The organism is Streptomyces sp. NPDC002851 (assembly GCF_053591935.1).
On record NZ_JBSFUT010000005.1, the window covers coordinates 1 to 225683 of the forward strand.

Consider the following 225683-nt stretch of genomic DNA (forward strand, 5'->3'; position numbering starts at 1 on the left):
GTTCCGATACATCCGCAGATCCGTGGCGATCATGTAGAACTTGTCGCCCTGCGGCGAACGGATCACGAACGGATCACGCAGCCCCTTCTCCCCGACGTCCGAGGTCAGCACGGGCTTGCCCCCGTTCAACTCCCGCCAGTGCAAAGGATCGTTACCACGGCTGAGCGCATACCGGATCTGCTCGCCGTCCGCGGTCCCCTCGCCCGTGAAGTACGCGAACAGGTAACCCGCGTACGGCTCCTGCCGCTCCGCCGCGGTCGCGGTCGCGACGGTGCCGGGTGGTGCGGTGAGGAGGGTGGCGCAGAGCGCGGCCAGGGCGGCCAGGTAAGTGAGGAGGGTGCGGCTGGGGCTTCCAAGGCGTCGGCGCATGGCACGTCCTGTCGGATTGCGATAAACCTTGATGAACTCTGCGGAACTCTGCTGGATTCTGTTCGACCAACTGCCGAAGAAATAGGAGCAGTTGACCACAGCCGCGTCAATCCGCTTGCACGGATCTCGTTGAGTTCTGTCGGAATCGTTGACGCGTGCGCTGTTGCGCTTTACGGTCCGCCTGTTCGAGGTGACAAGCGTTGTTCGGCGTGTCGAACGGAAGGGGCTGACGGCTAGTCACGCTGTCAGGCCGTCACGTCGTCATGTCGTCACGCCCTCAGGCCCTCACGTCCTCATGTCCTCACGGCAGCGTGACCTCTCGCGCTCGGCCGATACCGAACCGGCGCGCAAGCCGCGTCATCGCCTGCGACATTTTCGACGGCATCGAGTCCGGCGATCACGCCGCGGAACAGCTTGTCGTGGTTGTCCCGCAGCTCCGCGGCCCCGGCCGCCCAACTGCCGTCGTACGACACATAGTCGGCGTCCTGGGTGAACAGTCGCCCGAACCCGGCGGAGTCGGCTTCCGTCCATGTCCTGCAGTACTCCGCGAAGAGCTCACGAATCCGGGCTTCCTGGGTCTCTTGGGCTTGCTGGGCTTCCCGGGTGTTCATCGTGTTCATGTGGTTCACGCGGCGATCAGCGCCCGGATGAGCCTCAGCGCGGTCGAGGAGAAGACGCTCGACCTGCTCCAGCGGTCGGGGCCGCTGAGCGCGGGCGAGCTGGGGGAACTCAACGGTCTGGTGCCCGCTTCCGTGACCGGTCTGATCGACCGGCTCGAGCGGAAGGGGTTCGCCCGCAGGGTGAAGGATCCGCAGGATCGAAGGCGGGTCAATGTCGAGGTCGACGCGGGTGTGGAGGAGCGATTCGCGCCGCTCTTCGCCCCGTTCGCGGCCCAGTTGGCCGAGCTGTACGCGGAGTACTCGGACGCGGAGCTCGCCGTGATCCTCGACTTCCTCCAGCGCTCCGCGGAGATCCAGCGGGAGGCCACCCGTACCCTCACGGAACAGGAGTGAGGGCACGGGTTTCGGCCCACGCCACCGCCGAGGTCAGTCCGCCTGGCGGCGGGCCTGCCGCACCTCGCGGTCGACGGCCCAGGCGTCGGCGACCGGCCCGAGGTGGCCGAGCTTGTCGGGGTTCAGCACCGAGCGGATGGTCTGGATCTGTCCGTCGAGCACCTCGAGAGTCATGGTGTTGAGGACCTTGCCGTCGCGGTCGTGGAAGATCGCGCCGGGCTGGCCGTTCACCTCGTGCGGCTCGAACGTCACGTCGACGCTGGCCATCTGAGGGAGGACCGTGCCAAGGAGCCGGGCCACCTTCTCGGCGCCGACGATCGCCCGGGCCAGCTGCGGGGCCTTGCCGCCGCCGTCCCCGACCATCTGGACGTCGGAGGCGAGGAGATCCTGGAGCCCGCCCACGTCGCCGTCCTTCAACGCCTCGAAGAACCGCGTCGCCAGCTCCTGCCGCTCCTGACGGTCCGCCTCGAACCGCGGCCGCCCGTCCTCCATATGCCGCCGGGCCCGCACCAGGAGCTGACGGCACGCCGCCTCCGAACGCCCCACCGCCTGGGCGATCTCGGCGAACCCGAAGGCGAACACCTCCCGCAGCACGAACACCGACCGCTCCAGCGGACTGAGCCGCTCCAGCAACAGCAGCGCCGCCATCGACACCGAGTCGGCCAACTCCGCCGAGCGTGCGGGATCCTGATACGGGTCACTCAGGAGCGGCTCGGGGAACCACGGCCCCACGTACTCCTCCCGCCGCACCCGCGCCGAGCGCAGCACGTCGATCGAGATCCGCGTCACCGTGGTGGACAGAAAGGCCTTGGCCGACGTCGGCGGGGTCGTCAAGCCGTCGAAGCGCAACCAGGCCTCCTGCACCGCGTCCTCGGCCTCACTCACACTGCCCAGAATCCGGTAGGCGATCGAGAACAGCAGCGGCCGCAGCTCCTCGAACTCCGCGGCCTTGCCGACCTTGTCGACCCTGCCAACCTTGTCGGCCCTGCCGTCCTTGTCGACCTTGTTCACGCCGATTCCCCCTTGAAGCTGTTGCCGATGCCGTTCACTGGAGCTGCCCGGTCAGTGGGCCTGCCCGACCTTGTAGTCACCGGCCGGCTGCTGCGCGATGATGTTCAGGCGGTTGGCCGTGTTCATGAAAGAGACCAGGACCACCAGGGCGGTGAGCTGCTCCTCGTCGTAGTGCTTGGCGGCACGCTGCCAGACCTCGTCGCTGACCCCACCGCCCGCGTCCGCGATCCGGGTACCCTGCTCCGCCAGCTCAAGCGCCGCACGCTCGGCCTCGGTGAAGACCGTGGCCTCCCGCCACGCCGCCACCAGGTGCAGCCGTACCGAGGTCTCACCGGCCGCGGCGGCCTCCTTGGTGTGCATGTCGATGCAGGCGGCGCAGCCGTTGATCTGGCTCACGCGCAGCGCCACCAGCTCCTGCGTCGCCGCAGGCAGCGGCGCGTCCTTGAGCGCCTTGCCCGCCGACATGAAGTGCTTGAGGACCTTGCCGCCGGTCGGGCTGGCGAAGTAGTTCAGTCGCGCGTCCATGGTGTGCTCCTCCGTGGTGGTCAGTGGCTACACCCCTTAAGACGAGGCAGCCCGAGACCCTGTGACACGGCCGCATGTGCCCACGGCTCCCGCCCTCGGCCATCGCCTGATCCCTCGGCCATCGCCTACTCCTTCGTGATCGCCTGACCCTTCCCGCCGCGCAGCAGCTTCAGGGTGCCCGCCATCTCGTCCTGGGCGGCGCGCGCCGCTTCTTCGGCGTCGCCGCGCTCGACCGCGTGGACGAGGGCGGCGTGCAGGTCGTCGCCGGGATTCGCGTCCTCGGCGCGCAGCGAGAACAGGTCCACCAGGTCGATCAGGCCCTGCCGGAGCGCGGGCACGAACTCGCCGAACAGGTCGGTGAGTACGGGGTTGTGGGCGGCGGCGACGATCGCGGAGTGCAGGGCGATATCGGCGTCCACGAACGCGGCGTCGTCCGCCGAGGCGGCGGCCCGGCGGGCGTCGAGCGCGGCGGTGAGGGCGGTGAGGTCCTCATCGGTGCGGCGGTCGGCGGCGAGGCGTGCCGCCTGCACCTCGATGAGGAGGCGGACCTCGTAGACGTCCGTGATGGCGGCCTTGCGCAGCCGAGCGGGCCAGTCCTCGGCCGGTTCGGTGGCGGTGACGAAGACCCCGGCGCCGTGGCGGGCCTGTACAAGTCCCGCTCCGGCGAGGGCCCGCAGCGCCTCGCGCACCGTCGAGCGGCCCACGCCGAGGTCCTTCGCGAGCGTGGTCTCGCCGGGGAGCCGGGTGCCGACGGGCCACTGCCCGGAGGCGATCTGCTCGCGAAGCCGTTCCGCGGCTTGTTCGACCAGAGGGCTGGGGCGGAGGGGGCCGAGTGACATCCGGGGCCTTTCAGGGAGCGTGCGGGTAGCGGTGCCTGTGCCCGTGCCTGTGCCTGTGCCTGAAGCGTTCAGGCGGCAGTGCTCGTACGGGGAGCGGTGGTGTGCTCGTACGGGCGCGGTGCTCGTAGAGCGTACGTGCTCGTGGTGCCAAGTTGTCTGAGGAGTACTTGTCTGAGGAGCTGAGCTCTGGCTAAGGTGTCGATCATGTTGCTGCACGCAGTGCTTCTCCTCGGCTGCCGCGGCGGGGCCTGACACGACCGGCACCCCGCCGCGGGTGCCGTGCTGCCGGTCACCGACCACCGCCGAGCGAAGGAATCGCGTGACTCTCCCGTACGACTGGAACCCGCAGCGCCCCAGCGGCATGCCGTACCACCGCTACCTCCCCGCCCACGACCGCGTCACCGTCCCCGAGCTGACCGACCGCGCCTGGCCGAGCGCCCGGATCGAGCGCGCACCCCTGTGGGTGCCGGTCGATCTGCGGGACGGGAACCAGGCGCTCGCCGAGCCGATGGACACCGCGCGCAAGCGGCGGCTCTTCGACCTCCAAGTGGCCATGGGCTTCAAGGAGATCGAGGTCGCCTACCCGTCCGCGAGCCGTACCGACTTCGACTTCGTACGCCACCTCGCCACGAGCGACGCCGTACCCGACGACGTGACCGCGGTGGTGTTCACCCCCGCCCGCCGCGAGTTGATCGACCGCACCTTCGCGGCGGTCGAGGGCCTGCCGCGCGTCCTGGTGCACCTCTACACCGCCACCGCCCCCACGTGGCGGGACCTGGTCCTGCGCCGCAGCCGCGCCGAGGTCCACGCGATGATCCGCGATGCGGCGGAGTACGTCGCGAAACTGGCCGACGACCGCCCGGGCTTCCGGTTCGAGTTCTCACCCGAGGTCTTCAACCTCACCGAACCCGACTACGTACTGGACATCCTGAACAGCGTCACCGAGCTGTGGGACGCCTCGCCCGACCGCCCGGTCACCCTCAACCTGCCCGCCACGGTCGAGGTCGCGACGCCCAACGTCTACGCCGACCAGATCGAGTACATGCACCGCCACCTGGACCGGCGCGACGCGGTGATCCTCTCCGTACACCCGCACAACGACCGCGGCACCGGTGTCGCCTGCGCCGAACTGGCGCTCCTCGCGGGCGCCCAGCGCGTCGAGGGCTGCCTCTTCGGCAACGGCGAGCGCACCGGCAACGTCGACCTGGTGACCCTGTGCCTGAACCTCTACACCCAGGGCGTCGACCCGATGATCGACTTCTCCCGTCTCGACGAGATCAGGCAGACCGTCGAGCACTGCAACCGGCTGCCGGTCCACCCCCGCCACCCCTACGGCGGCGACCTGGTCCACACCGCCTTCTCCGGCACGCACCAGGACGCGATCGGCAAGGGCTTCGCCCACCATGCCGCGCGGGCGGCCGAATTGGGCGTCCCGGAGGGCGAGGCGCCCTGGGAGGTCCCGTACCTGCCGATCGACCCGGCCGACGTGGGGCGCGATTACGAGGCCGTCATCCGCGTGAACAGCCAGTCCGGCAAGGGCGGCATCGCCCACGTCCTGCGCGAGAGCTACGGCCTCGACCTGCCGCAGGCGCTGCGCGCCGCCTTCTCCCGCACCGTGCAGCGGGCGACCGACGACAGCGGACAGGAGTCCACCGCCAAGGACCTGTGGGAGCTGTTCCGCGCGACCTATCTCGTCCCGGGCACCGACGGCGAGGTGGCCCTGACGTCCTGGACCACCGACCGCACGCCCACCGGAGAGCACCGCTTCGTGTGCACCCTGCGCATCGGCGACCGCGAGGCCGACTACGAAGGCACGGGCAACGGACCCGTCTCCGCCTTCGTCCACGCCCTCCTCGCCGCGGGCATCACCGTCGACATCCTCGACTTCACCGAGCACGCGACCACGCCGGGACCCGGCAGCCCCGCGGTGGCCTACGCCCGCTGCCGCGTCGGCGACACCGTCCGCTGGGGCGCGGGCCACGACACCTCGACCCTGACGGCATCCCTGATGGCGGTCCTGTCCGCGGTCAACCGGGCGCGGTGACGGGCGCGGTGATGGGCGACTGAAACGCCCGGGCCGGACTCCGGGGTCCGGCCCGGCGGGGGAGCCCATCAAGAACCGGAGTTCGTGAGCCCCGCCTCCGCGCACGCCACCGCGTACTTCGCCGTGCAGATGTCCGACGTCTTGAAGATGCCGTCCTTGATGACGGTGCGCTTGATGTTCTTGCGGGTCAGCGGCGTGACCGTCACCGTATGCGCCCGGATCTTCTTGTTCGTCGGGCTGTCCACCCGGTCCACCGTCATCGCGTCGAACTCGATCATGCGCCCCTGGGCGATCCGGACCGCCATCTCGGCGGCCCGCGCGGCCTCCTCGGGGTACGGCTTGTAGACGCTCATGTACTGATCGCCCGTCAAGATCCGGCGTACGGCGGAGAGTTCGGCATCCTGGCCGGTGACGGGAGGGAGCGGGGAGACCCCGGCGGCCTTCAGGGCCTGGATGGCGCCACCGGCCATGCCGTCGTTGGCGGAGTAGACCGCGGCGATGTTCTCGGCGCCGAGCTCGGAGATGGCCTCTTCCATGTGGGCCCGGGCGTTCTGCGGCTTCCAGCCCTCGGTGTCGTACGACTTGGCGATGGTCACCATGGTGGCGAGGCGACTGCGGGCGCCCTTCTCGAAGTCGGCGCTGTTCGGGTCGGTCGCCGAGCCGTTGATCATGACGATTTTGCTGCGCTTGGTGGCCCGGTCGCCGAGGGCTTCGATGAGCACCCGGCCCTGGGTCTCGCCGACGAGCTCGTTGTCGAAGCCGACGTACGCGTCGATCGGGCCCTCGGCGAGCCGGTCGTACGCGAGCACATGGATGCCCGCGTCCTTGGCGGCCCGCACGGCGTCGGCGATGGCGTGCGCGTCGACCGCGTCGACGATGATCGTGTCCACTTTGTCGGAGATCATCGATCGCAGCTGCCGATCCTGAAGCTCCGCGTCCTGACCGGCGTTCTCGTACACCAACTCACCCTTGCCGTGGGTCAGTTCCCGCACCGTCTTCTTGATGATGGGCAGATCGAACTTCTCGTAGCGGGCCGTCTCCCGCTCGGGCAGGAGCAGGCCGATCGTGACAGCGTTTCCCTTGCGTACGGGAGGACCGTCGGCACCGTCCGCACCGGGCAGCAGGTCACCGCAGCCCGAGAGTGAGACGAGCAGAACAGATGCGACGCAGGCCGTGGCGGCACACCGCACACGCGGGTTCATGCGGTACCTCCCTGATGTGACCGCGAGACCGCGGCCGAAGTGGATCGCAGCCAACCGGGACCCCAGGGCCCTGTCAAGGGGCGTAGCGAGGGCCGTGTTCTTTCCCGCCCAGGCCCGCTCTGCCAAGCTGTGCCAGCAGTCGCTCACCGGCCGGTCGTCACAGCAGCTTCCGGGAGTCCGTGTCCGTGCTGAAGGTCCCTCGTTCCCTGGTCACGCGCCGATTATCGAACGCGGAGCCGGTTTCACCTGCGGAGAGGCCCGAGGACCGGTACGCGTACGACGCGTTCATCTCGTACAGCCGGGCCGCGGACGGCGAGCTGGCCCGCGTCCTCCAGCACGGACTGCACACCTTCGCCAAGCCGTGGTACCGGCTCCGCGCCCTGCGGGTGTTCCGGGACGAGGGGAGCCTGGCCGCGAGCTCGCAGCTCTGGGGTTCCCTGCGGGAGGCGATGGATGCCTCGCGCCACTTCGTCCTGCTGGCCTGCGAGCAGTCGGCCCGGGCGCCCTGGGTCGAGCAGGAGGTCGAGTACTGGTGCACCCACCGGGGCGTCGACCACCTCGTCATCGTGCTCACCGACCCGCCCGCCGACGGCAGCGGCCACACGCCCGGCATGGCCTGGGACGCGGCCCGCGGCGACTTCGACTGGCAGCGCACCAACGCACTGCCGAGGTGCCTGTCGGGCCGCTTCCGGGAGGAACCCAACGCGGTGGTCCTGGGCCGGGCCCGCGCCAAGCCGGAACTGTCGCTGCGCGACCCGGAGTTCCGCACGGCGGTGGCCGCCCTGGCGGCCCCGCTGCACGGAGCGCCGAAGGACCGGCTGATCGGCGAGGACGTCCGCCAGTACCGCCGGACGCGGCGCCATGTGCTGCTGACCATCGCCGTCCTGGCCGCACTCGTCGTCCTGGCGCGGTCTCCGCCGTGACCGCCGTACAGCAGCGGGACACCGCCCGGGACCAGACGGCCCTCGCCGAGGTCCGCCAGTACGCGGCCCAGTCCCGCAACGCCTCCGACCCCTACACGGCGCTCGCCTTCGCCATCGCGGCCGAACAGCGTGCCGCACCGTATCTGCCCGAGGCGCGCGGCGCGTTCGCGGAGGCGGTCCGCGGCCTCGACGCGTGGGAGGCGCGGCTGGTCGGCGAGGCGCCCGCGAAGGCCGAATTCGGCACCGTCGTGCGCTGGTCCGGAGACGGTGGACGGATATGGGTGGCCGACATGTACGGGGGAGCGGCCCGCTGGAACGTAAGGGAGGGCAAGGCGGCCGTCCCGTATCTGAAACCGTCCGCGCTCAGGATCGACGGCAGACTGCCGATGTCCGTCCGGTGGAGCGGCGACGACCGGTCGCTGCTGCTCACGCATGGAGGAAAGGACACGGGACAGGACAAGCTCGCGCCCGCCTACGCCGTCCGCGACGGGCGCTCCGGCAAGGTCACCGTGGGACCGACAGCGCTGCCCGACGACTACGGCGACGTCTCCGCCATGGAGTTCTCGCCTCGGGGCGATGTGCTCGCCGTCGCCTCGGAACGGGACGGCATTCGCCTGCGGAACGTCCGGACCGGTCGGCTGCTGCGGAAGGATCCGCTGCCCGGGTCGCGGCCCGGGAAGGACCAGTTCGACCAGCTCGCCTGGTCTCCCGACGGTCGGCGCCTGCTCCTGGTCGAGTGGAAGTCCCTCAAGGTCTGGGACGTGCGCAACGGCGAGCTCCTATGGGCGGAGCGGACGGAGCGCGAGGTCGCGGCGCCGTCCTGGTCCCCGGACGGCCGCCGTCTCGCCACCGGCACCGGGGACGGGCGGATCGTCGTGCGGGACGGGAGTACCGGGAAGGTCACGGCGTCGTCGTCCACCCGGCTCCACTCCGCCTATGACGATTCCGACTGGCGCGACGACGGAGTCCGGGAGGTCAGCTGGTCGCCCGACGGCGCCAGGCTGGCCGTGGCCGGGGTCGGCGGCAACGTTCGCCTCTGGGGTCCGGACACCGGCGAACCGGTCGGACCGCCGCTCGGCCGGGACACCAACCGGCGGCTGACCAGCGGGCTCGCCTGGTCGCCCGATGGCCGTTTCCTGGCGGGCACGTTCGTCAGTGACGCCGCGGAGCTCGGCACCGGCCCGGGCAGGTCCGTGGTGCGGCTGTGGGAGATCGCGCCCCGCCGCCCCGTGACGCCCGCCTGCCCGGGCCCACCGATGCCCTCGTCTCCGTGGCCTGGTCACCGGACGGCCGGCACATCGCCGCCGGCAGCAGTGACGACACCGTGTGGATCTGGGACTCCCGTACGAGGAAACCCGCCCTCGGCAGCCCGGAGCGGACGCGGGCGCCCCAGGACCGGGTCAAGGCCGTCGCGTGGGACCCGAAGGGCACCGACTCCTGACCGCGGGCGGCAACGGCCTGCTGCCGCGGTCGGAACTCGGCGGCGACACCTCCGGCAAGCACTGGTGGGGCAGCGGAGGCGCCGAGACCCGCGGCCTGGTCCCCGGACGGCACCCGAGTCGTGTCCGGGACGTACGACGGCACGGTCCGGATCTGGGACGCCACCACCGGGAAGCGGACCCGCCGACAGCCCGCGGCCACCACCGGGAGCAGCGGGACACCGCCGAACGACCGCGCGGGCGAGGACCGGCAGAGCGTGCGCGCCGGGCCTGGTCCCACGGCAGCCGACGCGTGGCCGCCGTACTGCCGGACGGCTCGCTGCACTTGTGGGACGCGGCGAGCGGCAAGCCCTGGGGCGCCACCCCGAAGCCGTCCCGGCACCTGGCGCGCAGCATGGCCTGGTCGCCGGACGGCAAGCGGATCGCCGTCGGCGGCGTGGACGGCACCATCCGCCTGTGGGACGGCGCGACCGGCACACCTCTGCCGACCGTCCTCGAGTCCGGTGACACCTCTGTCGAGGCGCTTGCCTGGTCCCCCGACTCCACCCGCCTCGCCGCGGGCGACGGTGCGGGCACGATCCGCTTCTGGGAACCGGCCCGTGACGTACCGCCGCAGCTGCGGGAGGAGGCGCACGACGCGGCCGTCACCTCGCTGAGCTGGTCCCCGGACGGCACCCGCCTGGTCAGCGGCGGCGAGGACGGGGCGGTACGGGTGTGGCAGGGCAGCGCCGAACGGGACCTGTGCCGCCTGCTCGAGCAGACCCTGCACCGCACCCGGAGCACCCCCGAACTCACCGGCGCCACCGGCGTCGCCACCCGGATCTGCGCCGACCCCGCGGGCATCCGCGACCATCCCGTTCTGCCGCTCAAGGCGTATTCGACCGAGGTGAGCCGACCATGACGCGCCACGCCCCACGTGCCCGCCGCCCCCTGGGCCGGTTACTCCCGTTGTTCCTGTCCGTGGTGCTGTCGCTGCTCGCGAGCCCGCTCCTCGCCGGATGCGGCGGATCCGAGGAGAGCGACGACCCGAAGGGCGGTATCTCCGCCGCCCCGAGTCCTGCCGCGGACGCGCCCGACGAGGAGACTTCACCGGATGAGCGCGCCCCGCCCGAACCCGCCGGGACACCGCTCGCGGACACGGACTGGGAGTCCGTGATCGACACCATCGACTGCACCGACGCGGGCAATGAAGGCGTCGCGATCATGGACACCGAGTTCGCCGATCTCCGCGGGACGGGCGTGCCGGACGCCTTCGTGTCGTTCGAATGCGTTCACCAGTCGTCCTCTTGGCCGCAGCAGGTGGAGGTGTACGACGGCTCGTCGTCCCCGGAAGCACCCCGGCGTATCGGGGTGCTGCTCAGCGCCGAGGAGAAGGCCCACGGCCCCGGACCGCGGGTCGGTGGCATCTCCTTCTCCGGCGACTCCGTGACGCTGAAGCTCGCCGCCTACACCGCCGACGACCCCTTCTGCTGCCCCTCGTTGCGGCTCGAGCGCACCTTCGCCTGGAACGGCGAACGCTTCGTGCGCGCGGCAGGGTCATAGGCCGCACCCGGGACACGGGACAGGAGTACCTCGTGGGGGGGCAACAGGCTTCAGCGGCACAGGTCTTGATAAGCCAGGCCCGCCGCGTGCTCCCGCCACTGTTCGCGACTCAGACCGCCGCCGCCCACCTGGCAGGCCAGCCGCTTCGGGTCACGGGCGGCGGCGGGCAGCGTGCCCAGGTCCCACAGGCGGAGTTGACGTCGGCCGCCGCCCTCAAGAGCGCCGGAATGTCCTCGTATGCGGTCATGGTCCCCCGTCCGATCGTCCCCACGCGCTCGGCCACCGGGCCACATGATCGCAGACGGCGATGCGGCTGTCCCGCCAAGTCCCTTGCGGCCAGGGTGACTTCGGTCATGGGGTCGACCGCTCAGTGCGGGGCGCGGGCGCCACAAAGGCGGGGTGATGCCTTGCTGGACCCTCCGGACCCTCCGGACGCTACAGGCCCCCTCCGGATCCTTCAGGGAGTGATGCAACCGCGGCTGACGGGGTGTCGAAACCACAGGAATTGGTGCCTCGACTCTTCACATAGTGAAAGCAAGATTCAGAGGATTGACGGCGTCAGTTCAAGTCCTTACGGTCGCTTTCTGTCTCACGCAGCACGCACCGCACCTCACGCACCGCCCATCACACACCGCACACCACGCACCCCTCACCACTCGCCACTCAGCACGGAGTAACGATGAAGTACTCCTCTCGCCTGCTGGCCTGCGCGCTCGCCGCGCTGCTGGCCGGGGCGGTTCCCCCGGTGGCCTCTGCCCACCGGGCCTCCGCGGCACCGGCGTTGCCGCCCTCCGACGCCGGAGCGGAGGCCACCTGCCCCGCCCGGGGTCACGCACCGGCCGCCGCGGACTGGGCCTTGACCTCCACCCGTATCGACCCGGACGAGCTGCACCACGCCTTCGTCGGCAACGGATACCTGGGGCAGCGCGTGCCGCCCCGCGGCACCGGTTACGCGGACGCGGAGGCCAAGACCGGCTGGCCGCTGTTCACTCCGCGCTACGACGGTTCCCTCGTCTCCGGCCTGTACGCCGACCACGCCGACAAACCCGCCACGGCCAAGGGACTCCAGGCCGTGGCGGCGCTGCCCAACTGGACCGGCCTGACCGTCGGTACCGGTGCGGAAACGTTCGGCCCGGGCACGCCCGATGCGCGGATCTCGGACTACCGGCAGACGCTGTTCCTTCAGTGCGGCCTGGTCCGTACCTCGCTCACCTGGACGGCCGCCGACGGCCGGTCCACCGACCTCGTCTACGACGTGCTCGCCGACCGCAACGACCCGCACGTGGGCGCCGTCCGGCTGCGCATGACGCCGCACTGGGACGGCGACGCCACCGTCACCGACGTCCTCGACGGCCGCGGCGCCCGGCGGATCACCCAGACCGGCGGCGGCCCGCGGACGGGGGACCGTACCGACCCCACCGACCGCACCGTCGAAGTATCGTTCCGCACCGACGGCACGAAGGTCGACGGCACCGTCGCCTCCACGCTGCGCACGGGTCATGGCGTACGACCTCGGCCCGCGTCCACGCCTCGCGCGGCCAAGGACCTGACCGTACGTCAGTCCGTCGGCTTCCCCGTCCGCTCGGGACGCTCGTACGACCTGACGAAGTACGTCGGCGTCGACACCGCCCTCACCTCGCCGCGCCCCGCCACCTCGGCGGTACGGGCCTCACAGCGTGCCGCCGACCGCGGCTGGGCGGACACCTTCACCGCGCACCGGGACGCCTGGCGCCAACTGTGGCGCGGTGACGTCGAGATCCCCGGACGCCGCGACCTGCAGACCTGGGCGCGCTCGGCCCGCTACGGCCTCCTGTCCAGCCTCCGCGCCGGATCGTCCAACAGCATCGCCCCCACCGGACTGACCAGCGACAACTACGCGGGACTTGTCTTCTGGGACGCCGAGACCTGGATGTTCCCCGCGCTCCTGGCCCACGACCCCGACCTCGCCCGGTCCGTCGTCGACTACCGGTACCGCACCCGCGGCGCGGCCCGCGCCAACGCCCGCAGCCTCGGCCACTCCGGACTGTTCTACGGCTGGAACAGCGGCGCCGAGGGCGACCTGTGGACGGAGTGCCACAGTTGGGACCCGCCGCACTGCCGCACCCAGAACCACCTTCAGGGCGATATCGCCCTGGCCGTATGGCAGTACTACCAGGCCACCGGCGACACCGCCTGGCTGCGCGAGCGCGGCTGGCCGGTGCTCAAGGGCATCGCCGAGTTCTGGGCCGACCGCGCCACCCGCAACGACGACGGCAGCTACTCCATCAAGAACGTCGCCGGGCCGGACGAGTACAGCAATGGCGTCGACGACGGCGCGTTCACCAACGCCGGGGCCGCGACCGCGCTGCGCCACGCCACCCGCGCGGCCGACCTGCTCGGCGAACCGGCACCCGCCCGCTGGCACATCGTCGCCGACCGGCTCCGTATCCCGTACGACAACGACAAGCAGGTCTTTCTTCAGTACGACGGGTACCAGGGCTCGTTGATCAAGCAGGCGGACACGGTGCTGCTCCAGTACCCGCTCGAGTGGCCCATGTCCGCGGAGACGGCCCGGAAGACCCTCGACTACTACGCGGCCCGCACCGACCCCGACGGCCCCGCCATGACCGACTCGGTGCACGCCATCGGGGCCGCCGCGAACGGCGAGCCCGGCTGCTCGACGTACACGTATCTGCTGCGCTCCATCAAGCCGTTCGTGCGCGGCCCGTTCGCCCAGTTCTCCGAGTCGCGCGGGGACAAGCCGGGGGCGGAGGACCCGCTCGCCGGTTCGCCCGCGCAGGACTTCCTCACCGGCAAGGGCGGCTTCCTTCAGGTGTTCACGCACGGTCTGACCGGTCTGCGCTGGCGCGAGGACCACGTACGCGTCGACCCCATGCTGCCGCCGCAGCTGAAGGACGGCGTCACGGTCCGGGACATGCGCTGGCAGGGCCGTACGTTCGACATCGCCATCGGGCCGGACGCCACCACCGTGCGCCTCGTCGACGGCGAGCCGTTCGAGGTGGCGGGGCCGCAGGGACGGCAGATCGTGAGCAAGGGCGCCCCCGCGCTCCTGAAGACCCGCCGCCCGGACCGCGAACCGACCGCCAACCTGGCCCGCTGCCGCACCGTCCAAGGCAGTACGCCGGAGCCGGGCCGGTATGCCGAGGCCGCGGTCGACGGCAGCGAGGCGACGGCCTGGGTGCCCGCCGCGCGGCAGGGCAGCCTCCGCGTCGACCTGGGCCACGCGACCCCGGTCCGGCGCATCGTCTCCACCTGGGCCGAACCGCGCCCGGACACGTACCGCCTGGAGACCTCCGTCGACGGCCGGAACTGGCAGCCGGTCGAGGCCTATGAGAACTCGGGCGCGCTGGCGGAGAAGACCCTGGCCCGCTACGTCCGCGTGACCGTGCGCGGCGCAGAGGGATCGGAAAAGCGCCCGGGAATCAGTGAGTTGCGGGTGGAGTGAGGTACGGGGGAGTGGGCCCGGAGCGAAGATCACTAGCGCACGGGCCCAACTCCCTTTACTGTTGGGTAACGTCACCGACGGGCGCTGCGGGAGCGCCCGTCAGGGCCAGTGAAGGGCCGTGAGGGAGCCATGACCAGCGACGCAGGGCGCGGCGGTACGACCGCCGAGCGGATCACCGACCGGATCGACAGCACCCGGCCGCACACCGCCCGCATCTGGAACTACTGGCTGGGCGGCAAGGACAACTACGAGGTCGACCGCGAAGTCGGCGACCAGATCCGCAGCCTGCACCCCGGAATCGGTGACTACGCCCGCGCGGACCGGCTCTTCCTCGGCCGCTCCGTCCACCACCTCGCCGCTGACCAGGGCATCCGGCAGTTCCTCGACATCGGCACCGGGCTGCCCACCGCCGACAACACCCACGAGGTCGCCCAGCGCGTCGCGCCGGACTCCCGGATCGTCTACGTCGACAACGACCCCCTCGTCCTCACCCACGCCCGCGCCCTGCTCACCAGCGCCCCCGAGGGACGGACGGACTACCTCGACGCCGATCTGCGTGACGTCGACGGCATCCTCGAGCATGCCGCCGGGACCCTGGACTTCAGCAAGCCCGTCGCCCTGATCCTGCTCGGCGTGGTGATCTTCATCGAGGACGACGAGGAGTCGTACGCCGTCGTACGCCGCCTCATGGACGCCCTGCCGTCGGGCAGCCACCTGGTGCTCTCGCACACCGTCACGCACCCGGACATGCCGGATGTGGACCGGGCCGTCGCATTCTGGAACGAGCACGGCACCCCGAAGCTGACCCAGCGCACCCCGCAGCAGATCGCCCGCTACTTCGACGGTCTCGAACTCCTTCCGCCCGGAGTCGTCTCCTGCTCGCGCTGGCGCCCGGAGCCGACGAACGCCGAACTCCCTGACGAGGTGGCCATGTTCGGCGCGGTCGCCCGCAAGCCCTGAAATCCGTGCGGCCAACTCCCCGCCGCGCCGGGCGAATTCACTGGCCGGAGACCCGGGACCAGAAATCGTCGACGATGTTTTCCAGGTAGCGCTGCGCCGTTTCGCCCGATGCGGCGGCGTTGCCGACCCGGCCGAGGGTGGCCGTCAGATGGGACTGGTATTCCTGGTGCATGGCCTTCAGGGGGTCCTGTAGGTCGCGCTTCTCCATCGAGAGCAATTTGGCGATGGGGCGGATGTGCGCCTGCCAGCGGGTGCTGACGGCCTCCGTGAGGAGCCGGGCGAGTTCTTGCTCAAGGCCGGTGACGGCCACGAAATCCCGTGGTGCCAGTTCCAGTACGGAACCGAGCGCGGCCGACTGTCTTCGGTCCCCGGTCCACTGACCCGTCTCTTCCATGTACTGGTAGGCGCGTACGTCGAGACCGGTGGCCCGGGCCACGTCCTCGACGGCGAGGCCGCGCGCGAGGCGGTGGTCCCGCAGGGTCTGCGGAGTGCCGATGAGCTCATTGGGCGCGCACCACAATGCACCGGCCAACGCCGCGAGCTCATTCGACGCGGGAGCCGCCTTGCCCTGCTCCCATGCCGTGATGTGGTCCGGCGAAATGTACGCCAAACCGTACGAGGCACGCATGCCGTACGCGACGTGGTCAGGGGTCATACCGAGTTTCTCGCGGAAAATTCGGGCAGCCCGGGCATTGAACGGTGGTGGTGGGTGCACGGGGCCAGAGACTATGGAGTTACGGCCGTTAACTCCATGTCACCTGTCGCCTTTGTTCGGTTTTCGCGCACACGTCACGGTCAAGTTCGTAGGAACCAACAAGAGATCGACTGCCCTTAATGAACCGTCAATGAGGGCGAAGTTGAGAACGCGGCGGGCCCGCGTATGATCCGCTCGCAAGGCGCCGCATGTGTGTTCCCCCAACTGCTGCCCGGACACTCCTTGGTGGCCCCCGCAAATAACTCCCCGCAATACGTCCCCCTTTGTCGGTCCAGGAGAAGCACTCATGACGACCAGCGCGACGGGCCCGTCCGGGCCGCTCGGCAAGCCGAGCCCCGCCGGCGCGCCCCCGGCGTATCCCGGTGGCCCCATCGACCGGTTCTTCCGAATAAGCGAACGCGGTTCGACGTACAGCCGGGAGATACGCGGCGGATTCGCCACGTTCTTCACGATGGCGTACATCCTGGTGCTCAACCCGATCATCCTCGGCAGCACCGAGGACAAGTTCGGCAACCAGCTCGATGCGGCCCAACTCGTCACCGCCACGACTCTCGTGGCCGCCGTGATGACCGTGATCATGGGTGTCGGCGGCAATCTGCCGCTCGCGCTCGCCGCGGGCCTGGGGCTCAACGCCGTCGTGGCGTTCCAGATCGCACCGCTGATGAGCTGGGACGACGCGATGGGCCTCATCGTGCTCGAGGGCCTGCTCATCTGCGTCCTGGTGATGACCGGCTTGCGTGAGGCCGTCATGCACGCCATCCCACAGCCGCTCAAGCAGGCCATCAGCGTCGGCATCGGCCTGTTCATCGCGTTCATCGGCTTCGTCGACGCCGGGTTCGTCACCCGCGTCCCGGACGCCGCGAACACCACCGTGCCCGTCCAGCTCGGCACCGGCAGCCTGACCGGCTGGCCCATGCTCGTGTTCTGCCTCGGCGTGCTGATGACGGTCGTGCTGCTCGCCCGCAAGGTGAAGGGCGCCATCCTCATCAGCATCGTGGTGATGACGGTCCTCGCCGTGATCGTCAACGCGCTCGCCGATGTCAAGACGTGGGGTCTGACCGCGCCGTCGGTCCCGGACAAGCCCATCGCCGCGCCCGACTTCGGACTCCTCGGCAACTTCGACCTGTTCGGCGCGTTCGGCCAGGTCAGCGTCCTGACCGTGGTCCTGCTCGTCTTCACCCTCATCCTGTCGGACTTCTTCGACACGATGGGCACCATCGTCGGCGTCACCGCCGAGGCCGGTCTCCTCGACGAGCGCGGCCAGGTCCCCGGCCTGGGCCGCGTGCTGCTCATCGACGGTGCCGCGGCCGTCGTGGGTGGCGCGTCCTCGTCGTCCTCCGCCACCACGTACATCGAATCGGCGGCCGGTGTCGGAGAAGGCGCCCGTACCGGCTTCGCGAACCTGATCACCGGCGGCCTGTTCGGCCTCGCCCTGTTCCTGACCCCGGTCCTGACCATCGTGCCGCTCCAGGCCGCGTCGCCCGCGCTCGTCGCGGTCGGCTTCCTGATGATGACCCAGGTCAAGCACATCGACTGGGACCGCTACGAACTGGCCGTCCCGGCGTTCCTCACCATCGCGGTCATGCCGTTCACGTACTCCATCACCAACGGCATCGGCGCCGGCTTCGTCGCGTACGTCGTCATCAAGGCCTGCCTGGGCAAGGCCCGCGAGGTGCACTGGCTCCTGTGGGGCACGGCGGCCCTGTTCCTCATCTACTTCGCCATCGACCCGATCGAGCAGCTGCTCGGGGTGAAGTGACCCGAGGGTTCTCGTAGCTCTCGTAGCTCTCGTAGCTCTCGTAGCTCTTGTGGCCGGGCGGCCTCGGCGGTTCTGACGTACGCCGAGGCCGTCCGGCATACACGTGAACGCACCAATAGGTGGTCCGGCGGACCTGGACGCGCCAGTCTCCGCCTGCCGGATGGAGCTGGAAGTGCTCCAAGTCGTAGTGCTCGCCGTCGTCGTGCCAGTGCCAGAGCTGAAAGGTGATGTTCCGTTCCCCGTCGTCGTCGGCGCTGTCGACGCTATCGGCGACCCGGTGGACTTGGGGCGGCGTCGAAGCCGGGCGCTCGCGCAGCAGCTCGTCGTACGGGCGGGTGCTGACGAGGAGCAGGCCGTCGGGACGCAGCACGCGGCGCATCTCGGCCAGGGCGGCGCGCACATCCCGCTCGGTCAGCAGGTGAGGCAGCGAGTTGTCGGCGCAGACGACGGCATCGAACCGGCCGTCCGGAAACGGAAGGCGCCGCATGTCGGCGGCGGCCGTGCGCACGATCAGGCCCCGGCGGGCCGCCTCACGGGCAGCGCGGGCGGCGGCGCGAGGGCTCAGATCGGTCCCCGTGACGCGGTGCCCGCGCAGCGCCAGGCCGATGGCCTGCGTGCCGATACCGCAGGAACAGTCGAGTACTTCCGGGCGATCCTGACCGATCAGGGCATCCAGGGCGGCCCCCTGCCGACGGATGCTCGCGTTCCAGTCCGCGTAGATCAGGTGGTAGTCGTCGGCCAGTTCGTCGTAGAAGTGCGCCACTGAGGTCTCGGACATGGCCGGAGATTACCGTGCGGCCCGTACGGTCAACTCCTCGGTCGCCTGGGCTTCTTCAGGTCCGGCCGCCGTTGATGTGGATGTTCTGGGTGCCGTTCTGGACCGCGTTGATGACGCTGTTGCCCGAGGCCTTGTTCGTCATCTTGGTGCGGCCGGGGTCCGGGCGGTAGGCGGCGCTGTCCCGGGTGCCTTCGGTGGGTTCAGCGGATCGAGTAGGGGCTGGGGCGGGCGCGGGGTCCCGCTGGCCGGGGACGTGGAGCCACGCGGACGCGGTGTATTCCTTCTCCGTGACGGTGGTGCCGCGGAACGTCGCCGGGTCGATCCCTGGATACCCGTGGCAGATGGTGTCGTCGTAGAAGTGCTGCGAGACGAGGAGGGCCAGGGCCGCATCGGGGGCCTGGGCGAGCGCGGTCCGGGCCGGTGCGGCGTTCAGGAGTCTGGCGAGCACTTCGAGCGGGCGGCCGACGACCTGGCCGTCCGGGTGGACATGAACATCGCCCGCGTGCAGGGCGATCCGGACGCGTATCCGGGTCAGCGGTCCGGCCAGCCTGTTGTGGGCGTGGAGGCGGACCCCGAGTTCATGGATCAGCGGGTGGATCAGCTTCGTCTTCCGCAGCCCTGCCGGAGCCGTCACCTGCATACCGTCGCCGAGGTCGGCGCACAGGCACTGCGCCCAGTCGATCCCGCTCCGCTCGAACGACTCGCGGAGCGCGGACGACAGGACGTCGCGGATCTGGAGGAGCGCCGCGTCCCCGCGTCCCGCCGAGCGTTCGATGTCCATGGCGAACAGGGCCCGGTATTCCGGCTCTTCCCGCATCCGTACCTCCTGGCGTCGCGTGCTCTCACTCTGCTCCGATTGAACGACTCGGATCCCGTCGTAATACTGGATCAACTCAGGGTCGCAGCAGCGGACTTCGGTGACCACAGCGCCGAAGTGGGCCCGGGGGCAGGCTGCTTCGGCGGGAGGCGGGGAACGCATGAGCGGTACGACGTCGGGCCGGGGTGCGGACGATCGGCCTGCCAGCGAGGAGTCGGCCTGGCCACCGTCGAGCCTGCTCGGCTCGCTCGCCCGGCCGGCCCGGGACCGACTCCTCGTACTCGGTACGCGGGTGGAGTACGAGGCGGGCCGCATCCTCATGCGCGAAGGCGACGCGACCGCCTTCGTCCTGATCCTCGTCGACGGAGTGGTCAAGGCGACCGGGCGCACCCACGACGGCCGGGACGCCCTGCTCGCCGTCCGCATGGGCGGGGAACTGGTCGGCGAACTCGCCGCCGTGGACGGAAAGCCCCGCTCGGCGACGGTCACGACCTGCGGAACCGTGACCGCCAGGGTCGTCGGCCGCGAGGACTTCCTCCGCTGCCTGCACCGGGACCCCGCGATCGCACACGCGGTCAACGCGTCCGTCGTCGCCAAACTCCGGGCCGCCAACACCCACCGCATCGACTTCACGGGCTGCGACGTTCCCACCCGCCTTGCCCGCGTACTGCACCAGGTGGCGCTGACCCACGGCGAGCGCGCGGGCGGGGCCGTCGCGATCCGCTGGCCGATCACCCAGCCCGAGCTCGCGACCCTGTCCGGCTCGGCCGAACCCACCGTGCAGAAGGCGCTGCGCAGGCTCCGCGAAGCGGGCGTCATCTCCACGGGCTACCGCGCCATCAAGGTCGAGGACCTCGCCCGGCTGCACGCCATCGCCTACGACCAGGCGTGACGGCGGCGCGTCCATGAAGGGGCGCGAGCGGTGGAACAACTGCGCAGAAACAGTCGTACGACGGTATCGCCTGCCGAAGTGCTCGCTAGCGTGACGCTCACAGCACCTAGGTGACGGCGGTGAGGGTCTAGAGTCACCGAACTCACCGCCAGCACAACGGACTTCGACATCCGGGCCGCCGACACGGTGGTCCGCCAACGGGGCGGTCGCCTTCCGCGCGACCGGGAATGAGACGTGGTGATGGAAGAGACGGACGCAACTCTGCGGGAACCGGCCGGACCTGCCGAGGACGCGCAAGACGGACACGACGGGCGCGACGAACGAGACGAACGAGACGAACGCGACGGGAGAGCGGGCGACGAATACGGTGCGGTCATCGGCGGAGACGCCTCGGGGCCGGTGGTCGTGGGCCACCACAACGTGGTGATCGACGGCAACGGCTCGACCGTGAACCTGATCGCACCCCAGGAACGCCCCAGGCCGGAGCGCCGGGAACAGACCCTGCTCCTGCCCCGTAGGCAGCGTGAACTCGTGGGCCGGGAAAGCGAGTTGGAAGTCCTGGAGGCGGCTGTCCGGGAGGGCGGCCTGGTGCAGCTCTGGGGACCGCCGGGAGTCGGCAAGAGCACCCTGCTGCGGCACGCGGCGCGCTGCCTGGAGCCCGGACGGGACGGAGCGCTCTTCCTGAGCGCCGCCCACCGGGAGGTCGAGGACCTCGCGCAGGAGATCTTCGAGGCCTGTTACGAGGCCCCGGGATACGCGCCGACGAGGACGGAGCTGCGGCGGCTGATGGCGGGGGTGGAGGTGACGGTCTACGTGGACGACGCGGACCTGAACTCCGAGCAGCTGCGCCACCTCGCGGACGCGGCCCCGGCCGCGACGTTCGTCTTCGCCAGCCACGAGCGGTCCCTGCTCGGCGAGAGCGTGCAGGTGGAGCTCCAGGGGCTGCGCCGTGAGGCGGGTCTGGAGCTGCTTGCCAGGGAGTTGCGCGGACCGCTGCCGGAGAGCGAACGCGTCGCGGCCGACGAGCTGTGCATGCTGTCGCTCGGGCGCCCCCTGCTGCTGTTGCGGGCGGCGGGCCTTGCCCGGCTCGATGCGTCGAGCGAGGTGATGCTGCCCCGCCCCGCCGAGATCAAGGGCCTGCTCCCGCTGTTGTTCCAGCGCCTCGACGCGGCGGCGATGCGTGCGCTGAGCCTCCTCGCGACGTTGCGGGACGCGGAGTTGGCCCCCGACCACATCGGCGCGCTGTGCGAAGCGGACGACCCGGACGCGCTCTGCGCGGAGCTGGCCGGACTGGGTCTGGCCCTCGCCACGGAGCGGGGCTACCGGTGCGCGCCGGACGCGGTGCCGGAAGTGCGGCGCCGGTCGCCCGAGCCTTTCCCCGCCGACCGGCTGTGCGACCACTTCGCACGCTGGGCGACCTCGCCGACCGCCACACCGGCCCAAGTTGCCGACCACGGGCGGGCGTTGGAGTTGTCGGCCGAGCTGGCCGAACAGCAAGGACGGCCGGACCTCGCGGTGCGGCTCGCACGGGCGGTGTCACCCCTGTTGGCGCGGTCCCTGCGGTTCGGGGTGTGGGGCCGACTGCTCGACCAGGGCCAGGAAGCCGCCCAACAGGCGGGCGACGGCACGGCCAGGGCGTACTTCACCCACGAGAAGGCCATCCGCTGCCTGCTGATCGGGCAGCGGGTGATGGCCGCGGTGCTGCTGGCCGAGGCGGTGGTCCTCTGGCGGGAACTCGGCGACAGCCAGGGCGCCGAAGCAGCGCTGAACGCCCAGCAGTACGCACCGCCCGAGGCATCGGCACAACCGGCTCCGGACACCGGCTCGGGCATGGGCGCGGACTCGGGTTCTCCGGACTCGGGTGCGGACTCGGGCTTTGCGGACTCGGGTGCGGACACGGGCTTTGCGGACTCGAGCTCGGGTTCTCCGGATTCACTGGACGTGGGTCCCGGCCAGAGCCCCGACGCCGGTACGACGGTGACCGCACCCGACACCGGTACGACGGTGACCGCACCCGACGCCGGAACGACGGCGTCACCCACGCCCGACGCCGGAACGACGGTTCCTACGCCCGACGCCGCTGCGACGGCGCCCACTCCGGATGTCGGGACGTCCCACGGGCTCGGGCCCGACCTGACGGCGGATCCGACGGGTCTTGCCAGCTCCTCGGTCCCGCCCACGCCCGACAGCGCGGCGTACCTGATGGACCCGATCACGCCGACCGCCGCCCACTCCGCCGGGTCCGCGTCCGCAGGGGCGACCGGCGTGGGCGGGGCGACCGCGGGAGGTGCTACCGCGGGTGGAACCGCTGCGGGAGGTGCTGCCGCGGGAGGTGCTGCCGCCGCAGGCGGCCTCGGCGCCGTGGGCGGAGTCCTGGGCGCCTTGCTCGCGGCGGCCGTCGCGGTCGCGGTCGGCATCGGCATCCAGCAGAACCAGGACTCGGAGAGCACCAGCGCGCCCACACAGACGGACGAGCTCGCGGGAGTGTGGCGGGACGGCGGGGGCAACACCTTCGAGATCACCGAGTCGGGGTCCGGCTCGTACACCTTCGCGGTGCAAGCGGTCTGCGGCGGCGCCGACACCGTGGAGGTCACCGGCAGCAACGGCAGTTACAGCGGCACGGCGCCGGTGGGGGAGGAGGCTTCCTGCACGGTCCTCGGGCAGGCGGACATGACGATCACCGTCGCGTCCGACGGGAGCACCGCCAGCGTCGAGACGACCGCACAGACGAACGGTGACTGGGAGTGCTACAGCTGCGGGACCCAGACCTGGACCCGTATCGAGTAGAAGGGAAAACCCTCCATGACGAAATCGTCGGGCGACCGGTTCACGATCCGTATCGGCGGTGACGCGAACGGCCCGGTCGTCGCCGGACACGAGAACCAAGTCGAGGTGCACAAGCCCCAGTCCGAGCCCCAGTCCGAGCCCCGGCCACCGGCCGACGAGGACTCCGGCTCGATCCAGGAGAACGTCGCGAAGGACAACGCCGCCCTCTACACCGTCCAGAACGGCGAACTGCACGTCCACCACGACGGCGGCTCGCACGAGACACCGCGGGAAGAGTGACGGCCCGTCCGCGGAACCGAACGCCCTACAGGCACCGACAGCGCTCTCGATCTGGTGTGCGGCGCTGCGGCCGGGTCGGGGTCGCTCGATCCGGTGAGGGGCTGGATATCCCGTGACGGGTGTGGACAGTGTGTCGGCATGCAGTCAGATGTACCGCTCTCCATGGCGAGCGCGGCGGCCGCCGCGCTCGACAACCACGATGACAGCGGCCTCAACGCCCGTATGGGATCGCGACTCTGGGTGGAGTTCACCCACGAGGATCCCGGCACCGTGCTGCGGGCCATGGCCGACTATCTCGACAACTGCGCCGACACCCCTGCCGTGATCGACCTCGACCTGAGCGAGCCCACCCAAGCGAAGTCCGACGACAGCACCCAGTACGACAAGCTGGTGTGGACCGGAACCCTGTACGTGGACGTCACCGAGGACTGACACTTTCAATACAGCCCGTCCGCAGCCACCGGCACCCCCGTCACCAGCGACTCGTTCCCGGCGATGCCCACCGCCAGGGCCAGCGCCCCGTCCCGAGCCGTGGCCCCCTTGCCCGCGGCCGGGGTGGCGCCGTCATCCGTGCCGTCACCGAGCGGCCCGAACAGCTCCTTCAGCATCCGCAGATCCCCGCCGCCGTGCGCACCGGCCGCCGTCTCGAACGGCACCTCCTCGGGCTCCCGCCACAGCGGGCGCAGCAGGATGCGGGTGCGCCCGGGGTGGGCCATCGCCACGCCGCCGTGTGCGGATCCGGAGGCGGAGGCCGCGCGCGGTGGCTGCCAGGTGTTCTCCTCCACCTCCAACTCCAGGCGGCCGCCGGTGCCGTTGAACATCACGCGGTAGCCCTCCCAGGGGGAGTAGGCGGTCAGGTGGTACGTCATGGTGGCGCCGCTGTCGTAGCGGACCAGGACCGACAGGTCGTCCTCGATGTCGATGCCGTCGCCGAAGACGTTCCGGTCGCGCAGGTACGGGGTACCCGGCTCGGCCTCCGCGTCCAGGTAGAGGGCGGTCAGCGCCGGGTTGTCCGCGAGGTGCAGGGCGAACGGGTCGTCGGCGGCGGCCGGGGAGCCGTGGGCACGGTCGTAGTCGCGGCGCAGTCCGGTGCGTTCGCCGTTGTCGCGGCCGTAGAAGACGAGGCCGCCCTCCGCGTACACCCGCGAAGGGGCCGCGCCCAGCCACCAGTTGACCAGGTCGAAGTGGTGGCCCGACTTGTGCACGAGCAGTCCGCCGCTGTGCCGCTTCTCGCGGTGCCAGCGGCGGAAGTAGTCGGCGCCGTGGCGTACGTCGAGCAGCCACTCGAAGTGCACCGAGCGCATGCCGATGTTGGAGCCGAGAATGCGGGCCACCCGCGGGTCGTTGATGAGGAAGTTCATGAACCGCGCCGCCTCGCTCGGATACGGCGACCGGGCCGCGGCGCCCACCAGGATCCCGGACTTGGGGTAGACGCCGGTGGTGTCCGAGTCCGTGGGGACCGCGGCGAGCTTCAGGGGCTTGCCGCGCAGCGAGCTACGGGAGCCGACCTGGTTGTCCCACTCCAACATGGCCGCGGCGCTGCCGACGCCGATCGTTTTGCTGGGCTCGGCCTCCAGGATCTCCGCGGGCGTGGTGGTCCCGCCGGTCCTGCGCCACCGCTGGTAGAAGGCGAGGAAGTCGTGGAACTCGTCCGGTGTGACGGTGAGTTGCCCCTCCGGGCTCCACATCTGCCGGCCGCGCTGGTGCAGCCAGATGTGGAGACCCATGTAGTTCTGGCCCGGGTCGTCGATCCCGGCCGACCTTCCCTTGGTGAACTCCCGTATCTTCACGGTCTGTTCGATGTACGTGTCCCAGCTCATCGTCGCATCGGGCGGCCGCGCGCCCGCCTGCTCGTACACCTCGGCGTCGTACATGATCGAGAGGCAGTTCTGGGAGAGCGGCAGCGCGAAGCGGCGGTCCTCGACGATGCCCGTGGTGCGCAGCGTCGGAATGATCGTGTCCGCCTCGATCTCCTTGCCGGGTCCGGTGTGGTCGGAGAGGTCGGCGAGCACACCGTGGTCGGCGAGGGTGCGCAGAAACGCGAAGTCGACGTGCATCACATCGGGCGGGCTGCCGCCCGCGGCGGCCGTGGTGAGCTTCTGCCAGTACGAATCGAAGGCCACGAACACCGGGTTGACCTCGATGTTCTTGTGCTCGCGCTGGAACAGGGCGATGCACTTGCCGAGCAGCTCGGCGCGGGTCTTGTCGCCCCAGAAGAAGTAGCGCAGCGTGACGCGGCCGCCGGACGGTCCGGCACCGGCGGCGCTGCTACAGCCGGTGGCCAACGCCGAGGCGAGCAGCGCCGCGAGGGCCGCGCGGCGGGACGGCCGGGCGGACCGGGCGGAGCCTGGTGGCAGGGGCGAGAAGGCTGGTGTGCGCCGTGAGAGGGCGTCATTGCCCATGCGGGCCTCCACGGTCGAAGGGACGGGCGACGTGGTGATCACGGACGTTGGCATGCGCTTGCTGTGGCGTCAATGGGTCGCGCACAGCTTCGTTGTGTGGGTGGATTCTGCCGGTCGTGCCGTCAACTGCCCTGGCAGGACCCATATCTGCGGTGATGGCGCGAGCGCTCGCAATCGGGGGTCCGTGTTGTTGACCACCTCGGCGTGGCCGTTTTACGTTGAGCGAGGAGAAAGCGCTTGCTGCAGCTCAGTCCAGTCGTCCGCCCACGCCCGCTGGAGTGTTGATCGCGCCGATGCGCAGCCCTGAAACTCGCAGCCCCGCACCACGCGAGCACGAGACCCCCGCCCGTACGTTCCACGACCGACCGGTGCGCGTCGCCCTGATCGGCGCCGGCGGCATCGCCCACGGCGCCCATCTGACCGCCTTTCAACAGCTCGCCGCCGAGGGCGAGATCGAGCTCGTCGCCGCGGCCGACGTCGACGAGGACGCCGTACGACGCCTCTGCGCGGACGGCCGGATCCCGCACCCGTACACCGATCCGCACCACATGCTCGACGAGCGGCGCCCCGACCTCGTCAGCGTCTGCACCCCGCCCGCGCTGCACACCGAACAGACCGTGGCAGCGCTGCGCTCCGGCGCGTGGGTCTACTGCGAGAAGCCGCCCTGCCCGTCGCTCGCCGACTTCGACACCATCGAGGCGGCCGAGGGCACCGGCGGCGGACCGTACGCGGCGATCGTCTTCCAGCACCGCTTCGGCTCGGGCGCGCGGCACGTACGCGGCTTGCTCGACGCGGGCGAGGTGGGGCGGCCGCTGGTCGCGCACTGCCAGACCACCTGGTACCGGGACCGCGACTACTACGCCGTGCCGTGGCGCGGCCGCTGGGACACCGAGGGCGGCGGACCCGCGATGGGGCACGGCATCCATCAGATGGACCTGCTCCTCGACCTCCTCGGGCCGTGGTCCGAAGTGCACGCCATGGCCGGGCGGTTGGTGCACGACGTGCAGACCGAGGACGTCTCCACCGCCCTGGTCCGCTTCCATAGCGGCGCCATGGCCACGGTCGTGAACAGCGTGCTCAGCCCGTACGAGGTCAGCCGCATCCGTGTCGACTGCGAGCGCGCGACCCTGGAGCTCAGCCACCTCTACGGCTACCGCAACGCCGACTGGCGCATCACACCCGCCCCCGACGTCCCCGAACAACGGGTCGCGGCCTGGGACGACTTCGGGCCGGACGTGCCCAGCTCACACCTGGCCCAGCTGAGGGAACTGATCACCGCGATGCGCGCGGGCGAGCGGCCCCGGGCCAGCGGCGCCGACGGCCGCAAGACCCTGGAGCTGATCGCCGCCCTGTACAAGTCGGCGTTCACCGGCGCCACGGTCCGGCAGGGCGACATCGGCCCCGGCGACCCGTACTACTCCGCCCTGCACGGCGGCGCACCCGGCTGGGCACCCCGGCCCACGTCCTCGCCGACTCATCAGGCCCAGGCCCCTGCCGCCGAACCGCCCACCCCGTCCGTCCAGGAGGCCACGGCATGAGCCGCCCGCTGCACATCGTCCACGCCCACGGCGACCGGGTCACCGTCTCCGAACCGGCCACCGGGACCGAGCTGTTCGCGTACGTCTACCGGCCGGAGGCGGCCTACGAGGCCCCGAAACCGTATCTGCACCCGCTGCGCACCCTCGCGGGCCACGTCGTCACGGACTACCGGCCCAACGACCACCGCTGGCACAAGGGCCTGCAGATGACCGCGTCCCACCTCTCCGGCCAGAACCTGTGGGGCGGGGTGAGCTACGTCCGCGGGCAGGGCTACCAGCGCCTGCCCGAGCGGGTCGGCTCCATGGCGCACGTCTCCTTCGACGAACTGAGCTCGACCGACGAGCGTACGGTGATCGCCGAACGTCTCACCTGGCATCCGTACGACGGCGAGCTGTGGGCGGACGAGGAGCGCCGCATTGAGGCGCACGATGTCGAGCCGGACTCCGGTTCCTGGGCGCTCACCTGGACGAGTGCCGTCACCAACCGCCGTGCCGAACCCCTGGTGTTCGGCAGCCCGAGCACCAACGGCCGCGAACTCGCGGGCTACACGGGCCTGTTCTGGCGCGGCCCACGCGCCTTCCGGGACGGCCGTATCCTCGCCGCGGACCTTGAGGGCCCTGGCGTGATGGGTGAGCAGGCGCCCTGGCTTGCGTACGGCGGGGAGCACGACGGTGCCGACGGGCACGCCACGCTCGTCTTCGCGCACGCGCCCGAGAACGACCACCTGGGGGAGCGGGGCGCCCACCCGGCGCACTGGTTCGTGCGCAACGACCCGTTCGCCGCGGTCGCCCCGTCCTTCGCCTTCCACGAGGAGCTGACGCTCGAACCCGGCGACACCCTGACGCGGCGCTACCGAGTCGTCGTCGCCGATGGGGCCTGGGAGCGCGCGGAGATCACCAAGTACCTGAAGGAGCACCCATGGTGACCGGCCGCTCGGAGGGGGGGAGCCTGGGGAGCTGTTCACCGGGCTGCCCGGGGGCGTGGCCGTCTCGCACCTCACGGTGTACGACTGGCCCGCCCCGGACGGCCGCCGCGGTGGCACCCCGCACATCCATCTGACGTGCGGGGAGGCGTACGTCGTCACGGGCGGCAGCGGCGCGGTGCAGACCCTGACGGCGTCCGGCTTCGAGGAGACACCGCTCGCCCCGGGGGACGTCACGTGGTTCACGCCGGGAACGATCCACCGCCTCATCAATGACGGGAACCTGCGCATCGTCGTCCTGATGCAGAACAGCGGCCTCCCGGAGGCGGGCGACGCGGTCCTGACCCTGCCCCCGGAGTATCTGACCGACCCGGACACCTATGCCGCGGCGACCGCGATCCCGGTCGACGCCCCGGAGGCCGAGCAGGAACAAGCCGCCCGCACGCGACGCATGCTGGCCCTGGAAGGCTTCCAGGAGCTACGCGAAGCCAAGGACCCGGCGCCGCTCGCCGCCTTCCACGAGGCCGCCGCGTCCCTGGTACGGCACCGGCTCGGCGACTGGCGGGAACGCTGGTCGCGCGGCGCGGCCGCGGCGTCGGCGGCCACGGGACGGCAGCTCGACGCGCTCGCGGCGGGCGACACGGGATACCTCGCGGATGCCCTCGTACGGTCCGAACGGCCGGTGCAGCACGGCAAGTTCGGCATGTGCGGCCGTCTGGACGTATACCGGGATCCCGGCCGCCGCGCTGTGTAGCCCGAGGCCCCTGCTGGGCCGCCGCGGCATCAAGCCGCACGCCCTAACCGGCCTGGCCGGAGCGGGGTGAGCGTGCGGCGGCTCGGCCGAAGTCGGTGGTCAACCAGTGCTCGATGGACGTATCCGGGAATGCGCGGGGCTGGTAGGTACCCGCCACCGGGGCGATGTCGGTGATCCGGTCGAGACGGAAGGTGCGCCAGTCGTCCCGGTCGACATCGAACGCCACGAGGTACCAGCGACCGGCGCGCAGGAAGTGGCGGTACGGCTCGACCAGGCGGGTGGACGGTCGGCCGTGCTGGTCGACGTAGCGGAACCGGAGCCTGCTGTCCTCGGCCACCGCGTCGGCGATCACGCCGACGGTCGCCGCCGAGATCACGGCGCCGGGCTCCTGGAGCACCTCGGTCGCGAGGTCGGTGGCGGCGGCGCGGCGGCGCAGCGGGCGGGGCAGGACCTGGTCGAGCTTGAGCAGGGCGCTCGAGACGACCGGGTCCTCAGGGAGCCAGGCGCGGATCAGGCGCAGCCCGGCCACCAGTGCGGTGATCTCGTCGGCGGTGAACAGCAGCGGCGGGATCTTGACTCCGGGGCTCAGCCGGTAGGCGCTGCCCGGTCCCGGGCGGGCCTCGACGGTGTACCCGAGGTGGCGCAGCCGCTGGATGTCGCGGCGTACGGTGCGGACGCTGGTGCCGAGCCGTTCGGCCAGGTCGGCGGCGGTCCGTTCGCCTCCCGACTGGAGCAGAGCGAGCAGGGTCAAGGTCCTGATCGTCGGATCGAGTTCCATTCCCTCAGCGTTCCAGGAGAGGCGGCCAGGTTCAGGCCGCCTCTGCTCCTAGCCTGCGATCGAGTCACCGAATGCAGCGGTCTCGTCGGAGGAGAGGAACCCATGCGTATCGCTGTCACTACCCCGACCGGAAACGTCGGCCGCCACGTCGTCGCCACGCTGGTCCGCGCCGGAATCCGCCCGCGGGTCCTGCTGCGCGACCCCGCCCGACTGGCTCCCGACGTACGAGATGACGTGGATGCCGTGCCGGTCGACCAATACGACGCCGACGCGGTGGTGGCCGCCACCGAAGACATCGACGCACTGTTCTGGGTGGACCCGCCCAGCGCGGGCGAGGATCCCCTCGCCGACTACGCCCGCGCCACAAGGAGCGTGGTCCGCGCCGTCACGGACAACCGGATCGGCCGGGTCGTCTTCCAAAGCAGCGTCGGCGCGGAAAAGCGCCGGGGTGCGGGCGAGATCGACGGCCTGGCACAGACGGAAACCGCCTTGGACGGCCTGGGCGTTGACGTCACCCATCTCCGCTGCGGCTACTTCTTCACCAATCTCGAACTTCAACTCGACGCCCTCCGCGCGGGAACCCTCCAGGTGATCCTCCCGCTCGACCAACCCATGGCCTGGGTGGCGCCGCGCGACATCGCCGAGGTCGCGGTGGTCCGGTTGCTGTCTCCTGCCTGGTCCGGGCGCTGCGTCCAAGCAGTCCACGGACCCACCGACCTCACCTGGCGAGAGGTCGCCGACATCCTCACCGCGGCCACCGGCCGGAAGATCAGCGTCGAACAGATCACGGACGACGCCATGCGCACCCAGCTCCACCGGGCCGGGATGACCGACGGGTTGGTGGCGGCCGTGCTCGGCATGTCGACCGGCCTGCGCGAAGACTTCGTCCCCGAACAGCCCCGCACCGTCCGCACCACCACCCCGACCACGCTCGCCGCCTGGGCGTACGACCGTCTGCGGCACCGGATTGTTCACGGCTGCGGACCGGGTGACTGAACAATCCGTGCCCCGTTGAACTGGTCTCACGGTGCCGGTGTCCGGCCCGCGAAGACTTCAGTCACGCACGGAGAGAGGTCGTTGGCATGGTCAAGAGGGGGAGCGTCGCCGTGGTGGCCGCTGGGCTTGTACTGGCCGTCAGCGGCTGCGGGGGCGGGGCGGACGGGAAGGCCGGTGCTTCGGGTGAGGACACGGGGTCGGCCGGGCCGACATCGACACGGCCGCCGTCCAAGGAACTGGTGCGGTGGGTCGGCGCCCTGTGCGAGTCGACGTCCACGCTGAAGAAACTCCGTACGGACAGCGCGGCGGATCTGAAGGAGATCCGGAACCCGGACGAGATCGGCCCGTCCGCCGAACACCTCGCCGTCAGCTACCTCGCTCGTACGCCGCACGCGGTGGGGGACGTGGAGAGCGAACTGAAGGACCTCGACCCGTCGGGCGTGCCCGCGGCCGACCGGCTGCTCGACGCCTGGCGGAAGAAGCTGAAGGGCGTCGTGCCCGCACTCGACAAGGTGTCCCCGAGTGCGGCCTTCGACGATGCCGAGGGCAGTGCCGCGGACGTCGACAAGCTCGTGCAGTCCCTCACCCCGCCCAAGCCGGACCTGCCCGCCCTGACGAAGAAGGACCCGCGGCTCGCGGCCGCGTACCAGCGGGCCGAGCAGTGCGCCCCGGGGTGGCAGCCCGACGAGCCCGCCGAGGAGACCGGCTCGCCCGCGCCCGACCCCACCGGCCCGCTGCCGAAGGCGGCGGACGGCAAGAACACCGACGCGTGCTCGGACGGCAAGTGCGAGATCCGGGTGACCTCGCCGGTGCGCATCACGGCGAACGGGCTGACCGTGAACGTCTCCGTGACGAATGAAACGGTCACCTTCATGACGGCGGGCACCGTGATGCAGCTCGGCGGCCAGGGCGGTGAGGCCAAGTTCGGCGACGATCTGAAGGCGACCGTCGTCGCGCTGAACAAGGACGGTGCCGTACTGAAGTTCAGCATCCCCTGAGCGCTGAGCGCCCCGAGGGCCTGTGCCGGAAGTCTCTGCCGTCTCCAGCGGCCCCTGACTCCCCTACCTCCCCTCGCACGCCTCCCGATACCCGAGTTGCGGCAGGTGCTCCTCCCATTCGGCGCGGGTGAGGACGCCACGGGTGTGGTCGCAGACGTGGTCCGCCGCGCGGTCCGCATCCAGCGTCCACACCCGGGCCGTCAGGTCGTAGCTCGCCGAGGCGAGGACGTCGCCCTGCGGACCGAACGCCACGGAGGTGACGGTCTCAAGGTGGCCGGTGAGCTCCTGACCGGCGGGCTCGGCACGGGCCGGGTCCGCCACGTCCCACAGCCGCACCGTATGGTCACCGCTGCCGGTCGCCAGGGTCGAGCCGTCCGGGGCGAAGGCCACGGACCTGACCGGCCCGCGGTGCCCGGTCAGCTCCTCTCCCAACGGCCTTGCGCGGTCCGCCCGTTGTACGTCCCACAGCCGCACCGTACGGTCGTCGCTGCCGGTCGCCAGGGTCGTCCCGTCCGGGGCGAAGGCCACCGCGTTGACCTGCTCGTCGTGCCCGGCCAGGGCCTCACCGGCCGGTCGTGCCCGCGCGGGGTCGCGGACGTGCCACAGCCGCGCCGTATCGTCCTCGCTGCCGGAGGCCAGGGTGCGGCCGTCCCGTGCGAAGGCCACGGAGGTGACGGCGTCCTCGTGCCCGCGCAGCGGTGCGCCGAGCGGCCGTACGCGGCCCGCCCGGCGTACGTCCCACAGCCGCACCGTGTCGTCCCGCCCGCCGGTGGCCAGCGTCCGCCCGTCCGGGGCGAACGCGACGGCGAGGGCGCCGCCGTCGTGCGCGTCCAGCGGTGCGCCGAGCGGGGTGGGACGTTCGGGTGTGGCGACGTCCCACAGGCGTACGGTGCCGTCCTTCGAGCCACTGGCCACCGTACGGCCGTCCGGGGCGAACGCGACGGCGAGGACCTCGTCCTCGTGGCCGGTGAGCGTGCGCGGTATCCGGCGCGGGCGGTCCGGTCGGCGTACGTCCCACAGGCGGATCAGCGCGTCGTCGGTGCTGGCGGCGGCGAGCAGCCGGCCGTCGGGGCTGTAGGCGACGGCGGTCAGCGGGTTGGTGAAGTCGGTGAGGACGGTGGGCGGCCGGTGCCAGAGGAGCACGCTGCCGTCGGCTCCGGTGCTGGCGAGGGTACGGCCGTCGCGGCTGAAGGCCACCTCCCACACGGCTTCCGTGTGGCCGGTCAGCGGCTCCCCGAGTTGCTGCGGGTAGGCGGGGTTGGCCACGTTCCACAGAATCGGGGCATCGTCCTCACCCGCGGTCGCCAGGGTCTCGCCGTCGGGGCTGAAGGCCACCGACAGGACGGGCGCGGTGTGCTCGGTGAGCGGTTCACCCAGCGGCTCGAGGCGGTCCGGGTCGGAGGCGTCCCACAGCCGTACGGTTTCGTCGTAGCCGCCCGTGGCCAGCGTCCGGCCGTCCGGCGAGAAGGCCAACGTCCAGACGGGGTCGGTGTGTTCGCGCCGCGGCTTGCCGAGGGGCGCCATCCCGTCCTCCTCGCTGTACCGCCACATCCGTACCGTCCCGTCGTACCCGCCCGTGGCCAGCGTCCGGCCGTCCGGGGCGAACGCGACGGCGCGGACGCTGCCCGCCTCGGACCCGTCGGCCTCGGCGGGCTCGCCGAGCGGCGCGGGGCGGGCCGGGGCGCTCAGGTCCCACAGCCGTACCGTCCCGTCGTCCCCGGAGGTGGCCAGCGTCCGGCCGTCGGGGGCGAACGCGACGGCGGAGACGTTCTCCTCGTCGTGGCTCACCAGCGGTTCGCCGACGGCGCGGGGCCGCTCCCGGTCGCGTACGTCCCACAGTTGGATGCCGCCGCCCTTGCCGGTGGCCACCAGCAGGTCCACGGCCGTGCGACTGCGGGCCGAGGAGAAGGCGACCGCGCCGACCGGCCCCGTACGCAGCCGCAGCGGTTCACCCAGCGCCCTTCCAGCGGAGTCCCACAGCCGGACCGTGCCGTCATGGCCGCCGCTGGCGAGGGTACGGCCGTCGGGCGCGTACGCCACGGAGCTGCCTACGCCGCGGTGCCCGGGCAGCCGGGTGGCAAGGGCCCGGCCCGCGTCCGAGGCCAGCCGGGTCCGCAGGTCCGGCGTGGAGCGCATACGGTGCGCGGCGACGTCGAGCCGCGCGGCAAGCCCGGCGCGGGTCTCGCGGACCCGGTCGGCCTCGGCGGTGAGGCGGCCGAAGACGGCGTCGTCCCGCTCGGCCTGCGCGGTGGCGCGGGCCTGGAGGGCGACGACGGCGGTGCCGGTGGCGAGCAGCACGAGCGCGGCGAGTACGGCCACGACCGTACGTCTCAGTCGCGCGGCGCGGCGTCGGCGCCGGATCGAGGAGGTGAGGAACTGCCGCTCCAGCGGGGTGAGTTCGTCGCTACGGTGGTCCTGGTCCTGGTCCTGGTCCTCCCGGTCCCCCCGGTCCCCCCGGTTCTCCCGCTCCTCCCGGTCCTTCGACGCCGTGCCGTCCGGCCGGGCGTGGGCGTCCTGCGGAAAGGCGTCGCGGGCGGCGTGCAGACGCGAGCCCGCGTAGAGCGCCGCGCTCTCCCGGCCCAGCGCCTGCCACGTGCGGGCCGCCTCGGAGAGCGAGCGGTGGACGCGCAGCCGGTCGCGTTCCGCGTCGATCCAGGCGCGCAGGCGGGGCCAGGCGGTGATGAGGGCCTCGTGGGCGAGGTCGACGGTGCCGTCGTCGAAGGTGATGAGGCGGGCGCGGACCAGGCGTTCCAGGACGACTCGGGTGTCTGCGGGGTTGCCGAAGCCGAGCTCCGCGTGGTCGGTGGGCCGACGCGTGTCGGGTGTGCCGTCGCCCGGGGCGACGAGGCGGAGCAGGATACGGCGGGCCAACTCGGCCTGAGGTGCGGTGAGTTCGCCGTACGCCTGCTCGGCCGTGCGGACGACGGCGCCGTGCAGCCCACCGGCCGCCTCGTACGCGGCCTCGGTCAGGGCGCGGCCGCTGCGGTGCCGCCAGGTCTCAAGGAGGGCGTGCGACATCAGCGGCAGTCCGCCCGGGGCGCCCTCGACCTCGTCCAGGAGCCGGTCGGTCAGGGCGCGTTCGACGATCAGGCCGTCCGCGGCGGCCGGTCGGACGATGGCCTCCCGCAGCTCCGTACGGCTCATCGGCCCGGCGAGCAGCGTGGCGTCCTGCAACACGGCGGTGAGACCCGGGTGTTCGGCACAGCGGCCGAGGAAGTCGGCCCGCACCGCGATGACGACGCGCAGTCGGCTGTCGGCGTCGGTGGCGGCCACGAGGCGGTCGATGAAGGTGTCCCGGTCGGCCGGGTCGGCGCCGAGGGTGTACAGCTCCTCGAACTGGTCGACGATCAGCCAGGTGTCGGCGTCGGTATCGGGTACGGGCACGAGCCGGTCGGCGTGCGTGCGCAGCGGGTCCGCGCCGGGCGTGAGGATCCGTATGGCCGCGGCGGGTGAATCGTTCTCACGGTCGCCGTCGCCGTCGCCCGGGGCGCGCAGCCGCGGGATCAGACCGGCGCGCAGCAACGAGGACTTGCCGCTGCCCGAGGGCCCGAACACGGCGGTGAACCGGTGCTTGCGGTTCAGCTCGGTCAGCCGCTCCACGAGCTGGTCGCGGCCGAAGAACAGCTCCGCGTCGCCCGGTTCGAACCGGGTCAGGCCGCGGTACGGCGACCTGCCACGGCCGGTCTCGTCCTCGGCGGTCTCGGCGGCCAGCTCGGCCGCCGCCTCGCGCCAGCGCCGCTCCCACTCGATGACGTCGCCGCCGCACGCCTTCACGTAGGCGAGCGTCACCGCCCGGGTCGGCAGCTGCTTCCCGGCCGCCGCCTGCGACAGGGTGGTCACCCCGTACCGCGCCCGCTGAGCCATCGCCCGGTAGGTGGGCTTCCCCGCGGACTCGCGCAGCGCGCGCAGCTCGGCGGCGAACCGCGGCACCGGTCCGGCCTCCGGATCCAGCTCGCCCTCGCTGCGCCCCGGCCCTGGTCTGTCCGACACGTGCCCGCCCTCACCTCGTCCACCCTGGAACGTCCGCCCTCGACCGAACCTTCCGACGTATCGGCAGGCAGAGTACGGCCGTTCACCCGATCCTCACGCTTCCTCCCGGCCACGGCGTCCGGTTCGCGCCCCAGGGCCGGCCGGGCCGGGTTGTTCGGCGCCGGGGGAGGGCCTGCTGAACAACCGCGTACGGCGGTCGAATGACCGTATCCGCAGACGCGCGACAGCTGAAGGAGAGTCATGGACGGACGACTTCGCGCCCCGGGCCTCGCCGTGGGGTTGGGCGCGGCGGCACTCGCCATAGCGCTCACGGCGACCGTGGTGAACGCCGCCCCCGCCCCTTCGACGACCGCCGCCGAACGGTACGGCTGGGGCGCCCCGCTGCCCGAGTGGTCGGACGAGTTCGACTACGGCTCCGCGGCCGAGCCCGCCGTACCGGACCGCGACAAGTGGCGCCTGGCGGGCGGCGGCCCCGGCAAATGCTGGCCCGGCCACAGCGACAACGGCCGCCGCTGTGACGTCAACACCCGCGTCGTCGACGGCGTACTGCGCATGACGGGCGAGGCGAACGGCGACACCGGCTGGCTCGCCTCGCCGTACGGGCAGCGGTACGGCCGGTGGGAGGCCCGCGTACGCTCCCGGGCCACGGCCCCCGACAACGGGCGGCCGTACCACCCGCTGCTGATCCTGTGGCCGGACTCGGGCGAGCACCCGCAGGACGGCGAGTACGACTACCTGGAGAACGGCGCCCCGGGCGAGCCGTGCGCCGAGGCGTTCCTGCACTACCCGCACCCGGAAAACGTGCCCGTACAGCAGGAGTTCGCGCAGAAGTGCGGCGTGGACCTGTCGCGGTGGCACAACGTCGCCATCGAGTGGACCCCGGACCAGCTGCGCGGCTTCCTCGACGGCGAGGAGTGGTTCCGATTCTCCGGCGGCGCGAACGCGGACCGCGACTGCATTCAGTGCGCCCCCTCCATGCACCAGACCATCCAGCTCGACAACTTCCACGGGGACGACCTGCAGAGCGCCGTCTACGAAGTCGACTGGGCCCGGGTCTACGACCTGCCGGACAACGAAAACGTGAGGTGAAACGCCATGCAGAGCTCTCCCGACCCACACACCCCGCACACCCCGCACGACCCACGTACCGCGCACGACCCACGCACCCCGCATGAGCCTCTCGGCCCGCCCGAGCCGAGGCGCATGCCCGGAACTCTCATCTTCGTTCTCGTCATCGTCGCCATGCACGCGCTGGGCTCGACGTTCGGCGGCTGGGCGATCCTCGAGGAGAACCAGAGCAAGCAGGACCATGGGCAGGACCTGCTGATGCCGTGGAGCATGGCCTGGTTCGTGGCCCTGTTCTGCTGGGGCCTTGCCGCGCTCCAGATCGTCTGCGTGGCCCTGGCGCACAAGCGCCGCACCTGGGTCCGTGTGGTGCTCATCGTGTGCCTGAGCATCGTGTTGCTGTCGACGGGCCTCAGCTTCCTCGGCTCGCTGGCCGCCGGTGCACCCAGCCTCGCCGTGCTCGTGGTCGTCGCCATCGACGTGGCGGCCCTGTGGATGGTCTGCGGCGATCCCGCGCACCACTACTTCTCCGTACGCGGCCCGGCGCCCACTTCACCGCAGAGGTGACCACCCATGGACCACCAGATGGACCACCCGAGGCACGCACACGACCCGATGGCAGTGGCACTCGGCAACGCCTCGCTGCTCGGCATCGGTTATCTGCTCCTCGGCCACTGGCGCCTGGCCGCGATCGCCGCGCTCGGCACCGGCATGCTCCTCAACCTCACCGCCTCGACCGCCGAGACCTGGTGCGAGCTCCTGCTGCTCCTGTGGTGGGCGGCGGGGACGGCCCACGGCTGGTTCCTGGCACACCGGCGCGCGGAGCATGTCGTACGACGCGGGCAGCGCGCGGGCGCTCTTGCCGTCACGGTCGCGGTGCTGCTGCCCGCCGTACTGCTGCGCGTCGACGCGTACGGCATCAACAACCGTGTGAACGAGGCCCGCGAGCACGGCGATTGCGAGACGGCCGTGGCCGCGCAGGGCGAGGTGTGGTTCGGCCACCGTGTCGCGGGCGCACCGGTGGCCGCACCCGGCGACGCGGTGGTGGCGGCCTGCCACCGCCTGGAGCGGGCCGCGACCACCTTGGCCGACGCCGGACGCAGCGGGAAAGCCGAAGACCTGGAACGAGGCTTCCGCATCCTCGCCGACGTCCTGAACAAGCCCGGCAACGAGCAGACCGTCAAGGCGACCCTGGACACCTTCCTCGACGCCCTGCCCACCCCGGACTCCTGCGACACCGCCGACATCACCGACTGGCTCCGCGACCGCGAACCCACCCGCGACGTGCTCGACCGGTCCGCCGACACCGCGACGCGTACGCAACCCGCCGCGTTGGTCGGATGCGGCGACGACCTGATGGACGAGAACAACTGGCAACAGGCGCGGGCGCGTTACCAACACCTCCTCGACACGTACCCCGACGACATACGCACCGACGAGGCACGCAGCGGTGCGAAGAAGGCCACCCTCGCCATCGAACTCGACAACGTACGCCGCCTGGTCAAGGCCACGTACAGCGCGAAGTCCGGCTACTGCGACGCGCCCGCCAAGTACAGCGCCGCCCCGCCGTACCGCAAGGGATACAACCGCGCGCTGTTCCTCGGCGACACCGAGGCCACCGAGTACACCGACAAGCTCCCCGGCGACTGGCGCACCGGCGACCCGGCCAAGGCCGCGCTCGTGGTCTGCGCGGACACGGCGAAGAACGGAGCCGCCGTCGAGACCTGCTACTACGAGAACAAGCAGTCCAAGTACCTCCCCCACGAGGTGACCTTCCGCAAGGTCAAGATCCCGCTGAAGGTCTACGAGCTGCGCACCGGCAAGCGCGTCGACCCGCGCGAGGTGCAGATCAGCGGCGGAAGCTGCCCGAGCGTCCTGCACTACGAGTACTACGGCACGTACGACTACGGGCCCGGCGGCGACGAGTTCGTCTCCACCGCCAAGTCCGATGTACGGGACGCCTTCCGGCCGGTCGTCAAGAAGTGACGGCAGTCGGTGTCGAGCAGCCCGGCCACCAGTGCGTCCGACGCGGCCGGAAGCAGTTTCCGGGGCTCGGCCGTGTGCTCCAGGCCGATGACGAGCGCGATGCCGATATCGGCGGCTTGCGCGGGCTCGACGCCTGCCGCCGTACGGCTCTCGCTGGAACCGCTCTGGCTGAGCAGACCGGCGAACAGCTCGACGAGGAGCCCGCGCAGCGCATCGGTGAAGGCCGTACATATCCCGCCGAACAACCGGGCCTTGTCGTCGAGGAGTTCGGCGGTGTGCGGGGAGTCGCCGGACAGTTCGAGGACCAGGTCGAGCTTGGCGGCCAGGACGCCCCGGATCCGCTCGGCGTGCGGGGCGTCCTCGTCGGCCGCCGCCTGACGGGCCCGCGCGAGCGCCTGGTCGTGCAGGCGCGCGGCGAGGCGACGGAAGGCGTCGTCCTTGCTGCGGACGTACTGGTAGACCGCGGACCGGGACACGCTCATGGCGGAGGCGATGTCGTCCATCGTGGTGCGCCGCACGCCGTACCTGGTCAGGCAGGCGTACGTCGCGTCGAGGACCTCGTCGAGCCGGTCGGTGCCCATGTCGCTCAGGCCAGCTTCTTGAGCAGCTCGGCGGCGAGCGGCGCGGAGGAGGCCGGGTTCTGGCCGGTGACGAGGTTGCGGTCGATGACCACGTGCGGCGCCCACGCCTCGCCGACCCGCACATTCACGCCTGCCTCGGTGAGGCGGTCCTGGAGCAGCCACTTCGCCTTGTCGGCGAGTCCGGCCTGGGTCTCCTCGGCGTTGGTGAACGCGGCCACGTCGTAGCCCCGGAACGTGTTGGTGCCGTCGGCCCGGGTGGCGGCAAGCAGCGCGGCCGGGGCGTGGCAGACCACACCGAGCGGCTTGCCGCTCTCCAGGGCCAGGGTCAGCAGCTTCCCGGAGTCGGCGTTGACGGCGAGGTCCTCCATCGGACCGTGCCCGCCGGGGTAGAAGACGGCGGCGTAGTCGTCGAGGCGTACGTCCTCAAGCCTGATGGGGGACCGCAGTTCGGCGAACGAGGACAGGGCAGCGGCGATCTTGTCGGCGCCCTCCTGGCCACCGTTGACCTCGGGCGCGAGACTGCCCTGGTCGACGGTGGGGACCACCCCGCCCGGGGTGGCGACGACGACCTCGTAGCCCGCGGCCTTGAACTTCTCGTACGGGGCGACGGCCTCCTCGGCCCAGAAGCCGCTCGGGTGCTTGGTGCCGTCGGCCAGCGTCCAGTGGTCGGCGCCGGTGACGACAAAGAGGATCTTCGACATGAGGTGCTCATCTCCGAGAGGGACGGATCCGCGCGGCGGACCCGGAGGAACGGATGGGGTGCCCGGACGGACACGGTGGGGTCCGGGGTTCTTGGGCTCGGACCGACACGGTCGACGCCGTTGACGTTCTGCGTCCGAAGTGTCAGTTCGGCGATGTCGTCGACCGTAGGCCGGGCGCCGAGCGCTGACCAATGGGAGACCCCATGCCTGCCATAGGAACCTTCATGGCTCCCGCGGGAATAGAACGATCACGCGCGAACGCCCCGAGCTACGCGAACGCCCCGAGCCATAGGAGGACGCGAACGCCCCGAGCTATAGGAGTCCCTTAGCGCAGGAGCTTACGTATACGCGCATAGGAGTCCTTTAGGCTCTGTTCCGTGAGCCATAGCAATCCCGCTGGTCAGGCGGACGGCGGTGCGGCGGCTCCGCAGGCGCAGACGCCGCCCGACCTCAACCTGCTGCGCACCTTCCTCGCCGTCCACCGCTTCGGTTCCTTCACCGCGGCCGCCCACGCCCTCGGCCTCTCCCAGCCCACCGTCACCACCCAGATCCGCAGCCTGGAGCGCCAGACCCGACGCGAGCTCTTCGAGCGGCTGCCCCGTGGCGTCGCCCCGACCGCGGTCGCCGACGAGCTGGCCGCACGTATCGCCGCACCCCTGGACGCGCTGACGGCTGCCGCGGGATCCGGCCTGGCCGAGGGGGCGCGCCCCGAACCCGTCCACCTGGCCGGACCCGCGGAGATGCTGTCGACCTTCGCGCTCCCGGTGCTCGGCCCGCTCGTGGCCCAGGGCGTACGCCTGCGCGTGACGATGGGCCTGACCGACCCGCTCCTCGACGAGCTGCGCGCCGGGCGCTACGACCTGGTCATCTCCACGTCACGCCCCCGAGGGCGCTCCCTGGCCTGGGTGCCGTTCGCGGACGAGGAGTTCGTCCTGGTCGCCGCCCCCGTATGGGCGGACCGGATCAAGGAACGGCTGGCCGCCGAGGGGCCCGGTGTGCTGCACACGGTGCCGCTCATCTCGTACGCGGAGGACCTGCCGATCGTCCGCCGCTACTGGCGCCATGTCTTCGGCAAGCGCCTGAGCAGCCACGCGGCCGTCACCGTGCCCGACCTGCGCGCCGTCCTGTCCACGGTCGCGGGCGGCGGCGGCTTCAGCGTGCTGCCGCGTTATCTGTGCGCCGACGAACTGGCCTCCGGCGCCCTGGTCCTGCTCAACGACCCCGAGGACCCACCGATCAACACGGGCTACCTCGCGCAACGCCCCGGCGTCTCCACCAACCCGGACGTCGACCGCGTACGCGACCACCTGGTCGAGGCCGCCCGGGCCTGGTGACGCCCCGGAATGAGAAGGTGGACCAGGCCCACCGAGGCCCCCTCGTGCGGCGAGGCGTGGACGGCGCGGACGGTCCAGCGGCCGGGCGGTATCGGGACGGGAGCCTGCTCCGGCAGTGCTCCGTCATGGGGGTACTCGACAGCCAGCTCGACCCCGGCGGTGACAGAGTCCATGAGCACCGCCGGACCATCCGTCTCCCAGACACCGCACTCCCCCCACTCCGTAGTGGGGTCGGCGAGGACAGCCTTGGCGCCGTCCACCTCGCAGGCGCGGTCGTAGTCGTCCGGGACATCCCCGTCCCCGATGACCATCCCCGACTCGGCGCAACCACGCCACGTTCCTGCGGACCACGGCCGGTGGGTTCCCTAGGACCTGTTCCGCGGATCCTGGCTGATGACCGTCGTCAGCAGGTGGCCCACCAGGGGGTCTTGGTCGTTCTTGCGCCAGGCGACGGCGACGCGCGTGCGGGCGACGCCGGGCTTGATCCTGCGGAAGGCGACGCCGTGGAGACGGAGGCGGCGGATGCTTGCCGGGGCCAGGGAGACGCCCAGGCCGGTTTCCACCAGGGCGCATACGGTGTGCCACTCCACCGCATGCTGGGCGATCCGGGGCGTGAAACCGGCCGCGGTGCACAGCCCGGTGATCTGGTCGTACAGCTGCGGGCCGACCGCGCGGGGCAGCAGCACGAAGGGGGAGTCAGCCAACTGCGCGAGCCGCACGGTGCGTTGGGCGGCGAGCGGATGAGTGGACGGCAGCACGGCCACGAAGGGCTCGCTGAGTACCGTCCTGAAGCCGAGCTCTGTCTCGTCGGCGGGAGGTTCGCGCAGCAGGCCGATGTCGATGGTCTTGTCGTGCAGGGCGGCGAGCTGGGGCGCGGTGGTCATCTCGTGGATGTCCAGGTGTACGCCGGGGAATTGGTGCCGGAAGGTACGCAACAGGCCGGGCAGGACGGTCAGGGCGAGGGAGGCCGCGAAGCCGATCCTCAGACGTCCGGCCCGCCCGCTGCCGACGGCCCGGGCCGCGGCCACGCCGTCCGCGAGGCCGGTGAGGGCCCGCCGCGCGGCGGGCAGCAGTTCGCGACCGGCCGGGGTGAGCGTGACGCGCCCTGGGGCGCGGGTGAAAAGCGCGTGGCCGACCTTGTCTTCCAGGCGGCGGATCTGCTGGCTCAGCGGCGGTTGGGCGATGCCGAGGCGCGCGGCCGCATGACCGAAGTGCAGTTCCTCGGCGAGCACGACGAACGCGTGCAGCTGTAGCAGGGGGAGTTCAGGGCGCTCCATACGCCTAGAGATATCAGTTCATGCCGCACGCAGTATTAGACGTATCTGTGCTGGCCACTTAGCGTTCCGCGCATGACAGAGCGACGTGCGATCCTCAGCGGCTCGACCTTCGAGGAGCAGATCGGCTACGCCCGTGCCGTGGTCGACGGCGACTGGGTACATGTGTCCGGAACGACCGGCTTCGACTACACCACCATGACGATCTCCGACGACGTGGTGGAGCAGGCCGAGCAGTGCCTGCGCAACATCGAGGCCGCCCTGACCGAGGCGAAGTGCACCTTCGCCGACGTCGTCCGGGTGCGCTATCTGCTCCCCGACCGTGCGGACTTCGAGCCCTGCTGGCCGGTCCTGCGCCGCCGCTTCGGCGACGTCCGCCCGGCCGCCACGATGCTCGTATGCGGGCTCGCCGACCCCCGCATGAAGATCGAGATCGAGGTGTACGCCCGGCAGGCCACCGCGTAACACCCCGCTTTCACAGCGGCCCTGGCCCCGCAGCTCCTCAAGACGCTCGAGGTCGTCGCGCACGGACTCCCGCTCCTCCGCGGTGAGTTGGACCGCGGCGGCCTCGGCGAGCGCGGACGGCGCGTCTTCTCCGTCCCCGAGGCGCCCGGCGACCTCCGCACGCAGCACGAGGAGGCGAAGCAGTTGCACCGGCGTGGGCCGCTCGTCCTGAATGTGTAGAAGTCGAGAACGGGCTGGATGGTCCGGCACGGCAGGATCGGAATCGTCTTCTCGGCCATTCCGACCACCCTAGTCAAGATTGATTAGTTCGCGCGGGTGCGTTGTCTGAATCCGGTCGGGTTCGGCGCTGGAGTCCGACCCCAGAGGGGCAATCCGGATAAACGGCATAAATGGGGCCTATTAGACTTCTTGGTGTGATGACACGGTCGCTCCTGGTCGGCCGGGCAGTCGAGTACGCGGGGCTGCTCGACGTGCTCGCGCGATGCCGATCGGGCGAGGGGGGCTTGGTCCTGGTGAGCGGGTACGCGGGTGTCGGTAAGAGCCGACTCGTCGCGGAGGTTCTCGACGGCTGGGACGGGCGGGTACTGCGGACATCCGCCAGCCCGGGGGTGGACGGGTACGCACCCGTGGAGGACATACTTCGCGCCGTATCCGATGAGGTCGGCCCCGTGCCGTCGTACCGCGAAGCCGATCAGCCGGTCCTGCTCGACACCATCCAGCGCGCCCTCCGAAGCATCGGCCATCAGCGGCCCACGGTGGTCGTCCTCGAAGACTTGCACTGGGCCGGTGCCGCGGCCCTCGATCTGTTGCCCGCACTCGCGGTGTCGATGGCGCGTGAGCCGGTGCTGCTGCTCGGCACGTACCGCAGTGACGGGCTCTCGCGTGCGCACCCCATCCGCAGCATGCGCACCGCGCTGCGCCGCAGCGGCTGCTTCGCCGAGTTCGCGCTCCGCCCGCTGACCGCCGAACAGACCGGCGAACTGCTCGCCGGACTCCTTGGCGCGTCTCCCGCGCCGGGGCTCGTCTCGGCGGTGCACGACAGGGCCGAGGGGATCCCGTTCTACGTAGAAGAGCTCACCGCCGCCCTCCTCGAAACCGGCGGCCTGCGTGAAGCCGACGGCAGCCTCGGCCTCGCCCGGGACGCGGAACTGCCCGTGCCCGAGAGCGTGTTGGACGCGGTCCTCGTGCGCACCGCGGGGCTGCGACAGCGGCACCAGACTGCGGTGGAACTCGCCGCCGTACTCGGCGTACGGGTCGATCTCCCCGCGCTCGCCGGTCTCGTGGAGCCGCAGAACATCGACCAGCTCCTCGACAGCGGACTGCTCACAGAGCGGCAACAGGACCCCGACTCGGCGGAGTTCCGCCATGCGCTTGTACGGGACGCGCTGTACCGCAGCATTCCCTGGGCGCGGCGTCGGCGGCACCACCGCCTGATCGCCGAGCACCTCACCGCTCGCGGTGCGGCACCCGAGACCGTCGCCGAGCACTGGCTCGCCGCGCACGAACACGAGCGTGCCAGGCCGCTGTTGCTTGCCGCAGCCGAGCGGTACTGCGCGGTGTACTCCTACCGGGACGCTGCCGCGCTGGCGCGGCGCGCTCTCGCCGTCTGGCCGGAGGAAGCGGACCCGGAAGGCCGGATCGCCACGCTGGAGCGCCTGGCGGACTGTGCCGAGCTGTGCGGGGAGCTCGAATCGGCCGCGGCGGTGTGGACCGATGTCGCACGGCGCCGGCACGCGCGGGGCGACACCGCGCTCGCCGGGTCGGCGCATCGGAGACTGGCCAATGCCGCTGGGCTCCTTGGCGATTGGCCCCGCGCGGTCACCGCGCGGGAGAGCGCGGCCGACTCGTACGCGGCGGCGGGCATGCGCGATGAAGCGGCGGCGGAACGTCTGACCCTGGCCGATCAACTGAAGTCCGCGGCACAGCTGTCGAAGGGCCTGGATCAGGCCATGGCCGCGGCCGAGGACGCCGAGGCGACCGGCCGTACGGATCTGAAGGCTCGCGCGCTCGCGATGCAGGGCTCACTCCGCTCCGCCCTCGGGGACGGCCCGAGAGGAGTCGAACTCGCTCGGTCCGGGCTCGAGCTTGCCCTCGCCGAGCAGCTGCCCGAAGCGACCGGCGAGGCGTACTACGAGCTGGGAGAGGCCCTCGGGTACGCGGCCGATTACCCGGCAGCCACTGACGCCATCGATACGGCGATCGACCTGTGCCGCGCCCACGGTGCCACCGAGCTGGGGCGGGTCTGCTTCACCTGCCTGTCGCCCGTGGTGCGGCTCATGGGCGACTGGGACCGCTCCCTTGCCATCTGCGGCGACGTACTCGGCGACGACCACACGCCGCAGATACTGCGCATGGTGGCAGAAGAGGAATCAGGGCTGATCACCGTGCTCCGCGGGGATCCACGGCACGCGAGGGGACCACTGCGGCGCTCCGCCGCCTTCGGCCGCAGCAACGAGGTCTTCGGCATGGAGGTCGGCGCGACCTGGGGTCTGGCCATGGTCGCCGGAACCGACGACGAAGGCGCCGCCCTCCACACCGTCTCGGCCATGCTGGAACGCTGCCTCTTGAAGGAGGAATGGCACTACGCGCTCCCGGCGCTCCGCTGGGCCGCCACATTCCTGGCGGAGCGGGGCGACCACGACGGCCTTGCCCAATGCCACCGGGTGCTCGCCACCGCCGCGACGCAGAACAGTTCGCCCAAGGTCCTGGCGGCGTTTGCCCACGCGAGCGGCGAACTGGCGCTGGCCGACGGCGACACGGCGCACGCCTCGGCACACTTCGGCCGGGCGGTCGACCTGCTGCGCGGCGTCACGGCACCGTACGAGAGGGCACTCACCCAGCTGCGCCGGGGCGCCGCGCTGGCAGGCGAAGGCGAGCGGGAAGCCGCCGTCTCCACGGTGACGAGCGCCTACCGGACCGCGCGCCAACTGGGAGCCAAGCCGCTGGCCCACAGCTGCGCGACCAGGCTGGCCGAGATGGGAGAGCAGGTCGACCGGCGCCTCGGACGCCTCGCCGCGCGCACCCTCGAGCCCGCCGGTCTGACCCGCCGGGAGAAGGAAGTGCTGCACCTGCTCGCCGGTGGCCGCACCAACCGCGAGATCGCCCGGGAACTCTTCGTCAGCACCCGCACGGTCGACATGCACGTGCGCAACGTACTGGACAAGCTCGACTGCTCGACACGGATGGCGGCCGCACGGCGCGCAGCGGAACTCGGCCTCACCGGACCGATCGCGATTCGCCCGGGGTCACCGCCGGAAGTACGGCACTAGCAGGCCAGGAACACGGCAGGACCACGCATGTTGTCTCCTCCGCCGCTCCCTAGCGTGGGTGCCGAGACCAAGGACAGGCACCGAGACTGGGAGGCGAGGAGCCATGGAGAAGCTGGCCATCGTGGTGCGGGACGACGCCTACGACAAGATGCTGACGCCGCTGACGTTCGCCGCGCTGTACGCGGAGAAGGGCGTGCAGGTCGACATGCTGTTCGTGCTCTGGGCGGTACGCGCACTCACCAAGGAGGGCGCCGGTGAGGTGCGGATCGAAGGCCGCCACAGCGATGCGGACGCGGACGCGCTACGGCAGAAGATGATCGAGACCGGGGAGCCGACAGAGATCCTGGACTACCTCGCCTCCCTCAAGGGCAGCGGCAAGGTGAACCTCTATGCCTGTCGCATTGCCGCAGAGACTTTCGGGGTCGACGAGTCGAACCTGATACCGGAGGCGGCGGGCATCGTCGACGCCACATGGTTCCTGGAGGAAAAGGCGATCGCTGCGGACCACTGCCAGTACTTCTGAACCCGGATGACAAGGCGCGGATGCCACCCTGCCCATGAGGGCAGGGTGGCATCCGCTGTCCAGGGCTCCGTATCGGACCGCAAGCCGTAGCTTCAGCGACGGGGCGTTAGGGAAGGAGGAACCCCGTACCGAGTTCGTCGTGCGGGTCGAGGACGAGGGTGCTCTGGGCGGTTCGGAAGGCCATGCCTTCCACCTCGGGGATGACCGCGGGCCGGCCATGGAGAGTGACGGTGCCCGCGATCCTGCCGGTGAACGTGGTGTCGACGATGCTGTGGTTGGTGAGCTCGCCGCCAGGGACGAGGTCCCCGCGGGCCGCGAGGGCGGCGATCCGGGCCGAAGTGCCGCTGCCGCAAGGGGACCTGTCCACCTGGCCGTCGGCGAAGACGGTGACGTTGCGCTCCTCCACGCTGCCCGAGTCCGCCGCGATCCGGTCGTAGAAGATCACTCCGTACAGGCCGTTGATCCTCGCGTCGTCCGGATCGGACAGGGTGCGTGCCCCGGTGAGCTCCGTCTTGATCTCGGCGGCAAGGCCGATCAGCGTGCGCAGGTCCGACGGTGTGACCTCGAGGCCGAGGGTGCGCACGTCCACCATCGCGTAGAACGCACCGCCGTACGCGAGGTCCGCACGCACGGAGCCCGCCGAGGTGGTCACCTCGACATCCTGCTCGTGCGCGTACGACGGGATGTTGGTGAAGCTGACCGTCGGGTGGTCGCCCTCGTCGCGGACCCGGCACGTCACGCGCCCTGACGGTACGTCAAGGACGATGGTGTCGCCGCCGCGCGGAGCGACGTAACCCGTCTCGTAGGCCCACATGGCGGCGGCGATGCTGCCGTGACCGCAGGCGGTGCTGAAGCCCTCACGGTGGAAGAAGATCAAGCCGAGATCGGCGCCTTCGTCATCGGGCTCCGTGAGGTAGCAGCCGTACATGTCGGCGTGGCCACGGGGTTCGTGGGTGAGGAGCACGCGCACGTCATCGAGGCGGGCCATCGCGTCGTCCCGCTTGTCCAGGATCGTCTTTCCCCGCGGCGCCGCGACACCGCCGATGACGATACGGAAGGGTTCGCCGGCCGTGTGGTAGTCCACGACGCTGACCATGTTGGGCAGGTTGACCATGGTGCTCTCTCTTCTCCTCGTGCCTCGCCGACGGCGCTCTCGGAACCCTCCGACCAGCACGTAAGGTGTAATATATTACTCTGCCCTTGGTCAAGGGTCTGCCACCCCGGCTGTGGGCGAGGCCGCTTGCTCCCGGGAAGCGGACGTGGACGGCCGGGGCGAACGGGATGCACGCAGGCGCATACTGGACCCAATGACTAAGCCCTTTGCACCGAAGCGTCATCTGCCCAGCAGCCCCTTCAAGGCCCCGGTCCCGCCGGCTCCCAAGCACTTCGCCGTGGGCGACCAGGTCACACACGACATGTACGGCCTCGGCCGGGTGATCGGCATCGAGGAAGGAATCGCGGCGCTCGTGGACTTCGGTTCGGCGCAAATGCGGATCTTGAGCCCATACGCCAAGATGACCAAGCTCTAGGACCGGTTGTGCCCACCCACGGCACCCCAGGCCCCTTCGGGGACCCGTAACCCAACTTCCCTATCATCCGCCCCCGCCCAGCAGAGCAGACGAGGGCCCCGGCCGATCAGGCCGGGGCCCTCGTCGTGTTCCGTCTCGACTGCCGCGCCTGTCGCGGGCTCCCGGGCAAAGAGCCTGGGGAAGCAACAGAAGCACTACGTCACCATCCGCTCCAGCACGGGGCAGTGCCGCGCGGGATCGGGGGGGCAGGGGGCTCGGCGGCGGGTGCACGCTCCACGCGTTGCTGCCCGGTGAACCGCGGCGCAGCCTGAGGAGAGACGCCCAACTTATGAGGTGGGCCCATGAGGAACCTTTTCCACCTGGGAGTCTCGTCGCTCCTGATAGCGGGAGTGGTGGGCCTGAGCGGTTGTGGGGACACCGACTCGGAGCCCGAGCAGACCACGACCACCGTGACCAGCACCGTCACCGCCGAGCCGACCGCGCCCACGCCCAAGCCGGAGACTCCAGGGCCCGCATCCCCTCGGCCGACACCTCCACCGACGGCCGCGGATCCGACGTCCGTCGTGCGCGCGTATTTTGCTGCCATCAACGCCCGGGACTACGAACGGGCTTGGGACCTCGGCGGCAAGAACTTCTCCGACTCGTACGAGGCCTTCGTGGACGGGTTCGCCACCACTGCCCGGGACACGGTGCACATCCTGCGCGCGGAGGGCAGCACGGTCCGGGTCAGGTTGGAGGCCATGCAGACCGACGGCACGCTGCGGGTCTTCGAGGGCACCTACACGGTTCGGAACGGCACGATCGTCAGCGCTGACGTGCGCGAGGTACCTGAGTCCGAGCCGCGGCCGCAGCCCAGCGAGGTCTCCCCCTACTACGAGAACTGCGACGCTGCAGAAGCCGCAGGTGTCACGCCCCTCTATAAGGGCGACCCAGGCTATGGACCACATCTCGACCGCGACGGGGACGGCGTGGCCTGCGAGCCGTATCCGCCGTGAGCCTTCGTCTAGCTTTCTCTAGATTTCTCTAGCGGTAGAGGTCGGTCGCGAGGGCGATGGCGGTGTGGGTGGCCGGGTGGGCGTCGTGGGGGCGCCAGATGAGGTGGACGGGGACGGGGGCGGCGTCGCGTAGGGGGCGGTAGGTGATGCCGTCGCGGCGGTATTGGGCGGCGGTCGACTGGGGGGTGAGGCCGACGCAGCGGCCGGTGGCGATGGCGGCGAGCCAGTCGTCGATGTCGAGGGTGTACTCGACGGCGGGCCGGTTGTGTTCGGGCCACAGGTCCAGGGTGGTGGTCCCGGTGCGGCGGTCGATCGCCAGGGTGCGGCCCAGGACTTCGTCCAGGCGGATGCCGCGGCGGCGGGCCCAGGGGTCGTCGGATGCCATGGCGACGTAGCGGGCCTCGTGGCCGATCAGTGCGTGCGACCAGGAGGTGAGATCGCGCGGGGCGCGGACGACGGCGAGGTCGCATCGGCCTTCGGCGAGGCCGCCGGTGGGGCTGTTGTGGCGGATCAGACGGAGCTCGGTCTCGGGGTGCTGTTCGTGCCAGCGGCGCTGGAACTCGGTGGTGTGGCGGCCGAACGCGGACCAGGCGTGGCCGATGTGCAGACGGGTGTGGCCGATGGTGGCTTCGCGGACGAGCTCGTCGGCACCCGCGAGCAGGACCCGCGCTCGGGCCAGGACCTGCACGCCCACGGTGGTGGGGGCGACGAAGCGGCTGGTGCGGTGCAGCAGGCGCACTCCGAGCACGCATTCCAGAGCGGTGAGGGTCCGCGAGACGGCGGCCTGGGAGATGCCGAGTTCATGGGCAGCGTCGGTGAAGCTGCCGGTGTCGATGATGGCGACCAGGCACCGCAGGTGTTTGAGCTCCAGCGGCCCGGCCGTTTTCCCTTTGCCATCCATACGTTCAGCGTATAGGTAGGGCTGCAATTGCATTTTGCGTATGCCGACCCGAGCCCCATCGTGGCGGCATGAAGACCGCGTCCTCGCCCGCGCCCGTCACTCCCGCGCCCGTCACACCCGCGCCCGTCACACCCGCTCCCGCCGCACCGCAGGTCGCGGACGTGCGCGGTCCTCGCCAGGGCACCGGGCGCTGGGGTGGGATGGCGCTGATGCTGGGCAGCGGACTGTCCAACCAGAGCGGAGCGGCCGTCGCGGCGCTTGCCTTCCCCGTGATCGGGCCGGTCGGTGTGGTGGCGGTGCGCCAGTGGGTGGCCGCCGTCGTGCTCGGGGCGGCCGGGCGACCGCGGTTGCGCGGGTTCACCGCGGCGCAGTGGCGTCCGGTACTCGGTCTGGCGCTGGTGTTCGCCGGGATGAACATGTCCCTGTACGCGGCGATCGAGCGGATCGGGCTCGGCCTCGCCGTCACGCTGGAATTCCTCGGCCCGCTGACCGTGGCCCTGGCCGGTTCGCGCCGCCGGATCCACCTCATAGCCGCCGTGGCCGCGGCGGGAGCGGTGGCGGTACTCGCGCGCCCCACACCCTCCACGGACTACCTGGGCATCGGCCTGGCCCTGCTGGCGGCGGTCTGCTGGGGCTGCTACATCCTGTGCAACCGCACCGTCGGCGCCCGACTGCCCGGCCTGGAAGGCTCGGCCGCCGCGGCGTTGGTCTCCGGCGCGCTGTACCTGCCGGTGGGCGCCTGGGCGCTCTGGCAGCACCGGCCCACACTGGCGGCGCTGGGCTGCGCGCTGGCGGCCGGGGTGCTCTCCTCGGCCGTGCCGTTCGTGTCCGACCTGCTGGCGCTGCGCCGGGTGCCGCCGCACTTCTTCGGCGTCTTCATGAGCGTCAACCCCGCCTTCGCCGCGCTGATCGGCCTCGCCGTCCTGGGCCAGCACCTCGACGCCGCCGCCTGGCTGGCCATCGCCGTGATCGTCAGCGCCAACACCCTCGTCGTCTCCACCACGGCCCGTGGCGTCCCCGCCGACCGGAGCGCCACGTGACCATCCGGGGTGTCTGCGCGCACCTCACGTCCCGCTAGACGTGCTCCACCGACAACGGCGCGAACGAGATCCGCGTCCGGGCACCGTCCGCCCACCGCACCTCCAGAAGTCCGGTGCCGGACGCCGTCACATCGGTCACCGCCGTGGCGAGCGGCGCCGGGTCGGGCTCGGCGGTGAGCGTGGCTAGGGCGGCGGCCAGGTGGGTGTCCCGTGAATCTGTGATCAGGCGTGGGATGCGGGCCCAGTGGGTGTACGCGGTGCCGTGCGGGGCGCGTATCTCTGCGGCGGGGGGAGAAGGGGAGGCAGACTCCAGGTGGGCGTCGGCACCGTTCCAGCCGTACAGGCCGAGGAGTTGGGAGACGAGGGGTTCCTCGGGGCCCACCGCCCAGCCCGTCTGCACGAGCCGCGCCCCCGGCGGGGCGCCCTGCACCCGGTGCACGCGCAGCTCATGGCGGCCGCGTGCCACCGTCACGCTGTCCACGCGCAGACCGGGGACCAGAGGCGGCCCCTGAGGGAAGACCGGCTGGTGCCAGGAGGCCGCCCAGGCCGTGCCCGTGGTGGCGTCGTGGGCGGCGCCGAGGGGGTGGATGCGGCGGCGTACGCTGCGGATGCCGTCGAGGTCGATGGCCAGGTGGTTGTCGGCGGGGTTGTCGCGTGCCGTCGGGCCGGTTCGGGTCGAGTACGCGAAGCGGGCGTAGTACGGGTCCTCGTCGGCCGCCGACTCGCCCTCGTGCGGGCGGACATGGTCGCTGCCGTGGTTGTGCAGGCGTACGATCCCGTCCGCCCGCGTGGACTGGACGAGCAGGCCCGGCGTGGGCAGCGCGAGCGACCGGTCCCGGACCTCGCTGGGCGCCGGCTCCTCCGGTGCCGTCCACAGCGGATGCTCCGCATCGGCGAGCAGGCACACGAACGCCTTCGACGCCCAGTACGGCGAGGCCGGACCCGAGTAGTGCTGCAGTGTCGGTTCGTGGGGCCCGTGCCAGCCGAGGGAGAGCAGCCCGTCCGCGCCGACGGCGCCCCGGTCGAGGAAGTAGCGCAGGGAACCGCTCAACAGGCGCCGGGACACCCCCGGTTCGAGCGGTGTGTGCCCGGTCAGGGCGCCGAGGGCCACCGCCGCACCGGCCGCGAAGCGATACGTCAGGGAGCGGCCGAAGTGGACCGGTGCGCCGTCGCCGCCGAAGAGCAGTGCGTAGCCGTCCAGGTGCCCGCGCAGCCGCGGCCCGTAACGCCCCGATGCCTGAGGGTCGTTGGCCAGGTGCGCGTCCAGGACCGGGTACAGGTGCAGGGCCCAGCCGTTGTAGTGGTCGAAGGCGCGGCCGTCGCCGTCCGCGTACCAGCCCGCGCCGCGGTACCAGGTCTCGAGCAGGTCGAGGGCGCGCTCGCGGGCGCGGGCCGTCTCCGCGTCGCCGCGGCCGACGGACTCCAGGAAGCCCGCGACGGTGTAGGGGAACAGGTACCAGTTGTTCGGCGCGGGCGTGTGCCGCAGCGCCCCGCGCAGCCAGTCCTCGGCACGGTCCTGCACGCCGGGGTCGAGCGCGTCCCACAGCCAGGGCCGGGTCAGGCGCAGGGACAACGCCACCGAGGCCGACTCGACCATGGGCTGGCCCTGCACGTGGTGGTCGAGGATCAGCGGCCAGGACTCGGCATCGTCCCGGCCGGGCGTACGGGTGCCCGCGGCCAGGCCCTCGGCGTACCGGCCGAGCCAGCCGTGCGGGTCCTTGCCGTGCCCGCCCGCGACCCGGAACGCGGCCGCGAGAAACGTACGCGCGTAGCCTTCGAGGCCGTCCGAGCGCATCCCGGAGCCCGACGCGCGCCCCGGCAGATCGAGCAGCGCCCCACCCGCGGTCGCCCACCGCCAGGCGGCGCGCACCAGCCCATCGGCGGCCGCCTCCCAGTGGGCGCGGGTGAAGCCGGTGTACGGGCTCAACTCCCGGTCTTCGGGCGGCAGGTGGAGCGGATCCGGGACGGGGGTGTTCGCGCGTGGACCCGCGGCGGGGGTGTTCGTCCGTAGACGCGAGGCGGGAGTGTTCGTGCGTGGATCCGAGTCGGGCGTGGTCATGCGTGGATCCGAGTCAGGGGTGCTCATGCGCAGATCCGGGTCGGGGGTGCTCACACGCATTTCCGGGTCGGGGGTGCTCATGCGAGGATGGCCAGCCTTTCGCGTCGTACGGGATGGGCGAAGCCGTCGCCCGTGGACCACCGGGCGATCTCGGCGGCCGCGAGGTCGGTGAGTCTGCGCCACTCGTTGCCCTGGGACCCGGCCAAGTGCGGGGTGATCAGGGCGTGATCGCAGGGCCAGAGGGGATGGTCGGGCGGCAGTACCTCGGGGTCGGTGACGTCGAGGACCGCGCGGATGCGGCCCGCCCGCAGTACGTCGGTGAGTGCGTCCTGGTCGACCACGGCGCCGCGGGCGGTGTTGATGAGTACGGCTCCGGGGCGCATCGACGTGAGCAGGGTGCGGTCGACGAGGCCGCGGGTGGCGGGGAGCAGTGGGGTGTGGACGCTGACCGTGTCGCTCTGCGCGAACAGTCCGTCCAGGCCCACGAGTTGGGCGCCGAGCGTGGTGGCGTCGGCCTCGGTGACGTAGGGGTCGTACAGCAGGATCCGCAGGTCGTAGGGGCGGAGGAGGTCGATGACGCGCCGTCCGATGAGCGAGGCGGACAGGATGCCGACGGTGCGGCGGTAGTTGCCGATCCCGTCGGGGGTGGCGAGCCAGTCGTCGCCGCGGCGGGCGCGGCGGTAGGCGGCGGCCCGCTCCAGGACGTGCTTGCCGCTGAGCAGGATCATCGCGACGGTGTACTCCGCCACGGGCAAGGCGTTCGCGGCGGCGGCCGAGGCCACCTCGATGCCGCGCTCCCAGCAGGCCTCGGTGATATGGCCGCGCACCGATCCGGCGGTGTGCACCACGGCGCGCAGCCGGGGCGCCGCCGCGAGCACGTCGGCATCGAGGGGCGGGCAGCCCCAGCCGGTGACGAGTACCTCGGCGTCCGCGAGGATGGAGCGCGCCCGGGCCGTGGTGAGGTCGTCGAGAACCGGCGGGTCCGTGGCGGGCAGCTCGCAGACCTCGGCGAAGGCGGTCAGGGCGGCGGGCGTGAGCAGCGCCCGGGCGGCCTGCCGGGACATGGCGAAGGCTGCTCGCGGCCGGGCGGCATCGGCGGGCGTCACCTTCGCCTCCAGCGCGCTCACTTGACCGCCCCCGCCGTGAGCCCCGACCGCCAGAACCGCTGGAGCAGCACGAACGCCACGATCAGCGGCAGCACCGCGAGCAGCGCTCCCATGATCACCACCGGGTAGTACTCGGGTGCGGTCGTCGCCGCGCTGTTCCACTGGTACAGGCCCAGGCTCACCGGATACAGCTCCTGGTCGGAGAGCATCACCATGGGCAGGAAGAAGTTGTTCCAGATCGCCGTGAGCTGGAACAGGAAGACCGTGACGAGGCCGGGCCCGAGCATCCGCAGCGCGACCTTCAGATAGGTGGCCAGCTCCCCGGCGCCGTCGACGCGGGCCGCCTCCAGGACCTCGTTGGGTACGTAGCCCTGGCTGAAGATCCGCCCGAGGTAGACGCCGAAGGGGTTGAACAGGACGGGCACGAACACCGCCCACACGGTGTTCACCACGCCCGTCCGAGAGGCGATCAGGTACAGCGGCAGCGCGAGCACGGTCTGCGGCACCATCACCGCGGCCAGGACCAGGCCGAACAGCTTCTCCTTGTGCCGGAAGCGGTACTTGTCGAAGGCATAGCCGCAGGCCACGCTCACCAGCGCACCCACGGCCGCGCCCACGACGGCGTACAGCAGGCTGTTGACGTACCACTGGCCGTACAGGCCGCCGTCCATGGCGAACAGGTCCTTGAGGTTCTGCCCGAACGACGTGGCGCCGGAGAACAGATCGCTCCGGGTCAGCGCGTCCCGGTCCTTCGTCGCCGCGAGCACGAGCCACAGCACGGGAAGGAGTGTGTACAGGACCGACAGGCCGACGACGGCGCGGACGGCAGAGCGGCCGAGCAGCAGCTGCGTCCGCTGTCCCGGAGGGGACGGGCGGGGCAGGCGGGGCGCGGCGGTGCCACTCATCGGGCGGACTCCTCGGGGGCGTTGGCGCGGCCGGTCCAGCGGGTGACCGCGTACGACAGCGCGATGGTCACCACCAGGAGGATCACGGAGGCGGCCGCCGCGAGGCCGTAGTTGTTGCGCGTGAAAGCGGCGTCGAAGATGTACATGTTCGGTGTGAAACGGGAGCTGACCATCGGGGTCGCCTGGCTGAGCAACTGCGGTTCGGTGAACAGCTGCAACGCGCCGATCAGGGTGAACATCGCCACCATCACGATCGCCGCCCGCACCAGCGGCGCCTTCACCCGCAGCGCCGTACGCACCGGCCCGGCGCCGTCCACGACCGCCGCCTCGATGACCTCGCGCGGCACGGCCTGGAGCGCGGCGTAGAAAATCACCATGTTGTAGCCGAGGTTGCTCCACAGGGCGATGTTCACCATCGACGGCAGTACGGTGTGCACGCCGAGGAAGTCGACGGTGATGTCGGCCTTGCCGAGCAGCTCGATCACCGGGCTGATGCCGGGTGTGTACAGGTACAGCCAGATGATCGCGGCGATGATGCCCGGCACCGCGTGCGGCAGGAACAGCGCCAGCTGCGCCCAGGACTTGAGGCGCACCACGCCCGCGTCGAGCAGCAGCGCCAGGGCGAGGGCACCGGCCACCATCAGGGGAAGGTAGATCAGGCAGTAGAGCAGGACGACGCCGATCCCGGCGGGGAAGGTCGGGTCGCCGAGAACGGCGGCGTAGCTGCGCAGGCCGACGAAGACGGTGCGCTCCGGGCCGAAGCCGAGCCCCGGCTGGTCGTCGCTGAAGAAGCTCAGCCACACGGCGCTGCCGACGGGAACGATGAAGACCGTGACGAGGAGCAGGAAGAACGGGGTCATCAGGACGCCGCAGGCACCGAGTTCGCGGCGACGCGCGGAGCTGCGGGCGGTGGGGCGCCGGGCGCCCGTGCCGGTGTCTTGGCCGCGGACGGCGGGGGGCGCTTCGGCTGTGGTGGTCATGGGTGTCACCTGCCTCTCGAAGGGTGGTCGCGGTCAGGTGCTGCGTCGGGTGACGGTCAGGCCGAGCGCCTTCAGGTCGGGCATGGTGCCGTCCTGGGCCGCGCGCACGGAGTCGAGCACCGTGCCCTGGCCGCCGCCCGCCCGCGCGAAGCCGTCGTCCATCAGGGCGTGGGTCGCGGACATCCGCGGCCCCCAGGTCCAGTGGCGGCCGATGGCGCGGGCCTGCTCGTCGAAGAGGCGGTAGATGTCCTGGTCGCCGTAGTAGCTCCGGTCGAAGGCCTTGGAGCCGACGGCGATCAGCTCGCGGACGACCGGGAACTGGCTGCTTGTACCGCTGGCCAGGCGGGCGCGCAGCGCGTCCGGGTGCGACACCTGCCACTCGATGAACTCCATGGCGGCTTCCGGGTACTCGCTGTCCCTGGTGACGGCGAAGGTGGAGCCGCCGTGGGTGCCGACGACCGGCCGCTGCGGATCCCACTGCGGCATGGGCGCGATCCGCCACCGGCCCTTCTGGCCGGGCTGGGCGTTCATGTGCGCCCCGGCGTCCCAGGCGCCGCTGAGCCGGGCGAGCACCTCGCCCGTACCGACGCGGGCGGTTGCCTCCTGGCCGCTCGCCGCGAACGCGAACAGCACGTCCTCGTCGAGCAGTCGCTGCCAGTACGCCGCCACCTTCCGCGTCTGCGCATCGGCGAGCGAGACGTTCCACGCCCCGTCGCGGGTCTCGAACCAGCGGGCACCGGCCTGCCAGGCCCAGGCGGAGAACTGCGTGCCGCCGTCGGTGGGGAAGTACGCCAGCCGCCGGCCCGGCGCCTTACGGCGCACCGCCCTGGCCGTCCGCGCGAACTCGTCCCACGTGGCGGGCACTTCGAGTCCGTAGCGGCGGAAGAGGTCGGCGCGGTAGTGCAGCACCATCGGCTCGATATCGAGGGGCACGGTGTACGTCCGGCCCTCGAAGGTGGTCAGACCGAGGGCCTCGGGCAGCAGTTTCGCCCGCAGCCGGTCGCTCACCAGGCCGGTGATGTCGCGGGCGATGCCGTCGATGGCGAACTCCGGCACCTGCGGGTACTCGATGGTGGCGACGTCCGGCGCGTTGCCCGCGCGGGCGGCGTTGCTGAGCTTCGCGTACCCGCCCTGGAGCCCGGAGGGGACCTGCTCGAAGTCGACCTGGATGCGGTCATGGGTCCGGTTGAACGCGTCCACGACCTCCTGACTGCCGCGCAGCGCGGACCAGAAGGTGATGCGCGTGGCGCCGCCGCGTGTGTGGCGCGAGGGTGCCGCGCCGCTGCCGCTGCAGGCACCGACGGCACCCGCCAACGGCAGCGCGGCGAACGCGGCGAGCACGGTACGGCGGCTGCGCCGGTGTCGATCGGGCATGGGTGCCTCCCGGGGCTCTGGCCGAGACACGGGAATCCTGATCGCCTGACCGATCCGGGTCAATACATCGCTCAGAAGAAACTGAAACGTTCAAACGCTCATGTGGTACGGGGAGTTGGGAAGCCTGAGGTCGCGCGTGAACGGCCGAGCGGGACTTCCGACAGGCTCTAGGTTAGAAGGGCTGGACCCGGGCGCGCAGGAGGCAGAATTCGTTGCCTTCCGGGTCGGCCAGGACGTGCCAGCTCTCGGTGCCGGTCTGGCCGACGTCGGCGGGCCTGGCGCCGAGCGCGAGCAGCCGCTCCAGCTCGGCGTCCTGGTCGCGGTCGGTGGCGTTGACGTCGATGTGCAGGGGGAGCTTTCCGGCCCGTGGGTCGCTGGTGGGACTGAGGACGAGGATGGGCAGCGGGCTGCGGAGGCCGGTGCCGGGCGGCCCGATCGCGATGCTTCCGTCGTCCTCGCGTTCGAGTTCGACGTAGCCGAGGACGTCGCTCCAGAATGCGGCGAGCCGTTCGGGATCGGCGCAGTCGATGACCAGCTCACTGATGCGGCATGCCATATCCGTCAGTGTACGGAGACAGCCCGGGAGTTGATCGTCGATCGCGGTACTGGAGGGCGACGGAAGCATCGCGATCGCGTGGTGCTCAGGCCAGGCGCGTCGCCGAGCCGCGCACCTTCAGGGAGGGCAGCAGCTCGATCCTGCGCACCGCCCCCTTGCCCGGCCCGGCCGCCCGCCCTTCGGTCGCCGCCGGATCCGGATCCGGAGCCGCGCCGCCGCCCGCCCGGCCGAGACGGTGCAGGAGCAGCTCGGCGGCGGTGCGCCCGATCTCCGCGCGCGGCGGGGCCACGGCCGTCAACGGCGGGCTGCCGAGGGCGGCGAGGACGTCGTCGTACGCCACCACGGAACAGTCCTCCGGCACCCGCATGCCGTCCGCCATCAACCCCTGCACGAGCATCAGCGCGTCCACGTCGGCGTGCAGTACCGCCGCGGTGGCGGCGCGCTCCCGCAGCAGCGCCGCCAGATCGAGCGGCCCGACCCGCGCGCCGCCACTCGCCGGGCCGCCCGCCGAACCGTCCCCCGCCGCATGCGAGGTGAGCGCCACGGTCCAGTCCTCGACCTCCGGCCGGGCCGCCGCGATGTCGGCGAAGGCGGTGCGAATGGCGCGCCCGGTGGGGCTGTCGTCCCGGGCGGCCAGGACGATCCGCCGGTGCCCGAGCGCGACCAGGTGCTCCACGGCGAGATGCGTGCCGTACCAGTGGTCCGTGCACACCGAGTCCACGGCGTGCAGCGCGCTCCCTGCCCGGGGCCGCCGCTCCATCAGGACGGTCGGCACGTCGAGGCGGGCCAGCCAGTCGTAGTCGGCCTCCTGTTCCGCCGCGCCGCGCCACCGGGGAGCGAGGATCAGACCGCGTGCCCCGTTTGCCAACGCCGCCTCCACCAGCGGGCGTTCGGCGCCGGGCACCTGCGGAGCGATGTGCAGCGCGATCCGCAGCCCGGACCGCTCGAGGGCGCTGCGCGCGCCATGCAGGGCGTCGTACAGGTACGTGTGCCGTTCCGGTACGACCAGGGCGACCGTCTCCCCGTCCGGAGCCGATGAGCCGGACACCGCCTCGCCGTTCACCGCCCGGGCGGGGAGCACGGGTCGCACCACGCCATGGCCGCGCCGCACCTTGCCGTCCTGCTCGAGCTGCTCGACGTCCCGGCGCAGCGTGACCGCCGAGACCTCCAACTCGGCGCAGAGATGGGCCAGTCGCACCTCGCCCCGCGACCGCACCGCCGCCACGATCCGCTGCCGCCTGAGCTCCGCCGGCTCCCGCACGCTGCCGCCCCCCTAGGTCCTGTCGTCAAAGTCCCGCCTGCCCGGCGGGGTCTGGCACGCACGCTCGCCGCGTTGCCGAACCGCCCACGTGACTCCGCCACGAGGGCGCTCCGGCGCTTTGCGATCGCACGCACCAGACCCCGCCGGGGCGCCCTTCGGGCGACGACGGGAGTCTGACGACAGGACCTGGCCCTGTTCGTTTGACCGCTTCGGTGAACGATTGCGGCGCAGCATAACCCCGCGCCCGCCGCACGCGAAGGCCTGGGCCGACCGGACGAGCTCGGCGCCGCGGCGACAAACGGGTTCTCGCCGCGCCCCCCCGCGACCGGGAACGCCTCGTCCAGTAGGCAGCTCACCGCCGCGGCCTGTGTGAGGGATCCCTCACCGCGCCCCTCACGCAAGGGGGTCGCTCAGCCCCCTCACCAGGGCCGATCGTGGACGGCATGAACGATCACCGCATGGCACCCGTCGACTCTGCCGAGGTCGGTGAGGTGCGCCGTTTCTGGGGTCGACTCGGCCTTCCCGGGCTGGTCGACGTCCACACCCACTTCATGCCCGAGCGTGTCCTGCACAAGGTCTGGGACTACTTCGACGCCAACGGGGCCCTGATCGGTGGGATGGAGTGGCCGATCACGTACCGGCAGGAGGAGGCCGAGAGAACGGCTCTGCTGCGGGAGTTCGGCGTCCGGGCCTTCACCGCGATGCTCTACCCGCACAAGCCCGGCATGGCCACGTGGCTGAACGGATGGGCGGCCGAGTTCGCCCGCCGTACCCCTGATTGCCTGCACACCGCCACCCTCTACCCCGAGCCGGACGTCGAGACATACGTCCGTGCGGCCGTCGAAGCAGGGGCGCGCGTGTTCAAGGCTCATGTGCAGGTAGGGGCGTACGATCCGGCCGACGAACGGCTACAGGAGGCTTGGGGGGTGCTGGCCGAGGCCCGGATCCCCGTGGTGATGCACTGCGGCTCCGGGCCCGCGCCCGGCAAGTACACCGGGCCTGAGCCCGTCGCGCGGGTCCTTGCGCGGCACCCGAAGCTGCGGCTGATCGTCGCGCACATGGGCATGCCGGAGTACGAGGAGTTCCTCGACCTCGCCGAGCGGTACGACCAGGTGCGGCTGGACACGACGATGACGTTCACCGACTTCTCCGAGGGATTCATGCCGTTCCCGCGCCGGGCCCTGCCCCGGTTCGCCGCACTCGGCGACCGCATCCTGCTCGGCACCGACTTCCCCAACATCCCCTACCCCTACGTGCACCAGCTCCACGCCCTGGAACGGCTGGGTCTCGGAGAGGAGTGGCTGCGGGCCGTGTGCCACGACAACGCGACCGACCTGTTCGGCCTGTAACGGCCTTCCCCTTTACCGAGCCTTTTGCCGAGCCCTGTTCTCCTGTTCCCCTGGCGGGATGGGCCGCACCGGCGTGTGGGTGGCCGGGAACGCCACCGACCTGACCCAGAGGGCGCTACCAGGAGTGACCGAAGTCGATCTCCCGTGCCCACTCGGGGTGGTCTATGAAGGGATTGCGGTTGCCCTGGATCTCGGCGATGGCGAAGTTACGGTGGCGTTCGTACGCGCCGACGGGCTCCGCTTCGTGCCAGGTCAGCAGCATGTCCAGGCGCTCGGGCTGCAGTTCGCGCGCCTCGTCTCCCACCTGGCCGGGGTAACGCAGCAGGAAGTACAACGTCGCCCGGGCCACGGCGCCCCTGCCCGCGGACGGCTCGAAGCCCTGGGCCTCCCGGCGCCCGCAGTCGGTGCGTACGACCTCTTCGACGTCGGTGAAGTCGAAGTACGGGATGTTGCCGCGGAAGCTGTTGCAGGGGGACTCGCAGGCGAAGAGATGGTGCAGGTCGCCGCGCATGGGCTCGCGTTTGCCGAACCAGGACTGCGGCACCACGTGCTCGCAGTTGAACGCGAGGGACGCCTCCAGGGCATCGAGCTCCGACTCGAGCGCCTCCGGGCCGAGACCGCACTCGCGCAGGGACAGCTCCTGGAAGCGCTTGATGCGTGCGGCCTCCATGGCGGCGTCGGCGCGGATGAACTCCTCCGGGGCGAAGGCCCGACCGGAGTAGATGCTGCGCAACTGCTTGTCGGGGTGCAGGTCCACCCATGGATAAAGCAGCCGCATCGGCTTGTAGGCGGGCTGACGCTCATGCGTGCGCTCGAGCAGGTCGGTCAGGTCCTGGCCCAGCTCAACACCGCCGAGCTCCGCGTAGTACGCCTCCCGCGCGGCCCGGTCGGCTTCGGCCTCGTAGTACGGGCGGGCCCGGCCCGTTTCCAGGCCCGCGAGCGCGGCCCGCAGATCCGCCTCGGCGGGCGGGACGTGTCCGTTGACCGTGGGTACGGCCGTCGGTTGCGTACGGACATCAGGGCCGCCGTCGACCGCCGCGGTGACGGACGGGGCCGGGGCCTGCCCCCGGGCTGTGACACCGACGGTGATGTACAGCGGCACCGTCAGCCGCAACGTACCGACGTCGGATCCGGAGACGGAGACCGAGCCGGAGCCGGAGCCGGAGCCGGAGCCGGAGTCGGAGTCGGCCGTGGGTGCCACCTCGGGACCGCCGTCGGCCAAGCGCTGTGGGGCACCGGGGGACGTGCGCGGCGGCGCCGACGCCTCGAAGAGCTGCGCCCGCAGCTGAGCGGCGGCGCCGGACAAGGGGGCCCGTCGTACGGCCTGGAGCACCCGGCTGATCCGTACGCCCTCATTGGCCTTCCAGGCCAGCTGGTCCTCGCCCATGGCCGGATGCCACACCGTCCCGTCCACCGACCGATAGCGGCCGTCCGCGTCCGTGAGCGGGACCCCGGCGTGGTGCAGGGCGACGACGTCCCACTGGTCGTTGAAGACCGGTGAGCCGGAGGAACCCGGTGTGGTGTCGGTGGCGTAGTGCACGAAGTCGTCGAGCAGGTCCACCACTTGGTTCTCGCGCAGCGCCAGCTGTTTGGGCTCACCGTTGGGGTGCTGGATGATGTTGACCATCTCGCCGAGGATCACCTGGCCCTGGGCCTCGGTCAGCCGCAGCCAGGCGAATGCGTCGAGGCCCGCGCCGCTCCGGCTCCGCTCGGCCACCGCGACCACGGTGAAGTCCAGGTCCCGATCGGTGACGAAGAACCGGCCCGGTTCCAGGCCGAAGACCACCGGCTCCAGCGGCTGACCGTCGAGCCCCGCCTGGTAGTTGAACTCGATCACACCACGGCCTGCCTCCTGGCGGTCGGCAAGGACGTGGTTGTTGGTCAGGAGCAGGGCCGGGGATATCAGGAAGCCCGTGCCGTAGTGCGCCGCAGGCCCGCGGACGACCACCCGCCCCACGGACCGTGACGCCAGATGGCCCGCCTCCAGGAAGCCGACGTCGATCAGGTCGTTGCGCCCCATGAGCCGTTCCAGGCCGAGCAGGGACGCGCTGAAGTGATCCGGCGACAGCCCGGGCAGGCTGCGCCCCGTGCTCGCCCCGCCGGGGGTCTGCTCGAGCGCGGTGGCCTGCGACCAGTCCACGCCGAGCCGGGCCAGACGCTTGGTGACGCGGTCGGGCGTATCGGCGTGCAGCACGCCTTGTTCCTCGAGTACGTGGCGGGTCTGCTCCCGGGCCGCGGCACGCTCGTAGTACCGCGCCTCGGCACGCTCGACCTGCTGAAGAAGGCCCGTCTCGGGCGCGTACGGAGTGGTGGGCACTGTGGATCGCCTCCTGCTCGCGCTCGACGGCGCGGCTCGCTTCGCCCCCGCTCACCAGCATGGGCACGGAGGACGCCGTCGCGCCCCTCGGGCCGTCACCCGGATGACCCAGCGGGGTGATGCGCGGTGGTGGTGCGGCAGTCCCCATGGTGCGACGGCGGGAGCGGCGCAGTGACCGGCTCGCGGCGTCCCCGATGGCACCCGCCCGCCTTGCGTACCGGCCTGCCTGGACGAGTACTGGGAAGCGGGGCGATGACCACGACAAGAGCCATCTAGGTGAGGCGTCATGCTCGCTACGGAAGCGGCGCGTGCGGAGCAGCATCGGCAGGCCGCCGACGCGGCACAGCGCTACCGGGAAACGACCGTGGAACGGGAGCAGGTCGAGGAAAAACTGGCGGAAGGAGTGCGGTACCCGGATGCCCCGGGCGCGCTCGCCATCCGAGCCGAACGGATCCTCGACCGAGGAGGCTTGTCGCCCGCTGCCGTGGTGTCGAGCATCCACGCCGATGCCATGGGCCTGCCCGAGGCCAACGAGCGCATCATCAACCTGTCCAACGAGCTCCAGGCCTGGAGTTTCCTGCCGCGGGGTGTCCGCGCCGGAACCACCGTCGCCCGGATCACGCTCCGCCGCGACGGTCGTGAACTCCCGCACGGCACCGGTTTCATGGTCTCGCCACGCCTGCTGATGACCAATCACCATGTGCTGTCCGACGGCGAGTTCGCCCGCCACTGCTTCCTGGAGTTCAACGCCCAGGTCTCCGTCGACAACACCCCGGACACCGCGGTCCGGATGGAACTCGACCCGGGCGCCTTCTTCACCGCGGACGAACGCCTGGACTTCGCCCTGGTGGCGGTCGCACCCGCCGCGGACGGCCGCCTCGCGGGAGAGATCTTCGGCCTGAACCGGCTCAGCGTCCAGCTCGGCACACTCGTGATCGGTGAACGCGTCAACATCATCGGGCACCCGAACGGCCGCCTCAAGGAGATCGCCCTGCGCGACAACGCCTTGCTGCTCCGCCTTGACGACTTCCTGCACTACACGACCGACACGGAGCCCGGGAATTCGGGTTCTCCGGTCTTCAACGACCAGTGGGAAGTGGTGGCCCTGCACCACAGCGGTGTGCCGAACAGGGACGACCAGGGGCGGGTGCTGCGCAAGGACGGACAGGTGTGGCGGCGTGGCGACGGCGACGACGCGATCGCCTGGATCGCGAACGAGGGCGTCCGTATCAGCTCGATCCTGAAACACCTGGCGGACCTGCGACTCGAACCCCCACGACATGCTCTGCTCACCGAGTTGGGCCCGGACTCCGGCCTGACCCAGGCGGCGCCCACCGAGGCCGCGGCGCCGCCACCCCCGACGTCGGGGGTCCCGGAGACCGCGGCACCGAAGACGGTGGCGCCCGGAACGGCTCCGCCCGAGGCCACCGGGCGCCGCGGACGGAGCATCGGCTCCCCGGGCGGCGCGGAGCGGCACCTGGTCTTCCTGCACGGCAGGCGACAGCACAAGAAGGACCCGGAGGTGCTGCGTCGCGGCTGGACGGGAGGCCTCAACCATGGGCTCACCCGTGCCGGGATGGTCACCCTCAGTCCTACGGATGTGTGGTTCCCGTACTACGGCGAACGCCTCGCCGCCCTCATGGGGTGGAAGGAGAGCGTCGGCGGCGGAGTCGACCTAGGGGACCTGACCGCCGCGGCGGCCGCCGAGGCGTTCGCCGCCGAGTCACCCACGGGCTCCTACGAGCAGTTGCTCCACGAGGCGGCGCGCCGAGCGGGCATGCCTCCGTACGAGCCCGCGGTCACCGAGAGAATCGACGAGCGCCTTGTGGGCGCGCTGCAACGGCCGCTGCGCTGGCTGGCGGCCAGGAGCGATGTCGACGAGTGGACCATCGCCGCCGTCTTCCGGGACGTGGACCGCTACCTCGGCGACCGCGACGTCCGCGAGGCGGTTCTGGAGTGCGTCCTCGAGACGATGCCGAGCACCGGGGAACTGGTCCTCGTCACCCACAGCTTGGGCACCGTCGTCGGCATGGACCTCATCACGCGGCTCCCGGACGGGCTCGACCCGACGCTGCTCGTCACCGCGGGCAGCCCCCTCGGTATGGACGCCGTCAGCACCCGGCTCCTCACCGCCGGGCCGCAGCGCCCCGAGCGCGTACGCCACTGGGTCAACGCCTGGTGTCCCACCGACGCGGTCGCGATCGGATGCCCGCTCGCGGAGTCCGGCTGGGGCAAGCTCACCGAGCTGGCCGTCACCAACGGCTGTGATCGTGCCCACGACATCGAGGAGTACCTCGCGCACGCGGACGTGGCGGCGGAGATCGGCGGTGCGCTCAGCGGCGGCGCCCGGTTCGAAGCCGCCGCCGAGCGCCCGGGAGGAGACCATCGTGCCTGGTAGGCCGAGGTTCCGGAGGGCCACCCTGTGCGCGGCCGTGGTGCTTGCGGCGTTGAGTACGGCGGTCGGCTGCGGGGGAGATGACGGGGCGTCGCCCGACGCCACAAGGCTCGACGACATCGACGCGGTCGGCACCGCCACCCTCTTCCCGGGCACCGGCGAGGAAGAGGCCGAGGACATCAACTTCCCGAGTGCCGCCGTCGGCGAGCCCGCCGCGGTGGACGTCGAGGTCCGCAACACCACGGACCGGCCGATGAAGGTGAACGACGTGGCGGCGAACGGGGTCGAGGTGTCCGACGACAAGTGCTCGGGCGAGACGGTGCCGTCGGGGGAGAGCTGCACGTTCCGGATGATCAAGCAGCCAGGCGACGAGACGGACGACACGGACGGTACAGGGGACCAGGACATGGACGTGACGGTCGCCACCGACCAGGGATCGGTCACCTCGGAGTTGAACATCGAATCGGTGGAGAACGGCGACGAAGAGATCACGCCGGACGAGCCCCTGCCGCCTACGGATGGGCCGCCGCCCGACGTACCGACCGAACCCACGGATGAACCGGCCGAACCCACGGACGTGCCGACCGAACCCACGGACGCGCCGACGGGGCGCACCGAGCCGCCTGAGGACGTGCCGACGGGGCCTACCGACGGGCCGGAGGACGGCCTGCCGGACTCTCCCGGTACGACGTAGCCGCCCCGCGGCCGCTGATCGCGGATCAGCCCCGTGCCTTGCCGAGCACCTCCACGCGGACGTTGTCGTCGTCGCGCAGGATGTAGGTGATGTCACCGTCGGGCGGCCGCCTCTGCGGCACCAGGAAGTACCGGGTGTCCGACTTCGCGAGGATGCGGAAGCCCCTGCAGCTGTACTGGTACGGCCGGAACTTCGGCCCGTGGTCCTGGCAGCTGACCAGCCGGGGGCCCGCGGTGGACGGGTGGAGCGGTGTGCGCGAGTGGACGAGTACGGGGGTGCTTCCCCGGTAACCGCGCTCGGCGTCGTCCTGGGCGCGGGACATGCCCGCCCCGTACGCGTAGCGCGACATGTCGAAGAAAAGGATCATCGCGACCGCGGCGAGCAGCAGCCCCTCCGCGATGCTCCAGAAGCGGTCCCTGCGGCGCCCGGGACCGCGCCGCAGATACAACGCGAACAACAGCAGCAGCGCCCCGACGGCCACCAAGAGCGGCGGCACCAATTCGCGCAGCCAGCTGTTGGGAAGGCCCCGCAGCACTCCGTGCTGCCACCACGTCGGCTCCATCAGGACGGGAAAGCTGATCAGCAGCAGCACGGCACCCAGCCCGGCGACCGCCTGGGCCCCGATCCGCCGCTGCTTGAAGGTCGCCTGATGCGACAGCCATCGCTCCACCCAGCGGAACAGGACGATCCCGATGAGCCCCAGGATGAGCGCGATCCACAAGGGAAGGAACAGGGCGGTGGGACTGTCGAGCAGGTAATCCTGCGGGGTGAGTTGGAGATCACGCGTCGAGATGCCGAAGTAGGAGTAGTAGGCGCTGCGGTACCTGTTCCCGAGGTAGTACAGCAGCCCGACGATGACCGACCCCGGGGTCACCACATAGGCGGCCTTCTCAAGGAACGACTTCTCCTCCGTGTCCTGAGCCGCCACTCGTCCTCCCACTCCGCAGCCCGTCGGGAAAGCTAGCGCCAGCTAACGCCAGCCTTCGCGGCAGGCGGTCACGACACGCTGAGGACTCCTCCTGGTCAGCGGCGCTCATTGGACGTTCTGCCGAGGGGACGCAGCGTCCATGGTGGGGAAAGCACATTGCGTACAAGGGGTGTGGGCGGATTGGCTTGCCAAGATCAGGACGGCGGGGGGAAGCGAATGACATCCATGCTCGACGGCTGCACGCCCTGGCCCGAAGAGTTCGTCGACCGCTACTGGGCGGCCGGGCACTGGCGTGGCCAGACGCTGGACAACCTGCTGCGCGGCTCGGCCCTCCAGTACGGCCCGCGGACCGCGCTCGTGCACGGCGACACCCGCCTCACGTACGCGAACCTGAACCGGCGCGTGGACCGCATGGCTGCCGGATTCCGGCTGCGCGGCCTGAGGCCCGGGCAACGGGTCGTGGTCCAGCTGCCGAACGTTCCCGAGTTCGTCATCGCCGTGTTCGCGCTGATGCGCGTCGGCGCGGTCCCCGTGTTCTGCCCGGTCCCGCACCGCGCGTCCGAGGTGTCCCACCTCGTGCAGGTCACCGAGGCCGTCGGCTACGTGGGGCCCTCGACGTACCAGGGCTTCGACCACACGGCGATGGCCGCGGACATCGCCGCCCAAGGGCCCTTCCTGCGGCGGGTGTTCACCCATGAGGCGCCGGGCACCTCCTCCCCGTACGGCGGCCTCATGACCGACACGTCGGGCTGCCACTACTTCCCGCTGAGCTCCATCGACGCCCCGCCCGAGCCGGCGCTGACGCAGAGCTCCGACCAGGTGGCGTTCCTCCTGCCCTCCGGCGCGACCACCGCGGAGACCGAGCTCATTCCGCGTACCCACAACGACTACGCCTACCAGGCGCAGGCCGCCGCCGAGCTGGTGTCGCTCACCGAGAACGACGTGTATCTCGCCGCGCTGCCCGCCGAGTTCAACTTCACCTTCGGCTGCCCCGGCATCGTCGGCACCCTCTCCGTCGGCGGCACTGTCGTCCTGGTCGAGAACCCGGAACCCGCCGCGTGCTTGTCGGTCATGGGACAGGAGAGGGTCACGCTCACGTCGCTGGAGTCCGCCGTCGCCCAGCGCTGGCTCGACGTACTGCCCACGCTCCAGGCCGACTTGAGCAGTCTGCGGCTCGTGCAGATCGGAGGTGGCGCGCCCTTGCACCGGGCGACCGCCGAACGGATAGGCCCCGAACTGGGCTGCCGCCTCCAGCAGGTCTTCGGCATGCCCGAGGGGCTGCTCACCCTCACCCGGCCCGCCGACCCGGACGAGACCGTGCTCACCACGCAGGGCCGCCCCCTCTCACCCGACGACGAGCTCCGCATCGTCGACGCCGACGGCAAGGACGTGCCCGAGGGCGAACCCGGTGAACTCCTCGCCCGCGGCCCGTACACCCTGCGTGGCTACTACCGCGCCCCCGACCACAACGCACACGCCTTCACCACCGACGGCTACCTCCGCACCGGCACCCTCGCGCGACGCACCCCGGACGGCAACCTGGTCGTCACCGGCCGCCTCAAGGACACCCCGCGGCGTTCGTAACTTCACGGTTTCCCCGTCAGCCCTTGGCGGGGCAGAGCCGTCGCGTCTGCTTCTCATGACGGAGCTTGGCGTCCACGCAGCCGCCGGGCAGCGAACCGTATGCCGTGGAACCGAAGTTCGCGGTGATGGTGAGCTTGCCGTAGCCGAAGACGCTCCGCTGTACCTGGTGGTCGTCGGTGAGGCGGCGGAAGTCGGTCATCCGCTCGGTGCCCGCGGCCTTGTGCAGTGGCGCGAAGTAGCGCTGAAGCGTGGCCATCTCCTGGCCCGTGGAGGCGAGGTTGCCCTCGCTGATCGCGAAGTTGAGCGGGGTGTTGTAGAGCACGGACATCAGGGCGCGGTCCGTCTTCAGGTCCGGGAGCTTGTCGTAGGGCATCTCCCAGCGGTCGGTGCTGATCACCGAATCGTGCAATGCCGTCTCGTACATGGGGATGCGGTAGCGCGGGTCGTACATCGACGTCGCCAGCGAGGCAGGCAGCTTTCCCTTCTTGAAGAACTGGCCGGGGGCGTCGGCCGGGTACCAGCCGCCCCATTTATCCTTCTCCGCTTGGAACTTCCACAGTCCGTCGTTGACCGGGGTCTGCGCTCCGTGGGTGAAGGTCAGCGCGGGGGCGGACCAGGAGACCGCCGTCTCCGAGCCGAGTACCAGCTTGTGCCGCTCGGACAGAGCGCGCATCCGCTCCATGCGGTTCGCCCGGTCCTGCTTCTTCGTCATGGGGTGTGCCTTGGTGAAGTCGCTGAACAGCTCGCCTGCGGCATCCACGTCCAGGAACACGCTGTTGGCGCCGGTGGCGACCATCTTCCTGGTGTGGTCGGCCAGATAGTGCTTGCTGGGTTCGGATCGGGCGAACGCTTGTGAGCTGAGGTAGCAGCCGCGGTCGGCGAAGCCGGTCTTGACCTTGCCCTTCCAGTCGCGGATGCAGGAGTCGGGGTAGATCGTGCCCGGCCACTTGGCGATCGGGGTGTCCGCGGACTTCGGGTCCTGCCCGTTGGCGTACGAGTCGTACGGGCCGACCAGATAGCCCAGCTTCTTGGCCGTGGAGACGGCCTGCTCGGTCATGGGCTTGCCGTCGGCGTCGTAGCCCAGCCACAGCCGGGTGCTGCCCTGCTCATGCAGCTTCTTCACCGCCTCTTCGCCGCGTGCCCGGCCCCACAGGTAGGCGTGCTCGGCGCCGAGCAGCTTCTTCGCCTCGGGGTTGTCGGTGAACTTCTGCTTGAGGGTGCGTAGTTGGCCGCGTTCGTCGAGGTACTTGTGGTAGTCGGCGGCCGCGGCGACGGGCGAGGGTCCGGTGAGCGAGAAGGCGACCGTGTAGTCGCGGGTCCGCTCGCGCCGTGAGAATTCGTGTGTTGCTGTGGTGCTCAGCTTGCCGCCGTGGGAGGTGAAGCCCAGTGTGGTGCCGATGCTCTCCGGTACGAGGTAGCTGACCCCGTGGCCGCTGCCGGTCGTGTAGCCCCACAGCGGGAGCGTGAGGGACCCGCCCGCCAGATCTGCCTCCGTGCCCGCCAGACCGGCGTTCTTCGCATTCCAGAACGTGTCCGAGACCGGCACGGAAAGCCCCTCGCCGCGCGGGATCTGGAAGGCGGCGTGCCGGTCGGCGCCCGCGCTTTTGCCGGTGACCGGCCAGGCGAGGGTGGTGTCGGTGTCAGCGTGTACCGTCACGCGCAGGCGCCCGTGGTCGCGGGCCGCGCTGACCTTGAGGTGCTTCGACGGGTACGACCAGGTCGCGGTGTGCCCGTCCACGGAGACGCGGCCGGCCCTGCCGAGCTTCCCGATGGAGTCCGAGACCGGCACCGCGGTGCCGTCACTGGCGCGGCCGGTGACGCGGAGCGAGGCGGTGTCCACGGTGGCTGTGCCGCCGGAGACGGTGAAGGTGACCTTGCCGCCGTGCACCACCGGGGGCGTGGCGGCGGCGTCCTTCTCGGCCAGCGCCGCGTATCCGACCGCACCCGCTGCGGAGGTGACGGCGGCGACGCCTGCCGCGACGATCCAAGTACGGTACCGGCGGCGGCGCTTGAGACCTGAAGGGTCCACGTGCCTGCGACTGCTTGAACGGTTCATGCCCGCAGCATCAAGAACTGTTCTAAGAGGTATCTAAGACCGGCGGCAGTCAGTACCAGCCCGGTGGGCCGTAGGCCGTGAACCGTGGCCCCCGTGGCCCCCGTGGCCCCCGTGGCCCCCGTGGCCCCCGTGAGGCCAGCGCTCAGCGGGCGAACCAGCGTTGTGGCTCCGGCGCGGTGTTCTCGTAGATGTGCTTGGCCTGACGGTATTCGGCAAGGCCGTCCAGGCCGAGCTCGCGGCCGATGCCGGAGCGCTTGAACCCGCCCCACTCGGCCTGCGGCAGGTACGGACCGAAGTCGTTGATCCAGACCGTGCCGTGCCGCAGCCGCCGCGCGACCCTTTCGGCCCGTGCGGCGTCGGTGGTCCATACGGCCCCGGCGAGCCCGTACTCGGTGTCGTTGCCGAGCTCGATGGCGGTCGCCTCGTCGCTGAAGCGCTCCACGGTCAGGATGGGCCCGAATGTCTCCTCCTGGACGAGGCGCATGTCCCGGGTGCAGTCGTCGAACACCGTGGGCCGGTAGAAAAAGCCGTCGCGCAGCGCGGGGTCGTCCGGACGGCTGCCACCCGCGACAAGGCGTGCGCCCTCCTTGAGGCCCAGCTCCACATATGCCTCGACCTTGGCCCGGTGTGCGGCCGAGACCAGCGGGCCGCTCTCGGTGTGCTCGTCCAGGCCGTTGCCGAGCCGGATCCGCTCCGCGCGCTCCACCAGGTGGGCGACGAACTCCTCGTGCAGCGAGTCCTCCACGATCAGCCGGGTACCGGCCGAGCAGACCTGCCCGGCGTGGAAGAACACCGCCATCAGGGCGTAGTCGATCGCCGCGTCGAAGTCGGCGTCGGCGAAGACGATGTTGGGGTTCTTGCCGCCGAGTTCGAGGGCGATGTCCTTGACGGTGTCCGCCGCCGAGCGCATGATCCGGCGGCCGGTCTCCAGGCCGCCGGTGAAGGACACCAGGTCCACCCCGGGGTGCTCCACCAGCGGCGCCCCGGTGGCCGCGCCCTCGCCGAGGACCAGGTTGACGACGCCGGGCGGCGCGCCCGCCTCCGCGAGGAGTTCGACCATCTTGATGGTGGTCAGCGGCGTGACCTCGCTGGGCTTGATGACCAGGGTGTTGCCCGCCGCCAGCGCCGGGGCGACCTTCCACGAGGCCTGCAGCAGCGGGTAGTTCCACGGGGTGATCAGCGCGCAGACGCCGACCGGTTCATGGACGACGCGGCTGCGGACGCGCGGATCGCCCGCGTCCACCACCCGTCCGGCGTCCGCCTCGGCAAGTCCGGCGTAGTACGCGAAGACGTTGGTGACGTCGTCGACGTCGATGCCGCTCTCCACCAGGGTCTTGCCGGTGTCCAGGGTCTCGAGGCGGGCGATCTCCGCCCGGTCCCGCTGCAGGTACTCGGCCATCCGGCGTAGCAGCTCCGACCGCTGACGGGGCGTCCAGGACGGCCAGTCGCCGCCGTCGAACGCGGCCCGCGCCGCGGCCACGGCGGCCTCGGCGTCCGGCGGGCCACCCTCGTCCACGGTGCGGATCACGGACTGGTCGTAGGGGTTGATGACCTCGCGCGTGGCGCCCGCGACCGCGGCCACCCACTCTCCGTCGATATACAGACTGGACGTGGGAAATCCTCTCCCGATTACGCCGAATTACGGCCCACCGTTGTGCGCTGGGAATTGATTACGGCTTACGTTAGGCGCGCAACGCCGAGAGCTGCAACGAGAGCCCAAGGAGCGCCATGGCCCGGGTTGAGTATGACTACATCATTGTCGGTGGCGGCTCTGCGGGGTGTGCCCTGGCGAATCGGCTGAGTGCGGACCCGGGCAACAGGGTGCTCGTACTCGAGGCGGGGCGGCCGGACTACAAGTGGGATGTCCTCACCCATATGCCCGCCGCCCTGACCATGATCATCGGGAATCCGCTCTACGACTGGTGTTACGAGTCCGAACCCGAGCCGTACATGAACGGACGCCGAGTCAGCCACGGCCGGGGCAAGTTGCTCGGTGGATCGAGTTCCATCAACGGGATGATTTTCCAGCGCGGCAACCCCATGGATCTGGAGCGCTGGGCCGCCGACCCCGGAATGGAGAGCTGGGACTACGCGCACTGCCTGCCGTATTTCAAGCGTATGGAGCACTGCGCGGCCGGGGCGGACGAGTGGCGCGGCCAGGGCGGGCCCCTGTGGCTGGAGCGCGGAGCGGCGGACAACCCGCTGTTCTCCGCGTTCCTGGAGGCGGCGCAGCAGGCCGGCCACTCGCTGACCTCGGACGTCAACGGCTACAAGCAGGAAGGCTTCGCCCGCTTCGACCGCAACATCAAGAACGGTCGCCGGTGGTCCGCCGCCCAGGCATATCTGCACCCCGTCATGAAGCGTCCCAATCTCACCGTGCAGTGCTTCTCGCAGGTGGACCGGGTGCTGTTCCAGGAAAAGCGGGCGGTCGGCGTCGCATACCGCCGTTACGGAAAGCAACGCCAGCAGGTGTACGGCGGTGAGGTGATCCTCTGCGGCGGCGCGATCAATACTCCGCAGCTGCTTCAGCTCTCCGGTATCGGAAACCCCGACGAGCTGTCCCGGGTGGGCGTGAAGCCGCGGCACGAATTGCCCGGGGTCGGGGAGAACCTCCAGGACCACCTGGAGGTTTATGTGCAGCACGCCGCCAAGCAGCCGGTTTCCTTCAATCCGCTCATCAAATGGCGTAACCGCCCCGCCGTCGGAATCCGCTGGATGACTTCGCATACCGGCCCGGCAGCCACCAACCACTTCGAGGCCGGTGGCTTTGTACGCGGCAATGACGAGGTGGACTACCCCAACCTGATGTTCCACTTCCTGCCCATCGCGGTGCGCTATGACGGCACCCCGGTGGACGCCGAGCACGGATATCAGGTCCATATCGGCCCGATGTACTCCGATGTGCGCGGCTCGGTGAAGATCAAGTCGGGGCATCCCGATGAGCACCCGGCGCTGCGGTTCAACTACCTCTCCACGCCCAACGACCGCAAGGAGTGGGTGGAGGCCGTCCAGGTCGCCCGGGACATCCTCAAGCAGCCCGCCTTCGCCGACTACGACGCGGGCGAGATCTCACCCGGCCCCGAGGTCAGCGACGACGAGGCCGTCCTCGAGTGGGTCGCCCGCGACGCGGAGACCGCCTACCACCCGTCCTGCAGCGCCCGGATGGGCATCGACGAGATGTCCGTGGTGGACCCGACCTCCATGCGGGTCCACGGGCTCGAAGGACTGCGGGTGGTCGACGCCTCGGCCATGCCGTACCTCACGAACGGCAACATCTACGCACCCGTGATGATGCTCGCCGAGAAGGCTTCCGACCTGATCCTCGGCAACACTCCGCTGCCGCCGTCCACCGCCGGGTTCTACCAGTACCGCGCTCAGGAGAGCTGAGGCCCGTGACCGAACCCACTAGCGGCGCCACGGCGGTCACCCCACCGCCCCACCGGGTGAAAACCGTCGTCTTCGGCGGGTCCGCCACACTGATCCTCGCGGTGTCGATCTGGGCGATCATCACCCCGAAGGGTGCCGAGGACACGATCGGCACCGTGGTCGGCTGGATCTCCGACGGATTGGGCTGGTACTACTTCGCCGCCGCCACCTTCTATCTGATCTTCGTGGTGTACGTCGCCGCGTCCCGGTACGGGCGCATCAAGCTCGGCCCGCAGCACTCCCGGCCGGACTTCGGCCTGTTCGCCTGGGCGGCCATGCTGTTCGCTGCGGGCATCGGCATCGACCTGCTGTTCTTCTCCGTCTCCGGGCCGGTCAGCCACTACCTGGCGCCGCCCGAGGGGGACGCGCAGACCGTCGAGGCGGCCCGGCAGGCGGTGGTGTGGACGCTGTTCCACTACGGCATCACGGGCTGGGCGATGTACGCGCTCATGGGGATGGCGCTCGGCTACTTCTCCTTCCGCTACAAGCTGCCGCTGGCCATCCGGTCCGCGCTGTACCCGATCATCGGCCGCCGCATCCACGGCCGGATCGGCGACACCGTCGACCTCGCGGCCGTCCTCGGCACGGTCTTCGGCATCTCGGTGTCCCTGGGCATCGGCGTGGTCCAACTGAACTACGGGCTCAACTTCCTCTTCGATGTGCCCGAGCGACTCGCCGTGCAGATCGCGCTGATCGTGCTCGCCGTACTCCTGACCGCGGTCTCCGCCGTGGCAGGCGTGGACCGGGGCATCCGGCGGCTGTCCGAGCTCAACGTGGTGCTCGCCATCACGCTGATGCTCTACGTGCTGATCGCCGAGAGCCCGACCCGGCTGCTCAACGCCCTGGTCATGAACGTCGGCGACTATGTCAGCCGCTTCCCCTCGATGACGCTGAACACCTTCGCCTTCGACCGGCCCACCGAGTGGCTCAACGCGTGGACGCTGTTCTTCTGGGCGTGGTGGGTGGCCTGGGCGCCGTTCGTGGGGCTGTTCCTCGCCCGGATCTCGCGAGGCCGCACCATCCGGCAGTTCGTCGCCGCCACGCTGGTGATCCCGTTCTTCTTCACGCTGACCTTGCTCTCCATCTTCGGCAACAGCGCGCTGTTCATCGTGCGTGCCGGGAACACCGCGTTCGGCGAGAACGCCATGAACTTCCCCGAACAGGGCTTCTACGGGCTCCTCGACCAGTACCCGGGGGTGCTGTTCAGCGCCGGCATCGCGACCCTCGTCGGGCTGCTGCTCTATGTCACCTCCGCCGACTCCGGATCGCTGGTGCTCGCCAATCTCAGCAGCCACCTCAAGAGCCCGACCACCGACGCCCCCGCATGGCTGCGCATCTTCTGGGCGAGCACCTTCGGGCTGCTCACCCTCGCCATGCTGATCGTCGGCGGGGTCGAGGCGCTGACCAACGCCACCATCATCATGGGCCTGCCGTTCTCCGTGGTGATGTTCCTGATCATCGCGGGCCTCTACAAGGCGCTGCGCGTCGAAGGGATGCGGGAGGACGCGCTGACCACGTCGCTGCCCTCGTCCCTCTCCGGCCGGACGTCGAGCGCGGGCCCGGCGGCGGAGCGGAACTGGCGGCAGCGGCTGACCCGGGCGATGACCTTCCCCACCAAGCGGGCGGCCCGGCGCTTCGTCGACGAGATCTGCCACCCGGCGTTCGAGGAGGTCGCCGAGGAGCTGCGGAGGCAGGGCGCGGAGGCCACGGTCATCGAGCTGCCGGCGGAGGAGTCCGACATCCCGCCCCTGGAGCTGCGCGCGCCGATGGGCCGCACGGAGGAGTTCGTCTACCGGGTGTGGCCGATCGAGACTCCCACGCCGGTCTTCGCGACCCGGGTGGTCGGCGAAGCCGACACCTATGTGCGCTTCGAGGTGCATCTCGCCGACGGCAGCCAGGGATACGACGTGATGGGCTACAGCAAGCAGCAGCTCATCGGCGACATCCTCGACCAGTACGAGCGCCACCTGGAGTTCCTGCGACTGCACCGCGAGGCCACCGCCCACGCCACGCTGCCCGACCACCGCCCGGACACGGCGGACGTACAGCTTCCCGACGACAGGACCTAGGGCCCGTCTCCCCGATCTTCGCGGGTCCGCCACGACCTCTGCACGCCTATAGCCGTATTACTGACGGGTCAGTACGGTGCTGCCAACCCCCCTTGTTCACAGGAGAGTTGGGAGAGCTGCATGAGGCCAGCCTTACGCAGACGACCAGTTGCCGCAGTTGCCGTGCTCGCGGTGGGCGTGCTCGGACTCCCCGGGTCCGCCACCGCGCAGAACGCGACCGCGCCGGTCGGCGCACCGGACGCCACCCCCTCGGCCGCGAAGCATGGAAAGGACAAGCACCACGGTCAGGCCGGGAAGAAGCCAGGGAAGAAGCCAGGGCAGAAGCCGGGGAAGAAGCCAGGAAAGAAGACCGCCCCTGGCGAGATCCTCGGTTCGGAACCGTCCTCGTTCCAGTACACGCCGGGCCAGCCCACCCCCACCAAGGCTTGGAAGATCACCTACCGGTCGACCTCCGCCGACGGAAGCCCCAACGCTGTCTCCGGCACCGTGATCGTCCCCGACGACGGCAGGACCACCCCACGCCCGCTGATCACGTACGCCGTCGGCACGGTCGGACTCGGCGACAAGTGCGCGCCGTCCGCCGGATTCCCCGGCGGCACGACGGCCGAGGCGCCGCTCGTCAACGCCGCGCTGGTACGGGGCTACGCCGTCGTCGTCACCGACTACGAAGGTCTCGGCACCCCTGGCGACCACACCTACATGGTGGAAAGGACGCAGGGCAGCGCCGTGCTCGACGCGGCGCGTGCGGCCCAGCGGCACCCGGAGGCGGCGAAGTACGGCGTCACCGCGGAGGCGCCCGTCGGGATCATGGGCTACTCGCAGGGCGGCGGTGCCAGCGCGAAGGCCGCCGAAATGGCCGCGAGTTACGCCCCCGAGCTGAAGGTCAAGGGCACGGCGAGCGGCGGCGTTCCCGCCGATCTCGCCAAGGTCGCCGAGTCCCTCGAGGGCGGGGACAGCGCCGGTTATCTGCTGATGTCCGCCGTCGGACAGAACGCCGCCGACCCGGCGCTCGATCTCGACAAGTACCTCAACGACGAGGGCCGCAAGCTCACCGAAGTGGTACGGAACGAGTGCGTCGGGACGGTCCTTGAGGCCGGGCGCGGCAAGACGATCGAGGACGTCACGACGTCCAACCCGCTGGACCAGCCGGACTGGCAGCAGGCCATCGCCGAGCAATTGATCGGCACCGAGCGGCCGTCGGCGCCGATGTTCCTGTACCACGGGGACGCGGACGAGACGATCCCCTACGCGGTCGGGCAGAAGCTGCGGGCCGACTGGTGCGCGAAGGGGCACGCCGTGGAGTGGATGTCCTTCGCCGGGCAGTCCCATGTGGGGACGGCAATTCAGGGCAACGGCCCGGCACTTGAGTGGCTCGGCAAGCGCTTCGCCGACGAGCCCACGTCGGGCAACTGCGGCACCTGAGCCGACGTACGTCAGGACAGGTACGGGCAGCCTGTCCGGCCGGACCGGCGCGGGCGGGGCACCTCGCCCGCGCCGGAAGCGGATCCGCACACGGGGGCGTGCGGATCCGGTGCGCCGATGACCAGTCGACTCACCTTTTTCAGCGCCGTCGGCCCAGTGATCGTCACACCGCCGCAGCCCGCGGAAAGCCCCCTCGGCCGGTGGGCCGAGGGGGCAGACGCGTCCGAACGGCCTCAGCCGTTCCGGCAGATCAGGCAGATCAGGCAGATCCGGCAGATCAGAAGGAGGCGACGTTGAGGTGCGTGTGGCCGTTGTTCAGGTTGACCGCACCGGCCGAGACGACGCCGTGGCCGGCAAGCTCGACGCCGCCGACGCCCTGCAGGTGGCCCGCGTGGCTCGCCAGGGACAGGCCGCTGTGCGCCCCACCGGCCACGCCGTCCAGGGCGTCGTCGGCTATCTCACGGGTCTCGATCTGGGCGTTGTAGCTCATGAGTAACGCTCTCTTCGCTAGTGATCACTTGTCTGAGTCGACCAGGACCAACAAGCCGCGGATCCGGCACGCTGATCATTGGCCGACACACCCCTGACAGCGCAAACGGTCCCGCCAGCGTCACCCCCGCACAGGGAGCGCGACCGATGAGGCATCAACAGGTGCCGGTATCTGGCGGATTGCGGCGTTGCCGTAGCCCATGGTCGGCGGTGGCCCGTCCACATCCAGAAATCAGATCGCCTACCGCGGAAACCTCTGTTGGACAGGGTTTCCGGCGCGCTCAAGGATGTTTCGTGCGGTAGCGCAGTCAGCGTGACACCACGATCGACTCCCGCGCGAGTGGAGGTTCAAGTGCCCAGTGAAGAAACGGAAGTTGTCGTCGTCGGGGCGGGCCAGGCAGGCGTGGCGATGAGCGAACACCTGGGCGCGCACGGCGTACCGCACGTCGTCCTGGAGCGGCACCGTATCGCCGAGCGGTGGCGCTCGGAGCGGTGGGACTCCCTGGTCGCGAACGGGCCCGCGTGGCACGACCGGTTCCCGGGGCTCGAGTTCTCCGGTGTCGACCCCGATGCCTTCGCTTCGAAGGAGCAGATCGCGGACTACTTCGTCACGTACGCCGAGAAGATCGGTGCCCCGATCCGGTGCGGCGTCGAGGTGACCTCGGTACGCAAGCGCGACGGTCGGCCGGGCTTCCGGGTCGAGACGTCGGAAGGCGCCATCGACGCACGCTTCGTCGTGGCCGCGACCGGACCGTTCCAGCGGCCCGTGATACCGCCCATCGTCCCGGACGGCGCCGTCCCCCTGCAGCTCCACTCCAGTCAGTACCGGAACCCGGAGCAACTGCCCGAAGGCGCGGTCCTCGTGGTCGGAGCCGGGTCCTCGGGCGTCCAGATCGCCGACGAGCTGCGCCGCTCCGGTCGCTGGGTCTTCCTCTCCGTCGGCCCGCACGACCGTCCGCCCCGCGCGTACCGCGGACGTGACTTCTGCTGGTGGCTCGGTGTGCTCGGGCTCTGGGACGCCGAGACGCCGCCCCAAGGCGCCGAACACGTCACCATCGCGGTCAGCGGCGCCCGCGGCGGCCACACCGTGGACTTCCGTGCCCTGGCCGCCGACGGCATCGAGCTCGTCGGCCTGACCGCGTCCCACGCCGACGGCGTACTGCGCTTCGCGCCGGATCTCGCCCGGAACATCGCGGACGGCGACGCCAAGTACCTGGCGCTCCTGAGGGCGGCCGACGCGTACGTCGAGCGCAATGGCCTGGCCCTTCCCGAGGAGCCCGAGGCCCACGTACTCGGCCCTGACCCGGTGTGCGTGGCCGATCCCCGCCTCGAACTCGACCTCGCGGAGACCGGCGTCACCTCGATCGTCTGGGCAACGGGCTTCGCCACCGATTACGGCTGGCTCGAGGTCGACGCGTTCGACGACAACGGACGGCCGAAGCAGCGTCGAGGCGTGTCGTGCGAGCCCGGCATCTACTTCGTGGGCCTGCCCTGGCTGTCCCGCCGCGGGTCGAGCTTCATCTGGGGTGCCTGGCACGACGCCAGGTACATCGCCGACCACATCACGACCCGGCGGAGCTATCTCGAGTACGGCACCACCGACCGGCCCGTCGCCGAGCCGGTGACAAGGAATGACGACAAGGAATGACGACAGGTGAAGACGACAGGTGAAGACGACAAGGAAGACGACAAGGAAAACGGCATGGGAGACGGCATGGGAGAGCTGAGGAGCGGAAAGTGACCTCCACGAGCGCAGGCCGCGAGGCGAAGGCCCCGATCGTCGTCGGCGGGCACACCCGGATCCGCCCGTTCAACACGCGCGACACCTATCCCGAGCAGAACCTCGACAACGACCTCTGCCAGGCCGTCGTCGCCGGTGACACGGTGTACGTCCGGGGCCAGATCGGCCAGGACCTCGACACCAGCGAGTCGGTGGGCATCGGCGACGCCGAGGCGCAGGCCGAGCGGGCCATGGCGAACATCAGGATGCTGCTCGAAGAGGCGGGCAGCCGGATGGAGCACCTGGTCAAGCTGACGATCTATCTGGTCGACCCGCGCTACCGCGAGGCGGTGTACCGCACCGTGGGCCGTTGGACCAAGGGCGTCCACCCGATCTCGACCGGCCTGGTGGTGTCGGCCCTTGCCCGCCCGGAGTGGCTGTGCGAGATCGACGCCATCGCCGTGCTCCCGGGGGAGGAGCGAGCATGACGTTCTCCCTGGTCGTACGCGACGGCGAGCGGTTCGGCATCGCGGTCAGCTCGTCGAGCCCGGCGGTCGCCGCCCGGGTCGTTCATCTGCGGCCCGGGGTGGGCGCCGCCGCATCGCAGAACGTCACCGACCCCACGCTCGGCACCAGCCTTCTTGACGGTCTCGCGGAGCACGGAGACGCGGAACGCGCCCTGGCCGACGTCACCGGTGCGGAGCGGAACGCGAAGACCATCGCCTACCGTCAACTGACCGTCCTTGGCCGCTCCGGTCCGGGGTTCGCCCACAGCGGCTCGCACACCCTGGGCAGGCACGCCTCGGCGACCGCGGACGGCGCGGTGGCGGCCGGCAACCTGCTGTCCGGCGAGCACATCCCCCGCGTACTCCTCGACGCCTGGTTCACCGCGACCGGCGAGCTCGAAGAGCGGCTGCTCACCGCCCTGAAGGCCGCCGTCGTGGCCGGTGGCGAGGAAGGACCGGTGTACTCGGCGGGCCTGGCGGTCGTCGCGGACGTCGGCTGGCGGGTGACGGACCTGCGGGTGGACTTGGCCGAGGACCCCGTGGACCGGCTCGGTGAACTCCTCGCCGTATGGCTGCCGGAGCGGGACACCTATGTGCGGCGCGGACTCGACCCCGCCTCTGCCCCCTCCTACGGCGTCCCGGGCGACCTGTGACGGGCGCGCTGAAGAAGGCCGCCCGGCAGGCCGTCGACCGCCAGGCCGAGGAACTGATCGCGCTCTCCGAGCAGTTGCACGCCGACCCGGAGACCGCATGGCAGGAACACCGGGCCGCCGCGGCCGTACCCGAACTGCTCGACCGCGCCGGATTCGACGTCACCTCGTCCTACGTGGGCCTGGACACCGCGTTCCTCGCCCGGTTCGGCAGCGGGCCCGTACGGATCGCGCTGTGTGCCGAGTACGACGCGCTGCCCGGCCTTGGCCACGCGTGCGGGCACAACCTCATCGCGGCCAGTTCGGTCGGCGCCGCGCTCGGCCTGGCCGCCGTTGCCGACGACGCCGGACTCACCGTGGAGGTCTATGGCACTCCGGCCGAGGAGGGTGGCGGCGGCAAGATCGAGATGCTCGACCGCGGCGCGTTCACCGGGGCCGACCTCGCGATGATGGTGCACCCGGCGCCGGTGGACGTCGCCGAGGCCCGCCCGTTCGCCGTCAGCCACTCCAGGATCTCGTACACCGGGAAGTCCGCGCACGCCGCCGCCTACCCGGAGGCCGGGATCAACGCGGCCGACGCTTTCACCGTGGCCCAGGTCGCCCTCGGTCTTCTGCGTCAGCAACTGCCGCCCTCGACCCGGGTGCACGGCGTGGTGACGCACGCCGGGGACGCTCCGAACGCCATCCCGGAGCGTTCGACCGGACGCTGGTACGTCAGGGCCGAGACGCTCGCCGAACTGGCCGAGCTGGAGCCACGCGTCATGCGGGCCTTCGAGGCGGGCGCCCTCGCGACCGGCTGTGACCTCGAGGTCGAGCCGGAGAGCAAGCCGTACGCGGAGTTCCGCACGGACGAGACCGCTCTTAGGCATTACCGTGCCAACGCCCTTGCCCTGGGGCGGGAGTTCGCCCCGCCCGGCCGGGCCGCACGCATGAACCGCGCCTCCACCGACATGGGCAACGTCTCGCAGGTCGTCCCGGCCATCCACCCCTACATCGGCATCGGCTCCCTGCCCGCCACCAACCACCAGCACGAGTTCGCCGCCTACTGCGTCGGCGGGACAGCTGAGCGCGCCCTGCTCGACGGGGCGATCGCACTGGCCTGGACCGGCGTGGACCGAAGCGGCAGATAGGTGCCGCATAGGGTCGGGCACGGATACGGATACGGACACGGTTCACCGGGCGCAAGGGGCTCGCATGACGTCACCGCTGGGTTTCACCCTCGCTCAGCTCCGCTACTTCCTGGTCGCCGCCGAGTGCGGATCGATGACGGAGGCGTCGCAGGAGCTGCACATCGCGCAGTCCGCCGTGTCCGCGGCCATCCACAACCTCGAGCGGGAGCTGCGGGTGCAGCTGTTCATCCGCCGACGGGGCCGCGGCCTGACCCTGACCCCCGCCGGTGAGCGGCTCCAACAGCAGGGGCGGGATCTGCTGGCCCGCGCCCGCGAGGTCGAACGCGAGGCCCGGGGAGACGGCGGGACCATCTCCGGGCCGGTGGCCGTTGGCTGTTTCGTGACCCTGGCCCCGTTCTACCTGCCGTCCCTGTTCAGCGAGTGCACCAGACGCTATCCGGGCATCGAGATCGACGTGGTGGAGGCGGAGACGGACCAGCTCGTCCACGCCCTGGCGGCGGGACGCATCGACTTCGCCCTCACTTACGACCTCGGCCTGCGGGCGGAGCCGGAACTGCACAGCGAGACGATCGCCCGCGCCCCGGCCCATGTCATCGTCGCGGCCGACCACCCGCTGGCCGCCCAGGAGAGGGTGCGGCTGACCGAACTGGCCACGGAACCGCTCGTCCTCCTCGACCTTCCGCACAGCCGCGACTACTTCCGCTCCCTGGTGGCCGCCACCGGCACCGCCCCCGATGTCCGCTACCGCACCCAGAGCTACGAGACCGTACGCTCCCTGGTCGCCCGAGGACTCGGATACTCCGTCCTCAACCAGCGGCCCGCGACCGGCCAGACGTACGGCGGCGGAGAGATCGCGGCACTTGAGCTCCTCGACGCGGGACCGCCGCTCGAGGTCAGGATCGCCTCCGTGGCGGGGATGGCGCAGACCGCCCGCGCTCGAGCGCTGATGGACCTGCTGCGGGAGATCGCCGCCCGGCCCACCGAGGTCTGAGGAGCGGTCGCCTCGAGCATTGCGGACCTCCGGGGACCCCCGTCGAGGACTGCGGACCTCGGGGCACCCCCGTCGAGCACTGCGCACCTCCGGGCACCCCTGTCGAGCCCTACAGCTCGGCGCAGCCCGTCACCGCCCGAGCGTGCGCAAGGATCAACTCCCGGGCCCGGTCCGGCTGCAGAGCCGCATTGTGGCTGACGATGTGCAGGCCGTAGCCGTCCTCCAACGCCACCAGGCCGTGTGCCAGATCGTGCGCGGACGCGGCGAGGGAGAACGCCCCGGTCGCGGCGCCGACCTCCAGGGCGGTGGTGTAGAGCGCCACCTCGCGGGCGAAGAGCGAGGTCATCAGTTCGGCATGGCCAGGACTGCGCCCGGCACGCCGGTGCAGCTGGTACAGCAGCCCGTGGACCGGGTCCTCCGCGCTGTCGGGCAGACCACTGTCGAGGAGCGCACGCAGTCGCGCCGCGGGATCCCCCGATGCCACTGCGTCGTACGCACGCTGCCGGGAGCTCAGGAAGCTCTCCACCGCTCCCCGGTGCACCTCGAGCACGAGGTCGTCGAGCTCCGGGTAGTAGTAGAGGACCGAGCCCTGGGAGACGCCGGCCACATCCGCGATGTCCCTGATGCGCAGGCCCTCGAGGCCGCGCTGCGCGATGGCCTGCCCCGCGGCGGAGACGAGAGCCTGCCTGCGCGCCGTCTGATTGCGTGGTCTGCCGACTTTGCCCATGGCGGTTAATTCTCTGTTACCCGGACCATCTTTCGCAACAAGTTCCGGTCGAGAGCATTGACGGCTCGTGCCCTCATTGTTTGAATCTCATCTCAAAGAATTCGACTGGACCGCTCTCGTCGAGCTGCCTCGCCGCAGCCCTGCCCGGCCGCTCCGGGCAGCACCTTCGCCCGGCCCTCCGACGCCACGAGCATCCGGACGAGCGCCGACTCTCCCGGCCCCTTCAACGCAATCGAAGGCCACAGCATGACGACGCACTCGCACTCGCACTGGCGGCAGCGTGCCGCCGAACTCGCGCCACGTACCCGCCTCTTCATCGGCGGAACGTGGACCGACCCCGCTGACGACTCTGCCGACCGGTGGCTCCCCACCGTGAACCCCGCCACCGGCAAGACCACCGCCCATGTGGCGGTCGGCTCGGCCGCCGATGTCGACCGGGCCGTGTCCGCGGCCCGCACCTCCTTCGAGGACGGCCGCTGGTCGCGCACCGCCCCCGCCGAACGCAAGCGCGTCCTGGCCGAGCTGGCCCGCCTCATCGAGGTCCACGGAGAGGAACTCGCTCTCTGTGACACCCTCGACATGGGAAAGCCCATCGCCGAGTCGTACGGCACCGACTTGCCCGGCGCCGCCGGTGTCTTCTCCTGGTACGCCGAGGCCGCCGACAAGCTCTACGACGAGGTCGCACCGGCTCCGCCCGGCAACCTCGCCCTGGTGCGCCGCGCCCCGCTGGGCGTCGTCGGCGCGGTGGTGCCCTGGAACTTCCCGCTGGACATCGCGAGTTGGAAACTGGCGCCTGCCCTGGCAGCCGGGAACAGCGTCGTCCTGAAGCCGGCCGAGCAGTCACCGCTCTCGGCGCTGCGCCTGGCCGAACTCGCCGCGGAAGCGGGGCTTCCTGACGGTGTCCTGAACGTCGTCCCCGGCCCCGGCGAGGTGACCGGCCGGGCACTCGGACTCCACCCGGACGTCGACACCCTGGTGTTCACCGGCTCCACCGCTGTGGCCAGACGATTCCTCGCCTACGCGGCCGAGTCGAACATGAAGCAGGTGTGGCCCGAGGCCGGCGGCAAGAGCCCGAACCTGGTCTTTGCCGACGCCGACCTGGAGGCCGCCGCGGAACGTGCCGCCTGGGGCTTCGCGTACAACGCCGGGCAGGTGTGTTCCGCCAACACCCGCCTGCTCGTCGAGGCGTCCGTCGCCGAGGAGTTCACGGACCGGGTCGCCGAGCACGCCCGCACCTGGCTGCCGGGCGACCCGCTCGACCCCACCACGCGTCTCGGCCCGCTGATCGACGAGGCCCAGGTGGCACGCGTCCTGGACGCGGTGCGCTCCTCGGGCGCCACGCTCGCCTGCGGCGGCACCCGTCCCGACCGCGACGGCTCCTACCTCGACCCGACCGTCGTCACCGGCCTGACCCCCGACGCCCGACTCGTACGCGAAGAACTCTTCGGCCCCGTCCTGACCGTGCTGCCCTTCCGCGACGAGGCGGAGGCGGTCCGCCTCGCGAACGACTCCGCCTACGGCCTGGCCGCGTCCGTGTGGACGCGGGACCTGGGCCGCGCCCACCGCGTCGCCGACGCCCTGCACGCGGGCACCGTCTCCGTCAACACCGTCGACGCGCTCAGCCCCTGCACGCCCTTCGGCGGCTTCAAGCAGTCCGGCCACGGCCGCGACCTCTCCCTGCACTCCTTCGACAAGTACACCGGCCTGAAGACCACGTGGATCGCCTACGGCTGACCGGGCCCGCCACCGAACCCACCCACGCCTTCGAGCAAGAGAGGCACCACCCATGACCCTCGACGCCGCGGACCTCGCCCGCCTCGACCGAGCGCACCTCATCCACCCCTACCTGCCGGGCAGCACCACCGAGCGCATCGTGATGACCGAAGGATCGGGCTGCCGCCTGACCGACTCCGAGGGCCGCGGCTACCTCGACGCCACCGGCGGCCTCTGGCTCGCCCAGGTCGGCCACGGCCGCACCGATCTGGCCGACATCGCCCACGAGCAGATGACGAAGCTCGAATACTTCACCAGCTTCTGGGAGTTCTCCAACGACCGCGCGATCGAACTGGCCTCCCGCCTCGCCGCCCTGGCCCCCGACCCGCTGAACCACGTGTACTTCACCTCCGGCGGCTCGGAGGGCAACGAGGCGGCGATCAAGATGGCCCGCTACTACCACCACCGCCGCGGCGACCGCAGCCGCACATGGATCCTGGCGCGCAGCAAGGCGTACCACGGCATCGGTTACGGCGGCGGCTCGGCCACCGGATTCCCCCTGTATCACGAGGGCTTCGCCCCGATGATGCCGCACGTCTCGCACCTCACCCCGCCGTGGCCGTACCGCACCGAGCTGTACGACGGCCAGGACCCCACCGACTTCCTCATTCGGGAGCTGGAGGAGCGGATCGCGGAGATCGGTCCGGAGAACATCGCGGCGATGATCGGCGAACCCATCATGGGCGTCGGCGGGATGCTCGTACCGCCCGCCGACTACTGGCCCCGGGTCCGCGAAGTCCTCGACCGGCACGGCATCCTGCTCATCTTCGACGAGGTCGTCACGGCGTACGGACGTGTGGGGGAGTGGTTCGCCGCCCAGCACTTCGGCATCACCCCCGACATCATTGTCACCGCCAAGGGCATCACCTCCGGGTACGTCCCGCTCGGCGCCCTGCTCGTCGGTGACCACGTCGCCGAGGTCCTGCTGCGCGACCATGGCTTCCCCATGGGCTACACGTACAACGGCCATCCCGTCGCCACCGCCGTCGCCCTCGCCAACCTCGACATCATCGAGAACGAGGGCCTGCTCGCCCGCGCCACCCGCCTCGGCGCCTTTCTCCACGCCGAACTCGCCGCCCAGCTGGGCGACTTGCCGATCACCGGACAGATCCGCTCCGTCGCCATGATGCTCGCCGTGGAACTCGTCGCCGACCGCACCACCCGCACCCCTCTTCCCCTGAACCCCGAACTGATGCCGCACGACGTCATCCGCCGCGAGACCGGCGTCATCGTCCGCGACTCCGCACACAGCCTCGTACTGTCCCCGCCACTGATCATGACCGAGACCGAGGCCAAGGAAGCGGCCTCCGCCCTGCGCAGCGTCCTGGAACGCACCGAACCCACCGGCGAGATCCGCCCCGCCTGACACCCCGGGAGGCCCGGTTACCCCCACGGGCCTCCCGCCCCCGCCCCGACACGGAACCCCCACGCCGTCGCCGCGCCCGTACGTACGCACCGCTCGCAGTCCCCGCCTCCTGCCCTAGGAACTGCCCGTGTCCTCCAAACTCACCACCCTCGCCCCGCACCCACCCCACACCGGCACCACCGTCCTGCGCCGCAGCCTCAAGCGCTTCGACATCACCGCCATGGCCGTCGCCGCGGTGATCTCCTTCGACACCGTCGGACAGATCGCCACCGGCGGCGGCGAGGCCGCCACCTGGACGGCCGCCATCGCCCTGTTCTTCCTCGTCCCCTACGCCCTGCTGTTCGCCGAGACGGGCGCCGCGTTCCCCCAGGAAGGCGGCCCGTACGTCTGGGTGAAACTCGCCCTCGGCCGCTCGGCCGCCGCACTCACGACGCTCTTCTACTGGGTCACCAACCCGATCTGGCTGGGCGGCTCCCTGGTGTTCCTCGCCGCCGAGACCTGGGACGGCTTCGTCTTCCACCTCGGCTCGGGCACCGTCGCCGACTACACGTTCAAGCTGGTGTTCATCTGGATCGCCATCCTCACCGCGGTCGTCTCCCTCAGCCGCGGCAAGTGGATCACCACGGCCGGCGCGGTCGTGAAGGTCCTCTGCCTCGCCCTGTTCACCGTCACCGCCGTGCTGTACGGGGCACAACACGGCTTCCAGGGCCTCGCCGACGCCCGCTTCACCCCGACGACCGCCGGATTCCTCGCCCTCGTGCCGATCCTGTTGTTCGCCTACGTCGGCTTCGAAGCCCCGAACGCCGCCGGCGAGGAGATGCACGACCCGCAACGCGACGTGCCCGCCGCTCTGGGCCGCTCCGCGACCGTCGCCGCATGCTGCTATCTGCTGCCGGTCCTCGCACTCCTGGCCGTCGTACCCGCCCAACAGGTCACCGGCGTAGGCGGCTTCATGGAGGGCGCCCGCCTCGTCTTCGGGGTCTACGGCGACGCGGCCGGACCGCTGCTCACCCTCACCGCCACCATGTTCGTCTTCGCGCTCCTCACCCAGGGCAGCGCCTGGATGATCGTCAGCGACCGCATGCAGGCCATGGCCGCCGCCGACGGTGGCTTCTTCACCCGCGCCCTCGGCGCCTTCCACCCCAGACTCGGCACACCGGTACGCACCAACCTCCTCTCCGGAGCCGTGGCCACGGTGTTCATGCTCGCCGCCATGCACCTCGTGGACGGCGACACGGGAGCCGTCTTCACCGTCGTCCTCACCGTGGCGGTCACTACCTTGCTGCTGTCCTACCTGGTGATCGTCCCCGCACTGGTCGTCCTGCGCCTGCGCCGCCCGGACGTCACCCGCCCCTACCAAGTCCCCTTCGGCAACCGAGGCTTCCTCACCTGCGCGGCCCTGGTCTATGCCTGGATCCTCATCGGCTCCTGGTCGGCACTCTTCCCCGGCGTCCTGGAAGGCCTCTTCGGCATCGACTACGTCTTCCACGACATCTGGGGCGTCTCCCGCCTCTCCTTCGAGGCCTTCACCCTCGGCACCGTCGCGGTGCTGCTGCTCGTCGGGGCCGCCGGTCTGTCCCTTGCGCGCCGCGCGGGCCCGGCACCGGTCGGCGCTGGCGCGGACTCCTAGTCGTGCCGGTCGCTGCGCTTCCAGGAGCGAGGCAGCGCTAGCCTTGCCGATCTCAAATCAGTTGCGGGCATGCCGTGACCGACCGAACCATGGGCGGCATGAGCAGCGGCTACGTGGTCAGGGACGTGCGGGTGGAGTCGGCCTGCCGACCTGCGATCCGGGCAAGCTGCGACCGAATCGTCACACGGGAGACGCCGACGCATGAATACGCCACCATCGCCACCTGGAGCGGAGGGAACTGACGGGTCATCCGTCCGGATCGGCGCTCTCGTTCCGCTGACTCGGCCCGGCTGGGTCGAGGCGGGCCAACACTTGCTCGCTGGACTCGAGTTGGCCGTTCGCGAAGTCAATGAGGGCGGCGGGATCGTCGGGAGACCACTCGAGCTGGTGGTGCGAGACACCGCGGCTGATCCGCGGAGGGCCGCGGCGGCCGTAGATGAGTTGGCCGCCCTGGGTGTGGCCGCCTTGGCGGGGGAGTATCACAGCGTTGTCGCTCGCGCCGCCGCCGCCAGGGCCGACGCCCTCGGTGTGCCGTTCCTCTGCTCGTCGGCGGTTCTCGACGCGCTCACCGAACAGCCGACGGACTGGGTCGCGCGCCTCGCCCCGGCGCAGTCCCGCGGCTGGCAGATCTACGCGGACTTCCTCCTCGGCGCGGGCCACAGTCGCATCGCCGTAGCAGCCGAGCCGAGTGTCTACTGGGCATCCGGTGCTCGCGTGCTGTGCGACTACCTCGCTCCACGCGGCGGCACCGTCACCGAACTCGACATGCGCGCGCTCAGCCCCACGGCGGTGTGCGACGAACTCGTCAAGAACCGCGCGACCGCCCTCCTTCTCCTGGTCGGCCACCCGGACCCAGCGGTGCCGATCGTCAAGGCGGTCCGCCGCGACCAGCGCCTCGCCGAGATCATGGTGGGCGCTCCGGCCGGACAACCGGAGTTCGCCGAATGGGCGACGTTGCTCGCCGACGACGGCGCCGCGATCCCGTTCTTGCGCTACCTGCCCGAGCGCCTCACCCCACTCGGTGCACGAGTCGAGACGGCCCTGAGCAAACAGCTCGCCGAAGCGCCCTCCTTCGTCGCCTTCGAGGGCTACGACACGGTCGCCGTCCTCACGGAGGTACTGCGCTCGCACGGCACGGACCGGACGCGCACCGCCGAATCCTGGCCGCGCGTCGCAGTCGAAGGCACCCGCGGGCAGATCCAGTTCTCCCGCACGCCCGGCATCAGCGTTTGGCAGTGGGCTTGGGCGCCGATCCAAGTCGTTGAACGAGATCCGGCGGACCCCGATCGCTTCCGGATCCTTCACAGCGGCTGAGGGGGCAGGGAGGCCCAAGAGGCGGCGACACAGCCCACGGGGATATTACCTAAAGTAATAGACTCGCTGCGTATAGTGACGGACGCCGACGCCTGATCACCACCCGATCCACGGGCATCCGACCGCCGCGCAGGCATCGCTACTCAGACGTACGCCGCAGGGATCAAGCGGCGCCCCACCCCCCTCTGCTGCGCCGGCCCCGGCCGTCTGCAGGAAGGAGCACCGAAGGTGAAGCTTCAGCGGAAGAGCGGACCGTGCACCCTGGCGGTCGGCGCGACGGTTGTCTCCGGCGCCCTGCTCCTGACTGCCTGCGGTGGGAACGGCAACTCGCGTCCCTCCGGCACCACGCCCACGGCTACCTCGCCCGTCACCAAAGGTGCCGACGGTATTAAGTGCGGCAAGGCGGCCACTGTGTCGGCTTCCGGCTCGTCCGCGCAGGAGTTCGCGATGAAGTTCTGGATCAAGAACTACAAGCGGGCCTGCCCGGATACCCGGATCAGCTACGAAGCCAATGGCTCCGGTGCCGGTCAGACCGACTTCCTGAAGGGCAGAACCGCCTTCGCGGGTTCCGACTCCGCGCTGAGCGCCGACCAGATCACCGAGTCCAAGAGTGTCTGCTCCAACGGCGGTCGGGCCGTCCACCTGCCGGTGCTCGGCGGCCCGATCGCCATCGCCTACAACCTGCCAGGGGTCAGCAAGTTGGTCCTGGACGCCCCCACACTCGCCAAGATCTTCGACTCGCGGATCACGAAGTGGAACGACCCGGCGATCGCGAAGCTCAACCCCGAAGCCAAGCTGCCGTCGACGCCGATCCAGGCGTCACACCGCTCCGATTCCTCCGGCACGACGGACAACTTCACCTCCTACCTGAGCGCCGCCGCACCGAGCGCCTGGCCGCACGGGCACAACAAGGAGTGGAAGGCCGAGGGTGGCAAGTCCGCCGATGGTTCCTCGGGCCTGGTCGAGCAGGTGAAGAAGACCGAGGGGGCGATCGGCTACGTCGAGCTGTCGCATGCGATCGCCGGCAACATTCCCACGGTCGCGATCGCCACCGGCGGCCCCGCTCCGGTCAACGCCAGTGTCCTCACGGCCTCCAAGGCGATCGCCGAATCGAAAATCGCCGACTCCGGTGACGACCTCGTACTCGAGCTCGACTACACCACCAAGGCCTCGAACGCCTACCCGATCAACTTGGTCACGTACGAGATCGTCTGCGATAAGGGCAACAAGCCGGAGACATGGTCCGCCACCAAGGCGTTCCTGACGTATGTCGCCAGCGCGAAGGGCCAGGAGGACCTGAGCTTCCAGGGCTACGCGACGCTCCCCGCCACCATCGTGAACAAGGTCCGCAGCAAGATCGACAGCCTGTCCTGACCGACGTGGCCGCGGCAGTCGACCAGGGAGGCAGCCATGACCCCACTGCGCCACCTGATCGTCCTGCGGCACGCCAAGTCCGCCTGGCCGGACGGCGTCGCCGACCACGACCGGCCCCTCGCCCCGCGCGGCCGCCGGGACGCACCAGCCGCCGGACAGTGGCTCGCCCGAGCTGACTACCGCCCCGACCAGGCCCTGTGCTCCACCGCCCTGCGGGCCCGCCAGACCTGGGAGTTGGCCTCCGCGCAGTGGGACACCGTCCCGCCCGTGCGGTACGACCAGCGGCTGTACGCGGCAGACGTCCCCGCCCTGCTCCGGGTCGTACGCGAAACACCGGACGAGACCGGGACGCTGCTGTTGATCGGCCACAACCCCGGCCTGGAAGACCTCATCCTCACCCTGGCCCGCGACGATCACGACGATGCGCTCACCCGCGTGCGTACGAAGTTCCCCACGTCCGCGATCGCCGTCCTGACCTGGCGCGGCACCTGGCCCGCCCTCGCGCCCGACGCCGCCCTGCTCACCGCGGTCGCCGTCCCGCGCGGGAAGAAGACTTGAGGGTGCGGCCGACCGCGACGCCGAAGCACGCAGGGCGTGTGCGTCGGCGTCGTGTTCGGCGAGCCCTTCGCGGGGCACGAGCAGGTTGAGGCGCCGACCACCGCCACTGACGCGCCTCCTCCCCGTGTTCGGGTGCGGGCTGCACGTGTCCGAGCCCTTCCGCCGGGCCGGAACACAGCCGACCCTCCCAGGCGTTGTAACGGGCGAGGGCAAGCAAGGGGGATGCTCATGTCGTACGACCCATTCGGCGCCGCCTATCCCACGCCGCGGCCGACGCCCCCGGAGCGTCGGGGCCGCGTCAAGACCGCTGCCATCGTCATGCTCGCCTGGCTGGCGCTGCTGTGGCTCCTTGAGGTGATCGACGCGGCGAGCGGCCATGCCCTCGACACCTTCGGTGTCTCCCCGCGTGAGGTGGGCGAGCTCCGCGATGTCATCCCCTCGGCCTTCCTGCACTTCGGCTTCGACCACCTGCTGGCGAACAGCGTGCCGCTGCTCATCCTCGGCTTCCTCGCCGCGCTCTCCGGGGTACGCTGCTTCGCCGCGGTCATAGCGGTGATCATCCTCGCCAGTGGCCTGGGCGTCTGGCTCACGGCCCCGGCGTACTCCGTGACGGCCGGGGCGTCCGGCGTGGTCTTCGGACTCTTCGGCTATCTGCTGGTTCGCGGCTTCGTGAACCACCGTCCCGCGGACGTCCTGATAGGCGTGCTCGTCCTCGCGCTGTACGGCTCGATCCTCCTGGGCGCGCTGCCGACGGCGGCGGCGGTCAGTTGGCAGGGGCACCTGTTCGGGCTGCTCGGCGGGGTGGCGGCGGCGTTCCTGTTCCAGCACGGGCGCCGGGAGATACGCCCACCCGGCGTTTGACCCGACAAGCCCGCCAAGGGGGCCGTGACCACCGACCGAACACCGAGCCTCCCCGCCGCCGCACGTCCGGTGTCGGCTACGGCTTGATGTCGTAGAGGACGTTGAAAGGGTCATCCGCCGTGGAGCGGACTACGTCGCTGAAGCCAGCCTCGGCGCTCAAGCTACGTACGACCGACTCGGGCATACCGCACGTTCCGAGGGCGGCTCCGCCGTTCGCGAGCGACGTGGTCATGCAATAGAACATGCTGAACCCGTAGAACATCGCCGCAACGGGACCCACGTTGTCCTCGGGCCGGTCCTCGCAATTGATCTCAAGCATCAGGTAGTCGCCGTCATCCTTGACCGCGGCCCTGATGGCGGCAAGAAGCCGCTTCGGTTCCGCCGAGTCATGGATGACGTCAAAGGTGGTGATGAGGTCGTAGCGCTCCGGAAGCCCCTCGGCGGCATCGACCGTCTCGAAGGTCACGCGGTCGGCGACACCGGCCTTCTCCGCGTTCGCCCGGGCACGTTCCACCTGGCCCGGGAAGTTGTCGAAACCCGTGAAACGGGAGCGGGGAAACGCCTTGGCCAGCACGATCAGGGCGCGGCCCGCGCCGCATCCCACGTCCGCGACGTCGATACCCCGTTCCAGCTTCTCGATGACGTGCGGAAAGGTACTCAGCCAGTCGTCGACCATGACGCTCTCGAACCAACTGCCGGTGAAACGGCTCATGCCGTCCCACAGCGAGTCCGGGTAGTCGCTCTGTCGTACGCCTCCGCCACGCCGGAACGCCTCACTCAATCGGTCGTAGGGCGCCAAGGCTGCGGGCATCATCTGGTAGAGGCCGCCGAGGAACATGGGCCCTGATTCATCGGCCAGGGCGGGGGCGTGCTCGGCGGGAAGGGCGAAGCGCCCGGGCTCCGGTTCCTTCAGATAGCCCGCGGCGGTGAGCCCTCGCAGCCATTCGCGTACGTAACGCTCATTCAGGTCCAGGCGGTCCGCAAGCTCCTGGCTGCCGACGGGGCCATGGGCCGCGAGGTCCTTGAACAAGCCCAGCCGGTCGCCCAGGTGACACAGACCGACCGTCATCGTCCCACTGAAATCCCCGAGCGCCTTCTCCATGAAGGCCTCGACCTTCGCTTCATCCAACTCGCGCTGCGCCACCACGCTGTCCCTCCTGGTCGACCACGATCTCCGAGTGCTCACTGCCCGGAAAGCACAGCACCGGGCCGCTCCCTTGCGTCGCCGCCACGACGGGCAGCGACGCTCGGGCCGGATCGCCTCACCCAATCCGAGCATCGGACGCGCAGAGGGAGCAGAGGGCGTCAGCAGGGGCCCTGCGGGCGATGAGCCGCCCGCAGGGCCCCTGTCGTGCGTGCGGGATCTGTCAGCAGCGCCGCTCCGAGTACGCCTGGGACGGCTGCGGGGCGCCCGCGGGGCGCAGCGTGCCGACGCCCGAGGTGCAGTGGGTGACCGTGTCGGCCGGGGCCGACCAGAACTCCTGCTGCGTGGTGGCCTTCCAGCCGTTCTTTCCGTGGACCGTGTCGTCGTCGTAGCTGTAGACGCCACCGGTCACGTCATACGGGGCGGCATTGGCGCGGAAGCTCTGCCACACCCACACGTAGCCGTAGTTCTCCTGGCACTCCTTGGAGTAGAACTGCTTCACGGACGCGATGGTCGCACCACCGCGCTTGATGTACCCCGTCGTGCCGATCGGCACCGCGTCATCACAGACGCCGGCCACCTGTGCGGCCTTGCTGGCCGGATTGCCGTCGGGGGACGGGGCGGTGCTGGTCCGCACGTCCTTCACCTGCGGGGTTGCCCCGCCGCCGTCGCCGGCTGCGTGGGCCGCTCCGGCTCCGGCCGACAGCAGGGCCAGGGCGCAGACCGCGGCGGTGAGCGAGGTTCTGGTGAACCGGGCTGAACGCATTGCGAGTTCCCTCTCTGAGCTGACAAAGCATGAGATTCGGGATATGCGCGCGCATACGTTGGTCGCCCGGTAAGACCCATGGGTCCGCTGATGGGTTGTACGGCCTCCTCGGCGAGAGCCTGGGCTTCGCGGTTCGATGCCGAGCGGATAGATCGAGGGGTGTTCACGGAACGGCAGTGGACCGCCGTACGGACGCCACCGGGCCCCGCGAAGGAGCGCCCCTCCCGTCCCGCCCCTAGCGTGGGAGGCGACGGCGCCGCGGCACCCCGCGCGCGCCGCGACCGCACGGCACTGCGCTCCCGCCCGCAGCTCGCGAGGGTCGAGGAAGAGGCCCGGATCGAGCTGGGGCGCGAGGAGGAGGAACCTCATGCCCATCGCCACCGTCAACCCCGCCACGGGCGAGACGATCAAGACCTTTGACGCGTTGACGCCCGAGGAGGTGGAGCGGCGGCTCGCGGCCGCCGACGCGGCGTACCGGGCGTACCGCCTCGCCACCTTCGCCGAACGCGCCGGTCTCCTCGAGCGCGCCGCCGACCTGCTCGAGCAGGACGCCGAGACCGCCGCGCGCACCATGACCCTCGAAATGGGCAAGACGCTGAAGGCGGCCCGCGCGGAGGTCGCCAAGTGCGTGAAGGCGCTGCGCTGGTACGCCGCGAACGCCGAGGCGCTCCTCACGGACGAGGAGCCCGCGCGGGCGGACGTCGAGGACTCCGGCGCGTCCCGGGTGCGCGTGCACTACCGGCCGATCGGCCCGGTACTCGCGGTGATGCCGTGGAACTTCCCGCTCTGGCAGGTCGTACGCTTCGCCGCCCCCGCCCTGATGGCGGGCAACGTGGGCCTGCTCAAGCACGCCTCGAACGTGCCGCAGACCGCCCTCTACCTGGAAGATCTCTTCCGCCGCGCGGGCTTCCCGGACGGCTGCTTCCAGACGCTCCTCATCGGCTCGGGCGCCGTCGAAGGTGTCCTGCGCGACGAGCGGGTGGCGGCCGCGACCCTGACCGGCAGTGAGCCCGCCGGGCGCTCCGTGGCCTCGGTCTCCGGTGACGAGGTGATGAAGACCGTCCTGGAACTGGGCGGCAGTGACCCCTACATCGTGCTGCCCAGCGCCGACATCGACCGCGCGGCCGAGACCGCCGTCACCGCGCGCGTACAGAACAACGGCCAGTCCTGTATCGCCGCCAAACGCTTCATCGTGCATGCCGATGTGTACGACGCCTTCCGTGACCGATTCGTCGCAGGCATGCGGGAGTTGACCGTCGGCGACCCCACGGACGACGACACCGACGTCGGGCCGCTCTCCTCCGAACAGGGCCGCAAGGACCTGGAGGCACTCGTCGATGACGCGGTGGACAAGGGCGCGGCGGTGCTGTGCGGCGGACGACGTCCCGAGAATCTGGGCCATGGCTGGTACTACGCCCCCACGGTCCTGGCCGACATCACCGACGAGATGCGCATCCACCGTGAGGAGGCATTCGGCCCGGTGGCCGCGCTGTACCGGGTGGGGAGCGTCGCCGAGGCGGTGGAGCTCGCCAACGACTCGCCGTTCGGGCTCAGTTCCAACGTCTGGACGCGCGACGAGGAGGAAATGGACCGCTGCGTACGCGACGTCCAGGCAGGCGCCGTCTACTTCAACGGCATGACCGCCTCCCACCCCGGCCTCCCCTTCGGCGGAGTCAAACGCTCCGGCTACGGACGGGAGTTGGCGGGCCACGGCATCCGCGAGTTCTGCAACGCCACGACGGTCTGGTACGGCCCACTCGACACCTGAGGCGGCAGCTCGCGCTGGGCGGGTTCGGGCCCGGGGACGGCTAAGCCGAGGATGCTCCGCCCTCCGTCTCTCCGTCCTCAGTGTCTCCGCCCTCTGTCTCTGTGCGCTCTGTCTCTGTGCCCTCCGCCCCCTTCAGCCGACGCCGCCGCGCGCTCGATCTTCAGCCCAGGGCCGCTGCCGCGACCCGGAGGTCGGACACCAGGCCCGCGTATACCTCCTCGCGGTTCTCGTCGGCGCGCAGCACGGCCGAGGGGTGGATCGTGGCCACGACCCCGTCGGCCTCAAGGCCGCCCGGGGGGTCGAGCACGGTGCCGCGCTCCTGCGTCACGCGGAAGCCGGAGCCGTACAGCGCCTTGCCCGCGGTGGCGCCGAGCGTGATGACCAACTCGGGTTTCACGAGGTGGAGTTCGGCCGCGAGCCACGGTCGGCACGCCGTCAGCTCGCGCAGCGTGGGCGGCTTGTGGATGCGCCGCTTGCCGCGCTCCTCCTTCATGACGAACTTGAAGTGCTTCACCGCGTTCGTCACGTACGTCTCGTCCGGGTCGATGCTCGCCTCCGTGCAGGCACGCAGGAGCAGCTGTCCGGCGGGTCCGACGAACGGTTTGCCCTGGCGGTCCTCCTGGTCGCCGGGCTGCTCGCCGAGCAGGACGACGCGGGCGGACGGCCGCCCCTGGCCGAACACCGTTTGCGTGGCATCGCGGAACAGGGGGCATCCCTCACACTTCGCGGCGGCCGCGCGCAGCTCGTCGAGGTCGGCGTCGTCGGCGTTCTCGGGAACGAAGGGAGTGGCGTCATAGGCGTCGGGTCCGGGCACGGCGTCCTCCTTCAGGCCGGGACCGACGGGCGGGCCCGTCCTCCTCGAGGGGCGTGGACCGGGTATCCGGAATGCTCCGCGGTAAACGGATAAACGGACCCCTGATCCGGCCCCGCGAACGGCCTTCGAGCAGCTTTCCAGCTGTTTCAAGTCGGGCGGCTCGGGCACCCGGCGGCATGAAGGGTGAACAGCGCATCGTCGTCACGGGAGCCACGGGGAATGTCGGCACCGCCGTCGTCCGTGCCTTGGCGGCGGACGAGCAGGTGTCCACGATCGTGGGGCTGGCCCGCCGGACGCCCGAGTGGGAGGTCCCCAAGACGCAGTGGGAGAGCGTCGACCTCAGCAGATCCCCGGGCGAGCGCCTCACGGAGCTCTTCCGCGGAGCTGACGTCGTCGTTCATCTCGCCTGGCTGCTTCAGCCCGCGCGCGATCCGAACGTCACGTGGCAGACCAATGTCCTGGGAACGATCGCCGTGCTTGAGGCCGTGGCCGCCGCCGATGTGCCCGCGGTCGTCGCCGCCTCGTCCCTGGCCGCCTACGCCCCCGGGCCCAAGCGCCCGCCCGTCGGGGAGGAGTGGTCCACGCACGGCCGACCCGATGTGGCCTATTCCCGTGAAAAGGCCTATGTGGAACGGGTCCTTGATGCCTTCGAGGCCAAGCACCCGGAGCGGCGCGTCGTGCGCATGCGGCCCGGCTTCACCTTCCAGCGCGCGTCGGCCATGGAGCAAATCCGCCTCTTCGCCGGACCGTTCCTGCCTCACCGTCTGGTGCGGCCCGGGCTGATCCCCGTCGTCCCGGATATCGAGGGCCTGGCCTTCCAGGTGCTGCACGCGGACGACGCCGCCGTGGCCTACCGCCTCGCCGCACTGGGCGACGCCCGGGGCGCCTTCAACCTGGCCGCCGAACCCGTGATCGACGCGGGGGTGCTTGCCCGACTGCTCGACGCCCGCGTGGTGCGGCTGCCCCGGCAGGCCGTCCACGCCGCCGCACGCGCCGCGTGGACGGCCCACCTCGCCCCCGTACCGCCGCAGTTGCTCGACGCCCTGCTCGACCTGCCCCTCCTGGACGCCGCCCGCGCCCGGGACCAGCTGGGCTGGACCCCGCAGCACACGGCCGAGGACACGCTCGCCGAATTCCTCACGGCCCTGCGCACCGGCGAGGGCATGCGGACGCCACCGCTCAGGCCCCGTGCGCTCCTCGGATGAGCAGGGGAAATCGGATGAGCAGGGGAAACGGCGTATGAGGCGGCCCTCCGCGCGATATCCGACGGCGCCACTGACGGGAATCTGTACAAGGACGTGGCCGCAGACTTCTGCGATACGGCCAGATGGGCCGCCCGTCAGCCGGGCGGCCCGATTCGCATCCCTCACGCGACTTCTGCGCGGGAGCGGCTCAGTCACCGACTTCCCGCTGCAGCTCTTCCTTGGTCATCTTCGAGCGGCCCTCGATGTTCTGCCGCTTGGCCTCCTCGTAGAGCTGGTCCTTGGTGCGACCGCCCGGCCCCTGACCTGAGCGCTTGCCGCCCCTGCGGCCGGACGAGATGTCCTCCTGTGACAGTTTGCTCGAGCGTTCGGCTTCGCCGCTGCGGGCGCGTTCCTTGTTGACGGTGGCGGCGGCGATCCGTTCGGCATCCCGCTCGCTGCGTCCGGCGTCCAGTTGGCTCTGCTTGATCTTCTCGTACTGCCGCTCACGCTTGCGGCTCGCTCCGGCGGGCATGACATCGCCCCTTTCGCTGTGTGCCTGGCGCAGTCGAGTACCCGCTCCCGCGGTGCCCAAGCACGGGCCGTGCGACGGGCGTACGTCCTGACCGCGGTCAGCCGTCCCGGTTGCGGTCAGCCGTCCCGATGACGCATGACGTCGGCGGGGTCCCGCCCCGTGCGTACCACGGCTTCGGCGATGTGCCGGAGCTTGACGTTCCTGTGTTGTGAGGCCCGTACGAGCATGTCGAAGGCTTGCCTGGAAGTGATCCCGTGACGCTCCATGAGGATGCCGCAGGCTTCGCCGATGCTCTGTCGTGAGGCGACGGCCGCCTCCAGCGTCTCCTGTACGCGGGCGCCGGCGAGTGCCACGGAGGCGTGCGCGGCGAAGATCTCGGCCAGTTCTTCGGCGGTGGCGTCGAAGGCCCCTGGCAGTGTCCCGTAGAGGTTGAGCGAACAGGACAGTCCCGCTACGGAGGGCAGCCGGTGGACGAGCATGGAGCCCACGCCGAGTACGTGGGCCCGGGCGGCGAAGCGTGGCCAGCGTGGCTCGGTGGCCATGTCCGGGATGCGCACGACGGGGTGTTCCGCCGCGACGTCCAGGCTGGGGCCTTCGCCGAGCTCCAGCTGGGCGAGGTCGCAGCTGTGGACCCATTCCGCGGTGAACGCCGGGCTCTCGGACGTCCCCTTGGCCCGGTGCAGCATCGCGCCCGCCCCTTCGCATCCGTCCACGGCCCAGTGGACCGCTTCGACGACCTCGGTGAGGGTCTGCTCCCAGCTGCCCTTTTCGTGCAGTTGCTGTGCCAGGTCGGCGAACATCCGTGCCAGCCCGATCGCTGATTCGTCCACGGCGCCGCTCCACGCCTTAGCCAGGTGCTTTGTGCCAGCTAAACACGGGAGTGCGCCGGGGGCGCGTGGGGAAGCCGGCCGCGGTCCGGCCACCCCAGCTGGCCCAGGGGCTGTCGTGCCTAACCGCCGGGTTGGCCTCGATTACCCGGCCTTACGCGTCGTATGCCTCTATGGGCACGTCTAGTCGTATGCCTCTATCGACCCGTATATGGGCACGACTATGGGCGCGTCGTACGCGGCGTCTTCAGGCGTCGGCGAGGAGTCCCTCGCGCAGTTGGGCGCAGGTAGATCGCAGCAGGCGGGAGACCTGCATCTGGGAGACGCCTACCCGATCGGCGATCTGTGACTGTGTGAGCTCGCGGAAGAACCGCAGGTAGAGGATGCGCTGTTGGCGCTCCGACAGGTCGGCCAGGAGGGGCTTGAGCGATTCGCGGTCGACCACGAGGTCGAGCGCGTGGTCGGCGTCGCCCAGGACGTCGGCAAGGCTGGAGTCGTCGACGCCGGGGATGGGGGCGTCAAGGGAGGCGGCTCGGTAGGCGTCGTGTGCCGCTATCCCGGCGGCCGCCTCGCTCTCGGTCAGGCCCGTGCGCTCGGCGATCTCACGCGGGGTGGGGGAGGAGCCGGGGTGGGCCTGGTCCAGCTCGACGGTGGCCAGGTAAGTCTTGCTGTGCAGTTCCTGGAAGCGGCGCGGCACGTGCAGGCTCCACGCGTGGTCGCGGAAGTGGCGTTTGAGCTCCCCGACGATCGTGGGGATCGCGAAGGAGGCGAAGGCGTGCCCGCGCTCCGGTTCGTAGTGGTCGACCGCCTTGACCAGGCCGAGCGCGGCGACCTGGAGGAGGTCCTCACCGCTCTCCCCGCGGTGGCGGAAGCGATGGGTCACGCGTTCTGCCACCGGCATCCACGCCCGGATGATCTCCTCCCGTACTGCCGCACGCTCGGGACCCTCCGGCAGGTACGCCAGCCTGCGGAAGGCGGATGCGGTGTCGGGGGTGTCGTCGTGACGCCGGTGGGCGGGCTTCCTGCGGGAGCCGCTACAGAGAGGCTCCTTGGAACTACAGAGAGGATCCTTGGCGCTACGGAGAGGCGCCTTCGATGAAGGACGGTCGGTACGCATGACGGCTCCCGCACATTTCGGACGGGCTGATAGCTGTCCGCCGCGGGAGCCGGCCAGCAGGCGCCGCCGCCGGGAACGGTCCGCGGCATGCCTCTGGGCCGAAGCATCACTTTCACGGTACGCGCTGGCCGGTGCCCGTACACGTGCGGCACCCGTGCGCCCCGGAGGCGAGGTTTCCCCGTCCCCACCCCGGTTACCCGGCAGCAGGACATCCGCGCGCGGGAGGACGCCATGACCACCTACGGATACTTCCTGGCCTGCGAGGAACACGGCCCGGCCGACCTCCTTGAGCAGGCCCGGATGGCGGAGCAGGCGGGGTTCGAGGCGCTGTGGATCTCCGACCACTACCACCCCTGGAACGATGCCCAGGGGCACAGCCCCTTCGTGTGGTCGCTGATCGGCGGTCTGTCCCAGGCGGTGCGACTGCACGTGGAAACGGCGGTCACCTGCCCCATCATGCGTACCCACCCGGCCGTCATCGCCCACGCGGCGGCCACCTCCGGGGTGCTGCTCGAGGGGCGTTTCCGTCTCGGCGTCGGCACCGGCGAGGCCCTGAACGAGCACATCCTCGGCGACCGTTGGCCGCCCGCGAAGACACGCATGGACATGCTGGAAGAAGCGGTCGAGGTCATGCGCGAACTCTTCACCGGAGCGGAGGTCGACCACCACGGCACGTACTACACCGTGGAAAACGCCCGACTGTACGACGTGCCCGAGCGGCCGGTCCCGATCGATGTCTCCGGGTTCGGGCCGATCGCCACGCGGCTGGCCGGCCGGATCGGCGACGGATACATCACGATGGCCCCCGACAAGGAGCTGGTCGATCGCTACCGGGACAGCGGGGGCGGGCCCAAGCCGGTGCAGGGCGGCGTGAAGGTCTGCTTCGGTCCCGACCGGAACGAGGCGGTGCGCACCGCGCACCAGCTGTGGCCCAACGCGCGACTCCCCGGTCAGCTGGGCCAGGAACTCCCCACCCCACGCCACTTCGAGCAGGCGTGTGAACTCGTGACGGAGGACATGGTGGCCGAGGCGTTCCCGTGCGGCGACGATGTGGACGAGCACGTGGCCGGGCTCAAGGCATACGCCGAGGCCGGGTTCGACACCGTGTATGTCACCCAGATCGGGCCGGACCAGCGCGGCTTCTTCGACTTCTACCGCACCAAGGTGCTGCCGCAGCTCGGTGCCTGACGACGTGATACGCGCACGGTGGAGGTGACGAGGATGGCACGCCCGATATGGAGCGGGGCGCTGACGTTCGGCCTTGTCTCGTTGCCGGTGCAGCTGTTCAGCGCGACGGAGAGCCATACGATCCGGTTCCGGCAGCTGGAGCGGGGGACCTCGGACCGGATCCGCAACAAGCGCGTGAACGAGCGCACCGGCAAGGAGGTCGCGGCCGAGGACATCGTCAAGGGCCTTGAGACGGACGGCGAGTACATCGTCGTCGAGCCGGAGGAGCTGGACGAGATCGCGCCCGGCCGCTCGAAGGCACTGGAGATCAGCGGATTCGTCGATCTGGACGAGGTCGACCCGATCTACTTCGACCGGACCTACTGGCTGGCGCCCAAGGACGAAGAGCACGCGAAGGTGTACGCGTTGCTGCACGAGGCGCTGTCACGCACCAACCGCGCCGGGATCGCCACGTTCGTGATGCGCAACCGCGAGTACCTCCTCGCGGTGAAGGCCGAGGCGGACGTCCTGGCCGTGCACACCCTGCACTGGGCGGACGAAGTCCGGGACCCGAAGGAGGAGATCTCCACGACACCGGGGAAGCGCAAGCTGCCCGAGAAGGAGCTCAAGACGGCGGTGGAGCTGGTCGAGACCCTCAGTATGGAGTGGCACCCGGAGGAATACCGGGACACCTACCGCGAGCGCGTTCTGGAGCTCGTCGAAGCGAAGGCCAAGGGGGAGACGTACGAGAAGGCCGAGCCGCCTCCGCAGGCCACCAACGTGGTTGACCTGATGGACGTACTACAGAAGAGCGTCGACCGGGCGGGGGGCAAGCGGAGCAAGGGCGGCGGTCTGGAACGGCTCAACAAGAAGCAGCTCTACGAACGTGCCGCCGATGCCGACATCCCCGGGCGCTCCTCGATGAACCGGGACGAGCTCATCGACGCCCTCGGGAAGGCTTCGTGAGACGGCCCAGCGGCAACGAGTTCGTGAGACGGTCCAGCGGCAACGAGAAGGACCGGACCTCGAACGAGAGGGACCGGACCTCGCTGCCGCGCCGTGCCGGAGCGCTCCGCCCACCCGTGTTCAGCGCTGGCACGCCGTTCAGCGCTGGCACGCCGGGCACCACACCGTCGTGCGGCCGGCGATGCGGTCGCGGCGCAACCGGCCGTCGCAGCGCGGGCAGTGCGGGTCCGCGTCGTCGCGGTGCCCGGTCAGCCAGCTGGGCCTCGGCGGGACCTGGCCGACGCGTACCGAGGAGCGCAGGACGCTGCGCAGCCGTGCGTGCAGGCGCCGCACTTCCTCGCCGGTGAGCCCGGAAGCGGCACGGGAGGGGCGGAGCCGGGCTCGCCACAGGATCTCGTCGGCGGTCAGGTTGCCGAGCCCGGCGAGCAGCGACTGGTTCATCAGCGCCGACTTCAGCCCGCCTCGCCGGGCCGAGAGCAGCTCCCTGAAGTCCGCGAGGCCGAGGTCCATCGCGTCCGGGCCCTGGTCGCTCAGTACGCGGTCGGGATCGTCGAGCCACAGGCCGCGCAGTTTGCGCTGATCGCGGTAGCGGAGCTCGTGGCCGTCGACGGTGAGGACGACCCGGTCGTGCCGGTGGCGCGGCTCGTCGGCGCCGCAGCAGAGCAGCAGCCCGGTCATGCCGAAGTGAAGGAGCACGGTGGGGCCGTCGGTGCGGACGAGCAGCCACTTGCCGTGCCGCTCCGGCTCGGCGAGGCGGCGGCCGGTCAGCTCACGGGCCAGCCTCCGGGCACTCGCTCCGTGCAACACGTCGGCGTCCATGACCTCGACCCGCTCGATCCGGCGGCCGCGCGCACAGGAGGCCAGGACCTCTCGAAACCCCTCGACGTCGGGCAGCTCAGGCATGGGCCCGGGTACCCCTGGCACGGTCGGACGAATCGCGCCCACGCGCAGTGCGGGGTGTGGCGTCCGACAGATCCTGAAACCCTCGTCGGTCACGGCCCCTTCGAACTCGGCCGCTTCATCGCTCAGCGCCCTGGCCACGGCCGCGAGTTCGCCGCGTACAAACCGCGTACAACACGAACACCGCGACACAATGAGGACCCCCGCGGACAACTGAAGAGCCGGTGTCACATCCCGCCCGCGCGCTTCACCTCTTTGATCCGGGAGTCGATCGCCGTGCTGAGCCTGTAGGCCGCGCCGAGTTTGCGGAATGACGTGCTGAACGCGTCGGCTGCCGGCTTGAAGCGGTCGGCGCTCAGATGGTCGAGCGCCTTCCGGCAGTCCAGGGTGGCTTCCGCCGCGTTCAGCATGAACCGCTGCCAAAGCGTCTGGGCCCGGGGGTCGGGGACGCGGAAGTACGCGTGGGCGTCGATAGCTGTTGCGCCGATGCGCTCGCAATGAGGCCGGACGCGTGACAGGTAGGTAAGTCGCTTCCGGGCCCGGCCCTCCCCCACGACCACGTCGATCCCGCGTACTTCCCGGCGGAGCCGGTCCAGGAGTTCCTTCCCGCCGAGGTCACTCCAGGCATCTACCTGCACCGCCTTGGACCGCGGAGCGACCGGGGTCGCATTGGTCTCGGGCGATATCTGGAGGATCTGATCCTGCAGGGCGCGGGCGTCAGGAGTCCGCAGGGCTTGGTTCTGCCGGTCTGCCGCCTCGGCCACGGAGACGGTCAGCACCACGACGCACAGTGCCCACAGGAAGACATGGTGGACGGTCGGCCGGTCTCTTCTCTGCGGGGCCGCTCTTCTCGGTGGGTCCGCTCTTCTCTGCGGGTCCGCTCTTCCCAGCAGGTCCGCCTCGGACGGCCGTCGCCGCTGGAACATCCGCGCCCTTCGGACGGCCGACACGACCGCGGCCACCACGATGGCGGCGATGGTGGCGGTCAGCAGAGCGAAGTTCAGCACCGTGCGGAGGTCCCGCCAGTCGAGTATCCGGGCGGGCCGCAAGGCGCAGGAGGAGTTGAAGAGGCTCAGCGGATCGATACAGCCGTCGAAGGACAGCAGCAGGAGCGGGCCGGTCAGGCCCACCAGCGCCGCGGTCTGCGCTGCGATGAGGGTCACGAGCAGTCGGTAGCGGGTCGCGCGCACGGCGGCGACTACAGCGGCCGTCACCGCCATTGCGGTCAGGGCGAGATACGTCCAGGCGAGGAAGAGCAGCCCCTGGAGGCTGGCGCCCTGCGCGGGTGCTCCCGACACACCGGTGTCCGGATGCGCCAATACGGCCACGACGACGGCCCAGCACCCCACCCCGCACAGCAGGCCCGTCAGCAGCACCGGCCGCAGCCGCGGCAGCCTCTCCGCGGTCGGCTCCACCGCGCCCTCGATGTCGAGCGCGGCGCCACGTGTCCAGGGTCGTGCGGCCGGGACCGAACGGGCCGTCCAGGCCGCCAACGGCACGATCCACAGGGCCGCTACCGCAGCGGCGACGAGCGGCACCCAGTTCAGGATCGCCCCCACCGGGAAGACGACGGCGACCCCCGACAGCATGGTTTCGTGGTCTCCGGCCGGGCCGGGGTACACCTGCTCCAGCCACTGGCGCAACCCCGTCGGCTCGAACCACCACCCGGTCCCGATCACCAACCCCGAACCGTGCCACCACGTGAACCACTGCGCCAGCGCCAGGCCCCCCGCCGCTGGACCTGCCGCCATCACCGGGCGGATCGTGCGTCCCCGCCATGTCCTGACCCACAGTTGAGCGCACTGTACGGTCCACCAGGTGAAGGCGGGGCCGCCGAGGAGGAAGTGCAGGAGCAGCACGTTCTGGCTGGGGAAGAACTGCTCGATGGTGCCCTGGCCGGTGCTGAGCGAGCCGGCGGCCATTCCCGCCCCCAGCCAAAGCCCCGCCCGCAGGCCCGAGGCAGGTCGACGCCCGGTCAGTACGGCGTGGATCACCGCCCGCCACAGGGCGACGCCGACCACTCCGGCGATCATTCCCGCAGCCGTCAACGCCGCCAGCTGCGTGGTCAGCACGCCGCTCGTCCCCAGTGCGTAAGGCCTCAGGAGCGACACCAGTTGGGAGCTGATCAGCATGGCGGCGGCCCCGGTCAGGAACATCGACAGTGCCGGTGCGCCGTATACCGGCCTTGAGTCGGTCAGGGCGTCCCGTCGCAGATCCCACCGTGGGTGGGTGCGCCACAAGGCGGCGAACAAGGCGAGTGCGCGCCGCAGTGGGCCGTCGGCCAGGGGGGATCCCGTGAGGTGCCAGCCGCGGGAGTCAGCGCCCCAGCGCACCGCGGCACGATCGGCGTGGATCTCGCGGCTGCGCAGTACGTCCGACCGCGCGAGGTACACCAACGCCGTGAGGAGAGCCATCTGGAGGAGGCTCCGGGACGGGACGGCCAACGAGGTGCTTCCCCAGCGCACCCCGTTGATCAGGAACATGGCCAGACCTACGAGGTACGGCGGCGCGGCCAGGACAAGGAAGACACGCCAGAGCGCGACCGTGGTGTAGGTGAGGGTGACGTCTCCGTTGCGGATGTGGGCGAACTCGTGCAGCAGTACGGCCCGAAAGCCCTCGGGGTCGCGGAGCCTGCGGACGAGCAGGCCACCGTGCAGGCTCACAATCGGCCTGCGATTACGGCCGAACACCAGCGCACCGGCAGACGCCACCGCCGGATCGATCACGACGCGCGGCATGCGCGCCAGCCCGGCCACGGCCGCCACGTCCTCCAGTACGCGCCGGATCTCCCCGTCGTGATCGACCGTCGCCAGCGGGACAGCCCTGCTTCGCCGCGTCTTCCACACGGGCAGCCAGAAGAACAGTGCGGCGGCCGCAACGGAAAGCAGGATCAGCCACGACAGCGGCACCCACCACGGCGGCGGCTGAGCCCAACGGCGCTCGCAGTTCAGGTACGCCACCCACTGGGTGGAGCGACCGACGAGGACTCCCAGGTCGGTGATGTGCTCGGGGTCCACTCCTGCGGCCATGCCGCAGCGGTACGAATCGGCCTCCGACACCCACCAGTAGGCGATGTACAGCAGCATCAGACCACTGGTCACCAGGATCAGGACCACCAGCAGGGCGAACCGTACGGTCGTCCCGGCGCTGATCGGCCGTTCGCCCACGGGAGTCCGAGTCATCATCGCCCGCTACTCCTGCGGGGCATCGCCGCCCTCGGTCGGAGCGGTGAGGGGTCTGCGCGTGTTCGTCTGCTCGTCCGTCTGCCCTTGCGACGCCTGTTCCTCGGGTGCGGTCAGTGCCAGCTTCGCCACCACCGCGTCCGCGAGCGTCTCCGCGCGCTCTTCCTCAAGCCCTCGTCGCGCGGCCATTTCCAGGACCCGACGGTGCACCTCGGCGAGTTGCTCGGGGGTGAGCGCGGGAACGGTCACCTCGGCGCTCCGTCTCCGGAACAGCCTGCGCAGCAGTGACCTCACGCCGATGGTCGCACTGTCCGCGGCGGCGCTCCCGATCTGCCGGGCCGCCTGGTCCACCACCAGCCACACCACCGGTGCGGCCATCACCGCGATCTCGCCGAGCCCGAAGCCGAGCGGCTCCCGGCGGCCGCCCCCACGTTCCAACAGCCGTACGACGGCCGCGTCATCGAGCTGGGCCAGCCCCGCGACCACGGCCAGCTCCTCCGGCGCGACCTCCGCCACCACCTCGTGCACCACATCGCGCACCCGTACCGTGCCGCCCATGGCAACTCCCCCGTGTCCCCTGTGGTCCGTAGCTCTACCACCGGCCCGCACGCTGTCTTCTCACCTTGGCGGGGCGTGCTGCAATGCTGATGAAATTCCGATGATGCGGGGGAGCGGAGGCGAAGGCACCCGGCACACGCGGGGACCTGGCCACCGCTACGGAGCGCAACGTGCCCGGACCGTGCTACGGCGCCGACACCGTCGCTACGGCGCCGACACCGTCACCGGCTGAGGGCGACCGCGAACAGGGCGAAGGCGAGCACGATCACGCCCACCCGGACGTAGTGGTAGCGGTCCCAGCGACCCGCCTGCTGCTTCCAGTCGGCGGGCCTGCCCTCCGCGGTCCAGGTCTTGGCCCGGTTGTTGATCGGCACCAGCAGCAGCACCGACATCCCCACGCTCACCGCAAGCAGCGCGGTGGCCGCCGTGACCAGCGAGGCGCCCGCGCTTCCCCAGGCCACGGCGGCCCAGACCGCGCCGAGCACCATCGAGCCGAGGTACCAGACCGGCATGACCCGGCCGAGCACCCGGCCCCCGTCGCTGCGGGCGGCGATGCGGCTGTCGTCGGGGAGCCGGTCCAGGATCGGGTTGACGAACACCGCCACCGCGAACTCCACGCCCACCATCATTCCGGCCACGACGACCGTGACGACTGCCAATGCGTTCTGCATGACCCCTCCCCAGGGCTTCATCTAGCGGCGCTAGATTCCGACGCAATGCTAGGCGTGTCATTGCTCACTTGTCTAGCGCTGCTAGAATCTGGGCATGTCTGTACAGGAACGCAAGGAACGAGAGCGGGCCCACCGCCATCAGCTGATCGTCTCCACGGCCCGGGAGCTCGCCGAGGCCCAGGGCTGGGACGCGGTCACCACGCGCAAGCTCGCCGAGCGGATCGAGTACAGCCAGCCCGTCCTCTACAGCCACTTCCGGGGCAAGCGCGAGATCCTCGGGGCGGTCGCACTGGAGGGCGTCACCGAGCTGACCGCTGCCCTGCGCGCGGCGGTGGCCGAGCAGCCCGCCGGACGACCGGCTGTGGCCGCGCTGGCCCGCGCCTACACCGACTTCGCCACCGACAGCCCGGCTCTGTACGACGCGATGTTCAGCCTCGACAACGGCCTCCCCTTCGCCGCCGAGGCCACCCCCGCGCCCCTGCGCGAGGCCTTCCAGGCTTTGCTGGACCCGCTGGTGGCGCACGCGGGCCCGGATGAGGAGCCCGGCCTCTTCGTCGAGACCTTCTGGGCCGCGCTGCACGGCCTGATCACCCTCACCCGCGCCGGCCGGCTTCCCGCCGACCGGATCCCCAACCGTATCACACTCCTGGTCAACCGCTTCGTTGGCACCGAGGAGTAGCCCCCCGCGGGCATTCGGATCCACTCGTCCAGGGCTCGCGCCGTTCCAGGGCGAGCCCTGGACGATCCGCTACTGCGTCGCGGGGATGTGCTGGGTGACGCAGTGGACACCGCCACCGCCCCAGCCGAGCGTGCGGGCCGGGATGCCCACGATCTCGCGGCCGGGGAACAGTGTGCGGAACAGGGCCAGTGCGGCCTCGTCGTCCGTGTGGTTCGCGATGGGGACGACGACGCTGCCGCTGGTCTCGTAGTAGTTGGTGTAGCTGAACGTCCGCACGTTCAGTCCGTTGAGCGTGTAGTGGGGCTGCTGGTGGATCTCCACCAGTTGGAAGGGACGGCCCTGGGCGTCCGTGGAGCCCTGGAGAACGGACTTGTTGGCGGCCATGCGGGCGTGGTTGGGGTTGCCGGTGTCGGGCTGGGTGTGGATGAGGAGTCTGGCGGGACCGAGGTAAGCGGCGCAGAGATCGACGTGCCCGTTGGTGATGTCGTCGTAAGCGAGGCCGTATGGCAGCCAGATGACCTTGCTCGCCCCGTACGACTCCTTGAGGGTGGTCTCGATCTGTTGCTTGGTCATGTCGGGGTTGCGGTTGGGGTTGAGCAGGCACTCCTCGGTGGTGATGAGCGTGCCCTGGCCGTCGGTGATGACGGCCCCGCCCTCGAGGATCATGCCGACCGGCTCGCGCTGCACGCCGAGGTGGTCGCACACGCCGACCGGCAGCAAGTCGTCCTTGTCGTACGGGTACTTGTTGCCCCAGCCGTTGAACCCGAAGTCGAGCCCGGTCTTCTGCGTCTTCGTCGCGTTCACGGCGAAGACCGGCCCGGTGTCCCGGGTCCAGCAGTCGTTGATCGGGTACTCGATGACGGTGACCGTGCTGCCGCACTGCGCGCGGGCCGCGGCGGCGTGGCCCGGTTCCGCGACCATGAGGACCGGTTCGAACCGGGCGACGGCCTTGGCAATGGCGGCGATCTCGGCCTGGACATTGGGCAGCAGCCCGCCCCAGCCGACCGTCCGGTCCCAGGGCCAGGCCATGACACAGCCCGAGTGTGCCTCCCACTCGGCCGGTGCGTGGAAGCCCGCTTCGGTCTCCGCCGTGGCGAGCCGTGCGGTAGCGGGGGCGGCGACGGCGCGGCCGCCGATCATCGAAGCGGCGGCGGCCGCGACAGTCGCCGCGGCGACGCCGAACCCTCGCCTGGACATGCTGGACCTGCGTGGTGCGTTCATGGCGTAACTCCTCGGAGAGAAACGGCAGTCCGGTGTTTCCAGGTGTGGGGGGTCTCGAAGGCGGCCCGGCCGAGCCCGTCCGGGCATGCTCGGAGGACTCGGCGGGCCACCCTCGACAATCAGAGGCTCTTGACCGTCAGAGGCCCTCGACCATCAGGAGGGCTCGGCCGCGAGCTCGGAGGCCCGCTCCGCGCCCGCCTCGGCGGGCTTGTCAGGCTTGTCGTCGCGGATCTTGTCCTGCGGCCGCTTGACGAGCAGATAGGCGAGGCCGACGGCGAGAATCACCACGGTGCCCAGGACGCCCGACCACACCTGGTACCAGGGGGCACCCGGCGGGGCGAGGATCTCCCGCGGCCAGCAGACGTTGACCACCTCGAAGGCGGTCCACAGGACGGCGAGCACATTGAGGAAGGTGCCCCTCTTCCCCTGCTGGATGTGACCGGAGGGGATCCAGCTGCCGCGCAGCCGGGCGATCAGCGCGGCCAGGGAGACCAGGAAGAACGGCAGGAAGGTGGCCGCGGTGCCGAAGGCGATCAGGCTGCCGATGGCGGTGGCGTTCAGGCCGAGCAGCAGGGCGGTTCCGCTGACCAGGGTGGAGGCGATCAGTCCGCCGATGGGGGCCTTGCGCTTGTTGACCTTCCGGACCTGGTTCGAGAAGGGGAAGACTCCGTCCCGGGCGAGGGAGTACAGGCCGCGGGCCGCACCGCCCTGGGACGCCATGGCACAGGCCAGGAAGCCGACCAGGACGACGGCGACGAACGGCTTGTCGGACCAGGAGCCGAAGGAGTGCACCACCGCGGTGGTGACCGGGTCGATGTCCTCACCGAGGACGGCGGACTCCGGGTCGGGGTGGGCGAGGGCGACGGCCATCGCGTTGAGAATGACCACCACGCCGACGCTGAGCAGTGCCCACCACATGGCGCGCGGCACCTGTCGGCCCGCGCTCTTGGTCTCCTCGGAGGCGGAGACGCAGGCGTCGAAGCCGATGAAAGCCCAGCCGGCGACGGCGACCGCGGCAAGGAAGGCCATGGCGGTCGAGCCGCCGGACAGTGCCTCGGCCCCCATGGTGTCGGTGAACAGGACGAAGTCGTGCTCCCGGAAGAACAGCAGCAGGGCGAAGCCGACAAGCACCGATGCGATCGCCTCAGCGGCGATGCCCAGGGAGACGAACAGCCTGAGGATCTTGATGCCGTACGCGTTGACCAGCATGCACAGCAGCAGGATGCCGACCGACACCGCCACCATGGCGCCCGGCGTGGGCGTGCTGCCGAACAGGGCGAAGACCCAGGGCGAGGCCAGATAGGCCACGGTGGTGTTGCCGAACATCACGGCGAACTGCCACACCCAGCCGCCCATCCAGCCGAAGGACGGGCCAAGCAGGCGGCGGCCCCACTGGTAGGGCCCACCGGCGAGCGGCCACTGCGAGGCCAGCTCGGAGTAGACGTTCACGACCAGGCACTGGCCGAGCAGGACGACGGGCAGCGCCCAGATCCAGGCGGGTCCGGCGACGATCGTGCCGACCATGGCCACCGCGTACAGCGCCACGACGGGGGAGACCACGGCGAAGCCCATGGAGATGTTGCCCAGGACGCCGAGGCTCCGGCGGAGCTCCTGTTTGTAGCCCAGGTCGCGCAGGCGGGCGGAATCGCTGTCCTGGGGGGCCTCGGCACCCTGCGGGGCCTCGACGGCGGAGCTGTGGGAAGAGGGTTGGTTCATGGTCCACCTCGGGGGAGGGGAGCGTCGCCGAGGCTGTCGGCGTGCTCCGCTGCCTAAATCTAACGTTGTTAGGTATCGGACTGCCGGGACCTTAGCCCGCCTCCGCGTCCTTGTGAACCCATGTCGACGGGTAACCTGGCGGCCGGAAAAGGGGGAGCACGTTTCATGGGCCGACCGAGCCAGGCACTGCTGAGCCGCGAGATCATTGCCCGCGCCGCCCTGGAACTCCTTCAGGAGCAGGGCCCCGAGGCCCTGAAAATGCGGACGCTCGCGCAACGCCTCGGAGTACGCGGGGCATCGCTCTACCATCACGTCGCGTCCAAGGAAGACCTGCTCGACGCGGCACTGGAACTGATCAACGAAGAGATCGACCTCAGCCCGCTCGGGGACCCGCGATGGCGGGACGGAATCGCCGCGTACGCCCGCGGCTACCGCCAGGTGTATCTACGCCACTGGTACATGATCGCCCTGGTCGCGCGGCGACGGGTCGAGGCCGACAAGGCCTTGCGCGGCTACGACACGCTGCTTGCCACCCTGACCCGGGCCGGCTGTACCCCGGCGAAGGCGGCCGAGGTGGCGGCCGTGATCGACTACCTGGTCCTCGGCGCCGCCCTGGAGACGTTCACCGCGGGCTTCGCCCGGCCGCCGGGTGACTACCGGCCGTCGTACCCCTCGCTCGCCGACTCCCTCGAGGACGCTTCGCGCGTGGGCGCCGGGCTGGCCGCGCTCGACGACCGCAGCTTCGAAGCGGGACTCGCCCTGCTGCTCGACGGCTTGGCGGCGCAGCTGCGGAGCTGACCGCCGTCCGCCGTCCGCCGTCCGCCGTCCGCCGTCGCGGCGGGATGGATGCGCTATTCGCCCCGTATGCGCAGCACGATCTTGTTCACCACCCACAGCGCGATGCCGATCGCGAGCAGCACGCCCGCGCGGATGTAGACGTCCGCCGGGCGGTCCGCGAGCGGGCTCGCCAGGATCGCGGCCGTGATCGCGCCGAGCACCGGCAGGACCGTCGGCGCGCGGAAGTGCGCGTGCGGCACGCGGTCCTTGCGGAGCACAAGGACCGCCACGTTCACCACCGTGAAGACGCAAAGGAGCAGGAACGCCGTCGTGTCGCCGAGCCCCTCGATCTCGCCGGTCGACACCAGGCCCACCGCGATCGCCGTGACGAAGACGATGCCGACGAGCGGCGTACGGCGGCGCGGCAGGATGCGGGCCATGCCGCGCGGCAGAATGCGCTCGTTCGCCATCCCGTAGCAGAGCCGGGAGGCCATCATGATGTTGATCAGCGCCGTGTTCGTGACCGCGAACAGCGCGATCAGCGCGAAGAGTTTCGGCGGGAAGTCGAGTCCGCCCGCCTTGACCACCTCGAGCAGCGGCCCGGACGACCCCTCGAGGACCCGGTAGTCGACCAGGAGCGAGGAGATCAGGGCGACCAGGATGTAGATCGTGCCGGTGATGGCGACGCCGAGGAAGATCGCCCGGGGGTAGGTGCGCGCCGGGTTCTTCGTCTCCTCGGCCATGTTGACGGAGTCCTCGAAGCCGACGAACGCGAAGAACCCCAGTGCCGTCGCCCCGAGCACGCCGGTGAGCAGCGCGTACGCCGAACCCTCGACCTGGATCTCGCCGAGCCGCGACGGCTCCCCGTCCCCCGTGATCACCGCCCACGCGCCGATCGCGAGGATGACCAGCAGGCCGCTCAGCTCGACCGTCGTCAGGACCACGTTCGTCTTCACCGACTCCGAGACGCCGCGCAGCGCGAGCGAAGCCAGCGCGAGGATGAAGAGAATCGAGATCAGCGTCGGCGAGACGTCCACGAACTCCTGGAGGTAGTCGCCGCTGAACGCCCGCGCCGCCGCGCTCGCCGACGACAGGCCCGAGCTCATGACCATGAAGGCGACGATGAAGGTGAGGAAGGGGACCTTGAACGCCTTCTGGGCGTAGAGCGCCGCGCCCGCGGCCCTCGGATACTTGCCGACCAGCTCGACGTACGACGCCGCCGTGAGCAGCGCGACCACGAAGCCGATCGCGAACGGGAGCCACAGCGCGCCGCCGATCTTCCCGGCGACGCTGCCGCTGATGGCGTAGATGCCGGTGCCGAGAATGTCGCCGATGACGAAGAGGATCATCAGCTTCAGACCGATGGCGCGCTTCAGCGGCGTGCCGACCTCGGACGGGGGCGCCTCGGGGGCAGGCGGCGGGGGTGGGCCGGAGGAATTACCGGGCGTCTGCATAAGAGACCTGTTTCCGCGTCAGGCCCCGCCTCACCCACGTTCACTCCCGTCGGGTACGCACGCGAAGCGTGTCCCGGTCAGGAGCCTGTGCATCTCAGCGGAAGGGGCGGGGAATCTGTACGCGATGTTCTGGCTTTGCAAGATGGCGCTACCGCACATGCCCAGGGGCGGATCCGTCATCAACACCACGTCCGTGCAGGGGTACAAGCCAAGCCCACACCTGCTGGACTACGCGATGACCTAGGGCGCCATCGTCACCTTCACGCAGGGACTCGCCCAGATGCTTGCGACGGACCGTATCCGCGTGAACGCCGTCGCGCCCGGCCCGGTATGGACCCCGCTGATCCCCGCGACGCTGCCGGACACCGTGGAGTTCGGTAAGCAGGCACCGCTGGGCCGCCCAGGGCAGCCCGCTGAGATGGCGCCCGCGTACGTCTTCCTCGCCTCCGAGCATGCCTCATTCATCACCGGCGGAGATCGTCAACGCCACCGGCGGCACCCCGCCCGACGAATACGGTCCGGAACGCGCTTCGTCGGAGAAAGCAAGAAATGCATGACGGGACCAATGGGCAAAGCCGCCGCGTTTCCTTTCAAGCTCAACACCGGCGGGCGCTACCAAGAGAGTGGTTTGCATGTTCGATCCCTCGTGCGCGACTCTTTCGTTGATTCCGCATTCCCAGACGGCGATGCGTGACCGATGATGCGAGATCGCCCAGCTTAGCCATCCACCTGATTGGCGCAGCGCCCCTGAGTCGTGGGCACCTTGAGCCGACTGCCCTCCCTGGGGTCCTAGCCCTCTCGGCATGTGGAGATGGCGAGCCCTCTCTCGTCCACAACCGGAGCGCGTGGGCCGGTACGCCCTTGCGGGCCACCGGGTAGCGTCGTTGATGCAACGCGATGCGAAGGGCAGGGCACGATCGTGCTCGTGATTCCAGCTGCTCCTGACTTGCCCGCCGGATGCGCACACGATGCTAGGGGCCACCGCACCCCGTGTTGTCATGGAAGTTCGTCTCCGGGAAAGTAAAATGGTCGGCGCTCAAACGTCCGTATCTCTCCGAATGGGCCGTCGAAACCGTCGCCAACCAGCCCGTCCCGTCGGGAAATGGGTCACGTGATCAGCGGGCAAATCCGCAAGCAGTTGTTGCCTCCCATGGCGGGCGGGGTTCACAGTGAGAAGGGAATGCAAATGCGAGGAATGTAAACACTAGATCGGAGCGAGTTGTGATCTTTCTCGGAGTCATTTTGCTCGTCGTAGGGTTCGTGACCGGTATATCCATCCTGTGGACGATCGGCGTCATTCTCGCGGTAGTCGGGGCCGTACTGTGGGTCCTTGGCTCTGTGGGGCACCCGTTCGCGGGTCGAAGGCATTACTGGTAGTAGCGAAGAGCGCCGGTCTGTCATCAGCAGTCCTGTGATCGGCTCTGCAGAGAGGGTCGGCAGAAAGCGACGATACCCTGGAAGGCCGCGGAAACCAGCGTCGGCCATTCTTCATTTCGTGGATTATCAAACGGAGGGCCGATGTCGACTGAGACACTCATAGCGATCATCGTGCCTGTCTCGTTCGTGTTGTTGATATGCGCACTGGGGGCGTGGCTGGTCGTGCGCCGACGCCATCTCAAGGAGCGTTTCGGCCCGGAGTACGGCGGGCCATGGCGGACAAGGAGAGTCGTCTGGCGGCCGATCGAGAGCTGCGTGAGCGTGAACAACGCCACGACGCACTGGAGATCAAACCACTGTCGGTGCCGGAGCGCGCCAAGCACTCCGAAGGCTGGACCCGGGCGCAAGAGCAGTTCGTTGACCAGCCCAACGACGCGATCCACGAAGCTGACCGGCTCGTGACTGCCCCGATGGGTTCCTCTCATCTACGCGGTGCAGGGCCTGCCGCTCCATCAGCTGCCGCAGCAGCTCGACGACTCGGCATCCCAGCCCTCCTCGGGCCGCCGGACGGCGGAAACCGACTCGGGGGCCTTCCCGGGAAGCTCCGCCAGCTGGGCTGCGGCATTCTGTATCGCCTCAGCCGTCGACACCCCACCGGCCATGTCCCTCCTTACAGCTGGCCTGCCCTGGTCGGAGATCAGACCGGCCAATGGGCAGAAAATCCATTTGGTTTCTGATGTCCCATCAACACCGTCCCGGCCCCCATTTGGGGTGTCGAACGCGTACGTTGCGGTCCCAGGTGAGTCGGCGATGACTGAGCCAGTGATCGCTCGACACCCTGCGCACCATTGGTGATCGGCTCGGCTTGGACGCCTCCGAGGGCGCGACACCACCGCTCGCCCGGCGAGCGAAGTGCTTCCCCTTTTGCAGCGAGTATCCACGCCAGCCCGCCCACGCAACGGCGACTCGACGGCTTGTGCTTGGCAGGCTACTCGAGTCGGCCGACAACGGCCCCGCAAAGGAACTCAGCGGCGTACCGGAGGCCGGTCCCAGTGCCGGTGGGCGGCGATCGCGGCGGTCAGCTCTGAAAGGAATTCCTCCCCCGCGGCCCCGGTGGACGTGTCGCTGATGACGCCGCGGTCGGTCACCGCGCCATCGCCGTCCCCGGCGAGTCGCAGGCCCTCCGGCTCCAGCTTGGCCACGAGGCCGACACCGCTGCCGAGGGCTCCGACCGGCTTGCCGTGCCGGTATGCGTCTCGTACGAACCGCAGGGCCGTCGCGTCCGCAACGAGTTCCTGCACACTGGCAGGCCCACCGGGCACGACCACCGCGTCGTAGAGCACGGACGCGACGGTGGGCAGCGCCCGGTCGACCTTGTGCCGGCCATCGGCGCCGTCGCGTACCGTCCCGTCGTGCGGGGCGAGTTCTTCCACGATCGCGCCGCCGTCCTCCAAAACCTCCCGCACGGCGTCTACTTGAGCCGCGTCCACGCCGTCCGTGACCAGGACTGCGACCTGTCGGGTGCGGATGCTGCCGTCGCCCCGGTTGTTCTCACTTGCCATGCTCAGCGCGGGGGACGGATCGGGCTGCGGGGTGTCCTCCTTCTCGGGCGGCTCGACCCCGATGCCTTCCGCGACCGTGGTCGCGAGTCCGTGGTGGACGTGCGCCAGTTGTTCCACGGTCCGCTCGCGTACCGCCATCGACCCGACCTTGCCGAGCTCGAAGCGGAAGGCGTCGATGATGTGCTGCTTCTCCCAGTCGGACATGCTCAGGAAGAACATCGCCGCCTGGGTGTAGTGGTCCTGGAAACTGTCGCTGCGCTTGCGGATCTTGTGCCCGTCCACCCGCTCCTGGAGGTGGCTGAACGCGTGGGCGTCCGCGGCTCCGGCGAGGACCGGGCAGCCGCCGCTCAGCGAGTTGGGGCTATAACTGGTGCCGCTGTGGATCTGGCCCTGGTGGAAGCCGTCCCGCTGGTTCGTGCGCACGTCCACCACGGGCCGGTTGACCGGGATCTGGGCGAAGTTGGGGCCGCCGAGGCGGATCAGCTGGGTGTCCAGGTAGGAGAAGTTGCGCGCTTGGAGGAGCGGGTCGTTGGTGAAGTCGATCCCGGGTACGACGTTGGCTGTGTGGAAGGCGACCTGCTCGGTCTCGGCGAAGAAGTTCTCCGGGTTACGGTCGAGCACCATGCGGCCGATGGGCCGGAGCGGCACCTGCTCCTCCGGGATGATCTTCGTTGCGTCGAGCAGGTCGAAGTTGAAGGAGTGCTCGTCCTCCTCGGGCACCAGCTGCACGCACAGCTCGTACTCGGGGTAGTTGCCCGCCGCGATGTTGTCCCACAGGTCACGCCGGTTGAAGTCCGGGTCGCGTCCCTGCGTCTCCTGCGCCTCGTCCCACACCAGCGAGTGCACACCGAGCTTGGGCTTCCAGTGGAACTTGACGAACGTACCCTTGCCCTCGGCATTGACGAACCGGAAGGTATGGACGCCGAAGCCCTGCATCGTCCGATAGCTGCGCGGGATCGCGCGATCGGACATCAGCCACATCATCATGTGCAGGGTCTCGGGCTGGAGCGAGACAAAGTCCCAAAGGGTGTCGTGCGCGGACGCGCCGGTGGGGATCTCGTTGTGCGGCTCCGGCTTTACGGCGTGCACGAAGTCGGGGAACTTGATGCCGTCCTGGATGAAGAAGACCGGCATGTTGTTCCCCACCAGGTCGTAATTGCCCTCCGAGGTGTAGAACTTGGTCGCGAAGCCGCGGACGTCCCGCACGGTGTCCGCGGAGCCACGAGGTCCCTGGACGGTGGAGAACCGTACAAACACCGGAGTCCGTACGGCCGGGTCCTGAAGGAAGGCGGCCTTGGTGAACTCGGCGCACGAGTGGTACGGCTCGAAATAGCCGTACGCCCCCGCGCCGCGGGCATGGACCACGCGCTCCGGGATCCGCTCGTGGTCGAAGCGGGTGAGCTTCTCGCGGAAGTGGAAGTCCTCCATCAGCGTGGGACCGCGCTCACCCGCCTGAAGGGAATCGTCGGTGTGATCGACCACGACTCCCTGATCGGTCGTGAGCGGCCCGTCAGCGGGGTCGGCCGCCCGGTGCACGTCGCGCTGGCGCTGCTTGGCGTCTGCGGTTCGGGGGTCTTCGTGGGGGCTCATAACGGTCTCCTTGGCAGCTTTGGTGCGCAGCTTTGGGCGCTGTCACTGCTTGTCGTGCGTCAGTGCCCTTGCGGCAGCCGCACCTCCACCAGGCCGTCGTTGAGGCGGACATCGAAGGAGGGCTGCGGAGCGGTGGCGGGCCCACCGATGCAGGCCCCGTCCGCGAGCCGGAAGGTGCTGCCGTGCCAGGGGCACGTCACGCAGCCGTCGCTGATATCGCCCTCTGACAGCGGCCCGGAAAGGTGGGCGCATCGGTCCGCGAGCGCGTGCACCTCACCGGCGTCATCGGTATCCCGGATGAGCAGTACAGGCACCTCGCCGACCATGCGCCGTACGGCTTGGCCCCGCGGGAACTCCTGCGGGTCACCGACCGGATGCCAGCCCGCGTCGATCAGGTGCGACACGGCCTCGCTGTGGTTGACACCGGCCGCCTGCCGGTACGCCATGTGACCACCGAGGAAGCCGCCTGCCGTGGCCGCGGCGAGCCCGGCGAAGCCGAGCAACCGCCCGCTCCCGCCCCTGCTGCGGATGACGAGAGAGGCGGCGTAGAGCGCCACTGCCGTGGTGTTCGACGCCGCGTGCACCACGCCGACCCGCTCCTGCTCGGGAAACTGGTCCGCAAAATCGACAGCCCCGGACAGGGCCGCCGGGGCCGCGGAAGCCAGTCCTACGGCGACCAACATCCGGGCGGCGCGCTCGTTGCCGCGCGTCAGGTCGAGCAGGGCGGCGGACGTCCAGGTGCCGATGGGAACCTGCACCAGGACCGGATGCAGCGGGTGGCCCTGCCACCGGCCGCGCAGCATGTCCCGTACGGGCCCGAGGGGGAGCGCGTGGACGAATGACCGGTACGGCGCGGCTACGCGGTCCAGCGCCGTGGCGCGCTCCAGTGCTTCGATCTTCGACAGGGGATTGCGCATGAACGCCGGGTTGCCCGATCACCAAGGAATAAACCCGACATCCGCGCCGCCCGTCGCGGAGCGGTGGGTCTGACCGACGATCGCGCGACGGGCACGTGGTCGAGCTTGGCGCCACCTTGTATTGGGCATCCGGCAGGCGAGGCACAGGGGGAAGGCGATCTCCTGAGACTGCCGGGGTCTACGCACCGCAGGGCGATTCCCATGACCCTCTGATCAAAGCTGCAGGTCCCTCCGGGAGCTCGGGCCTTGGATGCGTTCACCGGGCGGCACCGGCCTGCTGGCCTTGACTGTGGCCCGACTGTGGGCCGCGCACGTGTACGCGATGGACATCTCCCCCGTTGGCTGCTCTAACGGCACAGTGCAACGCCTGGCTGAACGGGCTTCCGGTGACGGTACGGCATGCTGCTGATGGTCCACTCCACGCTGTGCCGACCGGCGGTGACGTTGCGCAAACTGCGCGAGGCCGGTCTCAAGGCCTCCGTAGCCGCCCGGCTTCAGCAGCCGATTGCTGCACGATGCGCCAGCTGGCGTATTCGGCGCCCAGGTCTCGGGAGTGCGGGGAGTCTACGGACAGCGCCAGGAGGCTCGGCAACAGGGGGCAGGTGATTGGTGACCGCCACCGCCGTGTCCATGTCGGGACGCCACCGTGAATAGGGCACCAGCCTTGGCAGTCCGCGGCGACCCCGGCGTACAGCCCAAGGATCTGGCGGAACCGGGCCCCGGGCGTGACAGGTACGGCTTCGCCTGACAGCGGCATTCATCGAGTCGGTTGCACACGCCAGAGGCCGCCGCCTGCGGCGCCAGACGGCCAAGGTCGGACTCCACCAGGGGGAACTCTTCCTCCACGCCCATGGTCAGCATCCGAAGCCCCAGGTGCGAGGTCATGGCGCTCTTTCGCGTCAGTACAGGGCGGACTTGTCAGGTACGTCGCGACACGCCACCGAAGAGCCGGGCCACGGCTCGGAACGGCAAGCTGACGACCGAAGCAAGGGTATTCCCGATGGCGCGGAGTACATCGGCGATTGCGTGGAACATTCCGCTCTCCCGGCGCTGGTTAGCAAAGCGAAGATCGATTAGCAGCAACTGGATACACGGGGTTCCCGGAATCCACCGTCCTATGCTCGCCCCCTGCCCGGAAGGGGCCTCTTCTGAGGGTTCACCCACTGCCGTCGCCGCCAGCCGAACGCCCCGTCGCGGGTGATCAACCACGGGTCGTCCGCAGTCAACCGCTCATCGGTCGAGCACGCGGCCGTTCCTCCAGCGGCCGGTACACGGTCAGTGCCTCCTGGAGCTTGTCGACCTGGAACGCGGTGGGCGCTTCGACGACTTCCCCGTCGTATGCCATCCGTGCACCTTCCGGCAGTCCGGAAATGAGCAGCTGCCGCGAGTGCGCCGCAGCGTACAGGCGGGTCCTGGCCATTCCCCCGGCCAGTGCCGTGGCGAGCAGGCGGGTACGCGCGAAGCGGCCGCCGTGGGCGATGCGTACGTCGAGGAGGCCATCGGTGAGATCGTGGCGGCGTACCGGGGCGATGCCTAGGCTGCGGTAGGCGCCGTTGCCCGCGAAAAGCAGCCACATCGAGCGACGGCGGCCGTTGACGACGGCCTTCAAGGGATGTGCGGTGCGCAGGATCTTCGCGACGCCGAGGAGGGTGGCGGCCGGGCCGCCGATCTTCGGCGACCAGTGTTCCCTGAGGCGTACGAGATCAGGGTACGAGCCGAGGCTGAAGGTATTCAGGAAGTAGGCCGGCTCTACCGATCTGGCGGCCAATGGGGTGATCCGGCCGACGTCGACGCGGACCGCGCTGCCGTTCGCGACCGCGGCGCAGGCGGCGGACACCGTCTCGGTGCCGAGGTCGGCGGCGAAGTGGTTGAAGGTGCCGCTGGGCAGGACCACGAGCGGCACCTGGAACTGCAGGGCGGGAGCCACGGCCGCGTTGATGGTGCCGTCGCCGCCGCACACACCGAGGGCACCGCCCTGGCGCGCTGCTTTGCGTGCGGCATCGGAGATCACCTTGGGCAGCGGTCCGGCTTCTTCCTCGTGGACGATGATCTCAGCGCGGGGCAACTCGGACTTCAACTTCCTTACAGGGTCCATGAGTTGTGGCTGGGCCCCGGAGGACGGGTTGACCACCACATACAGGCCGTCACCGTCGGGCAGAGCAGGCGCGTCCGTGCGAGGTCGGGCCGGCGGCGGCAGCTGCGCGCGCGAGGGCACCAAGCTGCGCACGGCGAAAGCGGCGGCCACACCGAGAGCCGAACCGACCAGGACATCGCTGGGGTAGTGCACGCCGGTGTAGATACGGGAGAAGGCCACCGACGCGGCCACGGGCGCCAGGGCCGCGCCCCAGCCACGGGACTCGAGGGCCACGCCGACGGTGAACGCCACCGCGGACGCGGCATGCCCAGACGGGAAGGAGCTGGTGACGGGCTGGCGGGGCAGATGGCGTATCACCGGCACCGCGTCGAGCACGGGCCGCGTCCGGCGCACGGCACCCTTGCCCAAAGTGTTGACGGTGGCCGAGACCAGCGCGAGCGACGCGACTCCGCGCACGGCTGCCCGCTGCCCCCGGGTACCGCCCAGGGCCCACATCCCTACGGCGACACCACCCCACAGCAGCCCGTGGTTGGCGCTCCGGCTCAGACGCGGAAGCACCGGCTCGGCCATCGGCCAGGAACGCTCGGCCACCCGGCGGAAGACGGCGTGGTCCAGGGTCCTGAGCAGCATGCGGACGGGGTGCCTCGTCGGTTGTCCATCCATGTCCCCCTTATATCGCCTTGCCGCAGCACCGCGACTGCCTGGCCAGGACTTGCGCTGGCACAGCGCGCCGCGGGAAGCGCATACTGAGAAACACCCCCAGGGGCTGGAGGACTCAATAATCGTGCTCGGACTCATTCTGCTCGCCATCGGCGCTGTCGCTGGAGCATCTCCGTCCTTTGGACCATCGGCCTCGCACTCGCCGTCATCGGTGCGGCCCTCTGGCTGCTTGGGTCCGTCGGCCACGAGGTCGGGGGCCGACGGCATTACTGGTAGGACGCCACTCGCCAGGTGAACCACCCGCGAGCACCGTCGACCGTCCTGGTGGTCGAGAAGCTCGTCCCCTCGGCCCCTGGTGACGATACGGCGGATTACGGTCTCTCCCGGGGGCGTGCGCGAGACCGACAGCGCGGGGCGGAGCTGCTAGCCGCCGGTGGTGGGCGAGATGTGGAAGGTTGCCATGGCTGACGGTTCCCCGTCCGGTGAGTTGGGCGACCATGCTCGAGGCCGTGATGAGACCAGCGAGGAGCGTGCGGACCGGCGTTGGGGCGAGCTGCTGCAGGAACTGCGGGTGGCGCAGACCGGGGTACAGATTCTCTTCGGTGTTCTGCTCACGGTGGTCTTCCAGCCCCGGTTCGGCGACCTGTCAGCAACTGACCGCAACATCTATGTCGCCACCGTGGTCCTTGGCGCAGCGACGACGGGGGCGCTCATCGGGCCGGTTTCGTTCCACCGGCTGGTGACCGGCCGCCGTCTGAAGCCGCAGACGGTTACCTGGGCATCCCGGATGACGCTGCTCGCGCTGATCCTCCTGCTCTGCACTATGGCCTCGGCGCTGCTGCTGGTCCTGCGGGTGGCCCTGAACGACTCCCTCGCGGTGTGGCTGGTAGCTGTCATGGTGGTGTGGTTCGTTGTGTGCTGGTTCGTGCTGCCGGCCTGGCAACGCCGCGCGGGCGACACCGAGCGGTGACGCCGCTGCATCGCTCCACTCACACTCGGTTGAACCGCCCCTGGGCATGCGTCCTGCCACTTATAGCTTCCGTAAGTACAGCCCGCACGCGAGAGGATGGCGTCATGAGCGACTGGGGGTAGCACTGATCGCGGCAGGATCAGCAATTGCTGGCAGCGTCGTAACCGGCTGGCTCACGCGCAGTGCCGGACTTCGTCAAGCGGCTGCAGCGCAACTGGCCGGCGACCGCGTTCGTACCGGCTGACCTGCTGGCTGCCTCCGGACAGCACTTGGGCGACCTGTCGCCGTACACCCGAGGTTTCGAAGGCCATAGCGAGCCGCGGATCCCCCTCGCTGAGCTGACGGAACTGTTCAAGGGCCCCGCACTCCTCGGCGAACCCACTCGGGATGCTGACCTCCTGCGCATGATTCACAAGGTGGTCCCGGGAACGCCGGTGGCGGTCGGGGCCCTGGCTCGGCCGGGCCGTCAGCTCCGCCACGGGCCCGGCCGCATCGATCCGATGACGACGCAGGGGCCCGTGGCGTCCATCAGGGTCAGCAGAGCCGGGCAGCCGCCACTCCATCGGCGTGATCCAGCAGGTACTCCTGGAGTTCGTCGAGCCACACCACAGTGCGAGGTTCGACGCCAGCCTCGATGCAGCGGACGAGAGCGTCAGCATCCTCTGGGCGGATCACACTCCAGTCCGCAAGGCCCCCTACCGCTTCCCACATGGAACGCGTCTTCCCCGTCGACGACGAGCCCGTGACGACGACACAGAGGTTCGAGTCGGCCCCGGAGAGGAGGGTGCGTAACTTACGGTCATGAGCTCGCTCCACATAGGCGGGCAGCAGCGGCAGCTCCTCACCGGCAGGGATCGAGTGTGGCCTCTTGACATCGCGTGGAGTCCACAGCGGCCCGGTGCCCATCAGTGGTGACGGTGATGGCAGGGTGAATGCCCAGGCGCAGCGGGCTCCATTCGGCCAGCGCCGACGCTCTTCCGGGCTGGCGGCGCGGGAGGGTGAGTGGACCCTGTCGTGGAGCCTCTCCAGATCTCCGTGCTGTGTACGCCACCACCGGAGATCCGTCGGTGTTGATAGCTCGCGTCCGGCCTCTTGGGCGTGCTCGGTGCACGCTTGGACCCAGTGGTGCACCTGATAGTGATGCGGCGGCTTCGCGTGGCCCCCGTGCTCCAGCTTCCAGATCGTCGACTTGGCAACGCCGACCAAGTCGGCCAGCTCCTGCACGGTGAGACCGGCCTGCTCGCGCAGCTGTCCAAGCAGCTCCCCGAACTCCTCGACCGCCTTGCTCCAGCGCTCACGTGACGTGTCCACCGGGTCATCCTGCCAGGTGCCCTCTGGCCTCTGTTCGGCGAACGATTGCCAACTCTGCGGTACGTAGCGGGGGTTAGGCACTCGCGTCCTGTTCGTGGTCCGTTCGCGAACACCGGGACTTGGCACGCGCCTGGGGCATCGCCATGGCACCCATCCGGATGACGAAGGAAGAGGACATGACGCGTACAGGCAAGGCAAACACCCAGCCGGACAAGAGCGGCTGTGCTCTCGCCCGGCGCCACTTGGGGCAGCCCTCGGATAGGGCCTCTGCGGGGACCGGCCTGCCAGCGCCGAACGGCGAGTCGATCAGCAGCACGCTCCAGAGCCCCGGCGTACAGCACACCACTGGCGCTGCCGCGGTTGCTACTCGGAAGGCAGATCAGGCATGACCGCGACCGCACTTCTTCTCATCCTGCTGTTCACCGTCACCACGCTGCTCGTTGGTGGCGGCATCCTGGCCCTCCTGCTGCACCGCCCGGCCTGGTCCGCTCCGCTCGCCGGCGCCCTCGCGGCGATGATGCTCATGGTTACGACCGCGGGCGTGCTGATCGCTGCCACCGGAGCTAGACCGGCTCGGCACCACGCGAGGGGTCACCTTACGTCCAAGGCGGACCGCACGACGCTGCCCCGGCTGCCGTGGCCACTAGGGCAGCAGTCACCTCAGCGACGGTTACAGCGTCTTGGGCGCGGGCGCGTCGTCCAGGCGTCGCCACAGCCGGTCCATCTCGCGCAGCAGAGCCTCCACGTCGGTGGACTGGGCCGAGGTCTCGACGACTGGATCAGTGGGGGTGATGCCGTCCGCCCGGATGTGTCCGGCATGCAACAGCACCACGTCGTCGTAGTGCGAGTTTGTCACCCCCAGCCAGCGCCGCTCGGCTTTGACCATGAGGCGGGCCTGATCACCTCCCACCGGACCGGGCAGTCCCACGCGCGGGCCTCGGCGATGCGCTCCGCCACATCATCCGCCCGCATCGAGCCGCTATGCAGACCAGAAAGTCTGTGGCAGAGCCGAAAGACCCAGACGTGTAGGTCAGAAGCTGTTCTCTCAGCACTCGATGACGTTGACCGCGAGTCCACCGCGTGCTGCTTCCTGGTACCTGACGTTCATGGCATCGGGCGCACCGCAGATTTGTACCTAACGGCGGTTCCTGGAGAAAAGCAGGGGGTGTCAGTAGGGGCCGTCGATGTCGCCGGTGTCGCCGGTTTCCGGTGCGTCGCTCTCGGCCTTGTCGCCGGAGGCGTTCAGGGCGTACCACTTGGCTCCGAAGCCATCCACGTCGTGGCCTGTGGTGTCGCCGGGCTTCTTGTCCTTCTGGAAGTAGTACAGCGGATGCCCGTTGTACGTGACCTGGGTGCTGCCGTCCTTCCGCTCCGTCGTACCCAGCAGCTCGGCGTCAGCATTCTCCCCGGCCTTCGGCTCGCCCGACGTCGTCAGGGGCGGCCAGGCTTCCGCGCACGCGTCGTTGCAGGTGGACTTCTCGTCCTTGTCCGCCTCGAAGAGGTAGAGCGTGCGCCCCTCGCCGTCGGTCAGGATCGGCCCCAGATCGCCCGCCTCGCGCAACATGACGGTCGCCGCCTCGCCGACCGTCGCGGTGGGCGATTCGGTGGGCGATTCGGCAGGCGTGGGGGACCCGGCGGGACTGGGCGACTCCTCGCCGCCGCCGTCACCGTTGCCGCAGCCGCCGATTGCGCCGAGCAGCGCGGCAGTTGCCACCGCCACGGCCACCCTCGTCCGCCTCGTCGTCTTCATCCGGGTCTTCATCCGCTGCTCCTCGGCCGATTCCGCTGTCATGGCTCCACTACGGACGCAGCCGCGACGGCACGGCAAGACGGGCGGGCCCGTTCGACGTACGGGTCAGGCCGTACGTGTTCGCCGAAGGGGTGGGTGCGGGCACCGCCAGGGTAGGGGTCGGTGCTGTCGGGGGCCTCGTCGTCGAGTAGGAGAGCGTCGGGTGCTCGGCAGGATCACAGCAACCCGCGTCCCACCAGGTTGGTCATCAGGGCGCGCAGGCCGAACTCCCAGGGCGCCGCGTGCTCGCTGGTGGTGACGGTGTTGATCAGGGCGCCGAGGCGTGGGCTGGTGATGTGAACGACGTCGTCGGCGTCGTGGGTGAAGCCTGCGCCGGGTGCGTGGCGGTCCTCGGTGGGGGCGAAGAGCGTACCGGTGAACAGGGCGAATCCATCCGGGTGTTGGTGGTGCGGGCCGTGTACGGCGGCGACCAGGTCGAGGACGTCCCGGCTGATCTCGCGCATCGAGCTGGTGCCGCGCAGAACGTAGCCGTCCGCGCCGTCGATCCGCAGCTCGATGTCCAGGGTGCGCACGTCGTCGAGGCCGAAGTCGGCGTCGAGCAGGCGCAGGAACGGGCCGATCGCGCATGAGGCGTTGTTGTCCTTCGCACGAGGGAGCAGCAGCGCGCTGCGGCCCTCGATGTCGCGCAGGGGACGTCGTTGCCGAGGGTGGCGGCGCGCACCCGGCCGCCGCTGTCGGCGACGAGCACCGCCTCGGGCTCGGGGTTGTTCCATCCGGAGGCGGCGAGTACGCCGATGTCGGCGCCGGTGCCGACCGCGGAGAGCACCGGCTGCCTTGGTGAAGATCTCCGGGTCCGGGCCGATGCCGACCTCCAGGTACTGCGACCACAGCCCTTCGGCGATCAGGGCTTCCTTGACCTGGGCGGCCTCGGGGGAGCCGGGGCGCACGTCGTCCTGGAGCACTGCTTCGCCATGAGCACCCGGGCCGCCGGAGCGGTGGAAGGCGCACTGTCCGCACACCGGGCTGTGGTGGAGGCGGTCGAGAGCGGCAACCCGGCCGCAGCGTCGAAGGCCGCTCTGCGGATCATCGACGCCACCGAGCGGGAGATCGCCGGGTCGCTCAAGGAGGCGCGGGGGTGAGGTGGTGGGGCTGGGGCCTCAGCGGCGGGATTCCAGGCGTAGTTCGACCTCTTTCTCCTGGTCCCCGGCGGCCATGCCCAGGACGTGGACGGTGAACGCCGGCGCCAGGGCCTGGCACAGCCGATCGACCGCCCAGTAGCCGCCCTGGAGGCTGACGGTGACGGGGGCGGCCAGCCGCTGGGGTTCGGCCGCGGCTTTGAGCTCACTCACGTCGAACGTCGTGGTCCACACGGTCGCTCCGGGGCCCGCCAGCTCCTCGGGCACATCGTCGGCAGCCCGGTCGGAGGCGAACGAGGTACGCAGCGCGCTGAAGACAGCGTGCGCGTCCTGCGTCGCACAGCCCTCCAGCTCCACCACCACCTCGGCCGATACATGCTCTGCGGGTGATGCCTGTTCCGCGCTGTTCACTGGGGAGCCTTCCTCTGCGCGCCGTCCTCCGGATGCCGAACGCTTCCAGGCTCGCCCGGCGGCCCGGCCCGTGCGACCCGAGGCTCGAAGGAGTGGTTCAAACGGGCGCACGGGTGCGGGGCCCGTCAGTCTCCGTCCGCGTTGGACAGAGCTTCAGCGATCATGCGGGTGGCGAAGGTGGGGTCGTCGGTGAGGCGGTTGATGTGCTCCGCGAGCAGGAAGGTGGTGGCCTCCAGGGACGTCAGCTCGTCCTCGGTCCAGAAGCCGTACTGCTTGCGCCACAGGCTCGGGCTCAGGCCGGTGCCCGCGGCGACAAGTAGACCGGCCATGGTGGGGATGGTCTCGGGGCGGACACTCTTGGGCATCATGCGCATCGTGCCCACGAGGTTGGGCACCACGTAGGCGATGACGTCCTTGTCGTGGTCCGCGTAGGCCGCGTGCAGCCACTTCATGAACATGAAGACGAGCGTGCACGCCCCGTCCAGCAGGTCATTGGCTTCCTCGGGGCCCAGGGACGCGGCGAACTGGTCGATCAGCGCCTGCTGTTCGGGGTCGGTCTCGGTTCTGCCGTCGTAGATCTCCTTGAGCCGAGAGTCGATCATCATGAGCGCTGCACCCACATCGCCGGCGGGAGCGTGCTGGGGGTCGCAGGGTGATGACACAGGCTTCCTCCTCATGTGACCGCGGTGGGCGGCGCGGCCTGTCCGCACGGTAGACCGCCGAAGGGACGTGGGTCCGGCGAATCCGGGTGAAAGGCAGCAGCGAGAACAGGGACGCCGCCATGGCTCATGCCGCTGGATAGCCGTGCAGGCCGACCTCGGTCGGCCGTCCCGCTGAGATGATCGTGTAGACCTCACGGACCGGGTAGGTGTGGACGGCCCCGGCCTGATGGGCCAGTTCGTCGGCGACCGCGCCCTCCAGGAGATCGCCGACCACGCTCTCGTTGCGCACCGCCAGCTCGATCCAGCCGAGATAGGTCTCGTCGGTCGGCCATTGGTGCGGCACACCAGGCAAGCTCATGACGGACCGGTCGTACGGAGGGAGCGGCTCGACGCGCAGGCGCATGACGCCCGGATGCTCGCTCCACGGGCGTGCGACATGCTCCGTCAGGTGGTGATGGAACGCCTCGGCCGACGCGGCTCCCACTCGTGGAACGAAGCAGAGCGCGAAAGTTGGCACCGGGGGAGGGCCCTGCATGGCCGGATCGTTGATGCGGTCCACGAGCGTGCGGCCACTGTGGGGAAGCGACAGTAGGGCGCCGATGCGGCCGATGAAATTGCGCGCGTCGTTGGGAATCGTCTCCCGCGCCAACGGATTGCTGCCGAACGCAACCAGGTCGGCCTCGGACAGGAAGAGCCCGTGCGGCATGCCCTGGGGCTGCGCGGCATCCGGCGCATCGAAGGAAATGCCCTCGACCGAAGGCCAGAGATCGGGACGGTTCGCGGCGAGCCGCAGCTGCCGGTACTGCCACAGGCCCGGAGCGCGGGCGAACATGACCCCGTGCACGTCGCGCCAGTAGTCCTCGCACACCTCCTGCGGGACATCGGCGCGCCACCAGCAGAAAGCGGTCAAGGCGAGTTCGGCAGCGTTCTCGAGCCCGGCCGTGTCCACCCCATCAAGCGCTTGCCCGTTCTCCATCGCAGTCTCCGCCCTTCCTCGTTCGGCCCCCTCGTCCGGCCCCTTTCTCGATGCTGCACCGCCGAGCCGACGGGACGGATCGTGATCCGTAAGACGCGCCCCAGGTCCGCTCGCTGATCACGTCGTACGCTGCCCCCACGGACTCGTCGCCGGGCGGGAGTACTCATGACCACCGTTGATCCACTGACGCAGGGGCGCGAGGCGTACGAGCGGCTGTCCTGGCGGGACGCGTACGAGCAGCTGTCCGCCGCCGATCGGCAGGCGCCGCTGGAGGCCGCCGATCTCGACCGGATGGCGCGCGCTGCGCACCTGATCGGAGCCGTCGACGCGGCGAACGGGGCCTGGGAGCGGGCGCATCACGTGTTCCTGGACCGGGGTGACACGGCACCGGCTGTGCGGTGTGCGTTCTGGCTCGGGCTCACGCTCCTGCTCCGCGGCGAACACGCCCAGGGCGGCGGCTGGTTGGCCCGGGCGCGGCGCATCCTCGACGACGCGGGCCTCGACTGCGCGGAGCAGGGGTACCTGCGTATGCCCGTGGCGCTGCGGGCCCTGAACAGCGGCGATCCCGAGACGGCGAGGCGCACGTCCGTGGAGATCACCGAGATCGCCGACCGGTTCAACGACGCCGACCTGCGGGCGTTCGGGCGCCTCGGGCAGGGCCAGTCGCTGGTCGCGCAGGGCCGGGCCACGCAGGGCGTGGCGCTGCTCGACGAGGCGATGGTGGCGGTGACCACGGGAGATGTGTCGCCGCTCACCGCCGGAATCGTCTACTGTGCGGTGATCCTCGCCTGCCGCGGGATCTTCGACCTGCGGCGGGTGCAGGAGTGGACCGCGGCGCTGAGCCGTTGGTGCGCCACGCAGCAGGGCCTCATGCCGTACCGGGGCCAGTGCCTGGTGCACCGCTCGGAGATCATGCAGCTGCGCGGCGAGTGGGCCGACGCCATGGACGAGGCGCGGCTGGCGTGCGAGCACCTGTCGGAGTCGCCGGGCGACCCGGTGCTCGGCATGGCGCTGTACCAGCGCGGCGAACTGCTGCGGCTGCGCGGCGAGTTCTCCCGGGCCGAGAGCTGCTACCGCGAGGCCGCCGATTGGGGGCACTTGGCGCAGCCGGGCCTGGCGCTGCTCCGCCTCGCGCAGGGCCGCCTTGACGACGCGGCCGCCGCGATCCGCCGGACGCTCGCGGAGACCGAAGGGACCGAAGACCGGCCCAGGGTCCTCTCCGGCTACGTGGAGATCGAGTTGGTCGCCGGGGCCGTCGAGGACGCACAGCTGGCGGTGGACGAGCTGGAGAAGATCGCCGCAGGTTTCGACTCGCCGTACCTGCGGGCGGTGGTCGCGCACGCACGCGGATCCCTGCTCCTCGCCGCCGGGGAACCGGAGGCCGCATGCGCCGCCCTGCGCCGGGCGTGGGTCGCCTGGCACGAGCTCGGCGCCCCGTACGAGGCGGCGCGGGTGCGGCTGCAGATGGCGCGGGCGTGCAGCCGGATCGGCGATCACGACACGGCCGAGATGGAGCTGGAGGCGGCCCGCAGGGTGTTCGAGCAGCTGGGCGCGGTGCCCGCGCTTGAGCAGGTGCGGGAGTTCATGCGCCGGTCCGGCCGGGGCGCGCAGCCCGGCCCCGGGGGCCTGACGCCGCGCGAGGTCGAGGTGCTCCGCCTGGTCGCGACCGGTGCGTCGAACCGGGAGATCGCGGACCGGCTTGTGATCAGCGACAAGACGGTTGCCCGCCATATGAGCAACATGTTCACCAAGCTGGGCATCTCCTCGCGGGCAGCCGCCACCGCGTACGCGTACGAGCACGACCTCGTATAAGTCCTGTCGCTTGGCCGCTTGGCCGCTTGGCCGCTTGGCCGCTTGGCCGTCTGCGGGGAAGAGCCTCTGCAGAGAAATAACCATGCGGCGTGCGCCGGACAGTTGGTTGATGTGACCGATGCGGGCGCCGCCTGCGGGCGCGAACTCTGGACTCGTAAGAACCGAGGAAATGCGAGGAAGGGGTCGTGATGAGCACTCAGGAAAGGGCGACAAGCCCGGAGCGGCCCGCCGGTCAGCAGGCCCGCGACCAGCTCCTCTCCGCGATGCCGCTGACCGAGCGGCAGCTTCGCCTTGCGACGGTGTCCACCGCCGTCCTGGAAGGCGGTGACGGCCCGCCCCTCGTGCTGCTGCACGGCCAGGGGGAGTTCGCCGCCATCTGGATCGAGGTGGTCCCCGAACTGGTCAGGACCCACCGGGTGATCGTTCCCGACCTGCCCGGCCACGGCGCCTCCGCGGTCACGGAGGGTCGGCTCGACACCGACACGGTCCTGACCTGGCTCGACGAGCTGATCGACCAGACCTGTGAGGGGAAGCCGCCCGTACTGGTCGGCCACCTCCTCGGCGGATCGATCGCCGCGCGGTACGCCGCTCGGCACAGCGGCCGCCTCGCCCACCTGATCCTGGTCGACACGCTGGGTCTGGGCATGTTCCGGCCCGCGCCGAGCTTCGCGATGCCGATGGTGAGCTTCGTCGCCCATCCGACGGCGAAGAGCCGGGACCGTCTGTTCAACCGGTGCTTCTACGACATGGAGCGGGTGAGCGAGCAGACGGGGGAGCGGTGGGAGCCGCTGCTCGACTACGCCCTGGACCGGTTCCGCACACCGAGCGTGCAGACGGCGCTCCGCCAGCTCATCCCGAAGGTCGCCATGTCGTCGATCTCCTCCGACGATCTCGACCGTATCGACGTCCCGACAGCCCTGATCCACGGTCGGCACGGCCTCCAGGTGCGACTGCGCACCGCGGAGGCGGCGAGCGCCCGGTACGGCTGGCCGCTGCATGTGATCGAGGAGTGCGGGGACGACCCTGCCACAGAGCAGCCGCAGGCGTTCCTGGAGGCACTGCGTACCGCGATCGGGGAATCCGGCCGGGACGCGGGAACCGGAGAATCCGGAGAGGAGGAGCCGCGATGACTACCCGCATGTTCGAGGTCGCCGGGCTCTCCGGCGCCCGCGTCGGCCTGACCTCCGCCCGGATCGAGGAGTTCGGCGCCCGGCTCCAGGGCCCGCTGCTCGCGGTCGGGGACGACGGCTGGGACGAGGCCGTGCGGCTCTGGAACGCCATGGTCACCACGGAGCCGACGCTGGTCGTCCAGCCGGTCTCGGCCCAGGACGTGGCCACGGCCGTCCGGTTCGCCGCGCACCACGGGCTGCTCCTGAGCATCAAGGGCGGGGGTCACAACATCGCCGGTACGGCACTCGCCGACGGCGGTCTGACGCTCGACATGTCCCGCATGCGCGAGGTGTCCGTGGACCCGGCCGCCCGCCTCGCGCGTGCCGGGCCGGGGTGTCTGCTGCAGGACGTCGACCGGGCGACCCAGGAGTACGGCCTCGCGGCGGTGCTCGGGTTCGTGTCCGAGACGGGCGTCGCCGGGCTGACCCTCGGCGGCGGATTCGGCTATCTGACGCGCCGGTTCGGCTGGGCGGCGGACAACTTGGAGGAGGTGGAGATCGTCACGGCGGACGGGGAGATCCGGTCCGTGGGCCGGGAGAAGCACCCGGATCTGTTCTGGGCGGTGCGTGGGGGTGGCGGCAACTTCGGTGTCGCCACTCGCTTCACCTTCCGGCTGCACGAGGTCGGCCCCGTCATCACCGGTGGCCTGGCCGCCTGGAGCGCCGATCGGGCGGACGAGGTGCTCGCGACGTACCGGGAGCTCACGGCGACCGCGCCCCGCGAGCTGACGGCGGTGGCGATCATCCGGCTCGCGCCGCCGGCGCCGTTCGTCCCGGAGGAGTGGCGGCTGAGGCCCGTCGTCGCGCTGCTCGTGTGTCACAGCGGCGCGAACGCCGAGGCCGATCTCGCCCCACTGCGGGCTCTCGGGGAGCCGATCTTCAACCTGATCGGTCCGAAGCCGTACGTGGCTCAGCAGTCGCTGCTCGACGACTCGGAGCCCAAGGGGCTGAACCAGTACTGGAAGGCCGAGTTCCTGCCCGGTCTGCCGGGCGCTTACCTCCCCACGTTCCGGGACGCCGCGCTCGACGTCGCCTCGCCCCTGTCGTTCTCGGTCATCTTCCATCTCGCCGGTGCGCTCAACGAGTTGGACGGTGACGCGGGCGCGGTCGGCAACCGCGAGGCCCGGTTCATCAGCGGGTTCTCCGGATCGTGGCCGCCGCAGGCCGACGGCGACGGGATCGTGGCCGCGGTTCGCAAGGGATGGGAAGAGATCCGTCCGTTCTCGACCGGCGGGAACTACGTCAACTTCCAGCTGGCCGAGGACGATTCCACCCGGACCGCCGACGCGTACCGCGGCACCTATGACCGACTCCGGCAGATCAAGGCACGCTACGACCCGGACAACCTGTTCCGCGTGAACCGCAACATCAGCCCGAGCCGCTGAGCCCTGCTCGACGGCTCCGGGAGGCGGCCCGCGGGAGAAGGTGCCCACGGGGAACTCCCGGCGGCCGACGGCCCGTTCGGTCACCGGCTCGGCCCGCCGGAAACGGTCGACGATGGCCCGGCGGCGTACCTTTGCGACCTCCGGCACGCCAGGCGGCGTCGGAGAACACGGCGACGTTGACGGCCGCTCGCGTTCTCCCTCGCCTGGCGGGGCCGCAGGTCCTCACATCGGCGGCGTCCGCTCGACACGGCTGAAGGCGAACAACATCCCCTTCAGTACCTTGCCGGGCTTCTCCCGCACCCTGGTCCGCGTGCACAACCGCCACGAGCGCCGCCGCCGGTAAACTCCAGGCAACTCACCCTGCAGACCGGCATCCATAACAGGCGGTAACGATGGCCCCGACCCCGTTCCCGCCGTATCCGGTCCGTGGTGTGCACGTGCTGCACCAGAAGCAGAACTGTGCGCCGCACTTCGCGGAAATCACCCTGGACTTCGAGCCCGCGGCCGAGGGCTTCGTCTTCGAGGTGGCTGAGGGCCTCGTCGTGGACTACGAGCCCGCCGAGCAGGTGCCGCGGTTCTTCGAGGCGTCCGCAGCGGGGGTGCGGGAGCAGCTGGCATTGCCCGAGCACGGTCTCGTGGTCGCGGCACGTGTCATCCTGCGGCAGGCCCGCGCCCATGTATTCGGTTCCCACGAGCTGGCGTTCAGGATCGCCGGTTACCTCGCTGCCGCGAGGGCGGTGGAACATGTCAGCGGCCAGGGGGCGCCCGTGCACGGGAGGGCGGGGACTTGAACCGCCGCTCTGCCGAACGGAGCTGACCCCAGCAGGAGTTCACTCCGATTCGGTGGGCACTACACGGTCCCGAAATGCCCGCGAGCACAGTCAGGCGACCCTCGCGGCGTAACGGCAACGTGTCCGAGATCACGGGGAAACGTCATGTCCCGGCCTGGCCCGGCTCGTTGGACGGCATGCCCCCCCCGATCCCCATCGGTTGTGTCCCTGTGTGAATGGAGCCGCCCGTGCGAATGACCGACGTCCAGCGCTGCGAGGTACGGCCCGGGAGGCTCGTCGAGTTCACGCTCAGCCCGGCGACGGTGGCGGCGGCGAGGGACCTGCCGGAGGACTCCCGGCCTCCGGCGTACAACCAGGAGTCGCACATCCGGACGGTCAGTTCCGCGCAGGAGGACGGCCTGTCCGTGCCAACCTGGCTCGGCACGGCGTTCGACATCCCGGGCCCCGTCGATCTCGACGTGCTGCAAGAGGCGCTGAGCGGCTGGACACTCCGGCACGAGACGCTGCGCAGTGGCTTTCACTGGGCCGACGACGAGATGCGCCGATTCACGCTTGATGCCGAAGCCGTGTCGCTGCATCGCAAGGAGATCGGCGACTTCCCCGACCCGGCGGAGCTGGCCGGGCACCTCCAGGACCGCTTCGACGTCGAGACGAACGCACTCGGCTGGCCGAACTTGATCTACGCAGCAGTCATCCGCGACGACTGCACCAGCGTGTACATGGCTTTCGACCACGTCAACGTCGACGGCCACTCCATCCAGCGCATTCCCGGCGAGATCCACGAGCTCTACGCGGCGGGCAGCGAGGGCCGCCCCGTCGAGGAGACTCCGGTGGGCAGTTACATCGACTTCTGCGAGATCGAGCGGGCGGACGCGGACCGGATCGACGACACCCACACGATCGTCGCCCGCTGGCGGGAATATGTCCGCCGGGGCGATGGGGAGTTGCCCAACTTTCCCATCGATCTCGGCCTCAAGCCCGGCGGCCCGCCGCCCGCCCAGAAGCTCATGTGCGAGATGCTCCTGGACGTGGACGACGCCGCGGCGTTCGAGTCGTACTGCCGTCCCTTCGGTGGCAGCCTGGTCGGCTTCCTGGCAGCAACGAGTCTCGTTGTTCACGAGATCGGCGGGCAGCCCGTCTTCCGCACGCTCGTGCCGTTCCACACCAGGGCGAAGTCCCGGTGGTCGGACTCGGTGGGCTGGTACGTCGGCTGCGCACCGATCGACGTTCCGGTGGATCAGGCATCCGATTTCCGCAGCGCGCTGAAGGCTGTCCGCGCCGAGCTGCGAGCCAACAGGCCGCTGGCCGGCATGCCGCTCGCCAGGGTCCTGCGCCTGCTCGGCGAGGACTACCGCCCCACCTCGTCCGACCTGCACGCGAGTGTCTCGTTCCTCGACTCCAGGGGCATCCCCGGCTCCGATCGCTGGACCGAGTCGAAGGCGTACGGCCTTGGCAGGGTGTCGTACGGCGACAAGGTGGGCGTGTGGTTCAACAGACTCCACGAGGGCGTGTGGTTCGCGAGCCGCTGCCCGGACACTGACATCGCCGGCAAGAACATGCGACGGTACGTCGAACGGCTTCGAGACATCGTCCTCACGGTGGCCCGCAGCCGCTGAGCGTTCCGCCGACCATTCCGTACGCCCCACCACCCCGTTGATCGAACCGCCTCGCCAGCACCCGAGCCCGGGCCGAGGCCGAGGCCGAGGCCAAATGGTGCCGCGGTCCTGGAAAGCCTTTCGACGGCTCTGCGGAGTCCTGACACAGTGGCGCACTGTGACGAACGTCGAGCTTGTGACTGCCGCGGACGTGCGGCTCATGCTGGGTCTGACGCAGCGTGTCACCGCCTCCCGCCCGGAGCTGGTGAACGCCGACGCGTCGTTCGACGAGCTGGCCTGGAACTGGGGCAAGGGGCACGTCGGCGACGGCGCAAGCTGGCGGCGTCGGCTGTGGTGTGCCGACGGGGATCTGGTGGCGTGGAGCTGGGCCCATCTTCCGCACCAGTTGAGGCGCAGCGACGGGTCGGTGAAGGACGTCACCGGCGCCTATCTGGCGTACCAGGTCCATCCCGACCACGCCGGTCTGGCTCGGCGACCCCGGGTCCTGGACCCAGCTCAACGAGCGGGACCTCACCGACGTGCAACAGCCGGTGCTGCCCGACGGATTCTGGTTCTGTACCGCTGACGAGGCCGGACCGCAGGCCGCGGTCCAGGCCCATCTGGACGCCTGGGCTCCGTCGACGTACACGGCCGAGGGCTACCAGGGCGTGTGGCAGACGGCCGGGTACCGCGGTGGCCTGCACATCCTGGTGGAGGCCCCGAACGGAACGATGGCGTCCTCGACGATCATGTGGCTCGACGAAGCGAACAGGACGGCTGAGTTCGAGCCGGTCGGAACGCATCAGGACTACCGGCGTCGGGGGCTGGCAGGGGCCATGCTTCTGCACGGGATGCATCTGGCGCGAGCGGCCGGGGCCACTCATATGACGGTCGCCTGCCTGGGTGCGCCGGGGCATCTCCAGGCGCGCGGGTTGTACTACAGCGTCGGTTTCCGGGAGTTCACGCGGGACGCGCCGCTCATCAAGACCAAGGTTCCCCGATGCGGTCCACGGGAGACCGGCGATCAGCACGCCACCGGTCAATACTCCAGCTGTGGATCGTGATCTTGCTGGTGAGGGCCGGTCCGGGAATGGGTGCGGCCAGCGGTGATCACCGGTGTGTGAAGACAGAAGATCAGTCGGTGGCCGCGGGTCACAGCATAGGTCCCGCCCGCTGGCGGGAGACGTTCGAGGTGGCCATGGGCCGGATCGCGGGCCGGTTCACGAGGGTCGAACCCCGGTGCCGGGTACGGGACTTGGTGCTGAGCCTGCTGTCGGACCTACCGAGCAAGAACTGCTGGACGATCGCGGAGTGGGCCGGGGAGCCCAGCCCGCACGGCATGCAGCAGCTGCTGTGCCGGACGTCCTGGGACGCCGACGCCGTCCGCGACCATGTGCGCGAATACGTCGTCGGGCACCTCCACGACGAGGCCGCGGTGCTGGTCGTCGACGGGACCGGCGACCTGAAGAAGGGCACCAACACCGTCGGGGTCCAGCGCCAGTACACCGGTACCGCGGGGAGGATCGAGAACTCCCAGGTCGCCGTCTACCTCGTCTACGCAGGCCGCCCGGGGACACGCGGCGGTGGACCGGGAGCTGTACATCCCGCGCTCCTGGACGTCCGCCCCGGAGCGCTGCCGGGCGGCGGGGCTCGGCGAGGACACCGCGTTTGCGACCAAGCCGGAATTGGCCCGCACGATGATCGAACGCTTCCTGGACGCCGGACACCGCGTCGGCTGGGTCGCGGGTGACGAGGTCTACGGCGGCAACCCGAAACTGCGGGCTGCTCTGCAGGAACGCGGCATCGGCTAGGTCCTCGCGGTGGCCTGCTCGGTCGAAGTGACCACCGGTGCGGGCACGTTCCGCGCCGATGCCCTGGCCCAGAAGGTGCCGAAGCGGGCCTGCCAGAAGCTCTCGGCCGGACGTGGTGCGAAGGGACAGCGATTCTACGACGGGGCCGTCGTCGACCTCGCCGACCCGGCACCGGGCAGGCACCAGCTACTGATCTGCCGCAACCGCACCACCGGGGAACTCGCCTACTACCGCTGCTACTCGCCGGAGGCGGGACTCGACGAGCACCAGGTCCGCCGCTGCCCCTCCTGGACCCGCTGGGTCACCCTCGCTGGACCCGCTGGGTCACCCTCGCCGTGCTCGCCCACGCCTTCCTTGCCGTCGTCCGCGCCGACGAACACGACCTCCGTCCCGGCCCGACGCGGCCCATCGGCTCGGCTGGTCCGACTGGCGACGGCGCCACCAGGCACGATCACGTACCAGCCACTACCGGCGACAGGCCGCGGCCCAGACATGAGGATCCGACCTAGGGCTGGAGTCCTACTGGCAGATGCGCTTGAAGGCACTCGCACCCGGCCGGGCACGGAACTTCACCTCATGCCCAGCGTCGTCGGTGAAGACGGCCTCCGTCTCGGACTTCAAGGTCATCGTGCCGCGCTGGGTGGGGTTGTCCCACCCTTCGGGCGGGTTTCCCGAGCCATCGGAGAGCGGGGTCTCCGCTTCGAAGTACGTCGAGCCGATACGGGCCTCGTCGATTCCGCAATGCGTATAGAGGTCGAAGGGAATCGCCCGGTCGGACGGTGTCGCTCGGACGGCTGCTGCGCCCTCGTCGGCCTTGGCGCAGCCCGTGAGCACCCCAGCAGCCAGCACGAGGGCGAAGATGATTTGCCCAGCTCTCTCAGACATGGCCTTTCGACGCTCAGCCCGAGTCGGCGGTTCCGCACCTCACGACTGTGAGCCATACGGAGGGGGCGTGCAGCAATGCACGTCGCCTCGGCTGGCCCGACTGGCGACGACGCCATCAGGCCCGGTCCCGGGCCTGCCACTACCAGCGGTAGGCCGCTCAACAACAATTTAAGATCACGATCTACAGCTGGAGTGTTAATTGCCGCCGTTCATTCCGTCTTGCGGGTGGGCGAGGCTGTGGTGGTGATCTCTTCTCGCTGCTCCTCCTTTGTCGGCATTTCCACGCGATCGCCGTAATACCAGGAGCTGAGGGTCAGGCGAAGCCGCTTGGTCAGTGGTCGGCGCGTGGTGACTTCGCTTTCCCGCAGCGGCTCGGGCATGTCTCGCATGAGGAGTGTGTAGCGTTCGCGCGTGGGAAGACGGCGGTTCCCCTCTTCGATCTGACCGAATGCGGTCTGAGATACGCGGCCGGTTTCGTCACCTTCGACGAGACGTTCACGGTCCCGTTCCTGAAGCGCCAGACAGATGCGCTTGGTGAGGACGAAGGCGAGGGGCGGGGCGATCAGCAGAGACCCGCGAAGGATCCATGTCAGTGCGTTGAGTGAGACGTCGAAGGCATACGCGACGACATCGTTCCCACCGGCCAGCAGAAGTACGGCGTAGAAGACGATCGCCGCAACTCCCAGGCCGGTCCGTGTCGGGCGTTCTCGCGGCCGGTCACAGAGGTGATGCTCAGCGGAGTCGCCCGTCACCCACTTCTCGAAGTACGGGTACATGTACAGCACCGTGAAGAGGACCCCCGGCAGAACCACTGCGGGAATGAAGACGTTCCACATGATGGTGTGGCCCCAGAGGTTGGTGTCCCAGGCCGGCATGAGCCGCAGCGCGCCCTCCAGGAACCCCACGTACCAGTCGGGTTGAGCGTTGGTGGATACCTGATCGGTGCGGTAGGGGCCGTAGGCCCAGATCGGGTTGATCTGTGCCACACCGGCGAGCAGAGCGGTCCCGCCGAAGATCATGAAGAAGAAGGCCGTCGTCTTGGCCACGAAATGCGGGAACATCGGCTGACCGACAACGTTCCGGTTGTGCTTGCCCGGTCCCCGCCAGTGCGTGTGCTTCAAGTACACCACCAGGATGAGATGGACCGTGATCAGCGCGATGAGCACCCCGGGCACCAGGAGGATATGGGTGACATAGAGCCGGGGGATGATCTCGTCGCCCGGATACTCACCGCCGAAAGCGAAGAAGCTCAGATAGGTCCCTACGATCGGGATCGACATCATGATCGTGTTCGCTGTGCGCAAGCCGGTGCCCGACAAGAGGTCGTCGGGCAGGGAGTAGCCGCAGAATCCCTCGAGCAGCGCGAGCAGGAAGAGCGTCAGGCCCAGCATCCAGTTCACCTCCCGCGGCTTGCGGAAGGCGCCCGTGAAGAAGATCCGGAGCATATGGATGCCGATCGCGGCGACGAATACCAGGGCCGACCAGTGGTGCATCTGACGGATCAGTAGCCCGCCCCGGACGTCAAAGCTGATGTCGAGTGTGGAGCGGTACGCCTCCGTCATCAGCAAGCCGTTCAAGGGCGCGTAGGAGCCCTGATAGGTGACCTCGGTCATGCCCGGTTCGAACCACAGGGTGAGGAAGACCCCGGTGAGCAGGAGTACGACGAAGCTGTAGAGCGCGATCTCGCCCAGGAGAAAGGACCAGTGATCGGGGAATGCCTTGCGCAGGAGCCCTCTCGCCTCGGAAGCCGGCAGTCGCCCGTCCAGGGCCGTGAAGCCGTTCTCAGCCGCCTTCCGGCCCCTGCCCTTCAGTCGCGCCGTCCGCTTCCGGAAGAGCATGCGTCACCGTCCCTCCTCATCTGCATGACTGCTCGTCACAAAGCTTGCCTTCCCCGGCATCTCGAATCAGCGGCGCGTTATGAGTAACCGGTCGCCTCCTCCGCTAATCCACCGTGATGCGCCCTTAAGGTGCACGGAGATGTGGAGGGAACGGCCATGACGCAATTGGACGAGGCACCCGCGGCGAAGAGCAGCCCGGCGCAGGACCGCGTCAAGCTCGGGCGCACCTTGATGCGCTGGCTGACGACCACCGATCACAAAGTGATCGGCAACCTCTACATGGTGACGGCATTCGCCTTTTTCCTGGTGGCGGGAATCATGGCGATGCTCATGCGCGCGGAGCTTGCGCGTCCCGGACTGCAGATGGTGAGCAACCATCAGTACAACCAGCTGTTCACCATGCACGGCACGATCATGATGCTGCTGTTCGGAACGCCGATGTTCGCCGGTTTCGCCAATGCGATCATGCCGCTGCAGATCGGCGCGCCGGACGTGGCGTTCCCCCGGCTCAACGCCCTCACCTACTGGCTGTTCCTGCTTGGCGGATTGATCGTGATGGCGGGATTCCTCACCCCGGACGGCGCGGCGGCCTTCGGCTGGTTCGCCTACGCGCCGCTGAACGGCGCCGTATTCTCACCCGGGACGGGCCCAGACCTGTGGACCATGGGGCTCGTGGTGACGGGTATCAGTACGACTCTGACGTCCGTGAACTTCATCGCGACGATCGTGTGCCTCCGCGCTCCCGGCTTGACCATGTTCCGGATGCCGATCTTCACCTGGAACATTCTGTTCACCTCGATCCTCGCCCTGTTCGCGTTCCCGGTACTCACCGCGGCATTGCTCGCCTTGGAGTCGGATCGCAAGTTCGGTTCACACATCTACGACGCGGCAAACGGTGGCGCGATCCTCTGGCAGCACCTGTTCTGGTTCTTCGGCCATCCCGAGGTCTACATCGTGGCCCTGCCGTTCTTCGGCGTCGTGACCGAAATCATCGCGACCTTCAGTCGGAGGCCGGTCTTCGGATACGTGGGCATGGTGGGAGCCACCATCGCCATCGCCATGCTGTCCGCGGTGGTGTGGGCCCACCACATGTTCACCACCGGTGCGGTTCTGCTGCCCTTCTTCTCCATGATGTCGTTTCTCATCGCCGTGCCCACAGGCGTGAAGTTCTTCAACTGGATCGGCACCATGTGGCGTGGCAGTCTCTCCTTCGAGACCCCGATGCTCTGGGCCATGGGATTCCTGGTGACGTTTCTCCTCGGCGGACTCAGCGGGGTGCTCATCGCCTCGCCACCCCTTGACTTTCACGTCACCGATTCGTACTTCATCGTGGCGCATCTGCACTACGTACTCTTCGGCACCATCGTTTTCGCCATGTTCGGCGGCTTCTACTTCTGGTGGCCCAAGTGGACCGGAAGGATGCTGGACGAGCGCCTGGGGAAGATCCAGTTCTGGACGCTCTTCGTCGGCTTCCAGGGCGCGTTCCTCGTGCAGCACTGGCTGGGCGAGATGGGCATGCCGCGCCGGTATTCCGACTATCTGGCGGCCGACGGCTTCACACTGCTGAACACCGTATCCTCGATCGGCGCCTTCCTCGTCGGCCTCTCGACACTCCCGTTCCTCTACAACGTGTGGCACACCTGGCAATACGCCCCGAAGGTCGAGGTGGATGATCCATGGGGATTCGGCAGATCCCTGGAATGGGCCACCTCCTGCCCACCCCCGCGGCACAACTTCCATGCCCTGCCCCGCATCCGGTCCGACTCTCCCGTATTCGACATGCGCTACCCGGAGTTGGCCGGAAAAGGGCACGGCCCCACCCCCGACACACTGGCCAAGTGATCACATGCGGACCGAAGCCCGTCTGTTCGCCCTAGTCGCCGCCTTCTTCGGCGCAACGGCCATCCCCTATTGGTGGTTCTCACGTGACCCGGCAGGGACGGCAGCCCTGGTCGTCGCCTTCCTGATGGCCCTCCTGGTCACGATCTTCCTGTCCATTCAGCACCTCAAGCGCGGCATGCGACCGGAGGACCGCAGGAACGCCGAGATCAAGGACCGGGGAGGCCCGCTGGATTTCTTCCCGCCACGCAGCGCTCACCCTCCGCTGGCGGCCCTCGGCGTCGCGGTCATGGCCCTCGGCGTGGTGTACGGCCTGTGGCTGTTCCTCATCGGTACGGGCGTACTCGCCGGTGCCGTTTACGGCTTCGTGTTCCAGCACGCGCAGGGTGACGAATGACAGCCCGCCCGAGCGGACACGCAGACGGAGTCCGCGCGGGAGGTGCGGCGCCTGGCCGAGGAGGGGGCGCAGCTTGTGGAGGTGCTGCCGCGTGAGTACGAGGACGTGCATCTGCCCGGTGCCGTGCACCTGTGGCTGCGGGATCTGGACCGCGATGCGGCGACGCGGCTGGATCAGCACAAGCCGGTGGTCGTGTACTGCTGGGACTGGATGTGCGACATGAGCCCCGGGAAGGCCCCACCTCCGGTACTGCGTGCAAGACACCTCCCGCAGTAACGTGAAATCGAGGAGGCGGCCATGCCTCATGAACACCGAAGTCGGCCGCGAGGCGGCGCCAGGGCGCCCGGCACGCGCAGGCCTGTGCCGCGCTCACGCTCGGGTTTCATCGGCCGCCGTTCCGAACGAACGGGCACCGAGCCAGTCAAGGCACAGAGCGCCCTCGGTCTGCGGCTGCTGTTGTCCGTCTGCTTCACACCGCTCTTCATCGCCGCGGCAGCGCTGTTCGCGCTGTGGTCGACGCGTACGGGGCAGGGCAGCAGCCCGACCCCCTCGGAACTCGCCTCGCTCGCGGGAGTGTGCGCCGCACTAGCCGTGCTCTCGGCAGTCGACCTGGCGGTCGTCGTCCGCCGCCGCTGGCGCGAGCGTCCGCCCCGCCGCACCGACGACCTGTGAGGGGCCGGTCGACCCACTCAGCTATCAAGCGATGTCGCCTGCTGCGGCCCGGGTGAGCACGGCCTCGGTACACCCCGGCCTCGCGGCTGTGCTCAGTCGCTCTGCTCCGCGTGGTCGTGGGGAAGCGCGCCATGGTGCCGCGCAGGCCACGTGTCCGTGCCCGACGCGGGTCAGTGATCGTCCCCGGCTCCGACCTCAAGGCGCTCGGTGAAGGTCTTGCCGCCGTCCCGCGACTCGTACACCCCACCCTCCGTAGCGGCCAGGATCCGGTCGGCGGTGACAGCGGTCAGGGCCTGGGGGCCGCCGCCGGGGACGGTGCCGGTCTTCTTCCAGGTGGCGCCGCCGTCGGTGCTGCGGTGCAGTCCGCCCTGCGGGTCGATGCCGTACAGGCCGTCCGCCTTCGCCCAGGACAGGAAGGCCAGGACGGGTTCGGCGCCGTCGGCGAAGGTCTTGCCGCCGTCGGTGCTCTTGGCCACGCCGTTCTGGGTGGTGGCCAGGACCAGGTCGGGGTCCTTCGGGCTGACGGCGATGTCCAGGGCGGCGAGTTCGGCGCGCTCGTCCCACTTCTTGCCGTCCTTGCTCACGCGCAGCAGGCCGTTGGTGTTGTCGTAGCCGTAGACGGTGTTGTGGGCGTACTCCAGGGCGTGGAAGTCGACTTCGCCGCCGAGGGAGAGGGTCTTCCAGGTCTTTCCGGCGTCCTTGCTCTCGATCAGGCCGCGGTTGCCGGGCTCGTCGCTGCCGGGTGCCGGGTGGCCGCTGCCGAGGAAGGTGCCGGGGCCCTTGACCGTGAAGCCCATGTAGTCGGCCTCGTCGCTGACCCGCTTCGAACCGCCCTTGTCGTCCACGGCGACCACCCCGTTGTGCGTGGCGACGTACAGGGTGCCGTCGGCCGGGTCGATGCCGAGCCCGTGGATGTGGCTGACCTGCCCGCCGGAGTGTTCGTGGTCGTGGCCGTCCCCGGAGGACCCGGAGTCGGAGCCGTTCCCGCAGGCGGTCGCCGTCACCGCGAGCAGGAGCGCGGTGGCCGACAGTGCGGGGCGGAGGCGGAGGCGGAGTGTCATGTGGCGGGTTCCTCGTACGGTGCGGGGCAGGGGGTCGGGGCCGCACGTGCGGCGGTAGGGCGCGGGCGGCCGGGCCTCACGTGGGACTGGGACCGGAGCCCGCCGCCACGTACAACCTATGTTGTTTCGGAGTTGAGTGGAAACCCAAGCAGCGTAGACGCCGACGTATGAGCACTGGCCCCCTCGCCCGCTTCGGTGTTCTCGCCGGAGCGCGGGACGGCCTGCGACAAGCACCGTACGTTCACGGCCGGACTCACAAGGGGAGTTCGTAACTGCCTGCCCAGATCTGCATCTGATGGATGAGCAGGCTCCACAGGCCGGAGACCTGGGCTACACCGACGGCCACGAGCAGCGCGCCGCCGAAGCGCAGCACCGTACGGGTGTGGCGGCGGGCGAACTCGAAGGCGCGCAGGGACTTGCCGAGGGCGATGGTGAAGAGCAGGAACGGCACGCCGACGCCGACGGCGTAGAGGAAGGCCAGGAAGGCACCCCGCCCTGCCGAACCGGTGGTCACCGACAGCGACAGCACCGCGGCCAGGGTGGGGCCGACACATGGGGTCCAGCCGACGCCGAACATCACGCCGAGGAGCGGCGCCCCGGCAAGCCCGGCGCGCGGGGTGAAGCGCGGTTTGAAGGTGCGGGAGAGGAGCGGGATGCGCTCCAGAGCGCCCATGAACATCAGGCCGAGCACGATCGTGAAGACGCCCAGGACCCGTATGACGGTGTCCTGATGGGCAAGGAGCACGGTGCTGAGCGAGCCGAACAGTGCCCCGTAGGCGGTGAAGACGGCCGCGAACCCGAGAATGAACAGCGCGGTGCCAAGGAGCGCCCGCGAACGTGCCCTGCCTCCGGGTGCGGTCCGGGCCTCCTGGGCGTCGGCGGCGGTCATCCCCGTCGTATAGGAGAGGTAGCCCGGGACCAGGGGCAGGCAGCAGGGGGACGCGACGGTGATCGCTCCCGCGGCCACCGCGATCGGGGCGGCAAGCAGCAGCGAGCCGGAGCCGACCACCTGGCTGATATCGACGGACACGGGCGATTGCCTTTCGGGCGTGGTGGGCGGGCGGCCCCGCATGTGTGCGCCGATCGGAGGGGCGCGGGCCGGTTCGGGCGATGGGCCGACAGCACTCTATCTCCTACGGGACTTAGGTCCGAAGTTGCATAGGAGATGGTCGATGGGTCGACCCGTGGTCCGCGCGAACCGCCGGAAACACCGGAAACGCCGGAAAGGGGTGGGTTCCCTCACGCAGTCGCGGCGGGGTGGGCATCGGTCCGAGCCGGTGCCGGTGGGGCGCCGGGCAGCGGGTGGACCGTGAAGCGGCGCAGCCGGTTGGCGTTGCCCACCACGGACAAGGAGGAGAGGGCCATCGCCGCGGCGGCGATCATGGGGCTGAGCAGCCAGCCGGTGACCGGGTACAGGACACCGGCGGCGATCGGGATGCCCGCGGTGTTGTAGACGAAGGCCAGGAACAGGTTCTGGCGGATGTTGCGCATCGTGGCCCGGCTCAGCGCCACAGCGGTGACCACGCCGCCCAGGGAGCCGGAGACGAGGGTGATGTCGGCCGCCTCGATCGCCACGTCGGTACCGGTGCCGATGGCGAAGCCGACGTCGGCCTGGGCCAGGGCCGGGGCGTCGTTGATGCCGTCGCCCACCATGGCGACGCGCAGGCCCTCGTCCTGCAGGCGGCGGATCTCGTCCGCCTTGTGCTCGGGCAGCACCTCGGCAAGGACCTGGTCGATGCCGACCTCGGAGGCGATGGCTTCGGCGGTCCGCGCGTGGTCACCGGTGATCATCACGATCCGCGGGCCGAGCCGCTTCAGCGCGTTGATCGCGGCGGCGGAGTCCTCCTTGACGGTGTCGGCGACCGCGACCAGGCCGAGGAGCTGTCCGTCGGCGGCGGCGTACATCGCCGTCCTGCCCTGGGCGGCAAGCCGGTCCGCCTGCGCCGACAGTGCGGCGGTGTCGATGCCCTGGCCGGTGAGGAGTGCCGCCTTGCCCACAAGGACTCGGCGGTCGTCGACGGTGGCGGTGATGCCCTGGCCGGTGACCGAGTCGAACCCGCTCACCTCTGCCAGGGAGACGCCGCGTGCGGTGGCGCCGGAGACGATCGCCTGCCCGAGCGGGTGCTCGGAGGAGTGCTCAGCCGACGCCACCAGGCGGAGTAGCTCCTCCTCGGTGACGCCTTCGGCGGGGATGACGTCGGTCAGCTCGGGGCGGCCCCGGGTGACGGTGCCGGTCTTGTCGAGGACGATCACGTCAAGGCGCTGTGCGGTCTCCAGCGCCTCGGCGGAGCGGATCAGGATCCCGGCCTGGGCGCCCTTGCCCGTACCGACCATCACCGACAGCGGCGTGGCCAGGCCCAGCGCGCACGGACACGCGATGATCAGCACGGCCACGGCGGACACCAGGCCCAGGGTCAGTGCCGGATCCGGGCCGACGAGGAACCACACGGTGAACGCGGCGATGGCGACGAACACCACCGCGGGCACGAAGTAACTGGCGATCAGGTCGGCGACCCGCTGGATGGGCGCCCGCGACGCCTGCGCCTGCTGCACCAGCTTGATGATCTGGGCGAGCATGGTGTCCGCGCCGACCTTGGTCGCCTTGAACCGGAACGCGCCGGTCTGGTTGATGGTCGCGCCCACCACCTCGTCGTCGACGGCCTTCGTCACCGGGATCGACTCCCCGGTCACCATGGACTCGTCCAGGGTCGAGCGGCCCTCCACGATCACGCCGTCCACGGGCACCTTCTCCCCGGGGCGGACCACGACGAGGTCCCCGGCGGCGACCTGTTCGACCGGCACCTCTGCTTCGGCCCCGTCCCGCACCACTCGGGCGGTCTTCGCCCCCAGGTTGAGCAGTTCGCGCAGGGCCTGCCCGGTGCCCGCCCTGGCCTTCGCCTCGAACAGGCGGCCAAGCAGGATCAGGGTGAGGATGACGCCGACCGCCTCGTAGTAGACCTCGCGTACGCCCTCCGGCAGCAGTCCCGGCGCCACGGTGACCAGCAGGCTGTAGCCGTACGCGGCCGAAGTGCCCAGCGTGACCAGGGCGTTCATCTCGGCGCCGCGGCCGAGCAGGGCGCGCCAGCCGGTGCGGTGGATCGGCCACCCGGTGTAGAACATCACGGGCGTGATCAGCGCGAACTGCCACCATCGGTTGAGCAGCAGCCCGGGCACGTCGACGTTGAGGGCCTCGTGCAGCATCACAGCCACCACGACCGGCAACGAAAGGAGCGCACCGGCGAGCACCCGCCGCGACAGGTCGGCGATTTCCGCCCGCCGCGCCGTCGCCTCGGCGTCCTCCCGCTCGGCCGCACTCGGCTCGGACGCCTTCGACTCCGCCTCCGTCGGCTCCGCGGCAGGCTCGGCGACCTCACCGTCGCCGGGCTCGACAACGAGTGTCCCGTGCACCATGTTCATCCCGCAGGCGAAGCCGAACCGGCCGGACCTGTCGGGAGTGAACTCCACCGCGGTCGTGGCGTACGCAGGGAGCGACGCCGCGAGCCGGAAGTCCGGGAAGACCACGCGGGAGGTGCAGTCCCCGCCCTCCTGCCGGTCGAAGAGCAGCCGGACCGGCACCCCCTGCCGGACCCGGATCAGGTCCGGCACGTAGCCGCCCTTGACCGTGATGCCGACCTCCTGGACACCGCCCTTGAGCTCGGCCTCGCGGATCTTCTTGGGACCGAAGAAATACCAGGCCAGGAACGTGATCAGCGCGACCGCTCCGACCACGCTCCCGATGTCCGCGGCACTCATGGCGTCTCTTTCCTTCCCGCATGCTGCGTGCTGCCAGTGTCCGGCTTGGCGTCGGCTGCCGCAGTTCACGCGGGATTCCCCGGCGGAGCGGGGGCTGCGGCGCGACGGGGCGGACCCCGTCGCGTCCGTGACCGGTCAGTTCGCCTTGGCGTCTCGCTCGGCGAGCATGTCGGCCATGAGCTTCATCTCGGATTGCTGGCCGCGGACCATGCCCTTGGCCAGCCGGACGATGGTCTCGTCGTCCGCCAGTTCCGCGGCGCCCTGGGCCATGTCCACCCCGCCGCGGTGATGCTCGGTCATCAACCGCAGGTAGCGCACCTCGGCGTCCTCGCCCTCGGCCGCACGCAGCCGGTCCAGCTCGGTGTCGGTGGCCATGCCCGGCATGAGGGAGCCGTCGCGCGGCTCGTAGGCGCCCTTGTCCATGGCGTGGCCCATCCAGGCCATCACCGGCTGCTGCGAGGACTTCGGCAGCCCCCAGGCGTCGAGCCGACCGAGCAGCATGCCCCGCTGGTTCGCCTGGGTGTTGATGATGTCGTATGCGAGCCGCCGCACGGCCTCGTCGTCGGTGCGGTCGCGGACGATGAACGACAGCTCCACCGCCTGCTGATGATGGATCGCCATATCGCGGGCGAACCCGGCATCCGCCGAGTCCGCCGCCGGAGCCGCCGCGCCATCGGCACGCGAGGCGGCCATCGCCACGACCGCGACGACCGCCACCAGCAGGGCGAGACCGGCCGCCGCGTACGGCAACCACCGGGCGGAGACACGGGCGGCGGAGGAGCCAGGCGGGTGGGTGGCGCTGGGGGTGTGGGTTGCGCTGGGGGTGTGGCTCACTACATCCTCCCGACGTTGCAGGAGGCCCCGGGCTCGGGCGTCTGCTCACCCTGCACGTACTTGCTCAGGAACTCGCCCACCCGTGCGTCCGAGGCGCTCTTCACCTTCAGCTGGTGGCCCCAGGCGGTCAGCGTTATCGGCGAGGACTGGTCCTTGTACGGGCTGAGGAAGGAGTACGGGGTCTTCTCGACCGTCTCGGTGAGCTTCTCGACGTCCGCCTTGGGGGCGTCGTCGTTGTAGGTGATCCACACCGCGCCGTGCTCCAGTGAGTGCACGGCGTTCTCCTCCTTGATCTCCTTCGTATAGACCTTGGCGTCGCATTCGGCCCAGATCGGGTGGTGGTCGCCGCCCGCGGCCGGACTCATCTTGTAGTCGACCTGCTTCTCCACATGGTCCCGGCTCAGCTTCTCCCAGGTCTGCTCGCCCTCGACCGGGGCGGCCGCGGCCCGTTCCTTCTCCTCGACGGTGGAGTAGAGGTACCAGCCGCCGCCGAGGATCCCGGCGAGGATCGCGGTGATGGCAGTGCTGGCGATGATGCGGGTGCGGCGCTCGCGGGCCTGTTCGGCGCGGCGCATCTCCTCGACGCGGGCGCGCCGGGCCTCCCGCTGTGCTTTCGCGTTGGCGGATCCCATGACATGTCCTTCCGGCGCCGGACTCCGCGCTCCGCGCGGGACGCGGTCACGGCGGCGCTGCTGCTGTGTCGGCTGCTGCTGTTCATCGGTGTCGATCGCGGGTACGGCGGTGGCGCCGCCGATCGCACGCACGGCGGAGCGTCGTCGGCTCCGGCGGGTGCGCTACACGCGCAGCAGTTGCAGCAGGTGAAGGTCGGGTGGGCGAGGAGCGGCAACGGCGCCGTCACGGGCGGAGGCCAGCGGCGCTCGCTGGTCCGGTGCGCACGGCTGACCGCGATCGGGCACGGCGTACGGGCCCGTGTACGGCACGGTGTCCCGGACGCCCTCGCCGTCCGGGTCCGCGCAGGGCCGGGGCCCGTCGTCGTCGGAGCACAGCTCGCAGCGGGCCGCGTCGATCGTTGCGGGGTCCGAAGCGTCGCCGTCGGAGGCGCCGTCGGCCGCCACCTGGTGAACCGCGGTCACGCCGGAGTACCCGGGGGCCGCCATGGCGGGGTCGCACACGGCGCTGGCCGCCGCGAGGGCCAGGACGACGAACAGGAGCCGGACGATCAGCCACCGAGTGCGGGAGCCATCGGCGGTGCGCGGGCGAACGGAGCCCATCAGCGCCACCGAGTCAGCCTTCATGCCCCTTCATGCCTCTCGCTGCATGCCCCTTCATCCCCCTGCATGCCCCTCATCTCGAACACCTAAATTCCATAGGTGATGGTGAAGGTACCAGAACCCGGATCCGCGTCAGAGAACGAAAGTCACACAGCCTTTACGGGGCCGACCGGCGCGACGACGTCCGCGACCGGCGCATCCGGCAGGGGGCACGTACTCATGGTGGTCGCCGCGATCGCGGGCTGGGCGGCGAGGACGAACGGCACGGCAAGGACGGCCGCCGCCACCAGCGCCCCGGCCCAGGTCACCGCACGGCGCAGCGGCCGCTGCGGGCCGAGCAGCCGACGCACCCGACCTGCCACCTGCCCGCCGGACGCCGCGAGCGACGCCGCAGGAGCACCCGCCCCGGCGAGCTCAACCAGCGCCCCGGCCAGGGCCAGCGTGTCCGTACGGGCCGTGGCCGCATCATCCGCGGCCAGCTCCACAAGGCGCCGGACCTCCTGCGCCGCCTTGGGCAACAGCGGCATCCGGGGAAAGGCCCGCTCCAGTGCCTCCGCCCAGGCCAGGACCAGATGGTGGCGCTGGCGGATGTGGGCCCGCTCGTGCGCGATCACCGCCTCCAGCTCACGCGGCTGAAGCGCGGCAAGGGCCGCCGACGTGAGGACGATCCGATGACCGTGACCGGGCAGGCAGTACGCCGCCGGACGGTCGTCGTCAAGGACGGTGACGCCGAGATCGGCGTGCGTGCGGCCGACCATACGCAGTACGGCGGCGTGCTGGTCGCGCTCCCGGCGGGCCCGCCACAGCGCCCCCGCCAGGCACCACCCGACGCGCCCCACGACGGCCAGGGCGAGGACCGTACCGGAGGCGGCAACCGCCGCCCCGCCCGGCACCGCGTACTGCGACTGCAACGCCATCACGCACGCGTGCAGCATGTCGGCGAGGTTGCCACTGACCGGCACGGTGGGCACCGCCACGGCGAGCCCGGCCAGCACGACGGACACGAGCACCGTGGCGGACAGCGCCTGCCACGCCCAGATCCCCAACCGCGGCGCCCGCGGCACCCAGCCCGCCCGGCCAAGCAGCACCGGGCCCGCCGCGGCAAGGACGGAGGCGTAGCCGAGCAAGAGCAGGGCAACCCTCACGACCGGCCTCCCGAGCGGCGGGCGGCGAGCGCGGCCCGCAGCTCGGCGACCTCGGCGTCGTCCAGCTCGTCGAACAGCCGCACCAGCGTCGCGGTACGGTCGGCGCCGGTCGCCCACACTTGGTCGATCAGCGAGGCGGCATACGCCTCACGATCCTTCGTGGCCCGATAGCGGAAGGCGCGCCCGTCCTTGGCGCGGGACAGCCAGCCCTTGCGGTGCAGGATCTCCATCACCGTCTGCACCGTGTTGTACGCCAGTGCCTGCGGCCGCTCGCGGTTCAGCTGCTCCAGGACTTCGCGCACGGTCAGCGGCCCGTCCCCCGCCCAGACCACGTTCATGATCGCCTGTTCGAGCTCACCGAAACCCCGCATCCCGGCCGCCTCCTCCCACGAAAACCTAAGCGGCATCGTACGTGCTGCCGAGCGGCCGCCGACCCCGGACGCAGCGTGCCTGACGCCGTTCAACGCACCACCTCGGGAAGGCGCACATACCCCTGGCCGACGGCCGGGCGCAGCACAAGGCGGTGGTGGAACAGGTTGTCGAGGAACTCCGGCACCTGGTGGTAGCAGAACACCGACGCGGGCACGCCGGCGATCCGCGGCGTGTCCAGGAAGAGCGGCAGCTCCGCGAGGAAATACCGCACCGCGCTGCGCAGTTGGTCGCGCGTCGGCTCCTGCCTCGCGGGCAACCGTCGCTGCAGCGTCCAGCCCGAGGCCCCCAGGCACGCCTGGAAGAAGCCGGTATCGGAGCGGTAGCAGTGCTCGACCCGCTCGAGCAGCTCGCGGTAGGCAGCGTTCGCCGACAGCGCCTGCCCGTCGAGCAGATACGACTCCGGATCGGCGATCCCGGCCTCGGACAGGGCCCGCGTGATCTTGTTCCGGACGTACTGCCCCTGACGGCGCGCCTTCCACGCCGCTCGGTCGGGGGCGTAGCCCAGGGCTTCCAGCGTGAAGGCGGCCGCGGTGTCGGGGACGAAGAAGTGCACGCGCTCGAAGCCGGCCAGCGCCCAGCGGGCGAGGGCGGCGATCCGCCCGGCGGAGAAGTAGCTGTTGAACGGGCTGATCCCCACACACGCGTGCGTGCGGGCCGCGAAGAGGGCCCGACATCGCTGGGTGAGCGGCTGCACGGGGAACCGCTCGGCGCCCCCGTCGGACGGGTCGTACAGCTTGGACGGGGCGTACAGCTTGGACGGGTGGGATGGATCGGACTGCTCGGGCAGGTGGGTTTCAGGCACGGCGGAACTCCCGTACGTAGCTCGGCGCGGACGCGGACGCGGATGCGGATGCGGCGGAGAGGGGAACTCGGCACGTCTGGTCGACAGCCTCGCCTTGGGCGAGGAGGCATGTGCCCGGACCGAGCGAGCGGCCGGGCAGACAGCGCCCGAGTCCCCGGAGCCGCTCTCTACGTACGGATCACGCCCAGGGCATACCGGCTCGGTGCGGCCGCACCCGACCGGTCAGAAGTCACTTCCGCCCCGGCCTGCCGCGGCCCGATCGACTGCGCAGGCAGCGACCCGGTGCCCCATCCGCCGTCCAGGGCGGGAAGCGGAACGTGACAGGCGGCCTCGGCTCGCACCGGCAGGCAGCGCTCGGCGGAGGCACACGCGGCAGACCCGCCTTCAGACCCGCCTTCAGGGCCGCCATCGGGGGTGTCGTGCGAGGCGGCGACAGTCCCGGCAGGGGCGGCCACCGCCTCCGAGGGCGGGCAGGGGGAGCCCATGGCCGAGGCGCTGCTCGCGAGCGCGCCCGACAGGCATCCCACCAGCAGCAACGCCACGAACGCGGCGAGGAGCCGGCGTGGTGCGGACCTGCTGCGGTGGGGGAGCACGGCTACGACGGTAGGACGCGATCATCCCGCCCGCCTTCGCACGACGGCATCGGTCACCTGAAGGACGTACGGGGTCATGTGAAGGACGTACGGGGTCACGTGAAGGACATACGGGATCATGCCCGGCCCGGGGCCAGGCGTGTGCTGTCGGCGGATGGGGCCCGGGGCCGCTGCCCACTACCACCCGGGGCTCCGCGCGGGCCCCGCGCGGGCCCCGCGCGGGCTCCGCGGTCGGGCTCCTGGCCGCGACGGCGGATCAACCGCACCGGCGGCGGCTACCTCCGACCGTGTCGATCCCTTCCCCACGGGTACCCGAGGACGTCCGGGCGCCCGCACGCACCGAGCGCCCGGCGGGCCACGGGCAAACGAGCGGGAGGTCGGCCCATGGAACGCGAGGCGGCGGCGACCGCACCGGAAGAGCTGCTCTCACCCGAGGACCTGGCGGCCGTCGACGCCTACTGGCGTGCGGCCAACTATCTGGCCGTCGGCCAGATCTACCTGATGGACAATCCGCTGCTCACTGAGGGGCTGCGGGCCGAGCACGTCAAGCCCCGGCTCCTCGGCCACTGGGGCACCACTCCCGGGCTCACCTTCATCTACGCGCACCTGAACCGGGTCATCAGCGCCCGTGACCTCGACCTGATCCACATCACCGGCCCCGGGCACGGCGGGCCGGCCACCGTGGCCTGCTGCTGGCTGGACGGCAGCTGGTCCGAGGTCTACCCGGACGTGCCCCGCGACGGCGAGGGGATGCGGCACCTGTTCCGGCAGTTCTCGTTCCCCGGCGGCATACCCAGCCACATCGCGCCGGAGATCCCGGGCTCCCTCCACGAGGGCGGCGAGCTCGGCTACGCCCTCGCCCACGCCTACGGCGCGGCATTCGACAACCCCGGCCTGATCGTCGCCGCCATCGTCGGCGACGGCGAGGCCGAGACCGGGCCGCTGGCCACCGGCTGGCACGGCAACAAGTTCCTCGACCCGGTCCGCGACGGCGCCGTCCTGCCGATCCTCCACCTCAACGGCTACAAGATCGCCAACCCCACGCTCCTCGCGCGCCTGCCCGAGCGCGAGCTGGACGACCTGCTACGTGGCCTGGGCCACGAGCCGTTCCATGTGGAGGGCCGGGAACCCGCCGCCGTCCACCAGGAGTTCGCGGCGGCCCTCGACGGCTGCCTGGACCGGATCGCCGCGCTCCAGCGCGCCGCCCGCGAGGACGGCGCCACCGAACGGCCGCGCTGGCCGATGATCGTGCTGCGTACTCCCAAGGGCTGGACGGGGCCGCGGACCGTCGACGGCAAGCCGGTGGAGGACACCTGGCGCGCCCACCAGATCCCCCTCCCCGCCGTGCGGGAGAACCCTGCCCACCTCGCGCAGCTCGAGGAGTGGATGCGCGCCTACCGGCCGGAGGAGCTCTTCGACGCCGAGGGCCGCCCCAGGCCCCAAGTCCTTGCCCATGTCCCGCCCGGCGAGCGGCGCCTCGGCTCCAACCCCCACGCCAACGGCGGCCGGTTGCTGCGCAGGCTGCCCGTGCCGGACATCAGGAAGCACGCCGTCCCGGTGGCCGAGCCGGGCACCGACCTCCACGAACCGGCAGCTGTCTACGGCGAGTTGCTGCGCGACATCATGGCCCGGACCGCGGACCGACGGGACTTCCGCCTGTTCGGCCCGGACGAGACGGCGTCCAACCGGCTCCAGAGTGTCTACCGGGCCTCCCCGAAGGCCTGGCAGCTCGACACCACCGACACGGACGAGAACCTGGGGCGCGACGGCCGCGTACTGGAGATGCTCTCCGAGCACAACTGCCAGGGCTGGCTGGAGGGTTACCTACTGACCGGGCGGCACGGTGTGTTCGCCTCCTACGAGGCGTTCATCCACATCGTCGCCTCGATGGTCAACCAGCACGCCAAGTGGCTGAAGGTATCCGGAGAGCTGCCCTGGCGCCTGCCCATCGCCTCGCTGAACTACCTCCTCACCTCGCACGTGTGGCGCCAGGACCACAACGGCTTTTCCCACCAGGACCCCGGCTTCATCGACCACATGGTGAACAAGAGCCCGCGCGTCGTACGCGTCTACCTTCCGCCGGACGCCAACTCCCTGCTTGCGGTGGCCGCGCACACCCTCAACACGCGCGACCGGATCAACGTGGTGGTCGCAGGCAAGCAGCCGTCCTTCGACTGGCTCGACATCGAGGAGGCGGTCAACCACGTTCACCGGGGGGTGAGCGTATGGGAGTGGGCGGGGACCGGCGCCGGGCGCGAGCCCGACGTCGTACTCGCCGCGGCCGGCGACGTGCCCACCATGGAGGTGATGGCGGCCGCCGCGCTGCTGCGCGAGCACCTGCCGGAACTGGCCGTCCGAGTCGTCAACGTCGTCGACCTGATGCGCCTTGTGCCGGACACCGAGCACCCCCACGGCCTGAACGACCGCACCTTCGACGCGATCTTCACCACGGACAAACCCGTCATCTTCGCCTACCACGGCTACCCGTGGCTGATCCACCGCCTGACCTACCGCCGCACCGGCCATGACAACCTCCACGTGCGCGGCTACAAGGAGGAGGGCACCACCACGACCCCGTTCGACATGGTGGTCCGCAACGATCTCGACCGGTACCGCCTGGTCATGGACGTGATCGACCGGGTGCCCGGCCTGGCACTCACCGCTATCGGCGTCCGGCAGAAAATGATCGACCAGCGCACCAAGCACCACACCTATACGCGCCGCCACGGCGAGGACATGCCCGAGGTGCGGGATTGGACGTGGAGCCGGGAGCAGCGGCGGGAGTAGCGGTGAGGCCAGGATTTGTCGCCGGGGACGGTGGCGACGCGGTGGCGTATCGGGGCGGGCAGGCGGTTGACCCGGACGCCGCGCCCCGGTTCATGCTGCCTCCCGGACCGCCTCGTCGAGGCGGCGCTGGGCGGGCCCGAGCGAGCGGCGGCAGCGGCTGAGCCCGGCCCACGCATCCCCGTCGCTGGAGAGGCGGTCCGGGAGGGTGCGCAGCGTCCAGTGGCGCGGGCCGATGCCCGGGTCGTCGAGCTCATCCCAGGTGAGAGGAGTGGCCACCGGGGCGTGAGGACGGGCACGAACGGCGTATGGGGCGACCGAGGTCTGTGCGTAGGCGTTGCGCTGGGTGTCCAGGTAGAGCCGACCGCGACGTTTGTTCTTGCGGATCTCGGTAGTGAGCTCGTCGGGATGCTGACGGGCCAGCAGGTCGGCGGCGGCGCGGGCGAAGCCGCGGGCGGTGTCGAAGTCGGTGCGCCGGTCCAGGAGCACCAGCAGGTGCAGGCCGCGCGAGCCGGTGGTCATCACGGCGGGACGCAGCCCCAGCTCGGTGAGGAGATCGCCCAGCGCGCGAGCGGCCCAGCGGACGACCTCGAAGTCCTCGCCCGGCGGGTCCAGGTCGAAGACCAGCCGGTCAGGACAGTCCAGCGCGTCGGTGCGGCTGAGGAACGGGTGCGGCGTGATGCACGCCTGGTTGGCCAGATAGGCCAGTGTGGCGGCGTTGTCGCACACGACCATGGTCACGGTCCCGTCCTCCTTAGGGACCTCGTGGCGGTGGATCCAGTCGGGGAAGTAGCCGGGCACCTGCTTGTGGAAGAAGGACTTGCCGCGGTGGCCGTCGGGGTAGCGCTTCATGGCCAGAGGCCGGTCCCGCAGGTGGGGAAGGGCCTGGCGAGCCACGGTGCGGTAGTAGTCGACCAGTTCGGCCTTGGTGATCCCGTCCTCGGCGAACAGCTCCTTGTCAGGCTTGGACAACTCCACGGTGCGGCCGCCCACCCGTACCTCTCGCTGCTCCGCGTTCATCGCTCCTCCACGATGGTGGGCACGTCCCCTCGGGCCGGTGGGCCGAGGGGCACACCCTCAGGTGCCCAGGAGGGCACTCGACAAACCGTCGGCGTGCGGGCGAAGCCCCGGCTGTCCGAAGGCTGGAACCGCCCTGCCATTCCCGGCACTCGATCACTCCGTGCTCAACGCCGCTTGCGTGCCCCCTCAGCCTGCTTCCGGGGCCTGAGCTGCTGCTTCGGCCCGCTGTCCGGGCGCCCTACTCGTTGTCGTTGTCGTTGTCGTTGCCGTTGTCGTTGCCGTTGCCGCAGTCGGGGGAGGGTCCGTGCCCGCCACGGCGTGTGCCGACGCGAACGGTGGGCCTGGCCCGCGGGCGCGGGCGCTCGTGCGTGCGTGCGTCGAGGGTGGGGAGCGGGAAGCGTCAGGCCGTAGCGAGCGGGAAGCGTCAAGCCGTGGGGCGCGGGCGGTCCGCGAGGTCGGCGACCGCCTTCCGGAGCAACGCGGCCCGCGCCTTCGGTGTCCGGGCCCGCAGCAGCGGCAGTACGACCAGATACGCATCCGTCCTGCCGAGCGCCTCGAAGGCGCTCCTCGCGGCCGGGTTCTGGGCCAGCGCCCCGGCGAGATCCTCCGGAACCGTGGCGTCCTTCTGCGAGGCGTACGCAGCGTCCCAGCGCCCGTCCGCCTTGGCCGCCGCGACCTCCGCGAGCCCCGGCTCCCGCATCCGTCCGGCCGCGGTCAGCTCCGCCACCCTGCGCACGTTCACCTGCGACCACTGGCTGCGCGACCGTCTCGGCGTGATCTTCTGGAGATAGTGGGTCGCGTCAAGTCCCTTGCGGTGCCCGGTGATCCAGCCGAAGCACAGCGCTGCGTCGTTCACCTCCGCAGCCGTCACCGAGGCCAGCCCCGAACCCTTCTTGGCAATCTCCACCCAGAGTCCGGCCTGCCGGTCGTGGTGCTCCTCGAGCCAGCCTTCGAGGCCGGCCAGGTCCTCGAAGGCCAGGACCTCCAGGCCGTCCGGTGCTGTCGTCGCCATGGACGCGATCTTGCCACCCGCCACGGCCTGCGCCCGCCCCTTTCGGCGAACTCGCCCCGGACGACCGGCTCGCGAAGAACCCCGGACGGCTGGCTCGCGAAGAACCCCGATCGGCCGACTCGTGAAGAACCCCGGTCGGCCGAACCGCACCGGCTCCGGGAGGTGACAGTTTCGCCGCCGTGTCCGACCCTCCCCTCGTCGGGCGGGCGTAGGACCGGTCCCGCCCTGCGGAAGAAGTACTGCGCGGCCGAGCGGGGCGGGATCGGGCCGCTGCCAGACACCGCCTCTCTCCCGCTGCGACGACTACGTGGCGTGCTGGCACGCGCTGCCCGTCGGGGGATCACTCACCATTCAGTGGCGATTCCACGGGGGCGGGCCGTTCTCAGAAGTCGGCCGTCAGCCGGTCGTCGAGGCGGGCCACGGACTCCTGCCCGTACTCGTGCATATAGGCCGTGCGGATCTGTTCCACCTGCTTGTCGCGGGCGGGAGCCTCGGCCTTGGGGTAGAGCAGGATCAGTTCGTACGAGCGCTCCCGCTCGATCGTGCCGCTCGCGTCCCGCCACTGCCCCCGGCCCTCCTGCACCGTGAGGCCGTCCGGGAAGCGCGGCGTGACCTCGCGGTCGATGAAGCGCAGGAACTGCTGCTCCGTCACATCCGGGCCCCCGTCGGGCCGTTCCGTGCCGAAGAACAGCCGGGTCTCGACGTATGCCTCGCCCTCGGCCTTCGCGGCACTGGTCCGTGGCGCACCGGTCTTCGGGCTGTCGTCGAGGGACGCGTAGGCGGCGGGCGCGCCGACCGCGAAGGCGCTCAGCGCGACTCCGGCCACGGCGACGGCGAGGCGGGTGCGGCGGGAGGTGTGTGCGGCGAGTGTCATGGGAGGCCCCTTCGCTGGAGGTCCGGTTCAGGTCCCGCTCACTGTGGCAAGCGGCACGCGCTCCCGCCGCACACTGCCCGGACTTCGGCCGGATGACGCCCACCTGGCGCAGTGGCTCGGTTGCCCTCCTAGGGTGCGGCCGGAAGGGGACGCCGCACACGCGCTGCCCGGTTGGTCGTGGTCAGGCCAGCCTTTCGCGTACCTCACGGTTTACGCGGACAGCGGCCAGCGGACAGCGGCCAGCGGCCGCAAGTTCGGCCCGCCGTTCCTCGCGCGTCGTGGGCGGCCCGCCCATCCACGAGTAGAACCAGGACTGGGACTGGGACAACTACCAGCACCGGCAATCAGGGTGGGGCCATCGGGGAGCGTCACTTCACGTCACCTCACAACGCGGGGGCTCCAAGTCGACATGATGGGGCCACTCGTGGACGTCATAGCCAGGTACGGCCCAACGTCGCCTCCTTCGATCGTTCGCGCGTACGACGTGCGAGCTGGCCGCCGCCATCGTGAGGGCGAAGCCGCTGTGATGACGGCGGCCTGGACTTCTTACGGATGCGGCTCGCCGCGGTAGGTGCCGAAGGACCACTTGTTGCCCTCAGGGTCCTCGATCGCGAACTCGCGGCTGCCGTACGCCTGGTCCTCGATCGGCCGGATCACCTTCGCACCGACGGCAGTGAGCCGCTCGTAGAGCTCGTCGACCCGGTCGGTGACGACGTACGCGCCGAAGGAGCCGGGCGGCACGCACCACTCGGAGTCAGGCTTGTACGAACCGAGCATGATTCCGCCGCCCTCCGGCCAGTCGAGCTGGGCGTGCGCGACAGCGCCGACGTCCTCATATCCGACGTCCTCATATCCGACGTCTTCATATACGGGATACACGGCCGTGCGCGTGAAGCCCACGGTATCCACCAGGAAATCGATGAGCGCGGGGGCGTCGTGGGCCTGGAGGGTGGGCCAGACGCTGGGCTCGCGCACCTTCTTCTCGGTTGCGTTCATGCATCCCACTCTGGGCCGTTGCGGTGACCGCCGGCTTGGATATTCCGGCACTCTTCGGCCAGCCAGGCGGTGGGGCTCACACCGGTGTACTGGCGGAAGTCGCGCACCAGGTGGGAGTGGTCGTAGTAGCCGCAGTCGGCGGCCACCCGGGCCAGATCGAGCCGTTCGCGCGCGGACACGGCCGCTACTACCCGCCTCTTCGCTCTCTCAAAGCGCATCAGCCGGGCAGCCTGCTTCGGGGTAAGTCCGGTCTCCGCGCGAAAGAGCGTGGTCAGGCGGCGTTCACTGAGCGCGACGTGGGCGGCGAGGCCTCGAACGGTGCCCGCGCCGTGGTACCGGGCGAGCCAGGTCCAGGCCTCGGCGACCTCGTCCCGTACGCCCGGCCTGTCCCGAGCGAGGAGGGCCGCGCACAGTGCGCGGCCCTCCTGCATGCTTGCGACGTGGGTCGCCGAACCACTGGCCGCCTGCTCCGCGACCAGCTGATGACGAAGAGCGACCGCGATCCGCAGAACTTCGTCCGTGCCGCGCACGCCGCCGCACCCGGCACGGACATCAGGGTGATCTCGCCCGGCGAGCGGCTGACGGACTGAGGCGGCGCAGGGCGCCGCTGAGGTCCACGGGTAGGCCAAAGGGCATGGGCGAGAAGTCTTCCGGTGCCGAGGGTGAACCCGGGCGCCCGGCGACGGTGTGGCGGCGGCGGTATGACGCGCTGGTCGGCTCCGCCGCAGCCCGGGGGTGGCGGCGGGGCAGCGAGCTGGAGGTGATGCACCGCTCGATGGGCTTCGCGGCGCTGGGCTTTCTCACGCTGGTGCCGCTGCTCATCGTCGTCTCGGCGGCCGACCCGGCGAACGCCCGGGGGTTCGCCGCGTGGCTGGGCGAGGGCATCGGGGTCTCCACGGTCGCCCAGGAGGAGGTTGAGGGGCTGTTCACCCAGCCCCGGCAGGTCCTTGAGACGACCACGGCGTTCGGTCTCGCGACCCTGTGCGTCTTCGGCCTGACCTTCGGCTGGTCCATCCAGACCGGGTACGAGAAGGTGTGGGAGCTGCCCACGGCCCGCTGGCACACCATGTGGCGGCACGCGGTGTGGGCCGCCGTTCTGATCGGCTACCTCTTCGGCTCGGCCCGGATCACCCAGCACCGCGCGCCGGAGGGCTACACCTTCCTGACCTCGCTCTGGCACTTCTCCGCCACGGGCGTGAGTACTCTGCTGTTCTTCTGGTGGTCGCAGCGCATGCTGCTCGGTGGGCGGGTCGGCTGGCTCGCTCTGCTGCCGGGCGCGATTGCGACGCTGATCGGGCTGACCGGCCTGAGGGTCGTCTCGCGGTACGCGTTCTCGCCGCTGATCGCGTCCAACGCCGTCACGTACGGCCCGTTCGGCACCGTACTCGTCGTCCAGTCCTGGCTGGTGGGCGTCGGGGTCGTGGTCTTCGGGGGCGCGCTCGTCGGGCGGCTGCTGCACGAGGAGCTCCCGCGCGTGGCCCACCTGCTGCCGCGCCTGCGGCCGAGGCGGCGCCTCCGGCAGCGCGGGCGTGGCTGAAGCCCGCAGCGACCCCGGGGCGCCTCGGGCACCCCGGCTGATTCCCGGCTGATCCTCGCCGATCACAGCCCGGACGGGGCATGACCCAGCTACGCCAGAAACCCGCGGCGGGGCGCTCGCCCGCCAAGCGCGACCTGGCCTTCGGCTCGCAGGGCGTCGATCCGGCTTCAGACGTATCAGATGTGGCGGTCGAAGAGGGCCTGGAGGTATACCTCCAGGCGCCTGGTCAGCAGGGTGGGCTCAGATCGGCACGGCCTACCTGGGGTCTGCGTCTGGAGGACCGCCTGCTGCTGGTGGTGGTGGCGTACTGGCGAACGAACTTGACGATGCGCCAGCTCGCTCCGCTGTTCGGCGTCCCCTCGACTTCCCTTCGACGTCCCTTCGACGGAGTCAAACGCTCCGGCTACGGACGGGAGTTGGCGGGCTGGGCTGCCACGGCTTCTCCGAACTAGGGGTTCAGCCTGCTTGGTTGCGTGAGAGGCGAGCGAGGCCGGTTTTGCGTCGGGCCGCCGACGGCTAGGGTTCGGGCGCGGCGAGTGACCCACGAGGAGCTGAAACATGGTCGGTTTTCCGAGCGTGCGTTGACGTTGTTGGCCGTGACCGGCCTGTCATCGCGTGCTGCCTTGATGTTGCGGCATAGCGAGCCTTCCCCTGCCTGAACCATCGGTGCACCTTTCATGTGCTCGGTGGCGGGCCTCGTTGTCGGCAACACAAGGGATTCCCGTGCCGTCCGCTTCCTCCGCTGCATCCGACTCCGGTCGATCTGCTCCGTCAAGCCTGTGCCGGGACGTCGACTTCCGCAGACTCTGGATGGGGCAGACCGCCTCCCAACTCGGTGAACACGCAGGTCTGGTGGTTCTGCCGCTCTTCGCCGTCCTGACGCTCCACGCCAGTGCTGGCCAGCTGGGCGTCCTTCGCGCGGTGGGGCAGGCGCCGATCCTGTTGCTCTCGCTCTTCGTCGGCGCGTGGGTGGACAGGTGGCGGACCCGCACGACGATGGTGCTCACGGACGTCGGTCGGGCCTTGGCCCTGGGCGCTGCCGCTATGGCCGGCCTCTTCGGCTGGCTCGGCCTGCCCGCCCTGCTTGCGCTTGCCTTCGCTGTCGGGGCCCTATCCGTGTTCTTCGACGTGGCATACCAGGCGTCTCTCGTACGACTGGTGGAACGCGACCAACTGGTGCGAGGCAACAGCGCGCTCGAGGGCAGCCGGTCCGCGGCGCAGATCAGCGGTCCCGCTCTCGGCGGTGCGTTGGTGTCCCTCCTGTCGGCGCCGATTGCTGCCGCCACCAGCGCGCTGTTCTTCGCGCTGTCGTTCCTGTCGATCCGGCGGATCCGCCGAGCCGAATCGATCCCGGAGCGCTCGGAACGTCCCCCTCGGGTCTGGCAGCGGATTCATGAGGGCCTGCGTTTCGTCGTCGGCGATACGGTGCTTCGGACCGTGTGCCTGGCCTCGGCCGCCTTTCAGTTCTCCTTCGCGGCGATGATGACCGTCTACCTGCTCTTCCTGCCGCGGGAACTACACCTGTCAGGCACCGTCGTCGGGCTGGCACTCGCCGCGGCGGGACCGGGCGCGCTCCTGGGCTCGCTGCTGGCCGCCCGCCTGCCGAGCCGCTTCGGTTATGGCGCGGTACTCATGAGCGCGGCCGCACTCGGCGACGGCGTGTTCCTGTGTGTTCCCGCGCTGCGCGGCTCCTCTGCGGTGACGGTTCCCGCGCTCCTTGCGGCCGGCTTCGTGTTCGGGACTGGCAGCCAGTTGGTGAATGTCACGGTCATGGCCGTCCGGCAGGCCGTCACACCGAACGGGATGCAAGGCCGCGCGGCCGCGACGATCACGTTCGTCGGCATGGGGCTGACTCCGCTCGGTTCTCTGGTCGGCGGATTTCTCGCGGAGGAGTGGGGACTGCGCACCAGCCTCCTGATGACAGCCGCAGGCATGATGCTGTCCCCAGCGGTCATGGCTCTGTCCCCACTCGCACGCCTGGGACGGGAGCTTCCGGCCTCGCACGACGCGCCGCCGACGGCCGCCCACCCTGAAGCCCCACAAGACGGCCCTCCGCGACCCTGATGCGGCTCATGGCGCAGCACGGAAACCGGTCGCATGGGTGTCATGACCGGCACTGGGCAGACGAGCGAATTCACGGCGCTGGCTGTGAAGGAGGCCACGGTGAACCGTGCTGCCCCGGTGCCTGGGTGGACAGCAGGGTGACCGCCCGAAGGAGGGCGTCCCGGCATGCCTGGAGGGCGGGGTGCTGACTGCGTCCGCGGCGTACGACGGTGAAGATGCGGCGTGTGCGCTGGCCGCGGGGGAGTTGTCGCAGGGTGACGGTCGGGGGCTGTCCGCTCCAGACGCAGCGGATGCGTCACTGCCTTCGAGTCGGTCGCGGTCTGCTACGCGAGTTTCCGCGCCCCCGTGCCGTATGCGGGGAGCCGCGTGGGGGAGCGGGGTGTTAGTCACCCGAAGTCACCCGAGGTCACCCGATGACCGGTGTGCGGGCTGGTTCAGGGCACGACTGGCCATGGGGCGGTGAGTGACTGGTCCAGGGTGAACAGGGCGCCGTCCGGGTCGCGTATGGTGGCCTGCTCTCCGCGGCCGGGCCATGGGGCGTCGGGGACGATTGCACCCCCGTGTTCCGCTGCGGTTGCTGTGGCGGATTCCAGGGACCGGACCCGGAAGTGGACCAGCCAGCGTGGGCGCAGCTGCGGTTTCGCGGCGGCTTCCTCGACGGGGCCGCTATTGAGGCGTGCCACTGCCTCGCCGTTGTGTCGCAGGACGACCTTGTCTTCCTCGTACGACACTTCGCAGCCGCCGGGGCCGCCGTCTTCGGCCCACTGCAGGGCCTCGCCGTAGAAGACGGCGGCATCGAAGGCGTTTGTCGTGTGCAGTTCCAGCCACGCGGGTGCCGCTCTTTCACCGATCCGCCATTCGGCCAGGACGCGTCCTTCCCAGATGCCGAAGGTCGCGCCCTCGTGGTCGGAGGCCAGGGCCGCACGGCCGCGGGGTGGGTACGGCACGGGGCCGACGGCGACGGTGCCGCCGCGCTCGCGGATCCGGGCTACCGCGTCATCGGCGTCGTCGACGGCGAAGTACGGGGTCCACGCGACCGGGACGGCGAACTGACTGGCCACGGCCGCGATGCTGGCCAGGGGGACGCCGTCCACTTCGGCGACGGAGTATGCCTGGCCCATGGTGCCGCGTTTGAACGTCCAGCCGAGCACCGCTTCGTAGAAGCGCTCGGAGGCGTCCAGGTCTCGTGCCGTCAGACTGAGCCAGCACGGTGCACCTATGAGGTCTGCCGTTACCTGCACCACGACTTCCTCCTCTCACCGGCCGCCGTTCAGGTCGCCTTGCCTGTGTGGCCGTCACCCTCGGTGATCAAGCCCGTACGAGAGGGCACCCGTTCCGCATACTCGCGGGCATGAACGCACCTCCAGGCCCACGTACTTTCAGCGTACGAGCCGCGTCATCACTTGGCACTCGGCGCTGGCCTCTGCCCGGGGCAGCGACCTCGCGGCGCGGCGGTCTGCCTGGCACTGTCGAAAGCGGTACCCGGCAGACCGGGAGCTGCTGCCGGTGACGGCGGGCTCCAGCGCAGGTGACGGCGGGCTCCAGCGCAGGCGGCGAGGGTTTCACCGGTGCGGCGAAGACGCCCGTGCCGCCCGTGCCCCGTGCCCGCCGCACCCGCCCTCGCCTCGCCGGCCACCGCAGGGGAAGCTTCCGGTCGCCACACGGGGCTGTGGCCGACCCGCCTGTGGCCGTCGGGCCGACCCAGGCGGCGTGCTGAACGGGAAGTAAGCCCCGCCAGTCGGACTGGCGGGGCTTCCAAGGCGTCAGATCATGAGCAGTAGCCGCGTGTGCGGTACCAGCTTCCGGTTCACGCTGGTGCTCTGCACGAAGATCGTGAAGTCGTCGTTGTGGTCCGGCTTGACGCGAACTTCCATGTCCGGCAGGCCGAGCAGGGCTCGGGCCTCCGGCCCCGTGTACACCCGGTCCGTCTTCTTCTCCAGCACCGCGATCTGCTTCCGCGCCTGGATCTTCTCCGACTTGCTCAGCTGATAGAACGCACCACCGGTGCGGTACGTGTGCCCGCACTCGATGACCCAGTCCCGTATCCCCGCTTCGCGAGCGACCGGAATCAGCTGGTACTCCGACGGATTCACCGGAGTGAGACCGGCTGCCTTGATGGTCTCCTTGTTGACCGTCTCCGCACCCGTGGAGAACACCGTCCGCGATCCCCGGATGCCCTGGGCGCGGCCCACCATGAAGTTCTCGGTGGCCTGCCGGATGACCTGCCCGGCCTCCTCCAGACCCTGTGTGCTCGTGGCGTCCCAGATGGCGATGTTGTCCTTCGGGAAGCCGCACTGCATGGCCTCGCGCTTGCCCATCTGGTCCGGCACAAGGACGGCCAGGGTCCAGTTGTCTTCCTGCGTCTCGATCATCTTGGCCACGGCCTGCACCAGTTCACGCGGATTGGTGGTAGGGGCATCCGGGCAGCGATGACTTGCGTTCTCCTGTCCGTCGGTCAGTACGAACGTCAGGAAGCTGTGGTCGCCGTACAGTTGAGCCGTCTGCGCCAGCTCCCGCTGCGACTTCAGCGTGGCCGCCAGCAGAGCCGTCATTCCACCGACCCGGTACAGCTGCTTCAGGGACGGCATCCGCAGCACGTCCTTGTCGTAGATGACGCACTCCGCCTTGTCCGCGAAGACGTACACCGTGACGCGGGTTTCCTGGTCCAGTTCCTTCGATCGGCGGGCCAGATAGGCGATCTGCTGGTCGGCGACTTCGACGACCTTGCGGCTCAGGTGTGACATGGACGAACTGGCATCCAGCACAAGAGCAACGTGATTGATGTAGTTCTGACTTCCGGACATGACTGCTCCCCCTCTTCCGACTCGATGCTCCGATCTTCCCACCCACCACTGACAATCGATCTTGGATTCCAGGCTGGTGGGTGCTCCGTCGGTCATGGTGCGGCGGCCCTCGTTCGCTGCGGCGATCGTCGCGTACAACTGGCCGTTGCCGTAGAGCTGTTCGGCGAGGGACCACAGGCCTCGCGGCAGGCCGCGTCTCCTTCACGGTGTACGTGCCCTGCCCTGCCCGGCCGGTCGTTCCACGGTTGTGGGACACGCGGATCGCGAACGCCCGGTCGGGTGTGTTTGCTGGATCGGCAACGAGGCTCGCTCCCGTGGTGGCTTTCGCTGCAGGATCGGTACGGAGCCGCGGGCACGCCGTGGTCGGGTGGGCGGTGGTTGTGGCCCGCGCAGGCCGAGTTGGGTCGGAGGTTTTCATGCCCCTGCAGCACGTCACGGATGCCGTGGACATCACGGATGTCATGGATACCGTGGATGTTACGCATCGCCTGATTCCCTCGTCGGCTGGGCGGATCCATCTGGTGGAGCAGGGGTCGGGGCCGTTGGTGCTGCTCGTGCACGGTTTCCCCGAGTGCTGGTATTCCTGGCGTTACCAGTTGCCGGTCCTGGCCGCGGCCGGTTATCGCGCGGTCGCTGTGGATGTCCGCGGCTATGGCCGTTCTTCCAGGCCGGTGGACACGGCCGCGTATCGGATGCTGGACCTGGTGGCGGACAACGCCGAGGTGGTGCATGCGCTGGGGGAAGAGTCGGCCGTGATCGTCGGCCATGACTGGGGTGCGTCGATCGCTGCGAACTCGGCCCTGCTCAAGCCGGAAGTCTTCAGCGCGGTGGGGCTGCTCAGCGTCCCCTACACGCCACGCGGCGGGCCGCGGCCCAGCGAGATCTTCGCGCAACTGGGCAGCGGGGGTGAGGAGTTCTACGTCTCGTACTTCCAGCAGCCGGGCCGTGCCGAGGCGGAGATCGAACCCGACGTGCGCGGCTGGCTGGCGGGCTTCTACGCAGCCCTGTCCGGCGACACCATGCCCGGACCGGAGGCCCCCGACCCGCACTTCGTCAGCCCGGGCGGGACGCTGCGGGACCGGTTTCCCGCCGGTCGGCTGCCCGCCTGGCTCGGCGAGGACGGTCTCGACGTCTACGCCGGGGAGTTCGAACGAACCGGCCTGACCGGGGCGCTGAACCGTTACCGGAATATGGACCGTGACTGGGAAGACCTCGCCGCTTTCGACGGCGCCCCCATCACCCAGCCGTCGGTGTTCATCGGCGGCCGCCTGGACGCCTCCACCACGTGGCTGGCCGACGCGATCCACGCATACCCCGCCACGCTGCCAGGACTGGTCTCCTCCCACCTCCTCGACGACTGCGGCCACTGGGTCCAGCAGGAACGTGCCGCCGAGGTCAACGAGATCCTCACCAGCTGGCTGGCCACCCTGCCCGCCTGACCCACTCACGCAGGTCCGCCTGGGCGCTGCCTTAACACGACAACGTGCTCCTACAGCGCGTGCACACCATTGCTACGGCTACGGCTACGGCTACGGCTACGGCTACGGCTACGGCTGCGCTGTGCCGCCGAAACCGTTGCCGAAGTGCTGGCGCGTTCTCATGAACCGGCCCACCACCGGGCGGCTGCCCAGGCCAGGACGTAGCCCGCGCTGTTGAGGGCGCAGTGGAGTGCTACCGGCGGGATCAGACTGCCGGAGCGGCGACGGAGCTCGCAGAAAACGACGCCCCCGATGCCGCTGACGACGACCGCCGCCGCAACGGACAGCACCACCCCACTCCCGCCGCTGCCGAAGGTCGCCCCGATGGCGGCATTGGAGCGGGACAGGCCCAGGGACGGCTGGATGTGCCAGAGACCGAAAAGCACAGAGGAGACAGCGGTGGCCCAGGTCGGGCCCCACCTTCGGGTGAGCATGGCCCACAGCACGCCGCGGAACGCGACTTCCTCCAGCAGCACGGTGCCTAAAGGCACCCTGACCAGAGCCCGGTACGCCACCTCCCCCGCAGACAGATGCGCCACACGGTCATCCAGAAAGGCGTCACGGGTGACGGGAATGGCGAGCCCGATGCCGTAGACGAGGAGCACGCCACCGACCAGGACCAGCGCCCAGACAAGCCCGCGGCGGACCGTCTCGCGAGCGAGACCAAGACCGGCGCGGGTGACCCCGTCCCAGCGGGCGATCAGCAGGAGCAGCGCCGCGACGGTCACGCAGAGCGGCACGTACGCCTCGGACGGCAGCCGGTGGCTGACCGTGTTGGTGACGGCGAGGACGGCGACAACCAGGAAGATCCGCATGGCCCCACCAGGATCACTCACCGGCCCGTCCCAGGAGCGGAAAGGCTCGGCGTCTCCACGGCACCAGCCGCGCACGCTCACCCTCCCCGCAGCCTGCAGCCCGGACGGCCCGGATGGCCTGACGCTGAGGGTCAGCCGAGGCAGTCGGGCTTGAAAGCCGGATCGGCAGGGGCATTGCTCTGGCCGAGGGCGTGCAGGACCCACTGACCAACAACCGGATCGTTGGGACTCTGATCATGTTCGATCACGTCCGCCGGACACCTGTCCTGCACGGTGACGTTGGTGACGTCCTGCTTCCGCCCGTCCAGAAAGGCACTCGTGTAAGGGGTGACGACCTCGTCGTATTTGGTGGTGATGACCGTGTAATCCGGCCCCTGCACCGTGTCCCCGCCCTCGTTGAGGTCGGCGAGAAAGTCCGAACCCGCCCTCTGCTCCGTGCAGGCCTGGCACCCGAGGTAACCGGTCGGGACGGTCAGCGGATTGGTGGTGCCGTGATTGGACGGCACGATGCCGATCAGCTTGCCGACCTTGTGGGCGCCGCCGAGATTCTTGAGGTAGTAACGCGGCATCATCCCGCCCTGACTGTGCCCCACAAGATCGACCTTCCGCACCCCGGTGGCATCGCGCACCCTTTCCACGAATGCGGCCAGCTCCCTGGCCGAGTCCGCGATCGGACCGGTGGCATCGTTGCCGTAATTGAACGCAAAGACGCAGTACCCGGCGTCCGCGATCTTCGGCGAGAGCGTCGCCCAGTTCTTGAGCATGTTCTCGAACGTGCCGTGGACCAGCACTACCGGGTACGGGTGGGCCTCGCTGGTTCGGCACGACCAGTCGTTCGCCCCCGGCGGGGCGACATCAACCGTGTCCGCCCCGGCCGGGGCGACGCGACCGACGACCGCGCAGGCGGCTGCGGCCAGGGCGGCGGTAACAGAGCGCACGCGCATGAGCGACCTCGGTTCACTGAACGTTTCAGGGGACACTCGTTCGACAATGCCGAACGATGGCCGAAATCATTCGGTCCGCCCGGTCAGCTGTCAACCCTTCTGCGCTGTGGGCTGTGCCCGAAACGGTCGCCGCATCGGCCCGCCGACGGAGAAGAACGAGGCCGACCGGATCGAGTGGACGTGCGGGAGGCGGCGGTTATGGCACACAGCGTGGATGAGCTCACCGGGGGAATGCGCAATGCGCAATGCGGAATCCCACGGCGTCGACCTGGAAGGTGGGATCACTGGGGCGCCGCGCGGATGCCCTGCAGCTCCAGTGCTCTCGAACCAGCCACCGCCGCGTAGCACCCTGTAGGCGCCGTAGATCTCGGCGTCGGCGGTGTCGCCTGGGGGGTAGCCGCCACGCTCTACCCGTTATCGGGACCCTTGAGGTCGCCCGGTTGCCCCCGGGCTAGCGTGGGGGCATGACCAAGTACCCGCCGCCGTCTCCGCAGGTCCCGGAAGGGTTGACACGCTGGGCTGGGTATTTCCTCAGAGTGCACGGCCATCGGGTGCCCTGCCTTGAGATTGAGCAATACCGGGATGATTGGCGGGGGTGCGGGGTTCCTCGCGAAGTGATCGACCGGGCCGCGGCGTATCAACAGGTTTGGGGCGGGATCGCTCTGCCGCCGTCTCTCCTCTACTGTGGGGGCCCGAAAAGCCTCGATGCGAATGTGCCTGAACTCACCGATGAGAGCTGGTGGTTCGAGGCGGGAGGCACACGAGTTGCGCTGCCCTACGAATTCGTGATCGGCCCGGGAGGCGAGTTCGGGATTTACAACGCACGTGGAGTCATCCTGCACGCGAGCATCGAGGGCTGGGTGGAAGCCCAGGCGCTGACCCACTACGCCACCTGCTACGCAAAGCGCATCACGCAGGTTCAGGGAGATGAGGTCGACGCCCTGGACCTGGACCGGTTCGAACCCCTCCCACAGGTCCGGGGCATCGCAGATACCTGGTGGCGGGGAACGGACTCGCTCATCGCCGTATACCGCGGTGATGCCGAATGCTTCGAGGAACCGACAGGCGGAATCGCATACATCTACGAGGGCTTCAGCGAGGCGAGCCTCGACTCCTGGGCTCCGCGCGGCGGCTGAGTGAAGCCTCCTCATCCGCGAGCCCGGAGCGTGATGACGGCTGGACGACAGGGCTCGTAACGAGAAAGGGCGGCCCCTGGTCGTTGCGTTGGTGATCTCACTCGCCAACACGTCGACAAAGGAGCCCTGTTGGTCCCGTATCGCGTCATGCTTCACGTCCCGCACGAGGTCGTCGAGCACATCTCGTGGCTCAACTGCGCCCGAGGTGAGCGCAATTCCCGTTGGCGTCGACTGGGCCGCGCTCCAACCGCAGCACGGCCCATTCATCGCCTGGGTCGACATGAGTGCCCGCCGCGGATCTTGTTGCACTTCCCCCTGCACCAGGACCGGCGAGGGGTCAGCCAAGCCACTTCCGATGAAATGGTGAATGCCAGCGACCGTGCGTTACGGCCGGCGGCCCGCTGTCTGAAGGAAACGGATCACTGCATCCACGTAGTCCTGCGGGTGGGTCACGTGAGGGATGTGCCCGGCCCCTTCGAAGGTGTGCACCCGTGCCTGCGGCAAGGCGTCGGCGATCCGGGTGGTGATGGTGGCGAACCACGGCGGGCTTGTGGTGCCCGTGGTCACCAGTGCGGGCTCGGTGAACCGCGACAGGGCCGTGAGGTCCAGCATCGCCCAGCTGGGATCCTTCTGTTCGTCGAGGAAGGTGGGTGCATTACGCAGAAACGTCTCACGCGTCTGCTCCGGGAGTTGCTCCCAGGTGCCGGGTCCGAGGGCGACCTCTTCCACGAACAGGCGGGCACCGGCCCGCGTCTCGCCCGCGCGCAGATGCGCGAGGACAGAGCCGATCTTCTGGTCGGTGGCGTCCATGAGTGGCCGGAAACCGGGCTCTCCGGTGACGATGCCCATCAGCGGCGGCTCGTGGACGATCACGCCCCGGAAGAGTTCAGGGCGTCGGGTGGCCAGCCCCAGAACGATCGACGCACCGAAGGAGTTTCCCGCGACATGCGCCGGCGCGAATCCCAGCTCGTCCATCAGCGCGCCCAGGTCGTCCTCGTCCTCGGTACGAGAGCCCTGCCCCGGCGGGCGCTCGCTCTGGCTGTGGCCGCGCCGGTCGTAGACGAGCACCCGGTACTGCTGGACCAGGTCAGGCAGGACCGGTTCCCAGTCGTGGTGGTCGTCCCACGAGCCGTGCACCAGCACCAGCGGATCGCCGACGCCGGCCGTCTCGTAGAAGAGGCCGACGCCGTTGACACGAACACCTGCCATACCAGCCCTCCTCGCTTGACCGCACCACCACGTGCGGGGCCACTTGCCATTTAGCCAGCCCATGACCCGGTGGGCATCCCGGCCACAGAAGGGACGGGACAGGCGGCGTAAGGGGTCAGAGGGCTGGGTTCTTGCGGGCGAGGGGCATGCAGTGGGCGAGCTGGAGGAAGGCGTCGTGCATGTCGTCTCGTGCTTCCCAGCGCGTCCGTAAGTGGCGGGGACCGTGGAGCCAGGCGATGGCAGACTCGGCGCCCCACCGCACCCGGCCCAGGCCCGAACCTTGCGGCTGTCCGCGCCGGCCGATCTTCGCCACGATGCCGTGCTCCCGCAGGCGGCGGCGGTGCAGGTCGTGGTCGTAGCCGCGGTCGGCATACAACGTGCGGGCCTGCGCCGGGGCCTGCCCCGCTTGCCCCGCACCGGCGGCACGCCGTCGACCAGCGGCAGGAGCTGGGTGACGGCGTTGCGGTGTCCGCCGGTGCGACACGCGCAGCGGTGTGCCGTGCGCGTGTCGATCAGCACGTGGTGCTTCGAACCCGGCCGCCCGCGGTCAACCGGACTCGGGCCGACTCTTGGGCTGCTGGGCGCTGGTAGTGACTGGCGCAGGCTCGGTCTGGTGCCATCGCGCCAGTCGTCGGCGGGTCACGCCGTCGTGTCTGCCGGGTGGCCGGAATCGGCGACGGGTCCCTGGTCGGGTCGCAGTGAATAGAGCACGTCGTACACCTCGCGGCGGACCTCGACCGCTTCGTACGCGGCAGGGATGGTGCGGGCGAGCTCGGTCTCGCGGAACGCGTCGAGCGCCTCCCGGCTCTCGAAGAAGTAGATGCCGCACACGTCGCCGGTTTCGCTGTCGCGGCCGTAGACCTTCTGTAGCAGACCGGGTACGTCATGGAAGCGGGGCCGCCGTTCCAGCAGGCGCCGCTCAAGCTCCTGCGCATCGAGTCCGGATGTGATCCGGACGAAGAGGATGGCGGGCATGAAGCCACCTCCGTCCCTGAGACGCCTCTGAGCCCAGTCTATTTGGATGCCTGATGCCTCTGAGCCGGGTTCGGTGGTCAAGCTGTAGATCGTGAATTCGCTGGTGGGGGCCGGTGCGAGTACGGGTGCGGCCACCGTTGATCATCGTGAGTTGTGTGAACAAACGACGAGGCGGTGGCCGCGGGTCACAGCATGGATCCCGCACGCTGGCGGGAGGCGTTCGAGGGCTTGATGGCACGGATAGCGGGGCGGTTTGCCCGTGTTGAGCCCCGGCGCCGGGCCGGGCGGTTGGTATGCGGGCTTCTGTCGGACGTGCCGCGCAAGAACTGCTGGACGATCGCCGGGTGGGCTGGGGAGGCGAACCCGCACGGCATGCAGCACTTGCTGTGCCGCGCCTCCTGGGACGCCGACGCGGTGCATGACGATGTCCGCGACTACGTCCCTGATGGACCGAGCTGTGACCGAGATGGGCCCCACGAGATCACCGACGCGGACCCCCGCACCCGGCACGTCGCCGCCACGTACGAGTGCCACACCCGGCGTCCCTTTTAAGGTGGAATATCACCTACCGTCTCGCGATGCAGGCCGTGGTGTTGGTGACGACCGGCTCCAAGGTCGTGCCGGGCCCGGCCGGGCCAGTGTCGAGGCGTACGCCTGGAGGAAGAGCGATGAGTGCCATCGATGACGTGCTTGAGAAGAACGCTGCGTTCGCGGCGGCGTACGAGGACCTCGATCCTCCGCGGCTGCCAAGAAAGCGCCTGGCCGTCATCGCCTGCATGGATTCTCGGCTCGACATCTACCAAATGCTCGGCCTGGAAGAGGGGGACGCGCACGTCATCCGGAACGCCGGAGGGGTGGTTACGGAGGACACGATCCGGTCGCTCGTCATCTCCCAGCGCATCGGGGGAACACGAGAGATCATGCTCATGCACAACACCGAGTGCGGGATGCTCACGTTCAAGGATGACGAGTTGAAACGGCAGGTGGAGAGCGAGACAGGGACTGAGGTGCCGTTCGAGTTCCAGGCCTTCAGCGACCTGGAGGAGCAGGTTCGTCGCTCCGTGGCCCGCATCCGGGAAAGCCTGCTGCTCGTCCACAAGGACGCCATCCGCGGCTTCGTCTACGAAGTCCGCACCGGCAGGTTGCGCGAGGTCCGGTGACAGCTTCGACGCTCGGGACTGGCGTCCGGGCGAGTAGCAGCTGCAACCGTCCAGCCGCCTCACTACCCCAGTCGCAGTTCGCTATCACTGCTGGTCCAAGCCGTGTTCCTGTGAGTGTACTTGGCTGATGGTTCATCAGGACTAGGGAGCTCGTGGCCTTGAATGCGGCGGCGGTCGTGGCAGCGTCTGGCGATGGCTTGGTGGTGCTGCGCCAGCGGGACCAGCTCAGCGCGTGGCGCCGAAGGCGTGTCAGCGAGGGACAGCCAACTGCCAGGAGTCGCCGGATTTCTGCCACGGTGAGCGGTGCAAGAGCGCCGGAACCAGGCCTTTCGCACCGTTGCCGCAGGAGTGACGCTCCCAGGCGTCGTCGGGTGCCTGGGCGATGGCGAAGTCGATGCGGCCCAGGGCGTGGACGTGCTGGGACTCCGGCACGGCCAGGACGTAGCCGACGCCGCCTCCTCCAGCATGCGGCGCAGCCGCCATTCCTGGCCGTAGGCGGAGTCGGCGGTCACCCAGGCGAGGGGCAGCGGTGAGGCCAGGGCCCGCATCACCATGGCCTTGGCCAGGTCGCCTTGGTGGCGAATTGCCGCTCTGGGCGGCCCGCTGGTGACGTTACCCAGTCTCGATCCGGGCACCGGTGAAGGCGTGCAGAGGGGAAAGGTGCAGGACAGACGGCGGGCGCATTCCGGCAGGTCCACGCCCTGGTCGCGCAGCTCGTGGGCCTGCCTGCGATGCCGCACCCTGCTCACGCCAGGGTGAGTCGGCGCGGTGAGGTGCCGATGGCCTCACCGCGCCGTGCCGGGCGGTCGGTGCGGAGCACAGCTCGCCGGTCTCGCCACGCGGTACGCCCGGCTGCACCGCCGTCCCCGTGGTGCCGTCCGGCCTCGCCTGCGGCACCGTCGCACCGGCCGCGGACGTCGCGTACGGCCCGGCCCTTGTCGCCGTACCGTCAGCTGTTGTCGGTCCCGACCCGGCTCAGACGCGGGCTGGTTCGGGGCTCGTTGGCCACGGCTGCGGGTGGTGGTCGCGTGCTGCGCGCAGGTAGCTCTGCAGCCGTGCCAGGTCCTCGGGTACGGCCCGGTCGGTGAATGCGGTGGACAGCTCGGGCCCGAGGGCAATGGGGTTGTCGAGGCTCTCGTACATGCGGAGGGTGCGGCGGCGGGCCTCTTCGGTGACGGACTCGCGGTCGTACGCCGGGTCTTCGCCGTCGGCCACGTTGACCGCCGCTTCGGCGGCTGCCGTGTCGATGGTCATCGTCTGGATCGGCGCGCGCTCCGGAATGAACCAGTCGAAGCGCCCGTCGGCCACGGGGTTGCCCAGGATGCCGTCGACGAGATGCCGGGCGATCACCGGTGAGCAGGAGAAACCCCCGCGGTAGGCGCCCGTGGCGAAGACCAGGCCGTCGATGCTGCACCCGCCGATGAGCGGGTAGCCGTCCAACGCGATGGCGCGCACCCCGTACAACCACGTGCGGATGGATGAGGCCGCGAGGCCGCGGTCGAGCTGCTGGCACACCCGGTGCAGGAACCTGTGGCTGGAGCCGAGATCGGGCCCGATGGTCGGGCGGCAGGTGACCAGGTTGGTGCTGCCGACATACTGCTGGTTCGGCATGGCCAGCGGGACCAGGTGCACGCTGCAGAACCCGGCGCCGTTGGGGGCGCGGAGGACCTGGCGGGTGATTACCGACTCTGCTCGCTCGGTCACCAGGGCCAGCCCGCTGCTGTGCATGAGCGGCGGGGTCGCACCGGGTGGCAGGAGGTCCTGGACCAGTGCGCCGCTGGCGCTGCCGGGCCGCAGGATCTGATCGGCATCCACTTCATGAACCCGCCTTATCTGATCCGCACGGTCGAACTGATCCGCGGTCGGCGGACCGGGGACGCGGCCATGGCGGCGGCCACCTCGCTGCTGTCCTCGCTCGGGCAGACTCCGATCGCGGTGGCGACGGCCCAGGCTTTGTCATCAACCGGATCCTGCAGCGGATGATCAACGAAGCGGCCCGGATCGTCGAGGAGGGACTGGCCGATCCCGTCTCCGTGGACTCGGCGTTCGAGCGCTGTCTGGGGCACGCGACCGGCCCGCTGGCCACCGCTGATCTGATCGGTCTCGACAATGTCGTTGACTCGCTGCGCGTGCTCTACGAGCGGACCGGCGACACCGGCTACCGGCCGTGTCGGCTGCTCGTCGAGAAGGTCGCGGCAGGAAGCTGCGGCCGCAAGTCGGGCCAGGGAATCTTCGTCTACGAGGGGACACGCCCATGACCGCTTCTCCCTGCCGGGCGGATGCCTCCGGCCCCGTCCGCGACCGGCTCCTGGCACTGGTACAGGAGCGCACCCGGACCGCCGTGAGCGCCGACACGGATCTGTTCGCGTCCGGTCTGGTCTCCTCGCTGTACGCCGTGGAACTCTTGACCGCGGTCGAGCGGTCGTTCGGCATTACGTCACGGGACCGGACCTGACCCTGGACAACTTCCGGACGGTCCATGCCATGACCGAGCTCGTGCTGCGGTTGAGCCGCGATGCCGGCTGAGGGCATGGACCGCGCGGCGGCCGCGGCCACCGCTCTGATCGGGGACCAGGCTGATGCCTGGGAACGTGACGGGCGGCTGCCGCCCGAGGTGCTCAGCGGGCTCGGGGCCCCGGGGGGGGGGCTCTGCGCCCAACTGCCGGTCAAGTACGGCGGAATCGGCTTGACCAGCGCGGACAACAGCGAGTTGACCGCCCGCGTCGGTGAACTGAGTTCGTCCGTACGCAGTCTGATGACCTCTCAGGGCATGGCGGCGTGGACCGTGGAGCGGCTCGGATCCGAGCAGCAGCAGGCCGGCCTGCTGCGCGAGCTCTGCTCCGGGGCCATCGCCGGTATCGCGTTCAGCGAACCGCAGGCCGGAAGCGACTTGTCGGCCATGCGCACCACTCTCCGCGCCGTAGGCGGGAGCGTGGTCGTCGACGGGGAGAAGGTCTGGGTCACGGCGGGGTCCTACGCCGACCACATCGTGGTGTTCGGCCGCGGCACGGACGGCACCGGCGTCGTAGTGGTGCCGACCGACGCGCGGGGCGTGACCATCGAGCCGGTGTCCGACCCCATGGGCTGCAGGGCGGCGGGCCACGCCCATGTGCGCATGGCGGCAGTACGCCTGCCCGTGGATCTCCTCCTCGCCGATACGAGCCTGCCCTCCGCGTGGCTGACGGGCCCGCCCTGACCTACGGCCGCCTGTCGGTCGCCTGGGGCAGTCTGGGTATCCTCCGTGCCGCACTGCGCACGGCCTGCGCCCATGCCAGGACCCGCGAACAGTTCGGCAGGCCCCTGTCCGAGCACCAGCTCATCGCTCGTCACCTGGCGGAACTGCATCTGGCGCACGAGACTGTGGCCCGCAGCTGCGAGCATGCCAGCCGCTCCTTTGACGAGGGCTCCCCGGACGCGGCCATCGCGGCGGTGGCAGCCAAACAGCACGCGGCCCGCAGCGCGGCACGGGGGCCCGCCTCCGCCCTGCAGGTGCTGGGTGCGGCGGGGGCCCGGGAGAGCGGGCCGGTGGCACGGGCGTACCGGGACGCCAAGCTCATGGAGATCATCGAGGGCAGCAACGAGATCGGTCATCTGCTGCTGTCCGAGCACGCCTTGGCGCGGTGGTCATGACCATCGGCGTCGGCGCACTCCACTGTGTCCTGCCCGCACTCCGCGTACCGGTGGACGAACTGCCGGAATTCGCCGGTCTCGACCGGGAGGAGCGCGAGTTCGTCCGTGGCAGCGGCATCAGCGCGGTCGGCGTACTGCCGGACACGACCGCGGGCGACCTGGCCGCCAGGGCCTGCCGGGAGCTGCTTGCCGTGCAGGGCACCGGTGTCGCCCGCCCGGACACCGTGCTGCTTGTCGCACCCCGGGCGCCGGATGTGCTGCTCGGTTCCGGTTCCTGCCGTGTGCAGGCGGAGGCCGGGCTTGCCGGGGGCGTTCTCCTTCACGCTCGACGGACTCGGGTGCGCGGGATCCAGCGCCGCCTGGGCACTGGCCAGGGACGCGCTGCTGGCTGATCCGTCCCGGCGGATCGTACTGATCGCCCACGGCAGCCGGCCGACCGGACCGCGGCGGGTACGGCACCCCGTCACGGTCATCGGTGACGGCGCGTATGCCATGACGCTGGTGCGGGAGGGCCGTCCGGTGCTGCGCGCGCACCGCATGGCGACCGACGGCTCGTTCCACGACCTGTTCCGCATCGATTACAAGACGGTGCCGTGCTACGAGTGGCGCGAAGAGTGCACGTCGGCCGACGTCTACCGGTTCGAGCTCGCCCTGCACAGCCGTATGCGCCTCGCCGCCCTCGTGGACGAGGTCCTGGCCGAAGCGGGCGCGGCGAAGGCGGACATCGCGGCGACCCTGACGCAGAACACCACCGTGGGGGCGCACCGGTTCTACGAGTCGCTCCTGGGCCTGCCGATCCACCCGGTGTGCGGCGAACACCTCGCTGCCTACGGACACATCGGAGCGATGGACGTGGTGCTCAACCTCGACCGGCTGCTCACCCTGGGCGAGCTGTCCCGCGGCGACCTCGTGCTGGTGCTCAACAGCAGCCCCGTGGCCGCGTGGGCGGTCACGCTGTGGGAGATCTGAGATGGACCGGACTCCGGACGAAGGCGGTGCGAACGACGGTGGACATGTGCGTGGGCCGCGGCGGCCCGTACCCGGCAACACCGGTGAAATGCCTGGTGTGGGACCTGGACGAGACGCTGCGGCAGGGCACCTTGCTGGAGGGCGACGACGTTGTCGTGACGGACGAGGTCCGGCGGGTCGTCCTGGCACTCGACGCCCGGGGCGTGCTGCAGTCCGTGGTGAGCCGGAACGACCACGACCTGGCCTGGGACCGCCTGGTGCGGGAAGGCATCGCCGAGTACATCGTGCTCCCGCAGATCGGCTGGGGGCCCAAGTCCGCCGCGGTCCGCCGGATCGCCGAACGGCTCGGCTTCGCCGTGGACACGGTCGCCTTGATCGACGACCAGCCCGCCGAGCGGGCCGAAGTGCAGCTCCGCCTTCCCCAAGTCCGCTGCTACGCCGCCCAGGACGCCGTCCGCCTCACCGGTCTTGCGGAGTTCCGCGCTGCCCGCACCCCGGATGCCCGGCGTCGACGAGCCTCGTACCAGGCCAACTTCCGTCGGCAGCAGGCACGCGAGGCATTCGCCGGCCCGGACGAGGACTTCATCCGTTCTCTCGGGGTGACCATGCGGATCGACCGGGCCGCCGAGGCGGACCTGGACCGCTTGGAGGAACTCACCCGGCGCACCAGCCAGATGAACGCCACGGGCGTGCCGTACAGCGATGCGGAGCTGCGCGTGCTCCTGCAGGACCCCGAACACGAGGTCTTGGCCATCTCGATGGAGGATCGCTTCGGGCAGCATGGCGCCGTCGGGATTGTGCTTCTGGAGCGGCGCCGGTCGGTGTGGCGTCTGAAGCTGTTGGCCACCTCGTGCCGGGGCGTCTCGTTCGGCGCGGGTGCGGTGGCCCTGCGCTGGCTCATCGACCAGGCGGCGCGCGGTGCCGTACATCTGGCCGCGGACTTCCGGCCCACCGAACGCAACCGCACGATGGAAGTCGCCTATCGCTTCGCCGGATTCGGCGCGCAGCCGTGCGCCTGCCTGGACCAGCTGGGCCGCAGCGTCGACCGGCTGGGAACCGAGCTCCTGCACGTGGTGCCCGAGCGCGGCTCGCCGCCCGACACCATGCGCCTGATCGCGCCCGACCTGTACGACCCGCCCGAGCGCGCGCCGGACGCGTCCAGCCTGATGCTGTACGGATGGTTCGCCCGCTCGGTCGCGCGTTTCCCGGACGAACCGGCCGTGGAATGCGGAAGTACGCGGCTGACGTATCGCGAGCTGCGCTCCCGAGTGCTCGAGGCCGCGCGGCGCATCGTGCGCGCCCACAGGGGCACACCCGCCACGGTCGCCCTGCTGGCCGATCGGGGCATCGCCGGCCTGACCGGTTACCTCGCCGCACAACGGCTCGGCGCCACGCTCGTGCCGCTCAGCCCGGGTTTCCCCGTCCAACGCAACCGTCTCATCTGCGAGATGGCCGAGCCGGACGTTCTGGTCGTCACCGCCCCGGGCGGTGCGCGGTACCCGGGCGCGCTGGACGAGGTCTGCGCCACCGCCCTCACCCTGGACGAAACGGCCGAACCCCCCGAGGCAGCCGGCCCGCACCCGCCCAAGGATGCCCTTCCGCCCAACTCCGCCACGCCGGATGACGTCACCTACATCCTGTTCACATCGGGCTCCACCGGTCGCCCCAAGGGCGTGCCGATCCGCCACCGCCACCTGGCCACCTATCTCGCGCACAGCATCGCCCGCTACGAACTGGGGCCGGGCTGCCGCATGTCGCACACCTTTGACCTCACGTTCGACCCCTCGGTCTTCGACCTGTTCGCCGCCCTGGGCTCAGGGGCCACTGTGGTCGTGGCCGGCCGCGACGATCTGCTGACCCCGGTCGAGTACCTGAGGGAAAAGCGGATCACCCACTGGTTCTCGGTCCCCTCCGTGATCTCGGTCGCCGAGCAGCTGAGCCATCTCCCCGCCGGTCGCGTGAGCACCTTGCGCCACAGCGTCTTCATCGGGGAACAACTCACCTACGACCAGGCGCACGCTTGGCGCCGCGCCGCTCCCGGAGCGACCATCGAGAACGTCTACGGTCCGACGGAGCTCACCGTCGCCTGCACGTCGTACACCCTGCCCCCACGGCCCGACCAGTGGCCGGCCACGAGCAACTGCACCGTCCCGATCGGCCCGGTCCACGCGCATCTGGACCACCTGATCCTGGACGAACACGGCCGTCCGGCGGCAGAGGGCGAGCTCTGCGTGCGGGGACCGCAGCGGTTCGACGGCTATCTCGATCCTGCGGACAACCACGGACGTTTCCTGCGCCACGAGGGGAACGGCGGCGCCGTGTACGGGGGAACGGAGGGATTGACCTCCGCGCACTACTACCGCACAGGTGACCTGGTGCGCCGCGAGGCCGGGATCCTCGTACACCACGGGCGTCTGGACCACCAGGTGAAGATTCATGGCTAACGCATCGAACTGGGCGACATCGAGGCCGCCTTGCGGAGCATGCCGGAGATCCACGAGACCGTGGTCCTGGCTCTCGGCCACGATCACGGCACCGACCTCGTCGGCTGCTACACGGGCACGCCTGTGCCGCCCAACACGCTCGTGCGCCGACTGCGCGCACGGCTTCCCGAGCACATGGTGCCGCGCCGTTTCCATCCGACGGACTGACTCCTTCCCACTCAACCCGAACGGGAAGGTGGACCGACCCGCCCTCACCGCCCCTTTGCGGCGTTCGGGCCCCACGGGCACCGCGTAGTGGATGTGGACGGTCTCCGGGTCCAGGTCCTCTGCGAGCGTGTGTAAGGACCTGGGCCCTCAGAGCGCGTAAAGCGCGTAACAGGATCTTGTCGAAGTGTCCTGGTCGGGCGTGACTCATGGTCCTGTACGAGCTCTCAGGCACACCCTCCGCCCGATTCATGCGCGACGAAGGACATCACCGAAGGCCTCGCAGGCGAGGGATGAAGGTCCAGGCCTCTCGCGTGGTCCGGCACCCGGTTGCCGGTGCCAGGCAGCCAGGCCCGGCCCGATGTGTCCGCACCTCGGCATTCTGCGGGCTTCTCGCGGTACTTACCCTGGTCGGCAACACCGGTCTCGCGTGTGACACGAGAAATCATTTCGGACCGAACGGAACCTGATGGCAAGAGATGAGGACGGCAGATCGAGCGCGGATACCCCCAGCGTCTACCAGCAGGCCATGGCACCGAACGGTTTGTCGCCGCGTGCGGCAGTGGCGATGTCGCTGGTGATCGCGGTGCTGCTCGGGGCGTTGTCGGGGCTTGTGATGTTTCCTGCGGCCCTGCATCTGCGCTCGCTCCAGGACGGCGAGCGTGCTCAAGCAACGTTGCACAAGAGTGGCTCGTGCATGGCCGGGCACTGTCAGGTCACGTTCGAGGCGGACGGTCGGACCATCGTGGCAGATCTGCCGGTGGGCAGCGGTGGCGGTAAGAACGGGGTCGGGACCGAATGGACGGTGCGGTATCAGGCGGACGATCCGCTGACGGTCGCCCGTGAAGAGGACGTCGGGGGCGGCGGCGCCTTGGTATTGGCGGTCCTGTCAGGAGCGTTCACGCTGCTCTTCCTGGTGGCAGCGGTCTGGATGGCGCTCTACTCGGCGAGACAGCGGCGTGCGGCCATCGGCCCACGCTGCCCGGATGGGGGAGCTGAGGTCGGCTCGTAATCCTGGGATGAGGATTCGACGCGGAGACTGGGGCCCTGAAAATTCGGAACGCCCTGGCGATCCATGCAGCGGGGAGAACCCGCGTGGACTGCGTACCAGGCCGAGCGCCGACGGCGTGGGGAGACCGACGAGGACCCCTTCGAGGCGTACGACCCGTTCCGTCAAGGCCGCAACTGACCCGTGAGACCGAAGCGTTCAGGAAACCGAACGCCCTAGCGGTGATTCCTGCTCGGACACTCCTTGGACGCCCCTCGGACACGCGCACCGGACCAAAAATGCCCAATCCCGCTCTCTTTGTCCCCGTACATTCCGGCTATGACACAGGATCAGCAGCAGTACGAGTCTCCGAACGGTAGGCCGGGGGACTGCGAGGCCCGGTGCGCTCGGCTCAGGCGGCGGCTGGGGATGGTGGCCACGGTCGTATTGGTCGCCGGCGCCGTGGTCCCCGGCGTCACGGTGATCGCCTCGGCCCACGACGGCTCCCACGCCGACCGCGTGGCCGCGCGAGGCATCGGCCCCGACAAGGCCGCCATCTCCGGTGAGCGGGTCTACGGCATCCAGCAGCGCCACCATGTGCTCGGCCCGGTCGACTACTCCGGTGGCCCGACCCCGCCCGTGGGCGGCCCACACCATCCGACCTGGCAGAACGCCAACGGTGACGTCTACGACAGGCCGCTGCGCAACGAACACGCGGTGCACTCCCTGGAGCACGGCGTCGTGTGGGTGACATACTCCGAGAACGCACCGCGGAGTGTGGTGGACGCGTTCAGGAAGAAGGTCGAGGGCGTGCCCTATCGGATGATGAGTCCGGTGCCTGGCCAGGACGCGCCGGTCAAGCTGACGGCCTGGGGCCACCAGCTGGCCGTCACCTCCGCCGACGACCCGCGGGTGGACAAATTCTTCGATGCGTACGTACAGGGGCCGCAGGCACCCGAGCCGGAAGGGCCCGTCACCGGCGGCAGGGCGACCCCATGAGCTAGGCCGTTTCTCTCAAGCGGAGAAACGAAGTTGAGCGGACGATCAATGCCCTGAAGAACGTCCGGGCCGTGCCCACGAGGTTCGACAAGCGCGCCTACCTCTTTCACGGCACTCTCACCTTTCACGGCACTGCCACCGTCGCCGCCATCCGGCTCTGGCTCAGACCGTGATCTGCCCGGACAGACCGGTGGCCTGTCCGGGCGGTGGCACGGGAGCGTCAGTCGAAGGGCGGCCCCGAATTGGCGATCTCGTGCTTGAGGACCTGGCCGTCCTTGATCTCTACGGAAACGCTGGGCGTCGGCGCGATCGCACGCCAGGCGTCCAACGCCTCCTGCGAATCCCAGTACTCGAACATGTTCACGCGGTCCGGCTCGGCCGGATCGGGGGAGATCGACAGGTCGAGGCAGCCGGGCTGTCGGCGCGACTGCGCGACGACGTCGCGGTGGCCCGCAACGAACCTGTCCCGGTCAGCCGGATCCACGTACAACTTCCCCGCGATGATCAGTGCCAATGTGCTCGCCTCTCTCTCGGTGCCCCGGTCACCGTCGCCGCGACGGGGCCCGTTGGACATTGCCTGCACTGACCAGTCCTGGGCGCAAAACTCATCGGCCAGGCCACCGACACCGGACATGATCCGCCGGACAACCCCCTTGTGGGGTGAGTCGGTTGCTACTGGGCCGGGACCCTCGGAGGTTGCGATTTTCGTGGTGCCTGCGGCAGCGTTGGTGGCTTCGGCTTTGGTGGTGCCAGTGCTGCCTGTGGTGGCTTCGGTGGCTGCGGCGCCGCTCGGCTCTGTAGTGGCATGGCCAGGGCGGGTTCGCGGCAGCAGCCGTACGGCCAATATGGCCAGGGCGGCGACGAGCAGGCCGCCGATGCCGCTGATGATGTTCAGACCGTGGGTGAAGGCGGCGCGGGCGGGGTCGAGCAAGAGGTCATGCAGCCAGATGGGGAGGCTGTCCACCGTGGCCATGGCGCCGGGCAGGCTTTCGCGAGCGGACTCCGACAAGCGCGTGTGGTTCGCCACCACGGCCGACCCGCGGTACGGCCGTGTTCTGCGGCGCCATCTCGAAGACGTTCACGGGGCGGAGGTGACCGGTGTCAGCCACGCGCTCGCGGACCGCCGCCGCCTGCGCGCTGACCTGGAGGAGCAGGCCGCCCGGGGGGGGCGGACGTGCTGGCCGTCGAATTGAAGGCGGCGGCCGTGGATGTGGTCATGCGGTGCGCGGCCGAGCGGGGTATCGAGACGGTGTAGGTCGACAACCGGCCCGTCGCGCCCGATGGGACGGCGGTCGATGCCCCTTTCCTCGCCCTGGCCGAGACCGCCCTCGCCCGGCGCCGGGCGTGACGGAGCATCGGGTACGAGGCGCTGTCATCGGGTAGGGGAGGCGCTGTTGTTGCTCGACGACAGGACACGCACGCGTGGTGGACGGCCCTGCCAGGCGGGCGAGGGCGTCCGTTCCGCTGGTCGGCGACCTCGTCGCCCGCGGCCGGTACCCGCACCAGCGGCTCCTCAAGCAGTGGTCCGCCGAGGACGAGGCGCGGTGGCGGTGCAGTCGATGCGGCAGACCGACGTACTCGAACTCGCGGACCGGCCCGTCGACGCCCTCAGCGGTGGCCAGCGACGGCGCGTCTGTCTCGCCATGGTCCTGGCGTAACAGACCCCGATCCTCCTGCTCGACGAGCCGACCACGTTCCTCGACATTGCCCACCAGGTCGAGGTTCCTCGTCATCGCCCATCAGGTTGAGGTGCTCGACCTGTGGCGCCGAGCTGCACGCCCGCGAGGGACACCCCGTGGTGGCGGCCCTGCACGACCTCAACCAGGCGTGCCGGTAGGCCACTCACCTCATCGTGATGCGGCCCGGCGGCGTCGTCCCCGCCCAGGCAGGGCGACCCGGCCACCGTCACGACCGCCGGGCTCGTCGAGGACGTGTTCGGCCTGCCCTGCCGGATCATCGACGACCCGGAGTCCGGCACCCCGCTGATGGTGCCTGTCGCGACCGGGGGGTACGAGAGTGGGGTCCAGGGGGTACGAGGCGGTGTCGGGCGCAAGTGGCAGGCTCCGCAGGTGAGTTGGGGTCGTCACACGCGGACGCGGTGGGGTACGTGAGGCTTCCAGGGATGGGTGCTCAGGGTCGCGCGGACGGGTGCCGGTGATGCGTGCATCGGGGTGTCATGAGGAGCTGTCGGACCTGCTCTCCGGCCGTGGCCGAGTCCTGCGCGGTGGCCGGGAACAGCAGGCGCAGGTCGCAGTGGCCCTCGCGGTACTCGCAGCGCAGGGTGATGCCGTGCCGGTCCATGGCGAGCGGCAGGGTCCGCTGCACGCCGTGCGGCAGTTGTGACCCGGCGAGGGCGATCAGATCCGTCACCATGTCGTCGTGGGCGTCGGCGAGATGGGTCAGCATCGCGGCTTCCTCGACGGCGAGCGGATCGGGTTCGGCGAGCGCGTACTCGTCGAGCTCGACGTCCTGGGTCCCGGCCGTGGTGCGCAGGGTCACGCGGGCCAGGTCGAGCCGCAGCCCTGCGGCGTCCCCAGGCCCCGCCGGAGCGAGTCGGCCGGAGATCGTCACCCTGGCGCGTACGCGGTCGCGGAGCGCCGTCGGTGCGATGTCGGTGAACTCGAGCAGAGCGGCGAGGCTGCCACGCGGGGCGGCGGCGACCTGGGCGGCCAACGGGCTGTCCGCCTGGGGGTGGAGAGTGATCCGCCCCTTGCGGTCCACGGAGTGCATGCCGATCAGGTCGTAGTCCTGGCTGTCCGTGGTGAGCGACAGGGAGACCGCCTGGGCCAGTACGGAGCGGATGCGCTCCGCCGCGGTCTGCTCGGGCACGGAGTTGTCTGCGGCGGCGCTCAAGGTGACTCCTCACGGGACGGGATGGGGGGCTCCGGGGAGGGGCATGAAACCAGGCCCCTTCAATTGAGGTAAGGCTAACCTAACTTTCATTGCTCCTGGGAGTCCATACCGCGATGAGGTCGGCGACGGCGGCCACTTGGGCCCGACTGCCGCAGCAACTTGGCGTACGTGCCTTACCGGCGGCCGCGCAGCAGCAGGTGGAGGAAGTACGGCGTGCCGATCATCGCGGTCATCAGCCCGGCGCCCAGCTGAGCCGGCGCGATCACGGTTCGGCCCAACAGGTCCGCCGCGCAGACGAGTACGGCGCCCAGGAGCACCGAGACGGGAACCACCCGGGCGTGCTGCCGGCCCACCAGGGCCCGGGCCGCGTGCGGTGCCACCAGGCCGACGAAGCCGATGGTGCCCGCGGCGGCCACGGCGGTGGCGCTGAGCAGGACGCTCAGGACGAGGAAGCCCAGGCGCCCCCGGGCCAGGGCGAGCCCCAGGAGTCGGGGCGTGTCCTCGTCGAGCGATACCAGGTCGAGCTCGGTGCGCCGCCGCACGGCGGCGAGCACGCCCACGGCGAGCACGGCCGCGAGCGGCACCACGTCCGGCAGGGTCCGCCCGTAGGTGGACCCGGAGAGCCAGGTGAGGGCCAGCGTCGCGTTGAACGGGTCGGTCAGGATGATGAGCAGGCTGATCAGCGCGGAGCTCCCGGTGGCGACGCCGAACCCGACGAGGACGAGCCGATTCTGCTGGAACCCGCCTCGCGCGGCGAGCCCGAAGACGAGAACGGCACTGAGCGCGGCGCCCGTGAACGCGGCGCCTGCCAGGCTCCAAGAGCCGACGGCGGACACCGTCGTCACGAGGAGCACGGCACCGAGCGCGGAGCCGCCGGAAATACCCAGAATGCTGGGCTCCGCGAGGGGGTTGCGGGTCACGGCCTGGGTGAGCGTCCCGGCCAGCGCGAGGGCCGCGCCCGCGAGGAGCGCCGCGAGGACCCTGGGCACCCGGGTGTCGAGGACGAACGTGATGGCCTGACCGGCTCGGCCCTGTGCCCAGTTCGTCACGTCGCCCAGCAACAGCTTGGTGTCGCCGATGAGTACGGCGGCGATGGTCACGCCGACGAGCGCGGCCACGAGGACGGCGGTGGTGATGAGGAAGCCGGCCCGGCTCCTGATGCGCAGCTGGTCCTGCGCCGCCGCTCCGGCGGTGTCCCGGACTCGCGTGGCCATCACGATCAGGAAGACGGCGCCGACCAGGCTGGTGACGACGCCGGTTGGAACGGCGACGGCCACGTCCGTGGGCACGACGGCGCGCAGCAGCACGTCCGAGCCGAGTACCAGCGCCGCGCCGACGAGAGCAACGACCGGAAGGCTGCTACGCGTTCGGGAGAACGTACGGATCCTGCGGGCGAGAGGGCGGACGAGGGCGGGCGCGCACAGACCGACGAAGCCGATCGGCCCGGCGAGGGTGACGGCCGCCGCGGAGAGCAGCGCCGCGCATACGACCCCCGTGATCCGGGTGGCACGGACCGGGACGCCGAGGCCGCGGGCGGCGTCGTCACCGAGGGCCAAGGCGTCGACCCGGCGGGCGAGCAGCAGGATTCCGATGAGTCCGGCGAGGGCGATCGGCGCCATCTGCAGCACGCCGTCGAACCCGTTCTGGGAGATGCTGCCCTGGTTCCAGTGGTAGAGGCCGTGGGTCTCCTGGGGGAACAGCAGGAGCAGGCCCTCGGTGACGGCGGTGAGGCCGAGGGTGAGGGCACTGCCGGCGAGTACGAGTCGGACGGTGCCCGCGCCGAGGCCCGAGAGGCCGAGCACGACGGCCGCCGCCGCGAGGCCACCGGCGAACGCGATGCCGGAGGAGGCGAACAGCGGGAGCGAGACGCCGGTGACGGCGGTAAGCCCGAGCGCGAGATAGGAACCGGCGTTCACCGCGAGGGTGTCGGGCGAGGCGAGCACGTTGCGGCTGACCGATTGCAGGGCGGCGCCCGCCATGGCCAGTACGGCGCCGACGAGCAGCCCCGCGGTCAGCCTCGGCAGTCGGGAGGCGATGACGACGGAGGCGTCTGCGGGGTCGGCCCGGCCGGTGAGCGCCTTGAAGACCTCGGGTGCGCCGACCGCGGCGGTGCCCTGCGTGAGATCGACGAGCGCGAGGCCCACGACGAGGAGCACCAGAGCGGCCGTCACCGCGACCGCGCCGGTGCGTGACGTGGCCACCGACGAACGGGGGGCGGGGGCGGTTGCGGTGACGGCCATGGTGTTACTTCTTCGTCAGCGCGTCGACGACGGCGTCGACGTACTGCCCCATCGACTCGGGACCGCCGAACATCCAGATGCCGTCGGGCAGTCGGTGGACGTTGCCCTTCTTCACGAACGGCAGGGACGTCCACACGGCGTCCTTCTTCAGCGCTCCGTTGAACGGCGTGCTGGCCTTGTCGCCGTCGTTGCCGATGTAGGCGAACTGCACGTCGCCGAGCTTGGTGAGGCCCTCGACGTCGGTGGCGCCGAGGCCGTAGACCTTGTCGCCCTTGACCTTCCAGGCGTTCTTCAGGCCGATCTTCTCGCTGACCGCGCCGATGAGCGAGCCGCTGGTGAACGGCCGGACTGAGACCTGGTTGGAGGTGACGTAGCCGTCGGCGAAGGCGTACTTCGCGCCGCCCATACCGGCGTCGGCGAGCGCCTTCTTGCCCTCGGAGAGCTTCGCGTCGAACTGCTTCTTGAGCTTCTCGGCCCGCTCGGTGGTGCCGGTGGCCTTCGCGATGACGTCGAGGTTCTCGGTCATCTGCCCGATCGGGTCGGAGGCGTCGGCGGACTGCGTCACCAGGACCGGGGCGACCTTGCGCAGCTGCTTCACGGCGGCGGGCTTCAGGTCGCTGGTGGCGACGATGAGGTCCGGGGACAGGGAGGCGATGGTGTCCATGCTCGGCTCGCCGCGCGTGCCGATGTCCTTGGGCTTGTTCTTGAGCGGGGCGGCGGTGTTCCAGGTCTTGTAGCCCTTGACGTCGGCGACGCCGACCGGGTCGACACCGAGCGATATCAGGCTCTCGACGTCGTTCCATTCGGTCCCGACGACCTTCTTGGCGGGGCCGTCGAGCTTCACCTTCGTGCCGGTGGCGTCGGTGAGCGTGATGGGCTCGGTCTTCTTCTTGACGTCGCCGTCGGCGGCGGGTTCGGTCGTCCCACAGGCGGACAGGGCGAGCGCCGCGGCGGTTGCGGCGGCCGTGGTGAGGAGGAGGCGTCTCATGAGCGGGTGCTGAGCCTTTCGGTTCGGGTGTGGTGTCGGCCGATCGCGCGGGTGCGCAGCCGGTCGGTCAGGGGATCGATGTCGACCTCGATGCGGATGCCGTAGGTGTCGGTCAGCCGCTGCGGTGTCAGTACGTCCTCGGGGAGGCCGTCGGCGATGATCCGGCCCTCGTGCAGCAGCACGATTCGGTCGGCGACGGCAGCGGCCTGGTCGAGGTCGTGCAGGACGACACCGACGGCGATCCCGTGGTCGTCCGCCAAGTCCCGGATCAGGTCGAGGAGTTCGACCTGATACCGCAGGTCGAGGTAGGTCGTGGGCTCGTCGAGGAGCAGTACGCCGGTCTCCTGCGCGAGGCAGCCGGCGAGCCACACGCGCTGGAGCTGACCCCCGGAGAGGTGCTCCGCGCCGCGTTCGGCGAGTTCCGTGACGCCGGTCATGGCCAGCGCACGGTCCACCGCGGCCCGGCCACCGGGGTCTGCCTTGCCCCAGCGGCCCCGGTACGGGTAGCGGCCGAACTCGACGACGTCCCGCACGGTCAACCCACTGGGCGTGGGGCGTCCCTGCGTCAGCAGGGCCACGCGCCGCGAGAACTCACGCGGGGACAGCGCGAGTCCGTCGGTGTCGGCGTCGATGACCAGCGTGGCGCTCCTGGGCCGCTGAAGCCGGGCCACTGTGCGAAGCAGCGTCGACTTCCCGCTTCCGTTCGGACCCACCAGGACGGTCACTTCGCCGGGCCGCAGCGCCAACGACGCGTCGTGCACGACGTCGACATCGTCGTACGCCACGGTGACACCCGTAGCCGACAGCTCATGACCGCGGGGACGTGTGACCGCGCTGGTCTCTTCATCAACCTTCACGCGCCGAAGGTTAGCCTAACCTTACAACGCACTGAAGAGGGGGCTGGGTGGCCGATGGCAAGACGAAATTTCGCCAGACTGCGAGACGATTTACCTCGTGCAGCCGCTCGGCGCTGACACGAGTCCCTCTGCTCGTCGCTGCTGACGGACTCGATGAGCCCGTCAGACGCATACGGCTCGTCCGACGGGTGGCGGGCGGCGGGAGCTCAGCCTTCGAGGGGGCGCACGTACTTCGGCTTGTCGGTGCCCGAGTCGTAGAGGAACACGGGCACGGGGTCCCCCGATTCGGGCGCTGGCGGCCGACGTTCACTCCGCAGATCGTGCCGAGCCGTTCCAGGTCGGTGGAGAGCCCCTCGAACGTGGCGACTTTCTGCGGGTACTTGGGGTAGTTGAAGCAGCTGGCGTCCACGACGATCTCCTTGTTGAGCGGGTCGCCGATGAGCATCTCGACCTTGGCGTACTCCTCGGCCCAAGGGGACGCTGCACGGGAGGTCCCCCCAAGACGCTCTCGCGCAGCGGCTGGTCCGTGACCGTCGCCTGACCGGCCGCACCACGCACGACGCCCGTCCCCTTCTGGTGGCGGGCAGGGAAATGCTCTTCTCCTGACGCCCAGAACGCCGACAGGCCCCGCACCCCCCCGCTGGGGGAAGGGTGCGGGGCCTGCCGGGTCCCGGCGGAGCTTAGGAGGCGCGGCCTCGGCTGGAGACGGTGCCGCAGCCCACCGGCTTCTTCGTCTTCTCGTTCCAGCGGCACATCTGGATGTAGATCTTGGTGCCCTTGGCCCGCTTGAAGGAGACCGGGTCACAGCCCGAGTCGCCTCCGTCGAGTTCCTTCTTCATGTCGCTCTTGTTGCTCTTGGACCAGATGCGGCCCTGGACCTGGTGGCCGTCGGCGTCCGTGTCGCAGACGTCGAAGCGCTCGGGCCCGGAGAAGTACAGGCCCTGTCCGTACTTGGTGGTCTTGGTGTAGGTGAAGGAGTCCACCCCGGCCGCCATGGCCGGTCCGGAAGCGAAGACGACGGTGGCGGCCGTGGCCGCGGAGACGGTGCCCAGGGTGGCGATCCTGGAAATGATGCCCTTCGTCAAGGGTCCCCCTTTAATCACTCACGCGTTCGATCGTCGCGCCCAGGTCAGTAGATCACACGCGGGAGAACGGGTGCAGGGTTTTTGTCGATGGATGAAGTACGGGGAGACGGTGACTCCGTACCGGTGGCGATAGGGAACAGCCCGCAGGAGGACCCCACCGGTCGGCGACCGGCGGGGTCTTCTCATATCGCCTTTCGGGAATTACGGGGCAGCTCTTAGGTTCGCCATCGGGCGACCCCGGGGTGATTCACCCGATTGGCCGAGCTCGGCACGAAATTGACCACATGGGCGCGCACTCTCGTTCCATGAGCACTACACAGATGGATCGCCCCAAGCGGCGGGCCGTTTCGCGAATATTCGCGGTCGGCACTGCCCTAGGGATTGCTCTTGCGGCAGGGTCAGCGACGACCGCATCCGCCATGGCCGCGACGCCTGCTCCACACGTCGCCACACAGCCCACGGCTGCTCAATCGCCGCCCGGCGGGGACGGCGACGACTTCCAATGCGTCATCGTCCTGCTCTGCAATTGACGGATATCCCACATGGGCGAACGAGCGCTAGTGGCCGCCTCTCGGGCAGCGCGGTTTCGGAGTTTGGAGCTGTGGTGTCGTAGGCGCTGATGGATGGTGATCGTCGCCGTACGTCTTGCTCATGGGGTATCCCCAGGGTGGGGGACTGACCGCTGAACTGCGGGCGGCGGGGCCTGTGGTTCAAAGGCGCTGCGAGCCGACCGAAGCTAGGACGAAGCCGGGTTCTCGACGCGAGCGGGCCAACCGACCCATCTCTCCCGCCGCCAGCGGGAGTTCATGCCCACCGATTCCGAAGCCAACGATCACGTTCGGAAAGCGGATGGCTTGTCAGTTCTGCCTTGACCAGCCGGGGGATACGGGCGGCTGTGGTGCCAAGGCCCGAGGGGCCGGTGGGGACGGCGAACCGGTGGGCGGCTGGGGGAGCGGGTGGTGCTGCGGTGCCGGGGTCGTGCTGCCACCACCAGGCGACGGAGGGGATGGGCAGGGCCTCGGTGGAGTTGTCACGGGGGGTGTCGCGCCAGCCGCCCGGCCGGAACGCGCGGCGGCCTCGGCGGCCGTTGAGGTAGACGTAGCGGTCGGTTTCGAGCGACCAGTCGAGCACGCCGCGAACGTACTGTGCGAGGCCGTCGACGTAGGCGGTGAGCTCTGGCAGTTCGACGTGCAGCCGTTCCCGTAGCCTCAGGAACAGCGTCATGATCCATCCGGTCCCACATGACGATCGCTCGCTCGTACGCCTCGTCCTCACCGCAGCCGTACTCCTGTCGCACCGCGTCGATGAGGTTGAACCCGTCCCCGGTCCGCTCGGTCTCCTTGCCGTGGGAGATGAAGTCGGTTACCCAGTCGCAGAGCGTTGCGGCGGTCTCGGTGATCGCGCGGACTCGCCGATCGTCGGCCAGATGGGGCGGTGGTGGGCAGCCGTTGCACATGCCGGCCACTTCGACGAACACCATCGAGCCGCCGCTGAAGAGGCGCACCAGCGTGTAGTCGTCCAGGCCGGGGCGCTGGCCACGGGCCACGAACCCGGCCTTGCGGACCTCGGTGAGGAGGTAGCCGTACATGAGGCTGGCGAACCGCGCACCGTGCACGGGGGACGACGCGACATCGAGGCGCCGGCGCAGGTCCCGCAGGGCCATCCCGTAGCGGTCGTCGCCGTACACCGGTGTCTCCGGGACCTCCGTGCAGCGCAGCATCCGTACGCAGGCGTCAGCGAGTTCGCCCGGGCGCTCCCCGAGGGGGCCCTCGTCGCAGTACTCGTCGTCGAAGGCGAAGGCCCACAGGGTGTAGTCGGAGAAGATCTGCAGCAGGTCCGGGCGGGCGGCCGGGGCCATCCGTCCGGCGAGCCCTCCGCAGTCGGTCTGTGCCATGCGGGCGCGCTCGCCCTCGTCGCTGCATAGCTGGTACTCGTGCATCCATGCCAGGGACCGGGCGTCCGCCTCGGCTGCCAGCGGATGGACGGCAGGCCCGAACGGGGCGTAGAACGCGGGCAGTTGGCGTGGCTGGGCATCGGACTCCCTCGCCTGGCCCCCGGACGGTGCGTCGGTGCCGACTGGGGGGCGTGCGGTGAGGGCGTTGAGGGCGAGTAGCCCGTGCACGTCCGCCAGGACCGGGAAGTCGAACGGCAGCGGCCGGGGGCCCGCCTGGTCGGGGATCGACGTGAAGCCGCCGTGGTCGTGCTGCTTGCCGAGGAGCCAGCGGGCCGCGTGGTCGGCGACCGGTCGTGGGCCGTGGCGGACGATGACCGGGACGGCCTGCGCGGCGGACAGCGCATCGCTGTCCGCCCCGGGTCCCTGTCCCCAGCCGCCGTCCTCGTTCTGGGTGTCACACAGGCGCTGCATGCTGGTGTGGATCGCCTGCTCGACGCGCGGTCCGGGCTCTGGCACGCGCGAGAGTGCGTCGAGGACCCGGTTGATCACGCTGGACTCGCTCAGCGACCAGGCCCGCTCATACGTCCCGTCGCCCCCCTGGCGGTCGAGCAGAAAGCGCACCGAGGCATCGAGTAGCTCGGCATGCCGGGCCCAGTAGGGGCTCAGGGCGATGACGGCGCCCGCGGTCATGTCGACCTCGGACGGATGTCCCCGCACGTAGGTGGGGAAGCCGCCGTCCGGCCCGGCCATCCCGACCAGATAGCTCTCCGCGCGGCGGAGCACCTGGTGGTAGCGGCCGGGGTCCACGGCGTGCAAGAACTCCATGCAGCGGCTGGTGTCGTCCACGTCGGTCTGGGAGGTCTCGGAGCAGTACCCCCAACCGCCGTCGGCCCACTGCCTGTCGGCCACCCAGTCGGCCATACGGCGGACGACCTCCGGCGCCTGTCCGGCCGCCACGAGAGCCGTGCCGGCCATCGCGGTGACGAAGACGCCCTGCGAGGTGACGAACTGCACCCCGCCGTCAGGCCGGCGGGCACCGGCCACCGCGGCCAGTCCGCTGGCCATGAGCGGGCCGTGCGGCTGGAAGGTGTGCAGCGCGTGCAGAGCGATTAGATGCGCGAAGACGTTGCCCTGCCAGACCCGGGCCGGCGGCGCGGCAGTGAGCCTGCTCACCAGGAACGCCTGGTCGACTGGGTCGGCCCGACCGTGAGCGTGGTCGTTCAGGATGTTGGCGGCGCAGAGCACCAGCTCGGTCCACACCGCCTGACCACGGTACGCGACCCCGGGCCCGTCATCGAAGGAAACCAGACCGAACAGCGCGAACACCGTCCGCAGCAGCCGCCGTTTACGCTGCCCGGTCCCGTGCTCGAACGTCGCGCAGAAGGCTTCCGCTCGGCGCACGTCCGGACGGCCGAGCACCGCCTCACGCAGAATCTGACTGCCTTCATCATCGGGCTGCGCCCGCTCCACGTACGCGAGTACTTCATCCCGTACAGCGGACAACGACTGCTCCGCCCGCAGCAGTTCCACCAGCAGCGCCGACTCCGCGACCCGGCTCGCGCACGCGTCCTCGATAGCACCATCGGCCCGCACCCGCTCGGTGATGCGCCCCGCAAGCCGACCACGATTCCCCTCGGACATGCCTGCCACCGTCCCCTCCACGACAAGACCGCCACACGCCTACAACTGAACGTGATCTCCCGAGCGGACAGCGTTTCCACCTCTCATGTCCGGCCTTCACTCCAAGAGGTGAGGTGACCTGTCGCCAGAGCTCCCTTGGGCGGCAAATGCTTTGAAAACGTGGGCAGTTGGGTCTTCTCCACCGTGCTCAGCCCCCAGTTGCTGGGGCCTTCGTCATCACTTGAGCCGTGGTCGGCCGTCTTCACCTGGCGCCACGGCGGCCCTTGGGCCATCGAGCTTGGTCGCCCCGGGAGAGAGCCGGGAGGGAGGTGACTGCGGTGCATGCGGCTGGCCTCTGAGGGCCGCCAGCCGACGCTGACGCCGCCGCCGTCGACTCCCCGTCCCTCGCCGTGCTGTGGGCCTGGCTTGCCGCCTGGGAAGAGGCCGGGCGCCCGGCCCCGGAGACGTACACGCTCTCGCTCGTGCGCTACGACGACGACCAGGGCACCAGCGGACGGATTCTCCGCCTGACCCAGCCGTGTCCCCTCGGGGAGGACTGTCAGTGGGTACGGCTAGGTTGGATCACATGAGTTCCGGCCTGACTGTCCACCTTCTCGATTTGAACGCAACGCGAGCCATAATCGGCTCGCGCGACGAACAACTCCTCGAGGTCATACGCACAAACTTCAGCGACCAACTGGACCATGACGATGACTGGTTCAGTAGTGAAATCGAGGACGGAGCCCCAACCGCCTACGAAGCACTGCGCACTGTGGTGAACGGCGGGCCCTTCAGCGACAATGAGGACCACGCGTTTCAGTACGCGTATGCCTACAAGCTGCTCTGCTCACTGACCGGGGCGTTCCTCAACAACTCATGTTTCTCGCCCTTCAAGGGAGATTGGCTCTCCGTGGTCGACCAGGGATTGCGGGATCTGCGGATCACCGCCGTCTCGTTGGAGGACTTCTGGCTCGGCAGCCTCCCTCAGGAGCTGCCGCGAACCCACATCCCCTCCTCCGGAGAGTGGACGCCGGAGCAGATCACCCGGGCCCTGCAGCAATTCGAGGAGACCAAGGCAGCCGACCACGCGCCACCGCTCGAGCCCGAGGTGGTCGACGCAGTGATGCAGTGCCTCAACTGGATGCGGCACGCCGAGCAACAGCCCGGCTTCGGCATCATTGGATTCGTTTCCTGACCGACCGCCGCGCCCCGCCCGAGGTGAGCTGGGTCCCGGCGTCGCACAGGCCGGAGTTGGGTGTGGTCGGGCGGGCCGTAACGGCCCGATGGCCTCTCGCCCCGGAGACGGGATGAGCCTTTGCCCTATTCGTAGGCCCAGGCGCGGCCGGTCCGGCGGTATTGCTCTAAGGGCTACCCGTAACGCCTGGGCACGGAGCTGGCCAGGGTACGGAAAATACGGAAACTGCGTCGCTGCCGAGTGCGTGGTGCCGGTATCGTCCGGTCTCCCGACCCGCCCCGTACCGGCGGCCCACGTTCAGAGAGCGATGCAGATGACCAGCCAGCAAGCAACGACGACCCTGTGGCGCCCCACCGGCCCCAAGGAGCTGGACCTGGTTCGGGAGCTGAACTGGCGCGCCTGGCCGCCCCGGCTGCCGGAGCAGCCGATCTTCTACCCGGTCCTCAACGAGGACTACGCGGTCAGGATCGCGCGGGACTGGAACGTGAAGCACGATGGCGCCGGTTTCGTCACTCGTTTTGAGGTCGAGTCGGAGTTCTTGAGCCGGTACCCCATCCAGCAGGCCGGCGGGCAGACGATCCTCGAGCTCTGGGTTCCGGCCGAGGAGTTGGACGACTTCAACGCCCACATTGTCGGCGAGATCCAGGTGGTTCACGAGTTCCGCTGAGGCGGGGAGGCCTGCTGGCCGGGCACGCTACGGTGCGATGATCCCTGACGTGGCTGGTGTGATCACGGCGTCGGCGCCGTCCTGGATAGCCCCGTTCACCGGGCTGAGCCCATGTGCCTCCGGGAAGTTGGTGGCCGTGCTGCGGCGCGAGGGTGCGGACGCGGTCCGCAAGGGTCGGCCGTGGGGCCTGTCCCTAGCGGACCGGGTGTTGCTGGTCGCGGCGTACTGGCGCGCAAACCTGACGATGCGCCAGCTCGCACCGCTGTTCGGGGTGTCGCCATCCGCGGCGGACCGCGTGATAGACCGTCTCGGACCGTTGCTCGCGCTCCAGCCCCGCAAGCGGTTCGCCAAGGACACTGTGCTCATCGTGGACGGCAGCTTGGTCCCCACCCGCGACCACACCGTCGCCGAGCAGTCGAAGACATCTCATGTCGCTGACGGGTCGAGTCGAGGATCAGGCGCGGGTTTCAGGGCTGCTGAGAAAGCCGGACCGGGGTCGTATTGCTGTCGACTCTGGAGGCAGTGATAGAGGCGGCCATTCTCTGGGGGACCCGAGTGCCGCAAATGCTCGACTGCCAGTGTTCGTGCAGGTGGGCGACCTGACGAGGTCAGGGTGGCAGTGCGACAGGTGTGGTGCAATCGCTGAATCGGGCGATCCGTGTTCGCCGTCATTCAATCGAGGCGTTTGACAGCGAACCCAGCCGTTCAGGATTTCTTGTCAGCGAACCTGGTCGCTCTTCGGCCCGATGCCTTTGATCCTGGTCGGAGTTCCGTCCGGGGCGAACGAGTGGTGGAAGGTGAAGGCGTGCGGCGCGGAGCCGTGGTCGTGGAGGTGTTCCAGCCTGGAAACCCCGTCCTGCCAGGTGGGTATCACGCCGTCGGAGACCCACCAGCACACGTAATTCGGGTGTCCTGTCCTCTCGAACCAGTCGTAACGCCTGTTCAGCGCCTCGCGGTGCAGACCGGTGTAGATGGCGTCGAAGGCGGGGCGCAGGTCGGTCCAGAGTGAGAGGGTCGAGTCCAGGGCGATGGTTTCCACCGTATGGCCCTTGCCGTACCAGGTCGGTACGGCAAACTCGCCCCATGCACCCCAGTCCAAGTCGAAGTGTGTGCCCCGGCCGCCGTCTGCCGCTTCAGCACGAGCGAGGTATCCGGGGTGCTGGCTGATCTTCCGGTAGATGGCCTTGCCGCTGTCGTGGAGTTCGCGCGTGAGAGGTGCGGGATCGGCGAGAGGTGACTTCAGGACGCCGAATGTGTACAGAGCAAGATGGGGCATGCGTCTCTCCCTGGTTGGGGGTGCCTGGTGTGGACCCGGTTCGGTGGCTTACGCATGGGGCAAGGATTCGTGGGGCGTGACCAACTCATCCCGTCGCGGGTGGCTCAGCCTGAAGGAACCCCTGCGTGACCGTTCGCGATCGCCGAAGACCAGGTGAAGGTAGCTGCCTCTGCGAGCCATGTCGAAGTTGCGTTTTCCCTGTCCAAGTGGCCTCTTGCACAGGCCCTTTGCGGGGCGACGCCAGCGGCGTCGACCGGGTTGGATGACGCAGCGACCGGGTTCGCTGTCAAAGGACAATCCGTGCTGACGGGGTCTTCATGTGCGTGCGTTGAGGGTGGCCATGAGCTGGCGATTGGCCGCTCGGGCGGCGACGAGATCTTCTTCGCGTTCGGATAGCTCGGCGGTCAGGTCCGCGTTGTGCTGTTCAAGCTGGGTGATCCGCTCCTGGAGTGCGTGGATGTCGGTGGGGGCACCGAGGCCCGATTCTCGCCAGGCCCGCTCGCCCAGGGCTCGTGACAGGGTCTCTTCCGGCTGGCGGATCCGGGCGGTGAGTCGGCTGTCGCGGTCGTTGGCGTTCGCGACGTCTGCCCGCAGCGGCGACAAGGTGACGCCGTGCCCCTCGTCGGCCTGTGGCTGTGTCTCGGCGGCTTGGATCCCCTGGAGCAGGTCGCCGTGGCGATAGAAGAAGCTGCGGTCCAGGCCGGCTCGACGGGCGATGCCGGAGACACTGACGGGTTCGCCTGCGGCGAGTGCTTCGCGCAGGGCGGCGCGAGCCCGTTCGCGGCGCCGGAATGTGGCGGCCTGGCGGCCGTCGTGCGGGGAGGGCGTCATGAGCTGAGTCCTGGCTGGAAGCCGGGGCGGGGCTGACGGACTTGGGGCATGCCGAGGTGGATCGGGCGTCGCCCTCGGCGGACGAGTGCGATGGCTTCGTCGAGGTGGGCTCGTTCCTCCGGCAACAGGTCGTCGAGGTCGGTCTTGACCCGGCGGATGAGTCGACGGACTCGGGTGATCCCCTCGTCGGACGGCATGGCTTCGGCCTTCGCCCAGTCGTCGGCGTCGAGGGTCGTGGCGAGGCGTTCACGGTTCCGCAGGAGGTCGCTGAGATATGCCTCGAGGTCGGGGAGGGAGGAGGCGTCGGTGCGGAAGTGACCGCAGCCGATGCAGCGGAAGCGGACCGGGCAGTCCTTGCCGCCCGCGGCGACGTTGGAGGGTTCGGTGCCGCGACTGCCTACCCGCAGCTCTACTGCCGGCCGAAGGGGCTGATCTGCCACGGGCCGCAGAGACGGCCGAGAACGCTTCGGCGAGCACACGAGCCGGACGGCACGCCAGGAGACTGTTCGAGGCCGTGCATGCCCTGACCGACACCGGCCGGAGCCTGAGCGCCGTGGCCCCGGAGCTTGGCCTGGACCGCCGCACGGTGCGCAAGTACGCCCGCGCCGGCACCTGGCAGGAGGTCATGCGCCGCCCACCTCGCAAGCCCTCCATCCTGGACCCCTACCCCGACTACCTGCAACAACGCTGGACGAGGGAGAACACAACGCGACGATCCTGCACCAGGAACTCCATCCACGATGAGCACGGTGTCCTTGCTGAACTGCTTGCGGGGCTGCAGCGCGAGCCTCGGTCCGAGGTGGTCGATGATCCGGTCCGCCGCCGACTTTGAGATTCCGAACAGCGGGGCAAGCTGGCGCGGTGTCAAGTTGGTTCGCCAATACGCCGCAACCAGCAGCACCCGGTCCTCCAGTGGTAGGCCCACGGCCGGCCTCGCCGTGGATACCCGGCGTGGCATCTGCCGTGCCGTGCTCTCAGCCCTCGGATCCTTCTGCCGTGGCGGTGCCCGTTTCCCTCGCCCATCGCTGGCTCCAGGCATCCAGCGGGCTTAGCGCCTCGACGAGGTCCTGGCCGAGTTTGGTGAGGTGGTAGCCGTCACTGTGCAGGATGAGCAGGCGGGCGTCGGTCAGTTCGTCGAGCCGGGTGCTCAGCACGCTGGAGGACATGCGCTCGCACCGGCGCTGCAGTTCGCGGAAGCCTGCCGGGTCTTGATTGAGTTCCCACAGGATGCGCATCGCCCAGCGCCGCCCGAGCAGGTCAAGTACGGCCATGATCGGGCGGCCCGACTCGGACCCTCGGACCGGCACCCCCGGCCGTGGCGCTCTGGCTCCCATACCCACTCCTTGCGCTTCGGTTCTCGAAGCATCATACTGATTCGAAAATCGAAGCAGGAGGTGCAGCATGCCGCGCATCGAACCGCTCACCCCGCCGTACCCTGCCTCCGTCGACCAGGCACTGCGCCGTTGGATGCCTCCCAACGTGCCGCACGAGCCGCTCACGCTGTTCCGAGTACTGCACCGCAACCCAGAGTTGGCCTCACGGATGTTCGCCCTGGGTGCCGGACTCCTGGGCCACGGACTCCTCCCCGCCATCGACCGTGAGATCGTCATCGCCCGTGTAACCGCGCGCTCCCACTGCGCGTATGAATGGGGCGTGCACGCCGCGACCCTCGCCCAACAAGCCGGACTCAGCCTCGAACAGCTGCAGGCAACCACCGACATCGACCCCGCGGCCAACAGCTCGTGGCCGCCCCGCCATGAAGCACTGCTCCATGCAGTCGACGAACTGCACGAGACAGCGCACCTCTCGCAGTCTGCTTGGCAGGCCCTGCGCACCCACTACGAGGACGCGCAGCTGCTCGAACTTCTCGTGCTGACCGGCTGGTACCGCACCATCAGTTACCTGGCCAACGGGCTCCTCCTGGAGGAGGAACCCTGGGGCGTTCCGTTCCCGGAACGAGGACCGAACCCCGCACGTGCCGGCCGTTGACCGACATTGCGGGACAACTCTCAGGGCGTCCTCAGTGCTGCTGACACCGGGGGAGTCCAGCATCCCGATGCACACGCCGGCGTAGTGACCCGGGTCAACGACGAGGTCGTAGTACGCCTCCTCGCCTTCGTGGAATCAATGGCTGCCGGCCCGGAGTACGGGGAGAGTACCGGCAAGTCTCAACGAACCTGGAGCGGTTAACCGACCGACCCGACCGAACTCCCGGTCAAAGAGCCGAAGCTGACGCCAGGGGCTGGGGATTGCGTTGTGGTTATTCAGGGGCGCCGGGTGGTCCCGGCGACGGCGCGCTCAGCTCAGCTGGTGGGAGGGAGTTGCCGAGCGAAGCGGCGGACGGCACCGGTGAAGGCGTCCGGGTCGTCGAAGTTCGCGAGATGTCTTGCCCGCGGGATCAACTCGACGCGAGCATGGGGATGTGCACGGGCAAAGTCCGCCTCACCAGCCCGGAAGACGGCATCCTTCTCACCGTTCAGGATCAGAACCGGAGCCTCCACAAAACGCATCGCACCCGCGTCGAAGCGTCCCAGTACCTCGCCCCAGGCTGCGGGCAGAGTATGGAAGGCATAGCCGGAATGGATGGTCGCCTCCACCACTTCTGGCGGATAGAGCCGCCGCAGCAACCGGTCGTTCCACTGTGCCAGCCGATCCGCCGGTATACGAGGGACCAGCCTGGCGATCCACCGATACGGCGCTGCCCAGAGGCCGTGGGTGGAGGCGCTGGCTCCCGCGAGGATCAGCCCTCGCAGTTGTTCTGGACGACGCCGCGCGAACTCCAACGAGGCGTATCCGCCGAGCGAGTGCCCGACGACTAGAGCCGGCCCACGGTCGAGCGAATCCACCGCGGATGCGATGACCTCGGTCGCACTGCTCAGGCTCCAGGGTTGAGCCGAGCGGTCCCCATGGCCGGGCAGGTCGACGGCGACCACCGGGAATTCGTCCCGGAGTGCAGCGAGCTGCACGCTCCACTGTCCCGCGCTGAAACGCGTCCCGTGAACGAAGACTATGGGCACTGCATCCGCTGCCGTCATCAGTTCCCCCAGGTGGTACCGTCCCGCCGACTCTACCGGCGCGGTCTCCCTCACGATCAAGGAGATGCCGGAAGGTGCTCAACGCCAACTGTGGTTCAACTCATACGAGTTCATCGGTGGGCCGTCGTCGGTAGTGGCTACGCCGGGCCGTTGCCTGGTGGCGCCTGCGCCAGATGGACCAGTGCAGCAGACGGGTCACAGAGATGGTCGGTGGCTGGAAGACAGCGGTGAGCAGGGGGGATCTCCGGGACGGTCAACGTGATCGGATCGCGGCTGCGGGCCGGGGGATGCGGATCGGCGGACCGTCCGGGGCCGCGTCGGCGGCGACGGCTGCCAGGAAGGCCAGGGTGAGCATGGCGAGCGTGATGTGCCGATGCCATGGGGTCCAGCCCGTGCCGGTGGTCACCTAAGTGCCTGACCTGGTGGTGGTCGAGCCCGGCCTGGCTCTTGGCGGCCTGGAAACACTCCTCGACGCTCCAGCGGATGCCAGCGATGCGCACCAGCTCCGGCAACGGCACCTTGGTGGGCGACCAGCACAGGTAGAAGGCGAGTTCGCGGGTGGTCCGGTTGCAGCGAGGGGGGGAGGCATGCCGGGATCGGTACCGAAGCGCTCGGGCCAGCGGCGCCGAGGTAACAAGAGCGACGGCCCGACCCTCACCAGGCTCCCGGCGGAGCAGCACCTCAGCCCTCGCAGGCTGCCGAGGAGTGGCACCCGATCGCAGCGGACTGGTACGCCTCCCTGGAGTGCTGGGAGGTCTGGCGGGAATTGGGGACGGAGCGCAGTAGCCATGGCGAGGGTTGCGACGATGAGAAGGACTGGCAGCACGAACAGCCGGCGTCGCCAGTCCGCCACGTCGACCAGGGCGGCGGAGAGGAACATGCCCAGGATGCCGCCACCGCCACCGCCACCGCCACCGCCACCGCCACCGCCACCGCCACCGCCACCGCCACCGTCAGCGACGCCGGTCCACACGCCAATTGCCGGGCGGGCGTTCCTCCTCAGGAAAGTGGGGGTGATGACGCGAGGGTGATCAGCATGATCATCGCCGTGCCAATGCCGCTGTCCGCGTCCTCGCCTCCCCGAAGTGCAGGAACCACCAAGTCGCCTGCTCTGAAAGGCGCTTCTCAGACACCCTCTGTCCAGTCCTGGCGATCGTGGTCCCTGGGCCCAGCGTACTGTTCGTGATCGGGCGGGCGTTGGCGCAAGGGCGCGTCATCGCAGTGGTTTCCGACGGCGTGTGGGGCTGGTCGCGGCGGCCGCACGGGGCGGATTGCCCGTTTGCCTCAGGGCTGTCTGTGGTCGGTGGAGTCGGCGGGCTCACGATGGTCGGCCTCGGTGTCACCGTCGCCGCGACGGGCCGTAAGGACCGACTTCACACAGGCCGGGGCGGAGCCAGGGAACGATCTCCGCTCATGTGATTCGTCGGGCAGGTGCCCTGGTTTCCCGGCGGTGGCGGAGTCTGGCGGCCAGGACGGCGACGTCGTCCTCCGCCTGGTCGGCGCCGCAGTGTTGGAGTACCGCATCGAGGAATTCGTCCAAGTCGGTCGACGACGCCAGCCGGAGCCCCGCGAGCCGGCCAAGGGATGCGTCGATGTCCTCGTCACGCCGTTCCACGAGGCCATCGGTGTAGAGGAGCCACACCTTGTCGGGGCCGATGTCGCGGGAGGTGAGCTCGTATCCGCCGAAGCCTGTGCCTAGGGGTGGCCCGGTGGGCACGTCGACGATGTGGGCCGTGCCGTCCGCGTCAAACACGACAGGGGGAAGGTGGCCGGCGCTGGACAGGGAGCAGATGCTGCGTCCCGGGTCGATGAGGGCGAGAAGGCAGGTTGCGGGGCGGCTTGTTGCTGAGTCCGAGATGGCCCTGTCGAGTTGGCGCAGGACGCGGTGGGGTGGAAGGTCGGTCGCCGAGAAGTAGCGCAGCATCGAGCGGTAGTTGCTCATGTCGACCGCGGCCTCGACTCCATGGCCCATGACGTCGCCCATGACCAGGAGAGTGCGGCCGTAGTGGAGGCGTACGACCTCGTACCAGTCGCCGCCGACCACCGCGCTGGTGCCTGACGGCAGGTAGCGCGTGGCCAGGTTGATGTTGGGGTGTGGGCTGCCGGGTTCCGCGAGCAGGGCCCGCTGCAGTGTGACGGCGATGCCTTCCGTGGCGGTGAAACGGTGGGCCTTGTCGATGTCGACGGCGGCTCGGCTCGCAAGGTCCCGCATCAGCACCACGTCGTGATCATTGAAGCCTTCGGCGCTGTACGCCCGCGCCAGAGAGATGACACCGATGAGGCAGTCGCGGGCGACCAGGGGCACGGCCAGGATTGAATGCGTCGGCCAGCCGGGCTGCGGCGCGTGCTCCGCGAGGCCTGCATCGGGTATGTGGTTCTGGACGACGGGATACCCCACCGTTGTGCACCGGAAGACCGGTGATTCCGGCGGGAACTTCACCACACCACTGGTGCGGTAGAAGTCGGACGTGTTGAGCAGGGCCGGTCTGCCGGCAGCCGCGACGCGGCGCAGCCTGAGCGGCGCCTGCGGGCGCGGTTCCCCGCCTGCCACCGCTTCGGATGGCAGCAGGTCCACGGCCGCGAAGTCGGCCAGGCGGGGAAAGAGGAACTGCGCCAGTTCCGCGCAGGTGGCGTCCGCGTCGAGGGTGGTGCCGATCCGGGTGGCTGCCTGGTTGAGCAGGCGCAGCCGGGCACGAGCCCGTACGAGCTCGCCTTGCGGGTGCTGTTCGGGAGGCGCCTCGCGCAGGACGCATACGACGCCCATGGTCGCACCGTCGCTTTCGAGGCGATGGTAGGCGCCGCGCCATGAGCGTTGCTCGGGCGAGAGCGCCGAGGTAGCACTGCCGGTGACGGTCAGCTCACGGGATCTGCCGTCGGTCAGCACCTGGAGTACGACGCCTTCGGAGGCGAGGACGGCCACGCTCTCGCTGCTCATGGCCCTGCCCAGAAGGTCGGCAGCGGGCACGCCGGCGATCTCGGAGTAGGCGGCGTTCACGTACAGATAGCGAAGCGGAGGGGCGATGATCGCGATCGCGGCAGGCGAGTTGTCGAGGACACGGCGCACGGCAGCGCCGCCGGATCCCGATGCGAGGGCCGTGGCCGCGGCGTCGATCAAGTCGGCTTCGTCGTGCTCTTCGAAGACCTCGGAGCCCACGCCCGCCTCCTCCGCGGCCCCGGCCTCGGATGGCGTACCCGTCAACACTCAGCTCAGCCGAAGCTGAGATCCGCTACGACCATTAGACATCGGCTCCTCATGGCATGCATGGCAGCAGATAGTGAGAGGCGGGAACCCTCGGTCACACGACCTCCTGCAGCGCGGGAACCGGCAAGGAGTTCGCGGCTGCGGACAACCGCGTGTATGTGCCGCTGGCTGGCCGCCGCTGGCTGATACTCGCCCACCTGAACGCCCTGCCCGGGCCCCGCGCCAGCGGCCCGCCGCCGGCCCCCGCCGCGGCGCTCATGCTGTGCCGACTCCCGGGCCGCTTCCCACTTCGGAGCGAGTTCTTCGAGCAACTCGCCGAAGTGTGCGCGAGGGACGCCGGACAGGGCAGGGTGGGAACAGGCCGCACGGGCCCAGGCTTGCGTCACAACTTGCCCAACCCGTGCGGCCCTTCTCACGTCACGGCCCGGGACGAGGCGCGATACTCGACCAGTGGACTCGATCTACCGCAGTACGACGGGCAGGGAGCTCATCCGACGCTGGTGCCTCGACCAGCTCGCCGCGTGGCCGGTGCCGCACGAACGGAAGACGGTGACCGCCAAGGGCGCACAGAGCCACGTGGTCCTCGCCGGCTTCGGCGCGACGACGGTCGTGTTCGTCCCGGGCACCAACTTCAACGCCGCCGCGTCCCTGCCGCTGGCCACGGCCCTGGTCGCCACCGGCTACCGGGTCCTGCTGGTGGATGTCCCCGGCCAGCCCGGTCTCAGCTCCGGCGAACGCGGTCTGGCCGGCGGCCGGTTGTCCTGGTACGGGGCATGGCTGAGCGAGGTGATCGAGAAGATCACGTCCGAGCCGGTAGCGGTGATGGGCCACTCCTTCGGTGCCGCCATCGCCCTGTCCAGCGACTCTCCCCGGATCGACCAGCTCGTCCTGGCTTCCCCCGCCGGACTGACCAGGCTGAGGTTGACCCCCACGGTGCTGGCCGTCTCGGCCGCCTGGTTCCTGCGGCCCGCACCGACGCACAGCGCCCGGCTCCTGCGCGCCATGCTCGCGCCTGGCCATTCACCCCGCGAGGAACTGGTCAACTGGATGACACTGGTCGCCCGGCACTCGCGCTCCAGCGGGGCGCCCGGCGCTGCCACCCTGCCCACGCGGTCAGTTCCCCGCCTGGTCGTCACCGGGGAGCACGATGTCTTCCTCCCTCCGCGGCGGCTCGGCCCGGCAGTGCGCGCCACACTCGGCGCCGAGCTCGGTGTGGTCTCCGAGGCCGGACACCTCGTGGTCGAAGAGCGACCCGAATACCTGTCCACCTTGCTGGAGAGTCCGGGCCAGCCCGCCTCCGATGCCCCCATGGGGTAGCCGACCTCCGAGTGCCGTGTCCGCCGACCATCCAGGACCCGGGGCCACACAGCGGGGCACTCCTATCGCTCCCCAAGCCGTTGGCCACCAGGTCTCTGCCCTGTGCGGGATGCTGCCGTGCGGGCGCCCAAACCGCCTCCCGCCCTGCCGGAGCCGCGCCGAGGTCCCCTGTCCCCGGCCCGCCTACCGTGGCGCTCATGCGCAGCGACGACCGGCTGCCCTCCGGCCGGGCTGTGCGCCTGATCTTCGCGTGCGCCTACCTGGCCAGCTCCGAACGGCGCCGCGAGATCCACGGCGGCCTCCAGGTTGTGGAGAACTGTTCTGGCCGAACATCAACCCCTACGGCACCTTCCGACTCGACACGGAAGCGTCTCGAACTCCCCCTGTCCGCCACCGTGCCGGGTCCTCGCCACACGGCCGATGGTGCAGTCCGCAGGTCGGGCTCGGCATTATGACGACATGACCGAGACGCGGGGGCTGCTGCCAAGTTGGTGTAACCCTCGCCCCTGGCGGTTCAGTTGGGCAGCTCATCCAGTACCAGCCCCAATGCGGCCGCCAGGTCGATCGTTCGGCGCGGTGTTGGGCACTGCCTGGCCAGGCTGGTCTGGTCGAGGCGGCCGTTACGGGCCTGGAAGAGAACCTTCGCAGCAGGATGCTGGCGTAGCCCGTCCAAGGTGAGCTCGTCGGCGACTCGATGCGCTGTGGCGACCAGGATGGGGAATGCCGACTGCAGATCCGCGGCCCACTCTTGGAGCGCCTCCAACCACCGGTGTGTGTCGGTGTCAGGTGCTGAGGAGAACCGCTCTATCGCCTGAGCCAGTTCCATCCAGGTGGAGTCATGCCAAGGCTTGGACTTCAGGACGGGCAACTGCCACTGGCGCTTGGTGGTCGACCAGTGGTCCGCATGCGCATCTACCGAGTGGACCGTGAATCCTGGGAGACACAGTGCCGTTAGGTTCCAGCCGTGGCAGGCACCGGTGTCGAGGCCGAAGATCCTGCCGTCGAGGATCATCGGTTCCCGGCCGGTTACGTGATGGCCGAACACCACCGGCTTGGCATCGGTGTAGTGGTCGTACCAGTGGCTGTCCGGGAACAGCGTCGTGAGCTCTCGTTCGCCTCTCGTCGAGCCGCAGAGGATTTCCTCCCTCTGGTCGGCCAGCGGAATTCCGGACAGCATCGCGGCGTGGACAACACGGACATGCTCATTCTCAAAGTAGTACGGCAGCGTCCGCATCCAGTCGACCGTTTCGGCGTACTGGTCGCCAAGCTGCAAGCGCGTGATCTCTTGTGCATAGGAGAAAATCCCGCGCACGTGCTTCCGCTCGTGGTTGCCCATGACCACGACCGAGTTGGGGCGCTCGCGAAAGAGCCCCACGACATCACCGGGTGCTGGACCCCGGTCGACCAGATCGCCGACGCTGACCAGCAGGTCGCCCGGTTGGATGTCGACTTCCTCCAGCAGCTTGAGCAGCTCGTCGAAGCAGCCGTGGACGTCGCCGATGATGATGGTGCGCCGCATGCGGGCGATCCTAGGGAGGTATCAGTCTGGCGTACGAAGGATTTTGTGCGATGGGATGAAGTTACTCGGGCATTTCGCTGTCGCACTACGAGTACTACAGCTCCCGCCGGGAGCAGACGTACGAGGGAAAGCGCTACGTCGTCGTGCTCCAGCAGAAACCGGCTGACGGGACAGAGCCTCCCCGGTGCGCCCAAGAACCCGCACAGCCCTCTGACAGCACCCCGCAGGCGACGCGATGGACTGCCGACACCTGCAGGCCCCGGAACTGAACCTCAAGGGCACGCGCACCCACGGCACCGTCGACCTGCGCCACGGCCGTCTCGGCATACTGCACATCCCGACCAGACATCTCGGGCACCGTTTCCACCTCGACGGGCTGGCCACCGTCTACCAGGCCCTCGGCCCCGACGATGACGCCGGGCGCGAAGCTTGCCTCCCAGGTTGCTGGAGCAGCCGCGTCGTGAACCGGCCGGGGATCTCGCACCGTGCGAGTCCCCTAAACCAGCCCCTGTAAGGAGCGGTAAATGACTCAGGGAACCGTCAAGTGGTTCAACGCCGAGAAGGGCTTTGGCTTCATCGCCCAGGAAGGCGGCGGCCCGGACGTCTTCGTGCACTACTCGGAGATCGACAGCTCGGGCTTCCGTAGCCTCGACGAGAACCAGCACGTGGAGTTCGACGTCGTGCAGGGTCCCAAGGGCCCGCAGGCCTCGCGCGTCCGCGCGCTGTAAGCACCCAGGCAGGCTGAGCCTGCTGTGGCTTACCTGACAGAAGAGGGCCAGTACCGGTGAAGGTGCTGGCCCTCTTTCTGTCACACTCAGCGGCTCAACACGCTGCCCGGGCGGCTACTTTGGGTGGCTGCTGGGGCGGTGCTCGCGGATCGGTCGCCAGCCACGCGGCTTCGTTGCGAGGGTTCGGCCGACCCTCGAAATGATCTTGTCGAGGGAGCGTGGGGATCATGCATGATGGGGAGGTGGGGCATCTTTCTGTAGACGTGCGTACGTCACTCCGGTTCTTCGCCTTCTATCTGGCGAACGGCACCATCGACGTGGATCTGCTCGACGGTATTGACTATCGCCCGGCGCTCTTCCAGTTCGGTTCGCCGTTGGAGCAGGTCTTCGCGATCTACGGCAATGTGCTGCAAGTCGACGCAAATGGCCAGGTGTTGAACGACGGCGATGCCCAGTACCGTGCCGCACAGTGGATTCGCGCCTACTGCGACCCCAGCTACCGGGTCGAGCCGCCGTTCCAGGCCTGGGAGATCGAACTTCACGGTCCTTGATCAGTCCGTACCCGCCTGCCCCTGCGGCGTGATCCTCCCCAACGCCTCCCTACTGGACCGGCTGCCGGTGCAGCCCACATCCGAACGCGCCGCGCCGCGACCCGCATCTTGGCTCAGTGCCCTCGGTGGGGCCCTGTCGCTCTCGGTGGTTGTCGCCGTCGTCGTGGCCAACTAGGCCGTTGCCTCTCGGATCATCTGATCGTTGGTTCGGGTGTGGCCTTAACTGACGTGCAGTGGGCGCGGATCGAGCCGTTGTTGCCTGACCGGACGCTGAAACGGGGTGGGCGGTGGCGGGATCACCGGCAGGTGATTGACGCGATCGCGTGGAAGTACCGCACGGGCTCGCCCTGGGCGGATCTTCCTGAGGAGTTCGGCTCGTGGAGGGGCGCCTACACGAGGCTGCGGGACCGGGCCATGGACGGCACCTGGCAGCGGGTGTTCACCGCACTGCTGGCCCAGGCCGACGCGGACGGGGACCTGGACTGGGTCGTCGCGGTGGACTCCACCATCGTCCGCGCCCACCAGCACGCCGCCGGGGCCCGCAAAAAGGGGCCGCGGCCGGCGAGCCGCACGACCATGCCCTCGGCCGGTCCCGCGGCGGACTGAGCACGAAGATCCACTTGGCGGCCGACAGCCGCTGCCGCCCGTTGTGCTTCGTGCTCACACCCGGGCAGGCAGGCGACGCGCCCGCCTTCGAGCAGGTCATGGCGGCACTGCGAGTGCCGCGGCAACGCGGCCGGTCGAGGGTTCGCCCAGCGGCCGTGCTGGCGGACAAGGCGCACTCCTCCCGCGCCATCCGCCAGCACCTTCGCCGTCGTGGGGTCCGCACGGTGATCCCGCAACCCGCCGACCAGATCGCCATACGCAAACGCCGAGGCCAACAGGGCGGCAGGCCACCAGGGTTCGACCGCGACACCTACAAACAACGCAACACCGTCGAGCGATGCATCAACCGGGTCAAGCAGTGGCGCGGCATCGCCACCCGCTTCGACAAGACCGCCACCATCTACCAGGCCGGACTTCTCATCGCAGGCATCTTCCTCTGGGCCGCACGGTGATCCGAGAGAAACGCCCTAGTTGGCCTTACGTTCCGGGGACGGGTGGAGTGCCTGAGTTGCCCGCCGGACCGGCGGGCACACTACGCACATGCAGATCCCCGCCGAAGCTGTTGCCGCCACCGTGCTGATCGAGGTCGTAAGGATCTCCGCCCTCCCGACCAAGCGGGGCGTCCCATACCCCGGCACGACGGTCGCCCACTGGGCCGGTAGCGAGGCTGCCGACGCCCTGACCTTGATCGAGAGCCTGCCCGGCAGCGAACAGCACCGCTGCGGCTTCTCGCCAGGCTGGAGCGTCCGAGCATACGAGCACTCTCTCGACCTGGCGCTGTTCGAGGCGGCGTTCTGCTTCAGGTGTCACGAGGTCCGCATGCACGGAACGGCCGTGCCGCCCACGCTGGCCACGCAGTTCTTCGACGCGGACACCCCGCCGGGCCAGGCACTCCTGGCCCTCTTCCGCTCGACGTCCCCATAGCTGGCTGACCGCATGAGCGGGCTTGTGCAGCCCTTGGGCCGTTAACTTCTCAAGCATCACCGCAGTTCAGAGGCTTCCGAACTTAGCGCTCCAGTTGGTCAGACGGGCCAACTGCCGCACTCAGTGTGTGACACGAGGTCGCACCAGGTAAGTATGGACAGACTGCGCGGGCACATGGACCCAGAACTTCCGTGACGTACCCGGGTAGATCGCGCTGTCGTTCCAGTCAAACTCGATCGTCTCTCCGACGGGCACGTCCGTCTGTAGAGCCGAGTCGGGGCCGTGCGCTACGCCCTGTCGTGTGACTGAGCGCTACACCTGGCCGCTGAGCGCGATAATTGGCCGGTCAGAGCATCGCATTTGACCTGCACATGCCTCGCTCGACAAACGGGCTCGGAAGCGGGGTTGGTCCGTCCCGTTGGAAGCAGTCGTCATGGGCCGGATCGTGCATACCGGCCCATCTGTCGGTCGGCCTGAGCTGGGCGTTAGCATCGGCGGGTGATTCCTGCGCAGCCTCCGAAGGTCATCACGCGCCACCGTGACGCGTGGATCCATGCCTACGTCATGGACTCCGGCGCCTTCGGGACGCTGCAGCCCGCCGCGGTGTTCCAGCCTCGGGCCGGCGACGAGGTGGTGGCTTCGGTGGTCCGGCCCGATCTGAAGCGAGTCGTGTATACGACACTGAACGGGGTCGTCTGCCTCACGCACGCCGGTGACCTGGTGTGGGCGTCGGCCTTCGAGCCGCACTCTGACGTGCGCCATGGCCACCGGCCTGGCTGTGCGCTTTCTCTAGACGGCCGGACTGTGTGGGTCTACCGCCCGGACGCGATGGCGGAACGCGGGAACGGAGATCAGTGCGTCGTGTACGACGCCGATAACGGGGTGGTTCTCGCCCGCCGGGAACTGGAGACGGTCGGGCACGGCGCCGGTCATCACGTGCACCCCGTCGACGGCAGCATCTACCTCGACATCGGTGAAGGCCAGGACGGCTCCGTCATTCTCCGGGGCACGGCCGGGGCCGGCGGCGAGCCGGAGTTCGTGACGTACCCATGGTGGGACCGCTGCCTGATCGACCTGGCGCCGGACGGACAGCAGTTCATGACCGTCAACCACGGGCAGGCGGACGTCTCCTTCCACCGCCACCCAAACGGGGACGTGCTCTTCACTCTCCCCGTCGAGGCCTTCGGGTACGACCCGGAGGAGACCTTCGTGGAATGGAGCGGCGGCTACCTGACCCCGGACACGGCCGTCGTCACCTTGGGCGGTGAGAACCAGGACGAGGAGGAGTGGTTCCGCTATCACCTGATCGACGTGCGCACGGGCACAGTCAGCGGCGAGATCGCCGTCGAGGTGACCAGCCCGTACGAACTAGAGCCCCTGGGCGACGGCTCCTGGCTCACCAACGGCCCTAACGGCAACCCCGTCCGCTGGTCCCACGCTCAGCTGCCCTCCGCGCCGCCCTACCCGGCAGGTTGACGGGCGGTCACCGGCCCGGGACCGGGTAAGGCCAACACGATCCAGCGATGGAATCGGGGTTCCTATGGCGGCCTCCGCGAGTTCTTTGGGCTCTGATGCCATTCCCGAGGGGCGCTCCCTCCCGTAGTGCGGAAGTGAGCGTTCCGTTGGCCAGACGGGCCAACCATCGTGCTCAGTCACACGTCGGCGTACAGAAGTTCACCGGGAATCTCCATGATTCTGCGCGGGACCTTTACTCGGTTGAAGCCACGTTTCAGCAGGTCACAGCATTCCGTCGGCTACCCAGCGCAAGGGCCGCGGCGGTGCGCGCCCGCCCGGATTCGACCGCGAGGCTTACAAGCAACGCAACACCGTCGAACGCTGCATCAATCGCCTGAAACAATGGCGCGGCCTGGCCACCCGCTACCAGAAGACAGCCACGGTCTACCGCGCCGGCCTCCTCATCGCGGGCATCTTCCTCTGGTCCGCCCGCTGATAGAACATCCAGCTCACGGCCGAAGACATTCTCCCTGCGGATCGAAGCAGATGAGCCCGTGTTCGCGAGCCAGCGCAGCGGCGTACTCGGACACCTCCTCAGCCTTGCCATAGGACATAAGCAGGTACACGATCGGGCCCGATGCCTCCTCGATGACCGGCGGCGACGCCCATACGACACTGCGGTCGATATCGTCCGGGTATCGCGCGACGAGGGCTTCCACGTAGGCCACGATGCGCGGCACTGGAGGCATCACAACCCCGTCCGACTCCAAGTAGCGCTCGTAGAGCTCGTCGTAGGTCGAGCCCGCTTGGTCGTCTTCGAGTGGACGGTCGCCGTCCCACACCGCAAGGTCATAGGTCACCAGCGCATCGTCGCAGGCAGCAGTTCCGCCGGCGCCAGCAGGCCCTGAGATCGAACCTCCACCAAGTGATCCGAAAGAGAGCTCCTAGCCCTGGCAGCCGTCAATCCGAGCGTCTGAGTATCCGGCAGAGACGTCAACTCCCTTGAGAGCATGGCTCTTTCGGGCCTCTCAGCACTGGTCCTTGAGGATCTGGTGGACGAGGGGGGAGGCGATTCGTCTGTCAGCACGAACGCGACCGAAGCCTGTGCCGTGCCCGGTGTGCGGGGTGCCGACCGCGAGGGTGCACGGTTCCACGGACGTACAGTGGCGGATATGCCGGTGGAAGGCCGACGTGTGGTGGTGTCGGTGCGAGTACGGCGCCTGCTGTGTCCGGTGCTTGCCTGCCCGCGGCAGACCTTCCGCGAGCAGATTCCCGGACTGCTGGAGCGCGCCACCAGCGCCGCACGTCCCGGCTGGCCGACCAACTCGGCGCCTGACGAAACGCGCCGTGTCCACTTGAGCCGGATCTTCGACGAGGACGCGGAGCTGTGCGACCGGGCCAGGCCCGGGTATCCGCCAGAATTGTTCGACGACCTCGCCGAGGTGGCCGGCATCGGCCCCGGCTGTCGGTCCTTGAGGTAGGAGCGGGCACCGGCAAGGCGACCTTGCCGCTCGCCGAGCGCGGTTGCCGTATCACCGCCGTCGAGCTGGGCGCGGACATGGCACGCTGCCCGAGCCGACCCCCGACCACCGCCCCACCTTCCTCGTCCGCAACTGGGACCGCCCCCGCGTTCCGACGGCGAGGTGCTGGACAGCGGCGACAGCACGGTACGGAACGCCAGTGGAGAAGCTCGCCACAACGGCTCGATCTGCGCCTCAGGCGGTGGCCGCCGCCGGGCGTCCACCCCGGGTGTAGGCATTCCATAGCTGGGTGAGCAGACGCATGGCAAGAGCCTCGAGCACGGAGACGGCGACTTTGGTGAGGAGGGAAGTGAAGAGGTGTGGCACGAGAGGCGCCTTTCTTGCGGGTCTGACCGGACTCCTCCTTTGTGTGGGATTCGCCTTTCCGGTGGGCCGACCGAAAGTGACGTCCGGGTGAACTGTCCTTGGCTCGTCAGGGTAGGGCGGTGCGCGCGTGAGCGGTGAGGTGCTGCCAGGCGGCAGGGAGCAGGACAGATCCCGCCGCTGCCGTCAGGGCGATCGTCCAGCCCCCGGGACCGAGCGGCCGGCTGCCGAAGAAGTGGCTGAGGCCGGGGACGGCGACGATGAGGCCGAGGGTCGCGAGGGATCCCGCGACGGCGACGGCGACCATCGGATCACGGCCCGCGTCGGAAAGGGTCTGCAGGAGCTGGGAGGCGACGAGAGCCACGAGGGAGACGGTGTCGGCCCGGGCCCGGGTGCCGGTCGCCCGGGCGACGATCCACGCGCTGCCCGCCGCGGACGCGGTGAGCACGGCGCGCAGACGGATGTGCTGTGTGAGGGCTCTGCCCAGCGAGGCCTCGGGCCCTTCCGCGAGCAGCTTGCCGGCTCTGCCTGCCGGGGGACGGGCGGCGATGGCCATGGCCGGCAGCATGTCCGTGAGCAGATTGACGAGGAGCAACTGGCGTGCGTTCAGTGCGCTGCGTCCGGTGAGCAGGCTGGTGGCCAGGACGAAGGCGATCTCCCCGAGATTGCCGCCGAGGAGGATGCCCAGGGCCTTGCGGACCGAGGCCCACATGGCCCGGCCTTCCACGATGGCGTCGACGATGGTTTCGATGCGGTCGTCGGCGACCACCACATCGGCGGCGGCGCGGGCCGCGGGGGTCGCCCGGGAACCGATGGCGATGCCGACGTCGGACATCCGGATGGCGGGGGCGTCATTGGCACCGTCGCCGGTCACGGCGACGACCCGGTCGGCCGCGCGCAACGCGGTGACGATGCGCACCTTGTGGGCAGGGGTGACCCGGGCGAAGACCGCGACCTGCGACAGCCTCTCGGCGAGGGCGGCGTCGTCGAGGGCGTCGAGTTCGGGGCCGGTCATCATGCGCAGCTCTTCGTCCGGCTGCAGCTCTCCCGCGATCGCCGCGGCGGTGCTGGGATGGTCCCCGGTGAGCATGACGATGCGCACCCCGGCCGCGGCCAGTCGGCGGACGCTTTCGGCGGCCGTGGCCCGCACGGGGTCCGCCAGTCCGAGCAGGCCCAGCAGACACAGCCCCTCGACATCTGTGTCGCCGAGGGCCGGAGAGCGCTGCGCGACGTGCTCCGGCAGGGTGCGTTCGGCGACCACGAGCACCCGCAGGCCGCGCCGGGCGTGCCGGTCGATCTCGCGGTCGATCGCGTCCCGCAGGTCCGCGGTGAACGGCATGGTGCTGTCGTTCTGCCGGATGCGGTCGCAGCGGGCCAGGACTACTTCCGGTGCGCCTTTGACGACCAGGCGTGTCTGTTCAACGGCACGGCCGAGTACCGCGTGGTAGCCGCGCCCGGGTTCGAACGGGAGCTCTGCCAGCCGCTGCCAGCCGTCGGCTGTTTCCGGCACCACCAGGACCGGCAGGGCACCGGCCCGCTCGGCCCCGGCGGCGATGGCACGGTCCGTGGGGTGGGTGAGCGCCGAGGCCGGGCCGGCCGGAGCTGCGAGGGCGGCCGTGGCGACGACTCGGCGCAGCCGTGGTGTGAGCGCGTCGAGCGGGCGTCGGTCACGGCCGTCGGAAACCTGTTGGAGGCTGATTCTTCCCTCGGTGAGCGTGCCGGTCTTGTCGAAGCACAGCACGTCGGTGCGGCCGAGGGCCTCGATGGTGGTGGCGCTGCGCACCAGGGTGTTACGGGTGGACAGCCGGCGGGCGGCGGCCAGTTCTGCGACGGTGGCGACGAAGGGCAGCCCTTCGGGTACGGCGGCGACGCACAAGCTGACCGCGGAGCTGAGGGCTGCGCCCAGGGGCCGTCTTCGGGCGAATTCGGCGAGGAACAGGACGACGCCGGACGCGATGGAAAGGGGCAGGAACCAGCGGCCCAGGGCGTTCAGGCGGCGTTCCACGCCGCTCTGCGGCGGCCCGTCGGCCGGGACCGCCTCCGCGGCACTGCCCGCCTCGGTGGCGGTTCCCGTGGCGACGACCACCGCGAGTGCATTGCCGGCCGCGACCGTCGTGCCCTGGTAGAGCATGGAGCGGCGGTCCGCGACCGCCTGCGCCGCCGTCGGTGCGGGGGTCTTGGGGACGAGCTGGGACTCACCGGTGAGGCTGGACTCGTCGACCTCCAGGCCCGTCGCCTCGATCAGGCGGCAGTCGGCCGGGACCGCGTCACCAGCCCGCAGTTCGATGACATCACCCTTCACGAGGCGGTCGGCGGGTGTCTCGGTGGCACCGGGCCGACCCGCCCTGCGCAGCCGTGCCCGTGCCGAGGTCGCCTCGACGAGCCGGTCCGCGGCGCGGTCGGCACTCAGCCGCTGGGCGCCGCCGACGAGCGCGTCGACGCCGAGCACGCCGCCGATGAGCACGGCGTCCAGTACGGAGCCGAGCGCCGCCGAGATGCCGCCGCCGACCGCGAGGACGGGGGTGAGCGGGTTGGCCAGTTCCTCGGTGACCCTGCCGATCAGGGTGACGGCGCCGGTCTTCCGGTCGTGTCCGTCGACCTGGCGGCGCCGTGCGGCCTCGGCGTCGTCGAGTCCGCGGGACGAGGTGCCGAGCCGGGTCATGACCTGACGTGCCGTCATGGCGTGCCAGGGGGTGCGTTCGACGGCGGCGGGGGCCGGCCTGCTCCGCAGCCGCCATCCCGCCCAGAATCCGGCCGCGAGACCGGCGAGGGTCCCGCTGTCGGTCACCAGACGGGCGCGCGCCCAGGCGTCGCGCCGGGGGACCATCAGTGCCACCGTCGTGCCCACGAAGCCGCAGGCCACGTCCAGGCGGACACACAGCCGGCTCAGCTTGCGGGCCTCCCTGACCGCGGTCAGCAGCAGATGCACCACGTCGGGCGGGGCGGCGACATCGGCGTCCCACGGCACGCGACGGCGACCGCCGGCAAGGCCGATGCCGACATCGGCCTGGACCAGGGCCCTGCGGGCGCGGGTGGCGACCACGGCGACGCCACGGCCCTCCTGCTGGAGGGAGCGGACCAGCGCGACGGTGCGGGTGCCGCCGGTGGGAACGGCCTCGTCCAACCCGAGGCGGCGGTGCAGCCCGGCCTGGCCGCCCGCGAGCACCACCCGGCCGCACCCGCGCGCCGCCTGCACCAGCTGCTCGGCGAGCGGGTGCAGCTGTGGCACCAGGCCGGCGACGGCGACGGGCCGGTCCTCTCGGACGACCAGCAGGACCCTCATACCCTCCTCGGCCCATTCCGCGGCTGTGGCGGCCGCCTCCTCGGGCAGCGCCGCCTCAGCGTCGCGGCCGTCGGCAAGCGGGCGCAGTGCCCAGCCCGCGCGTTCCTGTGGCTGCGACGGGTCGGCGCTGTCGACCAGCTCGTGGATGGCCGCGTGGATCTCGTCGACGATCGGCACACCGCCGGGGTGGTCACCGGGCGGCGCGAGGGGCAGCACGGTGCCGACCGTCCAGGCACCGGTGGCCAGCACGCGGGCGTCGAGGACGACCGTGTCGATGCGGTCGAGGCGGCGCAGCGCCTCCGGTCTCAGTACCAGGGCTCCCCGCGAGGAGGCGGCCTGCCCCACCGCGGCGGCGAAGGACTCCAGGCCGTGCCAGGGGCCTCTCGGAATGCCTGCGATCATCCAGGCCAGAGCCCGGTCGTGACTGCGGGTGACGACCCCCGTGAGCCCGTAACCCACCAGCGCCGTGGGGACGGCCGCGTTGGCGTAACGTTCCGCAGGACCCGGCGGCAGCGGAACCGGCCGCTCCTGGACAGGCGCGGCATCGTGGCGGTATGCCCCCTCGCGGCCGCCAAGCCGCTGCTCCCAGTCCTGCCAGGCCAGGCGCCGGGCCTTGACCTCCGCGTACCGGGCAGCGGCCAGGAACCCCGCCACAACAGGGCCGAGCGGCCGGAACGTCAGCGTCGTGGTGATCAGATTCGCCGTCGCCCAGCCGGTCTCGGCAGCCGCTGCACCGACCCTTCGGGCGGCTGCGTCACGCAGCCGGGGAGTGCCCTCAGCGAGTTGGACGAGTGCTGGTACGACCGGTGGCAGACCGCGGATGCGGGCTACCCGGCCAAGGACCGCCACACCGAACGCCGCGACGCTCCCCCCGAGCTGTACCGCCGCACCGACCTGCGCTTCAGGACCACCGGGGAAACCGGCAGGGCGCGGAGTCCGGACCGCGCCGACGCCGGCCTCGCTCGTCCTTTCCCCGCGGGCCGCCTCCTCATCGGCGGCCTCGGCCGCTGTCTCAGCCTCGGCTTCCGCAACGATGCGGACGATGAGCTCCAGGTCGACCCCGGCAGGCTCGCAGCCCACGAACACGGAGCCGAGCGCCCCGTTCACCTCCGCCCGGCCCACCCCCGGCACCTCACGCAACCGAGCTTCCAGGTCGCGTGCGGCCTGGATCGTCCCAGGCCGTCCCAAGCTGTGGGCCTCGATATGCACCCCGCCCGGGACCTGCCACGTCCGACGCGTGTGTGGCGTCAGCATCCGCCCCAGCACCGAAAGCGCCGCGGGCACGGCGGGCACCACCCGTGCGGCAGTCCCGACAGTCCCGGAAAGGAATGAGCGGATCACACGGCCTCCACGATCGGCCACCAGTGGTGCGCGGCACCTCTTGGGGAACGACGCCCTCCCCAAGTATGTCCACGCCCCGAGTGCGCCGCCCTCCGGAAGCCCCGCAGCGGCCGCCTGCACGTGTGGCACGCCGGGGGGATCGTCACCCGGTGCCACCGGCACTCCATATCGCCCGGGCTCCGTACACGGCAGAATAGAGATTGAACTACTTCATCCTGTTCGGACGAATTGAGTGGTCGAGATGCCCACTGCAGCTGAGGCCAGGCGGAAGACCGCCGCGGCACAGGAGAAGCAAGACAAGAAGGTCGAGCAGGAGCAGGCCGGGCACGTTCTGCACATGCACACCGCCCATCCTGCGGTGCCCGTTCCGTATTTCACCCCACAAGATCTGAAGGCCACCGCGCAGGAGATGACCTCACGACTGCCCACGTTGCAGAGGAAGAACCTGTTGGAGAGGAAGGACCTGTTGTTCTACGGCGGTCTGGGGGCTCTCACCGTCGGCGGTGCTCTCGAATGGCCGATCGCGCTCGCCGTCGGTGGAGCCACCTGGGTCGTGCGCGACTGGGCACGGCGAGAAGCGGAAGAGCGTCTGAAGGAAGCGGCCGGCTCCGGCAAGACCAAGAAGTGAGCACGGGCCGACCACCGCGCCTGCGCGATCGTCACGCTCAGGGCTGACATGACATCAGCCCGGTTTGCATGGCGCGGGCGTGGCCTTCCCGGTACGGGTCGCGCAGGCGGCGCTTGCAGGGCTTGCCGTTGGGGTCGCGGGGCATGGTGTTGACGAAGTCGATGCTCCTGGGACGTTTGTCGCACGCCAGGCGCTGCTCTCAGTGGGTGAATCGCCTCAGCCGACCCGAGGGCGCTGCAATTCGGCTCCAGCCAACTGACCTTCGAGGCACACGGGTTGCGAAGGACTGGAGACGGTGTTCACATCCCTCGGCGCTACAGGCCGTAGGCGGATCGCGCGCGGACGCGTAGTGGACACGCAGTGGACGGAAGGATCGGGAAAGGCTGGGAAACGGGCGGCTGGACGCGATCGGCCTAGGGGCGGTGAGGCCGCTCTGACCTGCGGAAACGGGAAGATCGCGGCAAGATCGGGAAGATTCGAGCCGTGCACGATGGTCTCGCCAAGCATGGCCATGGCAGGGAGGGGTGGCTTGGTCGTGCTCGGGACCACGCGCGGGAATCTCTCCAGCGTCTCGGCCGGAGTGGCGCCCAGCTGCTCCGCCAGCCGCATGGCCACCTGCTTGTCGAAGTCAAACCGGCAGCGGAGCACACCCACCAGCCACTGCAGGGAGTTGAGGGCTCCCTGCCGCGGTGAGGTGCGCCAGCACCTCGCGCACCGCCAATACGGCGCACAGCGACGACGTTGCCCACTGCTCGTCAGTCAGGTCTGCGAGAGCAGCCACCAGCGCCTTTCGCTCAGCGTGGATCAGGGGCCAGACTCCAGCGCCCCGGCTGCGGTCTGCGGTCAGTTCCGGATCAGTCATGCGGGAGGGTCTCCTGTCACGGGTAGTGCTGCCCCGGGGCCGGAACAGGTGGCGTCCGGCATGGGCGTTCAAGGAGAAGACCCTTGCCCCACTTCTCACCCCTCGGTGCCGACGCCGAACGGTGCCCAGTACGCAGCGATTTCTCATGGTCGTCAGCGGTGACTCGTTTGGGTGCGTGCGCTCAGTGGCCGGAGTAGGCGCCATCGCATGGGAAAGCGTGGCCAATGTCCTACTTGAGGGGAGAGCGTCATGCGGATTCGTACGGCTTTTGCCGTTGCTGTTGTGGCTGCGGCGGTCAGCTTGCCCGGCGCTGGTACGGCTGTTGCCGATGGGCCTGACGACGACTCCAATGTCGTCATTATCAAGGAGGTCTACGCGCCAGATCCGGGCAGTGGCTGGCACAGCGGCAACTGGGGCAACGGAAACTGGAACAGCGGAGCTGCCTTCGGCCCCATGATCATGGACTGAGGGTCTGCACCTGGAATCAGCAAGCGGCTGTCCCACGGGTGGTGGGAGCTCATGCCGCAAACTGACCCTCTTCGTCCCGCTGTCGTGCTGGCAGCGGGGCGGAGGGGGCGCCGGTGATCGGATCAGGCACAGTCGTGCCGGACTCGGTGCGGATGCGGTCGACTTCGGTTTGCTCCTGCTCGTCGGACCAATCCGGTTGCAGGATACGTACCTTGGCGTCGGCCGAAGCGGCCTCGGTCTGTGCGATCAGCGCGAGCGTCTGCGCGGTGGCCTGGGGGTCCTCGCTCACGGCATCGCCATATACGACGGGGGAACTGAGGGGATCCGGCAAGATTCTGGTAGCCGAAGATCACGGCAGGGCATGCCAGCGTCCCACTTCTGCGCCAACGGGTCGTGCTCATCGTGCACTTGCGCTGCCACTACCCCGACCGCCCTCCCTCTCCGGGCTGATCTTCGGCTGCGAAAGCCTTGTCTGGGCGGCCGCAACGGCAGGGCAGCGGGGCGCTGACGCCCTGCGGTTGGACCGCGTGAAGTCTCATGGCCGACTGCGCTCCTACTATGAGGCGCGGAATTGCGTGCACCGCGGAGACGTACCGGTGGGCGAGGCCCCGGGGCAACGCCAGGACGAGAGCCCGGTCACCTGGGTCAGCCGCTACGAGCTGGCCCTTGTCGGCGCCTGCCGCCAGTCCTGTGGGACGCCTGACGGCAGTCGCTGGTTGGTTGCCGACGGGCAGATGGACGTTTGAGTGCGGCGGTGGCCTCAGGCCGTTTTGGGGAGTTCCTTGGTCGAGCAGTGGATGCCGCCGCCGCCCTCGCCGAGGGTGTCCACGGGGACCTGTACGATCTTTCGGCCCGGGTAGAGGTCGCGCAGGATGGACGCGGCGTTGCGGTCGGCCCGCGGGTCGCCGAAGCGCGCCAGGATGACACCGCCGTTGACCACGTAATAGTTGACGTAACTGGCGAGGAACTCTTCGCTGTGGTGGCCGAGGTCGCCGGGCTCAGGCAGGTCCACGATCTCGAGTCGCTTGCCCCTGGCGTCGACGGCCTCGTTCAGTACGGCGCGGGCCTGGTCGTACGCGCGGGTCCACAAGTCCGCCGGCGCTCCGTCAGCCGGTTTGCTCATGACGACGACTCCGGGTTCCGAGAACCGCGCCAGAGCATCGATGTGGTAGTCCGTGATGTCCTTGCCCCGCACGCCCGCTACCCAGATCACCTTGGTGACGCCGAAAAGGGCCTTCAATGCCTGCTCGATGTCGTCGCGTGACGTGCCGGGGTTGCGATTGGCGTTGACCCAGGAACTCTCGGTCGCGAGCAGGGTGCCCTCGCCGTCGACTTCGAGTGCGCCGCCCTCACCGGTGATCGGCGCCTGGGTTCGCTTGATGCGCTCGTGCTCGAGGATGGTGCGTGCGACCTGGCCATCGCGCCGGTGGGACTGCTTGTTGCCCCAGCCATTGAAGTTCAGGTCGACACCGGCGATGCCCTGGTTGCCCAGAACGAAGGTCGGGCCGGTATCGCGCATCCACAGGTCGTCCACCGGAGCGGGCATGACCGTGACGCCGGTACCGCATGCCTTCTGGGCATCTTCCCCATCGCTGTCATTGGCCAAGAGGGTCACCGGTTCGAACTCCGCGACCGCCCGAGCGATCCCCGCGATGTCGCCGCGCACGCCGGAGATGTCCGCACCCCAGATCTTCCGGGTGGGCCATGCCATGTAAGTGAGCTCGTGCGGCTCCCTCTCCTCAGGCATGCGCCAGCCAGCAGCCGCTGTCTCGGCCCCCGCTGGCTGGGAGGGACGCTCGTTCTTCGAGCCGCAGGCGGTGAGCGCCCCGCCGAGGGCCGTGAGAAACCCCGCTCGCAGCATCTGGCGCCGGCGTAGGGCCACGGTCTCCTCCTGACTGAAAATTTAGTCAGGACCACTGTACGGCATCATGAGAATCCCAGCCCGCGATGATCCTGCAGGGAGTCTTGATGCCGGACAGGCCCACCCAGATCCTTCAAGCCACGGCACGGCTGATCGCGCGCCGCGGCGTGCGCGGGCTGCGCGTGGAAGAGGTCTCGGCCGAGGCGGGCGTCTCCACCGCGCTGGTCTACTACCACTTCAAGAACCGTGCCGGGCTGCTCCGGCACACCCTGGAGTTCATCAACCAGCGTGCCATCAGCTACACCGACGTATCCGACGTCTTGGCCGATCCCCTCGCCCGGCTCACCGAGATGCTGCTGAAGGAACTGCAGGACGACCCGGCGGTACGGGAGAACAGCGCGGCCTGGGGCGAGTTGCGCGCCACCGCCATCTTCGACCCCGACCTGCGCGAAGAACTGGCCCAGGCGACCAAGGAATGGAGCACCGAGCTGGCAGACCAGATCCGCCAGGCCCAGGCGGCCGGCCTGGCAGCCCCCGAGGTGGATGTGCAAGCCGCCGCGGAACGCCTCATCGCCCTGGTCGAAGGGCTCAGCCAGCAGTGGTTGAGCCACTCCATCCCACTGCGGCGCGCCCACGAGCTGCTACGGGATGCCATCGCCCTGGAGCTGCCCCGGCCCTGAGTACTCACCGAGGCCGAGCAGTTCCAGGACGCGGCGTGCGCCCCTGCGGCGTCACGGTGCGGCGTGCTGTTGAGCTTTCGCCGGCCAACAGGCGCTAGCCGACCAGACGGCGTCGCCAGTCCAGGCGAGTGACGGTGATGACCTGGCCGGGGGTCTGGTCCCACTCGGTGTGGAGGCCGACTGTTCCGAGGGCGGCCACGATCTCATGACCGATAGCCGTGGTGGTCTCGGGCGAGACGTCGAAGCCACCGTAGAGCAGCGGCAGTCCGTGGCCGGCCGCGGCGGAGTCCGTGCACTGGGAGTGGAAATAGACGAAGCCGCGGGCATCGGGCCCGCCTTCGGCGGCGATCTCGGAGTCACCGCAACTGCGGCAGCAGGTGAAGTTCTCGCGGGCGGTGATCCCGGCCTCTTGCAGCGCGGTGAACGCACGGGTGAGCCGCTCAGGGTCGGTCTCGCACTGCCACGTGTGCTGCTCCGCGATGCGCTCCAGCCCCAGCCGGTTGACCAGCGCATACGCCTGCTCGCGCGAGACGGGCCGACGGTCGTCGGTGACCAGGTATTCCTCTGCGAGCTCGACCAGTTCGGGTCGGGTGGCGTAGCCGCCGACCAAGACTTCACGGACGCGCTGCTCCAGCTCTTCGCGCTCGTCGTCATCGAGGTCGAGGGGCGGCGGCTGGTAGGTGGGGTCCGGTTCCTCAAGCAGTGACCAATCCAGACCGGCGTCCCAACCGGCCTCCCGGCGAGCCCAGCCGGTCAGTGCCGTGACCACGGGCTCGGGCCCGTCGATCCTCGCTTGGAACAGCCCGGCGGCTTCGTCGCGGTGCTGCAGTCGGTAGTCCTCGCCTGCCTGGTGCCAGACCTGGGCGAATTCATCGGGCAAGTCGGGGACTCGCTGGACCACTAGGAACCGGTCACCGTTACCGCCGATGCGCCGGACCAGACCGGCAAGCTCCCCGGCGGACGCGCGCACGTGTCGCTCACCGCTCTCCGTTTCCACCAATATCTCGAGCATGCGCAGACTTTGACACACCCGCTCTGGCAGCAGCCTCCACGGGCCCGCGTTGAGAGGAGTCGATGGGCACACCGGATGGCAAGGAGAACCTTCACCGTGGTCGACATCACCGAGATCTACGTCCACTGGTACGCGGGCCGCTCGAAGTGCGAGACGGCTGCCTCGCTGGGGGACCGCAAGACGATCAGGAAGTGGAGGCCGCGGGGATCACCCCGGGCGGCCCGCCGATGAGCGAGGAGGACTGGACCAAGCTGATCCGCAGCTGGCTTCCGGAGCCGGCGGACAAGCGGCTGCGGCAGATCACCTGGCCGGAGATCGACCAGCACGGTGAGCGGTCGATGCTCTGCATCCGCCAACCGGGCAGCCACTTCGCCGAGATGGCCGCAGCGGCAGGAATGAGCTACGACGAGTTCATCCGCCGATCCTGGCCATCGCGACGCCTCTGACCTCGTCCTACCGCCCCTAATACTCCAGTTGTAGATCGTGATCTTCATGTCTGGTGTGACTGAGCGTCTGATTCGGCGAGTTAGCGATTAATACGGCGAGTTGAGTCCTTCGCGTCCAAGTGCGGGCGAGTCTGTAATGAGCGACTGGCCACCCACCGAGCCGATGGGCAGTCTTCCTCGTCCGCATTCCCTGTAGCAGGCGCTCGTCGAGCACTCCGAAGGACGGCTGACCGATGCCGAGTTGGCGAAGTCCAGGAGCAGGTCGTCGCCGACACACTGGCCAGGATGGAGCAGTTGGGCTGCACGGTGCTGGTCGACGGTGACCAGACCAAGCCCAGCTTCGTCACCTACCCCCTCCAGGGGCTCAGGACCCTCGACCCCGATGGCTTCGTCATCCCCTACGCGGACGGCCACACCCGGCAGCTGCCCCGCCTGACCTCAGGTCCCTTCCGCTACCGGGTCCGCGCGGACGCTTACCTCCGTGCTGCCCAGACCACACGGATCGCCCGATCGATC

The 225683-nt window shown here is 69.9% G+C and carries 198 protein-coding genes and 23 pseudogenes (1 of these 221 running past the window's edge); 112 read left to right on the top strand and 109 right to left on the bottom strand.

All coding sequences use genetic code 11. From position 1 onward, the window contains the following. Positions 1-369 (bottom strand): annotated as a pseudogene (locus ACWD10_RS06925) (family 43 glycosylhydrolase); the annotation flags it as partial. A gap of 293 nt (positions 370-662) precedes the next feature. After that, complete coding sequence (locus ACWD10_RS06930; protein WP_451087832.1) at positions 663-989, bottom strand: SgcJ/EcaC family oxidoreductase; 327 nt, start codon at positions 987-989, stop codon at positions 663-665. Between ACWD10_RS06930 and ACWD10_RS06935 the strand changes: the two genes are divergently transcribed. Then, on the top strand, positions 990-1382 hold the full coding sequence (locus tag ACWD10_RS06935; RefSeq protein WP_451087834.1) for a MarR family winged helix-turn-helix transcriptional regulator: 393 nt from the start codon (positions 990-992) through the stop codon (positions 1380-1382). Between the two features lie 33 nt (positions 1383-1415). Here the strand turns inward: ACWD10_RS06935 and ACWD10_RS06940 are convergent, their stop codons facing one another. The 3 genes from ACWD10_RS06940 to ACWD10_RS06950 form a co-directional block, all read right to left on the bottom strand. Continuing rightward, a complete protein-coding gene (locus ACWD10_RS06940) occupies positions 1416-2393 on the bottom strand; it encodes an RNA polymerase sigma-70 factor (protein WP_451087836.1) in 978 nt (325 codons plus the stop codon). Positions 2394-2444: 51 nt separating this feature from the next. Next, a complete protein-coding gene (locus tag ACWD10_RS06945; RefSeq protein ID WP_451087838.1) occupies positions 2445-2918 on the bottom strand; it encodes a carboxymuconolactone decarboxylase family protein in 474 nt (157 codons plus the stop codon). Between the two features lie 125 nt (positions 2919-3043). Further along, positions 3044-3757 carry a FadR/GntR family transcriptional regulator gene (locus ACWD10_RS06950; protein WP_451087840.1) on the bottom strand — a complete coding sequence of 238 codons (714 nt, stop codon included), beginning with the start codon at positions 3755-3757 and terminating at the stop codon, positions 3044-3046. A 361-nt stretch (positions 3758-4118) separates the two neighbouring features. On the opposite strand from ACWD10_RS06950, the gene leuA reads away from it, so the two are divergent. Further along, positions 4119-5801: a 2-isopropylmalate synthase gene (leuA, locus tag ACWD10_RS06955; protein WP_451088331.1), complete on the top strand. Its 1683-nt coding sequence runs from the start codon at positions 4119-4121 to the stop codon at positions 5799-5801. Between the two features lie 68 nt (positions 5802-5869). Here the strand turns inward: leuA and ACWD10_RS06960 are convergent, their stop codons facing one another. Further along, positions 5870-7003 (bottom strand): substrate-binding domain-containing protein, encoded by a 1134-nt coding sequence (locus ACWD10_RS06960; protein WP_451087842.1) that lies wholly within the window; start codon positions 7001-7003, stop codon positions 5870-5872. A gap of 185 nt (positions 7004-7188) precedes the next feature. Here ACWD10_RS06960 and ACWD10_RS06965 point away from each other — a divergent pair, with 185 nt between their 5' ends. The 7 genes and pseudogenes from ACWD10_RS06965 (at position 7189) to ACWD10_RS06995 (ending at position 15312) form a co-directional block, all read left to right on the top strand. Further along, positions 7189-7926: a TIR domain-containing protein gene (locus ACWD10_RS06965; RefSeq protein WP_451087844.1), complete on the top strand. Its 738-nt coding sequence runs from the start codon at positions 7189-7191 to the stop codon at positions 7924-7926. A gap of 554 nt (positions 7927-8480) precedes the next feature. Then, a pseudogene (locus ACWD10_RS06970) lies at positions 8481-8954 on the top strand (WD40 repeat domain-containing protein); the annotation flags it as partial. A 176-nt stretch (positions 8955-9130) separates the two neighbouring features. Then, positions 9131-9367: a WD40 repeat domain-containing protein gene (locus ACWD10_RS06975; RefSeq protein WP_451087846.1), complete on the top strand. Its 237-nt coding sequence runs from the start codon at positions 9131-9133 to the stop codon at positions 9365-9367. 290 nt (positions 9368-9657) lie between these two features. Further along, the gene (locus ACWD10_RS06980) at positions 9658-10266 is read left to right on the top strand and encodes a WD40 repeat domain-containing protein (RefSeq protein WP_451088333.1); all 609 of its coding nucleotides are present in this window, start codon (positions 9658-9660) and stop codon (positions 10264-10266) included. Then, positions 10263-10907, top strand: coding sequence for a hypothetical protein (locus tag ACWD10_RS06985; RefSeq protein WP_451087848.1), 645 nt, complete (start codon positions 10263-10265; stop codon positions 10905-10907). Before ACWD10_RS06980 ends, ACWD10_RS06985 begins: the two co-directional genes overlap by 4 nt. A gap of 679 nt (positions 10908-11586) precedes the next feature. Further along, positions 11587-14352: a discoidin domain-containing protein gene (locus tag ACWD10_RS06990; RefSeq protein WP_451087850.1), complete on the top strand. Its 2766-nt coding sequence runs from the start codon at positions 11587-11589 to the stop codon at positions 14350-14352. 129 nt (positions 14353-14481) lie between these two features. Beyond that, positions 14482-15312 (top strand): SAM-dependent methyltransferase, encoded by an 831-nt coding sequence (locus ACWD10_RS06995; RefSeq protein WP_451087852.1) that lies wholly within the window; start codon positions 14482-14484, stop codon positions 15310-15312. A 37-nt stretch (positions 15313-15349) separates the two neighbouring features. On the opposite strand, the gene ACWD10_RS07000 is transcribed toward ACWD10_RS06995, so the two are convergent. After that, positions 15350-15967, bottom strand: coding sequence for an XRE family transcriptional regulator (locus ACWD10_RS07000; RefSeq protein ID WP_451087854.1), 618 nt, complete (start codon positions 15965-15967; stop codon positions 15350-15352). A gap of 346 nt (positions 15968-16313) precedes the next feature. Between ACWD10_RS07000 and ACWD10_RS07005 the strand changes: the two genes are divergently transcribed. Continuing rightward, positions 16314-17786, top strand: a complete 1473-nt coding sequence (locus tag ACWD10_RS07005) for an NCS2 family permease (RefSeq protein WP_451087855.1) — start codon at positions 16314-16316, stop codon at positions 17784-17786. Here the strand turns inward: ACWD10_RS07005 and ACWD10_RS07010 are convergent. Together ACWD10_RS07010 and ACWD10_RS07015 are read right to left on the bottom strand one after the other, a co-directional pair. Next, on the bottom strand, positions 17737-18564 hold the full coding sequence (locus tag ACWD10_RS07010) for a class I SAM-dependent methyltransferase (RefSeq protein ID WP_451087857.1): 828 nt from the start codon (positions 18562-18564) through the stop codon (positions 17737-17739). The genes ACWD10_RS07005 and ACWD10_RS07010 overlap by 50 nt on opposite strands. Positions 18565-18619: 55 nt before the next feature. After that, entirely contained in the window at positions 18620-19381 is a 762-nt protein-coding gene (locus tag ACWD10_RS07015) for a hypothetical protein (RefSeq protein ID WP_451087859.1), read from the bottom strand. Between the two features lie 160 nt (positions 19382-19541). Here ACWD10_RS07015 and ACWD10_RS07020 point away from each other — a divergent pair, with 160 nt between their 5' ends. The 4 genes from ACWD10_RS07020 to ACWD10_RS07035 all read left to right on the top strand — a co-directional run bounded on the left by ACWD10_RS07020 (position 19542) and on the right by ACWD10_RS07035 (position 23771). Further along, on the top strand, positions 19542-20273 hold the full coding sequence (locus ACWD10_RS07020; protein ID WP_451087861.1) for a Crp/Fnr family transcriptional regulator: 732 nt from the start codon (positions 19542-19544) through the stop codon (positions 20271-20273). A gap of 240 nt (positions 20274-20513) precedes the next feature. After that, positions 20514-23060: an ATP-binding protein gene (locus ACWD10_RS07025; RefSeq protein WP_451087863.1), complete on the top strand. Its 2547-nt coding sequence runs from the start codon at positions 20514-20516 to the stop codon at positions 23058-23060. A 15-nt stretch (positions 23061-23075) separates the two neighbouring features. Continuing rightward, positions 23076-23339, top strand: a complete 264-nt coding sequence (locus ACWD10_RS07030; protein WP_451087865.1) for a hypothetical protein — start codon at positions 23076-23078, stop codon at positions 23337-23339. Between the two features lie 138 nt (positions 23340-23477). Further along, the gene (locus ACWD10_RS07035; protein ID WP_451087867.1) at positions 23478-23771 is read left to right on the top strand and encodes a hypothetical protein; all 294 of its coding nucleotides are present in this window, start codon (positions 23478-23480) and stop codon (positions 23769-23771) included. Between the two features lie 5 nt (positions 23772-23776). Here ACWD10_RS07035 and ACWD10_RS07040 read toward each other — a convergent pair. After that, positions 23777-24637, bottom strand: a pseudogene (locus ACWD10_RS07040) (Gfo/Idh/MocA family oxidoreductase); the annotation flags it as partial. An 87-nt stretch (positions 24638-24724) separates the two neighbouring features. Further along, positions 24725-25795: pseudogene (locus ACWD10_RS07045) on the bottom strand (ABC transporter substrate-binding protein); the annotation flags it as partial. A 239-nt stretch (positions 25796-26034) separates the two neighbouring features. Between ACWD10_RS07045 and ACWD10_RS07050 the strand changes: the two are divergent. The 3 genes from ACWD10_RS07050 to ACWD10_RS07060 are packed head-to-tail and all read left to right on the top strand — an operon-like array spanning position 26035 to position 28956. Next, positions 26035-27279: a Gfo/Idh/MocA family protein gene (locus tag ACWD10_RS07050; protein WP_451087869.1), complete on the top strand. Its 1245-nt coding sequence runs from the start codon at positions 26035-26037 to the stop codon at positions 27277-27279. Continuing rightward, positions 27276-28205, top strand: a complete 930-nt coding sequence (locus ACWD10_RS07055) for a DUF6807 domain-containing protein (RefSeq protein WP_451087871.1) — start codon at positions 27276-27278, stop codon at positions 28203-28205. Before ACWD10_RS07050 ends, ACWD10_RS07055 begins: the two co-directional genes overlap by 4 nt. A 55-nt stretch (positions 28206-28260) precedes the next feature. Then, a complete protein-coding gene (locus tag ACWD10_RS07060; protein WP_451087873.1) occupies positions 28261-28956 on the top strand; it encodes a cupin domain-containing protein in 696 nt (231 codons plus the stop codon). Between the two features lie 43 nt (positions 28957-28999). Here the strand turns inward: ACWD10_RS07060 and ACWD10_RS07065 are convergent, their stop codons facing one another. Next, complete coding sequence (locus tag ACWD10_RS07065; RefSeq protein ID WP_451087875.1) at positions 29000-29707, bottom strand: helix-turn-helix transcriptional regulator; 708 nt, start codon at positions 29705-29707, stop codon at positions 29000-29002. Between the two features lie 129 nt (positions 29708-29836). Between ACWD10_RS07065 and ACWD10_RS07070 the strand changes: the two genes are divergently transcribed. Then, complete coding sequence (locus ACWD10_RS07070) at positions 29837-30730, top strand: NAD(P)H-binding protein (RefSeq protein WP_451087877.1); 894 nt, start codon at positions 29837-29839, stop codon at positions 30728-30730. Positions 30731-30816: 86 nt separating this feature from the next. Further along, positions 30817-31728 carry a hypothetical protein gene (locus tag ACWD10_RS07075; protein WP_451087879.1) on the top strand — a complete coding sequence of 304 codons (912 nt, stop codon included), beginning with the start codon at positions 30817-30819 and terminating at the stop codon, positions 31726-31728. 63 nt (positions 31729-31791) lie between these two features. On the opposite strand, the gene ACWD10_RS07080 is transcribed toward ACWD10_RS07075, so the two are convergent. Beyond that, positions 31792-35718 carry an nSTAND1 domain-containing NTPase gene (locus ACWD10_RS07080; protein ID WP_451087881.1) on the bottom strand — a complete coding sequence of 1309 codons (3927 nt, stop codon included), beginning with the start codon at positions 35716-35718 and terminating at the stop codon, positions 31792-31794. A 240-nt stretch (positions 35719-35958) separates the two neighbouring features. Between ACWD10_RS07080 and ACWD10_RS07085 the strand changes: the two genes are divergently transcribed. From ACWD10_RS07085 to ACWD10_RS07095, 3 genes are read left to right on the top strand one after another with little or no spacing between them, the layout of a single operon-like run. Beyond that, on the top strand, positions 35959-36807 hold the full coding sequence (locus ACWD10_RS07085; RefSeq protein ID WP_451087883.1) for a glycoside hydrolase family 16 protein: 849 nt from the start codon (positions 35959-35961) through the stop codon (positions 36805-36807). A gap of 6 nt (positions 36808-36813) precedes the next feature. Next, a complete protein-coding gene (locus ACWD10_RS07090) occupies positions 36814-37350 on the top strand; it encodes a hypothetical protein (protein WP_451087885.1) in 537 nt (178 codons plus the stop codon). Positions 37351-37356: 6 nt separating this feature from the next. Next, the gene (locus ACWD10_RS07095) at positions 37357-38769 is read left to right on the top strand and encodes a hypothetical protein (protein ID WP_451087887.1); all 1413 of its coding nucleotides are present in this window, start codon (positions 37357-37359) and stop codon (positions 38767-38769) included. Here ACWD10_RS07095 and ACWD10_RS07100 read toward each other — a convergent pair. Further along, positions 38688-39350 carry a TetR/AcrR family transcriptional regulator gene (locus tag ACWD10_RS07100; protein WP_451087889.1) on the bottom strand — a complete coding sequence of 221 codons (663 nt, stop codon included), beginning with the start codon at positions 39348-39350 and terminating at the stop codon, positions 38688-38690. The genes ACWD10_RS07095 and ACWD10_RS07100 overlap by 82 nt on opposite strands. Positions 39351-39355: 5 nt before the next feature. Further along, a complete protein-coding gene (locus ACWD10_RS07105; RefSeq protein WP_451087891.1) occupies positions 39356-40051 on the bottom strand; it encodes a type 1 glutamine amidotransferase domain-containing protein in 696 nt (231 codons plus the stop codon). Between the two features lie 377 nt (positions 40052-40428). On the opposite strand from ACWD10_RS07105, the gene ACWD10_RS07110 reads away from it, so the two are divergent. Then, positions 40429-41385, top strand: coding sequence for a LysR family transcriptional regulator (locus ACWD10_RS07110; protein ID WP_451087893.1), 957 nt, complete (start codon positions 40429-40431; stop codon positions 41383-41385). Here the strand turns inward: ACWD10_RS07110 and ACWD10_RS07115 are convergent. Then, on the bottom strand, positions 41298-41696 hold the full coding sequence (locus ACWD10_RS07115; protein ID WP_451087895.1) for an Imm21 family immunity protein: 399 nt from the start codon (positions 41694-41696) through the stop codon (positions 41298-41300). The two genes, ACWD10_RS07110 and ACWD10_RS07115, sit on opposite strands and share 88 nt — an antisense overlap. 54 nt (positions 41697-41750) lie before the next feature. Next, positions 41751-42662 carry a LysR family transcriptional regulator gene (locus ACWD10_RS07120; protein WP_451087897.1) on the bottom strand — a complete coding sequence of 304 codons (912 nt, stop codon included), beginning with the start codon at positions 42660-42662 and terminating at the stop codon, positions 41751-41753. Positions 42663-42734: 72 nt separating this feature from the next. On the opposite strand from ACWD10_RS07120, the gene ACWD10_RS07125 reads away from it, so the two are divergent. After that, a complete protein-coding gene (locus tag ACWD10_RS07125) occupies positions 42735-43124 on the top strand; it encodes a RidA family protein (protein ID WP_451087899.1) in 390 nt (129 codons plus the stop codon). A 24-nt stretch (positions 43125-43148) separates the two neighbouring features. On the opposite strand, the pseudogene ACWD10_RS07130 reads toward ACWD10_RS07125, so the two are convergent. Further along, positions 43149-43349 (bottom strand): annotated as a pseudogene (locus tag ACWD10_RS07130) (VOC family protein); the annotation flags it as partial. Between the two features lie 191 nt (positions 43350-43540). Between ACWD10_RS07130 and ACWD10_RS07135 the strand changes: the two are divergent. Next, positions 43541-46393, top strand: coding sequence for a helix-turn-helix transcriptional regulator (locus ACWD10_RS07135; protein ID WP_451088335.1), 2853 nt, complete (start codon positions 43541-43543; stop codon positions 46391-46393). Positions 46394-46496: 103 nt separating this feature from the next. Next, positions 46497-46916 carry a DsrE family protein gene (locus ACWD10_RS07140; protein WP_451087901.1) on the top strand — a complete coding sequence of 140 codons (420 nt, stop codon included), beginning with the start codon at positions 46497-46499 and terminating at the stop codon, positions 46914-46916. Between the two features lie 106 nt (positions 46917-47022). Here ACWD10_RS07140 and ACWD10_RS07145 read toward each other — a convergent pair whose 3' ends face one another. Further along, positions 47023-48030 carry a proline racemase family protein gene (locus ACWD10_RS07145; protein WP_451087903.1) on the bottom strand — a complete coding sequence of 336 codons (1008 nt, stop codon included), beginning with the start codon at positions 48028-48030 and terminating at the stop codon, positions 47023-47025. Positions 48031-48223: 193 nt separating this feature from the next. On the opposite strand from ACWD10_RS07145, the gene ACWD10_RS07150 reads away from it, so the two are divergent. Both ACWD10_RS07150 and ACWD10_RS07155 read left to right on the top strand, forming a co-directional pair. Then, positions 48224-48445 carry a hypothetical protein gene (locus ACWD10_RS07150; protein ID WP_451087905.1) on the top strand — a complete coding sequence of 74 codons (222 nt, stop codon included), beginning with the start codon at positions 48224-48226 and terminating at the stop codon, positions 48443-48445. Positions 48446-48786: 341 nt separating this feature from the next. Next, positions 48787-49440 carry an excalibur calcium-binding domain-containing protein gene (locus ACWD10_RS07155; RefSeq protein ID WP_451087907.1) on the top strand — a complete coding sequence of 218 codons (654 nt, stop codon included), beginning with the start codon at positions 48787-48789 and terminating at the stop codon, positions 49438-49440. A gap of 28 nt (positions 49441-49468) precedes the next feature. Here ACWD10_RS07155 and ACWD10_RS07160 read toward each other — a convergent pair whose 3' ends face one another. After that, the gene (locus ACWD10_RS07160; RefSeq protein WP_451087909.1) at positions 49469-50341 is read right to left on the bottom strand and encodes a LysR family transcriptional regulator; all 873 of its coding nucleotides are present in this window, start codon (positions 50339-50341) and stop codon (positions 49469-49471) included. A gap of 200 nt (positions 50342-50541) precedes the next feature. On the opposite strand from ACWD10_RS07160, the gene ACWD10_RS07165 reads away from it, so the two are divergent. Further along, positions 50542-51381 (top strand): EamA family transporter, encoded by an 840-nt coding sequence (locus ACWD10_RS07165; protein WP_451088337.1) that lies wholly within the window; start codon positions 50542-50544, stop codon positions 51379-51381. Between the two features lie 34 nt (positions 51382-51415). Here the strand turns inward: ACWD10_RS07165 and ACWD10_RS07170 are convergent, their stop codons facing one another. The 7 genes from ACWD10_RS07170 to ACWD10_RS07200 all read right to left on the bottom strand — a co-directional run bounded on the left by ACWD10_RS07170 (position 51416) and on the right by ACWD10_RS07200 (position 59622). Continuing rightward, complete coding sequence (locus ACWD10_RS07170) at positions 51416-53521, bottom strand: DUF2264 domain-containing protein (RefSeq protein WP_451087911.1); 2106 nt, start codon at positions 53519-53521, stop codon at positions 51416-51418. After that, the gene (locus ACWD10_RS07175; RefSeq protein WP_451088339.1) at positions 53518-54504 is read right to left on the bottom strand and encodes a hydroxyacid dehydrogenase; all 987 of its coding nucleotides are present in this window, start codon (positions 54502-54504) and stop codon (positions 53518-53520) included. Before ACWD10_RS07175 ends, ACWD10_RS07170 begins: the two co-directional genes overlap by 4 nt. A 59-nt stretch (positions 54505-54563) precedes the next feature. After that, positions 54564-55451 carry a carbohydrate ABC transporter permease gene (locus ACWD10_RS07180; RefSeq protein ID WP_451087913.1) on the bottom strand — a complete coding sequence of 296 codons (888 nt, stop codon included), beginning with the start codon at positions 55449-55451 and terminating at the stop codon, positions 54564-54566. Continuing rightward, the gene (locus tag ACWD10_RS07185) at positions 55448-56431 is read right to left on the bottom strand and encodes a carbohydrate ABC transporter permease (protein ID WP_451087915.1); all 984 of its coding nucleotides are present in this window, start codon (positions 56429-56431) and stop codon (positions 55448-55450) included. The genes ACWD10_RS07180 and ACWD10_RS07185 overlap by 4 nt, the downstream gene beginning before the upstream one ends. A gap of 33 nt (positions 56432-56464) precedes the next feature. After that, positions 56465-57805, bottom strand: coding sequence for an ABC transporter substrate-binding protein (locus tag ACWD10_RS07190; protein WP_451087917.1), 1341 nt, complete (start codon positions 57803-57805; stop codon positions 56465-56467). Positions 57806-57977: 172 nt separating this feature from the next. Continuing rightward, a complete protein-coding gene (locus ACWD10_RS07195) occupies positions 57978-58361 on the bottom strand; it encodes a VOC family protein (RefSeq protein ID WP_451087919.1) in 384 nt (127 codons plus the stop codon). Positions 58362-58446: 85 nt separating this feature from the next. Next, a complete protein-coding gene (locus ACWD10_RS07200; RefSeq protein ID WP_451087921.1) occupies positions 58447-59622 on the bottom strand; it encodes a substrate-binding domain-containing protein in 1176 nt (391 codons plus the stop codon). A gap of 443 nt (positions 59623-60065) precedes the next feature. Between ACWD10_RS07200 and ACWD10_RS07205 the strand changes: the two genes are divergently transcribed. Next, entirely contained in the window at positions 60066-60971 is a 906-nt protein-coding gene (locus ACWD10_RS07205; RefSeq protein ID WP_451087923.1) for an amidohydrolase family protein, read from the top strand. 115 nt (positions 60972-61086) lie between these two features. Here ACWD10_RS07205 and ACWD10_RS07210 read toward each other — a convergent pair whose 3' ends face one another. Next, positions 61087-63288: an endonuclease gene (locus ACWD10_RS07210; RefSeq protein WP_451087925.1), complete on the bottom strand. Its 2202-nt coding sequence runs from the start codon at positions 63286-63288 to the stop codon at positions 61087-61089. 286 nt (positions 63289-63574) lie between these two features. On the opposite strand from ACWD10_RS07210, the gene ACWD10_RS07215 reads away from it, so the two are divergent. Both ACWD10_RS07215 and ACWD10_RS07220 read left to right on the top strand, forming a co-directional pair. Further along, positions 63575-65686 carry a trypsin-like serine peptidase gene (locus ACWD10_RS07215; protein WP_451087927.1) on the top strand — a complete coding sequence of 704 codons (2112 nt, stop codon included), beginning with the start codon at positions 63575-63577 and terminating at the stop codon, positions 65684-65686. After that, complete coding sequence (locus ACWD10_RS07220; RefSeq protein WP_451087929.1) at positions 65676-66377, top strand: hypothetical protein; 702 nt, start codon at positions 65676-65678, stop codon at positions 66375-66377. The genes ACWD10_RS07215 and ACWD10_RS07220 overlap by 11 nt, the downstream gene beginning before the upstream one ends. Positions 66378-66402: 25 nt before the next feature. Here ACWD10_RS07220 and ACWD10_RS07225 read toward each other — a convergent pair whose 3' ends face one another. Continuing rightward, a complete protein-coding gene (locus ACWD10_RS07225) occupies positions 66403-67305 on the bottom strand; it encodes a hypothetical protein (RefSeq protein ID WP_451087931.1) in 903 nt (300 codons plus the stop codon). Between the two features lie 216 nt (positions 67306-67521). Here ACWD10_RS07225 and ACWD10_RS07230 point away from each other — a divergent pair, with 216 nt between their 5' ends. After that, the gene (locus ACWD10_RS07230) at positions 67522-68889 is read left to right on the top strand and encodes a (2,3-dihydroxybenzoyl)adenylate synthase (protein WP_451087933.1); all 1368 of its coding nucleotides are present in this window, start codon (positions 67522-67524) and stop codon (positions 68887-68889) included. A 16-nt stretch (positions 68890-68905) separates the two neighbouring features. Here the strand turns inward: ACWD10_RS07230 and ACWD10_RS07235 are convergent, their stop codons facing one another. Together ACWD10_RS07235 and betB are read right to left on the bottom strand one after the other, a co-directional pair. Continuing rightward, a complete protein-coding gene (locus ACWD10_RS07235) occupies positions 68906-70918 on the bottom strand; it encodes a glycoside hydrolase (RefSeq protein WP_451087935.1) in 2013 nt (670 codons plus the stop codon). 169 nt (positions 70919-71087) lie between these two features. After that, positions 71088-72548, bottom strand: coding sequence for a betaine-aldehyde dehydrogenase (betB, locus tag ACWD10_RS07240; protein WP_451088341.1), 1461 nt, complete (start codon positions 72546-72548; stop codon positions 71088-71090). A 125-nt stretch (positions 72549-72673) separates the two neighbouring features. Between betB and betA the strand changes: the two genes are divergently transcribed. From betA to ACWD10_RS07255, 3 genes are all read left to right on the top strand, one after another. Beyond that, on the top strand, positions 72674-74332 hold the full coding sequence (betA, locus tag ACWD10_RS07245; RefSeq protein ID WP_451087937.1) for a choline dehydrogenase: 1659 nt from the start codon (positions 72674-72676) through the stop codon (positions 74330-74332). 5 nt (positions 74333-74337) lie between these two features. Beyond that, on the top strand, positions 74338-76440 hold the full coding sequence (gene betT, locus ACWD10_RS07250) for a choline BCCT transporter BetT (RefSeq protein WP_451087939.1): 2103 nt from the start codon (positions 74338-74340) through the stop codon (positions 76438-76440). Between the two features lie 120 nt (positions 76441-76560). Beyond that, positions 76561-77862: a lipase family protein gene (locus ACWD10_RS07255; protein ID WP_451087940.1), complete on the top strand. Its 1302-nt coding sequence runs from the start codon at positions 76561-76563 to the stop codon at positions 77860-77862. Between the two features lie 277 nt (positions 77863-78139). Here ACWD10_RS07255 and ACWD10_RS07260 read toward each other — a convergent pair whose 3' ends face one another. Beyond that, positions 78140-78352, bottom strand: a complete 213-nt coding sequence (locus tag ACWD10_RS07260; RefSeq protein ID WP_451087942.1) for a hypothetical protein — start codon at positions 78350-78352, stop codon at positions 78140-78142. A gap of 351 nt (positions 78353-78703) precedes the next feature. Here ACWD10_RS07260 and ACWD10_RS07265 point away from each other — a divergent pair, with 351 nt between their 5' ends. The 5 genes from ACWD10_RS07265 to ACWD10_RS07285 all read left to right on the top strand — a co-directional run bounded on the left by ACWD10_RS07265 (position 78704) and on the right by ACWD10_RS07285 (position 83348). Next, on the top strand, positions 78704-79999 hold the full coding sequence (locus ACWD10_RS07265; protein ID WP_451087944.1) for a flavin-containing monooxygenase: 1296 nt from the start codon (positions 78704-78706) through the stop codon (positions 79997-79999). 89 nt (positions 80000-80088) lie between these two features. Then, complete coding sequence (locus ACWD10_RS07270) at positions 80089-80559, top strand: RidA family protein (protein ID WP_451087946.1); 471 nt, start codon at positions 80089-80091, stop codon at positions 80557-80559. After that, positions 80556-81230 (top strand): DUF1028 domain-containing protein, encoded by a 675-nt coding sequence (locus tag ACWD10_RS07275; RefSeq protein WP_451087948.1) that lies wholly within the window; start codon positions 80556-80558, stop codon positions 81228-81230. The genes ACWD10_RS07270 and ACWD10_RS07275 overlap by 4 nt, the downstream gene beginning before the upstream one ends. Beyond that, entirely contained in the window at positions 81227-82357 is a 1131-nt protein-coding gene (locus ACWD10_RS07280) for a M20 family metallopeptidase (protein WP_451087950.1), read from the top strand. The genes ACWD10_RS07275 and ACWD10_RS07280 overlap by 4 nt, the downstream gene beginning before the upstream one ends. Positions 82358-82421: 64 nt before the next feature. Further along, on the top strand, positions 82422-83348 hold the full coding sequence (locus ACWD10_RS07285) for a LysR family transcriptional regulator (protein WP_451087952.1): 927 nt from the start codon (positions 82422-82424) through the stop codon (positions 83346-83348). Positions 83349-83457: 109 nt separating this feature from the next. Here ACWD10_RS07285 and ACWD10_RS07290 read toward each other — a convergent pair whose 3' ends face one another. Next, positions 83458-84075, bottom strand: a complete 618-nt coding sequence (locus ACWD10_RS07290) for a TetR/AcrR family transcriptional regulator (RefSeq protein ID WP_451087954.1) — start codon at positions 84073-84075, stop codon at positions 83458-83460. Between the two features lie 246 nt (positions 84076-84321). Between ACWD10_RS07290 and ACWD10_RS07295 the strand changes: the two genes are divergently transcribed. The 7 genes from ACWD10_RS07295 (at position 84322) to ACWD10_RS07325 (ending at position 92951) form a co-directional block, all read left to right on the top strand. Further along, the gene (locus ACWD10_RS07295) at positions 84322-85809 is read left to right on the top strand and encodes an aldehyde dehydrogenase (protein ID WP_451087956.1); all 1488 of its coding nucleotides are present in this window, start codon (positions 84322-84324) and stop codon (positions 85807-85809) included. 52 nt (positions 85810-85861) lie between these two features. Continuing rightward, on the top strand, positions 85862-87214 hold the full coding sequence (locus tag ACWD10_RS07300) for an aminotransferase family protein (RefSeq protein ID WP_451087958.1): 1353 nt from the start codon (positions 85862-85864) through the stop codon (positions 87212-87214). A gap of 127 nt (positions 87215-87341) precedes the next feature. Next, entirely contained in the window at positions 87342-88844 is a 1503-nt protein-coding gene (locus ACWD10_RS07305) for an APC family permease (protein WP_451087960.1), read from the top strand. Between the two features lie 201 nt (positions 88845-89045). Next, positions 89046-90158, top strand: a complete 1113-nt coding sequence (locus ACWD10_RS07310) for an ABC transporter substrate-binding protein (RefSeq protein ID WP_451087962.1) — start codon at positions 89046-89048, stop codon at positions 90156-90158. 228 nt (positions 90159-90386) lie between these two features. Next, a complete protein-coding gene (gene pstS / locus ACWD10_RS07315; RefSeq protein WP_451087964.1) occupies positions 90387-91532 on the top strand; it encodes a phosphate ABC transporter substrate-binding protein PstS in 1146 nt (381 codons plus the stop codon). Positions 91533-91568: 36 nt separating this feature from the next. Then, a complete protein-coding gene (locus tag ACWD10_RS07320) occupies positions 91569-92090 on the top strand; it encodes a SixA phosphatase family protein (RefSeq protein ID WP_451087966.1) in 522 nt (173 codons plus the stop codon). Between the two features lie 228 nt (positions 92091-92318). Continuing rightward, entirely contained in the window at positions 92319-92951 is a 633-nt protein-coding gene (locus tag ACWD10_RS07325; RefSeq protein WP_451087968.1) for a rhomboid family intramembrane serine protease, read from the top strand. A 76-nt stretch (positions 92952-93027) separates the two neighbouring features. Here the strand turns inward: ACWD10_RS07325 and ACWD10_RS07330 are convergent, their stop codons facing one another. Next, positions 93028-94098 (bottom strand): methyltransferase domain-containing protein, encoded by a 1071-nt coding sequence (locus tag ACWD10_RS07330; RefSeq protein ID WP_451087970.1) that lies wholly within the window; start codon positions 94096-94098, stop codon positions 93028-93030. A gap of 220 nt (positions 94099-94318) precedes the next feature. Beyond that, complete coding sequence (locus tag ACWD10_RS07335; RefSeq protein WP_451087972.1) at positions 94319-94861, bottom strand: hypothetical protein; 543 nt, start codon at positions 94859-94861, stop codon at positions 94319-94321. A gap of 367 nt (positions 94862-95228) precedes the next feature. Between ACWD10_RS07335 and ACWD10_RS07340 the strand changes: the two genes are divergently transcribed. Then, positions 95229-96629: an NADP-dependent succinic semialdehyde dehydrogenase gene (locus ACWD10_RS07340; protein ID WP_451087974.1), complete on the top strand. Its 1401-nt coding sequence runs from the start codon at positions 95229-95231 to the stop codon at positions 96627-96629. Positions 96630-96789: 160 nt separating this feature from the next. Here the strand turns inward: ACWD10_RS07340 and ACWD10_RS07345 are convergent, their stop codons facing one another. After that, the gene (locus ACWD10_RS07345) at positions 96790-97443 is read right to left on the bottom strand and encodes a UdgX family uracil-DNA binding protein (RefSeq protein WP_451087976.1); all 654 of its coding nucleotides are present in this window, start codon (positions 97441-97443) and stop codon (positions 96790-96792) included. A gap of 176 nt (positions 97444-97619) precedes the next feature. Here ACWD10_RS07345 and ACWD10_RS07350 point away from each other — a divergent pair, with 176 nt between their 5' ends. Beyond that, positions 97620-98648 (top strand): NAD-dependent epimerase/dehydratase family protein, encoded by a 1029-nt coding sequence (locus tag ACWD10_RS07350; RefSeq protein WP_451087978.1) that lies wholly within the window; start codon positions 97620-97622, stop codon positions 98646-98648. Positions 98649-98835: 187 nt separating this feature from the next. Here the strand turns inward: ACWD10_RS07350 and ACWD10_RS07355 are convergent, their stop codons facing one another. From ACWD10_RS07355 to ACWD10_RS07365, 3 genes are all read right to left on the bottom strand, one after another. Next, positions 98836-99159: a plasmid stabilization protein gene (locus ACWD10_RS07355; RefSeq protein WP_451087980.1), complete on the bottom strand. Its 324-nt coding sequence runs from the start codon at positions 99157-99159 to the stop codon at positions 98836-98838. A gap of 116 nt (positions 99160-99275) precedes the next feature. Then, positions 99276-99989, bottom strand: coding sequence for a GAF and ANTAR domain-containing protein (locus tag ACWD10_RS07360; protein WP_451087982.1), 714 nt, complete (start codon positions 99987-99989; stop codon positions 99276-99278). Between the two features lie 244 nt (positions 99990-100233). Next, on the bottom strand, positions 100234-100950 hold the full coding sequence (locus ACWD10_RS07365) for a SigB/SigF/SigG family RNA polymerase sigma factor (protein ID WP_451088343.1): 717 nt from the start codon (positions 100948-100950) through the stop codon (positions 100234-100236). Between the two features lie 384 nt (positions 100951-101334). Here ACWD10_RS07365 and ACWD10_RS07370 point away from each other — a divergent pair, with 384 nt between their 5' ends. Then, positions 101335-102291: an LLM class F420-dependent oxidoreductase gene (locus ACWD10_RS07370; RefSeq protein ID WP_451087984.1), complete on the top strand. Its 957-nt coding sequence runs from the start codon at positions 101335-101337 to the stop codon at positions 102289-102291. Between the two features lie 33 nt (positions 102292-102324). After that, positions 102325-103236 (top strand): non-homologous end joining protein Ku, encoded by a 912-nt coding sequence (gene ku / locus ACWD10_RS07375; RefSeq protein ID WP_451087986.1) that lies wholly within the window; start codon positions 102325-102327, stop codon positions 103234-103236. Positions 103237-103374: 138 nt separating this feature from the next. Here ku and ACWD10_RS07380 read toward each other — a convergent pair whose 3' ends face one another. The 4 genes from ACWD10_RS07380 to ACWD10_RS07395 form a co-directional block, all read right to left on the bottom strand. After that, positions 103375-104139 carry an Fpg/Nei family DNA glycosylase gene (locus ACWD10_RS07380; RefSeq protein ID WP_451087988.1) on the bottom strand — a complete coding sequence of 255 codons (765 nt, stop codon included), beginning with the start codon at positions 104137-104139 and terminating at the stop codon, positions 103375-103377. A 224-nt stretch (positions 104140-104363) separates the two neighbouring features. Beyond that, positions 104364-107321, bottom strand: a complete 2958-nt coding sequence (locus ACWD10_RS07385) for a M48 family metallopeptidase (protein WP_451087990.1) — start codon at positions 107319-107321, stop codon at positions 104364-104366. Positions 107322-107327: 6 nt separating this feature from the next. Beyond that, positions 107328-107876: a hypothetical protein gene (locus ACWD10_RS07390; RefSeq protein ID WP_451087992.1), complete on the bottom strand. Its 549-nt coding sequence runs from the start codon at positions 107874-107876 to the stop codon at positions 107328-107330. 221 nt (positions 107877-108097) lie between these two features. Continuing rightward, positions 108098-108547, bottom strand: a complete 450-nt coding sequence (locus tag ACWD10_RS07395; RefSeq protein ID WP_451087994.1) for an anthrone oxygenase family protein — start codon at positions 108545-108547, stop codon at positions 108098-108100. A gap of 94 nt (positions 108548-108641) precedes the next feature. On the opposite strand from ACWD10_RS07395, the gene ACWD10_RS07400 reads away from it, so the two are divergent. Continuing rightward, positions 108642-109226, top strand: a complete 585-nt coding sequence (locus ACWD10_RS07400) for a TetR/AcrR family transcriptional regulator (RefSeq protein WP_451087996.1) — start codon at positions 108642-108644, stop codon at positions 109224-109226. A gap of 69 nt (positions 109227-109295) precedes the next feature. On the opposite strand, the gene ACWD10_RS07405 is transcribed toward ACWD10_RS07400, so the two are convergent. Beyond that, entirely contained in the window at positions 109296-110447 is a 1152-nt protein-coding gene (locus tag ACWD10_RS07405) for an agmatine deiminase family protein (protein ID WP_451087998.1), read from the bottom strand. Between the two features lie 153 nt (positions 110448-110600). Further along, on the bottom strand, positions 110601-112163 hold the full coding sequence (locus ACWD10_RS07410; protein ID WP_451088000.1) for an APC family permease: 1563 nt from the start codon (positions 112161-112163) through the stop codon (positions 110601-110603). 165 nt (positions 112164-112328) lie between these two features. Between ACWD10_RS07410 and ACWD10_RS07415 the strand changes: the two genes are divergently transcribed. Then, the gene (locus tag ACWD10_RS07415) at positions 112329-112961 is read left to right on the top strand and encodes a TetR/AcrR family transcriptional regulator C-terminal domain-containing protein (RefSeq protein ID WP_451088002.1); all 633 of its coding nucleotides are present in this window, start codon (positions 112329-112331) and stop codon (positions 112959-112961) included. A 53-nt stretch (positions 112962-113014) separates the two neighbouring features. Here ACWD10_RS07415 and ACWD10_RS07420 read toward each other — a convergent pair whose 3' ends face one another. Further along, complete coding sequence (locus tag ACWD10_RS07420) at positions 113015-114394, bottom strand: APC family permease (protein WP_451088004.1); 1380 nt, start codon at positions 114392-114394, stop codon at positions 113015-113017. A gap of 112 nt (positions 114395-114506) precedes the next feature. Here ACWD10_RS07420 and ACWD10_RS07425 point away from each other — a divergent pair. Next, a pseudogene (locus ACWD10_RS07425) lies at positions 114507-114951 on the top strand (SDR family oxidoreductase); the annotation flags it as partial. Positions 114952-115615: 664 nt separating this feature from the next. Continuing rightward, positions 115616-115771: a DUF6131 family protein gene (locus ACWD10_RS07430; protein WP_451088006.1), complete on the top strand. Its 156-nt coding sequence runs from the start codon at positions 115616-115618 to the stop codon at positions 115769-115771. Positions 115772-116283: 512 nt separating this feature from the next. Here ACWD10_RS07430 and gvpO read toward each other — a convergent pair. The 5 genes from gvpO to ACWD10_RS07455 form a co-directional block, all read right to left on the bottom strand. Beyond that, the gene (gene gvpO, locus ACWD10_RS07435) at positions 116284-116433 is read right to left on the bottom strand and encodes a gas vesicle protein GvpO (protein WP_451088008.1); all 150 of its coding nucleotides are present in this window, start codon (positions 116431-116433) and stop codon (positions 116284-116286) included. 363 nt (positions 116434-116796) lie between these two features. Then, positions 116797-118923, bottom strand: a complete 2127-nt coding sequence (locus ACWD10_RS07440) for a catalase (RefSeq protein WP_451088010.1) — start codon at positions 118921-118923, stop codon at positions 116797-116799. 59 nt (positions 118924-118982) lie between these two features. Then, positions 118983-119840 carry a Rieske 2Fe-2S domain-containing protein gene (locus tag ACWD10_RS07445; protein ID WP_451088012.1) on the bottom strand — a complete coding sequence of 286 codons (858 nt, stop codon included), beginning with the start codon at positions 119838-119840 and terminating at the stop codon, positions 118983-118985. A gap of 918 nt (positions 119841-120758) precedes the next feature. After that, positions 120759-120875: an LPFR motif small protein gene (locus ACWD10_RS07450; protein WP_451088014.1), complete on the bottom strand. Its 117-nt coding sequence runs from the start codon at positions 120873-120875 to the stop codon at positions 120759-120761. Positions 120876-121062: 187 nt separating this feature from the next. Then, positions 121063-122565 (bottom strand): phosphatase PAP2 family protein, encoded by a 1503-nt coding sequence (locus ACWD10_RS07455; RefSeq protein WP_451088016.1) that lies wholly within the window; start codon positions 122563-122565, stop codon positions 121063-121065. A 148-nt stretch (positions 122566-122713) separates the two neighbouring features. Here ACWD10_RS07455 and ACWD10_RS07460 point away from each other — a divergent pair. After that, a pseudogene (locus ACWD10_RS07460) lies at positions 122714-122871 on the top strand (DUF6131 family protein). A 184-nt stretch (positions 122872-123055) separates the two neighbouring features. Continuing rightward, positions 123056-123565, top strand: a complete 510-nt coding sequence (locus ACWD10_RS07465; RefSeq protein WP_451088018.1) for a DUF6328 family protein — start codon at positions 123056-123058, stop codon at positions 123563-123565. 534 nt (positions 123566-124099) lie between these two features. Here ACWD10_RS07465 and ACWD10_RS07470 read toward each other — a convergent pair. The 5 genes and pseudogenes from ACWD10_RS07470 to ACWD10_RS07490 form a co-directional block, all read right to left on the bottom strand. After that, complete coding sequence (locus ACWD10_RS07470) at positions 124100-124471, bottom strand: hypothetical protein (RefSeq protein WP_451088365.1); 372 nt, start codon at positions 124469-124471, stop codon at positions 124100-124102. Positions 124472-124759: 288 nt separating this feature from the next. Further along, a pseudogene (locus tag ACWD10_RS07475) lies at positions 124760-125026 on the bottom strand (hypothetical protein); the annotation flags it as partial. A 520-nt stretch (positions 125027-125546) separates the two neighbouring features. Continuing rightward, positions 125547-125762, bottom strand: coding sequence for a hypothetical protein (locus ACWD10_RS07480; RefSeq protein ID WP_451088020.1), 216 nt, complete (start codon positions 125760-125762; stop codon positions 125547-125549). Positions 125763-126044: 282 nt separating this feature from the next. Further along, a complete protein-coding gene (locus ACWD10_RS07485) occupies positions 126045-126668 on the bottom strand; it encodes a COG4315 family predicted lipoprotein (protein ID WP_451088022.1) in 624 nt (207 codons plus the stop codon). A gap of 173 nt (positions 126669-126841) precedes the next feature. Continuing rightward, positions 126842-127579, bottom strand: a pseudogene (locus tag ACWD10_RS07490) (fumarylacetoacetate hydrolase family protein); the annotation flags it as partial. 18 nt (positions 127580-127597) lie between these two features. Here ACWD10_RS07490 and ACWD10_RS07495 point away from each other — a divergent pair. Further along, the gene (locus ACWD10_RS07495; RefSeq protein WP_451088024.1) at positions 127598-127765 is read left to right on the top strand and encodes a hypothetical protein; all 168 of its coding nucleotides are present in this window, start codon (positions 127598-127600) and stop codon (positions 127763-127765) included. An 18-nt stretch (positions 127766-127783) separates the two neighbouring features. Here the strand turns inward: ACWD10_RS07495 and ACWD10_RS07500 are convergent, their stop codons facing one another. The 3 genes from ACWD10_RS07500 to ACWD10_RS07510 form a co-directional block, all read right to left on the bottom strand. Further along, a complete protein-coding gene (locus tag ACWD10_RS07500; protein ID WP_451088026.1) occupies positions 127784-128173 on the bottom strand; it encodes a hypothetical protein in 390 nt (129 codons plus the stop codon). 125 nt (positions 128174-128298) lie between these two features. After that, entirely contained in the window at positions 128299-128835 is a 537-nt protein-coding gene (locus ACWD10_RS07505; RefSeq protein ID WP_451088028.1) for a hypothetical protein, read from the bottom strand. A gap of 124 nt (positions 128836-128959) precedes the next feature. Further along, on the bottom strand, positions 128960-129811 hold the full coding sequence (locus ACWD10_RS07510; RefSeq protein ID WP_451088030.1) for a hypothetical protein: 852 nt from the start codon (positions 129809-129811) through the stop codon (positions 128960-128962). 165 nt (positions 129812-129976) lie between these two features. On the opposite strand from ACWD10_RS07510, the gene ACWD10_RS07515 reads away from it, so the two are divergent. From ACWD10_RS07515 to ACWD10_RS07550, 8 genes and pseudogenes are all read left to right on the top strand, one after another. Further along, positions 129977-131623 (top strand): LuxR C-terminal-related transcriptional regulator, encoded by a 1647-nt coding sequence (locus tag ACWD10_RS07515; protein ID WP_451088032.1) that lies wholly within the window; start codon positions 129977-129979, stop codon positions 131621-131623. A gap of 188 nt (positions 131624-131811) precedes the next feature. Continuing rightward, positions 131812-132753, top strand: coding sequence for an alpha/beta fold hydrolase (locus tag ACWD10_RS07520; protein WP_451088034.1), 942 nt, complete (start codon positions 131812-131814; stop codon positions 132751-132753). Next, positions 132750-134177 carry an FAD-binding oxidoreductase gene (locus ACWD10_RS07525; protein WP_451088036.1) on the top strand — a complete coding sequence of 476 codons (1428 nt, stop codon included), beginning with the start codon at positions 132750-132752 and terminating at the stop codon, positions 134175-134177. The genes ACWD10_RS07520 and ACWD10_RS07525 overlap by 4 nt, the downstream gene beginning before the upstream one ends. 392 nt (positions 134178-134569) lie before the next feature. Continuing rightward, entirely contained in the window at positions 134570-134968 is a 399-nt protein-coding gene (locus ACWD10_RS07530) for a hypothetical protein (protein WP_451088038.1), read from the top strand. Positions 134969-135195: 227 nt separating this feature from the next. Beyond that, positions 135196-136584 carry a condensation domain-containing protein gene (locus ACWD10_RS07535; protein WP_451088040.1) on the top strand — a complete coding sequence of 463 codons (1389 nt, stop codon included), beginning with the start codon at positions 135196-135198 and terminating at the stop codon, positions 136582-136584. A 175-nt stretch (positions 136585-136759) separates the two neighbouring features. Next, a complete protein-coding gene (locus ACWD10_RS07540; protein WP_451088042.1) occupies positions 136760-137149 on the top strand; it encodes a hypothetical protein in 390 nt (129 codons plus the stop codon). Further along, positions 137103-137627 carry a GNAT family N-acetyltransferase gene (locus ACWD10_RS07545; RefSeq protein ID WP_451088044.1) on the top strand — a complete coding sequence of 175 codons (525 nt, stop codon included), beginning with the start codon at positions 137103-137105 and terminating at the stop codon, positions 137625-137627. The genes ACWD10_RS07540 and ACWD10_RS07545 overlap by 47 nt, the downstream gene beginning before the upstream one ends. A 134-nt stretch (positions 137628-137761) precedes the next feature. Then, positions 137762-138870 (top strand): annotated as a pseudogene (locus tag ACWD10_RS07550) (IS701 family transposase). 23 nt (positions 138871-138893) lie between these two features. Here the strand turns inward: ACWD10_RS07550 and ACWD10_RS07555 are convergent. Both ACWD10_RS07555 and qcrB read right to left on the bottom strand, forming a co-directional pair. Continuing rightward, positions 138894-139259, bottom strand: a complete 366-nt coding sequence (locus tag ACWD10_RS07555; RefSeq protein ID WP_451088046.1) for a hypothetical protein — start codon at positions 139257-139259, stop codon at positions 138894-138896. Between the two features lie 209 nt (positions 139260-139468). Next, positions 139469-141097 carry a cytochrome bc1 complex cytochrome b subunit gene (gene qcrB, locus ACWD10_RS07560; RefSeq protein WP_451088048.1) on the bottom strand — a complete coding sequence of 543 codons (1629 nt, stop codon included), beginning with the start codon at positions 141095-141097 and terminating at the stop codon, positions 139469-139471. A gap of 156 nt (positions 141098-141253) precedes the next feature. Here qcrB and ctaD point away from each other — a divergent pair, with 156 nt between their 5' ends. The 4 genes from ctaD (at position 141254) to ACWD10_RS07580 (ending at position 144005) form a co-directional block, all read left to right on the top strand. Beyond that, complete coding sequence (gene ctaD, locus ACWD10_RS07565) at positions 141254-142939, top strand: aa3-type cytochrome oxidase subunit I (RefSeq protein ID WP_451088345.1); 1686 nt, start codon at positions 141254-141256, stop codon at positions 142937-142939. A gap of 4 nt (positions 142940-142943) precedes the next feature. Next, positions 142944-143333, top strand: a complete 390-nt coding sequence (gene ctaF / locus ACWD10_RS07570) for an aa3-type cytochrome oxidase subunit IV (RefSeq protein ID WP_451088050.1) — start codon at positions 142944-142946, stop codon at positions 143331-143333. 42 nt (positions 143334-143375) lie between these two features. Next, positions 143376-143609: a rhodanese-like domain-containing protein gene (locus ACWD10_RS07575; RefSeq protein WP_451088052.1), complete on the top strand. Its 234-nt coding sequence runs from the start codon at positions 143376-143378 to the stop codon at positions 143607-143609. A gap of 84 nt (positions 143610-143693) precedes the next feature. Next, positions 143694-144005 (top strand): DUF6343 family protein, encoded by a 312-nt coding sequence (locus tag ACWD10_RS07580; protein ID WP_451088054.1) that lies wholly within the window; start codon positions 143694-143696, stop codon positions 144003-144005. Between the two features lie 170 nt (positions 144006-144175). On the opposite strand, the gene ACWD10_RS07585 is transcribed toward ACWD10_RS07580, so the two are convergent. From ACWD10_RS07585 to ACWD10_RS07630, 10 genes are all read right to left on the bottom strand, one after another. Then, positions 144176-145066: a F510_1955 family glycosylhydrolase gene (locus ACWD10_RS07585; protein ID WP_451088056.1), complete on the bottom strand. Its 891-nt coding sequence runs from the start codon at positions 145064-145066 to the stop codon at positions 144176-144178. Between the two features lie 253 nt (positions 145067-145319). Then, positions 145320-146096 (bottom strand): cytochrome c biogenesis CcdA family protein, encoded by a 777-nt coding sequence (locus tag ACWD10_RS07590; protein WP_451088058.1) that lies wholly within the window; start codon positions 146094-146096, stop codon positions 145320-145322. A gap of 209 nt (positions 146097-146305) precedes the next feature. Next, a complete protein-coding gene (locus ACWD10_RS07595) occupies positions 146306-148819 on the bottom strand; it encodes a heavy metal translocating P-type ATPase (RefSeq protein WP_451088060.1) in 2514 nt (837 codons plus the stop codon). 135 nt (positions 148820-148954) lie between these two features. After that, the gene (locus tag ACWD10_RS07600; RefSeq protein WP_451088347.1) at positions 148955-149512 is read right to left on the bottom strand and encodes a DUF305 domain-containing protein; all 558 of its coding nucleotides are present in this window, start codon (positions 149510-149512) and stop codon (positions 148955-148957) included. A 140-nt stretch (positions 149513-149652) separates the two neighbouring features. After that, the gene (locus ACWD10_RS07605; RefSeq protein ID WP_451088062.1) at positions 149653-150285 is read right to left on the bottom strand and encodes a DUF3105 domain-containing protein; all 633 of its coding nucleotides are present in this window, start codon (positions 150283-150285) and stop codon (positions 149653-149655) included. A gap of 162 nt (positions 150286-150447) precedes the next feature. Then, complete coding sequence (locus ACWD10_RS07610) at positions 150448-150909, bottom strand: hypothetical protein (protein ID WP_451088064.1); 462 nt, start codon at positions 150907-150909, stop codon at positions 150448-150450. 122 nt (positions 150910-151031) lie between these two features. Further along, positions 151032-152030 carry a M56 family metallopeptidase gene (locus ACWD10_RS07615; protein ID WP_451088066.1) on the bottom strand — a complete coding sequence of 333 codons (999 nt, stop codon included), beginning with the start codon at positions 152028-152030 and terminating at the stop codon, positions 151032-151034. Continuing rightward, positions 152027-152401, bottom strand: coding sequence for a BlaI/MecI/CopY family transcriptional regulator (locus tag ACWD10_RS07620; RefSeq protein WP_451088068.1), 375 nt, complete (start codon positions 152399-152401; stop codon positions 152027-152029). The genes ACWD10_RS07615 and ACWD10_RS07620 overlap by 4 nt, the downstream gene beginning before the upstream one ends. Before the next feature lie 89 nt (positions 152402-152490). Then, positions 152491-153264, bottom strand: coding sequence for a tRNA-dependent cyclodipeptide synthase (locus ACWD10_RS07625; protein WP_451088070.1), 774 nt, complete (start codon positions 153262-153264; stop codon positions 152491-152493). A 167-nt stretch (positions 153265-153431) separates the two neighbouring features. Continuing rightward, positions 153432-153857 (bottom strand): hypothetical protein, encoded by a 426-nt coding sequence (locus ACWD10_RS07630; RefSeq protein WP_451088072.1) that lies wholly within the window; start codon positions 153855-153857, stop codon positions 153432-153434. Positions 153858-154241: 384 nt separating this feature from the next. On the opposite strand from ACWD10_RS07630, the gene ACWD10_RS07635 reads away from it, so the two are divergent. Then, positions 154242-156644 (top strand): phosphoketolase family protein, encoded by a 2403-nt coding sequence (locus tag ACWD10_RS07635; protein ID WP_451088073.1) that lies wholly within the window; start codon positions 154242-154244, stop codon positions 156642-156644. Between the two features lie 90 nt (positions 156645-156734). Here ACWD10_RS07635 and ligD read toward each other — a convergent pair whose 3' ends face one another. From ligD to ACWD10_RS07660, 5 genes are all read right to left on the bottom strand, one after another. Continuing rightward, a complete protein-coding gene (ligD, locus tag ACWD10_RS07640; protein WP_451088075.1) occupies positions 156735-157661 on the bottom strand; it encodes a non-homologous end-joining DNA ligase in 927 nt (308 codons plus the stop codon). 424 nt (positions 157662-158085) lie between these two features. Continuing rightward, a complete protein-coding gene (locus ACWD10_RS07645) occupies positions 158086-158673 on the bottom strand; it encodes a YdeI/OmpD-associated family protein (protein ID WP_451088077.1) in 588 nt (195 codons plus the stop codon). 382 nt (positions 158674-159055) lie between these two features. Beyond that, positions 159056-159547 carry a DUF3574 domain-containing protein gene (locus ACWD10_RS07650; RefSeq protein ID WP_451088079.1) on the bottom strand — a complete coding sequence of 164 codons (492 nt, stop codon included), beginning with the start codon at positions 159545-159547 and terminating at the stop codon, positions 159056-159058. Positions 159548-160093: 546 nt separating this feature from the next. Further along, positions 160094-160543 (bottom strand): VOC family protein, encoded by a 450-nt coding sequence (locus tag ACWD10_RS07655; RefSeq protein ID WP_451088081.1) that lies wholly within the window; start codon positions 160541-160543, stop codon positions 160094-160096. Next, positions 160540-160974 carry a helix-turn-helix domain-containing protein gene (locus ACWD10_RS07660; protein WP_451088083.1) on the bottom strand — a complete coding sequence of 145 codons (435 nt, stop codon included), beginning with the start codon at positions 160972-160974 and terminating at the stop codon, positions 160540-160542. Before ACWD10_RS07660 ends, ACWD10_RS07655 begins: the two co-directional genes overlap by 4 nt. Before the next feature lie 9 nt (positions 160975-160983). On the opposite strand from ACWD10_RS07660, the gene ACWD10_RS07665 reads away from it, so the two are divergent. The 4 genes and pseudogenes from ACWD10_RS07665 to ACWD10_RS07680 all read left to right on the top strand — a co-directional run bounded on the left by ACWD10_RS07665 (position 160984) and on the right by ACWD10_RS07680 (position 164144). Then, positions 160984-161133, top strand: coding sequence for a hypothetical protein (locus tag ACWD10_RS07665; protein WP_451088085.1), 150 nt, complete (start codon positions 160984-160986; stop codon positions 161131-161133). Positions 161134-161177: 44 nt separating this feature from the next. Beyond that, positions 161178-162080 (top strand): YhjD/YihY/BrkB family envelope integrity protein, encoded by a 903-nt coding sequence (locus ACWD10_RS07670; protein ID WP_451088087.1) that lies wholly within the window; start codon positions 161178-161180, stop codon positions 162078-162080. A 239-nt stretch (positions 162081-162319) separates the two neighbouring features. Next, positions 162320-162466 (top strand): annotated as a pseudogene (locus ACWD10_RS07675) (transposase family protein); the annotation flags it as partial. A gap of 337 nt (positions 162467-162803) precedes the next feature. Continuing rightward, positions 162804-164144, top strand: coding sequence for an MFS transporter (locus ACWD10_RS07680; protein WP_451088089.1), 1341 nt, complete (start codon positions 162804-162806; stop codon positions 164142-164144). Positions 164145-164578: 434 nt separating this feature from the next. Here ACWD10_RS07680 and ACWD10_RS07685 read toward each other — a convergent pair whose 3' ends face one another. Both ACWD10_RS07685 and ACWD10_RS07690 read right to left on the bottom strand, forming a co-directional pair. Continuing rightward, positions 164579-165385, bottom strand: coding sequence for a VOC family protein (locus ACWD10_RS07685; protein WP_451088349.1), 807 nt, complete (start codon positions 165383-165385; stop codon positions 164579-164581). Positions 165386-165907: 522 nt separating this feature from the next. Beyond that, entirely contained in the window at positions 165908-166948 is a 1041-nt protein-coding gene (locus tag ACWD10_RS07690; protein ID WP_451088091.1) for a vWA domain-containing protein, read from the bottom strand. Positions 166949-167409: 461 nt separating this feature from the next. Here ACWD10_RS07690 and ACWD10_RS07695 point away from each other — a divergent pair, with 461 nt between their 5' ends. Next, positions 167410-168387 carry an alpha/beta fold hydrolase gene (locus ACWD10_RS07695; RefSeq protein WP_451088351.1) on the top strand — a complete coding sequence of 326 codons (978 nt, stop codon included), beginning with the start codon at positions 167410-167412 and terminating at the stop codon, positions 168385-168387. A 158-nt stretch (positions 168388-168545) separates the two neighbouring features. Here ACWD10_RS07695 and ACWD10_RS07700 read toward each other — a convergent pair whose 3' ends face one another. The 3 genes and pseudogenes from ACWD10_RS07700 to ACWD10_RS07710 form a co-directional block, all read right to left on the bottom strand. Next, on the bottom strand, positions 168546-169241 hold the full coding sequence (locus ACWD10_RS07700) for a CPBP family intramembrane glutamic endopeptidase (RefSeq protein ID WP_451088093.1): 696 nt from the start codon (positions 169239-169241) through the stop codon (positions 168546-168548). Positions 169242-169372: 131 nt separating this feature from the next. Further along, positions 169373-170185: an esterase/lipase family protein gene (locus ACWD10_RS07705; RefSeq protein WP_451088095.1), complete on the bottom strand. Its 813-nt coding sequence runs from the start codon at positions 170183-170185 to the stop codon at positions 169373-169375. A gap of 220 nt (positions 170186-170405) precedes the next feature. Then, positions 170406-170569 (bottom strand): annotated as a pseudogene (locus tag ACWD10_RS07710) (SUMF1/EgtB/PvdO family nonheme iron enzyme); the annotation flags it as partial. An 80-nt stretch (positions 170570-170649) separates the two neighbouring features. Here ACWD10_RS07710 and ACWD10_RS07715 point away from each other — a divergent pair. Beyond that, on the top strand, positions 170650-171321 hold the full coding sequence (locus tag ACWD10_RS07715; protein WP_451088097.1) for a hypothetical protein: 672 nt from the start codon (positions 170650-170652) through the stop codon (positions 171319-171321). Between the two features lie 384 nt (positions 171322-171705). Here the strand turns inward: ACWD10_RS07715 and ACWD10_RS07720 are convergent, their stop codons facing one another. The 3 genes from ACWD10_RS07720 to ACWD10_RS07730 all read right to left on the bottom strand — a co-directional run bounded on the left by ACWD10_RS07720 (position 171706) and on the right by ACWD10_RS07730 (position 173505). Further along, entirely contained in the window at positions 171706-172530 is an 825-nt protein-coding gene (locus ACWD10_RS07720; RefSeq protein ID WP_451088099.1) for an alpha/beta fold hydrolase, read from the bottom strand. A gap of 115 nt (positions 172531-172645) precedes the next feature. Continuing rightward, complete coding sequence (locus ACWD10_RS07725) at positions 172646-173014, bottom strand: transposase (RefSeq protein ID WP_451088101.1); 369 nt, start codon at positions 173012-173014, stop codon at positions 172646-172648. A gap of 155 nt (positions 173015-173169) precedes the next feature. Further along, on the bottom strand, positions 173170-173505 hold the full coding sequence (locus ACWD10_RS07730) for a YdhR family protein (protein ID WP_451088103.1): 336 nt from the start codon (positions 173503-173505) through the stop codon (positions 173170-173172). Between the two features lie 231 nt (positions 173506-173736). On the opposite strand from ACWD10_RS07730, the pseudogene ACWD10_RS07735 reads away from it, so the two are divergent. Together ACWD10_RS07735 and ACWD10_RS07740 are read left to right on the top strand one after the other, a co-directional pair. Then, a pseudogene (locus ACWD10_RS07735) lies at positions 173737-173946 on the top strand (IS701 family transposase); the annotation flags it as partial. Between the two features lie 137 nt (positions 173947-174083). After that, positions 174084-174665: a beta-class carbonic anhydrase gene (locus ACWD10_RS07740; protein WP_451088105.1), complete on the top strand. Its 582-nt coding sequence runs from the start codon at positions 174084-174086 to the stop codon at positions 174663-174665. Between the two features lie 324 nt (positions 174666-174989). On the opposite strand, the pseudogene ACWD10_RS07745 reads toward ACWD10_RS07740, so the two are convergent. Beyond that, a pseudogene (locus tag ACWD10_RS07745) lies at positions 174990-175257 on the bottom strand (transposase); the annotation flags it as partial. 383 nt (positions 175258-175640) lie between these two features. After that, positions 175641-176480 (bottom strand): FAD-dependent oxidoreductase, encoded by an 840-nt coding sequence (locus ACWD10_RS07750; RefSeq protein WP_451088107.1) that lies wholly within the window; start codon positions 176478-176480, stop codon positions 175641-175643. A 3-nt stretch (positions 176481-176483) separates the two neighbouring features. On the opposite strand from ACWD10_RS07750, the gene ACWD10_RS07755 reads away from it, so the two are divergent. The 11 genes from ACWD10_RS07755 (at position 176484) to ACWD10_RS07805 (ending at position 183899) form a co-directional block, all read left to right on the top strand. Further along, complete coding sequence (locus ACWD10_RS07755; protein WP_451088109.1) at positions 176484-176648, top strand: 3-hydroxyacyl-CoA dehydrogenase NAD-binding domain-containing protein; 165 nt, start codon at positions 176484-176486, stop codon at positions 176646-176648. Beyond that, positions 176645-176923 carry a 3-hydroxyacyl-CoA dehydrogenase family protein gene (locus ACWD10_RS07760; RefSeq protein WP_451088111.1) on the top strand — a complete coding sequence of 93 codons (279 nt, stop codon included), beginning with the start codon at positions 176645-176647 and terminating at the stop codon, positions 176921-176923. Before ACWD10_RS07755 ends, ACWD10_RS07760 begins: the two co-directional genes overlap by 4 nt. Beyond that, positions 176920-177120 carry a phosphopantetheine-binding protein gene (locus tag ACWD10_RS07765; RefSeq protein WP_451088113.1) on the top strand — a complete coding sequence of 67 codons (201 nt, stop codon included), beginning with the start codon at positions 176920-176922 and terminating at the stop codon, positions 177118-177120. The genes ACWD10_RS07760 and ACWD10_RS07765 overlap by 4 nt, the downstream gene beginning before the upstream one ends. A gap of 60 nt (positions 177121-177180) precedes the next feature. Continuing rightward, positions 177181-177861, top strand: coding sequence for an acyl-CoA dehydrogenase family protein (locus ACWD10_RS07770; RefSeq protein ID WP_451088115.1), 681 nt, complete (start codon positions 177181-177183; stop codon positions 177859-177861). Beyond that, a complete protein-coding gene (locus ACWD10_RS07775) occupies positions 177840-178295 on the top strand; it encodes an acyl-CoA dehydrogenase family protein (RefSeq protein ID WP_451088117.1) in 456 nt (151 codons plus the stop codon). The genes ACWD10_RS07770 and ACWD10_RS07775 overlap by 22 nt, the downstream gene beginning before the upstream one ends. Continuing rightward, positions 178292-178687: a hypothetical protein gene (locus ACWD10_RS07780; RefSeq protein WP_451088119.1), complete on the top strand. Its 396-nt coding sequence runs from the start codon at positions 178292-178294 to the stop codon at positions 178685-178687. The genes ACWD10_RS07775 and ACWD10_RS07780 overlap by 4 nt, the downstream gene beginning before the upstream one ends. Next, on the top strand, positions 178596-179264 hold the full coding sequence (locus ACWD10_RS07785; RefSeq protein ID WP_451088121.1) for a 3-oxoacyl-[acyl-carrier-protein] synthase III C-terminal domain-containing protein: 669 nt from the start codon (positions 178596-178598) through the stop codon (positions 179262-179264). Before ACWD10_RS07780 ends, ACWD10_RS07785 begins: the two co-directional genes overlap by 92 nt. Before the next feature lie 26 nt (positions 179265-179290). Beyond that, on the top strand, positions 179291-181708 hold the full coding sequence (locus ACWD10_RS07790; RefSeq protein WP_451088123.1) for an HAD-IIIC family phosphatase: 2418 nt from the start codon (positions 179291-179293) through the stop codon (positions 181706-181708). A gap of 39 nt (positions 181709-181747) precedes the next feature. Next, the gene (locus ACWD10_RS07795; protein ID WP_451088125.1) at positions 181748-181915 is read left to right on the top strand and encodes a hypothetical protein; all 168 of its coding nucleotides are present in this window, start codon (positions 181748-181750) and stop codon (positions 181913-181915) included. Positions 181916-182441: 526 nt separating this feature from the next. Beyond that, positions 182442-182924: a hypothetical protein gene (locus tag ACWD10_RS07800; RefSeq protein WP_451088127.1), complete on the top strand. Its 483-nt coding sequence runs from the start codon at positions 182442-182444 to the stop codon at positions 182922-182924. A 315-nt stretch (positions 182925-183239) separates the two neighbouring features. Beyond that, positions 183240-183899, top strand: coding sequence for a DUF3105 domain-containing protein (locus tag ACWD10_RS07805; RefSeq protein ID WP_451088129.1), 660 nt, complete (start codon positions 183240-183242; stop codon positions 183897-183899). A 220-nt stretch (positions 183900-184119) separates the two neighbouring features. Here ACWD10_RS07805 and ACWD10_RS07810 read toward each other — a convergent pair whose 3' ends face one another. Then, positions 184120-184872: an antibiotic biosynthesis monooxygenase gene (locus tag ACWD10_RS07810; protein ID WP_451088131.1), complete on the bottom strand. Its 753-nt coding sequence runs from the start codon at positions 184870-184872 to the stop codon at positions 184120-184122. On the opposite strand from ACWD10_RS07810, the gene ACWD10_RS07815 reads away from it, so the two are divergent. Together ACWD10_RS07815 and ACWD10_RS07820 are read left to right on the top strand one after the other, a co-directional pair. After that, positions 184865-185092, top strand: a complete 228-nt coding sequence (locus tag ACWD10_RS07815) for a hypothetical protein (protein ID WP_451088133.1) — start codon at positions 184865-184867, stop codon at positions 185090-185092. The genes ACWD10_RS07810 and ACWD10_RS07815 overlap by 8 nt on opposite strands. 274 nt (positions 185093-185366) lie before the next feature. Then, a pseudogene (locus ACWD10_RS07820) lies at positions 185367-186010 on the top strand (ABC transporter ATP-binding protein); the annotation flags it as partial. A gap of 19 nt (positions 186011-186029) precedes the next feature. On the opposite strand, the gene ACWD10_RS07825 reads toward ACWD10_RS07820, so the two are convergent. The 6 genes from ACWD10_RS07825 to ACWD10_RS07850 all read right to left on the bottom strand — a co-directional run bounded on the left by ACWD10_RS07825 (position 186030) and on the right by ACWD10_RS07850 (position 195457). Beyond that, positions 186030-186752: a DUF2470 domain-containing protein gene (locus ACWD10_RS07825; RefSeq protein WP_451088135.1), complete on the bottom strand. Its 723-nt coding sequence runs from the start codon at positions 186750-186752 to the stop codon at positions 186030-186032. 173 nt (positions 186753-186925) lie between these two features. Further along, positions 186926-188992 (bottom strand): iron ABC transporter permease, encoded by a 2067-nt coding sequence (locus tag ACWD10_RS07830; protein WP_451088137.1) that lies wholly within the window; start codon positions 188990-188992, stop codon positions 186926-186928. 4 nt (positions 188993-188996) lie between these two features. Continuing rightward, on the bottom strand, positions 188997-189980 hold the full coding sequence (locus tag ACWD10_RS07835) for an ABC transporter substrate-binding protein (protein ID WP_451088139.1): 984 nt from the start codon (positions 189978-189980) through the stop codon (positions 188997-188999). Next, positions 189977-190837 carry an ABC transporter ATP-binding protein gene (locus ACWD10_RS07840; protein WP_451088141.1) on the bottom strand — a complete coding sequence of 287 codons (861 nt, stop codon included), beginning with the start codon at positions 190835-190837 and terminating at the stop codon, positions 189977-189979. The genes ACWD10_RS07835 and ACWD10_RS07840 overlap by 4 nt, the downstream gene beginning before the upstream one ends. Positions 190838-191517: 680 nt before the next feature. Continuing rightward, complete coding sequence (locus tag ACWD10_RS07845; protein WP_451088143.1) at positions 191518-191922, bottom strand: hypothetical protein; 405 nt, start codon at positions 191920-191922, stop codon at positions 191518-191520. Positions 191923-192952: 1030 nt separating this feature from the next. Then, a complete protein-coding gene (locus tag ACWD10_RS07850) occupies positions 192953-195457 on the bottom strand; it encodes a terpene synthase family protein (RefSeq protein ID WP_451088145.1) in 2505 nt (834 codons plus the stop codon). Positions 195458-196022: 565 nt separating this feature from the next. Here ACWD10_RS07850 and ACWD10_RS07855 point away from each other — a divergent pair. The 3 genes and pseudogenes from ACWD10_RS07855 to ACWD10_RS07865 form a co-directional block, all read left to right on the top strand. Then, positions 196023-196631, top strand: a complete 609-nt coding sequence (locus ACWD10_RS07855; RefSeq protein ID WP_451088147.1) for a DUF7691 family protein — start codon at positions 196023-196025, stop codon at positions 196629-196631. 307 nt (positions 196632-196938) lie between these two features. Beyond that, on the top strand, positions 196939-197298 hold the full coding sequence (locus ACWD10_RS07860; protein WP_206307252.1) for a hypothetical protein: 360 nt from the start codon (positions 196939-196941) through the stop codon (positions 197296-197298). Positions 197299-197347: 49 nt separating this feature from the next. After that, a pseudogene (locus ACWD10_RS07865) lies at positions 197348-197719 on the top strand (helix-turn-helix domain-containing protein); the annotation flags it as partial. 297 nt (positions 197720-198016) lie between these two features. On the opposite strand, the gene ACWD10_RS07870 reads toward ACWD10_RS07865, so the two are convergent. The 3 genes from ACWD10_RS07870 to ACWD10_RS07880 form a co-directional block, all read right to left on the bottom strand. Next, the gene (locus tag ACWD10_RS07870; protein ID WP_451088150.1) at positions 198017-198574 is read right to left on the bottom strand and encodes a DUF3291 domain-containing protein; all 558 of its coding nucleotides are present in this window, start codon (positions 198572-198574) and stop codon (positions 198017-198019) included. A 315-nt stretch (positions 198575-198889) separates the two neighbouring features. Next, a complete protein-coding gene (locus ACWD10_RS07875; protein WP_451088152.1) occupies positions 198890-199405 on the bottom strand; it encodes a DUF6262 family protein in 516 nt (171 codons plus the stop codon). Beyond that, positions 199402-199845, bottom strand: a complete 444-nt coding sequence (locus ACWD10_RS07880) for a transposase (protein ID WP_451088154.1) — start codon at positions 199843-199845, stop codon at positions 199402-199404. The genes ACWD10_RS07875 and ACWD10_RS07880 overlap by 4 nt, the downstream gene beginning before the upstream one ends. Before the next feature lie 74 nt (positions 199846-199919). Between ACWD10_RS07880 and ACWD10_RS07885 the strand changes: the two genes are divergently transcribed. Then, positions 199920-200237, top strand: a complete 318-nt coding sequence (locus ACWD10_RS07885) for a hypothetical protein (protein ID WP_451088367.1) — start codon at positions 199920-199922, stop codon at positions 200235-200237. Here ACWD10_RS07885 and ACWD10_RS07890 read toward each other — a convergent pair. Then, a pseudogene (locus ACWD10_RS07890) lies at positions 200136-200428 on the bottom strand (helix-turn-helix domain-containing protein); the annotation flags it as partial. The gene ACWD10_RS07885 and the pseudogene ACWD10_RS07890 overlap by 102 nt on opposite strands. After that, on the bottom strand, positions 200380-200739 hold the full coding sequence (locus ACWD10_RS07895) for a winged helix-turn-helix transcriptional regulator (RefSeq protein ID WP_451088156.1): 360 nt from the start codon (positions 200737-200739) through the stop codon (positions 200380-200382). The pseudogene ACWD10_RS07890 and the gene ACWD10_RS07895, both read right to left, overlap by 49 nt. Positions 200740-200806: 67 nt before the next feature. Between ACWD10_RS07895 and ACWD10_RS07900 the strand changes: the two genes are divergently transcribed. After that, positions 200807-201394, top strand: a complete 588-nt coding sequence (locus tag ACWD10_RS07900; protein WP_451088158.1) for a carboxymuconolactone decarboxylase family protein — start codon at positions 200807-200809, stop codon at positions 201392-201394. A 314-nt stretch (positions 201395-201708) separates the two neighbouring features. On the opposite strand, the gene ACWD10_RS07905 is transcribed toward ACWD10_RS07900, so the two are convergent. The 4 genes and pseudogenes from ACWD10_RS07905 to ACWD10_RS07920 form a co-directional block, all read right to left on the bottom strand. Further along, the gene (locus ACWD10_RS07905; protein WP_451088160.1) at positions 201709-202440 is read right to left on the bottom strand and encodes an alpha/beta fold hydrolase; all 732 of its coding nucleotides are present in this window, start codon (positions 202438-202440) and stop codon (positions 201709-201711) included. A gap of 100 nt (positions 202441-202540) precedes the next feature. Continuing rightward, a pseudogene (locus ACWD10_RS07910) lies at positions 202541-203015 on the bottom strand (IS701 family transposase); the annotation flags it as partial. A 166-nt stretch (positions 203016-203181) separates the two neighbouring features. Then, positions 203182-203502: pseudogene (locus ACWD10_RS07915) on the bottom strand (hypothetical protein); the annotation flags it as partial. Positions 203503-203851: 349 nt separating this feature from the next. Continuing rightward, on the bottom strand, positions 203852-205594 hold the full coding sequence (locus tag ACWD10_RS07920; RefSeq protein ID WP_451088162.1) for a PP2C family protein-serine/threonine phosphatase: 1743 nt from the start codon (positions 205592-205594) through the stop codon (positions 203852-203854). A gap of 498 nt (positions 205595-206092) precedes the next feature. On the opposite strand from ACWD10_RS07920, the gene ACWD10_RS07925 reads away from it, so the two are divergent. After that, the gene (locus tag ACWD10_RS07925) at positions 206093-206959 is read left to right on the top strand and encodes an alpha/beta fold hydrolase (RefSeq protein ID WP_451088164.1); all 867 of its coding nucleotides are present in this window, start codon (positions 206093-206095) and stop codon (positions 206957-206959) included. Positions 206960-207473: 514 nt separating this feature from the next. Here ACWD10_RS07925 and ACWD10_RS07930 read toward each other — a convergent pair. Continuing rightward, positions 207474-208478, bottom strand: a complete 1005-nt coding sequence (locus ACWD10_RS07930; RefSeq protein WP_451088166.1) for a metallophosphoesterase family protein — start codon at positions 208476-208478, stop codon at positions 207474-207476. A 524-nt stretch (positions 208479-209002) separates the two neighbouring features. On the opposite strand from ACWD10_RS07930, the gene ACWD10_RS07935 reads away from it, so the two are divergent. The 6 genes and pseudogenes from ACWD10_RS07935 to ACWD10_RS07960 form a co-directional block, all read left to right on the top strand. Then, the gene (locus ACWD10_RS07935; RefSeq protein WP_451088168.1) at positions 209003-209206 is read left to right on the top strand and encodes a cold-shock protein; all 204 of its coding nucleotides are present in this window, start codon (positions 209003-209005) and stop codon (positions 209204-209206) included. A gap of 227 nt (positions 209207-209433) precedes the next feature. Further along, the gene (locus tag ACWD10_RS07940; protein WP_451088170.1) at positions 209434-209757 is read left to right on the top strand and encodes a DUF7677 family protein; all 324 of its coding nucleotides are present in this window, start codon (positions 209434-209436) and stop codon (positions 209755-209757) included. A 198-nt stretch (positions 209758-209955) separates the two neighbouring features. Then, a protein-coding gene (locus ACWD10_RS07945) for an IS5 family transposase (protein WP_451088353.1) occupies positions 209956-210815 on the top strand; the annotation gives its coding sequence in 2 pieces (ribosomal slippage) (positions 209956-210310 and positions 210310-210815; 861 coding nt in all). 88 nt (positions 210816-210903) lie between these two features. Then, positions 210904-211287 (top strand): hypothetical protein, encoded by a 384-nt coding sequence (locus ACWD10_RS07950; protein ID WP_451088172.1) that lies wholly within the window; start codon positions 210904-210906, stop codon positions 211285-211287. A 498-nt stretch (positions 211288-211785) separates the two neighbouring features. Continuing rightward, entirely contained in the window at positions 211786-212763 is a 978-nt protein-coding gene (locus tag ACWD10_RS07955; protein ID WP_451088174.1) for a hypothetical protein, read from the top strand. Between the two features lie 286 nt (positions 212764-213049). Next, a pseudogene (locus tag ACWD10_RS07960) lies at positions 213050-213238 on the top strand (IS5/IS1182 family transposase); the annotation flags it as partial. A 13-nt stretch (positions 213239-213251) separates the two neighbouring features. On the opposite strand, the gene ACWD10_RS07965 reads toward ACWD10_RS07960, so the two are convergent. Beyond that, the gene (locus tag ACWD10_RS07965) at positions 213252-213602 is read right to left on the bottom strand and encodes a hypothetical protein (RefSeq protein WP_451088176.1); all 351 of its coding nucleotides are present in this window, start codon (positions 213600-213602) and stop codon (positions 213252-213254) included. 150 nt (positions 213603-213752) lie between these two features. Here ACWD10_RS07965 and ACWD10_RS07970 point away from each other — a divergent pair. Together ACWD10_RS07970 and ACWD10_RS07975 are read left to right on the top strand one after the other, a co-directional pair. Further along, positions 213753-214075, top strand: a pseudogene (locus ACWD10_RS07970) (transposase family protein); the annotation flags it as partial. 22 nt (positions 214076-214097) lie between these two features. After that, positions 214098-214321, top strand: a pseudogene (locus tag ACWD10_RS07975) (class I SAM-dependent methyltransferase); the annotation flags it as partial. A 374-nt stretch (positions 214322-214695) separates the two neighbouring features. Here the strand turns inward: ACWD10_RS07975 and ACWD10_RS07980 are convergent. Continuing rightward, positions 214696-218991, bottom strand: a complete 4296-nt coding sequence (locus ACWD10_RS07980) for an HAD-IC family P-type ATPase (RefSeq protein ID WP_451088178.1) — start codon at positions 218989-218991, stop codon at positions 214696-214698. A gap of 460 nt (positions 218992-219451) precedes the next feature. On the opposite strand from ACWD10_RS07980, the gene ACWD10_RS07985 reads away from it, so the two are divergent. Continuing rightward, on the top strand, positions 219452-219838 hold the full coding sequence (locus ACWD10_RS07985) for a hypothetical protein (protein ID WP_451088180.1): 387 nt from the start codon (positions 219452-219454) through the stop codon (positions 219836-219838). A gap of 471 nt (positions 219839-220309) precedes the next feature. Here ACWD10_RS07985 and ACWD10_RS07990 read toward each other — a convergent pair. Then, positions 220310-220700: pseudogene (locus tag ACWD10_RS07990) on the bottom strand (maleylpyruvate isomerase family mycothiol-dependent enzyme); the annotation flags it as partial. A 249-nt stretch (positions 220701-220949) separates the two neighbouring features. Between ACWD10_RS07990 and ACWD10_RS07995 the strand changes: the two are divergent. After that, positions 220950-221168, top strand: coding sequence for a hypothetical protein (locus tag ACWD10_RS07995; protein WP_451088182.1), 219 nt, complete (start codon positions 220950-220952; stop codon positions 221166-221168). 49 nt (positions 221169-221217) lie between these two features. Here ACWD10_RS07995 and ACWD10_RS08000 read toward each other — a convergent pair whose 3' ends face one another. Further along, positions 221218-221457 carry a hypothetical protein gene (locus ACWD10_RS08000; RefSeq protein ID WP_451088184.1) on the bottom strand — a complete coding sequence of 80 codons (240 nt, stop codon included), beginning with the start codon at positions 221455-221457 and terminating at the stop codon, positions 221218-221220. Positions 221458-221928: 471 nt separating this feature from the next. After that, a complete protein-coding gene (locus tag ACWD10_RS08005) occupies positions 221929-223029 on the bottom strand; it encodes an agmatine deiminase family protein (RefSeq protein WP_451088355.1) in 1101 nt (366 codons plus the stop codon). Between the two features lie 107 nt (positions 223030-223136). Here ACWD10_RS08005 and ACWD10_RS08010 point away from each other — a divergent pair, with 107 nt between their 5' ends. Then, positions 223137-223709: a TetR/AcrR family transcriptional regulator gene (locus tag ACWD10_RS08010; protein WP_451088186.1), complete on the top strand. Its 573-nt coding sequence runs from the start codon at positions 223137-223139 to the stop codon at positions 223707-223709. Positions 223710-223803: 94 nt separating this feature from the next. Here ACWD10_RS08010 and ACWD10_RS08015 read toward each other — a convergent pair whose 3' ends face one another. Then, the gene (locus tag ACWD10_RS08015; protein ID WP_451088188.1) at positions 223804-224721 is read right to left on the bottom strand and encodes a DUF6891 domain-containing protein; all 918 of its coding nucleotides are present in this window, start codon (positions 224719-224721) and stop codon (positions 223804-223806) included. Positions 224722-224912: 191 nt separating this feature from the next. Between ACWD10_RS08015 and ACWD10_RS08020 the strand changes: the two genes are divergently transcribed. Continuing rightward, positions 224913-225167 (top strand): hypothetical protein, encoded by a 255-nt coding sequence (locus tag ACWD10_RS08020; RefSeq protein ID WP_451088190.1) that lies wholly within the window; start codon positions 224913-224915, stop codon positions 225165-225167. Between the two features lie 285 nt (positions 225168-225452). Further along, on the top strand, positions 225453-225683 hold the 5' portion of the coding sequence (locus ACWD10_RS08025) for a hypothetical protein (protein ID WP_451088192.1). 27 nt of this gene lie beyond the right edge of the window; only the first 231 of its 258 coding nucleotides appear in the window; the start codon lies at positions 225453-225455; its stop codon lies beyond the right edge, outside the window.

What these genes read in the sequence shown, in the direction of transcription:
- ACWD10_RS07085 (WP_451087883.1), top strand. Translation starts at nt 35,959, where the DNA reads ATGGACGGACGACTTCGCGCCCCGGGCCTCGCCGTGGGGTTGGGCGCG.
- ACWD10_RS08015 (WP_451088188.1), bottom strand. Translation starts at nt 224,721, where the DNA reads ATGCTCGAGATATTGGTGGAAACGGAGAGCGGTGAGCGACACGTGCGC.
- ACWD10_RS07165 (WP_451088337.1), top strand. Translation starts at nt 50,542, where the DNA reads ATGGCGCTGATGCTGGGCAGCGGACTGTCCAACCAGAGCGGAGCGGCC.
- ACWD10_RS07870 (WP_451088150.1), bottom strand. Translation starts at nt 198,574, where the DNA reads ATGCCCCATCTTGCTCTGTACACATTCGGCGTCCTGAAGTCACCTCTC.
- ACWD10_RS07895 (WP_451088156.1), bottom strand. Translation starts at nt 200,739, where the DNA reads ATGGGAGCCAGAGCGCCACGGCCGGGGGTGCCGGTCCGAGGGTCCGAG.
- ACWD10_RS07515 (WP_451088032.1), top strand. Translation starts at nt 129,977, where the DNA reads ATGACCACCGTTGATCCACTGACGCAGGGGCGCGAGGCGTACGAGCGG.
- ACWD10_RS07370 (WP_451087984.1), top strand. Translation starts at nt 101,335, where the DNA reads ATGACCACCTACGGATACTTCCTGGCCTGCGAGGAACACGGCCCGGCC.
- ACWD10_RS07530 (WP_451088038.1), top strand. Translation starts at nt 134,570, where the DNA reads ATGGCCCCGACCCCGTTCCCGCCGTATCCGGTCCGTGGTGTGCACGTG.
- ACWD10_RS07510 (WP_451088030.1), bottom strand. Translation starts at nt 129,811, where the DNA reads ATGGAGAACGGGCAAGCGCTTGATGGGGTGGACACGGCCGGGCTCGAG.
- ACWD10_RS07100 (WP_451087889.1), bottom strand. Translation starts at nt 39,350, where the DNA reads ATGGGCACCGACCGGCTCGACGAGGTCCTCGACGCGACGTACGCCTGC.
- ACWD10_RS07520 (WP_451088034.1), top strand. Translation starts at nt 131,812, where the DNA reads ATGAGCACTCAGGAAAGGGCGACAAGCCCGGAGCGGCCCGCCGGTCAG.
- ACWD10_RS07030 (WP_451087865.1), top strand. Translation starts at nt 23,076, where the DNA reads ATGACGAAATCGTCGGGCGACCGGTTCACGATCCGTATCGGCGGTGAC.
- ACWD10_RS07160 (WP_451087909.1), bottom strand. Translation starts at nt 50,341, where the DNA reads ATGGATGGCAAAGGGAAAACGGCCGGGCCGCTGGAGCTCAAACACCTG.
- ACWD10_RS07450 (WP_451088014.1), bottom strand. Translation starts at nt 120,875, where the DNA reads ATGTTCCACGCAATCGCCGATGTACTCCGCGCCATCGGGAATACCCTT.
- ACWD10_RS07095 (WP_451087887.1), top strand. Translation starts at nt 37,357, where the DNA reads ATGGACCACCAGATGGACCACCCGAGGCACGCACACGACCCGATGGCA.
- ACWD10_RS07635 (WP_451088073.1), top strand. Translation starts at nt 154,242, where the DNA reads ATGGAACGCGAGGCGGCGGCGACCGCACCGGAAGAGCTGCTCTCACCC.
- ACWD10_RS07295 (WP_451087956.1), top strand. Translation starts at nt 84,322, where the DNA reads ATGACGACGCACTCGCACTCGCACTGGCGGCAGCGTGCCGCCGAACTC.
- gvpO (WP_451088008.1), bottom strand. Translation starts at nt 116,433, where the DNA reads ATGGCCGGTGGGGTGTCGACGGCTGAGGCGATACAGAATGCCGCAGCC.
- ACWD10_RS07260 (WP_451087942.1), bottom strand. Translation starts at nt 78,352, where the DNA reads ATGAGCTACAACGCCCAGATCGAGACCCGTGAGATAGCCGACGACGCC.
- betA (WP_451087937.1), top strand. Translation starts at nt 72,674, where the DNA reads ATGGCCCGGGTTGAGTATGACTACATCATTGTCGGTGGCGGCTCTGCG.
- ACWD10_RS07470 (WP_451088365.1), bottom strand. Translation starts at nt 124,471, where the DNA reads ATGGGCACCGGGCCGCTGTGGACTCCACGCGATGTCAAGAGGCCACAC.
- ACWD10_RS07755 (WP_451088109.1), top strand. Translation starts at nt 176,484, where the DNA reads ATGAACCCGCCTTATCTGATCCGCACGGTCGAACTGATCCGCGGTCGG.
- ACWD10_RS07935 (WP_451088168.1), top strand. Translation starts at nt 209,003, where the DNA reads ATGACTCAGGGAACCGTCAAGTGGTTCAACGCCGAGAAGGGCTTTGGC.
- ACWD10_RS07150 (WP_451087905.1), top strand. Translation starts at nt 48,224, where the DNA reads ATGACTAAGCCCTTTGCACCGAAGCGTCATCTGCCCAGCAGCCCCTTC.
- ACWD10_RS07145 (WP_451087903.1), bottom strand. Translation starts at nt 48,030, where the DNA reads ATGGTCAACCTGCCCAACATGGTCAGCGTCGTGGACTACCACACGGCC.
- ACWD10_RS07800 (WP_451088127.1), top strand. Translation starts at nt 182,442, where the DNA reads ATGGCACCGAACGGTTTGTCGCCGCGTGCGGCAGTGGCGATGTCGCTG.
- ACWD10_RS07400 (WP_451087996.1), top strand. Translation starts at nt 108,642, where the DNA reads ATGTCTGTACAGGAACGCAAGGAACGAGAGCGGGCCCACCGCCATCAG.
- ACWD10_RS07995 (WP_451088182.1), top strand. Translation starts at nt 220,950, where the DNA reads ATGCGGATTCGTACGGCTTTTGCCGTTGCTGTTGTGGCTGCGGCGGTC.
- ACWD10_RS07620 (WP_451088068.1), bottom strand. Translation starts at nt 152,401, where the DNA reads ATGCGGGGTTTCGGTGAGCTCGAACAGGCGATCATGAACGTGGTCTGG.
- ACWD10_RS07010 (WP_451087857.1), bottom strand. Translation starts at nt 18,564, where the DNA reads ATGTCCGAGACCTCAGTGGCGCACTTCTACGACGAACTGGCCGACGAC.
- ACWD10_RS07310 (WP_451087962.1), top strand. Translation starts at nt 89,046, where the DNA reads ATGAATACGCCACCATCGCCACCTGGAGCGGAGGGAACTGACGGGTCA.
- ACWD10_RS07185 (WP_451087915.1), bottom strand. Translation starts at nt 56,431, where the DNA reads ATGACCACCACAGCCGAAGCGCCCCCCGCCGTCCGCGGCCAAGACACC.
- ctaD (WP_451088345.1), top strand. Translation starts at nt 141,254, where the DNA reads ATGACGCAATTGGACGAGGCACCCGCGGCGAAGAGCAGCCCGGCGCAG.
- ACWD10_RS07385 (WP_451087990.1), bottom strand. Translation starts at nt 107,321, where the DNA reads ATGATGACTCGGACTCCCGTGGGCGAACGGCCGATCAGCGCCGGGACG.
- ACWD10_RS07300 (WP_451087958.1), top strand. Translation starts at nt 85,862, where the DNA reads ATGACCCTCGACGCCGCGGACCTCGCCCGCCTCGACCGAGCGCACCTC.
- ACWD10_RS07390 (WP_451087992.1), bottom strand. Translation starts at nt 107,876, where the DNA reads ATGGGCGGCACGGTACGGGTGCGCGATGTGGTGCACGAGGTGGTGGCG.
- ACWD10_RS07135 (WP_451088335.1), top strand. Translation starts at nt 43,541, where the DNA reads ATGACACGGTCGCTCCTGGTCGGCCGGGCAGTCGAGTACGCGGGGCTG.
- ACWD10_RS07670 (WP_451088087.1), top strand. Translation starts at nt 161,178, where the DNA reads ATGGGCGAGAAGTCTTCCGGTGCCGAGGGTGAACCCGGGCGCCCGGCG.
- ACWD10_RS07795 (WP_451088125.1), top strand. Translation starts at nt 181,748, where the DNA reads ATGCCGGAGATCCACGAGACCGTGGTCCTGGCTCTCGGCCACGATCAC.
- ACWD10_RS06985 (WP_451087848.1), top strand. Translation starts at nt 10,263, where the DNA reads ATGACGCGCCACGCCCCACGTGCCCGCCGCCCCCTGGGCCGGTTACTC.
- ACWD10_RS07340 (WP_451087974.1), top strand. Translation starts at nt 95,229, where the DNA reads ATGCCCATCGCCACCGTCAACCCCGCCACGGGCGAGACGATCAAGACC.
- ku (WP_451087986.1), top strand. Translation starts at nt 102,325, where the DNA reads ATGGCACGCCCGATATGGAGCGGGGCGCTGACGTTCGGCCTTGTCTCG.
- ACWD10_RS07875 (WP_451088152.1), bottom strand. Translation starts at nt 199,405, where the DNA reads ATGACGCCCTCCCCGCACGACGGCCGCCAGGCCGCCACATTCCGGCGC.
- ACWD10_RS07005 (WP_451087855.1), top strand. Translation starts at nt 16,314, where the DNA reads ATGACGACCAGCGCGACGGGCCCGTCCGGGCCGCTCGGCAAGCCGAGC.
- ACWD10_RS07020 (WP_451087861.1), top strand. Translation starts at nt 19,542, where the DNA reads ATGAGCGGTACGACGTCGGGCCGGGGTGCGGACGATCGGCCTGCCAGC.
- ACWD10_RS07585 (WP_451088056.1), bottom strand. Translation starts at nt 145,066, where the DNA reads ATGACACTCCGCCTCCGCCTCCGCCCCGCACTGTCGGCCACCGCGCTC.
- ACWD10_RS07905 (WP_451088160.1), bottom strand. Translation starts at nt 202,440, where the DNA reads ATGACGGCAGCGGATGCAGTGCCCATAGTCTTCGTTCACGGGACGCGT.
- ACWD10_RS07285 (WP_451087952.1), top strand. Translation starts at nt 82,422, where the DNA reads ATGACGTCACCGCTGGGTTTCACCCTCGCTCAGCTCCGCTACTTCCTG.
- ACWD10_RS07170 (WP_451087911.1), bottom strand. Translation starts at nt 53,521, where the DNA reads ATGAGCACCCCCGACCCGGAAATGCGTGTGAGCACCCCCGACCCGGAT.
- ACWD10_RS07155 (WP_451087907.1), top strand. Translation starts at nt 48,787, where the DNA reads ATGAGGAACCTTTTCCACCTGGGAGTCTCGTCGCTCCTGATAGCGGGA.
- ACWD10_RS07025 (WP_451087863.1), top strand. Translation starts at nt 20,514, where the DNA reads ATGGAAGAGACGGACGCAACTCTGCGGGAACCGGCCGGACCTGCCGAG.
- ACWD10_RS07420 (WP_451088004.1), bottom strand. Translation starts at nt 114,394, where the DNA reads ATGCAGACGCCCGGTAATTCCTCCGGCCCACCCCCGCCGCCTGCCCCC.
- ACWD10_RS07275 (WP_451087948.1), top strand. Translation starts at nt 80,556, where the DNA reads ATGACGTTCTCCCTGGTCGTACGCGACGGCGAGCGGTTCGGCATCGCG.
- ACWD10_RS07715 (WP_451088097.1), top strand. Translation starts at nt 170,650, where the DNA reads ATGACCAAGTACCCGCCGCCGTCTCCGCAGGTCCCGGAAGGGTTGACA.
- ACWD10_RS07760 (WP_451088111.1), top strand. Translation starts at nt 176,645, where the DNA reads ATGATCAACGAAGCGGCCCGGATCGTCGAGGAGGGACTGGCCGATCCC.
- ACWD10_RS07610 (WP_451088064.1), bottom strand. Translation starts at nt 150,909, where the DNA reads ATGAAGGCTGACTCGGTGGCGCTGATGGGCTCCGTTCGCCCGCGCACC.
- ACWD10_RS07805 (WP_451088129.1), top strand. Translation starts at nt 183,240, where the DNA reads ATGACACAGGATCAGCAGCAGTACGAGTCTCCGAACGGTAGGCCGGGG.
- ACWD10_RS07485 (WP_451088022.1), bottom strand. Translation starts at nt 126,668, where the DNA reads ATGACAGCGGAATCGGCCGAGGAGCAGCGGATGAAGACCCGGATGAAG.
- ACWD10_RS07595 (WP_451088060.1), bottom strand. Translation starts at nt 148,819, where the DNA reads ATGAGTGCCGCGGACATCGGGAGCGTGGTCGGAGCGGTCGCGCTGATC.
- ACWD10_RS07255 (WP_451087940.1), top strand. Translation starts at nt 76,561, where the DNA reads ATGAGGCCAGCCTTACGCAGACGACCAGTTGCCGCAGTTGCCGTGCTC.
- ACWD10_RS07205 (WP_451087923.1), top strand. Translation starts at nt 60,066, where the DNA reads ATGAACGATCACCGCATGGCACCCGTCGACTCTGCCGAGGTCGGTGAG.
- ACWD10_RS08005 (WP_451088355.1), bottom strand. Translation starts at nt 223,029, where the DNA reads ATGCTGCGAGCGGGGTTTCTCACGGCCCTCGGCGGGGCGCTCACCGCC.
- ACWD10_RS07115 (WP_451087895.1), bottom strand. Translation starts at nt 41,696, where the DNA reads ATGGTCATCGGGGACGGGGATGTCCCGGACGACTACGACCGCGCCTGC.
- ACWD10_RS07410 (WP_451088000.1), bottom strand. Translation starts at nt 112,163, where the DNA reads ATGAACCAACCCTCTTCCCACAGCTCCGCCGTCGAGGCCCCGCAGGGT.
- ACWD10_RS07860 (WP_206307252.1), top strand. Translation starts at nt 196,939, where the DNA reads ATGCAGATGACCAGCCAGCAAGCAACGACGACCCTGTGGCGCCCCACC.
- ACWD10_RS07730 (WP_451088103.1), bottom strand. Translation starts at nt 173,505, where the DNA reads ATGCCCGCCATCCTCTTCGTCCGGATCACATCCGGACTCGATGCGCAG.
- ACWD10_RS07180 (WP_451087913.1), bottom strand. Translation starts at nt 55,451, where the DNA reads ATGAGTGGCACCGCCGCGCCCCGCCTGCCCCGCCCGTCCCCTCCGGGA.
- ACWD10_RS07035 (WP_451087867.1), top strand. Translation starts at nt 23,478, where the DNA reads ATGCAGTCAGATGTACCGCTCTCCATGGCGAGCGCGGCGGCCGCCGCG.
- ACWD10_RS07335 (WP_451087972.1), bottom strand. Translation starts at nt 94,861, where the DNA reads ATGCGTTCAGCCCGGTTCACCAGAACCTCGCTCACCGCCGCGGTCTGC.
- ACWD10_RS07230 (WP_451087933.1), top strand. Translation starts at nt 67,522, where the DNA reads ATGACATCCATGCTCGACGGCTGCACGCCCTGGCCCGAAGAGTTCGTC.
- ACWD10_RS06950 (WP_451087840.1), bottom strand. Translation starts at nt 3,757, where the DNA reads ATGTCACTCGGCCCCCTCCGCCCCAGCCCTCTGGTCGAACAAGCCGCG.
- ACWD10_RS07660 (WP_451088083.1), bottom strand. Translation starts at nt 160,974, where the DNA reads ATGCAGGAGGGCCGCGCACTGTGCGCGGCCCTCCTCGCTCGGGACAGG.
- ACWD10_RS08010 (WP_451088186.1), top strand. Translation starts at nt 223,137, where the DNA reads ATGCCGGACAGGCCCACCCAGATCCTTCAAGCCACGGCACGGCTGATC.
- ACWD10_RS07950 (WP_451088172.1), top strand. Translation starts at nt 210,904, where the DNA reads ATGCAGATCCCCGCCGAAGCTGTTGCCGCCACCGTGCTGATCGAGGTC.
- ACWD10_RS07525 (WP_451088036.1), top strand. Translation starts at nt 132,750, where the DNA reads ATGACTACCCGCATGTTCGAGGTCGCCGGGCTCTCCGGCGCCCGCGTC.
- ACWD10_RS07215 (WP_451087927.1), top strand. Translation starts at nt 63,575, where the DNA reads ATGCTCGCTACGGAAGCGGCGCGTGCGGAGCAGCATCGGCAGGCCGCC.
- ACWD10_RS07120 (WP_451087897.1), bottom strand. Translation starts at nt 42,662, where the DNA reads ATGGAGCGCCCTGAACTCCCCCTGCTACAGCTGCACGCGTTCGTCGTG.
- ACWD10_RS07070 (WP_451087877.1), top strand. Translation starts at nt 29,837, where the DNA reads ATGCGTATCGCTGTCACTACCCCGACCGGAAACGTCGGCCGCCACGTC.
- ACWD10_RS07325 (WP_451087968.1), top strand. Translation starts at nt 92,319, where the DNA reads ATGTCGTACGACCCATTCGGCGCCGCCTATCCCACGCCGCGGCCGACG.
- ACWD10_RS07645 (WP_451088077.1), bottom strand. Translation starts at nt 158,673, where the DNA reads ATGGCGACGACAGCACCGGACGGCCTGGAGGTCCTGGCCTTCGAGGAC.
- leuA (WP_451088331.1), top strand. Translation starts at nt 4,119, where the DNA reads ATGCCGTACCACCGCTACCTCCCCGCCCACGACCGCGTCACCGTCCCC.
- ACWD10_RS07415 (WP_451088002.1), top strand. Translation starts at nt 112,329, where the DNA reads ATGGGCCGACCGAGCCAGGCACTGCTGAGCCGCGAGATCATTGCCCGC.
- ACWD10_RS07810 (WP_451088131.1), bottom strand. Translation starts at nt 184,872, where the DNA reads ATGGCCACGGTGGACAGCCTCCCCATCTGGCTGCATGACCTCTTGCTC.
- ACWD10_RS07780 (WP_451088119.1), top strand. Translation starts at nt 178,292, where the DNA reads ATGACCATCGGCGTCGGCGCACTCCACTGTGTCCTGCCCGCACTCCGC.
- ACWD10_RS07075 (WP_451087879.1), top strand. Translation starts at nt 30,817, where the DNA reads ATGGTCAAGAGGGGGAGCGTCGCCGTGGTGGCCGCTGGGCTTGTACTG.
- ACWD10_RS07695 (WP_451088351.1), top strand. Translation starts at nt 167,410, where the DNA reads ATGGATACCGTGGATGTTACGCATCGCCTGATTCCCTCGTCGGCTGGG.
- ligD (WP_451088075.1), bottom strand. Translation starts at nt 157,661, where the DNA reads ATGAACGCGGAGCAGCGAGAGGTACGGGTGGGCGGCCGCACCGTGGAG.
- ctaF (WP_451088050.1), top strand. Translation starts at nt 142,944, where the DNA reads ATGCGGACCGAAGCCCGTCTGTTCGCCCTAGTCGCCGCCTTCTTCGGC.
- ACWD10_RS07930 (WP_451088166.1), bottom strand. Translation starts at nt 208,478, where the DNA reads ATGCGGCGCACCATCATCATCGGCGACGTCCACGGCTGCTTCGACGAG.
- ACWD10_RS07440 (WP_451088010.1), bottom strand. Translation starts at nt 118,923, where the DNA reads ATGAGCCCCCACGAAGACCCCCGAACCGCAGACGCCAAGCAGCGCCAG.
- ACWD10_RS07605 (WP_451088062.1), bottom strand. Translation starts at nt 150,285, where the DNA reads ATGGGATCCGCCAACGCGAAAGCACAGCGGGAGGCCCGGCGCGCCCGC.
- ACWD10_RS07900 (WP_451088158.1), top strand. Translation starts at nt 200,807, where the DNA reads ATGCCGCGCATCGAACCGCTCACCCCGCCGTACCCTGCCTCCGTCGAC.
- ACWD10_RS07395 (WP_451087994.1), bottom strand. Translation starts at nt 108,547, where the DNA reads ATGCAGAACGCATTGGCAGTCGTCACGGTCGTCGTGGCCGGAATGATG.
- ACWD10_RS07650 (WP_451088079.1), bottom strand. Translation starts at nt 159,547, where the DNA reads ATGACACTCGCCGCACACACCTCCCGCCGCACCCGCCTCGCCGTCGCC.
- ACWD10_RS07290 (WP_451087954.1), bottom strand. Translation starts at nt 84,075, where the DNA reads ATGGGCAAAGTCGGCAGACCACGCAATCAGACGGCGCGCAGGCAGGCT.
- ACWD10_RS07000 (WP_451087854.1), bottom strand. Translation starts at nt 15,967, where the DNA reads ATGACCCCTGACCACGTCGCGTACGGCATGCGTGCCTCGTACGGTTTG.
- ACWD10_RS07350 (WP_451087978.1), top strand. Translation starts at nt 97,620, where the DNA reads ATGAAGGGTGAACAGCGCATCGTCGTCACGGGAGCCACGGGGAATGTC.
- ACWD10_RS07355 (WP_451087980.1), bottom strand. Translation starts at nt 99,159, where the DNA reads ATGCCCGCCGGAGCGAGCCGCAAGCGTGAGCGGCAGTACGAGAAGATC.
- ACWD10_RS06995 (WP_451087852.1), top strand. Translation starts at nt 14,482, where the DNA reads ATGACCAGCGACGCAGGGCGCGGCGGTACGACCGCCGAGCGGATCACC.
- ACWD10_RS07690 (WP_451088091.1), bottom strand. Translation starts at nt 166,948, where the DNA reads ATGTCCGGAAGTCAGAACTACATCAATCACGTTGCTCTTGTGCTGGAT.
- ACWD10_RS07720 (WP_451088099.1), bottom strand. Translation starts at nt 172,530, where the DNA reads ATGGCAGGTGTTCGTGTCAACGGCGTCGGCCTCTTCTACGAGACGGCC.
- ACWD10_RS07195 (WP_451087919.1), bottom strand. Translation starts at nt 58,361, where the DNA reads ATGGCATGCCGCATCAGTGAGCTGGTCATCGACTGCGCCGATCCCGAA.
- ACWD10_RS07770 (WP_451088115.1), top strand. Translation starts at nt 177,181, where the DNA reads ATGCCGGCTGAGGGCATGGACCGCGCGGCGGCCGCGGCCACCGCTCTG.
- ACWD10_RS07190 (WP_451087917.1), bottom strand. Translation starts at nt 57,805, where the DNA reads ATGCCCGATCGACACCGGCGCAGCCGCCGTACCGTGCTCGCCGCGTTC.
- ACWD10_RS07465 (WP_451088018.1), top strand. Translation starts at nt 123,056, where the DNA reads ATGGCTGACGGTTCCCCGTCCGGTGAGTTGGGCGACCATGCTCGAGGC.
- ACWD10_RS07555 (WP_451088046.1), bottom strand. Translation starts at nt 139,259, where the DNA reads ATGTCTGAGAGAGCTGGGCAAATCATCTTCGCCCTCGTGCTGGCTGCT.
- ACWD10_RS07125 (WP_451087899.1), top strand. Translation starts at nt 42,735, where the DNA reads ATGACAGAGCGACGTGCGATCCTCAGCGGCTCGACCTTCGAGGAGCAG.
- ACWD10_RS07940 (WP_451088170.1), top strand. Translation starts at nt 209,434, where the DNA reads ATGCATGATGGGGAGGTGGGGCATCTTTCTGTAGACGTGCGTACGTCA.
- ACWD10_RS07050 (WP_451087869.1), top strand. Translation starts at nt 26,035, where the DNA reads ATGCGCAGCCCTGAAACTCGCAGCCCCGCACCACGCGAGCACGAGACC.
- ACWD10_RS07090 (WP_451087885.1), top strand. Translation starts at nt 36,814, where the DNA reads ATGCAGAGCTCTCCCGACCCACACACCCCGCACACCCCGCACGACCCA.
- ACWD10_RS06990 (WP_451087850.1), top strand. Translation starts at nt 11,587, where the DNA reads ATGAAGTACTCCTCTCGCCTGCTGGCCTGCGCGCTCGCCGCGCTGCTG.
- ACWD10_RS07405 (WP_451087998.1), bottom strand. Translation starts at nt 110,447, where the DNA reads ATGAACGCACCACGCAGGTCCAGCATGTCCAGGCGAGGGTTCGGCGTC.
- ACWD10_RS07105 (WP_451087891.1), bottom strand. Translation starts at nt 40,051, where the DNA reads ATGTCGAAGATCCTCTTTGTCGTCACCGGCGCCGACCACTGGACGCTG.
- ACWD10_RS07175 (WP_451088339.1), bottom strand. Translation starts at nt 54,504, where the DNA reads ATGTCCCGGCAGGCCGCCCGGGCGCTGCTCACGCCCGCCGCCCTGACC.
- ACWD10_RS07455 (WP_451088016.1), bottom strand. Translation starts at nt 122,565, where the DNA reads ATGCTGCTCAGGACCCTGGACCACGCCGTCTTCCGCCGGGTGGCCGAG.
- ACWD10_RS07830 (WP_451088137.1), bottom strand. Translation starts at nt 188,992, where the DNA reads ATGGCCGTCACCGCAACCGCCCCCGCCCCCCGTTCGTCGGTGGCCACG.
- ACWD10_RS07320 (WP_451087966.1), top strand. Translation starts at nt 91,569, where the DNA reads ATGACCCCACTGCGCCACCTGATCGTCCTGCGGCACGCCAAGTCCGCC.
- ACWD10_RS07140 (WP_451087901.1), top strand. Translation starts at nt 46,497, where the DNA reads ATGGAGAAGCTGGCCATCGTGGTGCGGGACGACGCCTACGACAAGATG.
- ACWD10_RS07655 (WP_451088081.1), bottom strand. Translation starts at nt 160,543, where the DNA reads ATGAACGCAACCGAGAAGAAGGTGCGCGAGCCCAGCGTCTGGCCCACC.
- ACWD10_RS07985 (WP_451088180.1), top strand. Translation starts at nt 219,452, where the DNA reads ATGCCCACTGCAGCTGAGGCCAGGCGGAAGACCGCCGCGGCACAGGAG.
- ACWD10_RS06960 (WP_451087842.1), bottom strand. Translation starts at nt 7,003, where the DNA reads ATGAACCCGCGTGTGCGGTGTGCCGCCACGGCCTGCGTCGCATCTGTT.
- ACWD10_RS07600 (WP_451088347.1), bottom strand. Translation starts at nt 149,512, where the DNA reads ATGGCCGCCTCGCGTGCCGATGGCGCGGCGGCTCCGGCGGCGGACTCG.
- ACWD10_RS06945 (WP_451087838.1), bottom strand. Translation starts at nt 2,918, where the DNA reads ATGGACGCGCGACTGAACTACTTCGCCAGCCCGACCGGCGGCAAGGTC.
- ACWD10_RS07765 (WP_451088113.1), top strand. Translation starts at nt 176,920, where the DNA reads ATGACCGCTTCTCCCTGCCGGGCGGATGCCTCCGGCCCCGTCCGCGAC.
- ACWD10_RS07480 (WP_451088020.1), bottom strand. Translation starts at nt 125,762, where the DNA reads ATGGTCAAAGCCGAGCGGCGCTGGCTGGGGGTGACAAACTCGCACTAC.
- ACWD10_RS07835 (WP_451088139.1), bottom strand. Translation starts at nt 189,980, where the DNA reads ATGAGACGCCTCCTCCTCACCACGGCCGCCGCAACCGCCGCGGCGCTC.
- ACWD10_RS07055 (WP_451087871.1), top strand. Translation starts at nt 27,276, where the DNA reads ATGAGCCGCCCGCTGCACATCGTCCACGCCCACGGCGACCGGGTCACC.
- ACWD10_RS07380 (WP_451087988.1), bottom strand. Translation starts at nt 104,139, where the DNA reads ATGCCTGAGCTGCCCGACGTCGAGGGGTTTCGAGAGGTCCTGGCCTCC.
- ACWD10_RS07740 (WP_451088105.1), top strand. Translation starts at nt 174,084, where the DNA reads ATGCAGGCCGTGGTGTTGGTGACGACCGGCTCCAAGGTCGTGCCGGGC.
- ACWD10_RS07015 (WP_451087859.1), bottom strand. Translation starts at nt 19,381, where the DNA reads ATGCGGGAAGAGCCGGAATACCGGGCCCTGTTCGCCATGGACATCGAA.
- ACWD10_RS07850 (WP_451088145.1), bottom strand. Translation starts at nt 195,457, where the DNA reads ATGTCCGAGGGGAATCGTGGTCGGCTTGCGGGGCGCATCACCGAGCGG.
- ACWD10_RS06930 (WP_451087832.1), bottom strand. Translation starts at nt 989, where the DNA reads ATGAACACGATGAACACCCGGGAAGCCCAGCAAGCCCAAGAGACCCAG.
- ACWD10_RS07855 (WP_451088147.1), top strand. Translation starts at nt 196,023, where the DNA reads ATGAGTTCCGGCCTGACTGTCCACCTTCTCGATTTGAACGCAACGCGA.
- ACWD10_RS07445 (WP_451088012.1), bottom strand. Translation starts at nt 119,840, where the DNA reads ATGCGCAATCCCCTGTCGAAGATCGAAGCACTGGAGCGCGCCACGGCG.
- ACWD10_RS07495 (WP_451088024.1), top strand. Translation starts at nt 127,598, where the DNA reads ATGAGCACCCGGGCCGCCGGAGCGGTGGAAGGCGCACTGTCCGCACAC.
- qcrB (WP_451088048.1), bottom strand. Translation starts at nt 141,097, where the DNA reads ATGCTCTTCCGGAAGCGGACGGCGCGACTGAAGGGCAGGGGCCGGAAG.
- ACWD10_RS07700 (WP_451088093.1), bottom strand. Translation starts at nt 169,241, where the DNA reads ATGCGGATCTTCCTGGTTGTCGCCGTCCTCGCCGTCACCAACACGGTC.
- ACWD10_RS07705 (WP_451088095.1), bottom strand. Translation starts at nt 170,185, where the DNA reads ATGCGCGTGCGCTCTGTTACCGCCGCCCTGGCCGCAGCCGCCTGCGCG.